This window comes from Moorella sp. E306M (assembly GCF_006538385.1).
Taxonomy (GTDB): Bacteria; Bacillota; DSM-521; order Neomoorellales; family Neomoorellaceae; genus Neomoorella.
In genome coordinates, this window is the sequence record NZ_BJKO01000001.1 from 57,672 (window position 1) to 285,563 (window position 227,892).

Sequence of the window (227,892 nt, forward strand, 5' to 3'; positions counted from 1 at the left end):
TCTCCAGCTGCCTTACAATAGCGTCGGCCATTTCGCTGGTACCGGCAGTGCCTCCCAGGTCATAGGTTAGGTATTTTCCTTCGGCCAGGACAGCCAGGATAGCCTTCTGAATCCTCGCGGCAGCTTCCTTTTCGCCTAAATGCTCCAGCATCATTACCCCGGAGAGGATGGTTGCCAGGGGGTTAACCTTGTTCTGGCCGGCATATTTGGGCGCACTGCCGTGGATGGGTTCAAAAACAGCCGCCCGGTCGCCGATATTCGCTCCCGGCGCCACCCCCAGGCCGCCTACCAGGCCGGCGCAGAGGTCGGAAAGGATATCACCGTAGAGGTTGGGCAGCACCAGGACATCATATTGTTCTGGTTTCTGCACCAGCTGCATGCTCAGGTTGTCCACAATACGGTCGTCGGCAGTTAGATCGGGGTAATCTTGAGCCACTTCATAAAAAGTCCGCAAGAAAAGGCCGTCGCTGAATTTCATGATATTGGCTTTGTGCCCGGCCGTCACCCTTTTCCTGCCGTTGCGGCGGGCATATTCAAAGGCTGCGCGGGCAATGCGTTCGGAACCTTTGCGGGTGATAATTTTAATACTTTCCGCTGCTTCCTCTCCTACCATATGTTCTATACCGGCATAGAGATCTTCCGTGTTCTCTCGAAAAATGACCAGGTCGACACCCTGGTAGCGGGAGGGTACATTGGGCAGGTTACGAGCCGGGCGAATATTGGCATAAAGGTCAAGTTCTTTCCGTAAAGCCACATTGACACTGCGAAAACCGGTGCCTACCGGCGTAGTAATAGGGCCTTTAAGGGCCACGCCGTTTTTACGAATGGAAGCCAGGGTTTCCTCTGGTAATACGCTGCCGTACTTCTCCTGGGCCGTCTCCCCGGCCGCCACGACTTCCCACTCAAGCTCGGCCCCGCTGGCATCCAGGACCCGCCGGGCCGCAGCAATCAGTTCCGGGCCGGTACCATCACCCGGTATCAGGGTAACCACATGCTTCAACTAAAGCCACCTCCAGAAAATCTCATTACCCCATTATTATACGTTCTCGTCCACTTGCAGGACAAGTAAAAAATCGCCCGTCATTGGGCGATTCTATGGCCATCTATCCCCTCATTTCCCGGCGCTTGAGGATAACTATGGGCGTCTGCTCATCTTCATTGCCAAAGGGATTATCCCTTAAAGCCTCAATTACTGCTTGCCTGTAACGCTTATCAGTGATGCTCAGGATGTCAACACACCCTTTATCATTGACATCGGCAATCACGGCTTCTGCACCGGTAGCCTTTTTAATACCCTGTACTAGCCGGCCCGGGTTTTTAGGTCCCATGACAATATGTCTCTCGTAGGGGTACATGGTACCGGCTATATCATCGATCAGGGCCAGCTCGCGCCCGGCTACAATGTAGAAAAGGCCCTTTTTCTTGATCAACCGGCCCACAGCAGCCGCGGCACAGCCGGCCAGGATGCGCGCTCTACCTGCTTCTTCAATGGCCAGCTGCATGGCCGGCGGCGTGGCGAGACTCCCGTCTTTACCGGGAAAACGGCTTAAAAAACGGGCCAGCCTCCCGGGGCGTACTGTTTCCGGTAAAATAGCCCGTCCCTGGCTAATGGCGACGACACTTTCCGCCAGGCAGATGACATCGCCGGGCGCAGCAATACCGGTACTATATTTTATGGCCAGGCTGACTATATCGTCGTTTTCGGTAATGATATGGGTGCGGATGGGTATTTTATAGAAGAATTTTTTCTCATTCTTCCCGGCCATAGGCATATTTCCCCCGCTGGAAATATTGTTTGATAGCTACAGCGGTAGCCAGGGCTACCTTCTGATGGAAATAGGGGTTGCGCAGCAAACCTTCATCGACCCAGTTGGTAATGGCTACCGGTTCCAGCTTTAAGCCGGGCACCTCCCCAAGGCAGGCCAGCTCCTCGTCTGCTTTAACTCCCCGTACCGGTGTCTTGACCCTGGCCACGATTCTCTCTAAAACCTTTGCCGCCAGTTCCTCATTACCCCGAAAAGCGGGATTATAAAGGACGGCCGTCCCTCGCTGGCATTCATCCTCTGCACCATGCTCGTGAATGCTGATAAAGCAAAAAGTAGCCGGGGTAACTTTCTGCAGGCGTTCCTGCCAGGAGGGGTTTTCCTCTGCCTGGCGGGTCCAGATCACCCGGGCTTTAAAACCCTCCATGACCCGCGCCAGTTCCAGGGCGGTCTTCCACGCCATATCCCGCTCCCAGAGATTGACCGGTCCCCGCCAGCCGCCATCGGTCCCCCCGTGGCCCGGATCGAGTATAATTAATTTATCCCGGTAAAATTCCTGCAGGGGCCGACGGCTGAAGCACAACACCACCCGGTAGGGTATACCTTCTACCACCGTCGACGTCGCCTGGACGGCCTCATCAAGGCTGATGTTAAAAGTAACCTGCCTTTCACCAGGCTCAACCGTTACTTCCCGGAGAATACCGTCCTGGATATAGAGGGGGCCGGGGTACATATTCAGGATGGCCCGGAGGGTCACCCGGCAGGTACCCGGTTCTGGATAGTCGATTGCCACGGGAGGCGGTGCAGTGGCTTCAATGGTAACGGTGCTGAACTGCTCTTCCCCCTCCAGCATTACCTTGCTATAGAAATTAGTCAGCCGGGCGGTGGCTGGCAACTTCTTCACCTCGCTAACAATGTTCGCAGGCAGGCGCAGAACCGCCCGCTATCATTCATATGCCAGGAGTGACCCGCAAATACTACCTTTATATTCTTTTAAAGCATTTTCAAAGTTAAACTCGTAAAACGAAGAAAATAATGGGCCGATAATACATTATCCTTGCAACTCCCGGTTTAAAGTTCTAAAATAAACCTGGAGGCGAGGCAAATGTTTGTAGGACTGGATATGGGTGGCACCCACACCGATGCCGTCCTCATTGCCGGGGGCCGCATCCTGCGTCACTATAAAACAACTACCGACCAGGCGGACTACCTCGGCACTATTACCCGAGCCCTGGAAGCTGTCCTGGCCGGGATCGAACCCTCCGCAATAAAACGCCTCAATTTAAGCACAACTATTTGCACCAATGCCATCGTTACCGGCCGCACCAGCCCCGTAGGTTTGCTCCTGGAGCCGGGGCCGGGCTTAAATCCCGCCGTACTCGCCTGTGGCCAGAAAAACTTCATCCTCTCGGGGTCCATCGACCACCGCGGCCGCCCCACCAGCCCTCTGGTAGAAGCGGAGATTAAGGCTGCCGACAGGGAGCTGCAGCAGGCCGGCATCCGCCACCTGGCCATTGTCGGCAAGTTCTCAACCCGCAATCCGGAGCACGAACTCGGCATCAAGCAGGCACTGTCCCCTGGCTACGATTTTATTACCATGGGCCACCGCCTGTCAGGCCGGTTAAACTTCCCCCGCCGGGTCTTCACCGCCTATCTGAACAGCGCCGTCGCCGCTACCTATAGTTCCTTTGCGGCTGCCATTGAAACTTTTACTGCCAGAAAGAATTTACCCTTTGCTCCCTATATTTTAAAGGCCGACGGCGGCACCCTCTCCCTGGAGGCCTCGCGGGCCTTACCTGTTGAAACCATCCTTTCCGGCCCTGCGGCCAGCGTCATGGGCGCCCTGGCCCTGGTGCCAGCTCAGCAAGATGCTATCATCCTGGATATAGGCGGAACAACCACTGATATTGCTTTCCTGGCCGGCGGTGTGCCCCTCTATGAACCCACCGGCATAAGCCTTGCCGGCTACCCCACCCTGGTGCGCGCGCTGTTCAGCTACTCCCTGGGTCTGGGGGGCGACAGCTGCCTGCGGGTAAAGGAGGGGCGTTTAACCATCGGCCCCGACCGCCAGGGGCCGGCCCGGGCCCTGGGGGGCCCGGCCGTGACCCCTACCGACGCCCTCATTACCCTGGGTCGCCTGGACCTAGGGGATAAGGCCGCCGCCCGCCAGGGCATAGCCGAATTGGGCGATAAACTGGGACTTAGTACACTGAATATGGCCGCAGCGATTTTGCAGCAAATGGCGGGGGAAATTGCCCGGCAGTGTCGGACCCTGCTGGATAAAATCAACAGCCGGCCGGTCTACACCGTCCGCGAAGTGCTGGAAGGTAAACAATTACAGCCCGCCCAGGTGATTGTCATTGGCGCCCCGGCGCCCATACTGGCGGCCGAGCTGGAAGCTGCTTTCGGCCTCCCGGTCACCGTCCCCAACCTGGCCGGGGTGGCCAATGCCATCGGGGCAGCTTTAAGCCAGCCCACTACGGAATTGACCCTCCTGGCCGATACCGAACAGGGACTGCTAACTGTTCCCGAAGAGGGCATCCGGGAAAAGATCCCTGCCGGCTACAACCTGGAGCGGGCCCGTACCCGCGCCCTGGAGCTTTTGCGCGGGCGTCTTTTGCGCCTGACCCCGGAAGCGGCCGGCACCGAGCTGGAAGTAGTGGAAGAACAAGCCTTTAATATGGTTTCCGGTTTTTATACTACCGGTAAAAATATCCGGGTAAAAGTTCAGGTTAAACCCCGGGTCACCCCGCTGAAGGGAGATGGGGATGATGTATAAAGCCGCCCGCCGCCTGGGCCTGGTCTTCTTCCCGGCCTTTGACTGGGCCATCAGCCCTACCCACCCGGAACGGGAAGAGCGGCTCCTCTATACCCAGGACCAGGTCCTGGAAGAAGGCATCCTGGATATCGACGGCATCTATGAATACCGCCCCCGCCTGGCTGCCATAGCCGATGTGGAAAGGGTGCACGTCTGTGTCCCTGATGTCATGTCCCGGATCACCGAATCCCACCTGATAGCCGCCGGCGGCGCTATCGTGGCTGCTGAAGCCGTCCTCAAAGGTGAGGTGGATAAAGCCTTTGCCATCGTCCGGCCGCCGGGACACCATGCCATGCGCATCGTCCACGGCGCCCGTGGCTTCTGCAATATTAATATAGAAGCCATTATGATCGAATATATCCGCCGTCATTATGGTAAAAAGCGCATCGCCATTGTGGATACCGACTGCCACCACGGCGACGGCAGCCAGGACATCTACTGGCATGATCCAGACACCCTTTATATTTCTTTACACCAGGACGGGCGTACCCTCTACCCCGGCACCGGCTTCTTAAATGAGTTCGGGGGACCGAACGCCTTCGGCTATAATTTAAACCTGCCCCTGCCGCCCGAGACAGGCGAAGAAGGTTTCCTCTACGCCCTGGAACATTTCATCCTGCCCGTCCTGGCCGATTTTAAACCCGATCTGGTCATCAATTCCGCCGGCCAGGATAACCATTATACCGATCCCATCACCAACATGCGTTTTTCCGCCCGGGGTTATGCCCGCCTGAATGACCGCCTGCAGCCGGACATTGCCGTCTTAGAAGGCGGCTACTCCATCGAAGGCGCCCTGCCCTATGTCAATGTAGGGATTATTCTGGCCCTGGCTGGACTCGATTATTCCAGCATTCGGGAGCCTGACTACAACCCGGCCAGGGTGGCCCAGTCTTCCCGGGTCAGCGACTACATCGCCCGCCTGTGCGAAGAAACCTACCAGGCCTGGCAGCAGCGGGAAACATTGCGGGCTGAATATGTCCGGGATAAAAAAGAAATCAGCCGCCGGCACCAGATCTATTACGACACCGAGGGGCTGATGGAAACCCAGGAAGAAACAACGCTCGTATGTGATTCTTGCGGCGGGCTCACCTGGATCGACTCGCGAACCGACCGGGGCAGCCACATCCTGGCTATCTTTATCCCCCGCGAGGCCTGCCCCCGCTGCCAGGAAGAAGGCCACGCCCTCTTTGAACGCGCCTCCGCCGAGTCGTACAGGGACGGTATTTACCTCCAGGACCGGGTCCAGGACCTGTTATTAAAGAAATAAATCTGTAATTAAAAAGCCAGGGGTTACCCTGGCTTTACATTTAAAACGCTCCTTTAATAATTTCTATCTCCCTCACTCTCTCCTGCCGGTCCAGCCAAACCGCCACCACATCAAAACGACAGGGGCGGTTGCTCAAACCATGCCCGCTAAGGTAATAGGCCGCCAGGCGGCGCAGGCGCATTTGCTTGCGGGCGTCAACTGACTCCTGGGGTGTACCGAAGGTAGCTGTCGAACGGGTGCGTACCTCGACAAAAACAACTGCCTCGCCGTCGGCAGCAATAATGTCTATTTCCCCCAGGGGGCAGCGGTAATTACGCGCCAGCAGCCGGTAGCCGCTGCGCTCTAAATAGGCAGCGGCGGCCGCCTCGCCTCGCTGGCCGCGCCGCCGCCGCGCCACAGTCATGCTGGCTCACCTCGCCTTGAGGGCTAAAGGCTGAAGCCCTGTAAACGTTTCACCTGTTCAATGAGATCGCTAAGATGGGAAGCCTCAGGGCATAAAAAAGGCTACCGCCGAGTTCATGGCATAATTGGTCAGGGGTGTCGGGTAAATCCCCAGGAGGAAGAGGACTAGCAGAGACACTATCATGGCTACCTGGAGGCCGGGAGCTACCCGCACCGGCCGGCTCCCCTCCGGCGGGTTACCCAGGTACATGGCCTTGGCCACCAGCAGGTAGTAGTAGACAGAGACCATGCTCATAAGGATACCGAGGATGGCCAGCCAGATATAACCCTGGGATATAATGGCCATAAACAGGTAAAACTTGCCGACGAAGCCGGCCATGGGCGGTATCCCCGCCAGGGACAGCAGGGAAAAAAGCATTACCGCCGCCACCAGGGGCGAACGCCTGGCCAGGCCGGCATAATCCCTTATCTCATCGCTCCCATCGGTGTTGTAGAAAGCCGTGGCTGCCATAAAAGCGCCCATGTTGCCGAAGACGTAGAGCATGGCATAGTACATGATAGCCCCTATACCTAAGACCGAGAAGGATACAACACCCAGGAGCAGGTAGCCGGCCTGGGAAATGCTGGAATAGGCCAGCAGCCGCTTGATATTGGTCTGGGGAATGGCCACGAGATTCCCCAGGACCATGGTCAGCACTGCCAGGGCAATAAAGAGCTGCACCCAGAAGTTGTGCAGGTCCGGCAGGGCGCCAAAAAACACCCGTACCAGGGCGGCAAAACCGGCGGCCTTGGAGGCAACCGATAAGAAACCCGTTACCGGCGTCGGTGCCCCTTCATAAACATCGGGAGACCACATGTGAAAGGGTACGGCCGTTACCTTAAAAGCAAAGCCGGCCAAAAGAAAGATGGTTCCCAGGAGGAGGGCCGGGCTGGCGCCACCGGCCGCAACTGCCTGGCCTATCTCCTTGATTACCGTGCTCCCGCTGGCCCCATAGACCAGGCTCAAGCCGTACAGGAGAATGGCCGAGGACATGGCCCCTAGCAGGACGTACTTGATACCTGCTTCGGCCGATTTGGCATCATCCAGGCGATAGGCGGCCAGGATGCAGAAAGTAATGGTCATCAGCTCCAGGCCCAGATAAAGGCTGATCAGCTCGCCGGAAGAAGCCAGGACCATCATCCCCAGGGTGGCCAGCACCAGCAAAGCATAATATTCTCCCTGGTTAAAGCCCATCTTTTCTACATATTCAAAAGAACAAACTGCAGTCAGCAGAGCCGCGGCCAGGAATAAGACTTTAAAATAGGTGCCAAAGGGGTCGATAACATAACCGCCCAGAACTACCCCGCTGGCATCCCGCATGCTGAAAGCTACCACCATCAGGCCGGCCAGGCCGGCGGCTGCTACATAGCCAATACCCCGGCGGTCGTTTTTGGGTACCAGAAGGCCTAAAGCCAGCAGCCCCAGGCCTAAAGCCGCCGTCAATATTTCCACCGTTAGTAGCTGCAGACTAGCCATTAAAAGATACCCCCAATCGCCTTCGCAGCTTCTATTTTAGCTACGAGCGGGGCTACGCCGCTGTTAATCATGTCAATCTGAAGGGAAGGCAGCAAGCCAAAGAGGATCAGGGTGGCCACTAATACAACAATGGGCACCATCTCCACCCCGCGGGCATCTTCCAGGTGATCCCATTCGTGTTTCCGCGGGCCAAAGAAGGTGTTCTTGACCACCCGCAATACATAGGTGGCCGTGATGACTATACCGGAGATGGCCAGTATCGAGAGGATGCGGTACGAGAGAACACCGCCCAGCAAAGACTGCTCCCTGGTGAAGGAGCCGATGAAAATGAGAAACTCGGCCACAAAGTTGTTAAGTCCCGGGAGGCCCAGGGAGGCCAGGCCGCCGATAAGGAAGCCGGCTGCTACCCGCGGCATCTGGTGGGCCAGGCCGCCAAAGCGGGCGATTTCCCTGGTATGGGCCTTGTGGTAAACATTACCCACCAGGGCAAAGAAGAGGGCCGTCATGATACCGTGGGCAAACATCTGGGCTACCGCCCCGTTCAGGCTTAAAGTGTTAAGGGCTGCTATCCCCAAAAGAACGTAGCCCATATGGCTGACGCTGCTATAGCCGATAACAAACTTGAGGTCTTTCTGGACCATGGCAATCATGGCCCCGTAGACCACATTCACTATACAGAGAACGGCAATGAGGGGCGCCCAGTATTTGGCTCCTTCCGGGAAGAGGAAAAGGCCCACCCGGATGAGACCGTAGGCTCCCAGCTTCATCAAGACACCGGCGTGGAGCATACTGACAGCCGTCGGAGCGGCCACATGGCCGTCCGGTGACCACAGATGCAGGGGCCAGATAGGCACCAGCACCCCAAAGCCGATTAACATCAAGAAGAAAACAAATTTCTGGAAGCCCAGGTCATACTTCACCGTGGCCAGGGTCTGGATGTCAAAGGTGGCATGGCCTAGCTGCTGGGCAGCGTACAGGAAGGTGGCAATAATACCAATCAGGGCAAAAGCGCTGCCGACCAGGAGGTAAAGGGTCAGCTTCATGGCCGCGTACTCTTTCCTGGTGCTGCCCCAGATGCCTATTAAAAGGTACATGGGGATCACCGCTACCTCAAAGAAGAGGTAAAAGAAAAAGAGATCGCGGCTGATGAAGACCCCGAAAACCCCCGTCACCAGCATTAACAGGAAAATGAAGAATTCCTTCACCCGTTTGGTCATATCCCAGGAGGCAAAGACGCCGGTGAAGATGACGATGGCCGTCAGCAGTACCATAGGCATACTTAACCCGTCGACACCGACGGAGTAATTAATGCCGAAGGACGGAACCCAGGGAACATCCTGAAGGAATTGCAGGCCCCCCCGGCCGTAATCATAGAGTACGTAAGCCAGGATGGCCAGCACCAGGGAAACAAAGGTGGCCACAGCGGCGGTGATTTTGATGGTCAACTCTTCCTTTTCCGGGATTAGCAGGATCAGGAGCAGACCCACCACTGGGGCCAACATAATGGCCGTCAAGATGGGAAAATTCACTGGATCACACCTCCTAACACCGGTGACGCCATCCAGAGGGCAATAATCACTACGGCGGTAAAGATGACCAGGGCATAGGTCTGCAGATTCCCCGTCTGGAGGAGGCGGAGTTTCCGGCCCGAGATACGGGTCATATCGCCAACACCGTCAAAGATGCCGTCAACTACATGACGGTCGTGCCAGTTAAAGGCTTCCGACAGCCCCAAAACAACGCGGCGGAAAAGCCACATATAGATTTCGTCGATATAAAATTTGTTTACCAGCAACGTATAGATGCTGCGATAACGGTTAGCCAGTTTTTCCGGCACGTCGCTGGGACGGCCATAGAAGAGCCAGGCCAGACCGATACCCGCCAGGGCGACGAGTACGGAAATGAGCATGACGGCATAATTGGGCTCAACGTGATGGGGCTCGCCGTAATAAACAAAGGTACTGAAGCCGTGTTCGGTGAAGGGCGTACCCACGAAACCGACTACCACCGTAAGCACGGCCAGGATAATGAGGGGCACGGTCATAGTTAAAGGCGACTCATGGCCGTGTAGCCCGGCGCGCCGGTCGCCAAAGAAGGCCACGAAGATCAGGCGGAACATATAAAAAGCCGTCAGGAAGGCCACCAGGGTGCCCAGGATATAAAGGCCGGTAAAGCCGTGGTCAAAGGTTGCGGCCAGAATCTCATCCTTGCTCCAGAAACCCGCCAGGGGCGGTAACCCGGCCAGGGCTAAAGCCGCAAGGATAAAGGTGCCGGCGGTAATCTTCATATCCTTGTATAAACCACCCATGCGGAAAATATCCTGTTCTTCCAAAGCATGAATCACACTGCCGGCTCCCAGGAAGAGAAGGGCTTTAAAGAAGGCATGGGTCATGAGATGGAACATGCCGGCCGTCATGCTGCCTACGCCCATGGCCATGACCATGTAACCCAGCTGGCTCATGGTAGAGTAGGCAAGTATCCGCTTGATGTCCCGCTGGGCAACGGCAATGGTGGCTGAGAATAAAGCCGTAAAGCCGCCTACATAGGCCACCAGGAGCATAACCCCCGGCAGGCTGGCAAAGAGGACAAAAGCCCGCGCCAGTAAATAGACACCGGCAGCCACCATGGTCGCGGCATGGATCAGGGCGCTCACCGGCGTGGGGCCTTCCATGGCATCAGGCAGCCAGACATGGAGGGGAAACTGGGCCGACTTGCCGATGGGGCCGATAAATACCAGGGCCGCCGCCAGGGCTAAAAAGCCCGTATTTTGATAGCCGGGAATGGCCTCTGCCAGTTCCCGGAAATTAAAGGTCCCAAACATGGCAAAGAGGAAGAAAAAGCCCAGCATAAAGCCAAAATCGGCCACCCGGTTGGTTACAAACGCTTTCAAGCCCGCCCGGGCTGCCGCGTGTTTATGATAGTAAAAACCGATAAGGAGGTAAGAACAGAGTCCCACCAATTCCCAGAAGAAAAAGATCATAAAGTAGTTATTGGCCAGGACCAGTCCCAGCATGGAGGCACTGAAAAGGGAGAGATAGCTAAAGAAATTAGAAAATCCCGGGTCACCGTGCATATAGCCTACTGAGTAAATTTCTACCAGCAGGGCCACCAGGGTAACTACCAAAAGCATTACTGCAGTCAAGGGGTCAATTAATATCCCGGCTTCAATCTTTAAAAGTCCCGGGATCTGCAGCCACGGGACAGCATATTCCACCGGCTTCTCCATGGTTACACCCAGGAGGAAAACTTGCCGTAATACTCCTACGGCCATGACAAAGCTGGCCGCAATGGCGGCAATAGCCACCAGGGCGCTTAAAAGGCGCACTTTACGCGTGAGAAAAATAATGATAGGAAAAGCAATAGCGGGAAAAACAGGTATCAACCAGGCATATTTGATCACGGGATATCACCTGCCTTATTGACGAATTACCATTTGAGCCAGTCAAGGTCATCCACGTTGCTGTCCAGGCGCCGACGGTAGATATTTAAGACCAGAGCCAGGCCGACGGCTACCTCGGCTGCGGCCACGACAATGACAAAAATGGCAAAGATCTGGCCTGTCACCCGGGCCGGCTCCAGGAAATGGTTAAAAGCCACCAGATTAATATTGACCGCATTGAGCATGAGTTCAATTCCCATTAAAACAGCGACGGCATTTCTCTTGGCCAGGGCACCAAAGAGGCCGATGCAGAAAAGCAGGCCCCCCAGGGCCAGGTAGTGATTTAAGGTAATCACTGGTCCTGTTTCCCTCCCCTCGCCAGGAGAATAGCTCCTACCATGGCCACCAGTAAGAGCACGGCCGCTATTTCAAAGGGGAGGGCAAACGGGCCCAAAAAAGCCTCGGCAATAGCTCCGACATTACCTGCCGGAGCCTGGCCGGGAGTAGCCACCCAGTATATGCGGGCTGTTGCCAGGGTGATTACGATAAACAGGGCCAGGGAAACAACGGCCGCCGCCAGGTAATTGACATTAAACAGGTTGCTGGCCCGGATGTCGCCCCGCCGGGTCAGCATAATGGCAAATACAATTAGAACGGCAATAGCACCGGCATAGACCAGGAGCTGCACGGCCGCCAGGAACTCGGCGCCTAGCAAGATATAGAGCCCGGCAACGCCGGCAAAGGTTAAAACCAGGTACAGGGCGCTGTGCACAATATTTTTTAATATGACTACGGCCAGGGCGGAAGCGGTAATAATCGCCGCCAGCAGCCAGAAGAAAAGGGCAGTTATATCAGGCACCTTTTTTCACCTCCGCTGCCGGGCCGGCCAGCAAATCATGTTCGGTATCCTCATAACGATAGCAGGCCAGCTCGAAATCGGGCTGCCAGTGCAGGGCGTCCTGGGGACAGCTTTCTACACACAGGCCGCAGAAGAGACACTGGCCAAATTTCACCCGGTAACCGGTAAGCCTGCGTTTCTTCTGCTCATCGCGCTCGCTCTCGATAGTTATGGCATGGTTGGGGCAGGCGCTGGCGCACAGGCCACAGGCAATACACTTCTCCCTGTCCAGGCGAAAGGAACCGTGGGAAGCCGGGGGCAGGTTGGGCCGCCGTTCCGGATACTGTTCTGTTAAGGCCTTGCCAAAAAAGAAGTGCCAGGTAATACTTAAACCCTTTAATAAACCTTGCCCGAACATCCTACCACCTCCCCAGGGTCAGCAGCTGGTAAACCTTAATTCCCACGCCGGTCACCAGGATGTTGGCCAGGGACAGAGGTAACAATACCTTCCAATTAAAGCCCAACAGGTGGTCGATGCGAATGCGGGGAAAGGTCCAGCGCACCCACATAAAGATGAAAATCATAATATAGACTTTAATGAGGAACCATAACCACGAGGGTAGCCACGGTCCGTGCCAGCCCCCGAGGAAAAGGGTTACCGCCAGGGCGGAAACGCTGACCAGGTTGGCATACTCCGAGAGATAAAAGAGGGCGTAGCGCATGCCGGTGTATTCCGTATAGGGGCCGGCGATGATCTCCTGCTCCCCTTCGACCAGGTCAAAGGGGGCGCGGTTTACTTCCGCTGTGGCCGCAATAAAGTAAATAAGGAAAGCCAAAGGCTGGAGCAGGATATACCAGATCCTTTCCTGGGCCGCCACTATCTGGGAAGTCTGCAGGGACCCGGCCAGCATAATTACCCCCAGGATGGAAAAGGTCAGGGGGATTTCATAGCTTACCATTTGGGCCACGCAGCGCATACTCCCCAGCAGGGCGTATTTATTGTTGGCCCCCCAGCCGCCCATTAAAATGGCAATAGTTGTGGTCGAGGCCACTGCCAGGAAGTAAAAGACACCAATATTCAAATCAACAGGGATCATCCCTTTGCCAAAGGGGATGATGGCATAGACCATGACCGCCGGGATAAAGATTATTACCGGCGCAATAATAAAAACCCATTTATCAGCCCCGCGGGGTATAATATCCTCCTTGCCCAGGAGCTTTACAGCATCGGCTACCGACTGGAGGAGCCCACGGGGGCCCAGGCGGTTGGGCCCGAGCCGCTGCTGCATATAAGCGCTTACCTTCCGTTCCAGGTAAATCAAATAAATGGCATTAAGAAAGATAAAGGCTAGGACACCCACCAGGTACAGGAGGCCCATCCCCAAGGTCTGGACCCACGGCGGTGCCCCGGCAAGCAGCCCCTTTAAATAGGCGGCTATGCCAGTAAATATATTTTCCATAACCATCTATCCTCTCCCTTAAGCAAAACTCCCGATCACCGGTCAACCTCACCCAGAACAATATCAATGGAAGCAAGGTTGACAACAAAATCCTGGATATTACCGCCTTCGGCTATTTTGGGTAGAGAGCCTAAATTAACAAAGGACGGGCTGTGAATGTGCAGGCGGTAGGGCTTATTGCCGCCGTCGCTTACGAGATAAAAGCCCAAAATTCCTTTAGCACCCTCGATCTGGTGGTAAACTTCTCCCCTGGGCGGTTTAATTACCCGGGGCACTTTGGCCATTACCGGCCCCTCGGGGAGCCCTGCCATGGCCTGGCGGATAATGCGGGCGCTCTGTTCCATCTCCAAAAGGCGAATAACAAAGCGGTCGTAGCTATCCCCGTTGTTTAAAGTGGGAATATCGAATTCGAACCGATCATAAATACCATACGGCCGCGCTTTGCGCAAATCAAAGGGCAGCCCGCAGGCGCGTAAGTTCGGCCCTGTGATACCATAGGCCAGGGCTGTCTCCAGATCAATCCTGCCCACACCCCGGCAACGAGCCTTAAAAATTTCATTCCCGGTAATCAAGCCGTTCACTTCCGCGATTAACTGGGGCAAATCATCTAAAAAAGCTTCCAGGGCCGGCAAGAAGGCCGGCGGAATATCGGCAGCCACGCCGCCGATGCGCATATAGCTCACCGTCAGGCGCGAACCACAAGTCATCTCAAAGAGATCTAATATCCGCTCCCTTTCCCGGAAAGGGGGAAACCATGCCGTCCAACCGGACACATCCAGGGCCATGGAAGCAACCATGATCAGGTGGCTGGCTATCCTGGACAGCTCGGCCATGATAATGCGCAGGTACTCGGCCCGCTCCGGCACCTCTATCCCCATCAGTTTTTCCACCGTCTGGACATAACCCAGGTTGTTCAGCATCCCGGCCAGGTAATCAAGGCGGTCAGTGTAGGGGATGATCTGGGTGTAGGTGCGGTCCTCCGCCAGCTTTTCTATACCCCGGTGCAAATAACCAATAATATTTTCAACCTTGACTACTTTTTCACCATCCAGGGTTAAAAGGGCCCGGTAAACACCATGGGTACTGGGGTGTTGGGGGCCCATATTGAGCTCGATTTCCTGGGTCTGCAAATCTTCCCTGGCAACGGCCATGACCTATTCCCTCCCTTCTTCGGCATTTAACTGGAAATCCTTGCGCAAAGGATGGCCGCTAAAATCATCGGGACAGAGGATCCTTTTCAGGTTGGGGTGCCCTTTAAAAATGACCCCCATTAGATCATAGACTTCCCGTTCCTGTACTTCCGCTGCCGGCCAGATAGCAGTCAGCGAAGGAACTTCCGGGTGCTGGCGGTTGAGGTTCACCTTGACCCTTAGCTCCTTTGCTTCCGGCACGGCTAATAAATGGTATACCATTTCTATCCGGTCTTCATCTTTGTAATCTACAGCCGTCAGGTCGGTCAAAAAATTATAACCCCGTCTCTCCTTTAACTCCTTCATTACCGCCAGCAGCCGGTCGGCCGGTACAACCAGGGCTGGCATATCAACACCTTCCTCCCCGTGAACTCCAGGGAAGAGGCCCTGCAATTCTTCAATTAATGCGGTCATTTCACTTCACCAGCACTGCTTTAGGATTGATCACTTTTTTCTTTAGCTGCAGGAGGCCGTTAATCAATGCCTCCGGCCGGGGGGCGCACCCGGGAACATAAACATCAACCGGCACAATGGTATCTACTCCGGGCACAACGTTATAAGAATCCACGAAGGGGCCGCCGCTGATGGCACAGCTCCCCATGGCGATAACCCATTTTGGCGCCGGCATCTGCTCGTAAAGGCGCCGGACAATGGGTGCCATTTTTTTCGTTACCGTTCCCGCCACAATCATCAAATCAGCCTGGCGCGGCGAAGGCCGGAAAACTTCGTAGCCAAAGCGGGCAATATCATAACGGGATCCGCCGGCAGCCATCATTTCAATGGCGCAACAGGCCAGGCCGAAGGTTAGCGGCCAGAAGGAATGGGCCCGGCAGAAATTGAGCATATAACCCACTGTCGACAGGATAATATTATCAGGCACTTGGGGTTCTGGCGGTTTCAACCTGGCTACAGCCACTTTAACGCACCCTCCTTCCAGGCATACCAGAGGCCAATTACCAGGATAGCTATAAAAATAATCATTTCAATAAAAGCGAATAGCCCCAGAACTTGAAAACGTACCGCCCAAGGGTATAAAAAAACAGTTTCTATATCAAACAATAAAAAGACAAGGGCATACAAAAAGTAACTTACTTTAAACTGGACCCACGTTGGTCCCCTGGTATCCAGGCCGCATTCATAGGTGGCCACTTTGTCCCCCACCGCTTTTCCCCGGGGGCGGAGGAGCCAGTTGGTTGCCAGGGCGGCGATGGCCGTAGCTGCCCCGCCAGCGAGGAAAATGGCTATTATCCCATACTGCTGCAACACCCTTACTACCTCCTTTCCATAATCGGCCCCATAACCTTTGGCAATACTCACATACTTATTCGCCATATTTATGAAAATCCCTGCTTTTGACTACCAAAGCGTTTTTAAAACTTAAGCGGTGCAGTGAACTGGGACCCAGGCAGGCCAGGGCGCGCCGGTGCTCCGGCGTTGGGTAGCCCTTATTTTCTGCCAGGCCGTAACCGGGAAAAACAGCGTCGTAGGCCACCATCAGTTCATCCCTGGCCACCTTGGCCAGGATCGAGGCAGCCGCAATGGAGGCGCTTAACGCGTCGCCCCCTATCAGGGGGGTCTGGGGTACAGGGAAACCTGGTAGTTTCAAGCCGTCAACTAAAACATGGTCGGGCTTAATGGGTAAAGCCATTAAGGCCCGCCACATGGCCCACCGGGAAGCCACCAGGATATTCAGGCAATCAATCTCCTTAACCGAAGCCCAGCCAACGGCCCAGGCCAGGCTTTCTTTTTTAATTATTCCAGCCAGCTGCCGGCGCCTAGCAGGTGGTATTCTTTTAGAATCATTGAGGCCGGCGATAAACAAACCCGGTGGCAAGATAACGGCAGCGGCAGTTACCGGCCCGGCTAAGGGACCGCGGCCGGCTTCATCCACGCCGGCTATATACACGGCACCCCGGCGCTGTAAGCGCCGCTCCCAGGCGTAAAGGGCCTCTACCCGCTCCTGTTCTTCCAGGCTTACACCTTGCACTTCGGCCACCTTTTTTATCACCTATATTAGATTACCACCACTTAAGCCGTGTTTCAAGGCATAAAGAGCTGCCTGGGTACGATCGCTAACACCAATTTTATGAAAGATATTCGTTAAATGGTTTTTTACCGTTTTTTCACTAATATATAAGTCCCGGGCTATCTCACGGTTTGATTTCCCCAGGCTGACGTGAACTAAAATTTCCCGTTCCCTGGGCGTTAAAGGTAGCCCCCCTATAGATGAATTAGCAGGCAGGTCCTTCTTCTGGATATAATCAATTACCTTGGGGGCTATGCCGGGGTGAATTACCTGGTATCCCCGGGCTACCTGGAAAATAGCCTTGACCAGTTCTTCGGCGCCGATGTCCTTAAGGACATAGCCGGAAACCCCGCATTTTAGCAATTCAATGATATATTCCTCGTCATCGTGTATGGTCAGGGCCAGGATGCCGGTTTGGGGCAGTTCCCGGCGGATCACCTTGGTAGCTTCGATACCGTTTAAACCGGGCATGTTAATATCGATTAAAATTACGTCCGGGTGGTGACGCCGGGCCATGGCAATGGCTTCCTGCCCGTCCCCGGCCTCGGCAACCACCTGAATGCCCGGCTCCAGTTCCAGGATCTTGCGAATGCCTTCCCGCACCAACGGATGGTCATCAGCAATCACAATGGAAATCTTACCGGCCGGCACAACTTCCACCTCTTTCCCGCTGCCACGATATAATCGGAAAAGGATCTCGTTGAAATAATGATGCACTTCTGTCAGTTTTGTCAAGTATTCTGACCAGGTTCTATCCAGGCCCCCGGGAATGCTGTTGAGATTTTTTCATGGGAGCTCCAGGGTAAAGCGACCTAAATATCCTTCCCGGAAATCATTAACCAGGGCTTGTGCCGTCTTTTCCTGGTCAATAATACCGCCGGGCAGGAGATAACCACGCCGGCGACCAATGGCCGCGAGTAAATTTGCTCCCGCGGCTTCCTGCTCAGTGATACCATATCTTGTCCGCAGGAGTTCCGGGGCTTTAGCGAGTAAAAATTCTACCACCAGGTTAGCTATATCGGTAACGGGCAAAATACCTTCAGGAACACAGCCAATGGCTCCCAACCACAGGGCCGTCCCCGGTTCGTGCCAGTGGGACCAGAGAACACCAGGGGTATCCAGGAGTTCCATATCGCCCTCTATACGGATCCACTGGGGCCCGCGGGTAATCCCGGGCCGGTCACCGGTACGGGCTGCTCCCCGTCCCGCCAGGCGATTTAACAGTGAAGATTTGCCGACATTGGGAATCCCCAGAACCATGATCCTTAACGGCCGTGCCCGTAACCCTTTCCGGGCCAGTTTTTCCTTTTTTTCCTTCGCTATACCGGCCAGTTGCTGACGTAAAGCCCGCATGCCTTCTCCCGTTCGGGCATTGACGGCCACGGCGGGAGTCCCACCAGCCCGGAAGACATCCAGCCAGCGTGTCGTGGCCGCGGGCTCAGCCAGATCGATCCTGGTTAAAACCAGGATCCGTGCCCTGCTACCGAGGATTGTCTCCAATCCGGGGTAACGGCTGGACGAAGGCAGGCGGGCATCGGCGACTTCCAGGACAATGTCGACAACCTTCAGGTACTGGCGCAAGGACTTTAATCCTGCCGGCATACTGCCACCTACCTGATGAGTCCGATATGATTTAAAGGCCAATAAACCAGGACCGCCTTGCCGATAATCAGCTTCCTGTCCAGGGTCCCCCATACCCGGCTGTCGGCACTGTTATTACGGTTATCTCCCATCATAAAGTAGTTGTTGGGCGGTACTTTAATAGGTCCAAAGTCACTGTAGACTACTCCCGGCGGTAAATAGCTTGCCGGTGGCTGGGGCTGGCCGTTGATATAGAGAACATTATCCCGCGCCTCAACTATATCCCCCCCAACGGCCACCACCCGTTTGACATAATCGCGGCTGGGATCGAGGGGGTATCGAAAAACTACTACATCACCGCGCTGGGGTTCTCCCAGGCGGTAGGCCAGGCGGTTAACAATAATGCGGTCCCCGGGGTAAAGGGTTGGTTCCATGGACGGTGAAGGAATATAAAACGGGGTAAAAAGAAAACTCCGGATGATTAGAGCTAAAACGGCGGCGATTACCAGGGACTGGAGTAAATCTCTCCACCAGGCCGAACCTTTAATTTCCCCTGCCGCTTTCTTACTTTCCTCCAACAGTTGACGCCCCCTATTAGTCAAACACGGGACTGATTTGAGCACCAGTCCCGTTGTTCGACTATGTTACCTCTCTTCTTTAATCCGGGCAGCTTTACCGGCCCGTCCGCGCAGGTAATAGAGCTTTGCCCGCCTGACCCGGCCGTGCCTTACCACTTCGATACGTTCAATACGCGGTGAATGAACGGGGAAAATCCTCTCTACCGCCACACCATAGGAAACCCTGCGGACGGTAAAGGTTTCATTTATACCCCGCCCGCGGCGGCCAATGACCGTTCCTTCAAAAACCTGGATACGCTCCCGGTTGCCTTCAATGACCTTGACATGTACACGTACAGTATCCCCTGGTCTAAAGTCGGGTATATCTGAACGCATTTGTTCCTTTTCCAGGGCTTCCAGAATATTCAACGCAACCCCTCCTTTCCCTGCCGGTAACACCAGCGTTTATTATACCACAGGTTTTCACCAGGAAACAACTTGCGAATGGTCTTACGGATTTATTCCCCTGGCAGGTCTTCACTGCCGGCACGGCGGATAATATCCGCCAGCAGGCGCCGGTCTTCGGGGCTTAACTCTATCTTCGCCAGCAAATCCGGCCGCCGCCGCCAGGTCCGTTCTAGAGCCTGCTGGCGCCGCCAGCGCCTTATTCTTTCATGATTACCCGATAGCAAGACTTCGGGTACTTCCAGCCCGCGAAAGGAGCGGGGCCTGGTATACTGAGGATATTCCAGCAGGCCCATGGCAAAGGAATCCTCCCTCGCCCCCGCCGGGTCTCCCAGTACCCCCGGTAACAGGCGAGTAACGGCGTCAATAACTACCATGGCCGGCAGCTCGCCGCCTGTCAGGACATAGTCGCCAATTGATATTTCCCGGTTTACCAAAAACTGCCTGACCCGTTCATCGACGCCTTCATAATGGCCGCAAATGAGAATAAGGTGTTCTTCCCCGGCCAGTTCCGCGGCCAGGGCCTGGTTAAAGACCTCGCCCTGGGGTGATAAAAGGATGATGGGCGGCCTGGCGGCAGCTGCTTCGGGTAACAAAGCCTCCACAGCCAGGAAGATAGGTTCGGCGAGCATGACCATCCCCGGCCCGCCGCCAAAGGGATAGTCGTCAACATTGCGGTGTTTGTCCCTGGCATAGGCCCGGATATCGACCAGGTTAACATTTAAACGGCCCTGTTCCCGCGCCCGTTTGATAATACTCGTATTTAAAAACCCGGTGAACATCTCGGGGAAAATGGTCAGCACATCAACCCGCAAGGGCAAGGCCCCCTAATCCAGCAAACCCGGTGGCAGGGCGACGGTCATTTCCCTCCGGGCCAGGTCAATTTTACGCACTACGTCTTTTAAGGCCGGTATTAGTATTTCCTTTTTCCCGGTGCCCTTGACGACATAGACATCATTGGCGCCGGTGGTTAACACCTCGGTTAAAATTCCCAGGAATTCGCCGCCGGTAGTATAAACCCGGCTTCCCACTAACTGGAAAATATAATAATGCCCTTCCGGAAGGGGTTCCACTTCCCAGGGCTCTACCTTAAGAACCGCCCCGCGTAATGCCCCGGCCTGATCGCAATCATTAACTTCCGCCAGCTTGAGGATCAGGTGCCGGCCGTGGGGGCGGGCCCCGGCTATAGTTACCGCCCTTATCTCTTCTCCCAGCTGGAGAAGCATCCTGGTCCCGGGCCGGAAACGCTCGGGAAAGTCCGTCCAGGGTTCTACTTTTACCTCTCCCCGGATACCGTGGGTAGCCACAATTTTACCGACGTCGATCCTGTCAGGTACCATCTCTACTGGATAATCTCCACAACTACCCGCTTGCCCTGGTGGGCAGCGGCAGCTTTAACCAGGGTACGGATGGCCCGGGCGATACGTCCCTGTTTGCCAATGACCTTACCCATGTCCTCCTGGGCCACCCTGAGCTCCAGGATAACTGATCTTTCTCCTTCTACCTGGTTAACGCTGACCTGATCGGGGTGATCTACCAGGGCCTGGGCCAGGGTCAATAACAATTCCTTCATTATTATCCCCCCTATTTAGCTTCCCTGGCAGCAACAAATTTCTGCCAGACACCAGCTTTTTTCAACAGGGCGCGCACTGTTTCCGAAGGCTGCGCTCCGGTACTCAGCCAGCGCAGGGCTTTTTCCTCATCAACATTGATTTCGGCAGGTTGTTTGACGGGGTTATAGTACCCAATCTCTTCAATTACCCGGCCATCACGGGGCGAGCGGGAATCGGCTACTACCACCCGGTAAAAAGGTGCTTTTTTAGCCCCCATACGCTTTAAGCGGATCTTGGTTGCCATATGCAGTCACCTCCTTTTAAAAAGGGAAAGGGAGGCGGCCTTTCTTTTTTATCTTGCTACCGCCTTCGCCTAAAAGTTGCATTAGCTTTTTGGCTTCTTCAAACTGGCGCAGCAGACGATTTACATCCTGAACCCGGGTACCGCTGCCGGCGGCGATGCGTTTTTTGCGGCTGCCGTTTATGATGGCCGGGTTGCGGCGCTCCTCCGGGGTCATGGACTGGATAATGGCCTCGGTGTGGACCAATTCTTTCGGGTCAATCTGGAGATCCTTTAACTGCTTCATTTTCCCGGCCCCGGGTAACATGCTTAAGATTTCCTCCAAAGGACCCATCTTCTTCATCTGCTTCATCTGCTCCAGGAAATCTTCCAGGGTAAACTCCTGCTGGCGAATCTTCCTCTGTAGTTCTCTGGCCCTCTCTACGTCAAGATTGGCCTGGGCCTTTTCAATGAGGCTCAAGACATCCCCCATCCCCAGGATGCGGGAAGCCAGGCGGTCCGGGTGGAAGGTTTCCAGGGCATCGGTTTTTTCTCCCATGCCGATAAATTTTATGGGGCACCCGGTAACCGCCCGGACGGATAGGGCGGCACCGCCGCGAGTATCGCCGTCCAGTTTGGTGAGTATTACCCCTGTCAGGCCCAGCTGCTGGTGAAAGATAGAAGCCACCTGCACGGCGTCCTGGCCGGTCATGGCATCTACTACCAGGAGAATTTCCTGGGGGTTGACTGCCTCTTTAATGGCCGCCAGTTCAGCCATCATGGCTTCGTTAATATGCAGCCGGCCGGCAGTATCCAGGATGACAGGGTTACTGCCAAACTTACGGGCGTGCTCTACCGCGGCCCGGGCAATATCTACTGGATTGATCCCTTCCCCCATGCTGAATACCGGTACCTTTGACTGCTCCCCAAGGACCTGGAGCTGTTTAACGGCCGCCGGACGATAAACATCAGCAGCCACCAGCAGGGGCCGCCGGCCCTGATTTTGCACCAGGCGGGCCAGTTTGGCAGCAGTAGTTGTCTTACCGGCGCCCTGTAAGCCAACCAGCATGATGACCGTCGGCGGCTGGCTGGCCCAGTTGATTTTACTCTCGCTGCCGCCCATGAGGGCCGTCAGCTCCTCATGGACAATCTTAACCACCTGCTGGCCGGGGGTGAGGCTCTGCATGACTTCCTGGCCGACGGCCCGCTCTTTGACCCGGTTGATAAAATCCTTGACGACCTTGAAGTTGACGTCGGCTTCCAGTAAAGCCAGGCGGATCTCCCGCATGGCGGCTGTCACGTCAGCTTCGGTGAGCTTGCCTTTACCGCGCAGTTTTTTAAAGGTTTCCTGGAGCTTGTCGGCCAGAGAAGCAAAGACGGCCACCTGTTTCACCCCCGTATTGGGAACAATTACATATAAATCTGCTACATTTAAATCTGCGCCAGTTTAATTCTTCCCCGTACTGCCCTCCGGCAGTTCCAGGAGCCGCTCAAGGATGCGGGAAGCTTCAGCCAGCTCCCCTTCCCCGCCACCATGGCGGTAGTTTTCCAGGTGCCTGATAGCTGCTGCCAGCTGTTCCCGCAGGGTGAGTTCCCGCTGCAGGTAACCCAGGCGGGCTTCATAATCCTCCAGGGCTTTGATCGCCCTATGCAGGCCGTCGTAGACAGCCTGGCGGCTGATCCCTTCTTCATCAGCTATCTCTCCCAGGGAAAGGTCGTGGTGGTAGTGGAGTTCCAGCCACTGCCTCTGCTTGGGGGTAAGAAGGGGGCCGTAAAAATCGTACAGACGCGCCACCCGGGCCAGCTGGTCAAGCATAAGCACCACCGATAAGAATTATAGGGCACATTCCCGGAGGTGTCAAGGGCAGGGCTTTGACACTAGATCATCCTGATGGCAAACTGCGGGCACACCTCGGTGCAGTAGCCGCAGAGAAGGCATTTGCCGCGGTCGATCCTGGCTTTACCGTTAACTAAGGTTATAGCGTCGTTGGTGCAGGCCTTAAGACAGGCGCCGTCGCCGCTGCAGACGGTCTCCACCACGGTAAACTCTTTGGCGGCAATCTCTATTTTCCCCGGGTCCTCGCCGTTAAAAAAGCGCAGGTTGTAATCCACCTCTGCCTCGCTGACCATACCTACGGCGACGGCGGCAATACCCGGTACCTGGCGGGCAAAGGCCATGGCCTCCTGGTAGTTGTCCAAGAGGTTCCCCCCGGCCAGGGCCTTCATCAGGTAAATCCCCTTGCCGGCAGCCACGGCTGTCGAAATGGCGGCCAGCATGTCTGCGCGGCTGCCGTCGATGATGCCCATGCCCTTGATATTTACCAGGGGAAAGATAACATCTATTTCTTTTTCGGCGGCCGCTTTCCGCACCGCCGCCACGCCGTGGGTAGCAATACCAACGGCCCCGATAAGCCCTTTCTCCCGGGCATCGAGGAGGCAGCGCCAGGCGCCCGCCCTTTCTTCGAAAATATGCTCCGTTGCCCGGGCCGCATGCAGGTGGAAAATATGGATATAATCCAGCTGGAGCTTCTCCCGGGCCTCCTGGATAGCCCGCTCCATATCCTCATAGGTGACAGCTGCGGACTTGGTGGCGATAATCACTTCACCGCCGTAGGCGTGAATAGCCCGCCGGATAGGCTCGTAGGTCTCATAAATTTGCGCCGTATCGATGAAATTAACCCCTCCGTCCAGGGCTCTTTTGATAATCCTGGTGCAGGTGTCAATGTCGAGGTTTTTCTGGCGCGGCCCCATGGGCAGAGCGCCGAAACATAGCTCGGAAACCTTCATCCCCGTTTTACCCAGCTGGCGGTACTCCACAGGTTACTCCCCCCATATTGAAATCAAGGAAACCTGAAATTGGTCCTGGAAAAACCATTGGGTTTTACCATTAAGTTTTATGTTAACAAAATAGGACCTTCATGCTACGATAAAAATGCCATCAATTCCATCCTTTCTTCCACCAGATCGCCGAATTTCCTCGGTGGAAAACGGGGGAACCATTTCCAGGGGGTTAATCCGCGGGTCACCGCGGTAGGGCCATCCTTGGTCCGCACCCGGCAGCTAACCCCGTAGGCGTGGAAGGAGGTGGAATTTTTTTACCCTCTACCGGCCCGTTTCATTACCTGGGCGTAAATTTCCCCGGCGTCCAGGGTCTTTACTTCCCCGGCGGCCATGAGAATTTTCCCGTTAACGATTACCGTATCCACATCGCTCCCGCGGGCGGCATAAACCAGGTTGGCTTCTACATTATGGGGCGGCATTAAGTGGGGCTGGTGCTTGTTTACCAGGATCAGATCGGCTTTTTTCCCGGTCTCCAGGGTGCCGATGTCCTTTTCCAGGCCCAGGGCCCGGGCACCGTTCAAGGTGGCCATAACCAGGGCCTGGTGAGCGGGAACTACGGTGGGATCACCGCTTATCCCTTTGGCCAGCAGGGCACAGGTACGCATTTCGGCCACCATATCCAGGTTGTTGTTGCTGGCAGCGCCGTCGGTGCCGATGGCCACATTGACACCGGCAGCCAGCATCGCCGCCACCGGCGCCACCCCGCTGGCCAGCTTCAGGTTGCTCTCCGGACAGTGGGCGACACCAACCTTTTTTTCTGCCAGGATAGAAATATCTTCTGTGGTCAGGTGGACGCAGTGGGCGGCCAGGACCGGCAGGTCGAACAGGCCCAATTTTTCGATCAGGGCTACCGGAGTGGCCCCGTAACGGGCCTGAATATCTTCTACCTCTCCCTTCGTTTCCGCCAGGTGAATATGTATACCCACCCCCAGTCCGGCCGCCGTCTTGGCCACTTTCGTCAGGTAATCCGGGGGGCAGGTATAGGGGGCATGGGGGCCCAGCATGGTGGTCACGCGGCCGTCACCGGCGCCATGCCACTCTTTCACCAGGCTGACACCGGCGGCCAGGCGTTTTCCCTGCCCGTCCTGAAGGCCAATGAGGCCCTGGCTGAGGCAGGCCCGCAGGCCGGCCTCGACAACGGCTTCGGCCACGGCGTCCATTTGGAAATACATATCAGCAAAAGTGGTGGTGCCGGAGCGAATCATTTCCAGCAAGGCCAGCTTGGCGCCCCAGTAAATGTCCTCCCGGGTAAGTTTATCCTCCCGGGGCCAGATCTTTTCTTCCAGCCACTGTTTCAGGGGAAGATCGTCGGCGTAGCTCCGCAGCAGGGTCATGGCCGCGTGGGTGTGGGCATTGACCAGGCCTGGGAGGGCCACCTTATCGCCGGCCTCGATAACAGTATCCGGCTGCCAGTCGGCTGGTAAGCCTCCTGTCGGTCCGACATAATGAAGGCGGTCGTCGTCGATGGCAATGACGCCCTTTTCAATTACCGGGCTGCTAATGGGGACGATGGCACAATCTTTGATTAAAATTTTGCCCAAGGGTTATTCCTCCTTTTCCCCAGACAGGCCGCTGAATAAGGCAGCAGCAAAGTCCCGGGGTTGAAATTCCTTCAGATCATCCAGGCCTTCGCCCAGGCCCACCAGCTTGACCGGAATGCCCATTTCGGCGGCAATAGCCAAAACCACCCCGCCCTTGGCCGTGCCGTCGAGCTTGGTTAACACGATACCAGTAACTCCCACCGCCTCACTAAAGAGCCTGGCCTGGGACAGGGCATTCTGGCCGGTGGTGGCGTCCAGGACCAGGAGCACCTCATGGGGCGCCCCCGGCAGTTCCCGTTCAATAACGCGGCGAATTTTTTTTAGCTCATCCATCAGATTAACTTTGGTTTGCAGGCGGCCGGCCGTATCCACCAGCACCACGTCGGCGCGGCGGTTGCGGGCCGCTTGTAAAGCATCGTAAACTACTGCGCCCGGATCGGCCCCGGCCTGGTGGCGGATCAGTTCAGCCCCGGCCCGTTCGGCCCATACGGCCAGCTGCTCGCCGGCGGCAGCCCGGAAAGTGTCGGCTGCCGCCAGGATGACCTTTTTACCTTCCTGTTTTAAACGATAAGCCAGCTTGCCGATGGTGGTCGTCTTACCGGCGCCGTTGACACCTACCACCAAGATCACCGTCGGCGGTGACGGCGCCCTGTTTAAACGGGGCACCTCTTCTCCCAGTAGCCGGGTAACTTCTTCTTGCAAAAAAGTACCTACCGCGGCCGGGTCTGTTACCTTGCGGGCCTTAACCTCCTGGCGCAAACGTTCCACCAGTTCCATGCTGGTCCTGGCGCCAACATCGGCCGTCAATAATATTTCTTCCAGTTCGTCAAAGAAATCGTCATCCAGGCGGCTGCTGCCAACTAGCAAGGTGCCCAGCCGTTGAGTGAAATTCTGCCGCGTCTTTTTTAAACCGTCTTTAAGCTTGCTGAAAAGACTCAATGGTAATCCCCCTTGTACGATATCAAAAAGCCTCATCCCTAATTTACCAGAGACGAGGCCTTTTGTCCAAGGTATATTGTTGACAACCCTGCTTCCTGCCAGCCAGGAGCCTCTTTATATGTCTACCCATTTCCTCAGGAAACCGGTAGGACCGGTGCTAATCCAGCTGTTGCATGTATTCTTTTAATGCCGCCGAAACCGGCCAGTCCCGGTGGATAAAGCGGTGGAACTCGAAGGGGCCCGTGGTTGCCCTCCCGGAAAATATCACACTGATGGTTTTGTCACGGTCGGTGAAGTCATCCGGTCCGTTTATACTGAGCAATTCCTCGATTAACCGGCGCTCCCTGATTTCAACCCGCCTGGATGCCGAACCGGTCTTCGAGGCCTCCGGGGGTAAAGGATATTCCAGGACGGCATATTCGACTTCATCCGGCAGCAGCATGATACTCTCATAATACCCTTTTTCTTTGAGCCAGTTGATAACCGACCTGTAGCCGTCGCGGAGGGTATAATGCACGGATCTCCCGTTAACGTCCTCAATATTGATGTGCACATAATCATCCGTCCTGGCGACGAGTTCGTCAAAGGTAGTGTTCAGCACATCCTGTTGCAACCGGGCCGCAAACTCCCCGATCTCCACCCTGTCAGTCAGGATAACCGCTCTTTTGGGGGTGCGGTCATCGTCGATTTCGATCAATTTAATTTCAGCCGGGTCCTGGGCCACCACCGGGAACCTGGCCTGTTTATATTCCAGGGATTCGTAGATGGGTTTGAGCAGGGAAGCATATTGTTTTTCGTCGATATAATACTGGCGGACTAAGTAACCACCGTCCTTCAGGGTATAAATAATATAGCGGGGTACCCCTTTTTTATCGCGGGGGTTCTGCAGCAATTGACGGTGCAGGCGGGTGATATGCTTGATGTTGTCCCTGTTTTCAAAGAAGATGGCGCCCTCGTACTTGATGCCTTGATCTTTTATATCTTTCAGTTTTTCCAGGTATATCCACGCGTTAATATTGGTACCAAAGTAGACTTTCTTCACCTTTTCCGGTTCGGGGACGCGATGCACATAGCCGGTGGCGTCGGTGACAATCCCGAGCAGCAGCACCACAATGATCGCGATATATCCCAGATAACCCCTGTACGACGACCAGACCTTCAAAGATTTCTGCAGCAGGGATTCGGCCGTAAAGTAGCCCAATAGGGAACCCAGTACGTACCCCCAAACAATAATAGGAAAAGCGCCCCTGTATACATTGGCAAAGTACGCTCCCGCCAGGAGCATCGCACAAACGGTTACGCCGTACTTAAAAACCGGCCGCATGATTGTAAAGGCGATGACATCACCGGCCGCTTCCGCGTGCCTTAACTTGTAGACATAGGCGGCGGCAGCCAGGAACAAGGCGGCGAACAGGAGATACACCGCGACGGTTCCGGCGGTAAAAAGATCGCTCTCGGTACCGCTGGTAAACATCATCAAAGGAAAGTTGTACCGCAGGTCGCCGGGATGGTTGAGGCTGGCGTAGCCGTAAATCAAGTGGCGGAGGTTTTCCGTCAGAAGAACATATAACCCTATGGGCAGGACCTGCAGGATATAGGTAAAGGCGATATGGGCAATGGCATTGCCCGTGAACATACCCACAAAAACGGTAATCGCGAATAACAGCGTGTCAAATAGGGCCGTCATGCCCATCCACCGGAGAATATCCAGCAGGGAATAATACTCCTTTAAGGGAGTAGTCATATTCAGGACCGCCAATACCAGCCCGGTGACCGTAACGGGCAGGAGCAGCAGCACCAGCCCCGCGACGCTGTGGCTGCAGAAAAGGGTGTAGCGATTGAATGGCAGGCTGTGCATCACCGCCACCGCCCGGCTGTTATGCAAATACTGGAAAAGCAGCACCACCAGGATGATGGGCACGGTGCAGATTAGAATGGCCTGCATTCCGCTCTGGCCGGAGAAAATGTCCAGCGATCTTTGCAGCATTTCCCTGGCCCACCTGTTACTGGCAGGTATATCCTGCACCATGTGGTGAAAAGGCAGGATTAAGATCAGGAACAGGCCGTACAGGGCGCTGACCCACCAGAAACGTTTGAGATCACTGGCCATCAGCCCCTTATTAAATAAGGACATTCTGAATGTCATAACCGCTTCCCCCCAGTTCATAGATGAAGATCTCCTCCAGCGTCAGTGGTAGAACATCCAGGATGACCGGGTTGGCCCGCCGTATCTCGGCCAGGATTTGCTCTTTATCCCCCTTCACAACAAGCAGGAGGATGCTCCCGTTTTGTTCCCGGTGCAGGATCGTTCCAGACCGGAGGAGATCTGGAGGTACTTCGCCGGCAAACGCTACCTGAAGTTTGTGTATATCTGTCTTTAAATCATCAAGATTTTTTTCCACCAGGATGGTGCCGTTGTACAGGATGCCAACGTGGTCACAAACATCCTCCAATTCCCGCAGGTTGTGGGAGGAAACTAGCACCGTGGTTTCGCGTTCGGCGACGTCCTGCAGCACCAGATTCCAGACCTTCTTACGCATTACCGGGTCAAGGCCGTCGACCGGTTCATCCAGGATCATCACCCGGGGCATGACGCAGATGCCCAGCCAGAAAGCCACCTGTTTCTGCATGCCTTTGGACAGGCGGGTGATTCTGCGCCGGGGGTCTATGGAGAACACCTGTTTTAAAACCCGGTATCTTTCCCAGTTCCAAGCCGGGTAGAAGCTGGCGTAAAATTGGGCTGTTTCCTCGATGCTGTATTGCGAGAAAAAATACAGGTCATCTGGTATGTAAACCAGGAACGACTTGACGGCCGGATTGTCATAAACCGGTTGGCCGGCAATGGTGATGGTCCCCGCATCCTGGCGATAGACTCCGGCCAGGTGTTTGATGAGGGTGGTTTTCCCGGCGCCATTCGGGCCCAGCAAGCCGTAAACGGAACCTTTTTTGACATCGATATTGACATTTTCCAGAGCTTTAAATCTGCCAAAGCTTTTGCTGAGCTTTCTGACTTCAATCACTCATTCAGACCTCCCTTTTTATAGATGGCACGAATGGTATCCAGCAATTGTTCCATCGGTACGTTCAAATACATTAATTCGGCCACGTTTCGCTCCAGTTCCCGCATCAGTTCCTCCAGCCGGGGGTGCGGGGCTGAACGGTCCCGGGGTGTGACAAAGCTGCCTTTGGCCCGGATGGAGTAGATGAAGCCTTCCGCCTCCAGGTCTTTGTAGGCTTTCTGGATTGTGTTGGGATTAACGGTCAGCAACTGGGCCAGTTCACGCACCGAGGGTATCCGTTCGTCCGGTTGCAACACCCCGGTAATGATCAGCGTTTTAATCTTTTCCTTGATCTGTTCGTGCAGGGGGCGGCGGTCCCTGTAATCAAGCTGTAACATAGGCACCTCCTTCTTCTGTATTAATTATAATATTACAGTTAATACAATGCTATAATAGATCACCTGTGGCAGGTTGTCAATAATGCCCCTGTAAATTCAGTTAAACCGCTGGTTAATTACCCCGGTTGAAGCGCCGGCAACGCGGTCCTTTCTTTTGGGTGCGAAATAATAAGAAAAGCAGCCGGTTAAGGCTGCCTTATAAGGTTAAAGCGGTATCTTCAGACTTTAACTATAAAAATATAGCTGCGTTGGCGAATATCAGAGAACTTTTTGCCTCAATTTCTCATATTCTTCCAAAATGGATTAATATACGTTCCATATCTTCAGCAGAAATAATTGCAAGCTTTGTCATGCTTGAACCTCGACCTGATGAATTCCGATAAACTTTTCCGCTGCCATAATAACATGACCGTTCTCATTCAGGTAAAGCTTTATTGCCTCTTGAATTCGCTTCTCCAGATCAGTAAGGTTATCTGCTTGGGTGTGGCATCCGGGGAGAGATGGTACCGAGGCAATATATTTGCCATCTTCATCTTGCTCGATTACAACTAGAAAACGGTGAGAGGACAATTTTTATCACCTCTATCTTTTGTTTTAGGCGGGTGAAGATGTCTTCTCTTCCGCATCAATAGGCTGGTATCATGTTTTATTACATAGTATTGTACCACTAGTATTGTACCACACCCGCCAGCTTCAATGCATCATTTGTAACGCCAGAAGATAGGCCGACCTTTCCAACAAGCCAAAGCCCTCCGGGTTTGGTTGTCAGTAGGACTGTTATATGGCAATCGCCCGGCTGTGTGCCTCCAGCCAGGCAGCGATCTCTTCAACGCTACGCTCCCCCTCGGCTACGCTCAAGGTAAAGGAGACCATTTACCGACGCTCTACCTCCAGCTGGTAGCCGTTCATAGCCAGCATGGTACCGGCCAGCACCACACCGATGCGCTTATTCCCGTCCACGAAGGCATGATTTAAAATCAGACTATGCATCAGGCAGGCAGCTTTCAAGAAAAGGGTGGGGTATAGTTCCTTGCCGTCAAAGGTGCTATGCGGCCGGGCTAGGGCTGCTTCTAGCAGGGCAAGATCCCGCAGGCCGGATAGCCCGCCCGTCCTGGCCATGGTTTCCTGGTAGAGGGCCAGAACGACCTCCATGCTGGGATACTTCATTTGGCCAGATCCTTTAAGGCACCTTTATTTTGTTCAATGAAGCGTCTCCCGGCGGCTAACCAGTCGCGCACTTCCAGGTCAAACTTGCTTTGAATATAGGCCAGTAACTCCGCCGCCTCTTCCCGGGACAGGGAGGCCACTTCCGCCTTCAACCGTTCCAGATTGCTGTTCATATCCATTACTCAAGGTCCCACCTATGACTTTTAACTCCTTTTCGTGTACGCTATTTTAGTTTATTATACCACACCCCCCTTGACACCACCTTCCCGTTTTAAAAATACTATAGCGGTTCTACTACCGGCCGCCATAGGGCACCCGGAAGTCCGGGTACGACCAATTGTCCAAGGACGAGGATATTCCGGATTGCCGCATCAATCAAGTGAAGGTAGTTAAGCCAAACCCTGGCAGTGTGCGGGCCGTAGGGTCTCAGGGCCTGCCAGGCAGGTGTCCTGCCGCGGCCTTTTGTTAATTTAATCCCGTCGTAGTCTGGAGGGCAAAAAAGGTTTAGCGCACCGTGAGCTTAAATATCCCGCCGCTTAAAGCTATAGATTGCCGCCGCCAGCAGAACGACGATATAGACCAGGGTATAGAGGAGCATCCAGTCGCTGGGGGTGGACTGGCTGCCAAAAGGCCCCAGCATCGACTGGGGATTGATAAAGCGGGGAATATCCTGGCCGTTGCCGACGGGGAGCCGGTCGACCACCGTCGCCACCAGCCGCCGGTAGACGGCGTCCGCCGGCAGGATGAGGCTGGTGACCACACCTGTATAAATGGCAGCGGTGCTCTCCACCAGGGCGCCGATCTGTTCTATCATACCCCCGACTACGGCCAGGGCGTAGAGGGCGAAGGCCAGGACGCCGTTACCCAGGGTACTTAGCCTGGTGGTCCCCAGCATGGTAACGGCCAGGAGGACCAGGGGCTCCAGGATAAAGAGGCCCAGGGCCGGCACCAGCCCGGGAATGACCAGGCCTGTCTGCCAGTACACCAGGCCGGCCAGGGCCAGGAAAAAGAGGGCGGCGTAGGTTACCAGCATGGCCGCCAGGCCCAGGAATTTCCCCAGGAGCAGGTCGCGGCGGGACAGGGGCCGTACCGCCAGGGTGTACAGGGTGCCGTTTTCGATTTCTCCGGCGACGCTGCCCACGGCGGCCAGGACGGCCAGGCCAGCCGCCAGGAAACTGGCCAGGTAAATCCCCAGGACAAAAAGGGTAACCGTCTGCATCATGGCAAAGTAACTGGCGGCGGTGGCGGCGGGATTGGCGGTATTCACCATGTCCCTGGTAATAAAGTGCAGGCCGGTGCCGTACAGGATGAGGAAGGCCAGGGTGAGGGCGCCGGCGATGAAGGCCACTTTTTTCCGCCATGCCTCCCGGAAGGTAAAGAGGGCCATCAGCCACATGCCTGCTCCCCCTCCCGCACCAGGTGGACAAAGACGTCTTCCAGGGAATTATGGCCGGGCCTCACTTCATAGATGCGACAGCCCCCGGCCACCAGCCGGGCCACCAGATCGGCGATTTCCTCCCGGTCACCCAGGGTCAGGGTGAGCCGGTCACCTTCCAGTTGTAGTTCGGGGTAAAGCCGGCGTAGCTCCGCCACCAGTTCTCCCGTCAGGCCAGCCAACCTGATGGCGACCGTCGCTGGGCCGGACTGCAGTTCCGCCAGGTGGCCGGCGGCCACCACCGTACCCCGGTTGATGATGGCCACCTGATCGCATACCTGCTCCACCTCGCTCAACAGGTGGCTGTTTAAAAAGACAGTCTTGCCGGCTTCCTTCAGGGTCAGGAGGATCTCCCGCACCTGGCGCCGGCCCAGGGGATCGAGGGCCGAGGTGGGCTCGTCCAGGAAGACCACCCGCGGGTCGCCCACCAGGGCGGCGGCCAGGCCCAGGCGCTGCTGCATGCCTTTACTGTAATTAGCAACCAGCTTCCGGCCCTCCCCGCTCAAGCCCACCAGTTCCAGGACTTCATGAGCCCGCCGGCTGGCGGCCCTGCCTTCCAGGCCCGCCAGCCGGGCGTGAAAGGTCAATAGCTCTTCTCCCTTCATCCAGCCGTGGAGGCGGAAGTTCTCCGGTAAAAAACCCACCCGGCGCCGGCCCCTGATGTCCTGGGGCGTGTAGCCGGCAACCTTTGCCTCCCCGGCCGTGGGGTAGACCAGGCCCACCAGCATCTTTACCAGGGTACTCTTGCCGGCGCCGTTGGGTCCTAAGAGGCCGAAGATCTGCCCTTCCTCTACGGAAAGGCAGATCTCCCGGCAGGCTACTTGCCGGCCATAAATTTTGGTCAAATTCCGTGCTTCAATTAAGGCCATTATTTGACCTCCGCCGCTACCCGCAGGGCCTCTTCCAGGGGCAAGCCGGTCAGAGCCCGCCAGCTGTTGCCCTGGCGCCAGGCGAGGATAACATTGCTGCTGTTGGTGGCACCGTTACTAAAGTATACCCCCTGGTTGCCGTTGACCGTGATCTCCCGCGCCGCCATACCCTGGGTCTGCGGGATGGGCAGGGTGTGCTGCCAGTCGTTGATGGCCGCCAGTTGCCGGCGCAAGTTTTCGGGCAGGAAGGGTAGCTTCAGCAGGGCCTCGCGCAGGGCTACCGCGTCGACCCCCTGGGGCGCATCAATGGTCAGGTCGCGGGCGGCGTAGAGGGTAAAACCTTTGCCCGGCTGGCCATAGTCGGCTATGACCAGGGGAGGGATGTTCAGGGTAAAGGACTTGCCCGCAAGTTCATCAGGCAGCGGGACGCCGCCGTGTTTCCGGAGATAGCTGTTGAGGTTTTCCACATCGGGGGTGAAGGTGATGGTCGGGGCCTGCTCAATGTATACGGCCGCCCTTGCCCGCCCGGCCAGGGTGGCAGGCAGATCCAGTTTAATACCACTCAGGGCCTCCACCTGGGCCGGGTCTACCTCAACCCGCGGCTCTGCCGGCCGCCGGACCTCCACCCGGCCGAAGTTCCTGATGTCCACCTCGCCCCCCTGGCCGTTAAAGAGTTTATCCAGCTGGGCCATATCTTCGGGGGTGATCTTGACCACCTGGATCTTTTCCATGCGGAAGATGTTCAGGAACTGGGCGGCCAGGCTACGGCCCGGGGCCCAGCTTAAAAAGATGGCCAGGGCCACGACGGCCGCGGCCACACCGGAAAACCATTTGTGCTGCCGGAGCATGTTTCCTATCCCCTTTAGTTTAGTCAGGGGCTGGTACTGGGAGGCCGCCGGCCCGGTCCGGGGCACCCGTAAAAGACGGGCTACGGCCTCCGTCCCCTGCTGGTAGGCCTGCAGGGGTGCAGCCACGCCGGCAGCTAATTCCTCTAAAGCAGCCAGCCGCTGCCGGCAAGCGGCACACCCGGCCAAGTGGCCGGCCACCCTAGCTGTCATAGCCGTATCCAATTCCCCATCAAGATAAGCCTGGAGAATGCCCTCTTCCGGGCACATGGTCGTCCCTCCCCTCCAGTTCCTTATACAGGGCGGCGAAATGCCGCCGGGCCCGGGCCAGGATGGTTCCCACTGAATTTTTATCCACCTGGATAACCGCAGCAATCTCGGCGTAGCTGTAACCTATATTCTTTAACAGCAGGCAGAGGCGGTCCCGGGGTGGCAGCTGGGCCAGGCAGATATGGACCTGCCGGGCTTCCTGGTCGCGGATGACTGCTTCTTCCAGAGGTATAACGCTGGAGGTTTCCTGCACCCGCTCCTCCTCGCGGCGGCGGCGCCGCTCTTCGCCGCGGAGGTGGTTATAGGCCAGGTTGGCGGCCACCCGCAAGAGCCACCCACCGAGGTTGCTCTTATCCCGGGGCGGCTGGTGGTACAGCTTGAGGAAGACCTCCTGGGTCAAGTCCTCGGCTGCCGCCCGCTCTCCCAGGAGATAATAGAGGCGGCGGTATACCCGGGGATAGTAGGTTTGAAACAGCGCTTCAAATTCAGTAGGTTTGATGGTCCATCCCCCTCCCTGCAACCCCTGCTATCTATATAACACCGCCGGGGGAGGTTTTGTGACATCAGGCCGGCAGTTGCTCCAGCCGTACCGAAACGAGGCGGGAGACGCCTTGTTCCGTCATGGTCACACCGTAAAGGACGTCGGCAGCGGCCATAGTGCCCTGGCGGTGGGTGATGACGATAAACTGGGTCCGGGCGGCAAACTGGCGCAACAGCCGGGCAAAGCGCTCCACATTGGCTTCATCCAGGGCCGTGTCCACCTCATCAAAGATACAAAAAGCGCTGGGTTTGACCTTTAACAGAGCGAAGATAAAGGCTACCACCGTCAGGGCCTTTTCCCCGCCCGAGAGAAGGGCCAGGTGCTGGGGCTTCTTGCCCGGCGGCCGGGCAACGATCTCCAGGCCGGCAGTCAGGATATCCTGGCTGCCGGTCAGCTCCAGGCGGGCTTCACCGCCATCGAAAAGTTCCTGGAAGATGGCGGCAAAGTGTTCCTGGACGGCAGCCAGGGTGGCTTTGAGCTGCCGGGCCATTAATCGTTCCATCTCGTTAATTACCTGGTGCAGGGCCGCCCGGCCTTCCTCCAGGTCCTTTTTCTGTTGCTCCAGTTCATCAACACGGGCCTTTAAGCGTTCGTAAGCCTCAATGGCTCCGGGGTTAACTTCCCCTAAGCTTACCAGCCTTTCCTTTATGAGTTCCCGTACAGCCGCCGCTCTTTTTTGCAGGTGAGGCCGGGGTTTTTGCAATTCCGCTTCCCATTGGGGACCAAAGCGTTCCTCCAGCTCGGCGAGACCGGCGGCCATGGTCGTTTCCAGGCGGGCTAAATTGATCTCTTCCTGCTGCCGGCGGGCGAGCGTTTTATCTTTCTGCGCCTGTAGCCTTTCCAGTTCCCGGGCCAGTTCTTCCTGCCTGCCAACCCGGGCAGAGGTTTCATCTTCCAGGCGTGTCAATATTGCCATGGCCTGCCGGCAGGCCTCCTGGAGCCGGTCTTCTTCCCCGGCCAGCTTTTCCAGGTTGGCTCTAAGGTCATTTTCCAGGGCAGCTGCCGGCGCCCTGCGGGCAGCCAGTTCTTCCTGTTGCCGCTGCCATTTTTCCTGCTGCCGGGCCAGTTCCCTTTCCCGGAGATTTAACTGTTCCCGGGCGTTGACCAATGCCTGGAGGCGGGCTTCATTGACTGCCAGTTCCTGCCGGCAGGAAGCGATCTGCTGCTGGCAAGCCGCCGCTCGTTCCTGGAGGCCGCTCAACTGGAGGTTTAACTGGCCTTCCAGGTCTGCCAGCCGTTCCAGAAGCTCTTGCTTTTCCGCCCGCTCTTTGCCCAGGTCCAGGGAACCGCCGGTGCTCTGGGCCAGCTCTTCCTCAAGGACAGCAATCTTTTCTTCCAGGCGGGCCAGGTCTTCTTTCCGCTCGCTCAGGCGCTGCAGTAGATTATGGAGCCGGCCCCGGCAGGTAAGAAGCCCTTCCGTCACCTGGTGGTACTCCTGCCGGTTCCCGGCCAGCTTTTTTTGCAGCTCTTCCTGCTGCTCCCGGGCCTGTTTTATTCTGTTTGCCAGGTTGGCCAGTTCGGCCTCACCCTGCTGGATAGCCAGGCGCCGCTGGAGATAACCGCCCTGCTGCCTGGCCACCCCGCCCGTTACAGGTCCTCGGGGCTGGATTACTTCCCCTTCCAGGGTGACCAGGCGCACGGGCGGCCGCAGGCGCTCCCCCAGGGCCAGGGCGCGGCGGATGTCGGCTACGATCAGGACCTGTCCGAGGAGGTATTCCACCGCCGGTCGTATTTCCGCCTCGCACTGGACAAGATTGGCCGCTATCCCCAGGACGCCGGGCTCTTTTAAAACCCAACCGGCCCAGGCCGGCCACCGGCGCGGCTCCAGCCAGGCCAGGGGTAAGATAGTGACCCGCCCCCGGCCCCGGGCTTTTAGGAACTGGATAACTGCTTCCGCTTCGGCCGCCGTCCGTACCAGGACCTGCTGGGCCGCCCCGCCCAGGGCTACTTCTACGGCCCGGGTGAGTTCGGCCGGTACCGCCAGCTTTTCCACCACTACTCCCAGGACACCGGCACAGGCAGCCTCGCCCCTGCTCCTGGCTTGCAGGATAAACTTCACGCCTTCGGCGAAACCTTCATAGTCGGCCTGGGATTGACGTAAAACCTTTAATTGTACGGCCAGGGCACGTTGACGTTCTTTCCAGCCGGCCAGTTCCTTTTCGCAGGCGGCGAGTTCTTCCTCCTTTAGCTGCACCTCCATTTCCAGGCCGGCTTTTTTCTCTTCCAGCCTTTTTAATTCCTCTTCCAGCTGCTGCAGTTCTTCCTGCCCGGCTCGCAGGTGATCCAGTAAGTGCTCCCTTTCCTGTTGCCATTCCTGGAGCTGGCGCCGTTTGTGCTCTGATAGCCGTTCTATAGCCGCCCGCTTTTCCTCCAGGCGCACCAGTTCATTATGACAGCCGGTCCGTTCATGGGCTACTTGATAGAGGTTGTTCCTTACTTTTTCTATCGCTGCGGCCAGCTCCCGGGCTTCCGCCTGGAGTTTTTCCTGTTTCTCCCGGCCTTTTATTATCTCCTGCTCCAGCCGGGCTTGCTCCTGATTGTTCTCCTCCCTTTCCCGGGTCAGCGCGGCCAGGGCGGCTGCTAAACCGGCTTTTTCCTCCTCCAGCTGCCGCTGCCGGTTAGAATCTTCCTCCTGCTGCCGGGCCAGTTCGGCCAGCTTTTCCCGGACCAGGCTTATTTCCCCCCGGGTACTGACCAGCCGTTCCCTTAAACTTTGGAGTTCTTGCTGGTAATGTTGCCTCTCGGCCAGGTACCTCTGCTGCTGTTCCTGCAGTTCCCTGGCTTTTGCCTGGAGCTGCTGTTCTGAAGCCTTCATTTCCTCCAGGGCGGCCGCCAGGGCCTGTAAACGTTCCTGGCTGCGCCGGTGGCGGCGCCTGGTTTCTTCCATTTCCCCGGCCTTGAGGAGCAATTCCACGAGGCTTAAAATCCGGCTTAACTTCTGGTAACGTCGCGCCCGGACCGCTTCGGCCGCCGCCGGCCCCAGCTGTTCCTTTAGCTCAGCGATTAAATCATGTAAGCGTAATAAATCTTGCTCGACACTTTCCAGGCGCTGCTCCGCTTCTTTTTTGCGCCAGCGGTAGCGGGCAATGCCGGCCGCCTCCTCGAGCACCGCCCGCCGCTCCTCCGGCCGGGCGGAGAGGATCTCTTCCAGGCGGCCCTGGCCGACAATGGCCAGGCTCCCCCGGCCGGAACCGGTGTCTAAGAACAGCTCCTGGATATCCCGCAACCGGCAGGGAACTTTGTTGATATAATACTCGCCCTCGCCGGAACGAAAAAAACGCCGGGTAACGGCTATTTCCTGGTACGCCAGGGGCAGGCCGCCGTCGCTGTTATCGAGGTGTAAAGTTACTTCCGCCATACCCACCGGCCGTCGTTTTTCACTACCGGCGAAGATCACGTCGTCCATGCGCGCCCCGCGTAAAGTCCTGGCGCTCTGTTCGCCCAGGACCCAGAGAATGGCATCGACAATGTTGCTTTTGCCGCTGCCGTTAGGCCCGACAATGGCCGTTAAACCGGGGCCAAACTCCAGTTTAACCCGGTCAACAAAGGTCTTGAAACCCTGGATCTCCACAACTTTAAGATACATTTCGGCCTCCAAAAATAAATAAAGAAAACTGCTCGGAGAGCAGTTTGCCGTGACCCTTTAGCGGGGTTCGACAATAAATTTAATTGCGGTTCTTTCTTCACCATTGATATTAATTTCGGTAAAAGCAGGAATCATTACCAGGTCGATACCATTGGGGGCAATAAAACCCCGGGCAATGGCTATGGCCTTGACGGCCTGGTTAACAGCTCCTGCCCCAACGGCCTGGACTTCGGCCTTGCCGTATTGACGGAATACGGCTGCCAGGGCTCCAGCTACGGCTTTAGGATTGGACTGGGCCGAAACCTTTAGGACCTCCATTGCTTCCTCCTCCCTGTCTTTACCGCCCTTTGAACCTCTATGTTATTCGCCATAAGAGCCACCAATTCCTTCCTGAAAGAATGAACTGAAAAAATTAAATTGCAAATTATCCCTGGATCTTTATTAATGCCAGGGCGGCCCGGGCGGCTTCCTGTTCGGCCTCTTTCTTGCTGCTCCCTTCGCCGGTAGCCAGGAGGCGGTTCTGGAAAAATACGCCGGCCTTATAGTGCTTGGCGTGGTCCGGCCCCCATTCTTCCAGAATTTTATAGGTCACATTGTCCGGTCCCCGCTTCTGGATCAACTCCTGCAGGGCCGACTTGCTGTCAATGACGCTGGTATCTTTAAGTACCTCCAGGGCAGGGGTAAAAATCTGCAGGATAAAATCCCGAGCCGTTTTTAACCCCCCGGCCAGGTAGAGGCTCCCAATCACTGCTTCCAGGGCATCGGCCAGGTTGGAAGAGCGCTGGCGGCCGCCGCTGTTTTCTTCTCCCTGCCCCAGAAGGAGCAATTCACCCAGTTCGATCTGCCGGGCAACTTTAGCAAGACTCGCCTCACAGACAATGGCCGCCCGCATGCGGGTCAAATCCCCTTCCGGGAGGTGGGGAAATTCCCCGTAAAGATAGGAAGTAATCACCAGCCCCAGGACGGCGTCGCCCAGGAACTCCAGCCGCTGGTTGTCGTGGGGCAGCTGGTGTTCATAGGCGTAGGTCGGATGGGTCAGGGCCGTATTTAGACCTTCCAGTCCGTCAATGTCCAGGTGAAAACGGTGTAAAAACTGCTGCAGTTGCTCCCGTCTTTTGTTATCCAATCTTTTTACCCTGCCTTATTCGCAAAAACCATCGCCCAGACACTATGGGGGCCACCATTGCTAAAGTTTGCGCAGTACGACGGCGACGTTATGACCACCGAAGCCAAAGGAATTGGAAATAGCCGCGCTAACCTGCCGCTCCCTGGCTACATTGGGTACATAGTCCAGGTCGCAGTCGGGGTCGGGCTCTTCATAATTAATGGTCGGTGGGATGACACCGGTGTAAACGGTCAGAGCCGTTGCCACCAGCTCAATGGCCCCGGCAGCCCCCAGGAGATGGCCCGTCATTGACTTGGTCGAACTAATGGCCAGCCGGTAGGCATGGTCACCAAAGACTTTTTTAATGGCCAGGGTTTCCTGGCGGTCGTTGAGCTCGGTAGAAGTACCGTGGGCATTGATGTAATCGATATCCGCCGGCTGCAAACCTGCATCCTGGAGGGCCAGGGCCATGGCGCGGCTGGCCGCTGCTCCATCGGGGGCCGGAGCCGTAATATGATAGGCATCAGCCGTGCAACCATAGCCGGCCACTTCCGCGTAGATGCGGGCGCCCCGGGCTGCAGCATGTTCCAGGGTTTCCAGGACCATTACCCCCGCGCCCTCGCCCAGGACAAAGCCGTCCCGGCCGCGGTCAAAGGGGCGGCTGGCCTTTTCCGGCTCTTCATTGCGGGTAGACAGCGCCTTCATGGCAGCAAAGCCGGCCACGGTCAGGGGTGTTACACTGGCCTCGCTGCCACCGGTGATAATTACATCAGCATCGCCCCGCTGCAGGGTGCGGAAGGCCTCGCCGATGGCATTGGCCCCGGAAGCGCAGGCATTGACTACTGTAAAGTTTACCCCGCGGACACCTAAATTAATAGATATTTGTCCGGCGGCCATATTGGCGATCATCATAGGGACAAAAAAGGGGCTGACCCGGTTGGGGCCTTTTTCCAGGAGAACCCGGGTTTGTTCTTCAAAGGTTTCCATACCACCGATACCCGTGGCAAAGATAACCCCTATCCGGTCCCGGTCCTCCTTTTCCAGGTCGAGCTTTGCGTCTTCTACCGCCATGCGGGCTGCAGCTACCGCATATTGGGTAAAACGATCCATGCGCCGGGCTTCTTTGCGATCAAAGAAGGCTCCCGGGTCAAAATCTTTTACTTCACCGGCAAAACGGACGGCCATTTCCCCGGCATCAAAGCGGGTAATGGGGCCAATGCCCGGCTGTCCCGCCACCAGGGCTTGCCAGAATTTATCTTTTCCGGTACCCACGGGGGTGATGGCTCCCAGGCCGGTTATGACGACACGCTTTTGCAAAGCTATCCCCCATTCTAAGGGGAAGTCCCGTTGAAGCACGGGACTTCCTTTTCAGGTTTTACTTGCTGGTATGTTCTTTAATATAGGCTACCGCGGCCCCTACTGTCGTCAGCTTTTCAGCATCTTCGTCGGGAATTTCCAGGTCAAATTCCTCTTCCAGGGCCATGATAAGTTCTACGATATCCAGGGAATCGGCATTTAAATCTTCAAAGGAAGTTTCCATCGTAATTTCGTCTTCCTCGACCCCGAGCTGTTCAGCCACAATAGCCCTGATCTTTTCAAAAACCTCCACTGGCCTCACCTCCTTCCCTTGGTTAAACCTGCTTACAGGGCCAGAGTTAACCCCCCGTCAACAGTAAGCACCTGACCGGTAATATACCTGGCCCCTGGCGAAGCCAGGAAAAAAATTACCTCGGCTACTTCCTCCGGCTCGCCGGGGCGCCCCAGGGGTATATGGCGGTAAAATTCTTCCCGGGCCGCCTCGTTTAAAGCCGCTGTCATTTCCGTAGTGATAAAACCCGGAGCGACGGCATTGACCAGGATGCCCCGCGAGGCCACCTCTTTAGCCAGTGATTTGGTAAAACCGATAATCCCGGCCTTGGCTGCGGCATAATTCACCTGGCCGGCATTACCGCGCAAGCCTACGACCGAAGTCAGGTTAATAATCCGTCCCTGGCGCTGGCGGAGCATTGGCTTCAAGGCGGCCTGGCAGCAATTGAAAACTCCGGTCAGGTTGGTCTGGAGAACGGCAGCCCAATCTTCCGGTTTCAAGCGAGCCGCCAGGTTATCCCGGGCTATACCGGCATTGTTGACCAGGATATCCAGCCGGCCGAAATGATCCAGGGCTGCCTGGATTAAATTCCTGGCCGCTTCGTAATCGCCCACATCAGCGGCAACGGCAATGGCCTGGCCACCGCCCTCCTCGATAGCGGCCACTACCTCTGCCGCCGCCTCAGCCTGGTGGACATAATTGACCACCACCCTGGCACCGGCCCTGGCCAGACGCAGGGCCGTAGCCCGGCCTATCCCCCGGGAGGCTCCGGTGACAATTGCTACCTGATCCTGCAATTCCATTTTATTTAGCCTCCTGAAGTAAAGCAAGGGTTTTATCCAGCGTCTGAATATTTTCTACCTGGCTGATGGTAGCCTGGCGGTCGATGCGCTTGATGAGCCCGCTTAAAACATTGCCCGGTCCTACTTCGATAAAAGTGCGGTAACCATCGGCCAGCAGGCGGCGGATACTCTCCTCCCAGCGCACCGGGCTGGCTACCTGCTTAATCAGATTCTCCCTGACCTGGGCTGCTGTGTAAACATAGCCGGCCGTTACATTGCTTACCAGGGGCACCAGGGGATCGGCCAGGGGAACCCGGTTTAAAACAGCGGCCAGTTCCCGGGCGGCCGGTGCCATCAGGCTGGAATGGAAGGGGCCGCTCACCTGGAGGGGTACTACCCTTTTAGCTCCTGCTTCTTTAGCCAGGGAAGATAGGGCCGCAAGCCCCTCGCGGTCACCGGCAACTACCACCTGGCCCGGGGCGTTGAAGTTCGCCGCTTCGGCTATGCCTTCCTTTACCTGCCGGCAAAGGGCGGCTACTTTTTCTGCTTCCAGGCCCAGCACGGCCACCATACCGCCCCGGCCGGCCGGTACAGCCGTGGCCATTAGCTGCGCCCGTTTGGCCACCAGCTTGACTGCTTCGCTAAAGGTAAGGCTGCCGGCTGCCACCAGGGCGCTGTACTCCCCCAGGCTGTGGCCGGCTACTGCCCCGGGCCTGAGCCCGTTGGCCTCCAGGACGCGGTAGCAGGCAATGCTTACCGTAAGCACTGCCGGCTGGGTGTTTTCCGTCCGGGTGAGTTCTTCCGCCGGCCCTGTAAAGCAGAGTTTATCCACCGGCCACCCCAGGGCGGCTTCAGCTTCTTGAAAGACGGCAGCTGCCTCAGGATACCGTTCGGCCAGCTCCTGCCCCATACCTACATACTGGGACCCCTGGCCGGGGAAGACAAAGACTATGCCTGACATAAAGAACTCCTCCGAAGATATTTTTACCTCACCAGCTTGCCGAGGCGGGAGATAATCGCTTCTGCTTCCGCCATTACTTCTTCAATTATCGCCGCTGCGGGTTTGATTTCCCGCACCAGGGCCGCACTCTGGCCGGCCATGAGGGAGCCGTACTCCGCATCGCCTTCGACCGCCGCCCGGAGCTTGCCGGCACCCAGGCGGTCCATCTCTTCCCAGGAGGCACCCCTGGCGGCCAGCTCTTCAAACTGTCGGGTTAATTTATTTTTCAGCACCCGGACATAGTGCCCCGGCATGCCGGTAACGACGGCGTCCCGGTCCCCGGCCTTTAAGACGGCCTCTTTATAATTAGGATGGACGGTACACTCCTCGGTGCAGATAAAGCGGGTCCCCATCTGTACGCCGGCCGCCCCCAGGGCCAGGGCTGCCGCCAGGCCGCGGCCGTCGGCAATACCGCCGGCGGCAATTACGGGAATATGTACGGCATCAACAATCTGGGGCACCAGGGGCATGGTGGCGATTTCCCCGATATGGCCGCCGCACTCCATGCCTTCGGCTACCAGGGCATCCACCCCCAGCCGTTCCAGCCTTTTCGCCAGGGCCACGGAAGCTACTACCGGGATTACTTTAACGCCGGCGGCCTTTAATTTGGGCAGGTGTTTGCCGGGATTGCCGGCACCGGTAGTAACCACCGGCACCTTTTCGGCGCAGACCAGATCAATGAGTTCTTCCACATAGGGCGACATATAGTAAATATTAACTCCGAAGGGACGATCCGTCCGTTCCCGTACCTTGCGAATTTCCTGGCGTACTGCTTTCGGCGGCGCATTGCCGGCACCAATAATCCCCAGACCACCGGCCGCGGAAACTGCTGCCGCCAGCTCGCCGGTAGCTACCCAGGCCATACCGCCCTGGATAATGGGATAGGAAATCCCCAGGAGATCGCAAAGGGCAGTCCGCAGCATAAAACTCAACTCCTTTCCGGGCTTGTCAGGCTCCAACTCAATACGGCGGCCCCCCACGTGAGGCCGGCGCCAAAGGCCACCAGCACTACTTTATCGCCGCGCTTTAGTCTGCCTTCCCGGCAGGCTTCATCCAGGGCCACCGGGATGGAAGCGCTGGACATATTACCATAACGGTCTAGATTGACGTAAACCTTCTCCCGCGCCAGGCCCAGGCGTTTGGTGGCTGCTTCGATAATGCGCATGTTGGCCTGGTGGGGAATCAAAAAGTCTACCTCTTCTTTTCTTAAACCCGCCTGCTCCAGGGCCTTCAGGGAAGCCTCTCCCATGACCCGTACAGCAAATTTGAACACTTCCGGCCCGTTCATATGGATGGTATGCAGATGCTTCTCGACGGTACTGGAACTGGCCGGCAGGCGCGATCCCCCCGCCGGGAGGGTGAGAAGGGAACCCCCGCTGCCGTCGGCTCCCAGGTGCAGGCCCAGGATGCCTTCCCCCGGCGGCACGGCCCTAAGGACAACAGCGCCGGCGCCGTCCCCAAAGAGGACGCAGGTACTGCGGTCCTGCCAGTTGATAATCTTACTCAGAATCTCGACACCGATCACCAGGGCCGTCTGGTAAACCCCGGTAGCTATAAACTGGCTGGCGGCTGCCAGGGCATAGATAAAACCGCTACAGCCGGCTGAAAGGTCAAAGGCGGCGGCGCCCTTAACTCCCAGGCGCTCCTGAACCAGGCAGGCCGTAGCCGGAAAAAGGGTATCAGGAGTTACGGTAGCAACAATAATTAAATCCACAGCTTCTGCCGGTAGCCCGGCCATGGCCAGGGCTTTTGCCGCCGCCGGGACGGCCAGGTCGGAAGCAGCTGTATCCTGATCTGCTATCCGCCGTTCCCGGATACCGGTCCGGGTGCGAATCCATTCATCGCTTGTATCCACCATCTGCTCCAGTTCGGTATTGGTCAGGACGCGTTCCGGCAGGCAGGACCCCGTCCCGACAATACCGACGGGCCTTAATAGGGCTGGCATTTAACTACCTCCCCGTCACCGCTCAAACCCGGTAACTGCCCCAAACCTGTTACCAGTCCCTGTTCGACACAGCGAACGGCGACCTTGATGGCGTTTTTTATGGCCCGGGCGTTGGAACTACCGTGGCAGATGATGCTAACGCCCTGGACGCCCAGGAGGGGAGCACCGCCGTATTCGGTATAATCCACTTGTTTTTTCAAGCCTCGTAAAGCAGGTAATACCAGAGCCGCCCCGAGCCTGGCCCGGAAGCTGTTTTTAATTTCCCGACCGATCATGGTAAAGAGGACCTGGGCCATCCCTTCACCAAATTTCAACAGAACATTACCTACAAACCCGTCGCAGACGATGACATCCGTGTCGCCGGCTAAAATATCCCGGCCTTCAATATTGCCGATAAAGTTTAAGGGCGCATCCTTTAACAGGTTATAAGCTCCCAGGGTCTGTTCATTTCCCTTGCAAGCTTCGGTGCCGATATTGAGCAGTCCCACCCGGGGCTCGCGGATACCCATTACCCTGGCCGCATAAACATTACCCATTAAAGCAAACTCATAGAGGTGTTCGGGCCGGCAGTCGACATTCGCCCCGGCGTCGAGTAAAAGTTTGGGCCCTTTTAGGGTAGGGATAATGGTGGCAATGGCCGGTCGCTGGATTTTGCCGCTGCGGCCTAAAATCAGGAGGGCTGCTGCCATCTGGGCCCCGGTACTACCCGCCGAGACAACGGCTGCCGCCCGCCCTTCCTTGACCAGACGGGTAGCGACTATTATTGACGCTTCCCGCTTGCGCCTCAATGCCAGGGCCGGCTGTTCATCCATGGCCACAACCTGTTCGGTATGGACAATTTCTAAATTGGCGGGGGGATGTAAGGGGTTAAGTTCCGGTTCCAACCGCCTTTTATCTCCTACCAGGATAATATCGGCTATCTTTTCCCTGGCAGCGGCCACCGCTCCCCGGACAATTTCCCCGGGAGCATGATCGCCCCCCATAGCATCAACGGCTATTTGCAATCAGTCCCGCCTCCGTATTAGATTGTCGGCGCCTCACGCTGGCTTCCTTTTATATTCTCCGGAGTTATAATTATAAACTGGCCTTTAAAGACAATCTCCCCATTAACCCGGGAATGAACTGATACCAGGCAGGTTGAATCCTTTTTAACCTTGACCATGGCCCTGGCAATAACCCTCTCGCCGGCATATACCGGCCGCCGGTAGCGCACCCTGGCGCTGCTGGTAAGGACGACCTCGGCGCCAACCGTCGCCAGGGCCAGGGAATGGGCCTGGGCAAAAAGATAATGGCCGCGGGCAACGCCGGCCGGCTGAACCAGCATCTGGGGGGTGACCTCCAGGATAGAAATGCCCATTATTCCCGGTTGCAGTTCCACCAGATCACCCACCAGCTCTTCCGCCGTCACTCCCCGCATCCGCGACCTGGCTTCCCGGGCCATGGCCATGATGCGCTCCCGGACCTCGGGGATCCCCAGGGCCAGGCGGTCAAGGCGTATGGTGGGTATGCTGACTTTAAATTTTTCCGCCAGCTCTTCATCGGTGGCGAAAGGGTTGTTGCGCAGGTAGCGGCGCAGGGCCTCCTGGCGCTCTTCCTTGTTGCCTTTCCGGCGCACCAAAAATCTCACCTCATACCTGGTACCAAATAATATTACCAGGCCATAGTATTAGTATAACGGTCATGGCAGATTTATGCAAGCAAAAAAAACCGGCAATAACTGCCGGCTGCCGTTTATCAAAAATTTTATTGCTCTGCTACTTTGATAACTTCCCGCCCCTTGTAGTAACCACACCTGGGGCAGACCCGGTGGTTGAGCTTTAACTGGTGGCACTGGGGACATTCCACCAAGGAGGGAGGGGTCATCTGGCTCCAGATGGAGCGGCGTTTATTTTTCCGGGCCTTGGAAACTCTTCTTTTCGGTACTCCCAAGCTAGTTCTCTCCTTCCCTTTTGCGTAGCAATTCTCCTAATACAGCCAGGCGCGGGTCTACTGGCCGGGTATCGCACTGGCACTGTCCCTCATTTAAATTCTGGCCGCAATGGGGACACAGGCCCCGGCAGCTTTCCCGGCAAAGCCATTTCATGGGCAGCGCCAGGATAAGGGCTTCTTCTATCGCCGGCTTTAAGTCGATAAAATCTCCTTCCAGGGGCCGCACTTCAATAGGCTCCCCTTCTTCTCCAGCCACGGTTTGAACTGCGGCCGCCCCGGCATATTCTTCTTCCAGGGCTGCCACTACGGGATACCTGTACTTCTCCAGGCAGCGATCACAGGTTAATTCCAGGGTGGTGGCTACCTGTCCTTTAACAAGCAGGATCTTCCCGGTATTGGTAACCGTACCGCCCACACGTACCGGTGCTACGATAGGTATGTTGCCGGTAGCTGTAGCTAAATAGGACCACTTTTCCTGGGCTTTAAATTCGAGTTCGCCGCCCGGCCTGGCTTTTAAATCGCTAACGCCAATTTTCACCACATTCACCGTGTAGATTATACCGGAAAGGCCGGCCGGGTGTCAACCGGCCTGGACAAGGGCCATGGTTTCTCGGGCGATCATTAATTCTTCGTTGGTGGGAATAACAAAGGTGCGTACCCTGGCCCCGGGGGCGGTAATTTCCCTTTCCTGGCCCCGAACCTGGTTTTCTTCGGGATCGATCTTGATCCCCAGGTAATCCATATCCCGGCAGATGGCTTCCCGGACCGCAGGAGAATTTTCTCCCAACCCGGCCGTAAACACCAGGACATCAAGGCCGTTTAAAACAGCCGCATAGGCACCAATGTATTTTTTCGCGGTATGGACAAAGATATCCCACGCCAGGCGAGCACGCTCATTGCCCTCGGCCATGGCGGCTTCAATATCCCGGAAATCGCTGCTCACCCCGGAAACTCCCAGCACACCTGACTGGCGGTTCATGAGGCGGTCCATATCAGCCGGCGTAAAACCTTCCTTTTCCATGAGGAAGGTAACAATGGCCGGGTCAATATCGCCGCAGCGGGTACCCATGGTTAGACCCGCCAGGGGAGTAAAGCCCATACTGGTATCCCACGATTTGCCATCTTTGATAGCGGTAATACTAGAGCCATTACCTAGGTGGCAGGTAATTACTTTTAGTTCTGCCAGAGGTTTGTTAACGAGATTGGCTGCCCGCAAAGCCACGTATTTATGGGAGGTACCATGAAATCCATAGCGCCGGATATGATGGCGCTGGCAGAGTTCATAAGGAAGGCTGTAGGTATATGCATGAGGTGGCATGCTTTGATGAAAGGCCGTATCAAAGACGGCTACCTGAGGAGTATGAGGCAGGATAGCTTCACAGGCTTCAATCCCCCGGAGGGCTGGACCATTATGTAATGGAGCCAGCGCTTCTAATTCGCCAATGGCTTTTTTCGTGGAAGCATCAACCAGGACGGAATGGGGAAAGGTACCACCATGAACAATCCGGTGCCCCACTGCCCCTATTTCCTTATAATCCTTTATGACGCCATATTGAGGATCGGTTAAAGCTTCCAAGCAAAGGCGTATGGCCACCTTGTGATCAGGAATCTCTGCTTCGCGCACCAGTTTATCTTTGCCGGCCGGGCGGTGGGTCAGGACTGAACCAGGAATACCAATTCTTTCCACCAGCCCCCGAGCCAGGACCGCCTCATGGGCCATATCAAAAAGCTGGTATTTAACTGAAGAACTACCACAGTTTAAAACTAAAATCTTCATGTATTAAAGTACCTCCTGCAAATATTGCCCATTAACTACAATAATACTTTTAAGCTGCAAAAGTCAATGCTCTTGTTAAAGTTTGCACATAGTTTTCGATCTATGCGACAAACTTTACTTCTAAAACACCGGCTGCCGCGTATATTGCATAACAGGATGTCCCTTTGAGGTGACCCCCGTGCGCCACCAGGTACTTATCATTACCAGGGGACTGGGACCCCTCCTGACCGTCGTCGCCGTGATGGTCCTGGCCCTGGCCATTATCTTATTCCCCCAGCCGGTTTTTCAGTCAGCCCTGCGCGGCCTTAAGGCCTGGTGGGAAATTGTCGTTCCGGCTCTTCTCCCTTTCTTTATTATATCCCAGCTTTTCATGGGGCTGGGTATTGTCCATTTCCTCGGGGTACTCCTGGAACCGGTTATGCGGCCCCTTTTTAATGTACCGGGAAGCGGCGCCTTTATCATGGCTATGGGGTACACTTCCGGTTCCCCCATCAGTGCCATGCTTACAGCCCAGTTGCGCCAGCAGGGCCTGGTCACCAGGGTTGAAGGGGAAAGGTTAATTTGCTTTACCAACAATGCCAGCCCCCTCTTTATGCTGGGAGCCGTGGCCGTAGGCATGCTCCAAAGCCCGGCCCTGGGGCCAGTCCTGGCCGGCGCCCATTACGGGGCCAACTTCTGCCTGGGTATCCTGTTTCGCTTTTACGGCCGCCGGCAACCGGCCTCCCCGCCGGCAAGCTACCCCCTCCTGGCTTTACCCCGGCGGGCCTGGCAGGCCATGCTCCAGGCCCAGCAGAGGGACGGCCGGCCCCTGGGGCAGCTCCTGGGAGATGCCGTCAGCCGTTCCTTCCAGACCCTGATTACCATTGGCGGTTTTATTATCTTATTTAGCGTCATCATCCAGGTAGCCACCATCCTGGGTTTGCTGGAACCCCTGGCTAGAATCCTTCTTTATGCCGGCAGTCCGTTCGGTTTAAGCCGGGAGGCATCCCCGGCCCTGGCTGCCGGCCTCTTTGAAATGACCATGGGCGCTAAATTTGCCAGCGAAGCAGCCATCCCGATAACCGAGCAGCTGGTGGCCATCAGCCTTATTATGGGCTGGGCCGGGCTCTCTATACTCGGCCAGGTGGCGGCCATGGTCAGCCATACTGATCTACGCCTGGGTCCATTTATCGTTGCCCGCCTCCTTCACGGCTTTCTGGCTGCCGCGCTGGTCCGGCTCTGCCAGGGGCCGGCCCGGCCCGTCCTGCTCTTGCTGGCCCCGGAACTAACCATGGTCCCCAGGGCACCATGGTTTACATTGTGGTTACACTATACAGGATTTGCCTTTATCCTGATGACCGTCCTTTTTCTCCTGGCCGGGCTAGCGCTGAGCGCTCGCTACTTCCTTTACCGGCGGTCCTGAGCCTCTGTCTTGTCTGGCGTTGTTGCCGCCACTTCCCGGCCCGCACTTCCTCCGGCCGGATAGGCCTGGAGTTCCTGGCGGCCCTGGCGCACCTGGGTCAGGGCCTGATTTAAGCTCGCCTCCAGCTGGCCCAAAAGGCCGTCGGCATAACTTAAAGCTCCAGCCTTCATTTCTTCCGCCAGGCGCTGAGCCCGGGCCATAATTTCGCTGGCCTGGGCCCTGGCTTTACGGACCAGCTCGTTTTCCCCGGCCATCATTTCTGCCCGCTTCTCCGCTTCGGCCAGGAGGTTCTGGGCCTTCAGGCGGGCTTCTTCCAGTAAACGCTCCTTCTCCTGGCGTATCCACTGGGCCTGGCGCACTTCCTCGGGTAATACCGTCCGCAACCGGTCCAGGTAATCAAGGAACAGGTCACCATCAAGAAAAACCCTGCCTGTCAGGGGAATATGGGGACTCTTTTCGATCAATTTTTCCATTTCCTCAATCAGGGTCATGAACTCCATCAGTATGCCCTCCTGCCCTTTGATAGAAATTTAAAGCTGTATCACCATAAACCCTCCTGGCCATCAATACCATATCGGCTGTTTCCGGCGCTGCTTCAGAAGTTGCCGTTTCCAGGACGGCCAGGCCATCCAGTGACAGCAAAGGAACAACTGCCGGCAAGATTATATCACCCCATCCCTGCCGGTAAGGTGGATCGATATAAATTAGGTCAAAGGCCAGGCCGCGCCCTCTCAATTCTGCCAGGGCCCGGCGGGCATCAGCGGCTATGATTTGGGCCTTATCTTTAAAGCCAGTTGCGGCCAGGTTGGCAGCCAGGCATGCCAGGGCCTGACGGTTATTTTCTACAAAAACGGCCTCCCTGGCCCCGCGGCTCAAAGCTTCCAGCCCCACCGCTCCCGATCCGGCAAAAAGATCCAGGAACAGGCTGTCAATAACCCCTGATCCCAGGATGCTGAACAAGGCCTCCCGCACCCGGTCACTTGTAGGTCGAGTACTGCGGCCCTTTGGGGTACGCAAGCGGAGGCCGCGAGCCTGGCCGGCAATTATTCTTACCATAAAATTCCCTCGCTGAAGTTATTATAGCATGAAATGCCCCTTTACCTTCCACTATCCAAGTTACTATGTAAAAAATTTTTCCCGGATATGTATAAACCTCCCTAACGGCAGTCATAATAATAACTGGTAAATCTGATTTCCAGATTTACCATGAAGAGCTTAGGGTTATTTTATTAACCCTCCCCCATGAGCTCTTCCTCCGGTTTCTCCTCTCCCAAGCCGCCGGTTACCCGCCGGCGGCCGAACTCTGGCCGTTCCTCTGGAACGGCATTTTTTTGTCCCTAGCTTCCCTTCCGGTTCGTCGTTATAACGCAAGCTGAAATTTCTCTGGACCGCCGCCAGGCGATATGCTATACTTTTTGCAAAACAATTTTTTAAGCTGGGAGCTTAGTTCAGCCTGATTAGCGCTAGCAGAGCCGAGGGTAGCAGGCAAGCTATGACCGGGCTGCGGCCCGGTTTTTTGTGCCTTTTAGTCTCCAAAGGAGAGGGAAACCGTGCCAGTATTGCTGATGGGTAATGAAGCCATCGCCCGGGGAGCCCTGGAGGCCGGTATCCGGGTTGCTACTTCTTATCCCGGTACCCCGGCTTCCGAAATAATGGCTACACTGATGCATTTCGGCCCGGAAGCAGGGGTGTACACCGAATGGTCGGTCAATGAGAAGGTCGCCGTGGAAATCGCCGCCGGGGCCGCCTATGCCGGCGCCCGTGCCCTGGCGAGCATGAAGCAGATGGGCTTAAATGTCGCCGCCGATGCCGTCATGAGCCTGGCCTATATCGGCGTAAAAGGCGGCCTGGTCCTGGTGGTAGCCGACGACCCCGGCCCCCACAGTTCCCAGACGGAGCAGGACACACGCCTTTTTGCCCGCTTTGCCAAATTGCCCGTCCTGGACCCCTCCTGTCCCCGGGAAGCTTATGAAATGACAAAATATGCCTTTAAGCTTTCGGAAACTTTAAACCTCCCTGTTATCGTCCGCCCCACTACCCGCGTCAGCCACGCCTGCCAGGAGGTGGATGTGGGTACCATCCCGCCGCGGCCGCCGGTGCCGGGGTTTGTTAAAGACCCCCGCTGGGTCATCATGCCCTCCCTGGCGGCCCGCCAGCATGTCTGGTTGAATAAACAGCAGGACCGGGCGCGGGCCGAGTTTGCGGCCAGCCCCTTTAATGCCGTTCAACTGGAAGGCCCTGTGGGGGTCATAGCCGGCGGCCCTTCTTACTTTTACGTTACCGAAGCGCTGAAACGCCTGGGAGTAAAACTATCCCTGCTAAAAATCGGCACTCCCTACCCCCTGCCGGAAGAACCGGTAAAAGACTTTTTAAGCCGCATGGAAAGGGTCCTCATCGTCGAAGAGCAGGAGCCAGTTGTCGAAGACCAGGTCATCAGCCTGGCCTGGCGCAACCGCCTCCCGGTAGAACTGTCTGGCAAACATGATGGCTACCTGCCCCGGGAGGGCGAATTTAACGTCGACAGGGTAGCCGCAGCCCTGGCCCGCTTCTTAAAGCCGGAGCAGGAAAACCCGGCACCCGGCCTCCCGGCGCTGCCGCCTTTACCGGCGCGGCCGCCCCTTTTCTGCGCCGGTTGCCCCCACCGGGGCTCCTTCTATGCCTTTAAACAGGCGGCCCGGGATCAGGAAGTAATTTTTACCGGTGACATCGGCTGCTATACCCTGGGGGCGGCGCCACCCCTGGCCGCCATGGATACCTGCCTCTGCATGGGAGCAAGTTTAGGCCTGGCCCAGGGCCTGGCCCGGGTCCAGCCCGGCACCCGGCTGGTAGCCTTTATCGGCGACTCGACCTTCTTCCACGCCGGCCTGCCGCCCCTGGTCAATGCCGTCCACCAGCAGACACCCCTGGTAGTCATAGTTCTCGATAACGAAACTACCGCCATGACCGGGCACCAGTCACACCCGGGACTGGCCACCGGCACCGGGCAGCGGGCCGTTGATATCGCCCGGGTGGCCCGGGCCTGCGGTGTAGAAACAGTCCTCACCGCCGATCCCCTGGACCTGGAGGCCACCATGGCAGTTGCCCGCCAGGCCCTGGCTGCTTCCGGACCGGCGGTGGTAATCCTCCGTCACCCCTGCCCCCAGATAACCAAACCTGCCACCCGCTACCGGGTCAATGCCGACGCCTGCACCGGCTGCCGTACCTGTATTGACGAGCTGGGCTGCCCGGCCCTGGTGCCGGCTGACGGCGCAGTAATGATTAATCCTACCTGTACCGGCTGCGGTCTCTGTGCGAAAGTGTGCCCGGCGGCAGCCATGGAGGAGGTGGTCTAGATGGATATTCTCATTGCCGGTGTGGGCGGCCAGGGAATAATCCTCGCCTCCCGGGCCCTTGCCTCGGCTGCCGTTACAGCGGGCCTGCCGGTACGTACGGCCGAGACCATTGGCATGGCCCAGCGGGAGGGCAGTGTCATCAGCCATGTCCGCCTGGGAGTGCAGGAGGCCGGCCCCCTCATCCCTGCTGGAGCTGCAGACATCCTTCTGGCCCTGGAGCCGGCCGAGGCCTGCCGCAACTTAAAGTATTTACGCCCCGGAGGCAGGGCCCTGGTCTCTACGGCACCGGTAATACCGGTTTTGGCCGCCCTGGGGAGCAGCCCCTATCCCCTGGAGGATATCCTGGCCTACCTGCAAGATAACCTGCCCGGCTGCCGCTGCCTGGACGCCCTGGCCCTGGCCAGGGAAGCCGGCAGCCCCCGGACTCTAAACCTGGTCATGCTGGGTTGCCTGGTGAACTTCGGTTTACCCTTCCCCGCCGATGTCCTGCTGGCCGAAGCTCTAAAGCTCCTGCCGGCCAGCGTCCATGACATGAATCGCCGCGCCTTTGAACTGGGCCGGCGCGCCCTGGAGGTGTAATTATGGGGCAATTTGATTACGAAAAACTCTACCGGCAGCAGGCTCCGGCCCTGCAAGCCCTGGTACAGCGCCTTTTTGACAGCTCACCCTATTACCGCGCAAAACTTACGGCCGCCGGGATCAGGCCGGGTGATATCAGGACCGTAGCCGACCTGGCGGCGGTCCCCCTGACCGATAAATGGGAGCTGCGCAACGGCAGGCCCCTGGAACTGATGGCCGTTCCGGAAGAAAAAGTCGTCCGGATTCATTCCTCCTCAGGAACCACCGGTAAGCCCATTATCATTCCCTACACCGCCGGTGACGTGGCTGCCTGGGCAGAAATGATGGCCCGCTGTTTTGCCCTGGCCGGGGTAACCAACCGCGACCGCGTGCAGATCACCCCCGGTTACGGCCTCTGGACAGCAGGCATCGGTTTCCAGGCCGGGGTTGAATACCTGGGCGCCATGGCCATTCCCACCGGTGCCGGCAATACGGAAAAACAGCTGGAAATGCTGGTCGACCTCCAGGCTACCGTCCTGACGGCCACTGCTTCCTATGCCCTTTTCCTGGGCGAAGAAATCGAACGCCGGGGCCTGAAGGACCGGCTGGCCCTGCGGGTTGGCCTCCTGGGTTCCGAACGCTGGGGCGAAAAAATGCGCCGGCGCATTGAAGAGCTCCTGGGGATTGAAACCTTTGATATTTACGGGCTTACGGAAATTTACGGCCCCGGCATCGGCCTTGATTGCCCGGCCCATGAAGGGATCCACATCTGGACCGATCACCTGCTGCTGGAGATTATTGACCCGGCAACGGGCAGGCAGCTGCCGCCTGGCGAAACGGGGGAACTGGTCATCACCACCCTGACCAAGGAAGGCATGCCTTTACTACGTTATCGTACCCATGACCTTACCTGCTTGAAGGTGGAAGCTTGTTCCTGCGGTTCACCCTTCCCCATGATCGAGCGCGTTTTGGGCCGGACCGATGACATGGTTAAAATTAAGGGTGTCAATATATATCCGGGTCAGGTCGACCATGTCCTGCAACTCACGCCGGGGGCCGGCAGCGAATACCAGCTCATCTTAACTCGTGAGCAGGGCAAGGACCGGCTGTTGGTAAAGATCGAGTACCTTCCCGGCCATGAGAGCAATGCCGTCGCCGCCGAGTGCCGGCGCCAGATTAAAAACCGCATCGGCATCCTGGCCGACGTGGAGGCGGTACCTTTAGGGACTTTGCCCCGCAGCGAAAAGAAAACCCGGCGCGTCTACGATTACCGGGATAATTAAAAACCTTTAAGCTTTACCGAAGGAACAGGCCGGGTAGCGGCATTCCAGGCAGCCCTGGCAGAGGCCGCCGGCCGCCAGCCCGGCTATATCTTTGCGCTGTATCCTTTCCCCCGTTAAAACCCGGGGCAGGACCAGGTCAAAAATGGTGGCCCGGTAATACATGACACATCCCGGCAGGCCCATAACAGGCACCTCTCCCAGGTAGGCCAGCATAAACATGGCCCCTGGCAGCACCGGGGCGCCGTAGGTGACGACTTCCGCCCCGCTGCGGCGGATCCCTTCCGGAGTCACGTCGTCAGGATCTACCGACATGCCCCCCGTCAGCACCACCATTTCCATGCCGGCAGTTAACATGGCGGCGATAGCCTGCCGGATTGCCTCGGCATCATCCGGTACGACCTCTTCCCGCACTACTTCTGATCCATAACTGGCAATCTTGGCCCGGACCACCGGGCCAAAGGCATCTTTTACCCGCCCTTTGTAAACTTCGCTCCCGGTGGTAATCAAGCCTACCCGCAACCGGCGGTAGGGTGCTATGCGGACTATACCACCGGCCTGGCGGCAAATGGCTTCCACCCTTTCAATCACCGCCCGCGGTGCCAGCAGGGGGATCAACCTGGTGCCGGCCACCACCTGGCCTGCCGTAACCGGGTAATTGTTGTGCAGGGTGGCCAGGACGATATCCGCCCCTTCATTAACTTGCTGCAGGGCCGGAAGATTTACCTTCAACAGGCCGTCCCTGGCGGCGATAAGGTTTACCTTGCCTTCCTGTGGCTCGCTAAATTCAAGGCCGTGATCGCCGTCGCCGGCTGCCGCCCGTGCCAGGCGAATGGCGGCTTCGTCTTCGTGCACCTCGTCCGGCCCCAGGGCCAGGACATATAGGTGCTCCTTGCCCATCTGCAACAGTTCCGGTATATCTTCCGGCTGAATAATATGTCCTTTCTTAAATCGCCTTCCCTTGAATTCGCCGGGGACGATTTTGGTCAGGTCGTGGGCCAGGACCGTGCCCACGCTGTCTTCTACCCGGACTTTCCGGAGCATCTGGTCTACCTCCTTCGAGGTTATAATTCAACGTGCCCCGACAAAAGCCTGCCTTAACAAAGCAAATTTTGATAAAGAAAATAATAAAGGCCACCGGCTTTAACCGGTGACCCTCGCTAAATCAGGCGGATGGCCTGCCGGTCACAGGCCATTACACAGCGGCCGCAACCCAGGCAGGTAGGGCCAATAAACCAGGGTTCGCTCTCTTCTTCGCGCAGGAAGGATTTAGTAGGGCAGGCGCTCATGGCCTGGCAATCGGCCCGGCCGTCACAGAGGTTGGCATCAATAAAGGCTTGGCGGGCCATGTAATCTCCCCTTAATGTATAGCAGCTTCCAGCTGTTCCTTTAGCTTTTCCTTGGGCATATAGCCGATGACCCGTCCCACTTCCTGGCCGTCTTTAAAGATAACCAGGGTAGGTATACTCATAATACCATAGCGGGCGGCCAGTTCCTGGTTTTCGTCAACATTTACCTTGGCAAATTTAACGTTACCAGCGTAGTCTTCGGCTAGCTGGTCCAGTACCGGGGCCATCATCCGGCAGGGACCGCACCAGACGGCCCAGAAATCAACTACTACCGGCAGTGGTGCTGACAATACTTCAGCTTCAAAGGCGCTGCTATCCACATTAACGGGCTTGCTCATATTTTACTACCTCCCCAATTTAATAATTTTGCACTCCATCAACAACGAGCTGTTTAAAGGGGCCAAAGCCTACCAGGTCCACATCCAGGCCCCGGGAAGCCTTGATTCCTTTTTGCAGGTATACCTTCAAACCGTTTAGCTGCTGGAGAATAAAGTTTTTCACGTCGGCCGGCGCGCCTGCATACACGGCAGGACGAATGGATATACCCGCTCAACCGCCGCACATCTCCAGTTTAATGGTAATGGTATCGGATTTTTCTTTGATATATTGTTCTGCTTTCGGGCTAATACGAATTTCCATCTTTCTTCCTCCTCTCTTTTTATGATTATACTGTACATATTTTTCGCTGTCAATATGTTATTTATAATGGTTTTTCTGGTCTTTGCGCCTGCAGGGCCTGGTAGCGCAGGCGGGCACGGCAGGTTTCGCAGGTGTAGACGGCATTCTTGTCCCTGGCTAATTTACGGTAATCCTTATGTACTTTGGTAAGCTCCTCTTTACGACCGCAGAGGGAACATTTTACTTCCATCAGTCTCACCTTCCCTGAGGGCAAATATTCAACATGCAAAGAAAGTTTTCCTTTTCGATGTATATTTTTTTTCATTATGGATAACCTGAAGGCAGGGCTTAAAAAGGAGGAAACGACCTTGGAGCGCGCCGAATTTTACCGGCTTTCAGGGGTAATCCTGGACCTGGCGGTAGAAGCTCATGCTCTATTACGCGGGGCTACCCGGCAGGAAGTGCCAGGGGTAAAGGAAGATAAAGAACAGTATCCCAACGCTACGGTTACAACCATTACGATCATGAATGCCACCGGCGAGCAGGCCATGGGCAAGCCCCTAGGAACTTACATAACCATTGATGCCCCGGCCCTCCGCTTTGAAAACCCGCCCGTCCATGAAGAAATAGCGGGGCTCCTGGCCCAGAAGCTCAACCTGTTGTTAGAAAAATGGAATGTCGGTCCTACCGACTCGGTGCTGGTGGTGGGCCTGGGAAACTGGGAAGCCACACCGGATTCCCTGGGTCCAAAAGTAATCAACCAGTTTACAGTCACCAGGCATTTACTAAAATTTGCCCCGCAAAATATGCCCCCAGGAACCAGGCCCGTCAGCGCCCTGGCCCCCGGTGTCCTGGGTACCACCGGTATTGAAACAGCGGAAATCCTCAAGGGTGTAGTAGAAAAAACCCGGCCCCGGGTGTTGATTGCCATCGATGCCCTGGCCGCCGGCGATCTGCAGCGTATAGGCAGCAGTATTCAAATTACTGATACCGGTATTAGTCCCGGCTCAGGGGTGGGCAATCAGCGTGTCGGCATCAATCGGCAAACTATGGGTGTTCCCGTCATTGCCATCGGTATTCCTACCGTGGTTCATGCCGGCGTAATTATTTATGAAGCCCTTAACCAAATGCAGCAGGCTTTTCCCCATGTCAACCTGCAGCTTGACCAGGCCGTGGCCCAGAACCTTACCCGCAATGTCCTGGCACCATTTGGCGGTAACCTTACCGTAACCCCCAAAGAAGTTGACGACCTGGTGCATAACCTGGCCTGGGTTATTGGCAATGCCCTCAACAGGACTCTGCATAGCGCTTTACTGCAGGCCAGGGCGGCCATACCCTTACATTAAAAAGATGGCGGGTTAAACCCGCCATCCGGAATTGCCGTTACTGAGTCAATCCACCCAGTCCACCGGGGTTGTATTGCTGGGCATTAATGTTTAACTTTTGTCCACCGGCATTATAAGCGGGGTTAGGCCCGCTGATGCGACCGGTAACGTTCTGGGCGGCACCCAGTTCAACATCTGCACCACCAAGGCCGCCGGCTGCCTGATTGCTCAGGGTCTGCTCGTAAGCAGCGATCATCTTTTTGACCATGAGCCCCCCTACAGAACCGTTAACCTTGGAGGGCAGGTCACCCAGGTAACCGTCGTAATTGGAGATCCCCAGTTCGCTGGCCACTTCCTGCTTGAACCTTTCCATCTGGCCGCGGGCCTGGGGGATCAGGAGACGGTTGGTCCTTCCTCCACGCGGCATTCAGTTTCACCTCCTTTACCTTTATGCAGTCTTAGTATTAGCCGGCGACCTTTTTTTATGCTTAGTATTATTTGGCTAGCGTAATTTTGCATTAATATTGCAAAAAACCTCTGAAGGGTGCTTATTTAAAGTCTGCCACCGTGGGCCTCAAGAATTTCCCGGGCTTCCTTCACCCGGGACGCTTTCGTTACTACGGTAACTAAAAAACCCTCGTTGCCGGCCACCCCGTAATCCTTTAAACCCACACCGCTGACAGAAGGGTCGGCGGCCAGCAGGGCTCTGGTATCGGTTTTTACCAGGGGGTTAATATCAGCGGAATAAAGGGTCAAGCCGGTAATGGTATTGGCCTGGTTGGCCAGGGGATTATTGTACTGGTCATTATAGCGGGTGCCAAAACGTCCCACCCGGTCAAACTGAACTTCTGTTATACCAGCCGCTTTCAGGGCATTGATGGCTTCCTGGGCCCGGGTGCTGCTGGAAAAAGAAGCCAATAAGGAACACTCATCTTTTTCTAATCGCATAGAATCACCTGCGTGCCAATTTTTAAGCTTAGTGTGGCTGAAAAATAATTTAAACATACCCTTTGTTTTTGGTAAATTTTCTCTTATTATAATAACAGACTTGCCATTTTTTTCCTGGCCGTCAGGTAAAGCTGGCGGTATTCCGGCTGCTGCCAGAGGTTTTCCCGACAAATCAGGCGGGCGTCCTGGCGGGCCTGTTCCAATATGCGGCTATCCTCGGGTAGCCTGGCTAGGCGAAATTCCGGCAAACCGTGCTGGCGGGTGCCAAAAAATTCCCCGGGGCCCCTGAGGCGCAGGTCGGCTTCGGCAATGGCAAAGCCGTCCTGGCTGGAGGCCAGGATAGCCAGCCGCTCCCGGGCAGCCTTGTTGCTACTGGTGATGAGCAAACAATAGGCCGGAGACGTACCGCGCCCCACCCGGCCCCTCAGCTGGTGTAGTTGGGCCAGGCCCAACCTTTCCGCCCCTTCGATTAGCATTACCGTAGCATTGGGCACGTCGACTCCTACCTCAACGACTGTCGTTGCCACCAGGATGGCGATTTTACCCTCCCGGAAAGCCTTCATTACCTCCTCCTTTTCAGCAGGTTTAAGGCGCCCGTGAACCAGCCCCACCGTGTATTCAGGAAAGACTTCTTCCTGTAGCTTTTTCGCCATGGCGATGGCGGCTTCCGCAGCTATGCTGTCGCTTCCATCAATTAAGGGACAGATAACATAGGCCTGGTGGCCACTCTCAATCTCCCGGCGGATTAACTGGTATGCTTTTGCGCGCTGTTTCTCCGTTAAAATGCGGGTAGTTACCGGTTGCCGCCCCGGTGGTAGTTCGTCCAGAAGGGACACATCCAGGTCACCATATATTGCCAGGGCCAGGGTACGGGGAATGGGTGTGGCCGTCATAACCAGCAGGTCGGGAGCCTGCCCCTTGGCCTCCAAGGCGGCCCGCTGGTCAACGCCAAAGCGGTGCTGCTCATCGATAACGACCAGTCCCAGGGCCTTAAAGCTTACATTTTCCTGGATCAAAGCATGAGTACCTACTACCAGGGGTAATTGGCCGGTGGCCAGGCCGGCCAGGATAACTTCCCGCTCCGGCCGGGAAGTGTTGCCCGTCAGGACGGCTACCGGTACTTTTAAGGGCGCGAGGATTTTCTGGAGGGTTTGCCCGTGCTGCTCGGCCAGGACTTCCGTAGGGACCATCAAGGCAGCCTGCCAGCCACCAGCCACAGCCTTAACCATGGCTGCTGCCGCCACTACGGTTTTACCCGAACCGACATCCCCTTGGAGCAGGCGGGCCATCGGCCGCGGGTTTTCCATATCGGTTAGGATTTCGGCCAGCACCCTTTCCTGGGCCCGAGTCAGTTTAAAGGGCAGGGTAGCAATTAATTGCCGCACCAGTCCGTTGTCCGGTGTATGGGCAATGCCCCTAACGCCTGCTTCACGCTGCCAGCGGTTTAAAGTTAAAGCCAGTTCCCAGACTAGAAGTTCTTCATATTTAAGGCGCCGCCGCGCCTGGTGCAGAGCGGCAGGATCGGGGGGAAAGTGAATATATTTCAAGGCCTGGTAGCGGGGTAAAAGGCGATAACGCTGGCATAAAGGGAGGGGTAAAAGCTCAGGCAATTCTCCCTGAACTTCTTCCAGGGCCTGGTGGACAATCAGCCTCAGCCAGCGCTGGCTTAAGCCCGTCGTCAGGGGGTAAAAGGGTACAATACGTCCCGTATGAAGGCCGCTGTCTCCTTCCCCAAGGGATTCATAGTCACTGACCTGGATTTCGGGAACATAACCCCGGTAATTTACCTTCCCGGTAAGGACGACCTCGCTTCCAACACGTAGCTGGCGCTTTATGTAGGGCTGGTTAAACCAGAGGGCATAGCCTGTCCCCTGCCTGTCCTGGATGAGGGCCCGGAAGAGGCGCAAATTTGGACGCAGTTCTCTTTCTTCCCAGGCTTTGATGGTTACCTGGACGGTAATTATTTCTCCGGCCGCTGCCGAAGCCAGTCCCTTTAACTGGCGTCGGTCTTCATAACGCCTGGGAAAATGCCAGAGGAGATCGCCCACCGTCTGGATGCCGAGCTTGCCCAGGCAGGCTGCTTTCTGGGGACCTACATATTTTAACACTTTCACCGGCCGGTCGTACATTCAGGCTCATCCCCGGCTTCTAATGGCTTTATTCAAGTCTTTCAACAGGTTTTCCAGGTTAACGCCGTGGCTGCGGGCGCCGCTGGCAATGGTTTCATTTATAGCACCCATGCATTCCAGGCAGCCCATGCCATAGCGATAAAATACCTGCCGCACCTGGGGATAGGCCTGCAATACTTCCAAAATGGAGAGGTCTGGGGTTATTTGCAAAGGAACGACGTTAGTTTTCTCTTGGCCGCTCATTCCCTTCACCACCTGATTATTATTTTCAACAAGCCCCGGTAACTCCCTGCCCGGCAGGAGAAATTTATTTCCTTGCTTTCTAACCCTTTCTCTGGTAAAATATCGCCGTAGGGTTGAAAAGCGAGGTGAAACAAATGGCCGTCTGCAGCATCTGTGGCAAAAGGACGACTACCGGCAATCAGGTCAGCCACTCCAATATTAAGACCAAACGCACCTGGTCCCCTAATCTCCAGCGGGTCAAGATTATTTTAAACGGTACCCCCAAAAAGGTTTACGTCTGTACCCGCTGCCTGCGTTCAGGCAAGGTACAGCGAGCCGTCTAAAAGGCATTTAAATTAACCCGGGGTGAATAAACCCCGGGTTTTGTCCTCTTTATGCCGGCCATGGCATCTCCTTCAGGACTTCGCCAGTTAACAGGGCCAGGATTTTAACGCCAGTGTCATCGGCTACGGCTACTGTTTTTAACTTGCCCAAAGGACCGCTATGGGGCAGGCTGGGACTGCCCGGGTTAACGAAAAGGCGCCCGTGCCTGGCAGCCAGCATGGCTACATGGGTATGGCCGGTTATCCACAGGTCGGCCTGGTAATAGGCGGCCAGGTGTTCCGCGTCGCCTTCACCTAAACGGTGGCCGTGCTGGGCGATGAGACGGCGCTTGCCCATCTGGACTACTACCTGTTCCGTTATTGGTAAATTTAAGACCATGGCATCTACTTCCGCATCGCAATTCCCCCGGGCAATCAAGATGGGTACCGGAGACTGTTGCAAGAGCCCGGCCAGATCCTTAGGAGCATAGGCAGCCACAATGGGATTCCTGGGGCCGTGGTAAAGGACATCGCCGGCATGGATGATCAGGTCTACACCCTGAAAGCAGTTGGCCAGGGCCTGTTCCCAGGCGGCGCCGTCGCCATGGGTATCGCTGATGATACCTACCCGCATCTTATATCCCTACCCTGCCATTGTTTTAAAGAGATTGGCCATTTCCATGGCGGCCATGGCGGCATCAAAGCCTTTATTGCCGGCCTTGGTACCGGCCCGCTCTATAGCCTGCTCAATATTGTCGGCAGTTATCAGCCCGTAGATCACCGGTACGCCGCTATTCAGGCTTACCTGGGCAATGCCCTTGGTCACCTCGGCGGCTACATATTCAAAGTGGGGGGTGGCCCCGCGGATGACGGCACCCAGACAAATGACGGCGTCGTAGCCCCGGGCCGTCATTTTTTGCGCCGCCAGGGGGATTTCAAAGGCTCCCGGCACCCAGGCCACATCAATGGCCGCGGGGTCGGCGCCGTGGCGGGTCAGGGCATCCAGGGCCCCGTCCAGCAGTTTGGAGGTAATAAACTCGTTGAAACGGCTGACGACAATACCGAATTTCAATCCCCGGGCCTGCAGCTGGCCCGCTAAGATGTTGGGCATGGGAAAAAGGCCTCCTTCGCTTTGTGGTAATTTCTGCAATACTTGTTTGTGGTAGGGTATGTCACGGAGCCGCAAATAGCGGAGCGCCGGCAACAGGACAGGCGAGGTGAGGTTAACCGTTGCTGCCGCCGAGGACGCCTGAGCGCACCTTTGCAAGGAAACAAGCGCAACCTCATAGAAGGATCAAAGCTTGCGGAACCCGGAGCCTTTTCATTGGCAATCCACAGGCGGCATGCAACGGTCCGAACCGAGCCGTTGTCCTGTCGGCGCGTAGCTCCTGAGCGGCGCAGTGACATACCCTACCCTTTGTAATAACACCTGGATTTTTCTCAACTTATCTGCAGCAGGTGGCCCATTTTTTCCTTCTTCGTTTTTAGGTAACGCCTGTTGACCCGGTTGGGGCACATTTCGATGGGAACCCTTTCGACAACTTTAAGGCCATATCCTTCCAGGCCGGCAATCTTTTTGGGATTATTAGTGAGGAGCCGGATCTGGCGGACGCCCAGGTCGGCCAGGATCTGGGCGCCGATGCCATAGTCCCGCAGGTCGGCCGGGAAACCCAGGGCTTCGTTGGCTTCCACCGTGTCCTTGCCTTCTTCCTGAAGCCTGTACGCCTTGATTTTATTGAGGAGGCCTATCCCCCGCCCCTCCTGGCGCATATAGAGGATAACACCGCGGCCTTCCGCTTCTATCATGGCCATGGCCTGCTGGAGCTGCTCGCCGCAGTCGCAGCGTAAGGAGCCAAAAACATCCCCTGTCAGGCATTCGGAGTGAACCCGGACCAGTACCGGCTGGCTACCGGCAATATCTCCCTTCACCAGGGCCAGGTGACCCTTGCCACTCATTACTTCTTCATAGGCGATGGCTTTAAAATGGCCGTAAGCGGTGGGCAAGTCGGCCTCGGCCACCCGGCGGACCAGTTTCTCCGTCCGGCGGCGGTATTTGATTAAATCGGCGACGGTAATAAGCTTTAAACCATGTTCCCGGCAGAATTCATAGAGCTGGGGCACCCGGGCCATGGTCCCATCTGGATTCATGATTTCGCAAATTACCCCGGCCGGGTAGAGGCCGGCCAGGCGGGCGAGATCCACAGCGGCTTCTGTATGCCCGGCCCGCCGCAACACCCCATCTTGTTTGGCCCGCAAGGGGAATATATGCCCCGGCCGGCGCAGGTCTTCAGGACGGGTGCGGGGGTCAATAAGCTTTTTAACAGTAATAGCCCTTTCAAAAGCGGAAATACCTGTGGTAACTTCAGCTGCGTCGACGGAGACTGTAAAAGCCGTCCCCATCGATTCCGTATTTTGCGTGACCATGGGAGTCAATTCCAGTTCATCCAGACGCTGTCCCTCCATGGGTACGCAAATGAGACCACGGGCATAGGTAGCCATGAAGTTGATGGCTTCCGGCGTAACCTTCTCGGCAGCGATAATCAAATCGCCTTCATTCTCCCGGTCCTCGTCATCCACCACCACCACCATACGCCCGGCCCGTATATCGTCAAGGGCTTCTTCAATGGTATTAAATTTAATTTTTTCTTCGCCCATGGCGAATCACCTTCTTCCCCTCATATTAAATAAAGCCATTGGCGGCGAGGAACTCCACGGTCAAACCCTTCCGACCAGTCTCCTCCTGGGGCCCAGTGAGGAGCCTTTCCAGGTAACGGGCCAGCAGGTCGACTTCAATATTTACCTTGTCTCCCGGCCCCTTGGTCCCCAGGATGGTATGCCGGGCCGTATGAGGAATGATGCCAACTGTTACCATGTTCCCATCTACGGTAATGACCGTCAGACTCGTACCATCCAGGGCCAGGGAGCCTTTAGGAGCAATATAGCGTTCCAGGCCGGGAGGTACCGCAACCGCCAGCTCCCAGGCGATGCCTGTCTGCCTTTTCGTTTTAATTTCCCCCACGCCGTCCACGTGCCCGCTGACCAGGTGGCCGCCCAGCCGCTCGCCCAGCTGCAGGGCCCGTTCCAGGTTGACTTGATCCCCCGCTTTTAAAGAACCGAGGGTAGTAACCCTTAAAGTTTCAGCCATAACCTCGGCTACCAGGGCGGCTGGCGTTAATTCAACTACCGTCAGGCAGGCACCATTAACGGCTATACTGTCACCCCGGCGGGTACCGGACAGGACCTTCCAGGCGGCAATGGTTAAACGGGCTCCCTGGCCAACAGTTTCTACCCTGCGGACAACCCCTATCTCTTCAACTAAACCGGTAAACACGCCTCTCCCCTTCTTTTGCCCAGATAACCGCTTAACATAATATCCTCACCACAGGTCGCCACCTCTACTTTTTCCAGTTGCCAGGCTTCTTGAGGGCTCGCTACCCCGGCCCCTCCTACCGGTCCCGGAGCAGCCATGCCACCAAAGATCTTGGGAGCAATAAAGGCTACCACTTTATCTACTACCCCGGCGGCCAGGGCGGTAGCATTTACCCCGGCCCCGCCCTCCACCAGGATACTCATAATCTGGCGTCGGGCCAGTTCAGCCAGCAGGGGCTGCCAGGCCACCCGGCCGTCTTCTGCCGGTAAGACTATGACCTCGATGCCCCTGGCAGCCAGCTGCTGCCGGGCTTCCACCGGCGCTGCCGCGGTGGTGGCCACCAGGGTGGGCGCCGGGGAAGCCAGGTTCAACACCCTGGCCGTTAAAGGTATCCTTAAATAGCTGTCCAGGATTATCCTTACGGCGTCCCGACCCTTGCCCCCCGGCAGGCGGGTGGTGAGCTCGGGGTCATCGGCCATGACGGTGCCGATTCCCACCAGGATGGCGTCGTGGGTATCACGGAGCTCGTGGGCCTTTTGCCTGGCTGCCGGGCCAGTAATCCAGCGGGAAGCACCAGTACGGGTGGCGATTTTACCGTCCAGGGTCAGGGCCATCTTGAGGGTCACCCAGGGCCGCCCGGTGGTAATATACTTGATAAAGGCTTCATTCAGCCGCCGGGCTTCATCTTCTAAGAGGCCTGTCTCCACTTCAATCCCGGCCCGGCGAAGGGCCTGGAAGCCGCCACCGGCCACTTTGGGGTTGGGATCGGCCATAGCTGCCACCACCCGCCGGATACCGGCAGCTATAATGGCTTCCGTGCAGGGCGGCGTGCGGCCATAATGGCAGCAGGGCTCCAGGGTAACATAGAGGGTAGAGCCTTTAGCTGCCTCACCCGCCGCCCGCAGGGCATGAATTTCGGCATGGGGAGTACCCGCCCTCTGGTGGTAACCTTCACCTACCACGCGGCCATCCCGGACAATCACGGCGCCCACGGCCGGGTTGGGGCTCGTGCGGCCCAGGCCCAGCCGGGCAAGTTCCAGAGCGCGGCGCATGTACTCGACATCCTCTGGAGGCATTTCCACTTGCTCCTTTTAATTTCTTTTCAAGGCATTAAAAAACCCCGGGGTCGTACTCCGGGGTTAGAAAGGGCAAAGGATACACAACGCCTTCTCCCTTCCAGACTGTCACTGTCGGCCCCGGAATTGCACCGGGTCTGCCTTTAGGGCTCGCGGGCTATTACCGCCGGTAAGGAATTGCACCTAACCCCGAAGGACGTTACTGTAATTATAGACCTGTAACCTGCCGGCGTCAAGGAGCAGGTGCTAGTCTTCTGCCGCGCGCAAAGCGTTAATGGCTGCCGCCCGGTCCGGGCGGCCAAAGATGGCCGAACCGGCTACCAGGACGTTGGCTCCGGCCCGGCAGGCCTGTCGGGCTGTGACCGGGGTAATTCCACCGTCCACCGCCAGCAAAATGTCCAATTTACGCTGGCGCAACATGGCGGACAGGGAGGCTATTTTCGGCAGCATGGCCGGGATAAACTCCTGGCCGCCAAAGCCGGGATTTACCGTCATCAATAAAATCATATCCACTTCAGCCAGGATATGATCCAGGACTGACAATGGTGTGGCCGGGTTTAAGGCTACTGCCGGCCGGCAGCCGGCGGCGCGGATTTGCTGCAACACTCGGTGGAGATGGGTACAAGCTTCGGCGTGGACGCTAATATAGTCGGCGCCTGCCGCGGCAAAGGGGGCAATAAAGTCTTCCGGCCGGGAAAGCATCAGGTGCACATCAAAAACCAGCTGGCTTTTAGGTCGTAAGGCGGCCACCAGGTCCGGCCCGAAGGTGATATTGGGGACAAAATGGCCGTCCATAATATCCAGGTGTAGCCAGTCGGCTCCAGCGGCAGCGACGTCTTCTATTTCAGCCTGGAGGTTACTGAAGTCGGCAGCCAGCAGTGAGGGGGCAATAATGGTCAAAGATTAATAGCTCCTTTCCCTGGCAATAACCTCATCTAGAAAATTAAGGTAATGTTCATAGCGGTGCCCGGCAATTTCCCCGGCCTCTACGGCCGCGGCCACGGCACAACCGGGTTCGCCCCGGTGCAGGCAGGAATTAAAACGGCAGCGTCCTATTAAGGGTTCCATCTCCGGAAAATGGCCGGCTACCTCCAACCTGTCCAGGGGTGGTAAGTCCAGGCGGCTGAAACCCGGGGTGTCGGCTACCCAGCCCCCGCCCGGGAGACTGATTAATTCGGCATGGCGGGTGGTATGGCGGCCACGGCCCCCTTTAGCGCTCACTTCGCCCGTCCGCAAGTTTAGTTCCGGCTGGAGGGCATTGAGGAGGGAGGACTTGCCCACCCCGGAGGGGCCGGCAAAGGTACTGAGCCTCCCTGCCAGGATCTCCCTGAGCTTCTCTACGCCCTGGCCGGTGCGGGCACTGGCGATTAAAACCGGGTAGCCGATTTGCCGGTAAATAGCGGGTAAATAGAGGTACTTCTCCTGGCCGACATCGACTTTATTCCAGACGATAATGGCCCGAATATCCTTAACGCTGCTTAAAAAAAGCAGGCGGTCCAGCAGTTCCAGGTCCGGGGGCGGCGTGCTTAAGGAAAAAACGATAATAGCCTGCTCCACATTGGCCACGGCCGGGCGCTCCAGGAGGGTACGCCGGGGTTTTACAGCTTCAATCACCCCTTCCCCGGGACCCAGGGGCACCATTTCCACCCGGTCACCTGGCAGGAGGTCGGCCTCGCGCCGGAAACGGCCCCGCAGGCGACAGGTCCAGACCTGGCCTCCGGTTTCTACATAGTAAAACCCGCCGTAACGCCGTAAAAGGATGCCTTCCATACCATCCTCCTTACGGTAAATCCCGCTCGTAAATTAGATTGCCATCGCGGAAGACCTGGAGCTTACCCTTACCAAAGTACGTTATCACGGTCTGGATTTGCTGGCCTTGCTCCTGTTTCTTATTCAATACCTCGCTGGTCCCTTTGGCATCGGTAACAACGATGCGCACCTCGTGTTCTTTATCATCCGGAGCCGGAGGTACAGTGACGCCCACTTGTTTCTGGGCCGGCCCCGGCCCCTGGCTGACAACTAAATTGATGGCACTGCCCTGCAGGACACTGGACCCCGGTCGCGGGTCCTGGTCAATGACTATCCCCGGGAATTGCTCCTCGCTCCGCTTGTAAGTAAGAGTCCCCTGCTGCAGCTTCGCCGCCGCCAGCTGCTGCTGGGCCTCGGCCAGGGATTTGCCAACCAGACTGGGGGCAGGAATCAGCTGGGGCTCCGGGCCTTTGCTGACAATCAACCTGACCTCGGTACCCTCTGGCTGCTTGCTGTTACCGGGAGGATTTTGTTCCACTACTGAACCTGCGGGGATACTGGGATGATATACTTTCAGCGAATCGCCGGCAACCCGTAAGCCTTCATTTTCCAACCGCAGGCGTGCATCTCGCTCCGTAAGCCCAATAACTGGAGGAACCGTAACCATGCGAGTGCCCTGGCTGACGGTCAGGGTCACGACCCGGCCGCGGCGGACCCGTTCCCCGGCTGCGGGCTCCTGGGCCATAACCTGTCCCGCCGGTACCTCGGCATTATACTGCCTGCTGCCCACCTGGCCCCGCAAACCGGCTGCCGCCAGCCGGTCCAGGGCCTGGCCTTCAGTAAGGCCAGTTACAGGTGGTACCACTGTCTCGCCGACAAGCAGGTAATAACGAAATCCAGCCCACAGACCGGCGGCGGCCAGGCCTAAAAAGAGGAGAACCATTAAAACCCAGGCCCACACCCGCGGCCGCCGGCGCGGCCGGGTGGGACTGGCCGGAGGGTCGGGAGCCTCCACCGCCGGCAGGACCTGGGTGGCAAAGGTATCTTCCGCCAGGGCATTTCTTACCGCCAACAGGTCCGAACGTAAGGCGGTCGCCGACGGGTAGCGTCGTTCCGGCTCCTTTTCCAGGGTGCGCATGACAATACGCTCCAGGGCCGCCGGAACACTGGGGTTTATCTCCCGCAAGGGCCGGGGGGATTCCTGGATATGCTTGATGGCCACGGCTACCGGGGTGTCACCGTGGAAGGGAAGATCCCCGGTCAGCATTTCGTAGAGGACAATACCAAAGGAATAAATATCGGCCGCCGCGCCGGTAACCCCGCCTCTGGCCTGTTCCGGTGCCAGGTAATGAACAGAACCGACCATGGTACCGCTGTAAGACATGGTTGCTTCATTGACGGCCTGGGCGATACCAAAATCGGTTACCTTGACCCGGCCATTGCGGGTAATGAGGATGTTATGGGGTTTAATATCCCGGTGGATAACGCCATTTTCATGGGCATGTTCCAGGGCGTCACAAATTTGCAGGGCTATATCGATAGCCTCCAAGGGCGGCAGGGGCCCTCGTTCTTTAATAAGATCCTTTAAGGACCGGCCTTCAACATACTCCATAATCAGATAATGGATGCCGTCTTCCTGGCCAACGTCATAGATGCTGACCACATTGGGATGGGACAAGCTGGCTACAGCCTGGGCTTCCCTGTGGAAGCGGGTTAAAAAGTCCTTATCGCTGGCATACTGTTCCCGCAAAATTTTGATGGTCACATAACGGTGCAGCAGGCGGTCCTGTCCCCGGTAGACCCGGGCCATGCCCCCGCCTCCCAGTTCATCAATTATCTCATAACGACCTTCCAGGATTTTACCAATCATTTTATCCATTTAGTCACCGCCTCAAGGCTGCCGCCATAATTTCCCGGGCAATGGGGGCTGCTACCGCGCCACCCGCACCAGCATTTTCCACGACAACGGCTACAGCAATCCGCGGTTCTTCCGCCGGAGCAAAAGCCACCAGCCAGGCATGGGTTTCGCCCCCGGGATTCTGGGCGGAGCCTGTTTTGGCCGCCACCTGAGTCCCCGGTAAGCTTGCAGCCGTAGCTGTCCCACCGTTTACTGTAGCCACCATGGCATTTTTAATATCCGCCGCTACTCTGGCCCCGGTTACCACCTGGAGAGGCCGCGGCACAGCCTGCCAGAGGAGCCGGCCACCTGCTGCCGTTACCTTCTCGACCAGGTAAGGCTGCATTAAGATACCCTTATTGGCAATAGCGGCCGTGACCATGGCCATTTGCAGGGGCGTTGCCAGTACGGCCCCCTGGCCAATGGAACTCCCTGCCAGGGCGCTGGCATCCAGGCGGCCCGGCACCCGGGATTCCTCGACTGGCAGGTCGAACTTTAAAGGTTTATCAAAGCCATACAGGGCTGCCGTTTCTTTGAATTTATCCGCCCCGGCTTCCAGGGCCAGGGTGGCAAAGGTAACATTGCAGGAATACATCATGGCCTGCTGGAAATTCAGGTGGCCATGGGGCCGGGGGCAGGTAAGCTTCCAGCCCTGGACCTCCAGGTAACCCGGGCAGTAGAAATCACGCTGCAAAATACCGGGGTCGGCTTCCAGGGCCGCGGTGGCCGTTACCAGCTTCATAATCGAACCGGGGGGATAGAGACCCTGGATGGCCCGGTTCAGGAGGGGACTGCCGGCGCCGGGGCTATTAATCCGCTGCCATTCCTCCTCCAGCCGGTTGGGGTCAAAGGCCGGGCTGCTGGCCAGGGCCAGGACGGCACCGGTGCGCGGGTCCAGGGCGACAACCGCTCCCCGCCGGCCGGCCAGCAGGTTCGTTGCCAGGCTTTGTAAATCGGCATCCAGGGTGAGGTGCAGATCATTCCCCCGGGCCGCCTGGCCTATTAAACGCCGGCCTTTATTGACCAGCTGCTGCCAGCCGGTAAGACCGAGGAGATCGCCATCCCGGCTGGCTTCCAGGCCACTGCTGCCAAAGCGCCCGGAAACATACCCCACCACCTGGGCCGCCGCCTGGCCGTAGGGATACTGGCGCTGGAACTGGCCCGGGTTCCCCACCGTCCGGGCCAGGACCCTGCCGGCGCGATCATAAATCGTCCCGCGCTCGGTTTGCTGCTCAACCAGGTTCAAACGCGGGTTCAGGGGGTTTAAATAGAGCCTCTCCCCGGCTATGGCCTGGATGTAGGTCAGGTACACAATGAGAATGACGAAAAATACACCTGTCGCCAGGGCCAGGCGGCGCACCCCGGTTTTCATGGTTTTGCCTCCCGGCCGGCAGCGCTGACATTGAGGAGTAAAGCCAGCAACAGGTAGCTGATCACCAGGGAACTGCCGCCGTAACTGACAAACGGCAGGGTTACCCCCGTCAGGGGCAGGAGCTTGCTAACCCCGGCCATAATGATCAGGGCCTGGAAGGTACAGAGTACGGTCAACCCGCCAGCCAGCAGTACGCCCTGCTCCTCGGGGGCCCGGAGGGCGGCACGGAAACCTCGCAGGGCAAACAGCAGGTAGAGAAGGATAACCCCCAGGCTGCCCATTAATCCCATTTCCTCGCCCATGGTGGCAAAGATAAAGTCGGTGGCAACAGCCGGGATCACCTCGGAATAACCCAGGCCCAGGCCGGTACCAAAGATACCGCCGCTCCCCAGGGTGATCAGGGCCTGAACAACCTGGTAACCGGCCCCGCTATAATCTGCCCAGGGGTTGATCCAGACGGCAATGCGCGCCCGGAGATAGGGGAAGACCAGGTAAGCCAGTACCGCTCCCAGACTAAATAAGGCTCCCCCTGCCACACAAAAGCGTAATTTCCCGGTGGCCAGGTAGAGCATGGCCAGGAAAGTAATGAGGAGAATCAGGGCTGAACCCAGGTCACGCTGCAGGACCAGCAATAAAACGGCCAGGGCTACAGCCACCAGGAGGGGGCCCCAGGATAAACGCCCGGCTCCCTGGATCAGCAGCTCCCTCTTGTCGCTTAAATACCCGGCCAGGTACATAACCATGAGGACCTTGACAGCTTCTACCGGTTGCATACGGAATGAACCAAGGGTCAGCCAGCTCTTGGCCCCGCCGATGCGCGTCCCCAGCAGGACGGTAATAAGCAGGAAAAAAAGCCCCAGGGATAAAAAGAGGTAGGGATAATGTTCCAGGCGCTGGTAATCCCGGAAACCAACAGCAACGACTATAAGGACTAAAAGCCCCATTATGGTCCAGATAATCTGGCGGTAAGCGAGTCCGGGGTCCAGTCGGAACAAAAAGGTAAGACCCAGGGCCGTTAGGGTGGCCGCCAGGGGAAGGAGATACTGATCGCCACCATGGCGGGTAGCCCTTAAAATCAGGTGCGTCCCCCAGAACCCCCCCAGCAGCAGGGCCAGAGCATAGCCCGGATGCCAGCCGGGCTGGCGGGAGGCAAAAGTTACCATATAACCGTACCCGGCAGCCAGGATTAAAGACGGCCAGATTAGCAGGGCCATCTCCTGTCCCCGGTTTGTACTGGTACCGCCACTACTCATAAAGGGCCAACACCACCGTAACATTATCCGGCCCTCCCCGCTCCAGGGCCAGTCGCAACAATTGCCGGGTAGCTCCAGCCAGTTCCTGGTGGCGGTTCATGATGTCCGCCAGCTCCTGATCGGGAATGACCTCATAGAGGCCGTCGGTACATAATAGCAACCGGTCTCCCGGCTTCAGCTCAATTTCTCGGCTGTCAATATCAACCGTATTCCCCGTCCCCAGAGCCCTGGTAAGGATATTGCGCTGGGGATGCAGACGGGCCTCTTCCGCCGTCAGGCCGCCGCAGCGGACTAGTTCGCCGACATAAGAATGATCGTTAGTTAATACCTGTAACTGTCCGTCCCGAAAAAGGTAAGCACGGCTGTCGCCGATATGGACCAGGAAACCCCTTGATCCCACTATCCAGACGGCCGTCATGGTTGTGCCCATCCCCGCCCGTTCCCGGCTGGACAGGGAGCACCGGTAAACTATCTCGTTGGCAAATTCTGCCGCGGCCAGCAACCGGGGCAACGGTTCCCCCGCTGTCCCGTAAAAAAGCCTGTCCTGCAGGGCCCGTAGAGCCAGGTGGCTGGCAACTTCCCCGGCCTGGTGCCCGCCCATACCATCGGCTACGGCGAAAAGCCCCCGTTCAACGTCGCTAATAAAATAATCTTCATTACCGGGCCGCACCAGTCCGGTATGGGAAAGGGCCTCGGCTCGCATCTTCCCACCCCACTTTAAAGGTCACGCCGCCAATCCTTACTTCATCGCCAGGCCGTAAACTCTGCGGGCCGGTTAGTAGGTGGCCGTTGACGTAAGTCCCGTTAGTGCTATCCAGGTCAACTAACTGCCATTCTTCGCCGCGACGGGTAATTACAGCGTGACGGGCCGAAACGTGAAAGTCGTTAATTACAATATCATTATGTTGATCGCGGCCAATGGTAATATTTTCGCCGAGGAGATATCTTTCTCCTTTTTTTATGCCTGCGTTTTTTGTTTCCAGGACAGTTAAAACCGGCCGGCCAGCGGTGCCACGGGTACGCTTAATGTGATGACCCGGCGCCAGCTCCAGGTACATGAGCCTTAAGACATGCCACAGGAAAAGGTAGATTAAAATTACAAAAACAAATCTCAACCCGGCCAGCAAAATTTCCGCCAACGTAACCACCCGCTCCGGCTAGCTTATCTGTAATTCTAACACAGTCCGGCCCACCTGCATACGGTCGCCGGGGTTCAAAAAGGCCCGTTCCACCCTCTTCCCGTTAACCAGAGTGCCGTTGCGGCTGCCTAGGTCCACCAGCAGGACCCGGTCATGGCTTTCTTCCAGCTGGCAGTGGCGCCGGGAAACCTGCTCGTCGGTCAAGATAAAATCGCAGACTGGCTGGCGCCCCAGGACCTGCTTCCCGGGCCGCAGGAGAAACGTACGCCCCGCATCCGGCCCGGCAATAACGGTTAGCTTTAAGGAGGGCCGGCCTGGCCGGTCATCTTCCTCCGCATCGATGGCCTTGTAAATTAACGTATCGCTTTCAACATGGGCGTTCCCCTCTTCCTCCGGCCGCCCTTCTTCCATGCGGGCGTGGATACGCACCTCACCCGGGGCCAGTTCGTCTTCTACCTCCAGCTCTACCCGGGGTTCGCCGACCATGGTTAAATTTTGCTCGGCCGCTTTCTTCTCTAGGTAGCCGGCTAGTTCCCTAGCCAGGGCATGTTCAAAGGCCGACAGGCGTTCAAAATCCTTGGGATTTAAATGAACCAGGTAAATATTGGGGACGTAGACACGGCTGACGCTTACCGTGCGCTGGGCAACCATAGTTTTAGCCAGTTTTTTGGCGATCTCCACAGGTTGGAGGGGAACATCAGTCCCGCGACGGAATAGGCTATCAAAGAGTCGCTGCCAGAAACGCTCGTTTTTTTCCAGCCAATCCATTAAAACACCTCCCGGCCGGCGTTACTGCGAAGCTGGCCGCAAGCGGCGGCGATATCCTGTCCCCGGCTTTCCCTCACGGCAGCTGCCAGGCCGGCCTTTTGCAACCAGGAGGCAAAAAGCCACGCCTTCGCCCGGCTTACACCCTTGTAGGGGCTGCCGGGAACCGGGTTTAAGGGGATCAGGTTGACAAAGGCCAGCACCCCCTGGAGCAACTCGACCAGGCGCCCGGCGTCTTCCCGGCGGTCATTGACACCGGCAATGAGGGCATATTCAAAGGTAACCCGCCGCCCCGTTATCCGGCCATAGTGGCGGCAGGCCGGAATCAGCTCTTCCAGGGGATACCGTCTGTTAATGGGCATTAACCGCTCCCGCAGCTCATTGGTGGCGGCATGGAGGGAAACGGCCAGTTCAAGGGGCGGCTTCTCCCCGGCCAGCTGCCTGATCTGGGGCACCAGGCCACAGGTAGATATGGTTATCCGCCGGTGACTTATACCCCACCCTTGCGGGTGTTCAAAGATACGCACCGCCTTTAAGACGGCCCGGTAATTAAGCAGGGGCTCGCCCATGCCCATAAAGACGATGTTGCTCAAGCGAGCCTCAGGGTCCCGCAGCTGCACATCTTTCACCAGGGCCAGGGCCTGGAGGACAATTTCCCCCGGCGTGAGGTTGCGGCGGAAGCCGCCCTGCCCGGTGGCGCAAAAGGTGCAACCCATGGCGCAGCCCACCTGGCTGGACAGGCAGGCAGTCTGCCGCCGGCGGCCATCTTCATAAGACATAAGTACACATTCAATCAGCTCACCGTCCGCCAGGCGCAGCAATAACTTCCGGGTCAGGCCGCCGGCCGCCACCCTCCGGTTTATGACCTCTACCGGTGGCAGGACAGCCTGACCGGCCAGCCGGGCCCGGAAAGCCCCGGGCAATTCGGTCATTGCCTCCAGGCTGGTAGCCCGGCGGCGGTGGAGCCAGTGGAAAAGCTGCCGACCGCGGTAGGACGCTTCACCCAGTTCTGCCGCCAGTTGAGCCAGTTCCTCGGGCAGCAGGCCCCGCAGGTCAATCTTGGTAGTCATAACCATCCCCTGGCATTATTATGAATGAAGCTATACCATAATATACCACATTGTCCCCGGCCGGGGTCAAGATAAAGAAAAAAAGGGAGTGAACCTCCCTTAGCTATCTAATATCCCTTACGCTACTTCCTTAAACTGGCCGGGACTTCCGGCTGGTGCCACAACAAGACACTGGCCGGCCATACGCTGCTATTGGCCACCAGGACGGCCAGGGCCACGCCCAGGGATACTACCGTGGCCGCCAGTTTCTTCAACATGAAACTTCACCTCCTTTTCTCCAGTTTTATCCCAGGGGCAGGAGGCGTTTTAACACGCCGTCTGCCCGCCCCACGGCGGCAAAGCCAAAAGGTGTCAGGGCCAAGTCCTGGAAAACTAGAGCCAGCAGGCTGCTGGCCAGGAGGCTGCTGCGCCACCCCAGGTGATAACCCAGCATAACGGTTGCCAGCCATAGAACTAACCATAAATAACAGGCTTTCTTTAACCTGGACCTGCGCACCGGGTTGATAATGGGGGCCGCCGCCGATTCCGCCGGTGCCCGGCGCCAGGCAATTACCAGGCTGGCTGCAAATACCAGCAGCACAACCACCGGCAAACTTCCTCCCAGAGCACCTGCCAGCCAGCGGCCCAGGTGGGCCAGAATGATAAGGGTTAACAATGACAAAATCAGACAGCGGTAATAGGCGCTGCAGTGCACGCCGCCGGCCAGCAGACGGTAAGTGGCCATGGTTATGAGGGCTGCCATCATCTCCGGCAGCAGGCCCAAATACCAGGCAGTGGCCATAAAAACAAGCAGCTGCACGCTGGCTCCCAGGGCCACCTCCAGGCCAAAGGCTACTACTTCTACCTCCGGTTTATTTTGACCATCCGGTAACCTGGCCACCAGGTACGCGGCACTGCTTCGGGCTAAACGGTGAATGCTTAGCAAGGCTTGCCTGCTCCATAAATGTTTGCTAATTCTTCCATATTATTCTTTCTACAAATTTTCATAGATTCCTGCCACCATGGCAAATTATGTTGATAAAACGGGAAATCTCACCGTAAAGACCGTCCCCTGGTCGCTGCTGTATACCTTGATCTGGCCGTTATGGGCTGCCACCAGCTTTTGGACGATGTGTAGTCCCTGGCCGTGGTTCTCTTCATCGACCTTCTTCGTGGTAAAACCCCTTTCAAAAATTTTTTTCTGCAGCTCAAGGGGAATGGCCGGGCCGGTGTTGCCCACCTCAAAACAGTAGTAGTTGTCGGCATTAAAGATCCGCAGCCAGATGCGCTTTTCCACACCGGGCAGGGCGGCCAGGGCGGCTTCGATGGCGTTGTCCAGGAGGTTGCCAAAGATACTGGTGGCATCCGTCTGGGGCAGCAGAAACCCCTTTAAATCGCTGTTTATTTCATATTGAAAGCTTATCCCCCGGGCTTCCGCTGCGGCAGCCTTGGTCTGGAAAAGGGCCGCCAGTACCGGCTGGTTGACTTCGATAATGCGGGTGGGCTGGCGCACCTCGTTGCAAACAGAGGTTATGTATTCCAGGGCAGCGTCAGCCATCTCCATCTGCAGCAGGCCGTAGACCGTCTGCAGGTGGCTGATGAAATCATGGCGCTGGGCGCGTAAATTTTTCAGGCTCTCCTTTAAATTTTCGATGTACAGTTCCTGCTGCAAGAGCTGCATCTCCCGGCGGGCGGCAGAAAATAAAATATAAATTATACCAACATAGGTTAATAAGAATAAAAATGAAATCATAAAATAAGACGTCGGGTTCTTTTCCGGATAAAAAATAGGAAAAGTTTCACGGGCATAATGGCTTAAATTGAGGATAATAATCAACAAAGCTTGCAGCAGGACCAGGGTTATAATAATCCAGGTGAAATTTCTACTTTTCATCCTCGTTATCCTTCCGGGCATTATTTGATATGAGTTTTCCGGTACTAATTAAGGACAAACGCCGGCGCCGGCAGAAATAAGCAAACAGGCCCAGAATTATTTCATCAGGGAGGGGGAAAAGGATTCTTAATAAAGGATCTTGAAGAGCCGCTTCAAAACTCAAGCCGGTTAATAAGGAAATAAGAGGGAAAGATATGCTTTCAATAATACCTAAACTCACAATACCTAGGAAAGCAGCTAAAAGCCCTTTAAATAAATTAACCCGTAATAACAGCCACATTGCCAGGGCCAATACAACAATCGAAGCTAAAGTATGAATTCCAAAAGGCAGGGATAAATGGCGGAAATAAAAGGAAAACACCGCTCCGCTTATCCCAACCGCAACAATCCCTTTCATCCCCGGATACTCGCCAATTAGCGCCAGACCTAAAGTAACTAAAATTATTTCCTCCGGTATGGACTGAAAGAACAGTGCCGTCCAGGGCATAACATCCATATATTTCCCCCCTTATACGAACAAGGAGATCCCTTTCAAAAAATGGGTACCCTTCTCAACACCCGGCTAGCGATTGCCGCTGCAGGTTTTCTTTAATAGTTTTTACAACGTTTTTTAACGCTTAGCGCAAATTATCCACCTAACTTTATTCTGCATAAAGGGGTAAAATCCTTTAGGGTTTACCTTTTTAAGCGCGCTATGAAAAAGCCGTCGGTACCGTGGCGCTGGGGTAGAAACTGCACCCAGCCCTGACGGGCCGCGGCTTCCAGGTCAGATGGTACGACCGGCAGCCACGGTTTAAGGGTAACAAGGGAAAATTCTCGCGCCTGGTCGAGGAATTGCCGGATAACTTCCTGGTTTTCTTCCGGGGCCAGGGAGCAGGTGCTGTAGACTAAAACGCCGTCCGGCTTTAAAGCCCGTCTGGCTCCCTGGAGAATTTCCAGCTGCAGCCGGGCCAGTTCCTTAATCCCGGCCAGTTCCTTGCGCCAGCGGGCATCGGGCCGGCGGCGTAACACCCCCAGCCCTGAACAGGGCGCATCAATGAGCAGATAATCGGCTATCCCCGGATAACGTTTCCCAAGTTCACGGGCATCCGCCAGGGCCGTTTGTACGCAAGTTACGCCAAGGCGCCGGCAGTTTTCTTTAATTAACTCCAGGCGAGAAGGATGGACATCGCAGGCCAGAATCGTGCCCCTGTTGGCCATAAGCTGGGCCAGGTGCGTCGTCTTGCCGCCCGGGGCGGCACTGGCATCAATAACAAAAGACCCTGGTTCGGGTTTTAAAGCATGACCAACCAGCTGGGAACCTTCATCCTGGACATAGAACAACCCTTCCCGGAAGGAAGGGCTGGCCTCTACCGCCCCCAGGCCTTCAACTATAAGGCCCTCCGGGGCATAGGGGGCCGGCCTGACAGAAGCTCCCTCGTCCTGGAGGCGCGCTGTCAGGCCGGCCACTGTCGTCTTCAGGGTATTGACGCGGATCGCCATGGGCGCCGGTCCATTATTCACCCGGCAGAGGGCTTCCGTCTCTTCATAGCCAAACTGCGTCAGCCATTTCTCTACCAGCCAGCGGGGATGATAATAACGCAAGGAAAGGTAGCCGGCAGGATCACTCCCCGGTTCCGGGTAAGGTAAATTCTCCTTGCGGCGTTCCAGGTTGCGCAGGATGCCGTTTACCAGGCCCACCGTGCCCCGGTGACCATATTTTTTGGCCAGTTCCACCGTTTCATAGATGGCCGCCCGCGCGGGTATCCGCGGTAAATACATGAGCTGCGCCCCTCCCAGACGTAAAAGGCAGCGAATCCATGGCGGAAGTTTGGCCAGGGGGTATTTTAAAAAGAGACTCAGGGCCCAGTCCAGGGTTTGCCAGGCCTTGACGGCACTGTAGGCCAGCTCCGTGGCCAGGGTGCGGTCACGGCCCTCAAGGTTGGAGGCCTGCAAGACTTCATTCAGGGCCAGGCTGGCAAAGGCCCCTTCTTCCGTCACCCGGTAAATGACCTGCAGGGCCGCCTCCCGGGCCGAAGCAGCCGGCCTGAGTTTCACTTTCTGTTACCTCCTCTACACACTGCTACCAACTCCCCAGCCTTCACTGCGTACCTGGGGCTGGCTGATTGTTTTGCCGTACAGGAAAAACTGGATGGCTTGCTCTACCTGGTTTAAATTAACCTGGGTATTGAGGCAGGGGCCGTGGGGCCTTGAGTTTAAAACCCCCAGGACAGGCATAGGTTGGGTATCCTGGATGCCACTGGTTAAATCACGCTCGCAGGCAATGGCCACTACCGCCCGCGGCCGGTACTGTTTAACAAAGTGCCGGGCCAGAGTACCTCCGGTAGCCACGGCGAGGCGGACACCGTATCTTTCGGCCAGGGCATGAAGGGAATCAATGGGGCAGCGGCCACAGCGGCGACAGTTATAGACGTCAACTGTGATTTTATGGGGACAACCGCTCCACTGCAGGCAGTGGGGAGCCAGGAGGAGGATCTTCCCGGGTTCGATCAGGAGACCCTGCAGGCGTACTAGCTGGTTGTTCATCTCAATAAACGAGGCTTTAATGGTTTCTGCCTTAACCCCCAGGCGCCTGCCCAGGGCCAGGGCCACGGGAAAAAGGGTATTGACGGCTATTAAGCCCAGGCGCTGGAGGAAGGGCCGGCTGCGTTCCTGCCAGAGGATCAATACCAGCCCGCCGATTCCCAGGGCAATGATGAGGAAGAGGACTGCCAGGGTAAAAAAACCCAGCACTAGAAGGAGACGATTGAGAAAACTGGTATGGTTAACCAGGAGATACCAGCTACCTGCCAGCACGGCAGTTATAAATAAAAGGCTCAGGGCCAGGAGACCGATAAAAAGGCGTTTTTTTATACGCATCCCAGCACCTCCCCCGTGGCCAGGGGATAACCCCGCAGGTAGGCATCCGCCGGCATAATCCTTTTGCCCTGGGGCTGGACGGCGGTAATGAGAAGCCTGCCTCTACCCGCTTGAACGACAAAACCTTCACCCGTTACCGCCACCACCCGGCCCGGTACTCCGGTAGTTGCTGCATCTAAAATCCTGGCACCATATACCTTCAGGCGTTCGCCGGCCCGCAGGGTGTAGGCCCCCGGCCAGGGGTTCAAGCCGCGAATAAGGTTATAGATATTATCTGCCGGCTGCGCCCAGTTAATCATCTCTTCTTCCGGTTTAAGGGGGGGCGCGTAGGTGGCCAGGGCTTCATCCTGGGGCTGCCGGGGAGCCCGGCCGGCGGCCACCAGGTCCAGAGTATGTTCCAGGAGCTCTGCACCCATGACGGCCAGCCGGTCGTGGATTTCCCCGGTGGTAGCATCCGGCCCAATGGGTAGCTTCTCCTGGAGGATAATGTCACCGGCGTCTAATTGGGGTGCCATCCACATGGTGGTGACGCCGGTTTCTGTTTCACCGTTCATTACCGCCCGGTGGATGGGGGCTGCCCCCCGGTAGCGAGGTAAGAGGGAAGCGTGCAGGTTGATACAACCCTTCAATGGCAGGTCCAAAATCTCCCGCGGTAGGATACGACCAAAGGCAACGACCACAATGACTTCGGGCTGCCACTGCTTGAGCCTGGTTAAGAATTCCCCTTCTTTCATATTTACTGGCTGGCTTACCAGTAGTCCCGCTGCTGCCGCCGCCTCCTTAACCGGTGGCGGCTGGAGTTTTTTCCCCCGGCCCCGGGGACGGTCTGGCTGGGTAACCACCCCGGTGATTTCATGACCGGAATTAAGCAGGGCTTTCAGGGATGGTACGGCAAATTCGGGCGTACCCATAAATACAAGGCGCATGTTTACCGCTCCTCAGGATTATTTTCCAGCCAACGCACGACTTTATCGATAAAGAGCACCCCGTCCAGGTGGTCAATCTCGTGCTGCAGGGCACGCGCCAGGAGACCTTCCGCTTTGATTTCCCTCTCCCGGCCATGACGGTCGAGGCCCCGCACGGTTACGGCGGCCGCCCGTGGTACTTCCCCCTGGGCCCCGGGGACGCTCAGACACCCTTCCGGGCCTACATCCTTTCCCCTGGCTGCTATTATTTCCGGATTAATCAGCTCGATCAACCCTTCCCCTACGTCAACGACAATAACCCGCTTTAAGACGCCAATCTGGGGGGCCGCCAGGCCCACCCCGGGAGCATCATACATGGTATCGGCCAGGTTATCCAAAAGTTTCCAGATATTAGGGGTAATTTTTTTTACCGCCTGCGACTTTTCCCGCAAGATGGGGTCAGGGTGGATTAAAATCTGGTGAATTGCCAACCTCTTTGCCTCCTGCCTTTTACCAAGGATTAATGGGTCCTACATCTACTATCATACGGACATTATGGCGGTTGCGGTATGCCGCCAGGCTTGCAGCCAGGTGGCCTTTATACCGCGACCAGCCGGGCACCTTGAGCATCAGCTGCCAGCGGTAATGATCCTTAACCCGGGACGGGTACCCCGGAGCCGGACCCAGAACCTGGATCTTGCCGCCTTTACTGTTAATTAATCCGGCCACCTCATGGGCGGTTTCTATAACCCTGGCTTCGTCCGGACCGGTAAAACCCAGACGCACCAATTTTATAAAGGGAGGATAGCTTAAGCTGCGGCGCATAGCTATCTCCTGTTCGTAAAACTTGTGATAATCCTGGGTCGCGGCCAGGGTAATGGCCGGGTCGTGGGGGTTATAAGTTTGAATAATGACTTCCCCTATGCCGGTCCGGCGGCCAGCCCGGCCGGCTACCTGGGTTAACAGCTGAAAGGTACGTTCCCGGGCGCGAAAGTCCGGCTGGTACAGGGATAAATCGGCGTTAACCACACCCACCAGGGTAACACCAGGAAAATCCATACCTTTGGTAATGGTCTGCGTACCGATAAGAATATCGGCCTGTCCGTCAGCAAAGGTGCGGTAGATCTTTTCCCACTGGCCCTTCCTGGCTGTAGTATCTCCATCGGCCCTTAAGATTCTGGCCCCGGGCCATAAAGCTCGCGCTTCTTCTTCCACCCGCTGGGTGCCGGAACCTAAACGTACCAGGGTACTACCGCATACCGGGCAACTGGCTAATGCCTTTTCCACATAGCCGCAATAATGGCAGCGCAGGGTACCGTCCCGGTGATAGGTCAGGGCCACGGCACAGTGCCTGCATAAAGGAACATGGCCGCATTGGCGGCAAAGGATATGGTGGGCATAGCCCCGGCGGTTTAAAAAGAGAATGGCCTGCTGTCCCGCTGCCAGGGCGGTAGTTATCCCCTCTTCCAGCCGCCGGCTTAAAATACCCTGATGGCCGGCCCGGAATTCAGCCCGCAAATCAACTATTTCCACCCGGGGCAGGCTTACATTCCCCGCCCGCCGGGGCAGCTGTAACAACTGTATTTTCCCCTGCCGGGCCAGGTAAAATATCTCAGTACTGGGGGTGGCACTCCCCAGAACCACCACCGCTCCTTCCAACTGCCCCCGCTTGATGGCGACCTCGCGCGCGTCATAGCGGGGCGCGGTATCCTGCTTGTAACTGCCGGCGTGTTCTTCATCAACGATGATGAGCCCCAGCCGCGGCAGGGGGGTAAAAAGGGCCGACCGGCTACCGGTGATAATCTGGATTTCCCCCCGGCGGGCCTGCTCCCAAACGGTCGCCCTTTCACCGGCAGCCAGTTCCCCGTGAACAACGGCCACCTTCTCCCCCAGCCTTTGCCTTATCCGGGTCACCATCTGGGGGATCAGGGAATGTTCCGGAACCAGGAACAAGACCTGGTAACCCTTTGCCAGGGCCTCTGCGGCACAGCGCAAGTAAACCTCGGTTTTGCCGCTACCGGTAACACCGTGGAGTAAAAAGGTTCCCCCCCGTCCCAGGGCGGCATTGATAATCCCTGCGGCTTCTTCCTGAGCCGCATTAAGTTTGATTTGAGGACATGTCTCCTTCTTATCCCCGGGTGGTGACGGGGTAATTTCAATTAAACCTTGTTCTTCCAGGCGCTTGAGGGCGGCATATCCTCCCCCGGCAGCAAGGCTGGCAACCGGCTGGGGGCCGCCGTCCAGGAGGGCCTTCAGGATGGCCGCCTGGCGCGGTGCTTTTTTTATCAGAGCTTCTATTCCCGCTGCCGCTCTTTCCCCGGCTGCTACCCACCGGGTCCGCCTCTCGCGGGGTGCCCCGCGCCAGGACCACTCTTCCCGGATCAGGCCGTGGGATTTTAAAGCGGTTAAAACTCCACTAAGCTCCTGCCGGCGGCCAAACTGCTGTAACTGGCCTTCCCCGGCTTCCCGGCGGCTGGCCAGGTAGGCGGCCACGGCTCCGGCCGGCGCAGGCAGGCAGTTAGCCAGGTTTAACGCCTCTTCCGTTTCGCCTCCCGGAGCTGGTAGCCAGCACCACCGGCGCTCTAAGCGCCGGCCTGTCGTCGGCGGCAGGAGGGCATTGATAGCCGCAGCCAGGGAACAGAAATAACGCTCGGCCAGGTAGCGGCCAAGTTCTATCATCCCCGGCGGCAGAAAATCCCTTTCCAGGACTGCCTTGATGGCTTTTAACCTGGTCCGGTTCGCTTTATCAGGCAGGGCGACTACCACTCCTGTGGCCAGCTGCTTGCCCACCGTGACCAGGACCAGGGAGCCTTCTTTTACCTGGGAAGACAGCTCCGGCGACACCTGGTAGGTTAGTGTTCCATTGTTATTTTCCATCCTCGCCCAGCATGGAAGCCGGGTGTAAACAGGGGCCGAGCTGACGGCTACTTCTACCAGCAAATTCGCCAACTCGACCCCCTCCTGGTTAACTGATCCACCGCAGACATTATAGCAGATTTGTTCCCCTTGGTGAATGCATGATTTAGAGCCGGTCGTTCCCCCATTCAAACCTCCCTGGAGCAGCTGGGGTTAAACATGATTTAAGATTTGCAGTATCCCATAAGGAGCCGCACCAGAGTTGGCCTTTCACCCGGAGAAAATTTTGTGGGGGTTCAGGATGTTTTTCGGATCCAGCGACCTCTTAATATCCCGCATGACCTGGTAGCCGGCCTCTCCCAGTTCTGTCATAAGAAAAGGTGCCTTGAGAAGGCCGATGCCGTGTTCTCCCGAAAGGGTTCCCCCCAGTTCTAAAGCGGCCTGGAAGATTTCCGCAATAGCTTTTTCCACCCGCAGCATTTCTCCGGCATCCCTGCTGTCGCAGGCTATGTTGGGGTGGAGGTTGCCGTCACCGGCATGGCCAAAAATTACCAGGTCAATCTGGTATTTTTCCCGAATTTGTCCCAGCCTCCGGATCATGGCCGGCACCTGGCTGCGGGGGACAGTAGCATCCTCAGAAATTTTGGTGGGTTTAATCCGGGTTATGGCCGGGGAAACTGCCCGTCGTGCCCGCCATAATTCTCCTGCTTCCCTGGCATCAGCGGCCAATCTGATTTGAGTAGCTCCTATTTCTTCCAGAACCGCTACCACCTTTTCAGCGTCCCTTTGAGCCTGCTCCCTGTCTCCATCAGTCTCGATAAGGAGCACGGCTGCTGCTTCCCGGGGTAAACCGCACGGGCTGAACTGTTCTACAATGGCGATGGATATACTGTCCATAATCTCCAGGGTCCTCGGTATGATGCCGGCGCTAAGGATAGCGTTTACTGCTTCACCTGTCTGCACCAGGTCTTTAAAGGCTGCCAGGATGGTTTTGACGGCCGGGGGCTTGGGTATAAGACGCAGGGTAATTTTGGTGATGACCCCCAGGGTCCCTTCAGAGCCGGTAAACAGCCGGCAAAGGTCATAGCCGGTGACGTTTTTAACGGTCCGGCCTCCCAGACGGATTACCCGGCCGCCGGCCAGCACCACTTCCAGGCCCAGGATGTAGTCTCTGGTGACGCCATACTTGAGGGCGCGGGGCCCCCCCGCGCACTCGGCAACGTTGCCACCCAGGGTGCAAACTTCCGCGCTGCCGGGGTCCGGGGGATAGAAAAGCCCCTTTTCTTCTACCGCCCGGTGCAGTTGAGCGGTAATTACCCCCGGATCTGCTACGGCCAGCATGTCCTCGGGGTTAATCTCATAAATGTTGTTCATAGCCGTCATTACCAGGGCTATGCCCCCGCCCCGGGGCACCGACCCGCCGCTCAAGCCCGTGCCGGCGCCGCGGGGGTGGACCGGGATCCCCTCCCGGTAAGCAAATTCCAAGACCCGGGCCACCTGTTCGGTACTAACCGGTTTAACCATGACATCCGGCCTGCAGGCCACAAAGGTACCATCGTAAGAATAACAAAGGAGGTCTTCCGGTGACGCCTGCACCCGCTCCTTCCCGACAATCCTTGCCAGCTCTCGCAGTAGGGAAGCCTGCAAATCTATCGCCTCTTCAACCGCTTGCCTTTCTGTTCAAGGTTAGTTCGGCACCGGGCCATGTTTTTCCTGCTCCCACGTCTTGACCTGGGCATTACGAGTTCAGTATAACTTTATAAGCTAAAACCCTAACAAGGGGTAAGGGATTACTCTGGATTACTCTGTCCCAGCCAAGTTAAAGGAAAACCCATTTTAACACTGGCATTCTTAATTTCCGGATCACCCGTCACTATAGAAGCATTATTTTTTAACGCCGCAGCAATGGCATAGGCGTCGGCATAAGACAGTGCATACGAAGCCTTTACTCTGGCGGCCACCAGCGTTAAATCTTCGTCACCTGCCAAAAACTCTACCGGCCAGTCTTTAACCGTTTCCAGTACCCTTTCAGCTTCTATTTCCCCATATTTCCGGTGTACCCGGTAATATACTTCACCTAAATTTATCCACGTCATGAATAGCCGCACGGTGTGATCCCCGGCTTTTTTTAGCAGCAGAGCTACTTCCTCAGCACCGATTTCGTCTTCCAGGTAACAAATGACGGCATAAGCGTCAAGGACAAAATTTTTATGGGAACTACCGTTCATGGTCTTCCTCTAATTTACGTTCTTCCCGCTTATAGGCAGCATGGGTTTTTGTCAATGATTGTTTTGCTTTCAACATGCCTCGCGCACCTCTAACCGGGTCGGCCGGGGCAGGGGTAATAATGATTTGACCTTCCTTCTCTGTGATTATGGCCCGTCCCGGCGCCTGCAGGCCATATTTTTGGCGTAAATGAGCAGGGATAACCACTTGCCCCTTAGCGGAAATCTTCACCGTCGGCATTAACCCTCACCTTTCTTTTGCTTTACCTCTAACCTTATTGTAAAACTTAATGATGGAAAATACAACCTTAGATCTATCGGCAGAATTTGCATAATTTTTCCTTTCGGACGATCTAAGCTTCTGGCAAACCTAGCCTAATTTATTTGGCTTAATATGGAACCTTTTTCGTATGAAGCCATAATATATTATCAAAGAATAAAAGGAGGAGCGATCCCCATGTCTCAAGAAGCTGAGTTGAACACAATTTTTGACAAGATTAAAGAGGGTTCATCCGAAAAGGACCCCGCATTGGAAGGGCTGGAGGCCGCCCTCAACGAAATGCAACTCAACGGAGACAAAAAAATTGGCATTGAATTCGAGTGTGGAGATTGTTGCAAAAAAGTTATAAACGGATCCAAATTATTTTTTGTCTTTAATTTTGCAGTTCTGCTTCCAGCGCCGGGCGATTGCCTCTTCATGAAGGTTTTCAGCGGTGGTCAACTCGTTGATAAACAGATCATGAGGAAAATCATAATTCCTGTAGGCCGTATTTGTGCTATTGAAATTGAACCGGTGCAAGTGGACCCCTAACTTGAATATCATGACCATGGGTATCACTTAGCATTGCAAACACATCAAAGGCTGTTGACAAATAGTGGGTCAACAGCCTTTTTCATGGCAAAAAAACTGCTACTGGGATCACTTAAGATGTAGCTTACCCCGGCAGATGTTTTGTTACCCAAACTATACAAGGCATGTGGTGGGATCCTGGCCAACTGTTGTCGGCCGCAAGATCGGGATAATGAAAAAGAAAGGCAACAATTAGGAAAACGGCCTCCGGGTCAAACCTCGGAGGCCTTGATATTCCTGGAGCTGATGGAGGGATTCGAACCCTCGACCTGCGCATTACGAGTGCGCTGCTCTACCACTGAGCCACATCAGCATTTATCACAGGTGATATTATAACACCGCCAAGCCGGGAAATCAATACTGCATCCCTTTCACGCACCCTGTCCGGCCTGATACCAGCACAGGCGGTTCTGCCTCAGACAATCAATCTTACCAGATTTGCTAGTACCTCCCGCAACACAAGCGGTGGTCGAAACATGGTCGTCCTGTGAACCCCGGCACCTGAAGCCTCTATGCCCAGCCGCCGGGCTTCGGTGATTGCTCGCAGCAAGTGGTAATCGTGGGTGACAATAATAGCTTTCTGCCACCCGTACTTGAGCATGATTTTTCTGGCCTCGTCGAGGTTCTCTCTGGTATTACGTGATTTAACTTCTTCATGAACTACTTCAGGGGGTACGCCGCGGGCGATTAAGGTTAAGCGGGCGGCGGTACCCTCGGGTGTTGGATTAAAGGTACCGGTACCGCCCGTCGTTATTATCGCCGGCGCATATCCCCTGCGAAAGAGATCTTCGGCCAGGGAAATCCGTTCCAGCAAAGCCGGGCTGGGACCATTCTGCCAAACGGCGGCACCCAGCACGATGATCACATCGGCACTTTCGGCCTCTAAGTTTCGCCCATACCACTCAATGTAACCGTACATCAACCCTGTAGTTATAATAACTACCAAAACTGCAGTAATGATTATCCTTTTAAGCATTGACGGACCTGCTCCCGGTGAACAAGGCCGGGGACCGTGGCTATAGCCCGGCAGCCTCCCGCAGGGCTTCTACCTTGTCCAGGCGTTCCCAGGGTAGGTCCAGATCAGGCCGGCCGAAGTGGCCGTAGACAGATACTGGCTTGTAGATAGGCCGGCGTAAATCCAGGTCGCGAATAATGGCCCCAGGCCGCAGGTCAAAGTGGGCCTGGATCAATTCTACCAGCCGCTCGTCGCTGATCCTGCCTGTTCCATAGGTTTCCACACTGATGGATACCGGCCGGGCCACACCGATGGCATAAGCCACCTGCACCTCGCAGCGTTCGGCCAGTCCGGCTGCCACCACGTTTTTAGCCACATAGCGGGCGGCATAGGCAGCCGAGCGGTCCACCTTGGTGGGGTCCTTGCCGGAAAGGGCGCCGCCGCCGTGGCGGGCCATGCCACCATAGGTATCGACAATAATCTTGCGGCCGGTGAGGCCCGTATCGCCCTGGGGACCGCCGATGACAAAACGCCCCGTGGGGTTAATAAAGTATCTCGTCCGGTTATCCAGCATCTCCGCCGGAATAACCGGTTTGATGACGGTTTCCAGGATGTCGTCCCTTAAGGCCGCCATATCGATATCGGGTCGGTGCTGGGTAGAAATAACAACCGTATCCACCCTTACCGGCCGGCCGTCTTCATACTCCACCGTCACCTGGGCCTTGCCGTCCGGCCGTAAATAGGGCAAGATCCTTTCTTTGCGCACCTCAGCCAGCCGGCGTGTTAGTTTATGGGCCAGGGCAATGGGCATGGGCATATACTCCGGTGTCTCCAGGGTAGCATAGCCAAACATCATCCCCTGGTCACCGGCACCCAGAGTCTCCAGCTCATCCCTGGCCACCCCCTCCTTTTTCTCCCAGGCTTCATTGACGCCCATGGCAATATCCGGCGACTGCTCATCAATGGAGGTGATCACGGCACAGGTATCGCAGTCAAAGCCAAATTTCGCTCTGGTGTAGCCAATCTCGCGGATGGTTTCCCGGGCCACCCTCGGTATATCCACATAGCAATCGGTTGTTATCTGCCCGGCCACCAGAACCAGGCCAGTACTGACCAGACACTCACAGGCCACCCTGGCCAGGGGATCCTTTTCATAAATGGCATCCAGGACGGCGTCGGCAATACGGTCGGCTATTTTATCAGGATGCCCTTCTGTTACCGATTCGGAAGTAAATAACTTGCGTGCCATTTCTTCATTCCTCCCTTTCCGGCCCTGTTCCCCTTCCCTGAAAGCGTGGCAGGGTTTTGACAGCATCCAGGATGCGGTGGGCCACTTCCAGCTTGGACAGCTGCGGTAATTGTTGCTTGCCCCCGTCAGGAAAAAGCAGAGTGACAATATTTGTTTCGCTGTCAAATCCTGCCCCGGGCCGGGTAACATCATTGGCTACGATTAAATCTAACTTCTTGTCCTGGAGCTTTTGCCTGGCGTTCGCCAGCAGGTCCTCAGTTTCCGCGGCAAAACCGACCAATATTTGTCTTTCTTTCATCCTGCTTAAGGAAGCCAGGATATCGACCGTCGGTTCCAGCTCAAGGGTTAGTTTCTTTTTAGACCCTTTTTTGATCTTCTGCGCCGCTTGAGCCACCGGCCGGAAATCGGCAACCGCGGCAGCCTTCAGGACTATATCTGCTCCTTTAAAACGCTCCTCCAGAGCGGCCAGCATTTCGTCTGCCGTCTGCACCCGCACTACTTCTACCTCAGGTGGTGGGGGCAGCGGGCTGGCAGTGATTAGCGTCACCCTGGCACCCCGCTCCCAGGCTGCCCGGGCCAGGGCATAGCCCATCTTACCGGAGCTATAATTACCTATGTACCTTACCGGGTCCAGGGGTTCCTTCGTACCGCCGGCAGTCACCAATACTGCCAGGTCCTGGTAATCCTGAGGTGCCAGGGCTCGCCGGCAGGCCGCGACAATACGCTCTAAACTGGCCAGTCGCCCTTTTCCCGTGGTACCGCAGGCCAGGAAGCCTTCCTCGGGTTCAATAATGCCCCAGCCGCGCCGTTTTAATGTTGCCAGATTTTCCTGCACGGCGGCTTTAGCATACATGTTGACATTCATGGCCGGAGCCACCAGGGTGGGACAGTTCACGGCCAGGGCCGTTGTACTCAGGAGATCATCAGCCAGGCCGGCGGCCAGCTTGGCCAGTATATTGGCCGTCGCCGGGGCGACGACAAAAAGATCCGCTTTGTTGGCCAGATCAATATGGGTCAAGGGACCATCGCTCCCGGCCCCGAAAATTGCCGTCAGGGCCGGTTGCCCCGTCAGGGTGCTGAAGGTCAGGGGGCTAATAAACTCCCTTGCCCCTGCCGTCATGATCACCCGTACGGTAGCTCCTTCCTGAACCAAAAGCCGGCAGAGCTCGGCTGCCTTGTAGGCGGCAATGCCGCCGCAGACTCCCAGAAGGATGGTTTTCCCCTCTAAAAACTTCACGCTTTCTTTTTACCCCACTCGTATTTTATTTTGCCCTCAGCAATTTCCATGAGGGCTACCGTTACCGGCTTGGTCCCCTTGGGGTACAAATCGGCAAATTGTCCTTCTGTCAGCGACCGCGCCCTCTTGGCGGCCAGGACCGCCAGGGCGTATTTGCTGCCAACTCTCTTTTCCAGTTTATCAAGGGATGGCTGTTTCAATATTCCTTCCTCCTGAAAAGATAAAAACACCTGCTGGGAAATACTTATTTATAGAAAACCAGGCCTCCCGGTAAATACAAGCTTACTCTTCCGCTTCATCACTTGTATTGATAGCTTCCCGGGAGGAAAGGCGATGGGCCACTGTTTCCGGCTGGACTGCCGACAGGATGATATGATCGCTGTCAGTGATAATCACCGCCCTGGTCCGGCGGCCATAGGTGGCATCAATTAACCTGCCGCGGTCGCGGGCTTCCTGGATAATTCGTTTAATGGGTGCGGACTCGGGGCTGACAATGGCTACTATGCGCCGGGCGGAAACAATGTTGCCAAAGCCAATATTAATTAATTTGATGTCCATACTCCCCCTCCTTTACCTACTCCACGTTCTGGACCTGTTCGCGCATCTTCTCCAGTTCGCCCTTAACCGCTACTACCAGGTTACTTATGGCCAGATCACCGGCCTTGGATCCGATGGTATTTATTTCCCGCCACATTTCCTGCAGGATAAAATCCAGCCGCCTCCCGGCCGGTTCCGTACCGGCCATGGCCGTGGCCATTTGCTCCAGGTGACTTAAAAGGCGGACGATTTCCTCGGTGATATCGGCCTTTTCGGCCAGCAGGGCTACCTCCATCTCCAGGCGCCCGGGATCAAGGGGTATGCCCCCGCTTAGTTCGGCAACCCGCTCTTTAAGACGCCGGGCATACTCCCGAGGTACTTCCGGCGCCCGTTCCCGGATGGCTTCCACCTGCCGGCGCACATACGCCACCCGTTCTTCCAGGTCGGCCTGCAGGCGTTGCCCTTCGGCCCGCCGCATGGCCAGCAAGTTCTCTACGGCTTTTTCTAAAGCCCCGGCTACTACCGGCCAGAGGGTGGCCTCGTCCCATTCCGGTTCGGCAACTTTAACGACCTCTGGTATAGCTAACAGCTTTTCGGCGGTAATATCCGCCGGAATAGCCAGATTTTGCGCCAATTCCTTCAAGGCATTATAATACGCCATTGCCAGGCCCATGTCAACGGTTAGCGGCCGTTTCTCCCCATTTTCTTCGCTAATGCTCACCATTACTTCGACGCGGCCCCTGCTGAGGCTATTTTTAATAACCTGGCGTATCTTTTCTTCCAGGGCTGTATAAAGGCGGGGCAGTCGGATTACCACATCCAGGAAACGCTGGTTTACGGCCCGGATCTCTACGGTAACCGTCCTGCCGGCGCCCCTGGCTTCACCCCGGCCGTAACCAGTCATACTGTTCAGCATGGCCTGCTCCTTCTAAAACTCTACTTTACCTAAAGCCCGCCGCAGGCGTTCAATGGCTTCCTGCATGCGTTCTTTGCTGATAGTCAAAGCAATGCGGAAATAACCTTCGCCATAGCTGCCATAGCCGTTACCCGGAGTTATAATCACGCCGGCTTTTTCCAGGACCATCTCGGCAAACTCGGCCGAAGTATAGCCCCTGGGTACCGGCGCCCAGACATAGAAAGTAGCTTTGGGCTTCTCCAGCTGCCAGCCCAGGGAGTTAAGACCGTCAACGATGATGTCCCGCCGCTCCTGGTAAATGCGCCGTACCTCGTCAAGACCTTCCTGGGGCCCCGTCAGGGCGGCAATGCCGGCATACTGGACGGCCTGGAAGACCCCGGAGTCAATGTTGGACTTGAGCCGTCCCAGGGCTTCGATGACATCAGCGCGGCCGCAGGCCCAGCCCAGGCGCCAGCCGGTCATATTGTAGGGTTTGGATACGGAGTTAAACTCAATACCGACGTCTTTAGCTCCGGGAGCCTGCAGGAAGGAAGGGGCGCGGTAGCCGTCGTAGGTAATTTCGCTATAGGCGGCATCATGGCAGACAATAAGATCATAGTTTTTAGCGAACTCAACCACTTCCTGGAAAAATTTTAAGTCTGCTACGGCGCCGGTAGGGTTATTGGGGTAATTGATAAACATCAGCTTGGCCCGGCGGGCGACATCGCTAGGAATATCCCTGAGATCGGGTAAAAAGCCGTTGGCTGCCGTAAGAGGCATAAAGTAGGATTCCCCGCCGGCCAGCAGGGTGCCGATATTGTAGACGGGATAGCCGGGGTCGGGTACCAGATTGATATCGCCGGGGTCAACGTAGCAGAAGGAGATATGGGCGATACCCTCTTTGGACCCAATGAGGGTTACTACTTCCCGGCGGGGATCAAGGTCCACATTGTAAAGTTTACGATACCAATCGGCCACGGCCTGGCGAAAAGAGAGCATCCCTACCGAAGTGGGATAGCGGTGGTTTTCAGGGTTATGGGCCTGCTCTACCAGTTTTTCTATGACATGGGCCGGGGTAGGCATATCAGGATCGCCGATACCCAGGCTGATGATATCAACTCCCCGTTCCCGGGCCTCTTCTATTTTTTTCTCAATGCGGGCAAATAAGTAGGGTGGTAACTCACGGATACGCCTTGCTTCTTGCATTAATTTTATCCTCCTTACCAGAATAGCATCTTTTAAGCGGGGGCCACCCACCGCTCAAAAGCTTTGCCTCGGTAAACGATATTACCTGCCACCTGCAGTGGCGGTTTTAGTCCTCAGAAAGGGGGAAATCACCCCGGAAGACTTCTACTGCCGGTCCGGTCATGTAGACATGATTATTATCCTTTGACCATTCTATCTGCAGGTCGCCGGCAGCCAGGTGGACCGTCACTTCCCGGTTGCTGCGGCCGGTGAGGGCCCCGGCAACAGCAGCGGCGCAGGCGCCGGTACCGCAGGCCATGGTCTCCCCGGCCCCCCGCTCCCAGACGCGCATTTTTAGCTCGCCGGGGTTCAGGACCTCAATGAACTCGACGTTGGTGCGCTGGGGAAAGAGGGGATGGTTTTCTACCGCCGGTCCTACCGTAGTCACGGGAGCCTCCTCCACATCCGCAACAAAAAAAACGCAGTGGGGGTTTCCCATGGACACGCAGGTTCCCCGCCAGGTGGTACCGGCCACCGTCACCGGCTCGTCCAGCACCGGGGAACCTTCCCCGGCCATGGGAATCTGGCTCCGCTCCAGGCGGGGCTCGCCCATGTCTACCCGGACGCCGGCTACTTTACCGTCCTTGAGGATCAGCCGGGGCTTTATAATCCCGGCCAGGGTTTCCACCTGGATTACCGGTCCCCGGACCAGCCCTGCTTCATAGGCATAGCGGGCAAAACAGCGGATGCCATTGCCGCACATCTCCGGCTCACTGCCGTCGGGATTAAAAATGCGCATCCTTAAGTCCGCCCGGACTGAAGGCAATACCAGGATAAGGCCATCGGCGCCAATACCAAAACGGCGATGGCAGACCCGCCGGGCAAGTTCGGCTAAATCGCCCGGCAATTTTTCTTCCAGGGCGTTTACCAGGACAAAATCATTCCCGAGGCCATGCATCTTGACAAAATGCAACGGCAATCACCCTTATCTTTCACGGCATTTGATGCTCTTATTTTAACATTACCCTTTAATTTTTACCACCTTTATTTTATCTCTGCCACACCAGGCGCCTGGCCGGGGCCAACAGGTAGTAATATATGGCCTGGAGGATGGTGCGCCATCCGGCTGCCAGGATAACTATACCCCAGTGGAAGGAGTTCAAAGGTACTGTTTTAAAGACGGCCTGGAGCAGGGGTATGTAAAGTACCAGGAGCTGCATGGCGGCTGAACAGGCTACGGCCAGCACCAGGTAGGGGTTGGAAAAATAGCCTGCCGCAAAGGGTGAAAGGTGTTCGGAACGGCATTCAAAGACGGCGAAGAGCTGGGCCATGACCAGGGTGGTAAAGGACAGGGTGCGGGCGGTGAGTAAATCGCCATCGCCCAGGTACAGGCCCAGGATAAATACGGCCAGGGTGGCCACGCCGATCTGGAGACCCAGGACGGCCATGCCCCTGCCCAAACCACGGGCGAAAACACTTTCTCCGGGCGGTCGGGGCGGCCGCTGCATCAAGCCCGGCTCCTTGTTGTCCACCCCCAGGGCCATGGCCGGCAGGCCGTCGGTAACCAGGTTCATCCAGAGAATCTGGATGGGTAAGAGGGGCAGGGGCAGGCCGCTGACAACCGCCACGAACATGGTAAATACTTCCCCGATATTACAGGACAGCAGGTAGCGGATAAATTTACGGATATTATCATAAATGCCGCGGCCCTCTTCCACGGCGGCCACAATAGTGGCGAAATTATCGTCGGCCAGGACCATGGCGGCGGCTTCCCTGGCCACGTCGGTGCCGCTGCGGCCCATGGCAATGCCGATATCAGCCTCTTTAATGGCCGGAGCATCGTTGACCCCGTCCCCGGTCATGGCCACAATATGGCCGCCGGCCTTTAAAGCCCGGACGATGCGCAGCTTGTGGTGGGGCGAAACCCGGGCGTAAACATTGATTTCCGGGGCCACCCCGGCCAGCTCGGCATCGGTCATCGTTTCCAGTTCCCGGCCGTTTAAAACCTGACCTTCTCCTGCCGGCAGTCCCAGTTCCCTGGCCACGGCCCGCGCCGTTACCTGGTGGTCGCCGGTAATCATAACCACTTTAATTCCCGCCTGGTGGCAGACGCGGATGGCCGCTGCCGCTTCCGGCCGCGGCGGGTCCAGCATACCCATTAAGCCCACCAGGATAAGGTTCTTTTCTACCGTTTCTCCATTTAATTCCGCTCCCGCCTCCAGGTCGCGGTAAGCCAGGGCCAGGACCCGCAGGGCCTGCCCGGCCATAGCCTCATTCTCGGCTCTGATGAGCTCGCGCCGGGCGGCATCCAGGGGCAGGACCCTGCCGTCCACGAGGATCCGGTCACAGAGGTCGAGGATCACATCCGGGGCCCCTTTGACATAAGCCCGTAAGCCCCGGCCGGCCCGGCAGATGACGCTCATGCGCTTGCGGCCGGAATCAAAGGGAATTTCGGCCACCCGGGGTTCTTCCCGTTCCAGCCGTTCCCGCCAGAGACCACCTTTGGCAGCTGCCACCAGCAGGGCGCCTTCCGTAGGATCGCCGCTGATACTCCAGCTGCCGCTGTTGCGGTTCTTTGGTCCCTCACCGGCCCTCTCCCGGCCGCCGTTCCGGCGCAGCCAGCCGCCAATGGTCAGGCCGGCCTTCTGCAGGACGGCGTTGTTGCACAGGGCGGCAATGCTGAGCAGCATTTTAAGGTCGCCTGCCACGGTCACCCGCCGGCCCTGGTCCAGGTATTCACCCTGGGGAATATATCCAGTTCCGCTCACCATTAGGCTTCTGCCGCCGGCCCAGACCCGGCGCACGGTCATTTGGTTCTGGGTGAGGGTCCCGGTCTTGTCCGAGCAAATCACCGTAACACATCCCAGGGTCTCTACGGCCGGCAGCTTGCGAATGATGGCCTGGCGCTGCACCATCTTCTGTACCCCCAGGGCCAGGCATACGGTGACAATGGCCGGCAGGCCCTCGGGGATGGCTGCCACGGCTAGACTTACGCCGGCCAGGAACATACTATACAATTCTTCGCCCCGGAAGGTACCGATGCTAACCACAGCAGCGCAGATAGCCAGGCAGGCCAGCACCAGCCAGCGGCCTAAGGCAGCCAGGCGCTTTTGTAAAGGAGTATCTTCATCTTCCACTTCCTGGAGCAGACCGGCAATTTTCCCTACTTCCGTGTTCATTCCTGTGGCTACCACTACAGCCTCGCCGCGGCCGCTGGTGATCACCGTCCCCTGGTGGACCATATTGCGCCGGTCGCCGACGGCTACCGGTCCTCGCAGAGGACCGGGCACTTTATGGACCGGAACCGACTCGCCGGTGAGGGCCGCCTCATCGGCCTGGAGGTTAACGGCTTTTAAGAGCAGGGCATCGGCCGCCACCCGGTCGCCGCTTTCCAGGAGCAAAATATCGCCGGGGACAACCTCCCGTGCCGGTACCCGCCGCACCTCATTATCCCGCCGCACCCGGGCCTCCGGCGCCGCCATTTCTTTTAAAGCTTCCAGGGAACGTTCGGCCCGGTATTCCTGGATAAAGCCCAGGATGGCATTGATAACCACAATGGCCACAATGGTTATAGCATCGGCTATTTCCCCAAGAAAGGCCGAAACAGCAGTAGCCGCAAGTAACACCAGGACCATGAAATCTTGAAACTGGTTCAGGAAGATTATATAAGGCGGTACCTTCGGTTTGGCCTTTAGCTGGTTGGGACCGGCTTCCTCCAGGCGCCGACGTGCTTCCGCCCCTGCCAGGCCCCGTTGGCCGTCTGACTGCAAAACCTGCAAGGCTTCGTCAGGACTCATCTGGTACCAAAGACGTGACTGCATTCCCCTCGTCCCTTCTTTCTTCCGAAATCACCATCAGTCTATGCCTGTCCCTGGAAGAAAAGAACAGCCGGGCAGGGAGTTTCCAGTCACCTGGGGGCATGTTATACTATGGAGGAAGGGGCGAGATTTAATGGCTTTTGATGGTCTTTTCCTTGCTGCCATCAAGGAAGAATTAACCGGACTGATAGGCAGCCGTGTTGACCGCATCTTTCAACCTGAAAAAGAAACCATCATTCTCCACCTGCGTAAAGGCCGCGACACCAAAAAACTCCTCCTCTGCAGCCTGGCCGACCAGGCGCGGGTGCATCTAACGGCGGCCGCCTTTACCAATCCCGTCACCCCGCCCCTCTTCTGCATGGTCCTGCGCAAGCACCTGGAGGGTGGGACCCTGGCGGCCGTCGAGCAGCCGGGCCTGGAGCGAGTCCTGTTATTCCATTTTCATACGACCGATGAACTGGGCCGGCCGGCGACGCGGCAACTGGTAACTGAAATCATGGGCAAGCACTCCAACATTATTCTCCTTAACCCCGAGGGCAACATTATTGACGCTGCCCGCCGTTACACCCACGCCGTCAGCCGCCACCGGGAAGTCCTGCCCGGGCGCCCTTATGTCCCGCCGCCGGCTCAGGTTAAGGCCGATCCCCGCAGCCTCGACGACGAAGCCTTTACCCGTCTCATCCTGGAAGGGCAGTGGAATACACCCCTGGAGCGCCTGCTGGTGGAAAAACTCGCAGGATTAGGGCCGGAAACCGCCCGGGAAGTCGTCTGCCGCGCCGGCCTGCCGGCCGGGGCAACCATGGAAGGCTGCGGCGAATACGAACTGGCCCGCATTTACCAGGCCCTCCGGGAAATCATGGCGGCTGCCAGCCCTGAGGCCTGGCAACCGGTTGTCGTCATGGGACAGGAACGGCAGCCCCTGGCCTTTGCCGCCTTTGAACTACACCAGTATGAGGGATTACCCCGGCAGCCTTTCCCAACCCCCTCGGCCGCCTGCGACAGTTTTTATCAGGCCCGGCGGGAACGGCAGCTCCTGGAAGGAGCCCGGCGCAGCCTGGAGCATATCCTCGATCGGGAATTGAAACGCTGCTATAAAAAAGAAGGACTGCAGGCGGCTACGGTGGCTGAGGCTGCCGGCGCGGAAAAATTCCGCCTGGCCGGGGAAATCATCACTGCCAATATCTACCGTCTGGAAAAAGGGCAGTCTACTTTAACGGCCCCCAACTTCTATGATCCGGCGGGCGAAATGGTAACCATCGAGCTGGACCCGTCTCTGACCCCGGCCGAAAACGCCCAGATGTATTTCCACCGCTACAACAAGGCCAAAAATGCCGCCCGCCTGGCTAAAGAGCAACTGGAACAAACCCACGCCGAGATAGCTTACCTGGAAAGCATCGCCCAGGCCTTGAGCATGGCCGCAACTTTCGACGACCTGGCGGAAATCCGGCGGGAGCTGCGTCAGGCAGGGTATCTGCCGGAAGAAAAGGAAAAAGAAAAGCCGGGAAAAAAGGGTGATAAAAAAGATGCCGCCCGGCCCTCCCGGCCCCTGGAATTTACTTCACCCGATGGTTTTAAAATCCTGGTCGGCAAAAATAATCGCCAGAACGACTGGCTGACCTTAAAATATGCCGCTTCCAGCGACCTCTGGCTCCATGCCAAGGACATCCCCGGCTCCCATGTGATCATCCGCACCGGAGGCCGGGAAGTGCCCGCCCCCACCCTGGAAATGGCCGCCCGCCTGGCGGCCCGCTACAGCCGCGCCGGCCAATCCAGCCGGGTGCCGGTCGACTACACCCTGGTGAAAAACGTCCGCAAACCCGCCGGCGCCAGGCCCGGCATGGTCATTTACGACCACCAGCGGACGGTTTATGTAACGCCGGCGGAATAAGGTTCATTCGCCGGGACTACCTTAAGTATTATCCGGGGCAACGGCCCCTTGCCCGGCGACTTGTTGCCAGGTTACTCCCAGCAGGATGAGGGTCCCCCCCAGGATCTGGCCGGGCTGCAGTTTTTCCCCCAGCACCAGGAAACCCAGGACCGCGGTAACTACCGGTTCCAGGGTACAGATAATAGCTACACGCGATGCACCTAAATAGGTCAACCCTTTAGCCATGGCCATATAGGCCAGGACGGTGGTGATTAAGGCCAGCACGGCAATGGCCAGAAGTGCCTGGATATTAAAGGAAAGATTAAAATTTCCCGTCATTAACGCTACAAACAAAAATGCCACGCCCATGGTCAAAGTGGCATAAGCGTTAAAAATTTTGGGTTCCAGGCGCTTCAACAGGCGGGTCTGTCCTACCATAAAAATGCCGTTGGCCAGAGCGGCCAGAAGAGCGGCCGCCGTCCCCCCTCCTTTCCAATCCCCTGCAGGTATCCCCAGGACTATGCTCAGGCCCAAAAAGGCCAGGAAAAGGGCCCCGCCCTTGGCCCTGGTAAGGGGTTCATGTAAAAAGACGGCGGCAAGGATGGTTACGATAGCCGGATAAATATAAAAAAAGAGTATGGCTGCTGCTGCCGGGATATGCTGAAAGGCGTAAAAAAGTAGAAGCACCGTCAAAGCCTGTCCTCCCAGGGAGAGGACTATCAGCTGGTAAAATGTGCGTTGGTCTACCCTCCAGTTTGAAGGGAAAAGCAACAGGTTGCCCCAGAAAAATGTAGCTGCGAACAGAAAACGGAGGGCCAGGGTAGTCAGCATATTAGCCCCGCCGGCATAGGCCAGCTTGGCTGCTACCCCTTCTGTTCCCAAGGCGACCGCGGCCAGGGCCGCAAAAACAATACCCCAGATTTCCCTGGAACCACCGTTTCGTCTAACCAACGCTTATCCTCCTGTACAGTTAAGGCATGGCGGGCTCCAACCGCTCTACCAGCTATTCTAAGATTCTAAAATACCTGGTAGATAATGTCTACCTTCCAAGCTCGTGCTGGCCTCCCTTGAGACCGCAAGTATGAAAATGGCCCTATCCTGTTGCATTACAGGAAAGGGCCAAACCCCAGGAAGTCACATTGGCACCTCCGGAGGTTCTTCCCAGTATATTGTTATTTTTCCCGTGTTGGCAGGAAATAACTCCCGTAAGCGTAAAATAACCCCCACCTATCTCAATAATTTGCTTCTAGCTCGTTAAATCGCCTGCTCTCTTAGATTTTCAATTTTTTACGATGAAGTCCAAGAGGGCAGACTAAGCCTCCATCATCGTCCACAACAACAAGACGATGGTTTAATCTTTAAGTCTTGGGTAGTAACCTCACCACTTCCTGGCCCTCGGCTACCCTATCATGTCTCCCGGGGTCTATGCCCTGTTTCATTCCTTCGTTCGGCCTTTTGAGGGCGGGTGGGATATGCCTAGTACTCTCATGCAGGGTCTATGCCCTTATGGAGGTGATTAAGGCTTCCCCCACCCAAGACTTTTTACCTTGTGTTTGGGGTTTATTTTTAAGCTGCTTGCTGTAATTGGGCGCGGCGATAGTCGCCTAATACTTTGTCAGGGTCGTAGTTTTCTTTCTTCCTGGCCAGGCCGTACATCACCCGCAGTAATTTTACGGCTATGGCTATTAAGGCCTGCTTTTTCTTTAAGGGGTTTTCCCGCCTGGTCAGGAAGTAGTGGTACAGGGCTTTAAATTCATGGTTTTTGGCTACCAGAGTTATACTGGCCTGGTATAACAGGTTCCTTAATTCGGCTCGCCCGCGTTTGGATATTTTGCTTTGCCCGTTCTTCTGCCCGGAACTTTGTTCGCTTAAGTTCAGGCCGGCGAGTTTTTGGATTTGCTTCCAGTGCTCGTAATTTTGGGGATCGCCTATTTCACCTAAAAAGCCGGCTACTGTTACCAGGCCTATACCGGGGATGCTTAATAAATTGCCTGCGATATCTATTCCTGCCAAAATATCGGCCATGGCTGCTTCTGTTTGCTTGATCTGCTTTTGGTAAAAGGCTATTTCGTCCAGGCAGGCGTTTAATCTGTGTTGGGCTCCGGTTAATCCTTCGGTTACTCCTATCGATTCCTGGGCCGTCTGGTAGAGGGCCTGGGCCCTTTTTATCCCTACTCGGTGGTTACTCGCTTCTTTTAGCTTCGCGGCTAATTCTTCGAGTTTATAGGCTAATATTAACCTGGGGAAGGGACAGTTCCTTAAGACCCAAAGGGCGGCTTTGCCTAACAGGTTTTTGAATATTTGCCCCAGCTCGGGGAAGTATTCGTCCAGGATGGCCTGGAGTTGGTTTAAGGCACTGTTTAGTTTCCGGCGTTGTTGTCGCCGGGTTACGGTCAGGTTCCTTAGTTCGGCATATTTTCCTTTGGGCAAAAGGCAGTGGAGGAAATTCCCGTCCTTGACTACTTTGGCTATTATCCCGGTGTCTTTGCGGTCGTTCTTGGTGGGGGAGTTGCCTACTTCCTCTTTCCGCCTTTTGACGTGATAGGGATTGACTATCACTACTGTATAACCCTGCTCCTGGAGAAACCATGCTAAGGGTTTCCAGTAGTGGCCGGTGGGTTCCATGCCGATTACTACCCTTGTTGCCTGGGCTTTTTCTTTGGCTTCTTCCATTTTTGCCACTAGACGATAATAGCCTTCTTTGCTATTATGAAACTTGAAGGGTTTGACCACATCCAGTTCGATTTGGTTATAGATCCGTGCCCAGTGGTTGTGTTTGGCTACATCGATACCGACAATTATCACATCACCATGGACCAGTAATTTATTTTGCACCTCATTCATTCGGTTTCTCGCCTCCTGGTGGGTTTGTTTGTTTTGAGTCTATTTTCTTTTTACCAGGAGGCTTTTTTATTGGCAACACCTCCTTGTATGATATGACCAACGGTTAAATTTCCAGTTGGTCATTTATTTTGTCATAAAAAGTGTTTGACCTTTGAGGTATCCTCTGGGACAGTCACGGTAGAACCGATGGCGGGGCAGTTCAACACCTCCTGCACTTTCTAAGTGCTTTTGAAGACTGCTCCCCGGGCCTGGCGGCAACCGCTTACGCGCGGGTCGCACGCCCTTTAGAGGTTCTCCCTTCAGCAAGGAGCTGCGCACCAGTCTCTTAAGGGTCGGTGCTCATCAGCAAGGTTGCTGTTACGTCAGGTTCCCAGGGATACCCCAATTTTGGTTCGTTATTTCCCCGGGAAAGGAGGTGTTTTTGCTATGGGTAAAACCCTTTTTGTCGGTATCGATATAGGGTCCGACACCAATGTGGTCCGCATCCTCGACGATACCGGTAAAGATGTCTGTGGTTTCAACGTTTCCAACGACCTCCCCGGGGCCGAAAGGCTTGTGGAAAGGATTGTTGCTGAAGCTTAGTTACTTAATGCTGATAAGGTTAAGATTGGCATGGAGGCCACTAACCTGTATTGGTGGCACCTTTCCCAGGCCCTGCATGAGGCTCCTGAACTCTCGGCTTTTGCTACTGAAATAGCGGTGATTAACCCTAAGGTAATTGATGGTTTTAAGCGTATCTACCCGGATATGGCTAAGACCGATTCCTTGGATGCCCGGGTTATTGCTGATTGCTTGCGGTTTGGACGGGTACGTCCAACACCCCCTCCTGATATGACCTATGCTCCTTTGCAACGGCTTACCCGGTTTCGCTATCACCTGGTCAGTAACCTCACTCGTGAGAAGAACAGAGCCCTCAATCTGATATTCCTTAAGTTCTCTACCTACCAGAAGGAATGTCCCTTTTCCGATTTGTTCGGGCAGGCCTCCCGGGCTGTCGTTGGCAACCTCACCCCTGATGAAATTGCTAATATGCCGGTGGAAGAACTGGTCGACATGATGCTGCAACACGGCAATAACCGCTTGAAGGATGTCCCGGAGATGGCTAGGGTAATTAAACAGGCAGCCCGCAATTCCTACCGTTTAAACCCTAAAATGCGGGATGCTGTTGATGTTACCCTGGCCATGTCCCTGGAAACCATCCGCTTCTTTGAAACCCAGCAGAAGAAGATCGACCAGGTCATTGCTAAAGAACTAAAAGCCATTCCTCAAACACTGGATACCGTTCCTGGGATCGGGCCGGTTTACTCCGCCGGCATAGTAGCCGAAATAGGTGACATCTCCAGGTTTAAGAACCACAATGCCCTTGCTAAATTCGCGGGCCTGACCTGGCGGCAGCATCAGTCCAGCAAGTTTACTGCCGAGGATATCCCCCTCACCAGGTCCGGTAATTATTACTTACGGTACTACCTCATTGAAGCGGCTAATTCCGTCCGGGTGCGGGAGCCGGAATATGCCGCGTTCTACCGTAAGAAATTTACCGAAGCCAGGCATCATCACCATAAACGTGCCCTGGTCCTGACTGCCCGCAAGCTCGTGCGCATGGTCTTCACGCTGCTGAGTGAGGGCCAAATCTACCGGCAAAGGAGGTTGGGTTAAACATTTCTTTTGCAACTGTCTTTTACTGTTCGTGCTGGTAATTATTGTTTTGTTTTGCCGGCTTGGTTTCTTATTGCCTTTTTACATTTTGAGACATTAAAATTTCCAATTCAGGGTCTTGACATTTTACCGCGGGTCTTAAATCATTACAGGAATGCTTAGATAATAGGTGGGGGTTATTTTATGCTTACGTAACGCAAAAAGTGGGTAGTATTTGACGCTTACCTTCTACCGGCAACCATCTGTTGGATTCCCCTGAGGAAACTCCGTTCTGTTTTTTATACTTCCGCAGCCAGTACCATAATTGTTTGGGGCTAACGTCTTCATGGGAGGCGCACCACTCTTTAACGCTTTGCCCGCTCATCTGTAAGCGTAAAATAGCCCCAACCTATCACCGAGGTGGGGCTAAAACAAGCTTAATTATTTCATCCGGCAAATAGGAGGCAGAGTTTCTGCTTCTGGCGGTTTTCATTTTTTGCATAATGCTATTCGCTAATGTTATTTCCATATGTATCAAAAGCAGAGTATATTATTTTATAGGGTTTGAATTCAAACTCTTTTATAGGGTTTGAATTCAAACTCTCAAAAAACAAGAAAGGAGTTTTAGCATGGCAAAAGGTGAAAGATACTTAAAACACACTCCGTATGTTCCGTATGACCCAAATTGTTCTACCTATTGTCAAAGCGAAGGTGGCATGATCACTCCGTTTGAAGCGGGAGGCTTCCATCCATATGAATACGAAGGCTGGATTAAAGAATGCTTATCCTGGCATACTTCGTGTTATCTCCACGCAGGGCTGAATCCGACAAATACCTATCGCCTCAAAGGGCCAGATGTCCTGAAGTTGCTCTCCGACATAAGCGTAAACAGCTTCAAAAAATTTGAGGTAGGCAGTTCCAAACACGTCATCATGTGCAACGAAGAGGGATACATTGTCATTCACGGAGCGGCGCTAAGATTGGCGGAGGATGAAGTCCTTACATTTTGGCTGTGGCCCTATATCGAGTTTGCGTTAAAACAAGGAAATTATGATGTTGTAGGGGAAAACCTGACAGGCAAGGTCTTCTTATATCAGCTGGGAGGTCCCAGATCCCTGGAGGTGGTTGAAGCGGCGGCAGGCGAGGATCTGCATGATATTAAGTTCTTGAGATTCAAGAATACTCGTATTGACGGCAGAGAAGTTATGGTTTATAGAATCGGTATGTGCGGCACTCTGGCTTATGAAGTCCACGGCAAAGTGGAAGATGCGATCCCTGTCTATAATGCATTATTGAAAGCCGGCGAGCCGTTTGGTATAACCAAACTGGGCAGACATGCTTATCGTGTTGTTCATACTGAAGGCGGTTTCCCACAGGTTGCTTATCATTTCTTCTTCGCCAACAGAGAAGGCTTGGATGAATTTATGGCCAACCACGAATCGGATATATATGGTTTTAGGCCCCCCGTTCTTAAGGGAAGCATGGACCCAGATATAAAGCTCCACCTAAGAAACCCTGTTGAAGTCGGCTGGGCTAAGATGATTAATTTCGATCATGATTTCATCGGTAAAGAAGCTCTTCAGAAGATAGTAGCAAATCCGAAAAGAAAAATGGTAACCTTGGAGTGGAACCCGGAGGATATTCTGGATATATACAGATCGTGGTTCGACCCGGACGAGGAGCCCTATAGCTTCATGGAGTTTCGCGGAGAAGGTTGGGCATTTTATAATGGAGGCAATGAGTATCACGCAGATGCGGTACTTAATAAGGATGGGAAGGTAATCGGCATCAGTTCCGGGCGGATGTTCAGCCCCTATTATCGTAAGATGATCTCCCTTTGCTCTATCGATGTCGAATATGGCGAAATCGGAACGGAAGTAACAATTCTTTGGGGTGAAAAAGGAACGAAGCAGAAGGAGATCCGGGCGACTGTGGCCAGATTCCCGTATGTGGATAAAGACAGAAACGAAGACGTGGATACTGAAACGATTCCCAGGCTGAAAGATAGAAAATAATTTTTTCGGGGCAGCATCCTCTGGTTAATAAAGCTTGACGAAAATAAGAAAAGCGTTCGGTTAAGCTCATCAGGCCCTGGGACTGCCCGCAGGCGTTGCCCAGGGCTCTATTCATCGGCCTATTATTCTTTTATCTTTCTTTAGCGTTACCGGCAAAAATACGGTTGACTTGTTTAAGAAACAGGGGAATGGCAGGGTTGTTATTATCAAACTTGTATGCCCAGCACATTTCCAAAAAAAAGTCGTCTTCATCGATGTCAACGAAATCGATGTTTTTTCTCCGCATAATGCGTAGATGGCTTGGTACTATTGCAACTCCTTGTACTTCGGCCATGGTGAAAGAGATGGTATCGACATGTTCGGAATAAATGAATCGCTTGGGGTAAACGCCGTGTGTGGCAAGCAAGTGCTGTATGTATTCGCTTAATTCGATATCGGATTGAGAAAACACGATGGTTTTGCCGACCAATTCCTTGATGGAAACGATCTTTTTTGCAGCCAGCGGATCATCGGCCAGCACCATAATGGCTAGCTTCTCCCTGCAGATCTTATGGTAACGGATCAGGTCGGAATGCGGAAATGGCAGACGCATTATAAGTCCCAAATCGATTTTATCTTCTAACAAGTTTTGAACAAGCGGACGGGGTTGATACGAGAGGAACGACAGCTTAACGCCGGGATAGTTGTCCTTAAACAATTCTACGACCGGGGTAACATATTCCTCAATAGCATAATATAGCATTCCGATCTTTAGCTCGCCGGTAAAACCTGAGGAAAGCAACCGGATTTGGGACATAAGAGCATCGTATTGCTTTATAATCTTTTTAAACTCCTCTAAAACAAGTTTCCCGGCGGGCGTCAATTCAACGGATTGTTTTGTTCTTTTTAGCAGTTGGATACCCATTTGTTCCTCGACCACAGCGATATGCCTGCTCAACGCAGGCTGGGTCATAAACAGTTTGTTTGCAGTTTCCGTAAAATTGAGGTTTTCTGCCAAAGCAATATATTCGCGCATATAATCAATCTTCATTCGGAACACCTTATTTCTCACCGGTAGTTATACAGCTTTTGTCTGTTTTAATAATATATTTACATTTGCGGTCATGTCAAGCAGAGTATTGTAAGGTGTACGTGTCAAGATGTAGTAGGCAAAAAGAGACCTCACATAAAAACCCCATATTTACCCAGCACCTTTTCCGGCTCCGGAGTATTGTGCAGTAATTCGCTGCGCCTGTCATGGTTAAAGCTTACGGCCGCCTACGGCGACCTTGACAGGCTTAGCGAATTACTGCCTGCTCTAATTAAGCCGGAAAAGGGGTTAGAATATAGCTCCACTAACTCTTGTTAGTTGCCTCATGGACTTCCCCCGTTTAATAGGACACCAACTTAAGCCACATTTCTCAGGTTATCATAGTTTTTCTCAAGTTCTTCCGGTGTCTTATACCCGAGTGCTGAATGTAACCTGAACCGGTTGTAAAAAACCTCGATGTACTCGAAGATTTCTAGCTCGGCTTCTGCCCGGGTTTTAAAACGGCGATGATATACGAATTCCGTCTTCAATGTTTTTAAAAAGCTTTCCATTGGGAAGTTGTCCCAGCAATCTCCTTTGCGGCTCATAGAGCAGATAAAGCCATATTGCTGCAACAGCCGCTGATAATCGTTGCTTGTGTATTGGCTGCCGCGGTCGGAGTGGACGATAAGTTTTCCTGGCTTGGCCCGCGGTTGCTGACGGCATTATTTAAGGCCTCAATCACCAATTCCCGGTTGAGATTTTTCCGCATTGAATAACCGGTAATCCTTCTGGAATAGAGGTCCATGACCCGCCAGGTACAACCAGCCATCCACAGCGTGTAAGGGAGTAGAATCAGCAAGATTTGGGTGCCCGGGCTTTCACCCACTTTATTTTTGCATATCATAATATCTTTTTATTGTTGCATTTTTTCTACCTCCTTACGAAGGCTGATGGTTCTTGCCAGCCTTTTTCCGGCATTCCGGGCATCCTCTACAGCCCTTTCGTCCTGCAAAGCTTCTCCCGCCTTAAAATAACCAATCGCTTTTATAGTGCTGATGATTCTGTATCCTAATGCTTCCAGAGGTTTTATCATGGCTTCAGCGGTAAAACCCATATCTGCTTCATCATGCTGCTCGCACACAGCAATAACAACAGCATATTTAATGCCTAAGGCTTCATGAAGCGCATCCCAACTGGCCTGATCATCCCCTGCAAACGCTTCAAAGCAGTAGCACCTGTCAATAAAAGCCTTCATAGTAGAGGTAATATTGTAAAAATAAGTCGGGGACCCCAGGATAATCCCGTCAGCTTCCAATAAAAGGGGATATAGCTTCTGCATATCATCCTTGATGGCACACCGCATTGTATCTTTGCTGCCTTCACATCCTACGCAGTCCTGAATTAAGTAATCTCTAGAAAAATTAGTGGAAGTATCTGCATTCTCTTTTTCAGCAGCCTGCAAGGCTGCCTTCACCAAGCCGGATGTATTGCCATGTTTCCTATTACTGCCGACCACGCCAAGAATTTTCATAAACATCACTTCGGTAAAAGGGTAATCTGTTTAGATAAGAAAAGACAATAAAAACCATCTCATTACCAAATATTAATGGCAATAAGTAGTGCTAAACTAATCCCTCCTTAAGCCCTTAGGGTATGTAAAATTGGTTGCTGCGCAGCAGAGCATCAAACAGGTGCACTAATTTGCGCGCTGTAAGAATCAATGCACGGCAATAATGGGTCTTACTTTTTCGATACTTACCCTTATCCTCCTGTACAGTTAAGGCATGGCGGGCTCCAACCGCTCTACCAGCTATTCTAAGATTCTAAAATACCTGGTAGATAATGTCTACCCCCCAAGCTCGTGCTGGCCTCCCTTGAGACCGCAAGTATGAAAATGGCCCTATCCTGTTGCATTACAGGAAAGGGCCAAACCCAGGGAAGTCACATTGGCACCTCCGGAGGTTCTTCCCAGTATATTGTTATTTTTCCCGTGTTGGCAGGAAATAACTCCCCTTCGCCGGTAAATTAAGCTGCTAATGCTCCGGAGGGTCATGATTCTTCCTGCCCTGGAAGGGCAGCGAGAAGTTCCGCCACTTCCTCCCGGCTGAAACGATATGTCCGGCTGCAGAAGGCGCACCGGGCCTCGGCACCACCCTGTTCTTCCAGGAGCTTTTGTAGTTCTCCCGGCCCTAAAGCCAGGAGAATATCCTTCAAACGCTCCCGGGAACAACCGCAGGCGTAGTGCAAGGGCCGGCGCTCATGGACTTTGAGGGCGAAGCCCTGCAAAAGCAGGGCCAGGATATCTTCCGGCGTGTGCCCCCGGGAGATGAGGCGGCTCACCGGGCCTGCCGCCTCAATATTTTTTTCCAGGGTTGCAGCTGTTCCTTCGGCCGATCCCGGCAGAAGCTGCAAAAGATAACCGCCGGCAGCCCCCACCTTTCCGCCGGGTTCTACCAGAACCCCTAAGCCGACGGCAGAAGGTTTTTGTTCAGAGGCGGTAAAATAGTAGGCCAGGTCCTCCCCGATCTCGCCGGAAACAAGCGGCACGCTGCCGTTGTAAGGCTCCTTCAACCCCAGGTCTTTAGCCACATACATCATTCCCCTGCCTACCGCCCGGCCGACGTCCAGCTTGCCGTCATGCCTCAAAGGCAGGTCTACCCCCGGTTCCGCCACATAGCCTTTCACCGTCCCCGGGCGAGCCACAGCCACAATGCTGCCCAGGGGCCCGTCACCCAGGATGCGTACAGTAATACTCTGACCTTCCTTGAGGGTTGCCGCCATCAGGGCCGCCCCGGTCAACACCCGGCCCAGGGCCGCCGTCGCCGTAGGCGAAGTGTTGTGCAAGTCCTTCGCTTCCTGCACCAGCAGGGTAGTCTGCGCCGCTATGGCCAGGATCTGGCCCTCGCCCGCCGTAGCCCGCACCAGGTAATCCTTCATAACGTTATATAACGCCCTCCATTTCTTCCCCGATGGCCCTGGCGGCGGCAGCCGGGTCGGGGGCGGCGGTAATGGGGCGGCCGATTACCAGGTAAGAAGCCCCCTCCTGCAGGGCCGCGGCCGGGGTCATAACCCGGCGCTGGTCGCCGCGGTCGGCTCCCGCCGGACGCACTCCCGGGGTTACAATGAGAAATTCCGGACCGCAGGCTTCCCGGATGGCCCGGATCTCCCGGGGCGAGGCCACCACCCCGTCCAGCCCCGCTTCTTTAGCCAGCCTGGCCCAGCGGACCACCTGCTCCTCTACTTCCCGTTCAATGCCTACCTCGTCTCTTAAAGCTTTCCCATCCAGGCTCGTTAATACGGTAACGGCCAGGATGAAAGGAGCCGGGCGTCCGGCCGCCTCCGCTTCCTGCCTGGCAGCCGCTACCGCAGCTTCCATCATGCTCCTGCCGCCGGCGGCATGGACGTTGAGCATGTCCACCCCCAGGCGCACCAGGGCCCGGGCCGCCCCGGCCACGGTGTTGGGTATGTCATGAAGCTTCAGATCGGCAAAGACTTTACCGCCCCGCTCTTTAATCATGCGGATGGCCGCCGGCCCGGCGGTCGTGTAAAACTCCAGGCCTACTTTAAACATGCCGACGTAAGGGAAAAGCTGGTCTACCAGCTTTTCCCCGGCCGCCAGGCTGGCAACATCCAAAGCCACGATTATTTTATCTCTGGCAGGCAAAAAGATCATCTCCTGTCCTCTTTATCGACAAAATAGGCGCTTTTAAAATCTTACTTTATGTGTGAAGGGCAGGATACATACTCCTGCAGGGGTTTAAGTTCAAATTCATCCCCGGACTTCAGGGACTGGAGGACTTTAAGCAGGGCCCGAGCCGTGTCCAGAGAGGTAAGGCAGGGGATGCCCAGTTCGGCGGCGGCGCGGCGGATCTTAAAGCCGTCCCGCCCGGGCATCTTGCCCCGGGTCAGGGTATTGAGGACGAAGTGGATTTTCCCTTCGCGGATATAATCCAGGATGTGGGGCGAACCTTCGCGGATCTTACCCACCCTTTCCACGAAGAGCCCGGCCGCGGCCAGGGCGCCGGCCGTACCGGCCGTAGCTACTACTTTGAAGCCCAGTTCGGCAAAGCCCTTGATAATGGAGACCGCTTCCGCCTTATCCTTATCGGCAATGGTAGCCAGAAGGGTCCCACGGCCGGGGATGGCGCAACCGGCAGCCAGCAAGCCTTTGTAAAGGGCCCTCTCATAGACGGGATCAATACCCATAACTTCGCCGGTGGACTTCATCTCCGGTCCCAGGGAAGTATCCACCTGGAGGAGCTTGCCGAAGGAAAAGACGGGGACTTTCACGGCGGTAAAATCCGGCGGCGGCATTAAACCGCCCCGGTAGCCCTGCTCCGGCAGGCTTTTGCCCAGCATGACGTTGGTGGCCAGGGCCACCATGGGCACGCCGGTAATCTTGGAAAGATACGGCACCGTCCGGCTGGAACGGGGGTTGACCTCCAGGACGTAAACTTCTCCCTGGTGAATTACGAACTGGATATTGAGGAGGCCGCGAACGCGCAGGGCCCGGGCCAGCTGTTGGGTATAAGCAACAATTTTTTCGGCCACTCCCGTTGGTAAGCTGTGGGCCGGATAAATGGCAATGCTGTCACCGGAATGGACGCCGGCCCGCTCGACGTGTTCCATGATGCCGGGGATTAGGACTGTCTCACCGTCACTGACGGCGTCCACTTCTACCTCGGTCCCCGGCAGGTATTTATCCACCAAGATGGGGTGTTCCGGGGCGACGCGCACGGCGGTGGTGGCATACTCCAGGAGCTCGCCCTCGCTGTGGACGATCTCCATGGCCCGGCCGCCCAGGACGTAGGAAGGCCGCAGCAGCACCGGGAAGCCGAGTTCTTTGGCAATCCTCGCCGCCCCGGCTACGGAAGTCGCCGTTCCGCCCCGGGGCCTGGGGATCTGGAGTTCATTTAACAGGGCGTCAAACTTTTCCCGGTCTTCGGCCCGGTCAATATCGGCCACCGTAGTACCCAGGACCTTAAAGCCCGCATCAGCCACTACCCTGGCCAGGTTGATGGCCGTCTGGCCGCCGAACTGGACAATCACCCCTTCCGGCTGCTCCTGTTCCAGGACGTTTAAGACATTTTCCGGTGTCAGGGGCTCAAAGTAAAGGCGGTCTGAGGTATCAAAATCGGTGCTGACCGTTTCCGGGTTGTTATTGATCATTATGGGGTGTACACCCGCGCGGCGCAGGGCCCAGGCGGCATGGACCGAGCAGTAGTCGAACTCGATCCCCTGGCCGATGCGGATGGGCCCTGCCCCCAGGACCACAACTTTGCGGCCGTTCAGGGGCCGGACCTCGTCTTCAACGTCGTAGCTGGAATAATAATAGGGCGTAACGGCTTCAAACTCGGCTGCGCAGGTATCCACCATTTTAAAGGTGGGCCTGATCCCCTCTTCCCGCCGCTGCCGGGCTATGGCCGCCGGCGGCAGACCGGTAAAGTTGGCAATCTCGCCGTCGCTGAAACCCATAGCCTTGGCACGCCTTAAGGTGGCCCCATCCAGGGTAGGGCCTGCCGCTATGAGTTTTTCTTCCATAGCAACAATGGCTTCAATCTCGCCTAAAAAATACGGGTCAATGCCGGTGATTTCATGGATTGATGCAATGGTCCAGCCCCGGCGCAGGGCTTCGGCAATAACAAACAGGCGCTCGTCGTCGGCCTCGGCCATTTTGCGGCGCAGGGCGCCGTCGCTGAAACGCTGGAAGGCCGGTACCCTCAAACCGTCAAGCTTTAATTCCAGGGAACGAATGGCCTTTAAGAGAGCGCCGCTGAAGGTGCGGTCAATGGCCATTACCTCCCCGGTGGCCTTCATCTGGGTGCCCAGGAGGCGCTCGGCCAGAGAAAATTTATCAAAGGGAAAGCGCGGGATTTTCACGACGACATAATCCAGGGCCGGTTCAAAGCAGGCTTTGGTTTCCCGGGTGACGGCATTGGGAATCTCGTCCAGGGTTAAACCTAAGGCGATCTTGGTGGCCACCCGGGCAATAGGATAGCCGGTAGCCTTAGAAGCCAGGGCGCTGGAGCGGCTGACCCGGGGATTGACCTCAATGACGTAATAACGCATGCTGCCGGGATCCAGGGCGAACTGGATATTGCAGCCCCCTTCGATGCCCAGGGCGCGGATGATCTTGAGGGCCGAGCGGCGCAGCAGGTGGTACTCCCGGTCGGAGAGGGTCTGGGAGGGGGCGACGACGATGCTGTCGCCGGTATGGATGCCTACCGGGTCAATATTTTCCATATTGCAAACGGTAATACAGTTATCGGCCCCGTCGCGGATGACTTCGTACTCGATCTCCTTCCAGCCGGCGACGGAGCGCTCCACCAGGATCTGTTTGATAAGGCTTAGCTTCAGGCCCTTCAGGGCGATGGCCTCCAGCTCCGCCTCACTCCGGGCCACCCCGCCGCCGGTACCGCCCAGGGTATAGGCTGGCCGCACAATGACGGGGTAGCCGATTTCTCCGGCAAAGGCCAGGGCTTCCTCGACGGTGTTGACAATCCGGCTCTCGGGAACCGGCTCCCCCAGTTCCAGCATCATGGCCTTGAACTGCTCCCGGTCCTCAGCCCGCTGGATGGCCTTTAAAGGCGTTCCCAGCAGCTCTACCCCGGTTTCCTCCAGGACGCCGGCTTCGGCCAGCTCCAGGGCCAGGTTCAACCCTACCTGCCCCCCCAGGGTGGGGATCAGACCGTCGGGCCGCTCCTTACGGACGATCTTCGCTACAAAATCCAGGGTCAGGGGTTCCAGGTAAACGCGGTCGGCCATGTCCCGGTCGGTCATGATGGTGGCCGGGTTGGAATTGACCAGGACAACCTCCATTCCTTCTTCCTTTAAAGCCCGGCAGGCCTGGGTGCCGGCATAATCAAATTCCGCCGCCTGGCCGATGATAATGGGCCCGGAACCGATGACCATAATCTTTTTTAACCCGGGTTTAACCGGCATCTCAGTGGCCCTCCTTTCTCCGATAGCCATCTACCATCTGGATGAATTCATGGAAAAGGTACTCTGAATCCGTCGGGCCCGGAGAAGACTCGGGGTGGTACTGGACGGAAAAGATAGGCAGCTGCCGGTGACGCAAGCCTTCAACGGTACCGTCATTAAGGTTGATATGGGAGACGGCCACTTCTCCCCGTAGTGTTTCAGCCCGGACGGCGTAGCCGTGGTTCTGGGAGGTGATGTAGACCCGGCCGGTACTTAAATCCTTGACCGGGTGGTTGCCGCCCCGGTGACCGAAGGGGAGCTTATAGGTATCACCCCCCAGGGCCAGGGCCAAAAGCTGATGGCCCAGGCAGATGCCCATCATGGGTACTTTGCCCAGGAGTTCCCGGATGGTAGCCACCCCGTAGGGGACATCCTTGGGGTCGCCCGGGCCGTTGGAGATGACCACCCCGTGGGGCCGGGTGGCTAAGATGTCAGCCGCCGTACTCCGGGCCGGCATGACCATGACCGTACAGCCCACGCGATGGAGCCAGCGGATGATATTCTCCTTGACACCGAAATTATAGAGGACGATGCGGCGCTCGCCGCCTTCAACCGTAAAAGGTTCCTTATTGGTCACGGCCGGCACCAGTTTGGGGCCGCTTAAAGGTGGCTCCATGGCGGCCCGGGTCTTTAGCTCCTCCACGTCAACTTCTCCTGTGGCCAGGATGCCCCGCATGGTACCATGGCGACGCAGGTGCCTGGTAAGGGCGCGGGTGTCTACCCCCTGAAGGGCCGGGATGCGGTTTTCTTTTAAATAATGGTCGATATCCCCGGTGGCCCGCCAGTTGCTGGGCCGGGGACAGGCTTCATGGACGATAAAGCCGGCCACCCGGGGGCCTTCGGATTCCCAATCCTCAGCATTAATACCGTAGTTACCAATAAGGGGATAGGTGAGGACAACAATCTGGCCGCAGTAAGAGGGATCGGTCAGGATCTCCTGATAACCGGTCATGCTGGTATTGAAAACTACTTCGCCATGGCAGTAGCCGGGATAGCCAAAGGCCTCGCCGGTAAAAACCGTACCGTCTGCCAGCACCAAAAAACCTTGCACCGGCATTCACTCCTCTAAAATAACGTTTCGATATCTTCTTGCAGGAGAGGTTAGGTTCTTTCGCCAAATTATTAGCCTTCGTGGCGGGGTTGTTGGCCCTCATAAGTCAATCCTCTATGACCTTCCCCTGCTCCATAACGATGCGGCCGCCGACGATGGTCGCTACCGGCCAGCCCTTTAGCTTGCGGCCATGCAAAGGCGAGTTATGACCCAGGGAGTAAAATTCGTTGACATTGACTTCTTTCTCCAACTCCGGGTCAATGATGGTCACGTCGGCTACCCCTCCCGGCACCAGGCTGCCCCCGGGTACATTTAAAATCCGGGCCGGATTTACCGTCCAGGCCTGTACCGCCTGCAGCCAGGTCAATTTGCCGGGCAGAATCAGTTCCGTCACCACCAGAGGCACGGCCGTCTCTAAGCCTACCATACCAAAGGGAGCGTAATCGTATTCTACATCTTTATCCTCATCGGCATGGGGAGCGTGGTCGGAAGCGATGGCATCAATCTCTCCGGCCGCCAGGGCCGCTGCGACGGCCGCCACGTGGTCCGCCGGCCGCAGGGGCGGGTTGACCTTGGTGCTGGTGTCATAGCTCTGGACCAGTTCGTCCGTCAGGCAGAGGTGATGGGGTGTAACTTCAGCCGTTACTTTAACACCTCGCATCCTGGCTTCTTTGAGGAGACGGACGGAACCGGCCGTGCTGACGTGGGCCAGGTGCAGCCTTCCTCCTGTAATTTCCGCCAGGATAAGATCCCGGGCGACCATCACCTCCTCCGCCGCCGCCGGTATCCCCCGAAGGCCCAGGATAGTAGACAAAATGCCTTCATGCATGAGACCTTCGTTAGCCAGATCGGTATCTTCACAGTGGCTAATTACCGGCAGGTTGAACATTTTGGCATACTCCAGGGCATGCCGCATGACCAGGGCGTTCATTACCGGGTGGCCGTCGTCGGAAATAGCTACTGCGCCGGCCGCCGCCAGTTCCCCGATTTCCGCTATCTCCTTACCTTCCAGCCCTTTGGACAGGGCACCTACGGGATAAACCCGGACTACCCCTTCCTGCCGCGCCTTTTCTTTGATAAAGGTTATGACGCTGGCGCTGTCGGCCACAGGATTGGTATTGGCCATGCAAGCCACAGCCGTAAACCCCCCGGCAGCCGCTGCCCGGGTACCGGTGGCAATAGTCTCCTTCTGCTCGTACCCCGGCTCACGCAAATGAACATGCATATCAATCAGGCCGGGGGTAACAATTTTACCCTCTGCCGCAATTACCTCCGTACCCGCTGTGGGGGTGATGTCGGCTTCCAGAGCAACGATTTTATCTCCTTCAAGGAGCAGGTCGCGCCGGGCGTCCAGATTCTGGGCCGGGTCAATTACGCGCCCGCCTTTGATTAAAATAGCCATCAGTTGGCACCTCCAATCAGCAGATAAAGCAGGGCCATGCGTACGGCCACGCCGTTGGTAACCTGTTCGTTAATGGCCGCTTGCAGGCCGTCGGCTACCGCCGGGGCAATCTCCACGCCGCGGTTCATGGGACCGGGGTGCAGCACCAAGGCGCCGGGCCGGGCGAGTTTGAGGCGCTGGGGAGTTAATTCATACAGGCGGGCATATTCCCGGAGCGAGGGGAAGAGGCCCTTCTTCTGCCGCTCCTTCTGGATACGCAGGACGTTAATGACGTCCACGTCTTTGAGAGCTTCTTCGGCGCTGTAATACACTTTAACACCCAGCTTTTCCACCTCGGGGGGCATCAGGGTCGCCGGGCCGACTACCCGGACTTCCGCTCCCATTTTAGTCAGGCCCCAGATGTTGGAACGAGCCACCCGGCTGTGGAGGATGTCCCCCAGGATGGCCACCTTTAGGCCCTTAAAGCCGCCCAGTTTTTCTTTGATGGTAAACATGTCCAGCAGGGCCTGGGTAGGATGCTCGTGCATGCCGTCACCCCCATTTAAAACCGAAGCCTCAATGGTACGGGCCAAAAGCGCCGGGCTGCCGGCAGCGCTGTGGCGGATGATGACAGCGTCGGTTCCCATGGCCGCCAAGGTGCGGGCCGTATCCTTTAAAGACTCGCCCTTTTGGATGCTGCTGGTGGCGGTAGCGATGCTCACCGTATCGGCGCCCATGTACTTGGCGGCCAGTTCAAAGGAAGTCCGCGTCCTGGTGCTGGGTTCGTAGAAAAGGGTGACAACCAGCTTGCCCCTGAGAGTAGGGACTTTTTTAATATCGCGGCCGAGAATCTCTTTCATAGGGGCTGCCGTCTCCAGGATGAGTTCAATTTCTTCCGCTGTAAGGTCCTTTAACCCCAGCAGGTCTTTATGTTGTAACCGCATAGCAAAATCCCTCCGTTTCCCGGGCATAAAAAAACTCCTTATCAGCTTACTGGCTAATAAGGAGGACTGCTCCCGCCCGTCCTTATTAGCCTCGCGGGACTAATTTCAAGGACTGACATCGGCTGCTTGAGGCAGTTCCCTGATCAACACCTGGTCGACACCGTCGATTTCCTTAAGTTGAACGGCTATCTCTTCTTTACGGGAAGTCGGGACATTTTTCCCCACATAATCGGCGCGAATTGGTAATTCCCGGTGCCCCCGGTCAACGATTACTGCCAGTTGGATGTTCTGCGGCCGGCCCAGGTCCATCAGGGCATCCAGGGCCGCCCGGACCGTCCGGCCGGTAAAAAGGACATCATCCACCAGGACCACCTTCTTACTGTTGATATTAAAGGGGATCTCAGTACGGTGAACGACCGGCTGGACGCTCAAAGTAGTGAGATCGTCGCGATAGAGGGTGATATCGAGAATACCTAAGGGTACCTTCACCCCTTCAATCTCCTCAATGAGTTTCTGCAGGCGTTCGGCCAGGGGCACGCCCCGCCGCCGGATGCCGATTAGGACCAGGTTTCCTGTCCCACGGTTGCGCTCCAGGATCTCATGGGCTATGCGGGTCAGGGCCCGGCGCAGCTTATCGGCATCCATGATCCTGGCTTTGACCGCCAGCTCCATCTTAACCCCTCCTCCGGGCATTAAAAAACCTGCGCATGAAGGTTGGCGCAGGCTTAGCATACCACTAGTATACCTATACTACTCCCTTGCTAGCCTCACCGGACTAACTTAAAAGGACCTTCAAGATGGTAGTTTAGCCCAAAGTTTGTCCCCTGTCAAGGGCAATTTTACCGATGTCACCGGACAGTGATATTGTCACCGCCACCCCAGACATGAAGGGAAAATCTCCGCTGATTGATTTTAGCCAAGTACCCCAGTAGGATGCCGACCACCAAAAAAGCCTCCGTGCCCTCTCTGATAGTGATTAACATGCTTGCCAACATCGGTTCCTACCTCCCCTTGCCTTCCTTCGGAACATGGGACTTATCCCGCCATTTAACCTCGGGGTGCGCGAACGATCTCGAAAATTGCTGTTCGGTCATGACCACCGGGACAGAATAGAAGAGCGGGCTGGTTGCGGCAAGCATCGAAAAAGCTTGTGTAGGGCAGATCTCCCGCAATTACCTGAAGCATGCAAGTAGCCAATCCCTGGTGACGGTGGAGAAGACGGTGCACCAGGCCTGACGCGGGAAAGAACCAGCGGGTGACACGAAAGGCATTAGCCAGCTCAGGCCCCATCCTCTCCCGAACCAGGGAGGTATAGCCTCCTAAGTCGGGCACCTGCCAGTTGACCTGCTCCGCAATCACCTCCGCTGCCAGACATGCGCTATACAGGGCTGCATAGATACCTTCTCCGGTAAAAGGATCAGCCAATCCGGCAGCATCGCCTACAACCAACGTAGGACCGGCGTGCAAATCGGCGGGTTCGTATATCACCATCATATTACCCTCGGGGGGTATATGTCAAGCGCGTTCACAAAAACTCCACAGTTTACCGCCTTGTTTCCAGTTCTTCTGAGGGATTGTTGCCAGAGGGTACAACCGCACATCATCTGGACGGACTGCACCCGCAAAAGGTAACTTGCCTGAAAAAGCCCGGAGCCGGTGGATAACGGCTTCCGGGCTTTGATACAGGTATAGGAAATTATGGTCCTGTGGATAATTTCCTATACCTGGGGAAGTAGGGGAGTCCCCCCCTACTCTTGCGGTGTTCTCAGGCCGAAGGCCAGCGAAGGGGCAGCAGCCCCTAGCGGAAATGAAAGGCGTCTTTCGATAAATCGCCGAAAGCGATGAAAGTCGCCTTTCTTGTTGCGGGACGTCTAAAATCATGGCGGTTATCCTAGAGGTTAACGCCAATAGAGGGGGTCAGGCATCAATGGCGCATTTTCATTGATGCTTGACACTAGTTTATTTCTTGACTTTCTTAATTTCCACTTTGTCCTGTCCTATAACCTCTATCTTAAAGGAGTCTGCTTCTTTCCATTTAAGCTCATCCAAAACTTTTCGTGGCAGTTGAATCCTTCCGTTGTGCCCTATGTTGGTCAAATATACTATTCTCCCCACGGAAAAAGCCTCCTCAAGCCACTTGCTTCGTCGTTATCGGCGTTTCCCCGGTTGTACATACAACCCGGTGAGCTTATCCTTATTACCAAAAGGGGGGAGCTGGAAAACTCCCCCGTATTGAGAATCAAGTTAAAAGGGTGTCCCGGTAAGCACGACCATTTACACCTTGAAGCGCGCTACCTGTTCCTCCAGCCGTTTGGCCACCTCCAGGACCTGCTGGGCGCTGGCGGCTATCTCCTGGGTGGAGGCCGACAGTTCCTCGGCTGACGCGGAGATCTCCTCGGCCGAAGCTGAAGCCTCCTCCGACACCGCGCTGACGCTCTGGACCCGGTCCAGCAATACGTCCTTGGCTTTAACCGTGCTATCCACCTCGCGGTAAGTCGCCTCGATCATGGGCGCGATGGCTGCCACCGCTTCAAGTATGTCGTCAAAGGCCTTGACCGTATTTTCTACATTCTCCAGCTGCGTGACTACCTGCTTGCTGACTTCCTCTGAAGTATGCACTACTTCATTGGTCTCCGAACCGATAGTGTTCAACAGCACCCTGATCTTATCCGACGAAGCGCTGGACTGCTCGGCCAGCTTGCGGACCTCCTCCGCCACCACCGCGAAGCCGCGGCCAGCTTCCCCGGCCCGTGCCGCCTCAATGGCCGCGTTCAGGGCAAGGAGATTCGTCTGTTCCGCGATCCCGTTGATCACTTCCAGGATCTCGCCTATCTGGTTTACGGAACCGCTCAAGCTCGTCAGCTTCTCAGCAACCACCTTGAAGGCCTCGTGAACACCCTTGATGGAGGCAATGAGGACGTCCAGCTCTTTCTTGCCTACACCCGCCAGCCTGGAGGTCTCTTCGCTGTTGGTCTTAACGTGACTAAGTTCGGTATATACTTTCTCCAGATTTGCAGTTATGTTTTCTACAAGACCCAGTATTTCCTGCAGATGGCTCGATTGGTCCGAAGCCCCCGCGGCCACCTGCTGGATGGCCTTGGCCACTTCGCCGGAAGATGAGGCGATCTCTTCTGAAGACGCGCTTAGGTTCTCCGAGTTGCCGGCCAGGGTTTTAGCGTCGTCTCTAAGGCCCGAAAGCAGCGGTCTGAGGTTGGCCTGCAGACGGTCGACGGCCCGGGCGAGCTTTCCTATCTCATCCTTCATGCGTAGGTATTTTTCAGGCACCGGCCGGGTGAAGTCGCCGTTGGCTATAAGCCCCAGGTCGTCGACCGCCAGGATTAGTGGTGTAGTGATGGTTCGAGTAAAGAAATAAGTAATTACGGCCAAAATCAATAAAACAATAATACTGATAATAACCAAAGAACCGGAAAGGGCCTTTCTGGACTGGGCAATCTCCCGGGCCACATCATTTTGGGCAACCTCTACCATGGATAAATAAGTGCCCGTCCCGACCGCTAACTCGAAGTTGCCAAGTTTAAGAGGGGCTATATAAGAAATTTTTTCCTCTTCCTTGTTAGTCTTAGGGTTGAGCCAAATGTAAGACACAAATCCCCCGCCGTTCTGGGCCACTCTGATGAATTCCTGAACCACTTTCTTGCCGGATTTATCCGTTAGGTCCCAAAGGTTCTGGCCTTCCTGTGACTTGTTTTCCGGCGCCACTACCCTTATACCATCATATCGGTAAGCAAAAAAGTATCCAGCTTCGCCATACCTGCTGGCATCCAGCGTTTTTCTTATAAGCTCAATAAGCTGAGCTTCCGGTATAGTGCCGGCATTACTTTTATACATATCGGTTAAGGAGGATACCATGGAATCGACTGTGTTTTTGAGGCCACTCTTTATTTCATTTAATACGTGTTGTTGTACTATTGATCGAGACTTAAAGGTAAGATTTGCCAGCGAAACGTTGGCAATAATCAATTGAACTAGTACTGTTGCTAGTATAGCTATCAGTGTCAGTGCCATAATCTTGCTTCTTATGCTTTTCAGAGACATTCTCTATCTCCTCCCAATATACATTAAGTAATAGAATACGCGTCATTTTCATGGCTTCTTCGATAGCGGCGCTGGCCTGAACGCGCGGCGCCACGGATCATCCTAAAGCCGACATAATCTTCGGTTATCATCTCCCTATTGCATACGCTCCAGCATTTCTTTCTCGTCGACTTCAAGGAGCAGTTCCAGTTTAATTATGATGATAATCTTATCGTCCTTCTTGGCCAGACCCTCCACAAAGGCGGCGTTTACCGTCGTGACATCGGGCGTAGTCTCAATAGTGGTTTCATCAACTGCCGCCACTTCTTTGACGGAATCAACAACCAACCCCGCTTCCTGCCCCGCTATGTCTACAATGATTATCCTGGCATCTTTCGTCTTTTCCCCCTTTGCAAAACCGAAGCGTTTCCTCAGATCGATTACCGGTATTATCTTTCCTCTCAGGTTGACGACGCCTTCTACAAATTCAGGCGTTTGCGGTATTCGAGTGACGAGCGTATCCTTGACTATCTCCCGGACATCGAATATGTCCAGGCCGTAAAGCTCACCCGCCAGGTCGAAGACTACCAGCTTCCTGGCCATGCACCCTTTCTCCTTTCTTTAGAGGCTAAGCGTCGCGCTTTGCTTTCTCCAGACCTGCTGCGCACCTCCCCGTCCCCTCCAATTGGCTACTCAAGTAACTCGACTTCCTCCTTTCTCTGCTTTTTAGTTTACATAAAACAAGGCTCGGGCAAGAAACAGTTGTTTTCTCGTCTGAGCCTGTATCAGCAATGCAGACTGTTAAGCAGATTATAAAGTTGATAAGCTTATTAATGCTATTAGCAACTAATATTGGTTGGTTGGTTGGTTGGTTGGTTGGTTGGTTGGTTGGTTGGTTGGTTGGTTGGTTGGTTGGTTGGTTGGTTGGTTGGTTGGTTGCAAGAATCATGCCAGCGTGCATTACATTGATCTTCCTTTGAAGTTTTTAAGTTCTAGCTTATGTTTAGATTTCGCTAGTTCTTAACTCGCTGTTTGAACAATCATGGCTTAACGTCTGTAGACCCAACAGCTTTGCGCCCCCGCCGCTTATTGGGATAACAATCAATCTCTTTTTCCTCCATTGAACCGTTATTACCGACTTCTTCCGATAGAGGTAGCTCAGTGAGCGCTAGAACTTTGCCCTCCTTAATTTTGGCCATTAGTTCTTCGGCCGCGACTAACAGCTCGTTAATTTCTTCCTCGGTTAATGGGCCATCAACCATACTTTGCTCCCCCTTTAACAAGTCCAAATTCTGGTGGAAGGGTTTGCCTGGATTGCCACCATACTTATGTATTTCGCCTTCACAGCAGTAATTGGCCTTCAGGATTTTTTCCTTACTACTACCGGAAAAGGAATATATTGCCAATAAAAGATAAAGGCATACTGTAGCCTGGCTAGCATACTCATTAAAGAGGCTAGACCCATGGCTTTGCGTTCCTGCCTTTCGGTATGTTTGCCTTGAACTAGGATACTAAGGGATAGTAAGTTCGCTGTTTGGAGAAATTTGGAAAAGAAGAATAATTTTACCTCGGGCGAGGCAGTATAAAAGAAGGCGAGATAGATAGAGGAGATAGAGAAAGTCTATTTCCAATAATAGGCGGTTATGGTAATTGTACCCCCCCCCCCCCCCCATATTGGAATTATTTTACTTTTGACGTTGGTAAACCCTCTCATTTGGACAACCCTTCTCCAAAAAATTGGTACTAGAGATATTTTATTCGACATGTTACTCTATTTTCCTGCAGGTTTCCTTAAAAAACCTCTTAAAAGCTTACCGCCCCTGCCTGTCAGTGAATTTTCTTAACTGGAATCCCGGCCTAATTGAAATTATGGTGAACACCTTGTTTGCGCAGAGTGGCTGCTTGATACGGTCCGGTAAGGGCTCTTTGTTACCTACTTAAAATTTTACACGACCTTGGGTGTCACCGGCCACCGCGGCCACTAGGCCGAAGCAACCGCTGAGCATCATGTCACCATAAGGAGCGGCCCAATAATAATCCTGGTGTATGGTCAGCCGGCGCTGCGGACCCGTTACGGCAACGAAACGGAAGCCCCCACCCGGCCGGTAACCGGGATCAATATAACATCCGTGGCCGCCGTCATTAAAGATTTCCTCATTGGTAAGCTCCCCGGCCCTCAACTTTTCAACAAAACTAGCCAGCTTGTGGCCGCTTAAACAGCTGGTATGATGCTCAAACAGGCCCCATACCCGCTGCTCCTGGAGGAGAACCCCAATGGTGTGCTGGTTGCCGCAATTGACAACGATCAACCCTTCCTTGCTATGGGCCGCTACCCTGGCATCGCACAGGGCACCCCACAGGGCGGCCGCGCCGGTGTCCATGAGCCAGGCCCCCGGTACCTGCTCCTGTACGGCCTGCATCCGGGTTAGATAACGCGGCGGCTCCCGATAAAGAAGGTCTGCCAGTCTACCACCGCTGGCAACAAAGCGCTGCCAGTGCTGGAAACGAAAGAGGCGGTCGCTCGTGCCTTTCGGCGCCTCGCCGTGATCCAGGACGGCTATGGCCACTTCCGCTGGAAGGCTGACGCCATAGGGAGCCAGGCTACCGGCCAGGGTATCAAGATCAACATCGCCCGTCTTAATGGTTACTGCATCCCCGGGCGGTCCCTCAGTTATTTCAATGCCCAGTTGCCGCACCCTATCCAGGTCGTCATAAACCGTCCGCGCTGCCGCGGCCGTAGCATAGACTTTTAAACCGGCAGCCAGGTGGCGGCGCAAAGCTCCTACCAGGGCTCCACCACCCATAAGGTAACCGGTAAGGAAGACGTCCCGGCGGGCGGCTGTGGCTGCCTCCACCTGCCGGCCGCAGATTACTGTTGGCGAGGGTAAAATGAGCTGGACGCAGTTTTCCAGGGGCTGGTCCGGACGGTAGAGCAGGATATCCTGGGTGCCGCCGCCGATGTCTATGGCCAGTAAAGGCCGGCTTAGCATTTTGCCACCTCCGTACAGGGGATGGGATGCCCTATTTCTTCTCCGGATTGTCGTCAGCCTTGAGGCCTTTTTTAAATTCGTTGATGGTTCGGCCCAGGCCGCGACCGAGTTCCGGCAACCTTTTGGGACCAAAGATGATTATCGCCGCCAGGATAATGAGTATCCATGCGTAAGGGCTAAATAAAGTGCCGAGGGTTACGATGGTTATTGCCCCCCTTTTTTAACCTTATACCCAGGATAACATATTCTCCCTTCCGGGACAACCTGCTAGCCCGTTAAACGCCGACGCAAGAGGTAAAGGGGCGGGTAGAAAAAGATGGCAATAAAAACTACCAGCCAGGCTACATGGACCAGGAGTTCCGGACTTAACTGCCCCAGGACCAGGGGCCGTACCAGCTCCACCACATGGTAAAGGGGGATCAGCCAGGCCAGACGCTGGACGATTAACGGCAGGGCATCCAGGGGAAAGAAAACCCCGGCAAAAAGAAACATAGGGGTAATAATCAGGGTAAAAAAGTAGCTGAAGGTATCAATCTTGGGTACCAGGCCCGTCCAGATCATCCCCAGTTCGGCAAAGACAAAGCCGCATAACACCAGGACCGGGGGCACCAGCAAGGCCGCTGGCGACTGCACCAGGCCAAGAAGGGAAATCACCAGTAAAATTACCGTACCATAGAGGACACTCTTAAAGGTCCCAAAAAGCATTTCCCCCACCACTACCTCATCCAAGCTCACCGGGGTCGCCACAATGGCATGGTAGGTCTTTTGAAACTTCATGCGGACAAAGCTGTCATAGGTACACTCGGAGGCCGTAGCCCACATGGCCGAAGAGGCAATCAGCCCCGGGGCTAGAAACTGGAGGTAGCTCATACCATTGATAGCCGGAATGTAATAGCCCATACCGTAACCCATGGCTGCAAGATAAAGGAGTGGTTCCAGGAAATTGAACATAATATTGGTCAGCCATGTTTTGCGAAAGACGACAAAATTACGCCAGAAAACTTTCCAGGCACGGTAAGAGATATCCATCTTATTAATCCAGGCCCCTCCCGGTTAGCTTAAGGAAAACGTCCTCCAGGGTAGCCGGCCGTAACCTCATGTGACTGAAGTGACCGTTTAAGCCCTGTACCTGCCGCCAGACTTCGCGGCCGTCGCTGGTATATAAATACAGGGTCCGGCCTATGGTCTGGTGGGCCAGGATGCTGCCACCCACCAGGGTTAAAATGGACCCGGCTTCGCCGTCTACCGGTGCCAGTTCCAGGACTTCCCGGCCGACATGGCGCTCGACCAGCTCTCCGGGCGACCCCTCTTCCAGGATTATCCCCCGGTCCATAATGACCAGCCGGTCGCACAGCTGGGCCGCCTCCTCCAGGTAGTGGGTAGTGAGAATTAGGGTTACACCGGCCGCTTTTAGCTGGCGCAATTTCTCCCAGATCATGTGGCGGGCTTCCGGGTCCAGGCCGGTGGTGGGTTCATCTAAAATTAAAAGCTGCGGTTTATTTACCAGGGCCCGGGCAATGGCCAGGCGCCGCTTCATACCCCCGGAAAGGTGCTCGACCTCAATATGGGCCTTTTCCTCCAGGCCGGCAAAGGCCAGGAGTTCCTGGACGCGTTTGTGGGCCTCCCCCCGGGGGATATCGAAATAGCCGGCATAGAGAAGCAGGTTTTCCTTTACTGTTAACTCCGGGTCCAGATTATCCTCCTGGGATACTACCCCCAGCCGGGCCTTAATTTCCCGCGGCCGGCGGCGCACGTCATAGCCCAGCACTTCCAAACTACCCGCAGTCACAGGGGTAAAACAATGGATCATTTTGATGGTGGTGGTTTTTCCAGCGCCGTTGGGTCCCAAAAAGCCGAAGCACTCCCGGGGACTGACCGTAAAATCTATCCCCTTGACAGCCGTAAAACCGTTATATTTCTTTACCAGGCCCCGCGCCCGGACAACATCCGTCAAAGCCAATCCACCCTGCCTCAATAAAAATACCCCGCTTTCGCCGGGGTGAAGGTTTAATAATATTATAAGCCATGATTGCCATTTTTAGCAAGGGCCTAGCGGCTGTAGGCCCTGGCCCGCGTCCTCTCCCGGGGCAGGCTAAAACCGAAGAGAGCCGCCAGGCGTAAGGCCAGGCGCACCGGCCAGAAGGCGAGCTGGCGTTTTAACTCTTGCCGTTCCTTCTGCAGGTCGGCCACCGTCCGTTCCAGGTCTTCATTGGCGATGAGAGTCGTCTGGAGGCGGTATTCCTGCTCCCGCAGCTGTTGCTTCAGGCGCGCCTGTTCGGCCTGGGCATCGCTGACGGTTTTATTGAGGGTTCCCTGGAGCTGCATGAGGCGGGTCTCCAGGTGGCTGACCCTTTTCTTCAAGGTATCCCGCTCAACCCTTAAGTTTACCAGCTGTTCTTCTATCTGGGTGAGCTCCTGGCGCAATTCTTCCTTACGCCGGTGGAGTTTTTCCAGATCGCTTAACAGGTTTTTATTCTCCTGGCGCAGGTCTTCTATTTCCTGGCGCAGCTTTTCTTTTTCTTCATCCTTTTGCTCCACCTGGCGGCCGGCGGCAGCCTTACCGCCGTTAATGAGGCTAAATTCCTTGGGGGCCGGGGTTAACTTTTCTGTTTCCAGAGTGAGGGCGGCGGCTTCGGCCCCGGCGGCTATTTCCTCCCAGGCCGGCGGTTCCACGGTGGCGTTCTTTACCGGCGTAAATTTCGGGGCCGCCGGTGGCGACGCCTTCTCGCCGGTGTGCTTCAGGGGGAATAACTTGTCCCAAAAATCGCCTTCTTTAGCCGCTGGTGCCGGTTTGGCCAGGGGGAGAATCTGCTCGCCGGCCCGGGGCATTTCCACTAACTGGGGACCACTGCCGCCCTTGCCTGGCGCTGTTCTGGTTGGAGATCCCGGAGACTGCGTTTCCTGGCCGTTACCGGTAGGCCCGGCCGCATTTACCGGCTGGAGCGGGGACTTATCTCCCGCCGGCTCCGGTTCGACATAGGCCCAGTGGATGAGGCCCCAGCGGCCGTCTTTTAGCCGCAAGAAACGGCCATCGGCTACCAGCTTTTGTTCTCCCGGTACTTCCGGCTTGCCGGCTTCCTTTAACTCCGCGTTGATTTCACTTAAACGCAGGGCATCTCCATGGGCCTGAAGGACGCGGTGAGCGGCATCGTTTTCCTTCAATCCGTCCAGGCGCAGGCACCACAATCCCTTGCCTTCACTGCGAAAGCAGGGGTTCTTGGTCAAGCAGCGGTTCACGTTTTTCTGGATCTTGGCCAGATTATGGCTGGTCAGCAGGTGCTGCTGCGCTTCCTGGACTAGCTCGTCCATCGATTGGGGCGAGTACTCGAATAAACGTAATTTAAGCAGGTCGGTAAGGGAATCCAGTTTTCCTGTTACTTTAACTTTAGTTATCTTGGGAGCCGGGGCATTTTTAGGTTTTTTGGCCACGGGTGTCACCTCTTCCAGTTTTTAGTATTAACCATTATTTAACTGGTAATATATGACACCCATGCTGGATTTTCCTGCCAGAAAAATGGAACTTTATGTCAATATATGGTAATTTAACAACCAGGCCCAGAGAGGGATGGTTAACAGGGAAACCAGGGTGGTAGCCACCACCCCTTCGGAGATCAGGTTGTAATCGCCGTCATACTTCCGCGCCACAGCCGGGGCAATGGCAGCTGCTGGCATGGCCATCTCCATAATCACCAGCAGGCGGACATTCTTATCCCAGCCCGGGACAAGGAACATGGCCCCTAGGGCCAGGAGGGGTAAGATTATCAACCTGACTGCCACTATAAGGTAAACTATCTTTTTGCCGGCCAGGGTACGGATAGGAGATTCGGCCAGCATGGAACCCACCAGGAAGAGGGCCAGGGGTATGGTAGCCTGGCCCAGCCCATCCAGGGGACGGAAAATAAGGGGCGGCAGCTGGAAATGGAAGAGGGCCAGGACCAGGCCCAGGATAATGGCCAGGACATTGATGTTCAAAATCTGGCGCCAGTCGAGGCCTTTGTGTTCCTGGTGATCCTGCATTAACCAGACACCTAAAGTCCAGAAGAGGACATTGTGGCCCAGGGCATACATGGCTGCATAAAAGACCCCCAGCTGGCCCCAGAGAATGTAGGCCACCGGGAAGCCCAGGTAGGCCACATTGCCGAAGGCGGTGGTAAAGCGAAAGGCATAATTGGTCTTCATCGGCAGGCGCAGCCAGGCCCCTGCCAGGGCGCACAAGGCGTAGGATCCAAGGACCAGTACCACAGCGGCGGCCAGGATCAGAAAGGCGTTTGTTAATTCCTGGCCGGAAACCTTGAGGTTCATGGAGGTGATGGTAAGGGCAGGCATGGTAAAGTAAAAAATAATGTCAGAAATGACTTTGTCGCCCTGGGCGGTTAAAATCTTACGCTGGCGCCCCAGGAAACCCAAAAGGACATAGAAAAACAGGGCACCCACCTGGGCCCCGACAGCCAGTAGTTGCATCAACTTTGCTTCATTCCTTCCGCAAGATAAGGATGTTCTGGTGGGTGATATTGGGTACGAAGACTGATTTTATAGCATAGGGCTTAAGGTGGCGGCGGGTGGCCTTGTTGGACCAGATCTTCAGCCCTTTAAATTTGAAACCGATCTCACGCATGGCCTGGGCCACTAAAAAGCCCAATGGAACATATTCTCCCTGCTGGTAACGATCCCCCACCAGCATGACCAGGTAGCGGCCGGGCATGAGTACCCGCCGGATCTCCTGCCCGATTTCCTGCAGGCGCCCCAGGAAACTGGGCAGGTCAGGGGCCCGGCCCAGGTCATTTTCCAGCCAAGGAGAAAGCATATTAAAGTTGGTCTCCTTACTGAAGCCTGTAGCGCCATGGTTAATCCCGTAAGGAGGATCGGTAATTACCACCGGAACAGATGCGGAGGGTAATTCCTTTAGCAGGGACAGACAGTCGCCCTCGCGCATTTCCCCGGTCAGGGGTTCCCCACCGGCAACCGCCTCTTCCCGGCGACAGATAACCCCATTCGCAATGATAAAATCGCTCTGGATGGCCCGGTAGATGGCTACCCAGCGGGGGTCGAGTTCAAAACCAAGACTCGGCCGCCCGGCCAGGGCCGCCCCCAGGAGGGTTCCCCCCACGCCGGCAAAGGGGTCCAGGACGAGTTCATCTTTTTTAGTAAAAAAACGGATAATTTCCGCCATGACCTCCGGTGGCTTCATAGCCCCGTGTTGTTTGCGTAAAGGATGGGTAGCATCGGGGGGATAGGTGGTAATGTAGAGGGTGTCGGTCCAGTACAGCCATTCCCGGCCGTCGAGGTCGTTGAGGCGGTTCTGATGTTTACCGGTCATGGGCTGCTTCACCCCGGAATCTTGCCGCCAGGATGTCCCGCGCCTGCCCGGCAGCCCCCGCCGGCACCTGAACCTGGACCAGCCCCAGGGGGCCTATATTTAAACCGTAAATGTTTCCCAAGGGCTCTCCCAGCAGGCGCACCGGCAGGCCGGCGGCCGCCAGTAAACCCTGGATCATCAGGGCTTCTACCCTCTCCTTCACGGCCACAGTAACCCATCCGTCAGGCATCTTATCTACCCTCTCCCCTTTTCTCCCGCCTTAAGTTTTCCAGAACCCGTAAAAAAATCGGCGGCGGCGGTGCCGTAAACTCCAGGTAATCGCCTCGTACGGGGTGGTTAAAACCCAGGCAACCGGCATGCAGGAGTTGCCCCGGCAGGTCAAAGGGGCAGCAGCGGGGGCCGTACTTGGGGTCACCTACCACCGGATGACCCAGGAAGGCCATGTGCACCCGGATCTGGTGGGTGCGCCCCGTCTCCAGTCGCGCCTCCAGCAAAGTATACCGGTCAAACTGCTCTAGAACCCGGTAATGGGTGATGGCCTCCCGGGAATTTTTGTCAGTAACCGCCATGCGCTGCCGGTCGACAGGGTGCCGGCCAATGGGCGCCTCAATACGGCCGCGGGGCTCGGTTACTACCCCGTGGACCAGGGCCAGATAAACCCTTTTCATGCTATGGGCCTTGACCTGGGCCGCCAGGCCCAGGTGGGCCGCATCATTTTTAGCTGCCACCAGGATGCCGGAGGTATCTTTATCCAGGCGGTGGACTATGCCCGGCCGCAGGACGCCGTTTATACCCGACAGATCACCACAGTGGTACAATAAGGCATTGACCAGGGTGCCATGTTCATTGCCGGGAGCCGGGTGGACGACCATGCCCTGGGGCTTGTTGACGACAATAACATCCTCATCTTCGTACAGGATGTCCAGGGGGATGGGTTCAGGTCTTACCTCCAGCCGCACCGGCTCCGGCAGGTTGACCTGGATTTTTTCCTCACCCCGCAGGCGGTAATTGGCTTTCGGCCTTCCCCCTCCGGAGAAAGCAACCTCGCCGGCATACAGCAGTTGCTGGACGCGGGAACGGGATACCCCTTCCAGCTTCCCGGCCAGCCAGGAATCCAGCCGCTTTCCCCTGTCTTCCGGGGTGACTTCCAGCTCTATGCGACGGCTCACAGGCTCTTCCCCTGTTCACCTGCCGGCCCCAAAAGTTCCCAGCAGAGGAGAATAACGCCGCCAACGATAGCCATGTCAGCCAGGTTAAAAACCGGCCAGATGCGGAAATCAAGGAAGTCAACTACATAACCAAAGCGCAGGCGGTCAATGAGGTTACCCAGGGCGCCGCCCAGCATCAGGGCCAGGGCCAGGCGCAAGAGGATGCGGTCCGGAGGCAGGAAGCGGTAGGCCACCAGGATGACAACCGCCACCAGCAGGGTCACGGTCACAAAAACCGGTGTTTTATAGGCCAGGAGGCCAAAGGCCGCCCCGGGATTATTGACGTAAGTTAAATGAAAAACTGAATTGATTACCGGCAGGCTCTCATTGGGCTGGAAATTGACCCGGATAATATACTTGCTCAACTGGTCAATGCCCAGGACCAGAGCTACCAGCAACAAAAAGGGCACGCTCAATCCCCCCAGGAATAATAAGGTGCCAGGTGGTGTACCGGCCCGCAGCCCTGACCTACGGCAAGGGCCTGGCTGATGGCCGTCTGGATATACTCCTTGGCCGCCGCTACCGCTGCGGGTACCGTCAAACCCCGGGCCAGGAAAGCGGTGATGGCTGCCGACAGGGTACAGCCCGTCCCGTGAGTGTGGCGGTTATCCAGGCGGGGAGCGGAAAAACGCCGGACTTCCCGGCCGTCAAAGAGAATATCAGTTGCCGCACCGGCCAGGTGCCCTCCCTTTACTAAAACATAGGGTACGCCCTGGTCATGTAACTCCCGGGCTGCAGCTACCATCTCATCTTCACTGCTAATCTCGCGCCCCGTGAGAACGCCGGCTTCATCCAGGTTAGGGGTAATGACCAGGGCCAGGGGAAACAGTTTTTTCTGCAAAACCTGGCGCGCTTCCCGGGCCAGCAGGAGATCGCCGCTCTTGGCCACCATTACCGGGTCAATGACCAGATTCTTTATTCCGTACTCTTTAACCTTGGCAGCTACGACTTCGATAATACCGGCATTGGCCAGCATCCCGGTTTTGGCGGCATCCGCACCGATATCGCTTAAAACGGCATCCATCTGCCGGCCGACAAATTCCGGCGGCAGGTCGAAGGTCCCCTGCACCCCCAAGGTATTCTGTGCCGTCACAGAAGTGATCACACTGGAACCGTAAACTTTGAGGGCGGCAAAGGTCTTCAAGTCGGCCTGAATACCGGCTCCGCCCCCGGAATCGGATCCGGCAATGGTCAAAGCCTTGTGCATAAACTTCTCCCCCATTCTCTAGTTCTCTATCATACCACGTCAGCCGTTATGGGTAAACTACTTTTGAGGGGTGGCTTTTGTCTGGAGCGAGCGAGCTTCTACCGAGTGGCGAAGCAGCCCAGGCGAAGCTCCAGGGATGATAAGCGGGGCCGAGGACAAAGAGGCCTTCGGCCGAGTTCTAAAGGCAAGGATGCCGAATAGGCGGCCCAGCACTCACAGTAACCAAGTTACAGCAACCAGTTCTTTGGTTTTTGCAGTCGCACTACCTTTGGAGGTACCTGAGTTTAGTGAGTGCTGGGCGCTCCACAAGGGCACAGGTAGCGAGCGAGACAATGCCAGCCTGCGATAGAGTTATTTTCGGAGGAGGGATTTACTTTGCTCCGCATATACTGTGAGGTAGATATCTGCGTCCACCACGATGGGGCCGGTTTCTGCAAGCTGGAGACCATTCACATCACCAGGAACGGCCTGGATACCAACTGCGGCGATTTTCAACGATTGCTGCCGGAAAAGGATACCACCACCGTCTTTTCCTTTGGCAAGGCCAATGATACCCTGGAAACTATACCCTATGACTAACTATCTATTTCGTCTCCATCACGCACCACCCGGTCCCAGCCAGCATCGCCAATTGCCTTTTCCTCCGGAGACCCTTCATCATCAATGTAGGCCCCGGTATCTTCATAAAACATACCTTCGGCACCCTTAAAATAGGGGATGCCTTCTACCGGCTCAACATAGCCCTGGTCTTCATCCAGATCCAGAGGGCCGAAGTAGGCGCCGCTACGGGATTCGGAGGCGTGTTCAATAGTTTGGGCCAGGTCCTGCCAGGTATCTTCCCCATCATACATGAGGGCTTCCTCCTCGTCCGGGTGCTTTTGATAGGGATCGGAGACCTGGCCGCCAAAGGGAGGCAGGATAACCTGCTCCTCGATGGGCCGATGGTTGATGTCTCCTGCCCCTTCCATTTTTTTACGACACTCCAGACACAGGGTTGTCTCGGGTATGGCCTCCAGCCGTTCCCGGGGTATCTCCCGACCGCACACCCGGCAGTAGCCGTAGGTCCCATCCTGGATGCTTTCCAGGGCATCGTCTATCTTTTGCAGCTGGATACGGGCGTTATCCCTCAAAGCCAGGTCTTTGCCGCGCTCGAATTCCTCACTGCCGAGATCCCCGGGGTGGTTATCGTAACGGGACAGTTCCTGGGTGGACTCCAGCAGGGGCTCCCGCAATCCCCCGCTGTTAAAGGAATCTATTTGTTCCTGCAGCTTTTTCTTTTCTTCCAGCAATTTCCTGCGAAAATGCTTTAAGGATTTTGCATCCATATGAAAGCCTCCCAGTTTAATAAACCTCCTGCTGGACCATGCGGACAATTTCCGCAATGAGTTTACCGATGACCGGAAGGTTGAGCAGGGCCAGCTCGCGGATGATATAGATCACAATGGCGCCCAGGATGGCAAAACCCACAGCTATACCCAGGCCCCTGGCTACCCCGGCGGCAAAGTTGAGGTACAGGAGCCGCCAGGGCCGGCGGTAGAGTTCTATCCACTCGGCGATGCTGGCTTTTTCTATGGCGGTTATTAATTGCTGCATCTTTTCGGCCAGAAAAACGGCTGTCTTTTCATTATCAACCAATAGGGTTTACTCCTCCTAAAAAACTCCTTTATAGCTTTCCCCGTACCCAAAATAAAAAATCCTGCTTCAAGGACGCAGGATTTTGACTTTATCGCCGCCGGACAGCAGGGCGGCATTGGCTTCGTCGGTATCCAGGTGCAGCTCCAGGCGGTAGTGGGGGCTGGTCCGGATAATAACGTTATCTAAGATCATGCCCCTTATCCCGGGCACCCAAACCCGGACCAGCTGGTCGTCATGGAGGTGGAGGGCCCTGGCCCGGTCTTCTTCCATATGGATGTGGCGGGCGGCCAGAATGACCCCCCGGCGCAGGTTGATGGCGCCGGCCGGACCGACCACAGCTATGCCGGGCGTATCAGCCAGGTCGCCGGATTCCCTTACTGGCGGCTTTAATCCCAGGCGGAAACCGTCGGTCATAGCTATTTCCACCTGGGAGTAAGGCCGGACCGGACCTAAAACCCGTACACCCTCCAGAACGCCGCGCGGGCCGACGATGGTAACTGTTTCCCTGGCGGCAAATTCCCCCCGCTGGCTGAGCTCCCGGTACAATGTCAGTTCATAACCGGGTCCAAAAAGGGCCTCGAGATCCTCCCGGCAGAGATGGATATGGCGGCCGGAAACCCCCACCGGAACTTCCACGGGCAAAAAGTCTTCTGCCTGGAATAGCCTCACCGTCCCTGCCCTTCCTTTCCTCTATTACTTCTGCCTCGATCTTTGGGCAGCAAGTTAACCGCTTTTTTAGTATAGCCAGTTCTTCTGTTTTTATGGCTGTATTTTAAGCCTGGCGCAAAACGGCTGCACAGCGCTCGCACAGAGTGGGATGATCGCTATCCCGGCCTACGGTGGAGCTGACCATCCAGCAGCGTTCACATTTTTCACCGGGAGCTTTCTCGACCACGACCTTGAGTTCGGGCAGGTCTTCGGCGGCAAAGGCCGTGGCCGGAGCTTCTTCTCCCGGAGCGTGCAAAACGGCCTGGGAAACAATGAAAATGGTCGCCAGCTCCCCCTCCAGGGACTGGAGGAACCGGTACAACCCGGAATCAGAGTAAAGGTGGACGGCGGCATTTAAGGAATTGCCCAGGCCCTGCTCCTGGCGGGCTCTTTCCAGGGCGCGGGTAACAACATCGCGTACCTGCAAAATCTTATCCCACCGGGCCTGCAGCTCGTCATCCAGGAATGCATCCTGCACCTGCGGCCAGCCGGCCAGCTGGACACTGATGGGCTTGCCGGGGGTTGCCGGCAGATAACGCCAGATTTCTTCCGTGGTAAAGGCGAGTATCGGCGTTAACAGTCGTACCAGCACGTTAATGGTTTCATAAAGGACCGTCTGGGCCGAACGCCGCCCTTTTGAGGCGGCCGGCCAGGTATAGAGGCGGTCCTTGATGATATCCAGGTAAATAGCACTTAAATCTACGGCACAGAAATTGTGGATGATATGGTAGACCACGTGGAACTCATAATCTTCATAGGCTTGCGTGACCCTGGCCACCAGGCGCTGGAGTTTATCCATTATCCAGCGGTCTATTTCCAGCATTTCCTCCCGGCTTACCTTATCTTTTCCGGGATCAAAGTCGTAAAGGTTGGCCAGCAGGAACCGGCAGGTATTGCGGATTTTACGGTAAGCCTCGGTCAGCTGCTGCATGATGCCGGGTGATGCAGCTACATCCCGCCGGTAATCGGCCGAAGCCACCCACAGACGCAGGACATCGGCCCCCTTTTCCCGGATGACATCCGCCGGGTCGATGCCGTTACCGAGGGATTTGGACATCTTGCGTCCTTCCTCATCTACCAGGAAACCATGGGTCAGAACCTGGCGGTAAGGAGCCCGGCCCCGGGTGGCCACTGCCGTCGACAGGGAGGAGTTAAACCAACCCCGGTGCTGGTCACTGCCCTCCAGGTACAGGTCAGCCGGCCAGCCCAGTTCCGGCCTGGTGGTGAGCACGGCGGCGTGGCTGGAACCGGAATCAAACCATACGTCCATGATATCCGTTTCCTTGCGGAATTTACGGCCACCGCAGGCAGGGCATTTCAACCCTTCCGGCACCAGCTCCTGCGCCTCCCGGGCAAACCACACATTGGAACCGAATTCCCGGAAAAGTTTCTGTAGATGGCTGATAGTGGCGTCGTTGATAATTTCTTTGCCGCAGTCTACGCAGTAAAAGATAGGAATGGGTACGCCCCAGGTCCGCTGGCGGGAGATACACCAATCGCTGCGCTCGGCCACCATGTTGTAAATACGTTCTTCGCCCCAGGCCGGAATCCACTTTACTTCTTTAATGGCAGCCAGGGCCTGCTGGCGGAAACCGTCAATGGAAGCAAACCACTGCTCCGTGGCCCGGAAGATAACAGGATGCTTGCAGCGCCAGCAATGGGGGTACTGGTGCTTGATAAAGGCGAAATGCAACAGCGCCCCCCTGGCTTCCAGCTCCTTGACCACAGCTTTATTGCCATCTTCAATGAACAGGCCGGCAAACTGGCCGGCTTCCGGGGTAAAGTGGCCCCGGTCGTCCAGGGGCGAGAGCACCGGCAGGTTATAGCGCATGCCTACTTCGTAGTCCTCTAGGCCATGCCCGGGGGCCGTGTGGACGCAGCCGGTGCCCTGTTCGAGGGTAACGTGTTCCCCCAGGATAACGACCGAATCCCTATCCATAAGGGGATTGCGACAGACGACCCCTTCCAGTTCGGCACCGGTGAAGGCAGCCACCACCTGGTAATCTTTAATTGCCAGCAATTCAAATACCTGGCGGTAAAGCTCCTCTGCCATGAGGTAACGTTCATCCCCCACCTGGACCAGGACGTACTTGAATTCCGGGTGCAGGGCAATGGCTACATTGGCCGGTAGGGTCCATGGCGTTGTCGTCCAGATGACGACAGAGCTTCCCTCCGCCTCAAAAAGGCCGCGGGCATCGATTACGGGGAATTTGACATAAATAGAGGGCGAACGCTTCTCGCCGTATTCGACTTCGGCTTCGGCCAGGGCCGTTTCGCAATCGGTGCACCAGTAGACCGGCTTAAGCCCCTTATAGATATAACCTTTTTTGGCCATCTCCCCAAAGACGCCGATCTGGATGGCCTCGTATTCCGGCTCCAGGGTAAGATAGGGGTGTTCCCAGTCGCCCCGGACGCCCAGGCGTTTGAATTCCTCCCGCTGGATGTTGACGTACTTTAAAGCGTAATCGCGACAGCGGTTGCGGAACTCTACGACATCAATGGCCCGACGGTTGAGCCCCAGGTCTTTAATGGCCTGCTGCTCAATGGGCAGGCCGTGGGTATCCCATCCCGGGACATAGGGCGCATCGTAGCCGTTCATGGAATGATATTTAACGATGATGTCTTTGAGGATTTTATTTAAAGTATGCCCCAGATGAATATGGCCGTTGGCATAGGGCGGCCCGTCATGGAGAATAAATTTGGGTTTGCCTTTGTTGGCTTCCTGTACCTGTCGGTAAATATCTTGTTCTTCCCAGAATTTGAGGATCTCCGGCTCCCGCTGGGGCAAGTTGGCCCGCATGGGAAAATCGGTCCGCGGAAGATTCAAGGTTTTGCTATAATCCACTTAACGTCGTCACTCCTTAAACTCTTCAAAAATAGTTTCCTCGCCCGGTTGGCTATCAGCAACAGTAGAAGCTGCTGCCTCCTCAGCGGCCAGGAGTTCCAGCTGGGCCTGAAGGAAAGAACGCAGTCGCGTTTTAAAGGCTGCGGCCATAGCTTCCAGGTCGCTCCGGTAGCGCTCGGCCTTTTCCACCTGCAGCCGGGCCTGGTTTAAAATCTCCCTAGCTTTATTCTCCGCCTCCTGGACAATGAGGCCGGCTTCCCGCTGGGCGTTCTGGCGCATCTCATCGGCCGTTTGCTGGGCCATGATCAGGGCATCTTTAAGGGTTTGCTCCAGTTTGTTATAGCGCTCCAGTTCCTCCGCCAGGCGCAGGTTTTTCTCCCGTAACTCCTGGTTTTCCCGGTAAACCTGGCCGTAGTCCCGCAAGACCTGTTCCAGGAATTCATCGACCTCTTCGCAGCTGTAGCCGCGAAAGGAGCGGTGGAATTCTTTTTTGTTGATGTCCAGCGGCGTCAGCACTGTATCCCCCTCCTATCCCAGGTGCAGAATAAAACTGATGAGCAAGCGTTCTACCAGCTGTAAAACCAGGACCGCTATTATAGGGGAAAAGTCAATGGGGATACTGGTACGCGGCATGAGGCGGCGAAAGGGGGCCAGGACCGGTTCTGTAACTTCGTAGATAAAGCGCATAACAGGATGATAGGGGTCATGGGGAAACCAGGATATGAGGATACGGGCAATAATCAGCCAATTTAGTACTTCAAAGGCAGTTCGGATTAGCAGTAATAAAATTTGCATGAACTCTACTCCTTACTTAAGCTCTCGGCGCGCAAGGTGGCTGCCTCTACCGCCCGGATAATGGCTCCCCGCACACCCCGGTCTTCCAGAACAGTCAGGCCGGCAATAGTGGTCCCCGCCGGCGAAGTCACTTTATCCTTCAGAACCCCCGGATGCTCGCCGGTGGCCAGTACCATCCGCGCCGCTCCCAGGACGGTCTGGGCCGCCAGCTCTAAAGCCACCGACCGGGCAAGTCCCTGGCGCACGCCACCGTCGGCCAGGGCTTCAATAAGCATATAAATATAGGCCGGCCCGCTGCCGCTTAAACCGGTGACGGCATTGAGCTGTTCCTCCGGTAAAACTATAGCCCGGCCGACGGAGCGGAAAATGGCCAGAGCCTTCTCCAGAGCTTCCGGCTGCACAAATTTGTTGGCCGCCAGGGCAGTCATGCCCTCCCCTACCAGGGCGGGGGTATTAGGTACCACCCGCACTATCGGCACTTCCCCAAGGTAAGAGGCCAGCCTGGCTAGGGTAACGCCGGCAATGATCGATATTACCAGTTTTTCCTTTCCGACTATAAGGCCACCCAGGGCCTCCTTCACGTTTTGTGGTTTGACAGCCAGGATAAGAATATCCGCCCTTGCTGCCAGCTCTTCCCTGCCGACCACGGTCTGCAGGCCATAAGTACCCTCCAGTTCCTGCAGCCTTTCCCGCCGGATGTCCCAGGCCAGGATCCTTGCCGCAGGTATCTGGCGGCTCTGCAACAGGCCGCGAATCAGGGCCTCCCCCATGGCGCCGGCACCCAGAAAGCCAATATTACCCTCCATAACATTTAATCCTCCCTGCTATTTACGGCCAGCTGCTTCCAACCAGCTGATACCGCCCGCCACCTGTTCTTCCAGGTCACCGCTCAAATCAATATTGCTGGAAGTAAATAAAAAGATGCCGCTCGTTACCCGGCGCACCCGTCCCCCCAGGGCATAGGTAGCCCCGCTTAGAAAGTCGACAATCCGCCGCGCCTCGTCAACCGGCAGGGCTTCGACATTGACAATTACCGGCCGGTAGTTTTTCAAGTTTTCCGCCAGAGCTGCCGCCTGGTCAAAGGACTGGGGCCGGGCAATTACCAAGCGTAAAGTTTGGCGCGCCGTCGGCAAGCTTACCAGTTTAGCTTTACCGGGGCTAGATGGGGCCGGGGGCAATTCCCATTCCTTGACCTGATTGTATGTGCCCTGGGAACCTTCTTCGTGGCCGTAACCCAGCCAGTTAAGTAAACTATCCCAAAAGGCCATATCCCTCACCTCCGCCGCAGATTAATTATACCCGGGCGCCAAAGATGGCCGTGCCTATTCGCACCATGTTGGCTCCTTCTTCAATGGCTACTTCAAAATCGTTGGTCATACCCATGGAAAGGTAACGCATGTCTACTCCCGGCAGGTGCAGGGCTTCCACCTCCCGCCGTAAGCCTGCCAGTCGGCGAAAAACCGGCCGCACCTCTTCGGCATCATCTACCAGGGGAGCTACCGTCATCAGGCCCAGGACGTGCAGGCCGGTAAACCCTGTGAGCTCCCGGATGAAAGGGATTACCGCCTCGGGTGCCAGGCCGAATTTACTCTCCTCGCCGGCCACATTAACCTCCACGAGGATGTTAACCCGGCGACCGGCAACCGCGGCCCGCCTGTCCAGTTCCCGGGCTAGTTCCAGGCTGTCGACCGAATGGATCAGGGTTACCTTATCCCATACCTGGCGGGCTTTATTGCGCTGGAGATGACCGATGAGGTGCCAGCTGACACCGCTTATGTAGGGCTGCTTGGCCAGGAGTTCCTGGACCCGGTTTTCTCCCAGGTCTTTGAGGCCCAAACTTACGGCCTCCTGGATACGTTCCGGGGAAATGGTTTTGGTCACCGCCACCAGGGTTATCTCTTCCGGCTGCCGCCCGCTGCGACGGGCGGCAGCGGCTATCCTTTCCCGTACCAAAGCGATATTTTCTGCCAGGTTGACCATCTTTTTTCCTCCGTCAATCCTCTTTAATTTCTACATCTTTATAATGAATCCTGCTGAACTGGCGAAATGTAACACCGCTACTTTACCAGCCACCGGGCCAGACCCGGGTTGACAATGACTTCCGCGCCGGCTTCCAGGTTCTGGGCGGCTACCCTATCCCCTACCCGACCTGTAATGGTAACTGGCTGCCATTTGATTCCCCGCGCTGCCAGAAGGTAGACCCCCTTTGCCCCTCCCGGCCCGTTAATCAAAGCAGCCGCAGGTAATATTGTGCCCCGGTAACGGTTTAATACCACAGCTACTTCCAGCCGACGGGGGGTCAGCCAGCGCTCATCCCAGGAAGTGATAGTCATGAGAACGGCCTTTTGCTCACCTTCATCCTGCAACCGGGTAATGCTGGCTCGCACCTCGTCCCCGTCCCCCGGCAGTTTAAGAGTTACTCTTTTGCCAGCCTGCCAGCCAGGTGGAAACTCTTCCAGGGGGGCATATACTACCAGGGGAGCCAGGTTATTGACCAGACGGCCAACGGCCGTACCGGCTTTCACCTGACCCCCAGCCGTCACCGGGGCGGCTAGTTCCACCAGGCGCTTTAGTTCCTGATATTGTATATTGCCAATGGTGGCGGGCTGGATGGCCTTTTCCAGGCCATCGGTTTGGTAGGAAACCTGGCCGGGAAAGGGGGCTTCGATTTCCAGGGTTTCCTGCCCCGGCGGAGTGGAGGCTACTGGCAATATCCGGGCAATGGTAGCTCCCACCGGGACCCGTTCCCCTTCGGGGACTACCGGGACCAGGGTTCCTGTCGCCGGGGCTATCAGAACTTGCTCTTCCCTGGCAATAAAAACCTCCAGAGAGAGATTGTCCTCCAGGACGCCGTAATCAACTCGTTCGACCTTTAAAAGGTGCCAGGCAATAGCTTGGAAGGCCTCCTTAAAACCCGACCAGGCCACAAGGGTAAAAAGAAGCAAGCCCAGTACCGGCAAGATAATACGCCTCCACCGCCGGCGCTGCCGCGGCCGGGCCGGGAGGCCTGGACTGTAAGCTGTCTTCATAGTATCTACCTCAAGAGGGATAATAAAGCCGCCTGGCGCCCGGTGGGGCCACCGGCCGCCCGGTAAGAGAAAAAAGCATCTGCCTGGCAGCAGGTACAGAGACCGGCTATGGCAATATGTTCCGGCTTTAGTCCGGCGGCCAGGAGTTCCAGAAAATTGGCCCGGGGAAGGTCCAGGCGGTAGTGGCCGGGTCCATCCGGGATTAAAACTTCAGCGGCCCAGGGGAGGTGCTCCCTGACCGCATCAGCCACCCGCGTATCTACCTGGTAGCAACAGGGCCCTACGGCCGGCCCGATGGCTGCCAGGAGGTCAGCCGGGTTGCTGTTAAATTCAGTTGCCATCCTGGCCACCACCTTGCTCCCCACCTGTAAAACTGTCCCTTTCCAGCCCGCGTGGGCCAGGCCGATAACACCCTTTACCGGGTCAACAAAGTAAAGGGGAACGCAGTCGGCATAAAAGCCAACCAGGGTAATCCCCGGTGCAGCCGTCACCAGGGCATCAACACCCGGCAGGGCCGCCGCCAGTTCCACGGCACCCCGACCGGCGTCCTGCCGGGCCACCAGGGCCACCTTGTTGCCGTGGACCTGCTCACCGACAACCCAGCCCTCCAGGGGCAGGTCCAGGACCCCTGCCAGCCTTCGCCTGTTGACCAGCACTGCTGCCGGTTCATCGCCAACATGCAAGCCCAGGTTCAAGCTGCTATAGGGCGGCTGGCTGACACCACCGGCACGACTGCTATAAAAAGCCTTCACCGGCGCCTGCTCTTCTAAAAAGGCAACCCGCCAGTAACCGATTCCTTCCCTGTTCTCCCTGATAAAGGGCGCCAAAAGAATCCCCTCCGCCTTTATTATAACATAAGGCCGCCCTTCCTTAAGCCTTTTCCCGGTGCACGGGGGACGTACAGCTATAACTTTCTACCAGGATAACATCAACTCCTACTTTAACCACGTTTTCCCAGGGGATAATTAAATCTTCTTCCCGGCCGAAAAAGAAAAAAAACCTGCCTCCCTGTCCAGGTACGATTAAAGCTTTTACCCGTCCGGCCTCCAGGTCCAGGTCAATATCTTTAATTGTCCCCAGCCGCCGACCGTCAATGACATTAATTACCTCCCGCTGGCGCAGTTCGGTCACCCGGATCACGGTCACCACCTCCGGCTGTAGCCCGGGGCCTTCCTGTTATATTTAATTATATGAGCTACATATAGCTCGAAGGCCAAAAAAGAAAAACCAGCATTGCTGGTTTAAGGCCGCAATCCCGCCAGGCGGTGGCGTGAGGATTGCCATATCTCTAGGATTTTCCATCCCAATCGGACTTTTGGCGGGCCTTCCTCCCCGGCCATTACCGGCCGGCTGGTAAAGAAGCCGGCATTTACTTTACCGGTGACATCTACCAGGCAGAGAGGTGGAAACAGGATGCACCACCAGTTTTCCCCTTTCCCGGCGCCAATCACCACGCGAACGGCCTCGTAGTTTCCCGCCGGGAGAGTTATATCCCCGTAAGCTCGGGTGGGGAAGGCAAAGTCCCCGAATTCCGTCCTCACGGTATAATTTTGTCCTTCCTGCCGGATTTGGGTCTCGGCTGCAGCGGTAATGGCAGCCAGATTGCTGCTCACCAGCCGCCGGGCGGCGCCTATATCCCCGACTACCGCCAGGTTCCGGCCTATACTGGTGAGAACGGCGTCGCGGACATGGCGTTTTAGCTCCTGATCGGCAACGGTATCGCTGTTGGCAATGACGTGGAGCCGGATTAAGTTATGGGAATTATAGGCCGGTACTGCTATCTTTCTGTCCGTCCAGGCCGCGTCTCCGCCGAGGAATAATAAGCCGGCCAGGACAAAGAATAATATCGACTTCTTCAATAAAGACACTCCTTGCCACCTCCGTAAATAAGAAATCGAACCGCCGGCTGCCGGCTTCTTATATATACTTGCGCATATGTTTCAGGGCAGCTTTTTCCAGCCGGGAAACTTGGGCCTGGGAGATGCCGATTTCATCGGCCACCTCCATCTGGGTTTTACCTTCAAAAAAGCGCAGGGATAAAATCAGGCGCTCCCGGGGGTTTAATTTATTCATGGCTTCCCGGATGGCTATGTTTTCCAGCCAGCTGCCATCCTGGTTTTTTTCATCACCTATCTGGTCCATAACATATATGGGATCGCCGCCGTCATGGTAGATGGGCTCAAAGAGGGATACCGGTTCCTGGATGGCATCCAGGGCAAAGATTACTTCTTCCTGGGGGAGATTGATTTCCCTGGCTATTTCCGCTACCGAAGGTTCCCGGGCCAGTTTATTTACCAGCGCATCCCTTATCTGGAGAGCTTTGTAGGCAATATCCCTTAAAGAACGGCTGACCCGTATGGGGTTATTATCCCGCAGGTAACGCCTGATCTCTCCGATGATCATGGGTACGGCGTAGGTGGAGAACTTGACGTTCTGGCTCAGATCAAAGTTATCGATGGCCTTCATCAGGCCGATGCAGCCCACCTGGAAAAGGTCGTCGACATACTCGCCGCGGTTGGTAAAGCGCTGGATTACACTCAATACCAGGCGTAAATTACCCTTAATGAGCTTTTCACGGGCCTCCGGTTCCCCCCTTTGCATGGCCTCAAAAAGCTGTCGCATCTCCTCGCTGGTCAGCAAGGGCAACTTGGAGGTATTCACACCGCAAATTTCTACTTTATTGAGCATCACTGGCGAGAAACCTCCTGACGGTGGCTCTGGCATAATTATTACCATGCCTCCCGGCTTTTATACCGGCCCGGCAAAAGGGCAAAATAAAGGGAGCTATTTAAGCTCCCGGAAAAAGCAGGGCGGACATTTTATTCCATCCTGGCGATCTCTTTACGCAGGCGTTTGATAATCCGTTTTTCCAGGCGGGAAATGTAGGACTGGGAGATGCCCAGGATGTCGGCTACCTCCTTCTGGGTTTTTTCCACGCCGTCCAGGAGGCCGAAGCGAAATTCCATAATCTTGCGCTCCCGGGCCGAGAGCTTCCGCATGGCCATCTGCAGGAGCTTGCGGTCGATCTCTTCTTCTATGGATTTATAAATAATATCGTTTTCCGTCCCCAAGACATCGGAAAGCAAAAGCTCATTGCCGTCCCAGTCAATGTTTAACGGCTCGTCAAAAGAAACCTCGGCCCGTGTTTTATTGTTACGCCGCAGGTGCATTAAAATTTCATTTTCAATACAGCGGGAAGCATAGGTGGCCAGCTTGATGCGCTTCTTGGGATCAAAGGTATTGACAGCTTTAATAAGGCCGATGGTACCAATGGAGACCAGGTCTTCAATCCCCACGCCGGTATTTTCAAATTTGCGGGCGATGTAGACCACCAGGCGCAGGTTGCGCTCGATAAGTACGGTTTTTACACCGGCGTCGCCGTCCTCCAGGCGCAGGAGAAGGTCGGATTCTTCATCGCTGGAAAGGGGGGGCGGTAAGGTTTCACTGCTGCCGACATAAAAAACTTCGCCCAACCATTTCAACCTGGCTACCAGGTGGCTGTAAAACGCCTGGATTTTTAATTTAGCAATTACAAACAGCTCCTGCACGAGCTCTCCCCCCTAGAGGCCCATACTGGCTTGTAGCAAATCTGGGTGTAATAAGGCGCAATAATTCCCCTCCGTGGACAGCCTTTCCCTGTACAGGCCCAGAATGACGTTTTTTATCTTAATCATGCGTTCGTTAGTGATGACAATTACTTCGTCGGATCTAAGGCCCAGCAACATACCATGGCTTCGGCCCAGGGAATGATATGGTAACAGGTGAAGCCTTGTCGCCCAGGGCGAACCGGCCAGGGACTTTATCAGGCTTTCCAGGTCGGTCTCCTCCTGGCTGCTGTAGTGTTTAATAATTTCTTCCGGGAGAAGGCCCTGAAGGGCGCTGTATTCGACAATAATTACCGGCCTCTGGGTAAGGGGATCGCGCAGGCTGTTGCCGGTATCAACCAGGGCCTTTAAGGCCCGCTGCCGGCCGGCAAAGGTTATGATCACCTTAAGGCGCAGTACCTGCTGCCAGAAGTTTTTTTTAAGCCAGTTTGTCCCAAGAACGGCCAGCAGCCCGGCAGCAGCCACGGCCGCCAGCAGCCACGGGTAACGGATATTCTGGGACAGAACCATCATTCCCCCCATCACCGGTGTTGCCGCCTCCCCGCCGGCCAGGTAAATAGCCCCCAGCATCGCCCCTCCCATGGCAAAGGCCGCCAGGTAAAAATAGACCAGGGCCTGGAGAAACCGCCGCCCGTTTAAAGGATAAAAGGCTGCCACGACCATAACGAGGGAAAATAAAATCTTAACAAGCAGAGACTGCCCCCACTCGCCACCGGGAAACAGGATGACCAGGGAATAAACTGCTCCTACCGCTGCTCCAGCCAGCAGCCGCCAGCCGGTTGTCGCCAACTGTCCCAGCCTGGCCGTCGTCCAGAGGATGAAGTAATCCATTACCAGGTTAATGGCCAGCAGGACATCTAAATAAACCACAGGTAGATCAGCCTCCCTTTCCCGGAGGTTAGGCTAATTATTACCATGATATGAGTATTATGGCAGTTTCATAACTATAACTTATTATATAACCTCCTCATGGAAAATTTTGTCATTTAATGGGTAATAAAAAACCTGTTACCGTAAAGGTAACAGGTTTAAAAGACAATTACCTGCGCCGCAGGAAGGCTGGTATGTCCAGGTCGTCAATATTAAAGGGCTTAATATTAAGATCCACATCCCGGGCTGCCGCTGCCTCTTTCTGGGCTGCCGGCACGGCTTCAAAACCGGTAGCAATGACGGTAACGCGGATTTCATCCTTCAAGCTTTCATCAATGACGGCACCAAAAATTATGTTCGCTTCCGGGTCGGCCGCCGCGGCCACGATTTCCGCCGCCTCATTAACTTCCAGGAGCCCCAGATTGGTGCCCCCGGTAATATTTAGCAACACACCGCGAGCCCCTTCAATGGAGGTTTCCAGCAAAGGGCTGGATATGGCCATCCTGGCTGCTTCCGCAGCCCTTTTTTCCCCAGTAGCCCTGCCGATACCCATCAGAGCCGAACCGGCATCGCTCATAATGGTCTTGACATCGGCAAAATCCAGGTTGATCAATCCGGGCACGGCAATAAGGTCGGAAATGCCCTGGACGCCCTGGCGCAACACATCATCGGCTATGCGGAAGGCTTCCAGGATAGAGGTCTGCTTATCGGCTACCTGCAGCAACCGGTCGTTGGGAATAATAATCAGTGTGTCAACCTTTGTCTTTAACTCCTCTATGCCGGCCTCCGCCTGTTTGGCCCGTTTCCGGCCTTCAAAGCTAAAGGGGCGGGTAACAACGCCAACAGTCAGGGCCCCGGCCTCCTTGGCGATCTGGGCCACCACCGGGGCCGCCCCGGTACCTGTACCGCCGCCCATGCCGGCAGTGACAAAAACCATATCAGCCGCCTGCAGACGCTGGGCCAGCTCTTCCCGGCTTTCTTCAGCTGCCTTTTTACCAATTTCGGGATTGGCCCCCGCCCCCAGGCCCTTGGTCAGCTTGGCACCAATTTGGATCTTCTGTTCTGCCTGGCAAAGGCGCAGTGCCTGGGCATCTGTATTAACGCTGATAAATTCTACTCCCCGCAGGCCGGCAGCAATCATGCGATTAACAGCATTACTGCCACCTCCACCTACCCCCACCACTTTAATGACCGCAAATTGATTGAGATCACCGTCCTCAAATTCCAGCACCCGAACTCCTCCTTTAACACGATATGGCCATAATAATTTTTCATGTTTTTATTAAAAAAGTTCCCGCCACCAGTTTTTTAGCCGTGACCAGAAGTTCTCCCAGATAGCCTCGCGTGCGGCGGCCGCCTGGGTATGGGCCAGGCGACCGGCGCCGTAATTCACCAGGCCTACAGCTGTAGCATAAGCCGGAGAAGCCACCATATCGGCCAGCCCACCGCTGTTCTCTGGCCAGCCCAGGCGGACCGGCATGGCTAAGGCTTCGCTTGCCAGCTGGGTTATTCCTTCGAGTAATGCACCGCCTCCTGTCAAAACCACTCCTCCCGGTAAAAGGCCCTGGAAATGGGAGCCGTCAATCTCCCGGCGAACGAGGTTAAAAATCTCCTCTACCCGGGGCTCGATAATGGCCGCCAGCATCTTCCTGGGTACCCGCTTTTTCTCCTTGCCCCCTACTGCCGGCACCTCAACAAATTCATTTTCCGCTGCCAGCTCCGCCAGGACGCAACCATGTTCCTTTTTAATGATCTCGGCCTGAGTGAGGGGGGTGCGTAAACCTACTGCCAGGTCACTGGTTATATGCTCGCTCCCTATGGGCAGAACAGCGGCAAACCACAGGCACCCCTGGGAGATTACGGCGATTTCCGTCGTCCCCCCGCCGATATCTACCACAACGGTACCCAGCTCCTTCTCTGCTTGCTGGAGTACCGCCTCGGCCGAGGCCAGGGGATTCAAAACCAGTTCATCAACTGCCAAGCCGGCTCGCTGCACGCTTTTTATGGTGTTCTGGACGGCGGCCCCGGCTGCGGTGACAATCTGGGTTTCCACTTCCAGGCGCGAACCACTCATGCCGATGGGGTCCATGATGCCATCATAGCCATCAACAATATACTGGCGCGGCAGGACGTGGATAATCCTCCTGTCGGCCGGCAGGGGGATTACCCGGGCTGCCTGGAGGACCCGTTCCACATCTTCGGGCCCTACTTCACCGTCTTCGCCGGTAACGGCTACTACCCCGCGGTTGTTAACGGAGCCAATATGGGGACCTGTCAGGCCAACAAAGGCCGAAGAAATATGACAACCGCTCATGCGCTCGGCCTGTTCCACCGCTTTTTCAATGGCCCGGGCTGTATTTTCTATATCCACAATTATACCTTTACGCAAGCCTCCGGACGGTGTTTCCCCCAGGCCGATGATGTTCAGGCGGCCCTGTAGCGTGATTTCCGCCACAACTGCAACCACCTTGGTGGTGCCTATATCGAGACCGACCACCACGTTATCCTTGGGCAAACTCTGGCACCTCCAGGCTCCCCGGGGCTTCTATTAAGAAGGAGAATTCAACATAACTTTCGCTTTCCCTTTTTTTGCAAATAGATTTTCTCACTTTTTCAGCAGGTGGCGCCGGATGATAGCCAGGTTCTGGAATAAACGCATGCCAAAGACCAGAACGGCAGCAAGATACAGCTCAACCCCCAGCTGATCACCTATATAAGCTAAAAAGGCCGCCAGCAAAGTATTGGAAAAAAAACCCGTGAGAAAGATGGCATTATCAAAATTATCCTCCATGTTGGCCCTAATGCCCCCAAAAACGGAATCCAGGGCTGCCAGGACGGCCACCGACATATACTTGCTGTAGACAACCGGTACCTTTACGGGTATCATGAGGCCAATCAATACCCCAAAGATAAGGCCGATTAAGGGTATCCACATCTTTTTTCATCCCTTCTTCTCCTGTTTTTCAACCTGATTAAATTTTACTACCGGCGGTCCCGCAAAACTAACATCAATATACTCAACAGCCTCCCTGCCGGCAAGGCCCCGGAGGGCTTCATGGAGCCTGCTGAGCTTCTCCGCCACCTGTTGCTCGTCGCCAAACTTAACCAGGATATTGCCCGCCCAGATCAACTGCAGGTTATCAGGGGAAGAGGCTATTATCTCCTGAAGCTGGTTTAAATCGTCAGGTGGCACCTGCCGGACCACTGCCAGGGCAGCCTGCAGGCCGGGGTGATTAATCTCCCTGCCGGGGCCGGTATTCTCCAGCTTGCCCACGCCGGAAATGAGGGGCAGCTGCAGGTGGCCTATGCGCGGTATTCTTTCCATGACTACACCACTGCCATCAACGAGTAAAAAGCTGCCATCCTGCACCAGGATAGCCACCGGTGTCCTTTCCTCGATTTGAACGACCAAGGTCCGCGGCCAGTGACGGCTCACCCTGGCCCTGGCCACCAGGGGATGGGTGGCCAGTCGTTTGGCAATTGCCGAAGTATCCACCTGCCAGAGGTTAATGCCCCTGGCCACGCCTATTAAATTTTCCAGTTCAACCCTGGGGATATGCTCGTTTCCTTTAATCTCTATGTTTTCCAGGCTAAAGAAACCAGAATGGATAAAATAAAATAAGGCCGTTACCGTTAATAAGAAAAACAATATTCGGCGCATCCGCTGCCGGCGCCGCCGGTAAACGCGGGGTGAATGGGCCTGGATAACCATTTACCCACCTCATTTACTGCCATTATACCAGAAAATGCAGGCCTGTCCAGTAAGGGGAGGTGAGAAGTGGGAAGTGAGAGATGGAATTTTATGGAATGGATTGGCATAGCTAATTCCTTCCAAATTTTTTACCTCCCATCTCCAACTTCTCACCTCCCCTCTAGCCGCCGGATATCCGCCCCCAAACTGCTTAAGCGTACTTCCAGTTGTTCGTAGCCCCGATCCAGGTGGGCAACGCCTTCCACCCGGGTTTGCCCTTCAGCCATGAGGCCGGCAATCACCAGGGCCGCCCCGGCCCGCAGGTCGGAAGCTTCCACCGGACAGCCGCTTAAACCCGGGACGCCGTTGATTACTGCCACCCGCCCCTCAATTTTAATATCGGCTCCCAGGCGCCGCAATTCAGCAGCATGTTTAAAACGATTTTCAAAAATGCTCTCCACCAGGACGCTGGTCCCGCTGGCTACCGTCATCAACGCCATGAGCTGGGGCTGCATATCGGTAGGAAAACCCGGGTAGGGTAAAGTCTTGCAGTCGACGGCCTTTAATCGTGCCGGGCTCTTGAGGCGAATGCCGTCCCTTTTAACCGTAATCTTCGCCCCCATCTCCGTTAACTTGGCCAGGATGGCCAGAAGGTGTTCCGCCCGGCAATCCTTTACAAAAACATCGCCGCCGGCTCCAGCTGCTGCCGCCAGGAAGGTGCCGGCTTCAATCCGGTCCGGAATAATCTCATAGTCTGCCTGCTTAAGCTCCTTAACCCCTTCAATGCGGATGGTATCCTGGCCAGCGCCGTGAATCCGCGCTCCCAGGCTATTTAAGAAATTCTGCAGGTCAACGATTTCCGGTTCCCGGGCAGCATTGTGGAGGATGGTAACCCCTTCAGCCAGGACGGCGGCCATCATCAGGTTTTCCGTCGCCCCGACGCTGGGAAAGTCCAAATAGAAGGAAGTTCCCTGGAGGCCGGTCGTTCTGGCTTCAATGTAGCCCTGATTTTCCGTTACTTCAGCGCCCATGGCCCTGAAACCTTTCAGGTGCAGATCCATGGGCCGGGAGCCGATGGCACAGCCGCCGGGATAGGGAACCCGGAAGTAGTGGTAACGCCCCAGGAGGGGTCCCATAACCAGGTTGGAAGCCCTGAGTTGCCGCATCAATTCTGCCGCTACTTCGGGCGAGGTTACCGTTGCCGGACCCACATGCAGGGCTGTATTACTTCGTTCTATCTTTAGCCCCAGGGAGCGAATGACGGCCGCCATCACGGCAACATCCTGGAGGTTTGGTACGCGCCGCAAAGTGCACTCCCCTGTCGCCAGGAGCATGGCCGCCATAATAGGGAGGGCCGCATTTTTGGCCCCGTTGACGGTCACCGTCCCTTCCAGGCGCCGCCCCCCATTGATAACCAGACACTCCTCCAAGGCCTACCCCTCCCCTAGCTACAGGCCTTCACCCCAAACTTCCACTTCCAGTTCCAGGTTGATCCCGAAAGCCCTGGCTACAGCCTCCTGGATCCTGGCTATGAGTTCCAGGACATCGGCAGCAGTAGCCCGGCCCAGGTTAATGATAAAGTTAGCGTGTTTGGTTGACACCTGCGCCTGGCCGGCCAGCCACCCCTTGGCCCCCACCTCTTCAATGAGCTGACCCGCATAATAGCCCGGCGGGTTTTTAAAGACGCTGCCGGCATTGGGCCATTCCAGGGGCTGCCTGGCCCGCCGACGCTCAAGATTTGCCTGCACCCTTTCCTGGATAAGCCGGGGGTCCCTGGCAGTCATTGCCAAATCGACAGCAACAACCGTCTCATTCCGGCGTAAGGAAGTGGAACGATAGCTAAAGGTTATATCCTGGCCCTCCAGGTAACGCCGGCTGCCGTCAGGGGCAACTACCTCCACCCCGCGGACAATATCTCCCAGGCAGCCCTCCGGAGTACCGGCATTCATGATCACGGCCCCGCCTATGGTGGCCGGAATACCGGCGGCAAACTCCAGGCCCCCCAGGCCATGCCGGACGGCGATCTCCAGCACCCGGGCAAGGAGAGCGCCGGCGCAGGCCTTTATGCCCTGGTCCAGGACCACAACCTGGCGCCAGGCCCTGGTCTGGACTACCAGGCCGCGGACACCGCCGTCCCGCACTAAAAGATTGGAGCCGTTACCCATAATATGCAGGGGTAAACCCTTTCGTCGCGCAAAATCCAGGCAGAAATCAAATTCTTCTCCGGTTGCCGGCCGGGCGAGCAGATCGGCCGGCCCGCCTATGCGCCAGGTCGTGTGGCGGGCCAGAGGTTCGTTGAGCAACACTTCTCCCTGTAAACCCTGCTGTAGTTCTCGCGCCAGGGACGCTAGATGCATGATCAAGCGCCCACCTCGCAAAAAGCCTGTTTTGCAGCCAGGAAGCGGGCCAGCTGAACCCCTACCTGCCACACATCCCCGGCTCCCATGGTTAAAATCAAGTCCCCGGCAGTACAGGATTCTTTTAGAAAAGCCATGGTTTCTTCCAGGGTAGGCAGGTAATAAACCTGCGGGTGGCCGTTTCTTTTGATTTCGTCCAGGATAAGCCGGGAAGTTACCCCATCCATGGGTTTTTCCCCGGCTGCATATATGTCATTGATAATGACAATATCAGCCCGGTTAAAGGCACGCCCGAATTCCCGGTAGAGGTGGTAGGTCCGGGTATAACGGTGGGGCTGGAAGACGGCTACCACCCGCCGCGCTCCCACCTGGCTAGCCGCCGCCAGGGTAGCTTCAATTTCCGTCGGGTGGTGGGCATAGTCATCAACCACCCGGATAGCACCATCATCCCAGAGGACCTCAAAGCGGCGGCCGGCACCACGAAAAGCCTCCAGGGCCCGGGCAATGACCGGAAAGGGTATTTCCACCTGGTGAGCTACGGCAATGGCCCCCAGGGCATTCAAAATATTATGACGCCCCGGTACCTTTAAAACGAGTTCTCCCAGGTAGCGTTCATGGTAATATATGGTAGCACGTCCCCCAAGGCCCTGTAAGGTTACCTTGCTGGCCCGGTAGTCGGCCTCGCCATTAAAGCCATAAGTAATTACCGCCCGCCTGCATCCCCTGGCAAGCAGCGCCACCCGGGGATCTTCGGTACACAAAACGGCCCTGCCGTTCGGACGGACCTGGTCCAAAAATGCGGCGAAGGCGGCGACGATTCTTTCCAGGCTGCCGTAATGATCCAGGTGATCGCTCTCGATATTAGTTACCAGGGCGATTTCCGGCTTTAACCATAAAAACGAACCGTCGCTTTCATCGGCCTCGGCTACGAAATAAGGTCCCCTCCCCGGCAATGTATTACCATCAAACTCACGGACATAACCGCCAATAACGGCTGTTGGATCCAGGCCGGCTTCCTTCAGGGCCAGGGCTACCATTGCAGAGGTAGTGGTTTTACCGTGGGCGCCGGCCACAGCAATACCTCGCCGGGCGTTAAATAACCGCGCCAACAGTTCCCCGCGCTTGATAACGGGTAAACCTCGGCTGCAGGCGGCAATAATTTCCGGATTATCCGGCGGCACTGCCGAGGAGATAACAACCTCCTGCACTTCCGGAGCTATATTCCCTGCTTCATGACAATGGTAGATTACGGCACCCTGTGCTGCCAGTTGCCGGGTAAATTGATTTTCCTTGGGGTCCGAGCCTGATACCCGGTAACCCTGGACCAGCAACAGCTGGGCCAGGCCGCTCATACCCACCCCACCAATACCGACGAAGTGGGTCCACCCCCTTGCTTCCAAATCTTTCATCTCCCTCCGCGAAGCTGCTCCCGCCCTGGCTGCTACATTTGCATCATATGCATGGCCTGCATAACAGGTGCCTGAGAAGAGTGCAGCCGGTTCCCAGCATGGGAGGACAACTCCCGGGGCGGGATACAGGCTTGTCCTGCGTTAGAATTAACGTTTATACCTTTCCAGCTCGGCTAAAATTATTTCTAATATGGCCTCCAGGGCATCAGGCCGGCCCAATCTCTTCGCTGCTGCTGCCATGGCCTGCAGGCGCCCGCGATCGGCCAGGAGATGGTTAATTATCTGATGGAGACGTCCGCCTTTCAGTTCCTGGTCCAGGATGAGAATGGCCGCCCCTTTCCTGGCTACAGCCCGGGCGTTATACTCCTGGTGATTGGCGGCAGCATGAGGGTAAGGAATCAGGATTGAAGGTAAGCCCCTGGCCAGTATTTCCGCCAAAAAAGAAGCCCCTGCCCGTCCGATTATCAGGTCAGCCGCCGCCAGGGCATGCTCCAGGTCATAAACATAGGGCTTGATGGTAATATTTCCATATTTGTCCAGGTCTATTCCCCGTTCCCGCACCTGCTGCAGGTATCCTTCATAGTCACGGCGCCCTGTTACCTGAAGTATACTCACATCAGGCCGCCCGGCCAATTCTTTCAGTACCGGCAACATGGCCTGATTGAGGCTCCGGGCCCCCTGGCTGCCGCCGACAACCACTATGAAGAACTGATTTTCTGGGAGGCCCAACTGCCGGCGGCTAACGCCGCGGTCGGCCCGGAGAATTTCCGGCCGCACCGGCAGGCCGGTTGTTACCAGGCGGGCACGGCGGGGGAAACTTCCTGCCGCTTCAGGGAAGGTGAGGCAAACGGCCCGGGCCATGTTGGCCAGCAGGCGGTTGGTAAGGCCGGGAAAGGCATTCTGTTCATGGATAACCACCGGTATACCCTGCAGGGCTGCGGCCAGGCACACCGGGCCACTAACGTAGCCGCCGGTACCTACAACCAGATCGGGTCGGAAGCGCCGCACCTGAAACCAGGCTTCTCCCAGGCCCCGGGCTATTTTCGCCAGGGCGGGGACGTTTTTCCAGATCCGGCGCCGTTCCAGCCCCTGGACGGTAATGGTCCTGAAAGGGAGGCCGGCCCGGGGAACGACATCGGCTTCCAGCCCCCTACCTGTACCAATATACAATAATTCTATCTCCGGCCGTACCTGGTGCAGGCCCCGGGCAATAGCCAAGGCCGGGTAGACATGACCGCCGGTCCCCCCGCCGGTAATAATAATTCGCAAGGGCAGTTCACCTCTAAACCAGCACCGGCCACCGCGTTAGTGCCGGGCATAGCGGGATATATTGAGCAAAATACCGACACCCAGCAAGGTAAAAATCAGGGAAGAACCCCCGTAGCTCACCAGTGGCAAGGTGATGCCCGTCACCGGCAGCATCCCCGTGACCACCCCCATATTGATCAGGGCCTGGAGGGCCAGCATTATGGTCAGGCCGGCGGCCAGGAGGCTCCCAAAGGCATCGGGAGCTTTAAAAGCGGTATGGAACCCTCGCCAGACCAGGATTAAAAAGAGGATTACCACCAGGGCGGCGCCGATAAACCCCAGCTCTTCGCTTAAAATGGCGAAGATAAAGTCCGTGTGGTTTTCCGGAAGGTAATACAGCTTCTGCCGCCCCTGGCCCAGACCGGTACCGAAGAGGCCGCCGGAGCCAATTGCCAGCAGGGACTGGATCGTCTGCCAGCCGTTCCCGCGGGGGTCGGCCCAGGGGTTTAGAAAGGCGGTAAAACGGGCCATACGGTAGGGGGCAATGATAATGGCCAGGGCCACCGCCGCCACCCCCAGGACCGCCAGCAGGGCCAGGTAACGTTTATCCGCCCCCCCTACCATGAGCATGAAGTAGGTGGTCCCGGCCACGGCCACAGCTGTGCCAAGGTCGGGCTGGGCCAGGATAAGGAGACACACCATGGCCATCAGGGCGAGATAAGGTCCTATCCCTTGCACCAGGGAATGGAGACGCTGGCGGTTCTGGGCCAGGCTGCTTGCCAGGAAGATGACCATGGCCAGTTTTATAGTTTCCGAAGGCTGGAAACTTAAGGAGCCCACCCCCAGCCAACGGGCCGAACCCCGGGAAGCGGTGCCGATAATCAGGACCAGCACCAGAAGGATAACGGCCAACCCCAGGAAAGGAGCTGCCAGGCGGCGCAAATAGATATAATCAAGCTGCATGGTAAAAAAAAGCCCGCTCAGGCCTATAGCCGCCCAGGCCAGCTGGCGTTTTAAAAAGTAGTAGGGGTCGCCATAGTTGTAGGAGGAAGTAAGGGCGCTGGCGCTAAAAACCATGATAATCCCTATCCCGAGCAGGAGCACACATGGCAGTAAGATCCAGAAATCAACGGGCCCCGCCCTGCGGCGCATGATGGTTACCTCCTCCGTAGCTGTTTTCCGCTAGTTCACGTACTATACTTTTGAACAGGTCGCCCCGTTCTTCGTAGTTTTTAAACATATCCCAGCTGGCGCAGGCCGGCGAGAGCATGACGATGTCCCCTGGGGAGGCCTGCCGGGCTGCCTTAAGGACGGCATCTTTAAAATCAGAGGCCCGGTAGATATGCTCAATCCCCGCCCTCCTGGCAGCCTGCTCCAGGTCGCAAGCCGCTTCGCCCACCAGGACCAGGTACTTGACCCGGCCGGCCATTTTCTGAGCCAGCAGGGTAAAGTCACTGCCTTTATTCCTCCCCCCGGCAATAAGGACCAGGGGGTTGGGATAGGCCTCAATAGCCTTCATGGTCGCCTCGGGGTTCGTCCCTTTAGAGTCATTAATATAGAGGACACCGTCCACTTCGGCTATCCGTTCCAGGCGGTGGGGAACACCGGGGAAGGTTTTTAGAGTGGCTATTAACTGTTCCGGCTTTACCCCCAGAGCCAGGGCAACCAGGGAAGCTGCCAGGCAGTTTTCGAGGTTATGGGCGCCTTTTAAAGAAAGCTCTGCCCGGTGGCACAACCTGATTTCCCCGTGCCCGAGGTTGGCGTAGATTACATCGTCTTTAAGAAAGGCACCCGGCTCCGGCTGCTGCCGGCGGCTGAAAAATAATACCCGGGCTTTCGTCTTATCAGCCAGATCGCGGGTTAAGGGATCATCGTAATTTAAAACGGCAAAATCTCCCGCCTCCTGGAAGGCCATGAGGCGAGCTTTGGCGGCTATATAGCCGGCTAAATCGCCATGGCGGTCCAGGTGGTCCGGGGTAATATTCAAAATCACCGCCACCCGCGGGCGGAAAGAGGCTACGGTCTCCAGCTGGAAGCTGCTGACCTCGCAAACGACATAGCCTCCCGGAGCTATCTCCTTTATTTCCTTTACCAGGGGAATGCCGATATTGCCCCTTACTACCACCGGCAGGCCGGCATCCCGGAGTATCTGCCCGCACAGGGCCGTAGTAGTTGTCTTGCCGTTGGTCCCGGTAACGGCTGCTATCTTTACCCCCGGCGGCAGGAGGCGGTAGGCCAGCTCCAGTTCACTCCATATGGGAATCCCCAGCTGCCGCGCCCCAGCCAGGGGCGGTTCCCAGGAAGGTACACCGGGACTGGTTACCACCAGGTGGGGTTGCAGCAAAGCTACTTCCGGGTAGCGGCCTAAGATAAGCTCCACCCCGGCCCTGCTTAAAGCATCTAATTCTTCCCCCTCCAGCAATTTGTGATCACAGGCCGTAACCCTGGCGCCCAGGCGGGCCAATTCGGCTGCTGCCGCCCGGCCGCTTTTACCCAGGCCTACTACCAGTACTTTCTTGCCCTGCCAGGACATTTTTCTACCTTCTTCCTGTCCACTTTTAAATAGTTAAAACATAAAGCCCGGCTGCAGCCAGAACTATGGCCAGGACCCAGAAAAAAAGCACTACTCTCGTTTCCGGCCAGCCGGCCAGTTCAAAGTGATGGTGCAGGGGGCTCATGCGAAAGAGGCGCCGGCCGGTAAGGCGAAAGGAAGCTACCTGGAGGATCACCGAAAGGGCTTCGATAACGTAAACCCCGCCCAGGACCGGCAATACCAGTTCCGTCCGGGTCATGATGGCCAGGAAACCGATGGCCGCCCCCAGGGCCAGGGAACCGGTATCACCCATAAAAACTTTCGCCGGATGGAAATTATACGCTAAAAAACCCAGACATCCTCCCGCCAGGGCGGCAGCAAATATTGCCATCTCTCGCTGCTCGGCAGCCAGGGCTATAAGGCCATAGGCCAGGGCCACCCACAGGGTAATGCCGGCCGCCAGGCCGTCCAGCCCATCCGTCAGGTTAACGGCGTTAGTTGTAGCCACCATGAGCAGGGCCGCCAGCAGCGGGTAAGACCAGCCCAGGTCCAGGGTTAAACCGGTTAAAGGCACCTGGAGGGCGCTGCCCCGGCCCAGCCAGAGCATGGCCACCACGCCGGCTACCAGGCCCAGGAACACCTGGCCGCCCAGCTTCTGGCGGGCATAAAGGCCTAAAGGGCGGTGGCAAACTACCTTCAAGCCATCGTCAGCAAGGCCAATCAAAGCATAACCCCAGGTTAGAATGAGAGCCGATAACATTAACGGTGAAACCGGGGCCATTACCAGGGAAGCGGCGGTCAAGCCGGTTAAAAATAAGATGCCACCCATGGTCGGGGTACCGGTTTTGGCCAGGTGGCGGCGAGGGCCGTCATCGCGAACAGTCTGCCCGGCCTTCAGACGTTTTAAAATAGCAATTACCGCTGGCCCCAGGATTATGGTAATCCCCGCCGCCAGGCCCAGGGCTTTTAAAGCCTCAGCCATCGGCCTCCCCCTCCCAGGCGGCCAGGACCTGCTCCATCCCCGCCAGGCGGGAGCCCTTAAAAAGGACGACATCCCCGGCCCCTAGATCCAGCAGGTGCCCCGCTGCTTCCCTGTGACTGGCGCAGCTGAAAACCTGTCCCGGCGGCATGCCGGCGGCTATTGCCCCGGCAGCTATTTCCCGGGCCAGTTCCCCTACGGTAACCAGGCGAAAAAGGCCTAATCCAGCGGCAAACCTGCCCACCTCCCGGTGGAGGGCCGGAGCCATGGGTCCCAGTTCGCGCATATCCCCCAGGACGGCCACCTTGCGGCCCGGCAGAGCGGCCAGGACCTGGAGGGCGGCCTGCATGGACTCGGGATTGGCGTTGTAGGCATCGTTAAAAACCAGGCAGCCCCCCGGTCCCGGCCGCATCTCCTGACGCAAGTTTTCAGCCGGCCAGTTTTTCAGCCCCGCGGTCATGGTATCCGGAGCCAGGTTTAAGGTGTAACCGGCGGCCAGGGCGGCCAGGGTATCGTAAACATTGTGCAGGCCCGGCACCGGTATTTGCAGCCGGATCTCTGCTTCAGGAAAAACGGCGGTAAAGATCGTGCCCTGCGCTCCCAGGACGGTAATGTCCCGGGCCATGACATCCGCCTGGCTCCTGATACCGTAAAAGATTACCCGGCAGGGGCAGGTAGCTGCCAGCTTACGGCACCATTCGTCGTCGCCGTTTAAAATGGCCACCCCTCCGGGGGGCAGGGCGGCCAGAAGTTCCCCCTTGGCCGCGGCGATATTGGCCACTGAACCCAGGCGTTCCAGGTGGGCCGTACCGATATTGGTTATGATGCCCATGGTGGGACGGGCGATAGCACAAAGGGCGGCTATCTCTCCCCGGCCCCGCATGGCCATCTCTACCACGGCGGTCTCGTGTTCAGGTGATAGGCTCAAAAGGGTCAGGGGCAGGCCAATCTCGTTGTTAAAATTGCCCGGGGTCTTTAAAACCTTCATTCCCGAACTTAACACAGCGGCCACCAGATTTTTGGTCGTGGTCTTGCCGCTGGAGCCGGTAACGGCGATGAGAGGACCGTTAAAATTTTTCTGCCGGTGGAAAGCGGCCAGCCGTTGCAGGGCCTTAAGGGTGTCCTCCACCTGAATCAGGACCTGTTCCGGCTGCCGGCCGGCCACTATTTCCGCCGGGAAGTGTTCACCTATGGCCGCCGCCGCTCCAGCGGCCAGGGCCGCCCCGATAAAGTCATGGCCGTCAAAGCGCTCCCCTTTAAGGGCGATAAAAAGCATCCCCGGCTTGATGGAACGGCTATCAGTGCTGGCGCCCCTGACCGTGGTTGTCACTTCCCCGCCAACCAGCCGGCCTTGAACGGCGGCACATATTTCCCCGGCCTTTGCCGCTAACATGAACTTCCCTCCCCGGTATAACCCAGGGCTGCCAGTTCTTCCCTGGCTACCTGGCGATCATCAAAAGGCAGGATCCGGCCCTTGACGATCTGGTAGGTCTCGTGACCCTTGCCGGCAATAACCACCATATCCCCCGGCCGGGCCCGCGCCAGGGCCGCGGCAATGGCCCGGCGCCGGTCCACCACCACCTGGTAGCTGGCGCCGGGTACTTCCTCTACCCCGGGAAGAATATCGGCAATTATGGCCTCCGGATCTTCATCGCGGGGGTTGTCAGACGTAATAATGCAGTAATCGCTTAATCGGACGGCTGCTTTACCCATCAGGGGACGCTTGCCCCGATCCCGGTTACCGCCGCAACCGAAAACAACAATCAAATCCCCCTTGGTTACCTGCCGGGCCGCCTGGAGGACATTCTCCAGGCCGTCGGGGGTATGGGCATAATCGACGACTACATTGAAGGGCTGACCCTGGCGCACTTGCTCCAGGCGGCCGGGTACACCCTTGACTTCTCCTAAAGTTTTCACAATCGCCACGTGGTCAATGCCTTCCCGCCAGGCTACGGTAAAAGCCGCCAGGGCATTGTAAATATTAAAGCGACCGGTAAGTTGGAGTTCGAGTTCCGTTTCTCCCTCCGGCCAGGTCACCCGGCAGGTAGCACCGCCCGCTGTCAAATTTATATCTCGGGCCCGGACCTGGCATTCAGGACTGCAGCCATAAGTAATCACGGGTACCGGGATCAAGGTTTTTAAGCGGGCGCTGTAGGGGTCATCGCCGTTGATGACGGCGTATTTGGGTCCTCCTTTAACACCCTGGCCCAGGTTCTGGAAAAGACTGGCTTTGACTTTAAAATAGTCCTCCATATCCCGGTGGAAATCCAGGTGATCCTGGGTTAAATTGGTAAAAACCGCCACGTCAAACTCAGCCCCTTCCACCCGGTGCAGGGCCAGGGCATGGGAGGATACCTCCATGACCACTCCTTGAGCCCCCAGGTTAACCAGCTGGTGCAGAAGGGCCTGCAAGTCCAGGGCTTCCGGGGTGGTGTGGGCGGCCGGCAAGACCTTATCGCCCAGGCGATTGCCGATGGTGCCCAGCAAACCGGTAGGCCGGCCGGCGCCCTCCAGCGTAGCCTGGATGAGGTGGGTGGTCGTAGTCTTGCCATTGGTGCCGGTTACTCCGATAAGGCGCAACCGCCGGCTGGGATAACCGTAGAAACGGGCCGCAAGCATACCTAAGGCCCGGCGGCTGTTACCTACTCGTGCCCAGGCCACGCCGGGTGGCAAGGAGACTTCCTCCTCCAGGACGATGGCTACCGCGCCTCTAGCTATAGCGTCCTTTATATATAAGTGGCCGTCAGTCTTAAAGCCTTTGATGGCTACGAAAAGAAAACCAGGCTGCACCTGCCGGGAATCATAATGGAGCCCGGTAAGGGGAACCTGCTGTTCGCCGCCGCAATCTATAACATCTATAGCAGCTACTAATTCCTCCAAGGTCACTGCAAAATGTTCCTCCTCGGAAAAAGGGTTCTGCCAGAAATGGTGCCTTCTGGCGGGGATATGTCCCCGCCCCTACCTGCCCTGAGTGGTTTAGCTATATTTTTACCATCTGCTGGCAATTTAACCTTGGAATGGTTTTAGCCCGGCGCCTCAAGCGCCGGGCTATTATACTACGGTCCCAGTGCTTCCAGGGATGGTTCAAAGAACTTGACCCTTACTTTTGTGCCATGGGAGACAACTGTTCCCGGGGGAGGATCCTGCTCGGCCGCCTGGCCGGTCCCTTCCGGTACCAGGCCCAGTCCATAAGCCTCGAGGATTTCCGCCGCCTCGCTAATCCGCAGGCCGGCAACATCCGGTACCCGGGGCCTGTCGGGATCGCCCTGTAGGTACAGGATCACATGGGTTCCCGCCGGGACGACGGCTCCTCCTTTAGGCACCTGGGCAATTACCTGTCCTCCACTGCCTTCCACCCGAACGGCCAGGCCGGCCTTATCCAGTTCAGCCCGGGCCGCAGCCAGGTCAAGGCCGACGACATTGGGTACGGTAACCGGCGCCGGGGGCTTTTCCTGGTCCTTCTGCTCGCTGTCATACTGGGGCGGTACTTTAAGGTAGTGGAGGGCATCGCTAACCACCCGCTGAAAAATGGGGGCGGCCACCGTCCCACCATAATAAGGATATCCTTTGGGCTCGTCAATGGTTACCAGGGCCACCACGCGAGGATCGTTTACCGGCGCAAAACCGATAAAGGAGGCCACGTATTTTCCTTCCATGTACCCGCCGGGACCGGCCTTCTGGGCCGTACCTGTTTTACCGCCCACCCGGTAGCCGGGAATATAGGCATTGCGCCCGGTTCCTTCACTGACAACGGTTTCTAACATTTCACCGAGCAACCTGGCCGTTGCCGGCGAGATGACCCGGCGTACCACTTCGGGTTCGTACTTTTTAATAACATTACCTTTATTGTCCAGGATTTCCTTGACCAGGTGGGGGCGGATCAGCTGGCCCCCGTTGGCCACCGCCGCAACGGCCGTAATTAATTGGATGGGAGTAACGGCAATGCCCTGGCCGATACCGATGGTGGCAATGTTTATGGGCTTCAGTTCATTCTCGGGGATTAATAACCCCGACCCCTCGCCGGTTAAATCAATCCCTGTGGGTTCACCGAAACCAAAGGCTTTGATGTAATCATAAAAAAGGCCGGCTTTCTTCTCTTCCAGCCGCAGGGCAACCTGGACAAAAACCGGATTACAGGAGTTTTTTACTCCTTCAGTAAAGGACTCGCTGCCGTGGCCACCGGGCAGCCAGCAGTTAATGGTATCCGGCCCCACTTTGATATAGCCAGGATCGTAAAAGCGGTCACCCGGCTTGACGACCCCTTCCTCCAGGGCTGCTGCGGCGGTGATAATCTTAAAGGCTGACCCGGGCTCATAGGCATCCCGGACCAGGGGGTTACCCCAGAGGGTATTGGGATATTTACTATAATTATTGGGATCAAAGGCCGGCCGGCTGGCCATGGCCAAAATTTCCCCGGTTTTCGGGTCCATGACGATGATATTGGCCCTGCGGGGACTGGTAGGGCTGGCCATGATTTTGTCAAGTTCACGTTCAGCAATATACTGGATGTTCTGGTCAATGGTAAGAACAAGGTTGTGGCCATTCTGCGGTGGTATATAACGGTGGGTGGCCCTGGGGATTTCATGGCCCAGGGCATCAAATTCCAGAACAATTTTGCCCGGTTCCCCGGCCAGTTCTTTATCGTACATGGCCTCGAGGCCTTCCAGACCCTGGTTATCGATACCGGCAAAACCCAGCACATGGGCCGCGAGTAACCCGTTGGGGTAATAACGCCGGCTCTCAGGTACGACTTCAATCCCCGGTAATTTCAACTCTTTAATTCTTTGGGCTTTATCGAATTCCACCTGACGGTCAACAAATTCAAAACCCGTATTACGGGTTATTTTTTCCAAAATTTTATCGGGAGGGATGTTCAGGATAGCCCCTAATTTAGCCGCAATTTCCTGAGCCTTACCAGAGTCCTTGATTTCCGGGGGAAAGGCCCCGATATAGTCGGTGGCTATGCTAATGGCCAGTTCATGCCCGTTGCGGTCGTAAATAACCCCCCGCCGGGCTGCTACCGGCATGGCATTGAGGCGGTTTTCGAGTGCCTTTTGTTGTAGTTCCCCACCCCGCACAAATTGCAACCATGCCAGCCGCAATAAAACCGTTACCAATCCCAATGCCAAAATAAAAAAAGCAAAAGCTAAACGCTTACGTACATTGATACTCGCTTGCATGCCCTTCGCCCCTCGCCGGCGGCCCGCCGGTAGCCCCGGCACTTAAACTTAACGGCTCTGGTTAGCTGGCACGGGCAAGCTAACTGTTAACCTTGGCTACACGTACCGGTTCCAACCAGTTTTGCAGAGCCTGGGAAAGGGCTGCCAGCCAGGACTGGTGAACAGGCGCTTTTGTTTCATCCCCTTTCCCGGTCGGTTCTCCTGTTGCCACCTGCAGCTGCTGGCCCTGCCCGGCCTTCCCCGGGACATAATAAAGCTGCCCTTCCCGCGGTTCCACCATACCCAACCGGGTGGTAGCCACGGCAGCTATCCTCTCCGGTGCTTTTAAGCGGGCCACCTCTAATTGTAGCCTTTCATTTTCCCTTTGTATAGTATTGATTTCTTGTTTCAGGGCTTCCAGTTCGTAACCTTTTATTACCAGCTGTACCGCCAGATAGGTTTTTGCAAAGGCAATGCCGATAGCCAGCAAAACAAGGCCCAGCAACACAACTTTCTGCCTGGCCCTATTATGCACCCGCGGCCGGGGCGTTTTCCTTCCCGCTACCTGCTTATGGGCCAGGTTTGTTTTATAGGCAAGTTCCTGTGGTGGTGCTGCTAACATAGCTTATTCACCATCCTTTTCCTTTAGAACCCTCCGAGCTACCCGGAGCTTTGCACTGCGGGCCCTGGGATTGGCGGCGATTTCTGCCGCCGCTGGAGTCACCGGTTTGTGCGTAACCGGTTCTAAAACTCGCCTCCTGCCACAAATACAAACCGGCAATTCCGGCGGGCAGGTGCAATGGCCGCTTAAACGCTGAAATGTCCTTTTTACAATCCTGTCTTCCAGGGAATGAAAAGATATAACCCCCACCCGGCCACCCGGGTTTAAAACCTGCTCCAGTTTTTCCATGGCCGCCTGCAGGGCATCTAATTCGCCATTAATGGCAATCCGGAGGGCTTGGAAGGTCCGCTTGGCGGGATGATGTCCGGACCTCCTCGCCCTGGCCGGAATTGCTGCCTTGATAATTTCTACCAGCTGGGTGGTAGTGGTAACGGGTGCTTTTTGCCGGGCTGCTACGATAAAGGCGGCTATACGCCTGGCCCAGCGCTCTTCACCGTACTCCCCGATAATCTGGGCCAGCTTACCTTCAGGCCAGGTATTAACGATTGTAGCCGCTGTTAATTCCTGCTCCCGGCCCATGCGCATATCCAGGGGGGCTTCGACCTGGTAACTAAAACCTCTTTCCGGGTTGTCCAGTTGATAAGAGGATACCCCCAGGTCAAAGAGAAGCCCGTCAACGGCCCTGATCCCCTTGCTTTCTAATACCCGGACCAGGTCCCTGAAATTAGCCTGGACCAATTCTACAGCTGCTCCAAAGGGCGCCAGCCGCTCCCTGGCAGCGTTAATGGCTTCGGCATCGCGATCCAGCCCGATTAAACGCCCGCCGGGAAGCAAGCGGGGTAAAATGGCGGCGCTGTGACCGCCGCCGCCAACGGTGGCATCCACAAAGATTTCCCCGGGCCGCGGGTCAAGAAACTGTACAACTTCCGCCAGTAATACCGGCTGGTGAGCATAGGGCAAAGCAGCCACCCCTATATATCGAAGTCAACGATTTTCTCGGCCAGGGTCTCGTACTGGGCCGCCGTTTCCTGGCAGTACTGCTCCCACAGGGAGCGGCTCCAGATTTCTACCCGCGTGGCAACGCCCACAATGACCACTTCTCTTTCCAGGTGGGCGTATTCCCGTAAATTCCCCGGCAGCAGTATTCTCCCCTGGCGGTCAAGCTCACATTCCGTGGCCCCGGAAAAGAAAAAACGGACAAAGGCACGGGCATCAGACCGGGTAAAGGGCAGACTACGCAATTTCTGTTCCATTTCCGCCCAGCCGCTCATGGGATAGACGAAAAGACAATTATCCAGGCCCTTGGTGATTACAAACTTTTCTCCCAGCTCCTCTCGGAATCGCGCCGGGATAATCAGCCGTCCTTTATCATCAATGGTATGCTGGAACTCCCCCATGAACATGGGCGGCATCTCACTTTCCTACCACTTCATGCCACAATGCCCCACTTTACACCACATATATTCGCTGCCAGGATAAAAATTCCTCCTGTTAAAAAAGAAAAACCCTCCAAAATAGAGAGTTTTTCTGATGATAGAACATATTTTCGCCGTTTTTCAAGGAAAAACTTTATCTTAGGCCGGCAAATGCCAGTGCAGGCTCGCCGCAATGAGCGGCTCCTCAAGCTATAGCTCCTGGCCCATAAGTTCTGCCACTCCGGCCGTTAACTTGTAGATGTGCTCAGCAAGGCGCACGTCTAGAACGCCAGTACCACAGGCCGGGGTCACCAAAGACTGGTGGTAAAGGAGCTCCCGGTCCACACCCTTCCGGGTCAGCTCCTCAATTGCACCCTGCAGCCTGACAGCCAGGCTGGCTGCCGTTTCCTGCCAGGCCTGCTCATAGGTAGGTACAATCCCCCAGGCCAGCACACCGTCCCGGTCCAGGAAAGTGGCCACATCAGGGGCAAAAACCTGGAGAGAAGTAAAGTAGTTATAGGCATCAAAACTTACAATCTGGTAACCGGATTCAAAAAAGATGGGCCATTCCACCCCGCTGCAGGAATGGGCACCGGGCAAGCCGCCCTTGGCCCTGATCCCCTCCACTACCCCGGCCAGGGCCTCCACCAGATCATCTCGCTGTAAAGCTACGTGAGTGGAAGTACCGTAGGCGGCCAGGGCCGGGTCATCGACGAATACCAGCACCGGCAGCCCGAATCGTCCCAGTTCCCGGACCTGCCAGCATGCCTGCATGGCCGTAGTCTTTACGATGAGGTCCCTTAGCTGGGGGTCATAAAAGGCGCTGCGCCCGGAGCTGCTGCTTAGGTAAAGGCCGGCAGTTACCGGGCCGGCTACCTGGCCCTTAAGAAAACGGGCTCTACCGGGACCATGCTGTTCCAGGCATTCCACCAGGGCATAAAAACCGATTCCGGCTTCCCGGGGAATGGCAAAAGCCGCCAGGGCTTCTTCGCTACCAGCCTCGGCCTCCAGGTAAAGGCTGTAAAAGGCCGTCAGGTTAGCGGCCCAATCAGGACTGGCATCGGTAAATACCGGCATTTCCCCGGGCTCGTCTTTAATCAATCCCAGGCGCACCAGGGGAGATAGGCTCTGATAAACAAAGTGCTCCTGATGCCCCCGCCTGGGTAACTGAGGCCAGTGGGGTACCAGGGGCATATTCTTAAAGATGAGTTCCAGGGCAGGTCCGGGCTCCTGATAGGGCAAGCTGCCTATAGCGGCCGCCCAGAAGTTACCAGGTAAAGGCATGGGGATTCTCCTTTTTCTCATAAGGTACTCCCAGGTTAATTCGCCACGGGACGGCCTTTTCCTCCTTAACCGCCCTCCATTAGATTGATAACTTCCAACCTGTCGCCATCCTGGAGGCGGTAATCCCAATCTTGCCGCGGTAACAGCTTATCGTTGACCGCTACGGTGGCAATTGGAGTCAGCAGGCCTTCCCGGGCCAGCAGGCCGGTGACAGTAGTACCTCTATCAACCTGGAGTTGTTTACCGTTTACCCATACTTCAATCATCAATTTATCTCCAACCCTCCGGTTTTTACCCAATTCTCACTTCCCACCTAGCAATTAAAGCACCGGTATCGTCGAATTGGCCTTGGGCAGTACGGCAGCTACCCTGGCTCCTGGAAGCTCCTGCAGGGCCAGGTCAATGGCCGCCTGAAGATCCGGCGCTTTACGGACCATCATTACCCGGGCCAGCTCGTCGTCAACCCCGCTGCTTACAAGGATTACCCGGGCATGGACCAGGGAGCGGCACCAGAGAAAGGCTTTATGAAACCCCATCTGAAATTCCCGGCTACGGAAGGATTCCATTACTGCTGCCGGCGTGTTACCGGCCCGCATGCCGGCAATAAAGCGATCTTCCCCGGCTCCTTCCCGGCACTCGGCGCAGAGGATAATTATCCCTCCCTCTCTTACTACCGGCGTGGCATGATAGAGGCCCTTCTGGGCCTGATAGAGGTTGATATCCTTGGGAAAGCCGCCTGGGGAAACAATGGCCAGGTCGGCCACTTCGGGGACTGGTACCTCGCTGACCTCACGGGCCACGACCACCCCGGCCCGGTGGGCTTCCAGATAATGGCCGGCTACAGCGCGGACAATTTCTTTATGGTTGTTCAAGACCACGTTAATGATCAGGTCGATACCAACCAGGCCGCCGATTTCATCAATATCCTCCCGGGCCGGGTTGCCCTCCACCCGCCCCAGGGAAGCTTCCGGTTCCACCAGGTGGGCATGGTTGGCGCGGATAGTAGCCTCCCCCCCGCAGCCGATGACCAGGGACTTGGCCCCGGCGCTGTACCCGACGATCTGGTGGGGGTCAATCATACCTATAAGGATGCAACCGTCGGCCTCCAGGTAGTGACGGTTGATCCAGATGGGCGTCCCCCGGGAAGAGGTGCCGGCCTGGCGCAAGATCCCAGGGGCACAGGCGTCGTGGCTGATCACCTTGATCCTGGCCGCTACTTCGGGCCCAACAATGAGGGGAAATTCTTCCGGCGGCGCCGGCCGGTGCAGGCCAGCTCCCACCAGGATGGTAATCTGATCATCGCTGATTCCTATAGCGTTCAGTTTATCCAACAGGACCGGTAAAATGACGGCATTGGGTACCGGCCGGGTCAGATCGCTGACGACAATAACTACTTTTTGGGCGCCGCGTAGCTCTTCTATCCCCCGGTTACCTATAGGATTCTCTAAGGCCCGGCGGATCTCGGCAGTAGCATCGGCTACACCGGCCACCTCCCGGGGAGTTATTTCGTGTACCCTTAAGCCCGCCGGCAACTCGCCTGTTAGGTATCCTTCCCCGCAGGGGACCTGGATTTTTTTCATACTATCTTCGCTCCCTACTCGCTCATTCTGCCCCTATCCGATAGCAACCTTTAAACCCTTTTCAATCTGTCTTTTTATTGAAAAAATACTCCCGCAGGCAGGGGTACAGCCAGGATATAGGAAAAAACGGCGTAAAAACCAAAAGAAATACCTACTCCTGTTATTATCGCCATAATAATAGCGCGGCTCCCATGACGGTTACTATTTAACATCCAGGCTACCAGGCTGATAAAAATAATGCTAGTCAAAAGAAAACCCAGATAGGGTATTATAGCTATATAGAGGATGGCCAGGATAATGATGATAATAACATACCACGGGTCTTTAACTTTTTCTACAGGCTTACCACCGCGCCCGCTGTTAATTAACAACAAGAGACTAAAAAAGATTACCAGCATACTCGCCGTACGGGGAAATACCCCGCCAAGGTGGCTGAGTTCGCGTGCGCCGTACAAAGCCAGGAGACCAATAATCAGAAATATAATACCGGCCAGGCTATCGCTATTCCACATGGGTATTCACCCCTTCTTTTTGCCGGCGTTTACGTTGGAAGAAAGGCCACAGGGCAGATACCAGGGAGAGGATAATTAAAACAATGGAAATAGGTCGCATAAAGAAGAGGCTGACGGTCGAGCCTGCCGCCCTGCCCATAAGTACTGCTTGCACATAACCATTTTCAGCTATGGGGCCCAAAATCATTCCTAAAACAATAGGCCCGGCGTGCAATCCCAGTTTACGAGTAAAATAGCCAACCAGACCAAAGAAAAGCATCAACCAGACATCCAGCATATTGTTGCGAATGGCATAGGAACCGATGACGCTTAAGAAGACAATAAAGGGGGCCAGGTAATTGACCGGTAAATTAATGAGCCTGGCAAAATATCGGGCACCGTAAAGGCCAAGAACCAGCATAAAAATGTTGGAAATAAACAACGAGAAAATGAAGGTATAGGTGATATCGCCAAAGTTAACGTATAACTCTGGACCGGGGCGCATTCCCTGGAGTAAAAGAGCACCCAGCAGTACTGCAGCCGGGGGTCCTCCGGGGATACCAAGGGTAAGCAAAGGAACCAGGGAACCGCCCACTTCGGCGTTATTAGAGGCTTCCGAAGCTGCCACCCCCTCAATAATTCCCGTGCCAAATTTCTCGGGTTGTTTGGAAAACCGGACCGCTTCGTTGTATGATATTAAACCGGCAATATTACCGCCGGCACCGGGGACTATCCCCACAAAAGTTCCAATCAGGGATGAACGTAATAATAAACCCGGTTTCTGGAGTAACTCCTTGATAACCTTTAATGCCACTCCCTTTTGGGTTTTTACTTGAGCCAGCTTGTACCGCTCCAGGCGATTCTCGATCATTAGTAAAACCTCGGGTATACAGAAAAAGCCAATCAAGGCAACAATGATCTCGATTCCCGCCTGTAATTCCGGGAGGCCAAAGGTATAGCGCACATCACCGCCCAGGGGTGCCATGCCGATAGTACCGAGCAAGAGACCCAGGGCACCACCAAGGAGGCCTTTTAATATTGAATCCGAAGCCAGGGTGGCTATGATCGTCAGGCCAAATACCGCCAGCCAGAAATACTCCGGTGGACCGAATTTTAGAGCGACTGCTGCTAGAATAGGCGATAATACCAGGAGAATCACTGTGCCAATAAGCCCGCCGACCCCTGAAGCGAAGGCAGCCGTGACCAGAGCATGCTCGGCCATACCTTTCTTGGCCAGGGGGAAACCATCAAAGGTAGTGGCAATGGCTGAAGGTGTGCCCGGCGTATTTACTAGAATGGCCGAAATGCAACCGCCATAAATTGCCCCTACATAGATACCTCCGAGCATTATCAAGCCATTAACAGCGTTCATGGTAAAAGTAAAGGGTACCAGGACAGCCATGGCCATGGTGGCCGTCAACCCCGGTAAACAACCAATAATGATTCCCGCCGTCACCCCACCCAGGGCCAGTAACAGGCTATGGGGTAAAAAAATATTCTGAAGCGCTGTTAAAAAAAACTCCGCCATATTACTCCTCCCCTAGGTTTCAAGGAAGGCGAGCAAATATTTCATTGCTCGCCTTTAGTGTAGGATTAACTATTTACCGGCTGTGGCCTTCAAGTCATCGACAAGTTTGCTGTATTCATCCGTTTTGGTTTTAATATATTTAACAGCTTCATCGTGACCCATACTTACAGGTACAAACCCCTGTTTGATTTGCTGGTTTTTAACCTCCTCATTGTTGGCAATCGCCAGGAAGGCTTTCTCTAAACGCTTAATTATCTCTGGAGGGGTTTTAGGTGGAACGGCCACGCCACGGTCAATACTTTCAATGATGTTATACCCCAGTTCTTTGAAAGTTGGTACATTAGGCAAAGCTGCAAACCGTTTTTCAGAGGCCATGGCCAGTACCCTGATTTTGTCCTGATGCTGTACCAAATCATTGGAGTTACCCAGCATGGCTTGCACGTGACCGCCGAGAAGGTTTTGGACGGCCGGGGCTGCTCCCGTGGTAGGTACATATGTCATCTTAATCCCTGCCAACTTCTGCAACTGTAAATAGGTAATATGGTGGCCCGTATAGGTACCGGAACCAGTTATGGTGACCTTATTGGGGTTGTCCTTGGCATATTTGATAAAATCATCCAGGGTTTTAAACTGGCTGTCTTTAGGAACCGCCAAGCCAATGGGCGTCGCCTGGAAAACAGCTACAGGTACAATATCCTCGGTTTTATAGCCCGTATTTCCTCTTTCCATAGGTTGGAGGATAATATGGGGAATGTTAAAACCACAAAGGGTATAGCCATCGGGCTTGGCCAGGACCAGTTCTGCCCACCCGGTCGCCCCGCCACCACCGGGTTTGTAGGTAATATTGACTTTTACCCCTAAATCCTTTTCCAGGTATGGCTGCTGGCGTCTTGCTTCAATATCCGACTGGCCACCGGGGTTAAAAGGAATAATATAGGTTATAGGCTGTTCGGGATAATCTGCCGTTGCACTTTTCTGCTCTTTTTCCCCGCTGCCCTTATCAGCACTCTGGGTTTTACCGCACCCGGTAAGGGCCAAAACTGCAATCAATAAAATCGCCGCAAAAACAACCGGATGGCGTCTCTGTAAAAACATAACCTTACTCCTCCCCCTCTTTTTAATAACCCTAATATCTGTAGTCTATGTTAATATTTAATTATCACCTCCTTTGTAAAAGGAACACATTTTTGCCGACAGACATCTGTGGTCCTATCAATTCTATTATATTCTACACTGGCTACCGAATCCCTGCTGTAAAAAATAAAATTTTGCTGTTAAAAAATAAATTATAGGCAGCTAGCCAGGCGAGCGGCGCCAATGATCCCCGCCTCATTGCCCAGCCTGGCCGCCAGGACCGGTAAGGGTTTAATCTGCCAGGCTCCTAAGCTTTCAGCCAGGTATTTACGGATGGGAGCCAAAATCACTTCCCCGGCCTGGGCCGGGCCGCCGCCGATAATAATGGCTTCCGGCCCCACTAATAAAACGGCATTGGCCAGGGCCATACCCAGGTAACTGGCAGCAAAGTCTACAACCCGGGTGGCTAGTTCGTCGCCTGCGGCGGCGGCCGCTAAGATTTCCCTGGCCCCGAGATCAGGGCTGTCCTGCAGCCGGGACGATTGACCGGCAGCCAGGTATTCCCGGAACCGCCCCACCATGGCCGTCGCTGAGGCCAGGGTTTCCAGGCATCCCCGGCCGCCACAATGACATTGAGGTCCGTCGGGTATCATTTTAACGTGCCCCATCTCGGCGCCGTAACTAAAGACGCCGCGCCGGATGTGTCCGTCAATAATCAACCCCGAACCGATGCCGGTGCCGATGGTCACCATGAGCAGGGAATTAAAACCCTTCCCGGCTCCCTGCCACATCTCTCCCAGGGCAGCCACGTGGGCATCATTGTCAATGGCTACCGGTAAATTTAACCGGGCAGCCAGCTCGGCCCGGAGGGGGAAATCGCGCCAGAACAGGTTGGGGGCCAGGCGGACCAGCCCTTTTTCCACATCCACCGAGCCGGGTATACCGATACCTGCCCCCTTTATATCCTGCATTGCCAGCCCCTGCCGGCGTACAAGGTCACCGGCCAGGGTTGCGATGCGTTCCAAAACTGCCCCTGCTCCCTCAGTTGCGCCGGTTGGCACCTGCCCCTTAACCAGGAGCCGTCCCTTTATATCCACCAGCCCGGCTTTGATAGTTGTACCGCCGAGATCAATACCCAAAAGACACAACTTTACCCATCCCTTCCATTAAATGCAGGATTTCGACACTAAAAAGAGAACGATATACATGAATCTTTCCCGTCATGGCCATATTATTGCTAAAAACCTTTGCTGGAGGTAAATTAAGATGAAAATTGCTTTAATCGCCCCGGCCTGGCATGACCCCCTCTGGGAAAGCGAAAAGGAAAAGTCCATTTTCCCGCCCTTAAATTTAATCACCCTGGCGGCCCTGACGCCACCCACGCACGAGGTGACCATCCTGGATGAAAGTTTAACCGATCTCGACTTCGATGCAAAGTACGATCTGGTCGGTATTTCCGCCATGACGGCCCTGGCTCCCCGGGCCTATGAGATTGCCGACGCCTTCAGGGAAAAAGGCGCCAGGGTGGTCCTGGGCGGCATGCACCCTTCGGCCCTGCCAGAAGAAGCCGGCGCCCATGCCGACGCGGTTGTCATCGGCGAAGCCGAAGGCTCCTGGCAGCGGCTCCTCGCCGACCTGGAAGAAGGAAAGCTGCAGCCCATTTACCGGCAGCATGAACGCCCTTCCCTGGAACATATGGTTCACCCGCGGCGGGACCTTTTACTCCGCGACCGCTACCTGGTACCCGATACCGTCCAGACTACCCGCGGCTGCCCCTTTGCCTGCTCTTTCTGCACCGTCAGCCAGTTCTTCGGCAGAAGCTTCCGCTTTCGGCCGGTGGAAGAGGTAATCCGTGAAGTCGCAGGGCTGGAAGGTGAAGTAATCGCCTTTATTGATGATAATATCGTCGGCCATCCCGGCTATGCCCGCCGCCTTTTCACTGAACTGGCCCGGCTGCCTAAGAAAGTAAAATGGTTCAGCCAGGGTTCCCTGAATATCGCCCGGGACGAAGAACTGCTGCAGCTGGCTGCAGCCAGCGGCTGCATCGGGCTCTTTATCGGCTTTGAGTCCCTCTCCCCTGGTAACCTGAAGGCCGTAGGTAAGGCCGTCAACCGGGTAGATGAATACCGGGAGGCCATCAAAAAGATCCACGAACACGGTATCGCCATTGAAGGCGCTTTTGTCTTTGGTCTGGATGAAGACGATGAAAGCGTCTTTGAACGGACCGTCAAATTTGCCCAGGACAACCGCCTGGAGGCGGCCCAGTTTGGCATCCTTACCCCCTTCCCGGGAACACCCTTAAGGGAGGCCTTGGAGCGGGAAGGGCGCATCACCTGCAATGATTGGAGCGAGTATACCATCAGCAAGGTGGTCTTTGAGCCTAAAAACATGAGTGCTAAAACCCTGCAGGAAGGCTTTAACTGGGCCTGGCAGGAATTTTACTCCCTGGGTTCCATCTCCCGCCGCCTGGGACTGGCCAAAAAGCACGCCGCCATTCTCTGGGCCCTGAATTTAAATATTCGCAAGCGTTTTAACCATTTCCTGGAAAAAATCAGCACCGGCAACTTTGCTCTGCCGCGCCCATCCCTGGCGAAATAAAAAAAGCCGGTGATAGACCGGCTTTTATTCTACTTCCCGTTCCCCTGCTCTCCTTCTGCCTGGGGCTGGCTGTTTCCCGCCTGGCTTGCCTGTTGTTTGGCCGCTTCGGCCTGCTTGATCATTTCCTGGACCTGGTCGGCCAGGTCCTTGTCCGGATTATGCTTTAAAATTTCCTGCCACTGGTCAATGGCTCCCTGGAAGTCGCCCTTAATGGAAGCCAGGTACATCCCGTAGGTCATACGGGCATTATTATCCCCCGGGTCGGCTTTAATGGCCGCCTGAAAATTTTCTTCCGCCAGCCCGGTATCGCCGGCGTAGAGGGCCGCGCCAGCCAGGCGCAAATTGATACCCTTCTCCTGGGGATTAAGTTTGAGCACCTGCTGGTAGCTGGCTACGGCTGCCTTGAAACTTTCGTTGGCCTTGGCCTGGTCGCCGTTGGCAAAGAGATAAAGGGTCCCCAGGTTATACTGGTTATCACCGAGTTGCAGCAGGATAGCCACATCGTTGGGTTTGGCCTGCAGCTCTTTTTGCAAGTTGCTGATTTCCGTTTCCAGTTGGCTGATTTGCTCCTGGGCCGCCTTCTGCAGGGCCTCAGCCTGCTGGGCAGCATCCGCTTGGGCCTCCTGGGTGACCATCGGTGTTTTAGGAGCAGCAAATATGGCATAACTACCGATTAACCCGATACTTAAGACAACAACAAATAAAATTCCCAGGACCGGCCGCTTTTTACTTAACCGGCGCAGGGAAGTCATCATGCCCATCTTGTCCACCCCTCTCTGCCCCATCATAACTTAACTACCGGCTGAGTGTCAATTAAAAATATAAGCCCTGGATTACCAGGGCATGCTAACCTTTTCTCTTTACTTAAGGGCCGACGGCCCTTACCCTTAACCCCCTCAGCTGAAGCGGCTGCCGGCCGGCGCCGCGCAGCCGCCGCTATTGCTGCTGCCTCCCAGGATGGTAATCCCGGTAAAGAGCTGCTGCAGCTTCTGGCTGCCGCAGGCGGGGCAGGTGGCTTTATCTCTTTCTTTCCAGGACATCTTAACGGTAAAACGTTCACCACACTCCTGGCAGCGGAAATCATAGGTCGGCACATCGTTCACCCCCACTAGTCCAGGCCTGAAAATAAATATCGCCGGCTAGACAAAGGCCAGCCTTCATCTCGCTTCCTCTTTGGTATTTTACTATTGTTTATTTTCGCTGTCAATATGGTAAAGCAGATGCATTGCCGGGCAAATGGCGCGGGGCGAACATGATGAATAAGTGGGGCTTCTTTTATCACGGTCGTCTTCCTGCTGGCTGCAGAGGCGGCTTCTTCCTCCTGGAAAGGAGCCGGGCGCGACGGCGGCATCGTTCCAGGGCCGCCGAATTGACCCATCCTATCCCTGATATTTTGCTTAATCTTATTTGGCTGTTAATTAACAGCCTTTTCATGTAAAACTTTTACCAGGTAAATAACCAATAAAATATTAAAGAGCGAAGTGGCAATAACAACCGGGCTATAAGGCGCCGAATTTATCCCGTTAATGGTGGCAAAAAGGACAAGATGGGTGTTGACGAAAATGATAGCACTGAAACCCGCGGCTAATAACAAAAGCCTTTTATCCCTTAAATAAATAAATGCTAAAATTGCCAGGGCGGCAGCGGGAAACAAATATCTTTCATGCATCCTGGTGGCAAAAGTGAATACACCTGCTATCTGGAGAAGCACTGCTGCCGGAACGAATGTCTTGTTATTCCCTTTAGTGTAAATATACCATGAAAGTGCTGTGATCAAGACTATAAAAATCATCCCCCAGCTGTGATAGCTAAAGATAAAGAAGGGTGCTGCGTCATTAGCATAGTTTTTCCCAATTAAGGTAAAGAAATTGAAGGCGTTGACAGATGCATAGGGATACTCGCCGATTGTATTTGTAAAAAGCTTGATAATCCACAGCACATCATTTTGCAAGGTAAACGGAAGGATGATAACGACGGCCGTAACCAGTGCGAAAAATACAGCCTCGAGGAAGCTGCTGAGCCTTTTTTCCCTTACCAATTCAAAGAAAAGCACCGGCAGGAAGATAATCCCCTGCGGCTTCATCATTACGGCCGCAGTAAACAGGGCGGAGGCAAAGCCGGGCTTTTTTTCTGTAAGCATGTAAACTGCAGCAACAACAATGAAGGTAAAAAAGGAGTCCACCTGCCCCCAGAAGGTGGAATTTATTATGACAGCCGGGTTGAAGATATAAAACGCGGCCAGCAGGACGCTGCTTTCCAGGGTTAGATATTTCCTGGCCAGCCTGTATATAAGGTATGACGTGGCAATGTCGGCCAAAATTGACGGCAGCTTTAACAGCAAGGTGAAATACGGCTGCACGGCCTCCAGGCCGGCAATTTTGCCAATTAAAAACAAAACGTACATATACAATGGCGGGTAGTCAACTGAGCCGGCATTTGAATAAATTCGCAAGAGGTTACTGGCAGCAGCGGTTGCCCATCTTTTAAAGATATTTATGTCAAAGGGATGGCCTTCCATCAATGTCGAGGCGGCAATCCGCAACAGCAGCCCCGCGCAGAGTAAAGCCAGCATCAATATTTTTTCATTGCCGGGAAGAATTTTTATTTTTTTACGTATGTAAAAATAGTAGGTTGCTATTGAGGCAATAAAAAATATTATTGCATAGGCGGCCAGCTGCGGGGCATACCTGGCACCCCCATTCGTACCCGCATCCACCCTGCTGCCACTATGGGGCGCCAAGCGCAGGCCCGGGCTGGGAGGCGAGGGCTGCTTTCCCGGCAGCTGCGCCGGCGCATCCGCTAAGCGGTTGCTTCCAGCCAGGATGGTATCCCGAGGTCCGATACGGCTCCGGGCCGGGGCGTTATTACCGTTATAATTCCCTATTGCATAAATGCATAAAAATCCTGCTAAAAGCAGTATCAGAACCAGGCTTATTCTGAAGATATCCTTTTTGAAGACCACCTTTTGCCTGCTCCTCTCAAAAACCGTTAAATACTCAATCTATAACCGGTAACCTTTTGGATGGGTGCTATGCCAGTGCCACGCACTAGAGAGAATGGTTTCCAGATCGCTGTATCCGGGCTCCCAGCCCAAAATACCTTTTATAGCCGCACTATCAGCTACCAGGACGGGGGGATCTCCTGCCCTTCGCTCTCCGTATTCCACGGCAATTTTATAGCCGGTAAGTGCTTGTGATTTTGCGATAATCTCCCTCACAGAATATCCCTTCCCCGTGCCTACATTGAATATACCGCTTTGCAAACCGTGTTCCAGCGCCTGCAGCGCCAGGATATGAGCGTTAGCCAGGTCGACAACATGCACATAATCGCGAATGCATGTACCATCCGCTGTCTTATAGTCCGTACCGAAGACAGCTAATTTTTCCCGCAGCCCAAGGGCGGTTTGCAGGACCAACGGGATGAGGTGAGTCTCGGGCCGGTGGTCTTCGCCCAAACTGCCGTCAAGCGAGGCCCCCGCCGCGTTAAAATAGCGGAGGGCCACCCAGTTGATGCTATGCACCTTACCCATCCATTCCAGGTATTTTTCAATCATACGTTTGGAATCGCCATAGGGATTAATCGGCGCAAGCATGGTTTCTTCCCTGATGGGAATATCCGGCGGTATCCCATAGACGGCGGCCGTAGAGGAAAAGACAATGTGTTTTACCCCGGCTTTCACAGCCGCCTCGAAGAACATAAAAGACTTGACCGTGTTCTCGTAAAAATATAGCTCCGGTTTGGCCAGCGATTCGCCTACCAGGCTTTTCGCGGCAAAATGAATGACGGATTTAATCCCGTGTTCCTTAATAATGTGTTCCACCAGCGCGGTGTCTGCAATATCACCTTCGTAAAAATGCCGGGCATGGACCGCATCCAGGTGGCCGGTCGACAAATTGTCCAGCACGACCACCAGGGCCCCATCTTTAATTAACTCCTGTACCGTGTGACTCCCGATATAACCTGCGCCCCCGGTTACCAGCACCGGCTTCATATAAAATGCCCCCTCACATTTTCCTGTTTATCTGGAGGCCGCCATGGCGGCCTTACAGATACTCAGGCTGCACCACTCCATTTGCTCCTTTCTTCTACCAGCTACTTATTGCTGCGTATTAAAATTTTAATGGAAAGGTAGATCCCGGTAACTGTGAGGACGATCATGCTAATAGCTGCCAGCTCTATAGCCCAGCGGATATTTAAACTGCCAAGCCTGCCGGCATGTAACCCGCGAATAAGTCCCACCAGACCGCTCCTGGCATCCTCTGCCCCGGCGGCACCAGTTTCGTGGAAAGCTGGCCGTCCTCCCTGCACCTCTGCACCAAGGTTATCCGTAACCGCAGGTCTGGAGCTTGTTGTCGCTGCCGGTACAGGGTTTTCCGGGTTAGTAGAACGGGCACTTCTTTCTATTGCAGGTGCCCTTTCCGGCTCGCCCAGCAGTGACGGGTGGATTAATAACAGTCCCGTGACAGCCTCGAGAAGAATTAAGACAGAAGTAAGCAGCCCGATCCATAGATGCAGGTTACGCATTTTTTTGAACATCCTACTACCTCCGCAAATTATATTTATGTAGTTCAACTAAAAACCCATAAGCGGCTGCCGGTAAAATTCAGTACCAGACCCACGCCCGTGGCAACGAACTTGCTGGCGAGCGTCGACCATGCCATGTAGTAGTGAAACAGCACCAGCAACCCGTAAGTTAAGGTTAATGTGACAACATTTAACGCTAGAAACCTGGCGAACTGGCCGGCAGGCTGCCCACGTCGTTTGAAGGTCCACGCCCGGTTCATGAAAAAACTGTTCAATAAGCCGCAGGTATATGATATGCCCTGCGCCAGGATCATCGGTACGCTCCAGGCGGTAAGGAAAATAAATACCGCCAAATCAACGCTAGTGTTTACTGCTCCTACCAGGCAAAATTTAAAAAACTGGAGAGGACGATCGGTAAAATTTGACAACATTCTTCATTCACCATTCTTTTCCTTTATCCCGCAGTATTCCTCCACAATATACAGCGGGCGGTCCCTTGCTTCATCATAAATCCGCCCGATATATTCCCCGTTAATCCCCAGCATCAGGAGGATAAAACCGGTCAACAATAGCTGCATGGCCAGGACTATATGCCAGCCGGCAAGGGGCGTTCCGGTAAAAACCTCGAAAAGCGGCAGGATCAGCATGTAGATTAAGCCTGCAAAGGTAAGCAGGGCTCCGGCATAGCTTGCTATTTTTATAGGCTTGGATGAAAAGGAGGTGATACCGTCCAGGGACAGCTTGAGCATCTTTTTAAGCGGGTACTTGCTCTCCCCGGCCCACCTTTTATCCCTTACATACTCAACGGCTGTTTGCTTGAAGCCGACCCAGCTCACCAGCCCGCGTACATAACGGTTTTTTTCCGGCAGCCGTTTTAACTGGTCGCATACTTTCCGGTCGATCAAGCGGAAGTCGCCGGTATCCACGGGGATATCAATATCCGTGCAGGCGCGTAGGAGGCGGTAAAATAAATGGGCCGTTGCCTTCTTGAAAAAAGTTTCTCCTTTCCTTTGCGTTCGCCGGGCGTAAACGACGTCATACCCTTCCTTCCATTTCGCGATCATATCCAGGATCAGTTCCGGCGGGTCCTGCAAGTCAGCGTCAATTACTACAACAGCCTCCCCGGATGCATGGTCCATCCCGGCGCTAATCGCGATTTGATGGCCAAAATTCCGGGAAAAGGTTATGAGTTTCACTGAAGAATCCTGTGTTCTAAAACCTTTGATTATCTCAGCGGAGCGGTCGCAGCTGCCGTCATTTACAAAAATCAGTTCATAAGGTTCGCTGGCCCGCTCCATCACCTGCTTCAAGCGCCGGTAGGTCTGCTCGAGGACAGCTTCCTCGTTATAGACCGGGATAACTATTGAATACCGGACATCGGTGTTCATACTTTTCCTCCCTCCTCCACATCGATTTCATATAAGGTCAGGGAGCCGTCCCTGCCCATGCCACCTGGAAAGCCGTCCGAGCTGCCTTCCTGCCATTCCTCCTCCGACACCGCGTTACTGTTGGCGCGGATCCACTCTATAACTTCGCTGCCGGCACCACCTCTGCCCCCGAAACCGGAACGCGAAGGGATTAGGAAATATTTTACTTCCCCGCCGGCCACCATCTGTTTCAACTTCTCCACCGTGAGGATGGGGTCGGAACCGCTGAATCCGCCCATAGCCATGACGGCTTTCCCGGTGGCAATGATATAGGGTGCGGCCGTATTGGCATCGGTGGTGGCAAAAAGGTATTTCTCCCCCGTATTATTTCTGATCACATATTCAAGCAGTTTATAATTAACACCGGAGTTCGGCCCGCCTCTCCCGCCCTGTCCAGGGCCAGGTACCCGCTGACTGGGGCCGGCCTGGGGCAGCATGCTGTTACCGCCATACAGAAGGGGAGTGGCGGCCCAGTAGAGCGGTGCCGCCAGCAAGACCAGCATCCCGGCCATTGCAGCGATAGAAATCAGTTTCTCTTTCTTAACGGCCAGCAACAATACCAGGACCAAACCCGTCCCAGCCGCCCCAATGCCGGCAGGCCAACCCGTACCGATATGCTCCTGGTAGGGCTGTAGTATATACAGCTCAAAAGCTGTTGTTGCCAGAAGGCCTGCCGGCAGCAGCCACATTTTCCAGCCTTCTTTGTCCCGGTATAACTGCCAGAGCTCCACCCATCCCGCTCCTACAAGGGCTGCAATCGGGGGGGCGAGCATGATCAGGTAATAGTGATGGAAGAAGCGCGCCACGCTAAAAAATGCCATCCCCGGTAGCAACCAGGCCAGCCAGAACAACGTCTCATTTTCTTTGGTGGTAAGCGGCTTTCTTCGGCGAATGCCTGCCAGCAAACCGGCGCAGGCAACCGCTACAAAGGGCAGCAACCAGCTGATTTGCCCCGAGAGTTCACTTTGAAACAGCCGCAACGGGCCCGGCTGGCCGGTGCCGAAGGCACCGCCCCCATCCCGGCCCGGGGGAGCACCGCCGGCAAAACCGGGCACCGGGCCCGGTCTCCCACCGGCACCCGGGCCGGCGCCTTCCGGTAAAATCCTGCCCTGCATCCTGTAACCGTCACCCGGCACCTGCTGCCAGCCGGGCATGTTGCTGCCATCCGTTTGCCCGGTCTGCTGAACAGGCGCATTGTTTCCATCCGGCGGCATTTGCTGCTGGTCCGGCCTGTTTCCTTGATCCTGCTGTTTTTGTTGCTGGCCCGGCGCTGCACCGGGACCCGGCCCTCCCCGGTTCATCCCTGTAAGGCGGGATATGCCATTATAACCGAAGGCCAGCTCCAATACAGAGTTCGTCTGACTGCCGCCGACATAGGGCCGGTTTTCCCCGGGGGTCATATCTACGGCTACTGCCCAGGATATAGATACTGCTACCATGATCACTGTAGCCGCCGCAACGACGGCCAGTTTCTTTTTCCATTCGCTCTTGAAAGCAAGCAGGTAAAACACGTAAAAAGCCGGTACGACCATGTAAGCTTGCAGCATCTTTATATTAAAGCCGACACCGATCATGGCAAAGGCTCCCAGCACCCAGGCCGACTTCTGATTGCGAATTCCCCGGAACAACATCCAGGTAGCTGTCAGGAGTGCAAATACCAGCAAGCTGTCGATATTGTTCGTCCGGCTCACCGCAACCGCAATAGGCGTACAGGCCATAACCAGGCTAGCGAGCCGGGCAGCTGTTCTCCCGAAAGTCGGCCTGACCAGGTAATACATCAGCAGGACGGAGCCGACACCGGCCAGGGCCTGGGGGAGAATCACGCTCCACCCGTGCACCCCGAAGATATACGCGAATATCGTCTGGATCCAGAACGCCACCGGCGGTTTATCCACCGTAACGTACCCGGCCGGATCAAAAGAAGCGTAGAAGAAATTATGGAAGCTCTGCAGCATACTGGTGACCGCTGCTGTGTAATAGGCGTTGGCGTACTGGTCTTTCCAGATGTTGAAGATATTCAAGAAAGCGGATAATAAGGCGATGCATATCAAGATCATATCGAAACGCGAACCTTGTTTCGATCTCATTGTCATGTTTCCCCTTTCATTCCTCATGTTTCATTGTCATTATGAACATCCACCGGTAATTCCGGGCCTTTTCACTTTATTACAATAATACCCCCTTAAGCTTAATTGTCCCTTAATGGCAACTGAATTTTGATTGAGTAATGGCTGAATATATACTGAAAAACTCGCACCGACTAGTTGGGCCTGCAGCAAAAACGGCATTCACCCACAGCTAAGCTGTGTATGAATGCCGTCGTAGAGCTCGGACCGGCACGATTTTTAAGAATGAATGCCCAGGTTAGCGGGGAAGCCATACGTAAAAGGTGCACCCCTCCCCCTCGCGGCTACTAACGCCTATCGTCCCTCCATGAGCCTCGATAATAGATTTGGCTATCGATAGGCCCAAACCGGCCCCGCCATGCCTGCGCGTCCGCGAAGAATCGACACGGTAAAAGCGATCAAAGACGTGGGGGAGATGGGTATCACTGATCCCTTGCCCGTTATCCTGCACGGACAACTGCACACCGCCATTTTGGCTGCATAGTGAAATCTTGATATGACCCTTTTCCGGGTCCGTATGCTGCACCGCATTATGAAACAGGTTCAAAATCACCTGTTTCATTTTATCCGTATCAAATTTACATTTCATGTTTGGCTCGAGGCATAAGTCCAGCTTCCTGTTGCCGGCCAGAATACGCAGCTGGGGCTCCATATCCCGGACCACGGTATCCAGTAAGCCTTCCTTAAGCTCCATATGAGGCGTGCGGTCCAGTTTGGCCAGGAGAAGAAGATCATGGACCAGTTTGTTAAGGCGGGCCGATTCGCTGTGCATGCTTTTTAAAGCTTTCTGCAGCTGGTCCGGTTGATTGGCCGCACCGCGAAGCAATACCTCTAAAAACCCGTGAATCGAGGTTAGCGGCGTGCGCAGCTCATGAGAGGCATCCGCTATGAAACGGCGCATCTGTTCCTGGGTTTCTTTTTCAGCTTTAAAGGAAGCTTCCAGCCGCTCCAGCATCCCGTTAAAGGATTCTGCCAGGCGATCGATTTCCATCTGCCCCTGCCGGGTGGGAAAACGCCTGGCCAAATTCCCGGCATCGATTTGTTCCGCGGTATCCACCATGTTGATTAACGGAACCAGCGTCCTGTTGAGCACCGGCAGAAAAGCGAGCAAACCGAAGAACATGGCAATAAGAGAAAGGAGCAAAAAGATAAGCAGCTGCCGAAACAGTAGTTCCTTTAGGGGTACGGTTGAAGTACTGACCTGAACAACGCCCAGCATTTCCCCCGGAGCCGAAGGGACAGGTTGTAATACCAGTAATTGTTCGTCCTCCCCGGCGCCGTCAATAACTTTATATTGCAGCCCCGGTCCTTTCTTTAAAACATCTAAATACTCTACCATTTCCAGCCGCGGGGGATCTGATCCGTCAGGTCCACTCGATAAAACGGTAAAATTACCCCTGGCATCAATAAACGCTAGTTTTGTCTCAGGAATAAAAATACGCGGCGGACGCATATTGCCATTTCCCAGGCGGCCCGGGCCGGCTTGCTCCCAGGCAAAGCGAGGAATTGACATGATCTGGCTCTGGAGGCTGGCAGCTTTATTCCTATAAATAAACTCCCGCATGAAAACATATTGAAACAGGCCAATAAGCACCAGCAAAACGGCAAGGATCAGCAGTGACCGGGATAGCAGTTGAACCCGGAGCGAATTGGGAGCAAAAAACAAGCTCAAGGAAATGCTTTTCTTGCGGTTCATGATAAATCAACCCGGTAGCCCGATCCGCGTATGGTTCGTATTAATTGATGATCTTTGTCGTTTAATTTATCCCGCAATGAACGTATGTACACCTCAACTATATTTTCCTCTCCCCCGAAGTCATAACCCCAAACTTTATCCAAAATCATCCTTTTACTTAAAACCAACCCGTGATTGAGAACTAATAATTTGAGGAGTTCATATTCCGTTGGCGAGAGCTCCAAAACCCGGTCTTTGAACTTGATTTCTTTACGGCGGTCATCAATATGAAACGGCCCGATCACCACTTCCCCAAATAAGTTGGGAAATTGATTGCGGACCCTGGCATATATCCTGGCGAGCAACTCCTCAAAACTAAAAGGTTTTACCATGTAATCATCGGCCCCGAGCATGAGCCCCTTCACCCGATCATCTACTTCATCCCTGGCCGTCAGCATAATCACCGCCACATTCTCCATTTTTTTGAGCATCCGGCACACCTCAAAACCGTCCATTCCTGGCATCATGACATCAAGGATAACGACATGGGGCTGGAATTGTTTGAGCAGGGTAATGGCTGTAACGCCGTCCTGGGCGGTCTGTACTTCAAATCCTTCATTTTGCAGACCGAGTTCCAAAAATTGTAGTATATTTGGTTCATCATCCACTACTAATATTTTGATCCCCTTTAATTGTTGCATTCCTGATATACCACCTTCATAGTTATCCTTCTGTTTATATTATCCGTGCCACAACTGAAACTGCACTGAAGGTAAACTGAAAATTTGTTGAATCAATAGTAGTCCTCTCCTTATTCATACTGACAATTTTACAGATGGATTTCACCCTGACAATATCACAGATAGATCACATCTACAAGGGCAGGTAGAAACTGAAGGTACTCCCCTTACCCAGCTGGCTTTCTACCTCCACCCGGCCGCCGTGGGCTTCCACCAGGCTTTTAACTATGGCGAGGCCCAGGCCGCTGCCCCCATCCCGGCGGGAACGGGACTTGTCTACCTTGTAAAAACGTTCCCAGATATAAGGTAGATCTTCCGGAGGAATGCCGCTGCCTGTGTCAGCCACGCTGACCTTAATTTCATTGCCAACCAGTCCGGCTGTTATCCTGATCCTGCCCCCCGGCGGCGTGTGGTGCCGGGCGTTGTCCAGGAGATTGGCCATGATTTGCTCCAGGCGTCCGGCGTCGGCCCGGATCCCCGGTAAAGAAGGCTGTATTTCTACTGCCAGTTCCAGCTTGTGCTCCGCCAGCAAGGGCCGGTATTTCCGGGCCACCCCGGCCAGCAATTCCCCGATATCGACATCGGCCATTTCCAGGGATAGCTGGCCGGCCGCCATTTTATTCAAATCAAACAGGTCATCCACCAGGCGCCGCAAGCGGCCGGCTTCGGTCAGGATAATATTGGTATACTCCTGGCGCTCCTTTTCCCCGGCGGCCAGGCCGTCCGCCAGGGCCTCGGCATAACCCTGGATAAAGCTTAAGGGCGTCCGCAGGTCGTGGGAGACGCTGGCCAGGAATTCCCGGCGCAGTTGCTCCAGTTGTTTTTGGGCGGTTATATCCTGGATAATAGCCACGGCCGCCGGTCTACCCGGCTCCTCCCCCTGCAGGGGCGCAGCCCGGACGGCAAAGATTTGCTGCCGCCACCTGATTTCTCCCGCAGCATCTTCGCCTTCTGCGGCTGCCCGCAAGGGTGCCAGCAGTTCTGCCGGCAACGTCGACCCAGGTGGCAGGGACAGCCCCAGGAGCTTTTCCGCCTGGGGATTGGCAAAAAGAACCCGCCCGTCAGGTGCAAAGGCCAGGACGCCGTCAGTCATACCCCTGACCACCCGGTCGAGCTTTTCCTTTTCCCGGGACAGGGCGGCTACGGTCCGGGCCAGTTCCTCGGCAAGAAAATTAAAGCTCCCGGCCAGCTGGCCCAGTTCATCCTCGGAAGTTACCGGCACCCGGCCGCTGAAATCGCCTCGGGCCATCTGCCGGGCCGCCAGGCTCATCTGCTTCAAGGACCTGGTTACCCGACGGGCGGCAAAAAAGGCCAGCAAGGTGGCCAGCAGTACCGCCCCCACGCCGGAATAAAGGATCAGGCGGTCTACAGCCCCTATAGCTGCACTCAGAGAAGCCTCAGGGGCAAACAGGATAACCGCCCCGTTAACACCCCCGGCGTCCTTTATCGGCACGGCCACGATTAACATCCTGGTATTAAAGATGTCCTGGTAACCCCGCTTGATAACCGTATTCCCCGCCAGCACCTGTCGGATTTCGTCACCGTCCAGGTGCATACCGGCTGCCGGCCAGTCGCCGTGCTGGTGCAGGCCATGACTCCAGCCATGGCCCATCCTCATACCCATACCCATACCCATACCCATGCCTGTCCCGGCATCACTGCTGCAGGAAATTACCAGGCCGTTGCGGTCAATGATCATCACCCCGGCGCCGGCTACCTTACTGAGAATATCAGCATGAACGGACAGGTTGCCGGCATCAGCACCGGCCAGGCTCTGGGCCAGCTTCTCTCCTGTAGCCAGCATATCTTCCACCTGCTGCCGGTAATAGAAATTACCCAGTAGCTGGTGCAGGGAAAAGCCGATGGCCAGGAGGCTGACCACCACCAGGGAAACCAGGAGCAACCACAACTTGGTAGTAATGCTTTTGCTGATCATGAACCTACCTCAAATTTGTAACCGACACCCCAGACTGTGGTGATAAACCCGCGCTCCCGGCCCAGTTTTTCCCTCAGATTCTTGATATGGGTATCTACCGTCCGTAGGTCGCCGTAAAAATCATAACCCCAGACCTTTTCCAGGATCTTTTCCCGGCTCATGACCTGGCCCGGGTGCCGGGCCAGGAAAAGGAGAAGGTCAAACTCCTTGGGCGTCAGGTTGTTTACCACCCGCCCTTCGACTTTAACCTCCCGGCCGGCAATATCAATGCTGAGGCCGGGAAATTGCAACTGCTCTCCCCGCTGCGGGCTGGCCCCGGCCCGACGCAACAGAGCCTTCACCCGGGCCACCAGTTCCCGGGGACTGAAGGGCTTGACCACATAGTCGTCTGCTCCCAGCTCAAAACCCAATAAACGATCCATTTCTTCTCCCCGGGCCGTAAGCATGATAATGGGCAGGTCCATTTTCTGGCGTACTGCCCGGCAGACACTCCACCCATCGCCGTCGGGCATCATCAAGTCCAGGATGAGGAGATCGTATTTATCCTGCTGGAGTTTCTCCAGGACCTGGCGACCGGTGGCCGCCTCGGCAACAACCATACCTTCTTTTTCTAAATACAAGCGCACCAGCTGGCGCAGGCCCGCTTCATCGTCGGCTACCAGGATGCGCAACTTTTCCATCTTTGTATACCCCCCTTGGTGTATATAGGGTTCTGCTAAAAATGGCGAATGGGGGTCCTCCCGGATATTATGATAACACACCGGAAGTAAAAAGGGGTAGACACAAAAAACCCCGCAGGTTTTTACCCCTTGTTTGGAGATCCCTGCAGGGTCAAAGCCAATGTATTATCCCTTACACGGTAGCAGAGTGATCCTCGCCCTTTTCCCGTGGTTCTTCCACTTTAATACCAAGCCACTGCAGGCGCTCTACCCAGTCCTGGCTGGATTCCGGCCTGCCGGATGGTGATTGCCGGCCATCCATTCTGTTTAACCCTCCTTAACCTTTAGCTTTCGTTATTATTTTATAATACCTTTATTTCTTTTCGCAAGGGCTAATGATTAAACAGTATTATTTACCTGGCGGGAGGTATAAAATCCCGTATTAGCGGCTTAATCCCAGCCGGCCAGCTTTTGGGGCGACAGGATGGTAATTCGCTGGCGTTCTACTCCCACGGCCCCCAGGCGTTTGAAGTCGCTTAAAATCCGGGCCACCGTCTCCCGGGAAGTACCGATCAGGCTGGCCAGTTCCTGCTGGCTCAAATTGAGATCAATGGTAACACCGTCTTCCCTGGGCGTCCCATAATCCCTGGCCAGCTGGAGCAGGGTGCTGGCCAGGCGACCGTAAGCTCCTTTAAGAGCCAGGTCCCGGATATGTTCCTGGGCCCGGCGCAGGCGCCGGCTCATAACTTTAATGATTTTCACGGCTATTTCCCCGTGCTGGCTGAGAAGCCTTTCCATATCGGCGTTACGAATGATACCTACTTCGGTATCTTCCAGGGTCTCGGCCGTGGCCGGGTAAGGGCCGCCTTCGAATAAAAGGACTTCGGCAAAGATTTCCCCTTCCCGGACGAAGTGCAGGATCTTTTCACGGCCGTCCTCCAGCACCTGGAATAGCTTGATAGCCCCTTTTTTGACAAAATATATAGCGTCGCCGGGCTCGCCTTCCATAAAAATATACATATTTTTACGGTAGCGGCGCAAAAGGGCCAGGGAAGCAATATGCTGTAACTCTTCCGGGCTTAGATCTGCAAATACCGGTACCTGGCGTAAAAATTCCCAGTTCTCGGCCATTTAACCGCACCTTCTTTTACATCAAAATATTCCCAGGATCATATCACCTTCACTATTTAAATAGGCCATCACTTGATTTTCTTCATTATCAATCTGGCGGATACGCTTGCCTATTTGCAGGGTGCAGTTCGGCCAGATCTTGCCGGTTTTGATTACCCTACCTTCGGCAACCCTTACCAGGGTTTTGGCCCCGCCGCTGGAGCCTATTTCTTTGATATACACATCATCACCGGCATAAATGCTGCCGCCCCGAAAAACGCCCTGGATCTCCACCTTGCCCCCGGTTACAATCTCGGTATTAAAACAGCCGCGGCCGGTAACTTTAACCCAACCACTGGCCTGGAGTTTACTGTTGAGGGCATAGCTTAAAGTAATATTGCCTCCCTCACGAGGTATCTGCCGGCAGTAGGCGGCCATCTCCTCGACGGCGGCCGCCATTTGGGCCAGTTTTACCGTATCGAGGCCCTGGATGGCAGCCGGCGTCCCGAAGGCCTGGGCCAGTTCACGCCCCAGCTGGATTAATTTCTGTTCCTCCGGTCCTCCTTCCGCACTCCTGGTGATTTGCTCCAACCTGGCTGCCAGGGAGGGCAACTTTTTAAACTTATTTTCCACCAGGACACCAAGCAGGTAACCGGTGTTCAGGTAGTAGGCCGGTCCCCTCTGCCTCCTGGCGCCTTGTTCCAGCTGCCCGGCGGCTGCCTGGAGAAGGGATAATTGCTCGACCAGGTCGGCTAAGACTGGCTCCACGCTCTGGTAGATGCTGTTCATACCTCCGGCAATCAGGAGCGAGCCGATGCAGTTGTGGCGAATAAAAATGGATCCCCCCGTGCGAACTGTGGCCTGGGTAACATCACCACCGATTTCGACATCCTGGCTGGCAACCACCTGCATGGTTTCGGTAACATTGCCGGTAATATTGATACAGCCTTTAAACTTGAGGTTACCGGAAGCGAGGTCCACATCTCCCCGGTGTACCAGGACCGGGATAATATCAATTATTACCTTCCCCTTCCGCTGGCTTAACTGGGGACGACCCTCGGCCGTGGCCACACAGCGCCGGCCATCGATAACCTCCGTCCCTTTCCCGGCCACCAGTTCGACATCTTTCGGTTCAGGTGGAGGAATGGCTTTGCCGGTAACCGTCATCCCCGGCTTGCCGGGCCGCGGCGGTATCTTGACGGCCAGGAGGTCGCCAACTGCCGCCGAGGCCCGGACCACCATCTCCCGGTAGTCCACCCGTTCCTCCTCGCCCACTTCTCTTCTAGCAGTTTCACTGGTACAAAAAAGATATTCCACCCGCGCATCTTCAGGGGGGTGGGGCGCCTGGCCCCGGGCAACGACTATCTCCATCTCCCTGGTCGCCGTACACGCCTGCTGGATGGCTTCTTCGTCAATCCCGTAAACAACCTGCTGGCGGTTTAACTCGGCCAGGATCTCCTCCCGGGTAACGGCCGGCTGGACTACATCTACCGGTTCGCCCTTTAATTCCAGGCGGCTGGCCGGGGATTGGTCTTTTAGCTTCCAGGTCCGTTTATAACCTGGTTTAATTGTTAATTTCGCCATCAGGCCATCGCTGGCTACCGACAATTTCCACTCGCCATCTTTTAGCTCCTCCCTGGGCTTGACGGTAATGGTGTCGCCGGCCCGTACGGCTGCCTCGCCGGCTATAGGACGGCCGTTAACATAAAGTTCGAAATGTTCGCCGGGAATAATAGTAGCCGGCAGTTCCCCCCCGCCGATATGAACCTGCTCCGCTTCAACCCAGACATAAGCGGGACGTTCCTCTCCCGCCGGCGTCACGCCGTCACCTGTCTCGATAACCGGCTTGCTTTCTCCGGCAGCCTCCAAATCAGGTTGCGGCTTGCTCTCCTGCCCTGTTACTGCTACTTCCCCGGCAGGCCGGGCCAATATCACCGCCGGCCGGCAGCCTATGCCTAAAAAACCCTTACTCCCGGCATCGATTATTTCCACCGTCAGTTCCTCAGGCAAAACATTAAGGAGATTTGCAGCCCTGCGGATGGCCTCTTCTACCGTATTTCCTTCAACCCTTATACAATCGGCCGCCACAGCCCCCACCTCTGACCAAATTAATGCCTTTATTTAAATTCTCGGTTATATGTGGGAATCCTTTAAAAAAATAACCAGGGGTTATGCACCTGGTTTTAGCCTTGCCTTTGCTGCTGGCATTCCGGGCAGATACCATAAAATTCCAGGCGGTGATAGAAAATTTTACCGCAACCACTGGCTTCAGCTTCTTTTTCCAGTTCGTGGTGCACCGGCATATCGAGGTCCGTAATGCGGCCACACTCCAGGCAGACAAAGTGGTAATGATTTTCGGGATTACCGTCATAGCGGCTGTAGGTGCTGCCGTAACTTAATTCCATAATCTCGCCGGCTTCTTTTAAGACTCCTAGGTTACGGTAAACAGTTCCCAGGCTGATATCGGGCAAAATTTTGCGCGCCTGGGCATAAATCCAGTCGGCTGTAGGGTGAGTATCGGTATTACGCAGGATGTCCAGGATTACTTTTTTCTGTTTGGTCATGCGCTTGCCTGTTGGCTCCATAATCCTCACCAGCTTGTTGGTAATAATTATCACTTCTATTGTAAACTAATATTTTACTTTTTGTCAAACTCACCACCCATATCTTTTCCCCATTCAGGTATGGCATCAAGTAGTATTTTCTGGATATCGGCCAGCAGCCGGGCTACCCTTTCTTCGGCGGCAAGATAGGCTGTTATAGAAGGATTGAGGCTGATAATGCGGTAACTTTCCTCCACAGCCTGCTTTAAAGCTGGATCCGGTTCCTTCCCGCTTAAAACGGCCATTTCCAGCTCCAACTGGCGCCGGCGGAAATCCCGCAGCATGTTAAGGTTGGCGGGATTGCTTTCCAGTTTGGCCCGGGCCAGGCGATAATCGCTATATTCGTTACTCCTGCTCAAAGCACGTGCCAGTTCATGGGCACGATCATAAACTTCCATGAGGGGATCACCTCTCTCGCTATTTTACAGGCTGATCCGGCCGCGGTAACCGGCCGCAATAAAGAGGACACCTAAAACCAGCAGGAACAGCCCGCAGGCCAGGATTAAATACCGGTAGGCCCGCTGGCTGATAACGCGGCGTCCGGCGGCTATTCCGGCAGCAACCAGCGAGTACCAGCCCAGGTCTGATAAAATATGGCCGCTAAAAAAGAGAGCTACCCCACCGGCACCAAGACGGGCCGCCTGGGCGACAAAGGCGGCGCCGATGGTTGCCCACCAGAGCAACCAGTAGGGGTTGGCCAGGCTGATTAAACCGCCGGCGGTTACTGTACGTAAAACCGGCCGCGGCGGCAGGGCCGGGAGATTATCTTTATCTCCCGGCAAGGTAAACTGGACCTGGCCGGCCATGACGCTAAGGATCATGCCTGTCCCCAACCAGAGCAATACCGCCCCTCCCAGGACGGCTACTACCCTGCTAACCGTGGGGTGGGCCAGGAAACTGCCCAGGCCGAGAAGAAGCAGGAACAGCATGAGTAATTCCAGGAGGCCGTGACCCAGGACCAGGAGAGGGCCGGCGCTGACTCCCCGCCGGGTACTTTCTTCAATGGCCAGGGTCAATAACGGTCCTGGCATCAGGGCGCCGGAAAGCCCTACCATAAAGGCGGTAGTGAACAGGGCCAGTAATTCTGCAGTCAAAAGGTTTCTCTCCTCACCAAAATAACTTTAGCATTGTCGTGCTCGCTCCATGGCCCTCGCGGCGCGGCCTGCGGATCACCCAGGGCTTAAGGCGGGGTTCCCGGCCTATTCGGCATCCTTGCCTTTAGAATCCGGCCGCAGGCCTCGCTGTCCTCGCCTCCGCTTATCATCCCTCGGCTTCACCTGGGCCGCTTCGCCGCTCGGTAGAAGCTCGCTCGCTTCCGGCAAATGCCAGCCCGTCATTTTTATACTCGCAATAATGGTGGCTCGCCACCAATTCTTATTCGGCACCTGGCGCCTATTTCCTTCCTAACAACGGTACAGAAAAAATACCGGCCAGGTCAGCCACCCTTTTCCTGATAACTTCCCGGTCGGTAGTGTAGAGCTCCAGGTTTTGCATGCGCTCAAAATAAACGGACCCGGAAAAGGTAAAACGCTGGTAGAGCCCATCGCCCTTATCCACCTGGCGGCTGGCATAGGCAATTATATCACCTACAGCCAGGGTAGAAGGCAAAACCAGGAGTTCCCTCCCTGTCAGTAGGCGCACAGCGTTATGACCGGCCAGGGTCCCGGTGACAATGGCCTCGGTATGGCCGACAAAGGGACCGGCCTTTTCCCCGGCACAGAAAACATTGGCCAGGCCCCGTACCTGTAAAGTATCGTCCCGGGGTACCATGGCCAGGAAGCGTACCGAATTGCCGGTGCCGCCGGCATAGGGATCTTCAAAGCGGGCGTTTTCCAGGCCGGCTATCCGGCGCAGGGCTTCCAGGGGGAAAAAGGGAGCCATAAGCTTGGCGTGACCGGTATCCAGGAGGATAACGTTGGCCGCATAGTCGGGCAGGGCATACTGCTGACAGGCCTTGCGCTGAAGCAGTTCGCCTTTAGCTGGCAAACCGGGCGGCACGGGCAGGACGGCCACTCCTTTTTCCTCCAGTTCGGACACCAGCCAGGGAGCCAGGGAACCTTTATGGAGCTTGCAGGACCCGCTTAAGGCTCCGCGGCCGCCGCCCCGCCTCAAAGCCGCATATTCCTTTAACCCAGCCAGGGCGGCCAGGCTCACGCGGCCGCCAAAAGTGGGGCAGCGGTAGATGCACATGGCACACCCATTGCCGTAACGGCGGCAGTTGGCCGGCGGCCCCGCCGTACCGGTAGCGTCGACAAAGGCCTCACCGTGGTAAGTCCGGCCCTCTTCAGTACGGACGGCCTGGAGGCTGTTGTCCGCCACCTGGACGGCATTCACCCGGCTTAAAGGGCGTACATCAATACCGGCTTCCTGCAAAGCCTGCCGGACCAGGGGTTCAATGCGGGCTACATCGTAAAGCCAGGCATGACGGTGGCCAGCAAAATGGATATTGCGGTGCCGGGCAACGTTATCGCAAAGCGCGAACAACCTCCCCCCGCCCAGGGTAATCATTTCCTCCGCTGCCGTAAAACGGCCGTTATTGCGCATAATCCCTCCCACCAGGCCGGTGCCCAGGAGCATATCCGTACGCTCCAGGAGGATTACCTCCGCACCTGCCTGGCGGGCAGCCAGGGCTGCCGCACAGCCCGCCCAACCTCCACCCACTACGACTACCCGGGGCATATTTAGGCCACCTTCCTTCCTGTTCCAGTATACTAAAAAACCCGGCGTTTGCACACCGGGTTTTTCCTGTTATGTAAGGATTAAGCAACCTTTTTTCAGCGGATAAAGCCACTAATAACCAGGAGGACAAAGATGCTGTAGAAAGCGCCGCCACCCACCAGGGTGTAGGGCGTCAGGTATTTCTTGCGGCTGATCTGGAGGAACACCAGGCCGGCCGAGGCAATAGCCAGTATGGCACTGATCAACGCTCCCTGGGTTAACTCCCAGCTGGTCATGGTGATACCCACCGCCGGGATCACCGAACTCTGGAAGACCATGGCACCGGTAATATTGCCCAGGGCCAGGGTATCCTTGCCGCGGCCCACCCAGATGATGCTGTTAAATTTCTCCGGCAATTCCGTGGCTATGGGGGCAATAATGAGGGCCAGGACAAAGGGCGGGATACCCATAATCCGCGCCAGGTCTTCTACCCCGTTGACGAAGAGACGGGCACCCCCGACAATCAACCCCAGGGACAGGATCACCTGGCTTAAAATAACCACCGTAGCCGGCTCAGCTGCTTTCCGAGCCAGGTAAAGGGGGTTCAGCTCCTCCCCTTCTTCCAGGGTATGACCGTTGGTGACCGTCAGGTAAGCATAAATAGCATAGGCTATCACCAGCCCAATAGCAATTATTTGCTTCCAGATGTGGGCCCCCAGGAAAGAGGCCAGGACGGCCACGGTATAAACGAGGAGAAAGAAACTTAAATCCCGCCCCATGGTCCTGGTATCCAGGTTCATCCTGGGGAAATTGGGCCGGCGACTGCGATAAGCAATCACAGCAACACCTGTAATGAAGAAGGCCAGGGTACTGAGCATAAAGGGCGCCCCCAGGATGGCACCAATACCTATCTCTTCCCCGGCATGGCCGCCACCGCCGAAGAGAATGGCAACAATCGGGATCATCGTTTCCGGCAGGGCGGTACCTACGGCTGCCAGGATGCTCCCCACGGCGCCTTCTGTTAGTTTTAGCTTCTTACCCAGCCATTCGACACCGTTGGTAAACCCTTCTGCCCCCACAAGGATAACTCCCAGGCTGACTAAAAGCAAGACTACATCCAGCATAGTTTCTCCCTTCTCCTATAATATCTCCTGATTATCTGGCTTTAATAAGAGTAATAAAAAACCCTCATCGCCCTTGCGGGCGGTGAAGGTCTCGCACGTTACCTACCAGGCCCGGGCTTGACAGCCGTGCTGACGAACCTGGTACCGGAATATCCGGGGCTACTCCCCTTGAACCGCAACTTTCACTATTTTATCATAAAAAGAGTTTTCTCCCCTAACAAGGGTTTATCTAGTCTATAGGTTCCGTCGCCATCTCCCGGCGGCAGAAAGTGGCCAGGCAGGTATAACCAACCCGGCGCAGGAGCTCCCGCGCCCGTTGTCGTTCTCGGGCCACCTCGCCGGGAGCGTGGGCATCCGACCCGATGGTTACGGGGATATTGAGGCTGAAGGCCCGTTCCAACAGTTCCCGGGCCGGGTAAATCTCCCCCACCGGCTTAAATAAGCCGGCAGTATTTATTTCCATAGCCGCACCACTCTCGGCAATCACCTTTAACGCCGGTTCGGCCAGCTCCAGGACCGGCCTCCGGGGCCGGTGGCCGTAAATTTTAATCAGGTCCAGGTGGCCGATGATCTGGAAGAGGCCCGTTGCCGCAGCCCGGGCCACCAGGTCGAAGTAGGTGATATAAAGCTCGTCTATATCCCAGGCGGTAAAGCCCGCCTCCTGGCCCGGGCGGTCGAAATCCCAGTCACCGATGGCATGGACCGAGCCAATGAGGTAATCCCAGGGGCGGCCGGCCAGTTCCCGGCGGTGGTCTTTGCCGGGTCGGAAGTCCACCTCCAGCCCGGCGCGGACGGGCATCCCGGTTACCCGCTCCAGCTCGGGAAAGACGTTGAAATCGAGGCCTTCCAGGTAGCGGTCGTGGTCGGCAAAACCTATTTCCGTAAGGCCGGTAGCCTTAGCTGCTTCTACGTATGGTAAAAGGCGTTCGACGGTATGGGGCGGCCCCACATGGGCCAGCCCGTGAATATGGTAGTCTGCTGGCATGGTTAGCTCCTTTTGGCTGGCGCATGTCCCTTCGCCGTTCAGAAGCTGCGCGCCGACAGGACGACGGCTCGGTTCGGACCGTTGCAACGCCGCCTGCGGATTGCCAATGAACAGGCTCCTGGTTCCGCAGGCTTTTTATCCTTCTATGAGTCGGCCTTTGTCCCCTCTCAAAGGCGCGCTCAGGCGTCCTCGGCGTCGGCAACGGTAACCTCACCTCGCCTGTCCTGTTACCGGCGCTCCGCTATTCACGGCTCCGGGACATACGCCAGCCCTTTACATGATCGGCATTAACTAAACTTGAGACTTAATACTCGTTCGGCAACTGCTTCAGCTGGGCCAGGGTGAAGACGGGGCCGTCCAGGCAGACGTAGCAGCTGCCCAGGTTACAGCGGCCGCACTTGCCGATGCCGCACTTCATGCGCATCTCCAGGGTGGTGATAATCTGGTCGTCTTTATACCCCAGCTTCTCCATGGACTGGAGGACAAACTTGATCATAATGGGCGGCCCGCAGGTGATGGCTACTCTCCCCGCCGGATCCGGATGCAGCTCTTCCACGAAGGCCGGCACAAAACCCTCATGGCCTTGCCAGCCGGCATCGCCTTTATCCACCGTCACGTCGACCCGGCAGTTTTCCACTCTCGGCCAGTTATTGAAAAGGTCGTCCTTAAAGCAGAGATCAGCCGGCGAGCGGGCACCGTAGATGATCCACAGGTGGCCGTAATCCTGCCGGTGCTCAATGCAGTAATTAATCAGGGAACGTACCGGTGCCAGGCCGATACCGCCGCCGATGAAAAGCAGGTCCTTGCCTTTAAGCTCCTCCACGGGAAAGCCGTTGCCGTAGGGCCCCCGGATACCTACCGTCTGTCCTTCTTCAGCTTCATGGAGGGCATCGGTTAGCATGCCGACCCTTTTAATGGCCAGCTCCAGGTGCTCCGGTCCCTGGGAGGTGATGGAGAACATGGCTTCCCCTACATCCAGCAGGGAGAGCATGGCCAGCTGCCCCGGCAGGGGCGTAAAGGGCTTGCCGCTGTCGGTGGTGATGTGGAAAGTCTTTACATCGGGCGTCTCGTCCACGATCTTGATAATGCGCCCCGTCCTGGGTACCAGGGGGTTGACCCGCGCTGTTTCAGCCATTACAGGGTCACCTCCTTGACCTCACGGATTACCCGGGTAATGTCGACATTCACCGGGCAGCGATCCAGGCAGCGGCCGCAGCCCACACAGGCGAACTTGCCGTAGCGTTCCGGAAAATACTGGAGCTTATGCAGGAAGCGGTTGCGCAAGCGCTCCTTTTTCGACGGCCGCGGGTTGTGGCCGCCGGCCATACGGGTATATTCCGAGAACATGCAGGAATCCCAGCAGCGGAATTTGTAGCCGCTGTTGCCCCGGTTTTCGCCCTGGATGTCGAAGCAGTGGCAGGTGGGACAGAGGTAAGTGCAGGCGCCGCAGCCCAGGCACTTGCGGCTGACGGCCGTCCAGTAGGGGTGCTCAAACATTCCCTGCAGTTTTTCCGTTACCCCGCTTACCTCTACTGCCAGGCTTGTTCTGGCTGCTGCCGGTATATTCTCGGAGCCGGCCTCCTGCAGGAGGGAAGAACCTTGGCCCAGCAGTTCCTGGCCTGCCGGGGTGAGGGCTTCCAGGAGGTACCCTTCGGCGACAGGCCACATCTGGACATCGACCCCTTCTGCCCGCCCGGGATCAATACCAAAGGATGTGCAGAAGCAGGTGGGGCTGGCTTCACTACAGGCCAGGGCTACCACGCGGGTATTTTCCCGCCGCTGGCGGTAAAATTCATCTACATACCCGCGGGTCAAGAAAACATCGTCCATAATCAGGAGGCTGCGGGCATCGCAGGAACGGATACCCACCAGCACCCGCTTTTCCTCCAGGGGGGGGACCTCCGTTAGGCTTGCCTCTTTCCCCTGCACCTGGTAACGGTACATGGTTTCGGTGCGGGGGAAGAAGAGATCCTTGGGGGGCTCCAGGGTATTGCCCTCTCCCAGGGTAAGCTTCCCCTGACCCTCCCAGGGCAGGAAAATGCTTACCCCGCCTTTTTCCTGGGGAACAAAAACTTTAGCTCCTGCAGCCCAGGCCTGCAAAAGTTCGGGTAATTTTTCTTTGGCAATTTTTAACATGTCCCCACCTCCCTCCTAGTGAAATTCTTCGGGATCATCAAGTTTATACTGGCCCAGGGGCGGCCGGGCCTCCAAATTTACCCCGGCTTCATATTCGCCAAAGAGCTCGTTCAGGTCTTTGATAATCTTCTTGTTGAGGGTCATAATGGGAATCCCTTCCGGGCAGACCCGCTCGCACTCGCCGCATTCGATGCAGCGGCCGGCTACGTGCATGGCCCGGGTAATGGCAAAAAACATATTTTCGCTGCGGCTCATCTGTTTGCCGCACCAACCGGACTGGCTGCGGTCAAAGATGCACTCGCGGCAGTTGCAGGCCGGGCATATGTTGCGGCAGGCGTAGCAGCGCAGGCAGCGGTCGTATGCACCTGTCCAGAAGGCGTAGCGCTCGTCGGGGGACATGGCTTCCACCCTGGCGACTTCAGCAAACCGGCCCTCCTGGGCATCCGCTGCCTCCCTGATAGCGGTCCCGCCATCCTCCTGGAGGAGCTCATCATAAATTACCGGTTCGGGATGGGTGCAGTAGCGGCACTTCTCGGCCAGGGGTACCTCGCTACGTCTTTCTTCCCCCAGGGCGGCCGCCTGGCGGCCATCCTTCACACCGGGGCATTTAATACCGATGAGGTAGACCTTTTCCCGGTCAATCTGGTTGTCCTGGAGGAGGCGCACAATGCCCCGGGCGTCGCAGCCCTTAACAAAGAGGGCGATTTTCTCCTCCGAGAGCTTGTAGTCCAGGAGGTACTTGGCCAGGTTATTGGTGCAAAACTCATCCCAGACCAGGCGGTCGCAATCCCCCGGGTCGGTGATAAAGACTGGGGGCGACAGGTACCAGAAGGTACCCTTTTCCCAGCCGATTACCATTTTAACCTCGCCCCTGGTCAGTAAGTCCCGGGCCCGGGCACGCATTTGTTCTTGCATGCTGCTCATGCGCCATCCCTCAACTTTCTGTTGGGCCCCAGAGCCCGGATGTCCTCCGTCATCTGGGTGATTATCTCGGCAAAGCGGGGTCCCTCGGAACCCGACACCCAGCGTGCCTGGAAACGCTCCGGCTCAAGGCCCATGAACTGCAAGACCCGCTGCATGAGGAGGAAACGGCGGCGGGTGAAGTAATTGCCACTAACATAGTGGCAGTCGCCGGGGTGTCAGCCGGCTACCAGCACGCCGTCGGCACCGCGCTGGAAGGCCCGCAGGACAAACTGGGGATTGACCCGGCCGGAACAGGGCACCCGCACGATCCGGGCATTGGCCGGGTACTGCAGGCGGTTAAGGCCCGCCAGGTCGGCACCGGCATAGGCGCACCAGTGGCAGCAAAAGGCGACAATCTTGGGCTCCCAGCCTTTGACTTCGGCCGCTACAGACATACCGCATCCACCTCCGCCAGTATTTGTTCATTGGTGAAGCCTTTGAGGTTCATGGCACTCGACGGGCAGGCCACCGAGCAAGCGCCGCAACCCTGGCAGAGGCCGCTGTTGACCGCTGCCACCCGGCGGCTCACCTGCCTGCCGGCCACCCGTTCAGTAATGGTCTTCATGGAAATGGCCTTGTAGGGGCAGATCGGCTCGCACATGGCACACCCGGCGCAGATGCTTTCATCCACCGCCGCAATCATGGGGTCGGTGGCCATTTCATCTTTAGCGAAGAGCTGGCAGACCTTAACAGCCGCAGCGCTGGCCTGGGATACTGTGTCAGGGATATCCTTGGGTCCCTGGCAGGCTCCGGCCAGGAAGACGCCGGCCGTAAAGGTTTCCACCGGTCTGAGTTTCGGGTGGGCCTCCTGGAAGAAGCCATCTTTATCTACCTGCAGACCCAGCATCTTGGCTACCTGCTCCCATCCTTCGCTGGGTACCATGGCCGTAGCCAGGACGACCATGTCGGCCGCCACCTCCACCTGGCGGCCGAGTAAAGTATCCTCACCGCGGACGATGAGCTTGTCCCCCTCCTGGAAGACGCGGCTCACCCGGCCCCGGACATAGACGGCCCCTTCATGGACAGTACGCTGGAGAAACTCCTCATAAGCCTTGCCGGGGGTGCGGATATCCATATAGAAGACGATGGCCTGGGATTCGGGGATCTTCTCCAGCACCTGGTGGGCGTGCTTGGCCGTGTACATGCAGCAGGCCCGGGAGCAGTAACTTTTACCCTTGGCCTCATCCCGGGAACCAACACATTTAATGAAAACTACCGTTTTGGGTTCTTTGCCGTCCGAGGGCCGGACAATCTTGCCGCCCGTAGGCCCGGAGGCATTGTTCAGGCGTTCAAAGTGCATGCCTGTTATGACATCGGGGTATTTGCCGTAGCCGTACTCACCGTAAACCTCTTCCCATTTAAAGAGGTCATAGCCGGTAGCCACGACAATGGCCCCGAATTTTTCGGTGATAACTTCATCCTGCTGCTCGTAATCTATGGCTTTGGCCGGGCAGACCTTCTGGCAAACACCGCATTTACCCTTCGTAAACTGGCGGCAGTGCTCACGGTCGATAACCGGCACCGCCGGCACCGCCTGGGGGAAGGGCAGGTAAATGGCCTTGCGCTTGCCTAAACCCAGGTCAAACTCGCTGTCCACCCTGGTGGGGCACTTCTCCCAGCAGGTACCGCAGCCGGTACACTTTACAGGGTCCACCGACCGGGCTTTCTTGCGGATCGTTACTTCAAAATTGCCCACATAGCCGGCTACATTCTCTACTTCCGCATAGGTCATTAATTGAATGTTAGGGTGCTGCGCCGCAGCAACCATTTTCGGCGTGCTTATTCAAGCAGAACAGTCCAGGGTCGGGAAGGTCTTGTCCAGCTTGACCATGTTGCCGCCAATGGTCGGCTCGCGGTCCAGGAGCATGACTTCATAACCGGCATCGGCGATATCCAGGGCCGCCTGCATGCCGGCAATACCGGCGCCAATGACCAGCGCCCTCTTGGTAATGGAAATGGTACCGGCAGAGAGGGGAACATTGCGGCGGACTTTGGCCACGGCCGCCCGCACCAGCTCAATGGCCTTTAGTGTTGCTCCTTCCTTATCTTTAGCATGGACCCAGGCGCATTGCTCGCGGATGTTGGCCATTTCAAAGAGGTAAGGATTTACCCCGGCGCTTTCACAAGTTTTCCTGAAGGTGGGTTCATGAAGCCGGGGCGAGCAGGAAGCAACAACCACCCGGTCCAGGCGCTGTTCTTTAATGGCCTTGCGAATTAGTTCCTGCCCCGGATCGGAGCACATATACTGGTAATTGGTGGCATAAACCACGTCGGGAAAACTCCTGGCGGCCTCGGCCACCTTTTTGACATCAACTACCGCAGCAATGTTGGTACCGCAATGGCAGACAAAGACGCCAATACGCTTCATGCCGTTTCCCTCCTTGTGGCAGGATGCCGCAGGATGTCCCTGGCCTCAAGCATTGGGACCGGGTTAACAAAGTGGGTGGTCAGTCCCAGGTCTTTAGGCGCGTAGCCCAAGGCTATACCCATCAGTTCGGTGAAGTAAAAGATGGGCAAATTGATCTGCTCGCCATGGGATGCGGCGGCTTGATTCTGCCGCATGTCCAGGTTTAAGAAGCACAGGGGGCAGGCCGTTACGATACCTTCTGCCCCGGCGTCCCGGGCATGGCGCAGGATCTGAAAGATCATCCGCACTCCGATATCCGTCCGCGCGGTGGCGAGACTCCCGCCGCAGCACTCGGTCTTGTAGGACCAGCTGACGGCCTCGCCGCCCAGGGCTTGAATAAGGTGGTCCATGGTCGTGGGATCTTCCGGGTCGTCAAAAGCCGTAAGTTTAGGCGGCCGGACCAGGAGGCAGCCGTAATAGGCCGCTAGTTTCAGCCCCGTCAGGGGCTTGACCACCTGTTCCTTGATCTTCTCCAGGCCGACCTCATTGACCATAACGTCCAGCAAGGCCCGTGTCCTATTAGTAGCCCGGTAATCCCGGCCGATGATTTCACTGATGGTCGTCCGCATGCTTTCCGACTCCCGCACGGCGGCCTCGGCAGCCCGCAGGCGGTTAAAACAGGCGGCGCAGGGCACGGCAACATCCAGGCCCTCGGCTTCGGCCAGGGCGAGATTGCGGGCCGGCAGGGCCAGGGACAGGAGGTGGTCGTTATTGTGGGCGGCAGTAGCACCACAGCAGCTCCAGTCGGGGATCTCCCACAGCTCCACCCCCAGGTGTCTGGCCACTATTTTAGCCGACTGGTTATATTCTTTGGCCGTAGCCTCCAGGGAACAGCCGGGATAATAGGCGTATTTCAATGCCGGCCACCTCCTTTAGCCCGCACTCGGGCGAAGATGTTCTTCACCTCGGCGATGTTCTTGATCTTCGCTGGTATAGGACTGATTTTACCCTTCAACAGCAAGGGCGGCGCCAGCAGGGCATCCTTAAAGGGCTGACCTGACTGCAGGTTGTACTGGATTATGAGCCCCATCTCGTGGGCGCGGCCGTAACGTTCCAAGCTGCTTAAGAAAGCCTGGTCAAAAATATCCACCTTTTTCTCGTTAATCATCCCCCGGCGGCGAGCTTCCTGGCGTACCGCTTCCATCAACCGCGGCAGGTTGACTTCTCGGGGGCAGCGGGTGTAACAGGCCTGGCAACAGGCGCAGAGCCAGGGGGTATGGCTTTTCAGCGCGTCTTCCCCCAGGCCCAGTTGCAGCAGACGGATAACCTGCCGCGGCGTGTAGTCCATCCATGCGGCTACCGGGCAGCCGGCGGAACACTTGCCGCACTGGTAGCAGTCGCTTAAAGAGACGCCGCTGGCGGCTTCTACCTGTTTCTTTAGAGCCTGGCTTTCCCGTAAAGCACCGGCTAATTCCACCCGTTCCATTCTCCTCACCCTCTCCCTTGTTCCTGCCAGAACTTAAACGGCCACAAAAAACACTCTCTTTAAATATTCTTGCTTACCGGCCAGATTCCTCTTTTTGATAGAAAAAAAGCCAGGCATAAAAAAAAGCCCCCCAACATAAAAGCTAAGGGGTGAAATAATGCTCTTCCCTCTCCTGCAGTTTGCCGCCGGCGTAAGTCTCCTCCTCCTGGGGGTGCAGCTTTTGCGCCGGGGTCTGGTGGCCCTGGGCCGTTCATACCTGGAAATTATGATCCGCCGGGCAACAGCTACGCCCTGGCAGGGCTTCATCTGGGGAACGCTGGCTACCGCCCTGGTCCAGTCCAGCACGGCCGTCACCGTCCTCACCGTGGGGCTGGTAGACGGCGGCGCTATTTCCTTCTATCAAAGCCTGGGGGTAATCCTGGGGGCCAATGTCGGCACCTGTGTTACTGTCCAGTTCCTGTCCCTGAACTTAAGTAAAATTACCCTGCCGCTTTTAGTCGTCGGCATCCCTTTAATTCTAGTCCCCTCCAGCCGGGCTGCCGGGACGGCCTGCGCTGGCACAGGTTTAATCTTCTTCAGCCTGGACCTTATGACTTCCTCTCTCCTGCCTTTTAGGGACAGCCCTGCCCTCCTTGGGCTTTTAAGCATCGCTGCCGCCAGCCCCTGGCAGGGGATCCTGGCGGGAACCCTGCTTACCGGCTTACTCCACTCCAGTAGCGTCGTTGCGGGTATGGCCATGGTCCTGGCCGGCCACGGCGTCCTGCCACCCTCGGGAGCCCTGCATATTGTCCTGGGGGCCAATATCGGCACCTGCCTGACGGCTCTCATTGCCGCCCTCTTTTCCTCCCGGGCGGCCAAAAGGACGGCCCTGGCCCACCTCGTGATCAATGTCACCGGAGCCATCCTCTGCCTGCCCTTCCTGCCCCTAATACTCCAGCTTCTTACCTGGCTCACGCCCGACCTGCCCCGCCAGGTAGCCCACTTCCACACCCTGTTTAACCTGGTCTCTTCCCTGGCTGCCCTGCCCTTTACCAGCCTTCTGGCCAGGCTACTGGAGACATTGCTGCCGGGCTAATTCCGGCCGCCAGTTTTTTACCGGGCCAGACGAAAGATGGCGTAACGCTTTACAAGGTACTGCCAGAGGTCTTCATAAGTATCCCCGCCGAAAAGGACATCCACCAGGCGCCGGGCCACCTTCGGGTTGGCCGTCACCAGCCGGTGCACCACCGGCGTCAGGGCATAGACTACCCGGGCAATACGCCAGGCATAGCCTAGGGGTGGCATTATCTCGGCGTGAATTTTCCTTGTATAATTTTCCAGACCCTCCTGGCCGGCCAGGGCGGCTGAAATCGCCTCTGCCGCCAGGCGGCCGCTCCTTAAAGCATAGTAAATGCCTTCCCCGGAAAAGGGATCCACCAACCCGGCGGCGTCACCGGCCAGCACCGTCCTGCCCGTATGTAAAGTACCGGCCTTACCGCTGGCGGCCGGAATAACGGCACCGCGGCAGCGTATCCCCTCCGGTATTTTCAGCCCCAGGCCCCGGCAGAAGTCATAAAAATAGCGCTGCAGGCCCTTCACCTGCCGGGTAAAAGAGCCAATCCCCACCGATAGGTGGTCCCCCTTGGGAAATATCCAGCCATACCCGGCCGGGATGCCGCCGTAGCTCAAATGCACCCGGCCCCGGTAGGCAGCCAGGACCCCCTCGTCAACCGGAATCTCGCATTCCAAGGTCACACCGGCAGCCGTCCCGGTATTAAAGGGGAGGCTCTTACGCACCAGGCTCCTGGCCCCATCAGCCCCGACCAGGAAATCGCCCTGGATGATACTACCGTCTTCCCCGGAGACTGTCACCCCGGTCGCCGTTTCGGCCACGGCCGTTACTTTATAGCCGTCACGGACTGTGGCCCCGGCGGCGGCCGCCTGCTCCAGCAACCAGGCATCGAGTTTTTCCCTGCTTACCATTTGAATGACCGGCTGCTGGTAAGTTATGCTAATGGGCTTCTCCTGGCGATGGTAAAAAATAACTTCCCGGGTGCGATCTTCCTTTAATTTTTCCCAGCCCGGTTCCAGTTCCCGCAACGCTTTGCCGGTTAAACCGCCACCGCAGGGTTTATAGCGGGGAAACCTGGCCTTATCTAAAAGTAAAACCTTAAGTCCCCGGCGGGCCAGTATGCGGCCGCAGGTACTGCCTGCCGGCCCGGCACCGCAGATTATGACATCATACTTCACGCCCACCTGCTCCTCTAAAACAATATTTTTTTAGTAACTTTTTCTTTTAATTATACCTGTATACGGCCCGGGGAAAAGGCCATAATAAGATTGAATTTGGATTTTCCATAAGGAGGATACAGACATGGCCAAGACAGTAGTTGCCGTCTTTAGCAATGAACAGGTAGCCAAAGAAGCGGTTGAAGACCTGCGCCGGGCCGGCTTCGACAAGGAGATATCCATCCTGGCCCGCGATAAGGGCGGTGAGGCGGGCGACCGGGAAGGTGCCGGCGGCCTCAATATGGGCGTTGACGCCGGCGGCATCAGCGACGGTGTTACCACCGGCGGTGTCCTGGGCGGCCTGGCCGGCCTGGCAGCCGGGGCCGGGGCCCTGTTCATTCCCGGGCTGGGTCCCCTTATTGCCGCCGGTCCCATTGCCGGCCTGCTTTCAGGGGCGGCCACAGGCGGCGTTGCCGGCGGGCTTATCGACTGGGGTATTCCGGAAGCTGAAGGTCGGGAATATGAAAACGACGTCCGCCAGGGGAAAATCCTCGTTTCCGTCCGTTGTGACGACCAGCGCGCCGATCAGGCCAACCGGATCTTGAAGGATCACGGCGCCGACCGGGTGCGCCTCCACTAGGCTTAAATTTGCAGGCCGGGTTTTAACCCGGCCTGTTAAATTTAAGCGTACCCTTCTCTTCTCTATTATGACATCCGTACCAGCAATGTCTTGTATGGTGAGGAGGATATCTGCCGAAGCTAATTGATAGGAGGGCAGTACAAAAAGGAGGCTGGATCATGGCCAGAAGGCGCGGGGTTATGTCCGATGCTCTCAAGTATGAACTGGCCCGGGAGCTGGGTGTATACGACACCGTGGTCAGGGAGGGATGGGGCGGCGTACCATCCCGACAGTGCGGCAACCTGGTCCGACTAGCCATTGAAAAAGCTGAACAGTTGGTTATGCAAAACCAGTTGTAGCTGCCCCCGGCCGGAAAGCCAGCAGGCTTCCGGCTTATTTTTTATCCCCTGGCGGTCAGGAGCTATTGCCGCAAATGGTTAATGCGTTCATAGGGATCCATAATGTGAGTAATCCGCACGCCAAAATTTTCGTTGACGACAACTACTTCTCCCCGGGCAATGGGGGTACCGTTAACGGCTATTTGCACCGGCTCTTCCACCAGGCGGTCCAGTTCGATTATGGCGCCCGGGGCCAGGTTTAAAATATCCCGGATACGCTTCATGGCCGTCCCCAGGATGACCTCCACATCCAGGGGTACGTCCAGGATCAGGTCAATATTCCGCGCCGGCGTACCATACACCTGCCCACGATGCTCATTGGGATCCGGAGCCGGGGGTACCGATGCTGCCGGGGATGCGGCGGTTGCTCCATTTCCGGATTTCTCTGCCGCCGATGCAGCTACCGGGGTGACGGGGGCAGCGGCCTGGCCCGTTGTCTGGCTACCAGGCATGGTTTCCAAAGCCGGAGGAGTATCCTTCCCGGCCGGTTCTGCTTCCGGTGCCTGGGGGTTCATAAGCATAGCCACTTCAGCTTTAGCTACTTCCACCGGTATGACCTGCATGATCTGGCTGTCAATCAGGTCCTCAATTTCCATTTTAAAATATACTATTACTATTGCCTGGTCCTCAGACCAGGGAAATGTGTAGCTTTCACTTCCAAAATGTACGGCTGTCAACCGGGGCGGGCTGATTTTGACGCTGCGTCGAAAGATGGTGGCCATGGAAGTGGCCGCGCTGCCGATCATCTGGTTCATGGCTTCCGCCACGGCGCTGCTCTTAATTTCATCCAGTTCCGGCTGGACATCCCGGCCGCTGCCGCCCATCATTAAGTCGGCAATAATGGCAGCATCGCTGACTTTCATGATCAGCAGGTTGGACCCTTGCAGGCCCTCGGTGAAGTTGACTTCCACCAGGATATAGGGCACTTGGAAAGAAGCTAAAAGTTCCGCCGGCGTCATTATTTTAGTAGTCGGCGTCGTGATCAGGACGCGTTTATTCAGGATTTGCGACAGGGCTGTGGCCGCGCTGCCCATGGAAATATTGCCAATTTCGCCCAGAGCGTCCTTTTCCATGTCCGTTAAAGTTGCTTCTTCTGCTGGTGGTTCCAACTTGCCGTTTAACAGGGCGTCGATTTCCTCCTGGGACAAGAAGTCGGCCATTTATACCACCTCCGTTACCTGGACGGCAATCTTCTGGCCCACAACCCCAGGCTGGACCTTAAACTTGAGATGACCGTCAACGTAAAGTTCCAGGTCTTCGCCCACCACTTTTTCCAGGGTAATGACATCCCCTACCTGGAGCTGGATAAAATCTCGCACCGGCAGCCGGGTACGGCCGCAGTAGGCAATTAACTCCACCGGTACTCCGGCCAGGATTTGTTCCACCACGGCCCGGTAATCGGGCCTGGCTTCCCCTTCACTGGGAGCAGCAAACCAGTGGCTGGCCGACAGGCGGGAAATAACCGGTTCCAGGAGCATGTAGGGCAGGCACAGGTTTAACAGGCCTTCATTCTGGCCGACCGTTGTGCTTAAGGTAATGACGGCCACCGTCTCGTTGGGAGAAATGGCCTGGGTAAACTGGGGATTGGTTTCCATGGTTTCTAGTTTAGGTGAAAAATTTTGGATATCCGACCAGGAATAGCTCAACTGTTCCAGGATACGGCTATTTAACCGCCGCAGGACATGGAGTTCGATCTCCGTCAGGTCCCTCTTGGACGCCAGCATTTCTCCTCGGCCGCCAAAGAGGAGGTCTATAATAGGAAAGATAAAATTCATGTTGGCCTGCAGGACGGCTGATCCCTTCAAGGGCTCCAGGGTAAAGACATTCATCAAGGTCGGCGTCGGCAGGGAAAGAATAAAATCTTCATAGGTCATCTGCTCCACCGAAACAATCTTTACCTGGATGTTGGCCCGGAGGTAAGCCGACAGGAAGTTGGCCACCATGCGGCCGTAATTCTCGTGAATCATATACAGGGTACGCAGCTGTTCTTTGGAAAATTTATTGGGCCGGCGGAAGTCGTATTTTTTAACTTTAGACGTCGCCTCATCCTTGATGGTTTCCGCCTGGACTTCCCCGCTGGTGAGGGCCTGCAGCAGGGCATCAATCTCCGCCTGGGATAAGACCTCGGCCATTAGTACCACCTGCTCACGCCAGGACCTTTTCCAGAGCCTGGAGGACGCGGTCCTGCTGGAAAGGTTTGACGATAAAGTCCCTGGCCCCGGCCTGGATAGCTTCCATGACCATCAACTGCTGGCCCATGGCACTGCACATGATTATCCTGGCATTGGGGTCAATCTGCTTGATGGCCTTCACGGCGGCAATGCCGTCCATTTCCGGCATGGTGATATCCATGGTGACTACATCGGGGCGGAGTTCCTGGTACATGGCTACGGCCTTTTTCCCGTTTTCTGCTTCCCCGGCTATTTCATAACCATTTTTTAAAAGAATGTCCTTAATCATCATGCGCATGAAGGCGGCATCGTCTACTACTAACACTTTCTTTCCCATGAACTAGTCTCCCTCCATAAATAGACGATTTTACCTCCGTACCGCCGGCGCCCGGCCGCCGGCGATGTACTCCGTTCAGCCCAGCTGCAGGCCTAAAGATTGCAGGATCTTCTCCAGACCCGCGTTTTCAGGAACAAGGAAGAAATGGCCGCTGATGGTAACGGACTCGCTGTAAAACCTGGTTTCGATGACCAGGGCACGGTCGGAAAAATACCCCCCTTCCAGGAAGGCCGAGCTTAACACGGCCCCCAGCATGTCGAAGGCAAAGGCAGGCACAGTAGGCTTAAACTCCAGGCGGCAAAATTCGGCAAAAGCATTTAAAAAAGAGCCTGTTAAGATATTACCTAGTTCAGTCAGGACGGAACTCCCCATCTCATCCAGTACCCTGGTGGTACCCTGGGGCTTACCCAGTAAAAGATCGATTAACAGGTAAGCGCTGGGCTCATCTAGGAGAAAAAATATCTTGCTGGGCGCCGGGCCATTAACGGTAAATTCGACGCAGGCAACAGGATCTTCCTCATTACCGGCCAGGGCCGTTATTTCCTGCAGGGGTAATACCCCGGCCCGGGGGACGGTCATTTGGATGCGGCTGCCCAGCATACTGGCCAGGGCCGTGGCGGCGTTGCCGGCGCCAATGTTGCCTATTTCCTTCAGGGCATCCAGGTGGAGAGCATTGAGTTTATCCCAGGGTTCCATGTGTCCTCCCTCCATGGCTGGCTGTAGTCATCCTCCGCGGGTTAAGCCTCAGGGCGGCGGTAAAACCATGGTGCGATTTTGGTAAAGCCAAGTTCCCGGTATTGAAACAGGCTCTCGGTAGCCCCGATAAACAGGACGCCTCCCGGCGCCAGAGCCTGGTAAAACCGGCGATAAAGCTCATTCTGAGTAGCGGAGGTAAAATAAATGACAACATTGCGGCACAGGATCAGGTGATAACCACTGCCAAAGGGATCTTTTAATAGGTCGTGCTGACGGAAATTAACCATGCGTTTAATTTTTTCCTGGAGGCAAAAATTATCGCCTTCCCGGCGAAAATAGCGTTCCAGCCGTTCCCGGGTAACTGCCTGGACCGCCCGGCCGGGATATACCCCCCGGCGCGCGGCGGCCAGAGCGCTGGTATCAATATCGGTAGCGTCAATCTGGTGGCGGCCGGCTGGTGCCAGCTCGTCCAATAAAATGGCTACCGAGTAGGGCTCCGGCCCGTCGGCGCAGGCGGCACTCCAGACCTTGAGGCTTTTGTGGCGGCCCAGTAAAGCCGGCAGGACCTCTTTTTCCAGCCGGGCAAAAATTTCCGGGTTGCGAAAAAACTCCGAGACGTTAATGGTAATTTTATCGATAAAGCGCTGCCACTGCTGGTTGTCCTCGCTCAAGAGGCGCAGGTAAGTGGCGTAATCCGGTACCTTAAGCTGGGACATCAGGCTGTCAATGCGTCTTTTGAGCTGGGGCTCTTTGTAACCGTCAAGGTAAAGGCCTAAGCGCCGGTGAACCTGGCGCTTGAATTCGGCAAAGTCCATAGGTGCCTCCGTTTTATATTTTCTTTAAAGGCCGTCCGATGGTGCGAATATGTACTTCGCCATTCAGCAGGTCAAAGATCATGGTGCGGCCGAAATTACCGCCCGTATCAGTGCCAGTAATGGGAATACCCAGATTCTGTAACGTCTGCCGGACCATGGCCGTATTGCGCTGGCCTATATTTAAAAAGGAAAGGTGCCGGTCGCCGGAAGTAAACATCTGGGCGCCCCCCGCTATTTTTGCTACCACCTTGTTACGCCTGGCGCCGCGGCGGAGCATCTCGGTCAGCATGTCCGGCAGGGCCAGGTCGGCAAATTTGGCCCGGTTGCCCCCGGCCTGGAACTGGCTGCTGTCGGGCAGCATAATGTGGGCCAGCCCCCCTATCCGGCTGGTAGGATCATAAAGGGCAATTCCCACGCAGGAACCCAGGCCAAGGGTGACCAGGCGCCCCGGGGCACGGGCTACCTGCCACTCGGCTATGCCAACTTTAACCTCTTCTGGTTTGATTTCTGCCGCCATGGGCCTACCTCTTCCGTTTTCTTTATTTTTCAGCTTGACTTACATATTTTAGCACCGGCCGGGGCATAATACAATATATATTTATGGTAGGAGGTCCTGCTATGCTTTACTGTTCCCGGTGCGGGCAAGCCCTGCCCCCGGGATGGCGATTCTGTCCTGAGTGTCTTCCTGATCCCGTTAAAGAAAGCCCCCGGCGCGAAACTAACCTCTGCCTGCTCCTGGGCAATTTTTCTCTGGCGCACCAGCGTCCCCAACTGGCCGCCCTTTTCTACCGCGCCGCCCTTGAGATAGACCGGGACAACTGGAAAGCCTATTTCAACCTGGGATGCCAGGCCTGGCAGCAGGGTGATGTCAAACGTGCCCTTACTTTTTGGGAAGCGAGTCTCAAATTAAACCCTGACAATTACTTGGCCCATTTTAATCTGGGAACATATTTCCTCTACAACCGCAATTTAAGGGCCGCCCGCTACCACCTGACCCGGGTACGCCGGCTTAAACCCGGCTACCTGGAGGGCCGCATCAACCTGGGTACTACCTACCTGCTCCTGGGTCTTTTAGAAGCATCAAGGCGGGAATATAACTTTGTCCTGGAACGGGTTCCCGATCATGAAGGTGCCCGGCGCGGCCTGGCCCTGGTTAACAAGATTGCAGCAGCCGGGTGCCCGTCAAAGCGGCGGTCCAGCACCCAGCTGCATGTCGAGTGATGCTTTTTAAAGCTGAGTGCTGGATTAGCGCCGCAGGTTATTGGCCAGGCCCCACATTTCATCGGCAACCCGTACGGCACGGGAATTCAGCTCGTAGGCTCGCTGGGCCAGGATCATTCTGGTCATAGTTGCTGCCAGGTCGACGTTGGCCGCCTCCAGGTAACCGGAACGGATAATGCCCAGGCCTGCCGTCCCGGGCCTGCCGGCAGCTGCCGCCCCGCTGGCGGTCGTTTCCCGGAAAAGGTTGTCGCCAGCGGCTTCCAACCCGGCTGGATTGGGGACGTTATAGAGGTTGATCTCTCCCAGAAACCAGGTTTCCCCGTTAATTGTCGCCGTTACCGTGCCATCACCGGTAATAGTGATCTTTTCCGCCCCGGCCGGCAGGGTAAAGGGGACATCCAGGTAGTAGCCACCGGCGTTGACTAGATAGCCGTCACCGTCGCGGTGAAAGTTGCCGTCCCGGGTAAGGAACCGTTCCCCGCCCGGTCCATAAACGGCAAAAAATCCTTCCCCCTGGATGGCAAGGCTTAAAGGGTCGCCGGTATTCACCAGGGTTCCCTGGCTAAAGTCCTTTGCTATGGCAGCCACTTTTACTCCTGCGCCCAGGGACGGTGCTGCTGCCGGCGCCTGGGGTCGGTCGACGGGCATGCCGCCTTCCTGGACCGGACGGTAGACCAGGTCGGCAAATTCCACCCGGTCCTGCTTGTAGCCGGTGGTATTAACATTGGCCAGATCATTGGCCAGGCTGTCTACCGAAAGCTGCTGCGCCAGCATACCGCTGGCCCCGCGCCAGAGTGCGCCAATCATCTGTTAGCCCTCCTCTATCGAAAATAACTTAGTCACAGGCTGGCTTTGTCTGGCTCGCTCCATGGTCCTCGCGGAGCGGCCAGCACTCAACTCATTCGAAAAATAGCTATAGTTGCCAACAGTATCTTTGTGAGTTGAGTGCTGGCTCAGCCTCTGGCTCGGGCGGGGTTCCCGGCCTATTCGGCATCCTTGCCTCAAAGGCCGGCCTCGGACCTCCTGTCCTCGGCCCCGCCCTCACTCCTCGGCTTCGCCAGGGCCGCTTCGCCGCTCGGACCAAGTCGCTCGCTACAGACAAATGCCAGGCCGCAATTTTCATGCTTTCGATGGTTGCTGCTCGCCGCCATGAACGGCTCTACCGTAAACTCCCTACTTCGTTGACGCTCTTGCCTAGGGTCTGGTCGGCGGCCTGGATGGCCTTCTGGTTGGCCTCATAGCTCCTCAAGACGGCCAGCATATCCACCATTTCCCGGGCGACGTTGACATTGGCCTTCTCCAGCCACCCCTGCCTGACCTGGAAATTAGCAGCCAGCAGTGGCTGCACCCCCTGGGGGGCTGTAAAAAGATTGTTGCCCTGGCGTTGGAGCAGGGGTAAGGTTTGCGCATCAAAAGTTACAATCCGTAGCCGATCGACAACCTGACCGTTAACCAATACCTGACCGCCGCTATCAACCTTAAAGTTGGTCGTGCCTACGTAGACGGCGCCGTACTCTCCCTGGACGGGGTAGCCTTCCGGGGTAACTAAAAAGCCGTAGGCATCTACCTGGAAAGAACCGCCGCGGGTATAGGCCTCGGTACCCCCTGCCTGGACGGTGAAGAAAGCCGGCGGCGTGCTCCCTGCAGTATCCACAAGGGCAAGGTCCGTGGCCCGGCCGGTTTCTTCCAGGGGCCCGGGGGTATAGTTGGTGTGAATGCGGTCGACCATAACCCCGGGGCTAAAGTAGCCTAACGGGGTGACACGGCCCTTTTCCAGGCGCTGGAGGAGCATCTCGGGAAAGGACTGGATGGTCGCCGTCTCGACCTTAAAGCCGTTCGTCGCGGCGTTGGCCAGGTTGTTGGTTATGACATCCTGGCGCAGTTCCTGGACCACCATGCCGGTAGCGGAAAGATATAAACCCCTTAACAATTGTTTTCCCTCCCTCCGAAAATGTTTCTGCCAACAGTGGCATTTACTGGCGGTAGTAGCCCCCAATGACTACCGCCCCTGCTTTTTTGCTAACTAACTGGTTAACCGCCTGATAATTTCCTTTATGTCCCCGGCGGGGAGATAATAGGAGCCGGCCTTGAGTTTCTGTTCTACGCCCTGGCGGTGCACCTCGGCTTCAAAGGCCGCGGCCGCAGCTACGCCCTTTTTTTCCAGGAGGGCGGCAATATCCTCCAGGCCGGCCCCCGCCGGGATGGTAACCAGGATTTCACCTTTCATATCCCCGGGAGCGGCCTGCTGCGGCCCGGCGGACTGTTGTTTTATCCCTTGATCCGGCGGGGCATTATCCCCGGAGGCAGGCGCGAAAGGGACTACTTCCTCCCGGAAGACCATACCGTATTCGCGGGCCCGGGCAATAATTTCCTCCCTGGTGGGACCGTGCTGGAAAATAAGCAACATCAGCCCCGCCAGGAAAAACCCCAGGCCCAGGCCCAGCCCGAAGGGAGCCAGAAAAAATCCTTTTTTCTTTAACGCTTCAGGTTGAGGATTAATGCGATTTCACCCTTTCCCCGGCCATACCGCCGCGCCAGGCTGTCGATACTCTCGCCGGCGGCATGGGCCAGGCGGATTTGCTCCTGAATGTTTAACGTCTCCGGCCCAGGGGTTGTCCCCCCTGCCGGCCCGGCCGCCGTTGTCCTTTCGGGTACAGCTTTTTCTCCCGCCGGCCTGGCGGGCGTCCTCTGAAGATCGGTGGCTGCCGCTCCTGCAGTCCCTTCCGCCAGGGCAGTTGCCAGGTAGGATCGAAAAGTTCCTGGCACCGCTTCGGAGGCGGCAGTCAACTCCTCCAGTCTGGCCGTAAGGGCGGTTACTTCTTCCTGGAGGGTTGCCAGGCGTTCGGCCAGCTGTTCGTCACCACCTGTTTGCCCCTGGCCGTCCTCGGAGTCAAAACCCCAAACCGCCGGCGCCCCCCGGTTCCCTTCCCCGCCCAGTAGTATCTTAAAAGCGGGCAGGCAGGTAATTACAATCAATATCGCTCCTGTAACTAAAAAGAGATATGCCACTTTAACCACCTACATAAAATCGGCTAAATAGCGGCGTAGGTTTAAGATTGCCCGGCCGTGGAGCTGGCAGACCCGGGATTCGGAGACTCCCAGTATTTTGCCGATCTCCTTTAAGGTCAAGCCTTCGTAATAATACAGAGTGAGGACCAGGCGATCTTTATCGTTTAAATGCTGGAGACCCTCTATCAGGGCGCGGCGGAGTTCCTCCTGCTCATAACGGCCGGCAGGATCCGGGCTCTGGGGATCGGCCAGCAGTTCTCCCCGGGTTGAACCCTCCTCCCCTTCCCGGTCAAAAAGAAAGTCTTCCAGGGAAAGGACAGCCATCTGGGAACCCCGCTCCAAGAGTTCCTTGAGCTCATCCACCGTTATCCCTGCCGCCGCCGCCACCACTGCATCACTTACCTCGCTCCCCTGTTCCTGCTCCAGGCGGCGGTACACCTGGCTCACCCGGCGCAGCTTTTCCACCAGGGTGCGGGGGGCCCAGTGGGATTGGCGCAGGGCATCGAGGATAGCCCCGCGAATGCGCTGGGAGGCAAAGCTTTCAAAGTTAACGCCCCGGGAAGGATCATAACGGTCAATGGCCTCCAGCAACCCGATTATGCCATAACCAACCAGGTCTTCCTGGTCCAGGTGCCGCGGCGGTTTGACTGCCAGGCGGCCCACATGGTATTTCACCAGGGGCAGGTACTTGAGGACCAGTTCCCGGCGCCCGGCATCTCCCTTTCCGGCCAGGTACGCGGCCCACATGGCGCTATCCTTAACTGCCATTTTCTCTCTCTCCCCGGCGCCTTTCTTCTAGCAACCGCTGGAAAACAAAGGCAACGATTTGGTCTTCCTGCCTTTCGCTGATACCCTCAAAGGCCACACCAACTTCATAACGCGTCACGCCGTCTATTTCCCGCGGGGCCACGCGCTTGACGCGCCCCGCCAGGCGCATGGGCATATGGCGGCGGCGACCGGGCAGGTGAAGTTCCAGGTAAAGGAGGTCGCCCACCTCAACGGGGTCCCGGAGGACCAGTTGCGCACCGCCGCCGCTTATATCTACCGTTACCCCCTTTTTATAGGGCCGGGGCGGGCGGTAGGGCCAGTCGTCCTTCAGCCAGACGGCATAACGAAATTCCAGGGCCGCCTTGGCCCGCACATGGGAGCGCGCCTGGATGCGCCGATAATCGTCCGGGTAGGCCAGGTAGTAAAGGGGGGGCTCTCCCGGCAGGTAACGCTGTACTTTAGTAGTGAATTCATAACGGGCATCCTGCCGGTTGCAGGCAACCTCGACAACGTTCCCCGGTGCCAGGACCAGTTCATCACTCCCCGGAGCAAGGACGGCAAAGCCGTCTTCCCGCGTATCCTGAATAATGGTGCGGAGATCTTTACTGCCAGGAGTTTTGATGATTATGGGTTGATTTATCATAATAAAGTTTGGCCTGGCCATGATACCCCCCCTTCTTATCTTCCCAGCAAACGGCCCAGGCGCTGCCAGAATCCCTGGCTCCGGCCTGCCGGCAGTTCCTGGCCCTGAAGTTTGGCGGCGGCTTCTTCCAGGGCCCGGGCCGCCGGGCAACGGGGAAACAATTCGCTGAATGGCTGCTGGCAGCGCACCGCCTGACCTACCCGGGAGTCCTCGGGAATAATCCCCAGGAGCGGCAGCTCCAGCTGCAAAAAACGGCGGCAGGCACCCTGGAGTCGCCCGGCGGCCTGCTGCCCCTCCAGCTTATTGGTAGCCCTGTTAACGATAAGATGCATGCTTACTTTTAAACGCTGCAACCCTTTGATTAAACCATAGGCATCGGTTATGGAAGTAGGTTCCGGCGTTGCTACCACAATGGCTTCTCCGGCGGCAGCTGCAAAGCTGAAAACCGTCCGGGAAATGCCGGCACCAGAATCGACCAGGATTATATCCACCTTAGTCGCTAGAAACGCCAGGTCATGAATAAGCCGGTCGCGGGCCGGGGGGTCCAGGTCGGCCAGTTCCTGGATACCGGAGGCCCCCGGCACCAGGAGCAGGTCATGAGGGCCGCGGATAATCACTTCTTCTAAAGTACACTGCCCGCCGATGACTTCTTTCAGGCTGTAACGGGGTACCAGGCCCATGAGGATATCCACATTGGCCAGGCCCAGGTCGGCATCAAAGAGGAGGGTCCGCAGACCCTGGCGGGCCAGGATCAGGCCCAGATTTAAGGCAATATTGGTCTTGCCCACGCCGCCTTTACCGCTGGCTATGGCAATTACCCTGGACCGCTCTTCCAGCCGTCTGTATACCAGTTTACGCAACCTGCCCGCCTGGTCCATCTTCAGCCACCGCTTCCCAGATGCGCCGGGCCAGGAGGTGGGGATCGGCCGCTTCCAGGTCATCAGGCACATCCTGGCCGGTAGTTATATAAGCCAGGGGTACTCCCGCCGCCGCGGCTACGGTGAGCATTACCCCCGGGCAGCATGTTTCGTCAAGTTTGGTGAAAATCAGCCGGTTGTATTTGAGGCTGCGGAAATTTTCTACGGCTTGGAGCAGGTCCTGGCGCCTGGTGGCGCAGCTCAAGACCAGGTATACGTCCCGCTCAGGGACAACCTCCAGGAACCCCCTCGTTTCCGCCAGCATAGCTTTGTTTTCCGGCGCCCGGCCGGCTGTATCAACTAAAACTACATCGCAGTGTCTTAAGTTCTCCAGGGATGCACGCAACTCCCGCGGCGTCATGGCCACCTCCAGGGGCAGGCCCATAATTTCGGCATAGGTCTTGAGCTGATCCACGGCCCCGATACGGTAAGTATCCAGGGTTATCAGGCCGACCTTTTGCTCCTGATAAAGGCTGTAGCGGGCCGCTATCTTAGCCAGGGTAGTTGTCTTGCCCACGCCGGTGGGGCCGATAAAGGCCTGAACCCGCTGTCTGGACGAGGACGCCACCTGATGGCTTAAGTGGTCGGCCAGGCGGGTACGGATGACATCGGCAATAATCTCTTTCCCGGCGGTGGCCTCAATGCCATTTAAAAGGAAGGCCACCAGCTCCTCCTCCAGCTCCTGGGCCAGCAGGCGCTCCCTTAAGGTTAACAGTTGTTCCGGTACCGGAGCGCTGCCGGGCCGTACCAGGCGGTTTAGGGCGGCTTTAATCTCGGCCAGTTCCCGCTGCAGCACCTCCAGGCTGTGACGGCCGTTATTTCCTCCTCCGGCAGGGTTGACCGACCCGGCCGGTGCTACCACCGTCTTGCCGGCCCCTGCCAGTAACGCCGTCTTACCTGCCGGCGCCGCCGGTTCCGGCAGTTTCCTTGCCGGCGTCTCCTCCAGGGCCGCCGTCACTTCCATGCGGGGGGGCAAGAAAAAGCCCTTTAGTCCCGGCTGGCGTACCCGGCGGGTGGCCACAATAACCGCCTCCGGCCCCAGATCACGGCGGATGGCCAGGTAGGCTTCCTGCATATCACGGGCAAGATAGCGTTTAATCTTCACACCACATTCACCGCCTCTACGGCCTCAATTTCCAGGCTGGGTTCCAGCTCGTTATAAGCCAGGACCGGGACATAAGGTAAAGAACGTTGGAGCAACCGCCGCAGGGGCAGGCGGATCCTGGCCGAGCATAAGATCACCGGCTGGACGCCGCCGGTGGCGGCTTTCTCCACGGCCCGGCCCAGCCTGTTCAAAAGTTCCCGGCCCTCCTCCGGGGTCAGGGCCGGGAAATTACCCTGGGAGGTGGGCTGGATGGCCTCCGCCAACTTCTGCTCCAGCTGGGGGTGGAGGGTAATGGCCGTGAGCTTACCCTCCCGGGCATACTGGCGGCTGATAGTGCGGCTCAAGGCCTGGCGCGCCGCCCCGAGAAGGTAATCCGGATCCCGGCTGGTACGGGCGGCGTCGGCCAGGGCTTCCAGGATACTAACCAGGTCACGAATGGGCACCTGTTCCTGGAGCAGGCCGGCCAGTACTTTCTGTATCTCACCTACCGACAGGAGATTGGGCACCAATTCCTCGACTACTGCCGGGTGATTCTCCTTGATTTTATCCAGGAGTTCCCTGGTTTCCTGGCGGCCCATGAGTTCAGCGGCATGGGCTTTGATAAATTCCGTCAAATGGGTAATGAGGACGGTAGTAGCGTCGACAACGGTGAAACCGGCCAGTTCCGCTTCCTGGCGCCTGGTCGCCGGTACCCACCAGGCCGGCAGGCCAAAGGTGGGTTCCCGGGTAGGTATGCCCCCCGGCGGTCCGTCGCTGCCGGCCGGATTCATGGCCAGAAGATAGCCAGGCTGGATTTCTCCCCGGGCCGCTTCCACGCCCCGCAGTTTGAAGATATAGCCATGGGGTGGCAGCTGCAGGTTGTCCCGGATGCGAATGGGCCTGACGTATATGCCCATCTCGGTGGCACACTGGCGCCGCACGGCCGCCAGGCGGTCCAGCAGGTCGCCACCTTCTGTTTCATCGGCCAGGGGAATCAGGCCGTAGCCGATTTCCACTTCCAGGGGGTCCACCTGGAAAAAGCTCAAAACATTCTCCGGCTGGCGCTGGGAAGCCTTCTGGGCGGCAACCGCTTCCTGCCGGCGCTGGCCCTGCATCTTTTCCTCCCTGGCCAGGGCATAGGCGGCATAGCCCACCCCGCCGGCCATTATAAAAAAGGTCAGGTGGGGCATCCCCGGCAAAAGGCCCATCAGGAAAAGGATGGCTGCCACCAGACCGGCAATACGGGGAAAGCCCGTTAGCTGGCCGATTACCTCTCTGCCAAAATTGTCCATAGCCCCGGAGCGGGTCACCAGGATGCCGGTCCCGGTGGAAACCATGAGGGCCGGCAGCTGGCTAACCAGGCCGTCGCCAATGGTCAGGCGGGTATAGGTATGCAGGGCTTCCATAAAGGGCATCTTCAGCTGCCAGACACCGATGGCCAGCCCCCCCAGGATGTTAATGGCGGTAATGATCAGGCCGGCAATGACATCCCCCCGGACGAACTTGCTGGCGCCGTCCATGGCACCGTAAAAGTCGGCTTCCCGCTGCAGTTCCCGCCGTTTGGCCCGGGCTTCATCCTCCGTTAACAGGCCGGCATTGAGGTCAGCATCGATGCTCATCTGCTTGCCGGGCATGGCGTCCAGGGTAAAGCGGGCCGCCACCTCGGCCACCCGCTGGGCGCCGCTGGTTATGACGATAAACTGGATGATGGTAATGATAAGAAATATGACAAAGCCGACGATATAATTCCCCCGAACGACAAAGCTGCCGAAGGTTTCGATAACATGACCGGCATCGGCCCGGCTTAAAATAAGCCTTGTGGAAGAGATGTTGAGGGACAGGCGGAACAGGGTCACCACCAGCAAAAGGGACGGAAAGACGGAAAAGTCAAGGCTCCGGGAGACGAACATGGTTGTCAGAAGGATAACCATGCTGACGCCCAGGTTGACGATGAGCAGGATGTCCATGACCAGGGGGCTGACGGGAATGACGATAAGCATGACTACCCCCAGGACCAGGGCCGCCACCAGGATGTCGTTGTACGGGGTGAGGCGCCTTAAGGCGCCCAGCAGGCCGGTATTTGCTGCCATAGAGCAGTTTTTCCTCCGGAAATAGCGTTCTGCCAAAAATGTGCCTTCTGGTGGGGACATATCCCCACCCAAAATTAGTTTACTTACGCCTCGAACCAAGTCGCCCTCCGCCTGTACCCTCCAGCCTTTTGCCTCAGCCTCCATTTTCATGGTTCGCTCGTGGAGGCGTCAGCCACCATGAGGGGCTCCTCCATAAATGGCTCTTTATATCCTCCCCCGCAGCCGGTAGATCTGGGCCAGGATCTCCGCCACCGCCTGGTAGAGGGCCACCGGGATTTCCTGCCCCAGTTCCACCTGGCGGTACAGGGCCCGGGCCACCGGCGGGTTTTCGACGATGGGGATGTTATGCCGGCGGGCTACGGCCTTGATCCGCTCCGCTATGCTGCCTGCCCCTTTGGCCACCACCCGCGGCGCCCCTTCTGTTTCCCGGTAACGCAGGGCCACGGCTAAGTGGATAGGGTTGGTAATAACCACGGTGGCTTCAGGCACGGCGTGCATCATGCGGTGCCGGGCGAGCCGCCTCTGTTTCTCCCGCAGACGTGAGCGGACCAGGGGGTCGCCTTCCATCTGCTTCATTTCTTCCTTTACTTCCTGCCTGGTCATTCTTAAATTACGTTGAAACTCGCGCCGCTGGAAGATGTAGTCGGCTGCCGCCAGGCTTAAAAATACAGCCAGGGCTCCCAGCCCCACCCGGTAGAGGAGCTGGCCCACCAGTTCCAGGGCCGCCGGGAGGCTCATATCGACGGTCATCAACAACCGGTTAAACTGCCCCTTGACCAGGGTCCAGACCACCAGGCTTACCACTACTACCTTGCCCAGGCTCTTAACCAGCTCCATGAGGGCGCGGCGGGAAAAGAACCGCTGCAACCCTTTCACCGGGTCCAGGTTTTCCAGGCGCGGCCTTATGGGGTCCAGGGAAAAAATAAACCCCGTCTGGGCAAAATTGGCCACTAGGCCCACAACTGCCGCCAGTAGTAGCAGGGGAGCCAGGAGAAGGCCCATCTTAAAAGCAAGGTGGCTGAAGATGGCTATCAGGGTTGCCCCATCCAGCTCCTGCTTCCAACCCTCCTGAAAAGCACTGCTCATGAGGCCGGCCATCTCCAGGTAAAAGGCTTCCCGGCGCCAGTAGAGACAGATGATGCTCACCAACAGGACCAGGGCGGCGCTCAGGTCGTTGCTCCGGGCAACCTGGCCTTTGCGGCGCACCTCCTGAAGGCGGTGGGGCGTAGCCTCCTCAGTCTTTTCTTCAGCAAAGAGCTGCAGGTCTATTTTGCCTTCCATCAACGGGGCCAACCCCGCAGTAACAGGGCCAGGTCATGTTCCATCTGGCTGAAGAGATTTCGAAACACTGTTGCCAGTAAAGGCAAAATGGCGATTAAGACCAGGAGCCCCAGGCCTATTTTCAAAGGAAATCCCAGGATAAAGACATTCAGCTGGGGCACCGTCCTGGCAATTAAACTTAAGGCCAGGTCGGCAATGAGGAGAACCACGATTACCGGGACCGCGATGCGCACCGCCAGGCTGAACATACCGCTAAAAAGCTTGACCACGGTCCAGATGATATTACCGTCAAAATGCACTCCCCCCAGGGGCAGGAGACGGAAGCTCTCCTGCAGGGCCAGGAGCAGGGTGTGGTGGCCGTCCAGCTGGAAGAACAGGAGCAAACCCAGGATGGCAAAGAACTGGCCCATTATGGTAGTTGTAGCCGCATTTTGAGGGTCAAAGAGGCTGGCCATCCCCAGGCCCATATGGAGGTCCAGGAGCTGCCCGGCCACCTGGATGGCGCTGAAGATCAGGTTGGCCAGGTAGCCCAGGGCCAGGCCGGCCAAGGCCTCGTTTAAGACGGCCAGGGCATAGGTCCCGGCGCTGGTAAAGGCCGGCTGCCCGGCCGGCAGCACAGGAAACAGAAGCATGGCTACCAGCAGCCCCAGACCGGCCTTCACCAGGGCCGGGACGCCGCGAATGCCAAAGAAAGGCGCTGTCACAAAAAATGATGTGACCCGCACCAGGACCAGGAAAAAAAACTCAGCCTGGTTAAGGTAGCTCATCGGTTCCCATCCTTCTAAAAGTTAACGGCCTGGTTTCCTGTTTTTTACCGCCCGGGCACCTACTTTACTAAACTTCCCAGGTTGCCGAAGATCTCGGTGGTGAACTGGGTTAGAGTATTGAGCATCCACGAGCCCAGGAGAAGCATCCCCAGGATGACGGCGACAATCTTGGGTACAAAGGTCAGGGTCTGCTCCTGGATCTGGGTGGTGGCCTGGAGGATGCTGATCCCCACCCCTACGATCAGGCTCAAGCCCAGGGCCGGGGCCGCCAGCAGCAGGGCGGTGGTCAGGGCCTCCCGGGCCAGGTGAATGACAAACTCCTGGGTCATTTTTCTCCCCCCGTTCCGTTTGCTTCAATCCACGCCCGGCGGGCCGACCGGGCCGGCGCGGCCTAAAAGCTCTCCAGCAGGGATTTTACTACCAGGTACCAGCCGTCGACCAGGACAAAAAGCATGAGTTTAAAGGGCAAGGAGATCATCACCGGCGGTACCATAAACATACCCATGGCCATCAGGGTGCTGGCAATTACCAGGTCGATAATCAGAAAAGGGATGTAGATCAAAAAGCCCATCTGGAAGGCTGTCTTCAGCTCGCTGATGATAAAGGCCGGGATAAGGACGTGCATGGGCACGTCGTCACGGGTGCGGGGCTGGGGCATGCCCGACATACGGACAAATAAGGCCAGGTCTTTTTCCCGCGTTTGGCGGTACATGAATTCCCGCACCGGTTTGGCCCCGGCTGCCAGGGCCTGCTCCTGGGTGATCTGCCCGGCCAGGTACGGGTCAATAGCCTGGGTCTTGACCTGGTTATATACCGGCGCCATGATAAAGAAGGTCAAGAACAGGGCCAGGCCGATCAGCACCTGGTTGGGCGGTGTTTGCTGGGTGGCCAGGGCGCTGCGCACGAAAGACAGGACAATGATAATCCGGGTAAAAGAGGTCATGAGCAGCAGGATGGCCGGCACCAGGGCCAGTACCGTCAGCAGGACCAGGATTCTGACGGTATCCACCAGCTGCCGGGGATCGGTGGCCTGGATTAAACTGTTAATCTCCATGGCCCCTGAACCTCTGCCAGGTTGACAACCATGTGGTTAATAATCCCCTTGGACCCGGTGGGTTAAAAGTTTCTTTTTCCTTTTCCACCAGGGACTGAAGGGGGTACACCGCTACTTCCCCCGCCGTCGCTGTCACCGTCGGGTAATCAGGCAGCTCTGCCAGTAAAACCGGGGCGCCTTCCCCCAGGCCGACCAGGAAATGCCTGTCGCCGCAGCGGACTACCGCCAGGCCGCTTTTACTGTTTAAAGGGAGTCTTTCAACCAATTCCAGCTGTCCCGGCCCCACGGCCCTTCCCGCAGCCCGGCCCAGGCCCAAGCGGACCGTGGCATAGGCCAGGCCCAGGACCAGGGGTAAAAAGATTACCAACCGCAGCAAAGCCAGGACAAAATCGCGATCCATACCTAGTCCTGCCCTTCTTCCTTTACGTCTGCCAGGTTGTTGATCCTGACGCCAAAGGCATCGTTAATCACCACCACCTCTCCCGTGGCCAGCGGGATACCATTGACCCGGACCTCCACCGCCTCGCCGGCCAGCTTGTTGAGGGTGATAACGGACCCTTCCTTCAGCTCAAGGATCTCTTTAACTGCCAGGCGCGTCCGGCCCAGTTCCGCCACCAGGCGTAAAGGAACATCAGCGATGCGGTCAAAGCTGGCCTTTACCCTGGCTACCGGGGCCGGCTGCAGGGGGGCAAAGCGGGCCTTTTCAATGCGCGGCCGGTCCTCGCCGGCAGCCATGGCCTCTAAAAGTTTCTGGATCTCCTCGTCCGTCAAAGGCATAAATAGACTCTCCTACTGGATGATAAATTCCTCAAAATAAAGACCCTGAACCTGTCCGCCAATAAGCTGCGCATTAATGGCCGTCAAAAGTTCCCGCTTCAGGGCGTCCTCATTTTGCAGGTCATCGGTCTTTTTGCTGCGCAGCACCGAAATAAGGGTATCGCGGATGCGGTAGAGTTTTTCATTGAGTTCTGTAGTCAATCTTGCATCACTATACTCCAGGGTAATCTTCGCCCGCAGGTAGCGGCGCAGGCCCGGATCGGCCAGGTTGACAACAATGGGCTCCAGGCTCATTTTCTGCATAATTACCGACGCCTGTTTGCCGGCCGGTGCCGCTGCTGTCACGCCCTTGCTGCCGCCGAAAAAAAAGTAGTAAACGTAACCCCCGCTCAAAAGGAGGATTACCAGGAGCAAAGCAATGGTTAACCATGGCCGGCCCTGCTTCTCTTTTTTTTCTGCTTCGTCTCTGGGGGGCATTTCTCCACCTCTTTCTTCACTGCAGCTGTGTCCCGCATCTTACCGGAGCTACTGAGTGGCCCCTATCAGCAATACTACGCGCCGGTTTTCCGCCATATGCTCCGGAGTGTCGTTGGGATAAAGGGGACGGTATTCACCGTAGCCTACGGCTACAAAACGCTCCGGTTTTAAATGATGTTCCTCAATAAAATAGCGCACCACCCGGGCGGCCCGGGCTGTGGACAACTCCCAGTTGGTAGGAAACTGGAGGGTATGGATGGGACGGTTGTCCGTATGGCCTTCGACGCGCACCTCATTGGGTATCCGTACTAAAAGTTCCGCCAGTTTGTCCAGCAACCTGGCAGCCTCGGGCTTTAAATCCGCCTTGCCGGAATCAAAGAGGATACGCTCTTTGATGTCCAGGGCAATGCCCTGTTCCTCGTAGCGCACTTCAACCATAGACTCCAGGCCGCTGGCCGCTAGGAAGTTTTTGACCGTCTGGTAGGTCTCCATCATCTCCCTGGCCCTGGCCAGAGCGGCAGTTGCCTCCGGCGTATCAATATTCTGCGGGTAATCAAGGGGCGCCGGCTCCGTTTCGACGATAGGCGACACACCCCCGTCCAAAATTCCCATTCCCTGGTAGGAAGCAATAAACTGCTGGAATTTTTGCTGGTTCAAAACGGAAAAGGAAAAAAGGAGGACGAAAAAGACCACTAGCTGGGTCATGAGGTCGGAGTATGTAGTCATCCATGCCGGCGCGCCTTCTTCTACCTTCTTTCGCTCCTTTTTGATGGCCATGGTCAGGTCAGTTCCTTCCTCATATTCTTAAATTTGCCTGCCGGTGACTTCTTCCCGGGTTATTTCCCCTGCACTGGCCTGCCGCTGCCGGGGTTTGGCTGGCAGGAAGGAACGCAATCGCTCTTCCAGGATGCGCGGGTTGACGCCGGACTGGATGGAGATGATACCTTCCAGCATCATCTGATGCAGCATCATCTCCTGCTCGCTGCGCAGGCTGAGTTTGCCTGCCAGCGGGATGAAAATCATGTATGCCATGATGGCGCCGTAAAAGGTGGTGATCAGGGCCAGGGCCATGCTGGGCCCCAGGGCCTCCGGTTTATCCAGTTTGGCCAGCATCTGCACCAGGCCCATAAGGGTACCGATCATACCAAAGGCCGGGGCGAGATTCCCCCAGGTTTTAAAGATGGCCTGACCGTTCTCGTGGCGGCGGGCCATATAGGCCATGTCCGTTTCCAGGATCTCCCGGATCATCTCCGGTTCCATGGCGTCAACCATCATCTGGATCCCCTTGCTGAAAAAGGGATCATCCAGCCGATTGGCATCATCCTCCAGAGCGAGCAGCCCTTCCCGCCGGGCCTTGCGGGCCAGCTCGCCAAAAAGCTCAATGAGTTCCTCGGGTTCCATGAGATCGGTGGTAAAGGCCTGTTTTACCGTAGCAAAGACGTTTTTCACATCCTGGAAGCTGAAATTAATCAGGACGGCGGCAAAGGATCCCCCCACCGTCACCATCAGGGAAGGGACACTCCAAAAGATCCTGAGGTTACCACCCAGGACCAGGGCTCCACCCATAAGGCCGATTCCAGCAATAATTCCTATCACGGTCATGAAATCAATGCGCCGCAACCTTTATTCCACCTCATCCTGGGTGCTCGCCGGCTGGAGGATCTGGCGCCGGTAGGCAATAACCCGGGCTATTACTTCATCTGCCGTCTGATTTACTAAAACCTTTTTACCGCTGGTAAGGGTAATAACTGTTTCGGGAACACTCTCGATGCGCTCGATGAGTTCGGCATTGAGGATTATCTCCCGCTTGTCCAGGGTGGTAACCTTGATCATATGCATTGCCGCCCTCCTTCGAAAAGAACTTATCACCGGCTGGCTTTGTCTGGCTCGCTCCGTGGCCCTCGCGGAGCGCCCAGCACTCAACTCGTTTGTAATAGGTGTCTCTTCGCAACAAAACCGTTGCGAGTTGAGTGCTGGGTCAGCCAGGGCTTAAGGCGGGGTTCCCGGCCTATTCGGCATTTTTGCCTTTAGAATCCGGCCTCGGACCTCCTGTCCTCGGCCCCGCTTATCATCCCTCGGCACAGCCTGCGGCCGCTTAGCCGCTCAGACCAAGTCGCTCGCTTCAGACAAATGCCAGCCCGGAATTTTCATGCTCTCGATGGTTACAGCTCCTCGCCATGAGTGGCTCCTTCGAAAATAACGCTTTACAGTCACTACTGTCTCTAAGGCGAAAAGACTAGCGCTTCAGGTTCACCAGCTCCTGGAGCATCTGGTCGGAGATAGTGATGGTCCGGGCGTTGGCCTGGAAGCCGCGCTCGGTAATGATCATGTCGGTAAACTCCTGGGCCAGGTCAACGTTGGACATCTCCAGGGCCGAGGGGATGATGGTGGTGTTGGCCAGGGAGCCTGTACCGGGGGCAAGATCATTACTCGGATCGCCTGAGCTATCCGTTCGAGCGTATAGGTTTTGCCCGACTTTCTCTAATCCCCCCGGATTGGAAAACTTGGCTATACTAATAGGGTTGGCAAGTGTCTGGGCTGTTCCAGTGTTGTCTACATAATGGACGTAGCCCTTATTGTCAATGCTGAAACTCCGGGGCATGGTATCTGGATCGGCCATGTCCGCAATCTGTATCGGACTGCCACCTGTATCCAGCACTTTTAACCCGTCACCATTTACCAGGAAGCCTTCATTGTCAAAATGAAAGGCGCCGGCCCGGGTGTAATAGATCGTCGTGCCGTCGTCGGGAGAAACCCGGAAAAACCCGTCACCCTGGATCATCAAATCCGTCCCGTTGTTGGTGGACGCGGCGGCGCCCTGGGTATGGACGACGTCAATACTGTTCAGGGCGACGCCAAGGCCGATCTGCTGGGGGTTGGTACCGCCCAGGCCGCTGGCATCGCTTGCCGCCCCGCCCCTGAGAGTCTGGTAGAAGACGTCTTTAAAAGTCACTGTGCTCCGCTTGAAACCTACCGTATTAACATTGGCGATGTTGTCGCCGATGACGTCCATGCGCAGCTGGTGGGTACGTAATCCAGAAACACCGGAATAAAGCGAACGCATCATGGTAAATTCCCCCTTTCTTGCATGGGCCGCCTCTGTCAGTCGGCGGCCCCGGGCCTCCCCGCCGGGGTCCGGCCCTACAATAAAACGGCGCTGTCAATATTGGTAAAAACATTCTCCCGTAGTTCCTGCCTGCTGGCCGCCGTGATGACCGTACGGTTCTTAATGCTGACCACCAGGGCCAGGTCATCCAGCAGGACCAGGGACTCCCGGGCACCTTTACCGGCGGCCTTGTTCACACCTTGCTCCAGGCGGGCCATTTGCTCCGGTGAGAGATTTATCTTCCGGCTTTCCAGGCGCTCGCTGGCGTGGCGGGAAAACTTCAGGCCCGCCAGTTTTTCATTAAGGATGGCCTGGAAATCCTGACCTGGCCTCATCCCGGCTGCCGGCACCTTGCCTACCTGGGCGACCGACGGTTTTAAAGCCTGCCCCTCGATGCGGTTCAAAAGCGCTCACCCGCCCTGCACTTTATTGAACCCTGCAACCGGCCCCGGGCGGCCACTTAACCGGCAGGCGCGGTATCCGCCTGGGCTGCGGGCATCGCTACTTCCGCAACGGCCTCTAAAGGTACCTGCCGCCCCCCGACCAGGAGCATGATCCCCTCTGCTGTCCAGCTAATTTTACTGACCGTTCCGGTAAAGGTCTGGTCGTCAACTACGGCCGTTACCTCTTTGCCCATCATGCTTACCGCCTGGAGCATCATGCTCTCCTGCAGGTCCTGCCGCAGCAGGTTGAAATTCTCGTTAAGATTATACATTTGCTCCAGGGCACTGAATTGGGCCATCTGGGCGATAAACTCGGTGTCGCTCACGGGATTTAGAGGATCCTGGTTGGTCAGTTGGGCTGCCAGGAGCTTCAGGAAATCATCTTTGCTCAAGCCATGGGAAGTTACACTGGTAACTGTCTCCGTGCCGGCGGCCGTCACACTGCTGGTAATCACCGCTGGTCCCTCCTACTGCTTCAAGGTGTTATTTAAAACGAGCTGGATGGGTTGGTGATAATAGCTACGCCAGGTAATCCAGGCGGTACCAGGAGGCAGAAACTGTTTCCTTTTCCTCATGTCCTGCCCAGCCCGGCATTCCCCGGTACCAGCCCGGTGATCCCCGGCTCTGTTCGCCGCTATCCCCGGCCTGAGAACCGCTGCCGGGTCCTTCACCGCCCACCTGGACCTGGACCTGGTCCAGGCGTAAACCTTGCTGGGCAACAGCCTGGCGCATTTCCGGCACCGCCGCCTGCAGGGCCCGGGCGGCTTCGCTGTTTTCTACCAGCAGGTGCAGGACCAGCCGACCTCCTTCCAGGGTGGCCTTAAGCTTCATATTCCCCAGGCTTTCCGGCTGGAGCTGGATTTCTAATTCCTGCTGGCTGCCGGACCGGCTCATCCGGGCTGAAGCCATGATAGTGGCCAAAACCCCCGGCAGGTTGCTTACAGGTAATACCACCCCGCCGGCCTGCTGGCCGTTCCCCGGGAAAAGGGCTGGAAAGCTTCCCTGTCCGGCCCCTATGCTGTCGTTACCGGCTATCCCCGGCCCACCGGCAGTCCCGGTTCCCCTCTGCCCCCCGGCAGGGCTTCTTCCGGGGTCGCGATTAGCAGGGTTAAAGGCATCTTGCACACCTGGAGCACCGGCCCAGTCCCCGGCGGCCCGGGCAAATGACGCGCCGCCACCTTTTACCTGGCCCTGTCCTTCGGTTATCCCCTGCGGTTGCGGGAAACCCTCCCTGCTGCCAGGGACCTTTGAGCCGCGCGCGGCCTCTATTTTAGAGCCATAGTCCGGCGCGCCATCT

At 56.1% G+C, this 227,892-nt stretch carries 244 protein-coding genes, 1 tRNA gene, 2 pseudogenes and 3 riboswitches (2 of these 250 running past the window's edge); of the genes and pseudogenes, 18 read left to right on the forward strand and 229 right to left on the reverse strand.

Annotated elements, in window-relative coordinates; translation table 11 throughout:
* The 3 genes from FLZ89_RS00235 to FLZ89_RS00245 all read right to left on the reverse strand — a co-directional run.
* Window positions 1-1,000, reverse strand: partial view of an isocitrate/isopropylmalate dehydrogenase family protein gene (locus FLZ89_RS00235; RefSeq protein ID WP_141264278.1) — the 5' portion only. 8 nt of this gene lie to the left of the window's left edge; the window shows 1,000 of its 1,008 coding nt (coding positions 1-1,000); its start codon is at window positions 998-1,000; its stop codon lies beyond the left edge, outside the window.
* A gap of 103 nt (window positions 1,001-1,103) precedes the next feature.
* Window positions 1,104-1,766 carry a coenzyme F420-0:L-glutamate ligase gene (locus FLZ89_RS00240; protein ID WP_141264277.1) on the reverse strand — a complete coding sequence of 221 codons (663 nt, stop codon included), beginning with the start codon at window positions 1,764-1,766 and terminating at the stop codon, window positions 1,104-1,106.
* On the reverse strand, window positions 1,750-2,667 hold the full coding sequence (locus FLZ89_RS00245) for an N-acetylmuramoyl-L-alanine amidase (RefSeq protein ID WP_172613363.1): 918 nt from the start codon (window positions 2,665-2,667) through the stop codon (window positions 1,750-1,752). Before FLZ89_RS00245 ends, FLZ89_RS00240 begins: the two co-directional genes overlap by 17 nt.
* 201 nt (window positions 2,668-2,868) lie before the next feature.
* Here FLZ89_RS00245 and FLZ89_RS00250 point away from each other — a divergent pair, with 201 nt between their 5' ends.
* Window positions 2,869-4,542 (forward strand): hydantoinase/oxoprolinase family protein, encoded by a 1,674-nt coding sequence (locus tag FLZ89_RS00250; RefSeq protein WP_141264275.1) that lies wholly within the window; start codon window positions 2,869-2,871, stop codon window positions 4,540-4,542.
* Window positions 4,535-5,848: a histone deacetylase family protein gene (locus FLZ89_RS00255; protein ID WP_141305243.1), complete on the forward strand. Its 1,314-nt coding sequence runs from the start codon at window positions 4,535-4,537 to the stop codon at window positions 5,846-5,848. The genes FLZ89_RS00250 and FLZ89_RS00255 overlap by 8 nt, the downstream gene beginning before the upstream one ends.
* Window positions 5,849-5,888: 40 nt before the next feature.
* Here the strand turns inward: FLZ89_RS00255 and FLZ89_RS00260 are convergent, their stop codons facing one another.
* From FLZ89_RS00260 to FLZ89_RS00505, 50 genes are all read right to left on the reverse strand, one after another.
* Window positions 5,889-6,251 carry a YraN family protein gene (locus FLZ89_RS00260; protein WP_141264274.1) on the reverse strand — a complete coding sequence of 121 codons (363 nt, stop codon included), beginning with the start codon at window positions 6,249-6,251 and terminating at the stop codon, window positions 5,889-5,891.
* An 84-nt stretch (window positions 6,252-6,335) separates the two neighbouring features.
* Window positions 6,336-7,766: an NADH-quinone oxidoreductase subunit N gene (locus FLZ89_RS00265; protein ID WP_141304079.1), complete on the reverse strand. Its 1,431-nt coding sequence runs from the start codon at window positions 7,764-7,766 to the stop codon at window positions 6,336-6,338.
* Window positions 7,766-9,295 carry a complex I subunit 4 family protein gene (locus FLZ89_RS00270; protein ID WP_141264272.1) on the reverse strand — a complete coding sequence of 510 codons (1,530 nt, stop codon included), beginning with the start codon at window positions 9,293-9,295 and terminating at the stop codon, window positions 7,766-7,768. Before FLZ89_RS00270 ends, FLZ89_RS00265 begins: the two co-directional genes overlap by 1 nt.
* Window positions 9,292-11,166, reverse strand: coding sequence for an NADH-quinone oxidoreductase subunit L (gene nuoL / locus FLZ89_RS00275; protein ID WP_141264271.1), 1,875 nt, complete (start codon window positions 11,164-11,166; stop codon window positions 9,292-9,294). The genes FLZ89_RS00270 and nuoL overlap by 4 nt, the downstream gene beginning before the upstream one ends.
* Window positions 11,167-11,192: 26 nt before the next feature.
* The gene (nuoK, locus tag FLZ89_RS00280) at window positions 11,193-11,501 is read right to left on the reverse strand and encodes an NADH-quinone oxidoreductase subunit NuoK (RefSeq protein ID WP_141264270.1); all 309 of its coding nucleotides are present in this window, start codon (window positions 11,499-11,501) and stop codon (window positions 11,193-11,195) included.
* On the reverse strand, window positions 11,498-12,004 hold the full coding sequence (locus FLZ89_RS00285) for an NADH-quinone oxidoreductase subunit J family protein (protein ID WP_141264269.1): 507 nt from the start codon (window positions 12,002-12,004) through the stop codon (window positions 11,498-11,500). The genes nuoK and FLZ89_RS00285 overlap by 4 nt, the downstream gene beginning before the upstream one ends.
* Window positions 11,997-12,401, reverse strand: a complete 405-nt coding sequence (locus FLZ89_RS00290) for a NuoI/complex I 23 kDa subunit family protein (RefSeq protein ID WP_141264268.1) — start codon at window positions 12,399-12,401, stop codon at window positions 11,997-11,999. Before FLZ89_RS00290 ends, FLZ89_RS00285 begins: the two co-directional genes overlap by 8 nt.
* Before the next feature lies 1 nt (window position 12,402).
* The gene (gene nuoH, locus FLZ89_RS00295; protein ID WP_172613364.1) at window positions 12,403-13,443 is read right to left on the reverse strand and encodes an NADH-quinone oxidoreductase subunit NuoH; all 1,041 of its coding nucleotides are present in this window, start codon (window positions 13,441-13,443) and stop codon (window positions 12,403-12,405) included.
* 35 nt (window positions 13,444-13,478) lie between these two features.
* On the reverse strand, window positions 13,479-14,594 hold the full coding sequence (locus FLZ89_RS00300) for an NADH-quinone oxidoreductase subunit D (RefSeq protein WP_141304081.1): 1,116 nt from the start codon (window positions 14,592-14,594) through the stop codon (window positions 13,479-13,481).
* Between the two features lie 3 nt (window positions 14,595-14,597).
* The gene (locus FLZ89_RS00305) at window positions 14,598-15,047 is read right to left on the reverse strand and encodes an NADH-quinone oxidoreductase subunit C (RefSeq protein WP_141264265.1); all 450 of its coding nucleotides are present in this window, start codon (window positions 15,045-15,047) and stop codon (window positions 14,598-14,600) included.
* 1 nt (window position 15,048) lies between these two features.
* On the reverse strand, window positions 15,049-15,534 hold the full coding sequence (locus FLZ89_RS00310) for an NADH-quinone oxidoreductase subunit B (RefSeq protein WP_256369528.1): 486 nt from the start codon (window positions 15,532-15,534) through the stop codon (window positions 15,049-15,051).
* Between the two features lie 5 nt (window positions 15,535-15,539).
* Window positions 15,540-15,899, reverse strand: coding sequence for an NADH-quinone oxidoreductase subunit A (locus FLZ89_RS00315; RefSeq protein ID WP_253256360.1), 360 nt, complete (start codon window positions 15,897-15,899; stop codon window positions 15,540-15,542).
* 55 nt (window positions 15,900-15,954) lie between these two features.
* On the reverse strand, window positions 15,955-16,629 hold the full coding sequence (locus FLZ89_RS00320; protein ID WP_253256361.1) for a ribonuclease HII: 675 nt from the start codon (window positions 16,627-16,629) through the stop codon (window positions 15,955-15,957).
* 12 nt (window positions 16,630-16,641) lie between these two features.
* Window positions 16,642-17,394 carry a response regulator gene (locus FLZ89_RS00325; RefSeq protein ID WP_253256362.1) on the reverse strand — a complete coding sequence of 251 codons (753 nt, stop codon included), beginning with the start codon at window positions 17,392-17,394 and terminating at the stop codon, window positions 16,642-16,644.
* A gap of 51 nt (window positions 17,395-17,445) precedes the next feature.
* Window positions 17,446-18,261: a ribosome biogenesis GTPase YlqF gene (gene ylqF / locus FLZ89_RS00330; protein ID WP_141304083.1), complete on the reverse strand. Its 816-nt coding sequence runs from the start codon at window positions 18,259-18,261 to the stop codon at window positions 17,446-17,448.
* Window positions 18,262-18,269: 8 nt separating this feature from the next.
* Window positions 18,270-18,818 carry a signal peptidase I gene (gene lepB / locus FLZ89_RS00335; RefSeq protein WP_253256363.1) on the reverse strand — a complete coding sequence of 183 codons (549 nt, stop codon included), beginning with the start codon at window positions 18,816-18,818 and terminating at the stop codon, window positions 18,270-18,272.
* A 66-nt stretch (window positions 18,819-18,884) separates the two neighbouring features.
* Window positions 18,885-19,226: a 50S ribosomal protein L19 gene (gene rplS / locus FLZ89_RS00340; RefSeq protein ID WP_141264259.1), complete on the reverse strand. Its 342-nt coding sequence runs from the start codon at window positions 19,224-19,226 to the stop codon at window positions 18,885-18,887.
* Window positions 19,227-19,315: 89 nt separating this feature from the next.
* Window positions 19,316-20,077 carry a tRNA (guanosine(37)-N1)-methyltransferase TrmD gene (trmD, locus tag FLZ89_RS00345; RefSeq protein WP_141304084.1) on the reverse strand — a complete coding sequence of 254 codons (762 nt, stop codon included), beginning with the start codon at window positions 20,075-20,077 and terminating at the stop codon, window positions 19,316-19,318.
* 12 nt (window positions 20,078-20,089) lie between these two features.
* Window positions 20,090-20,602 (reverse strand): ribosome maturation factor RimM, encoded by a 513-nt coding sequence (gene rimM, locus FLZ89_RS00350; protein WP_141304085.1) that lies wholly within the window; start codon window positions 20,600-20,602, stop codon window positions 20,090-20,092.
* 2 nt (window positions 20,603-20,604) lie between these two features.
* Window positions 20,605-20,835, reverse strand: a complete 231-nt coding sequence (locus FLZ89_RS00355; protein ID WP_141264256.1) for a KH domain-containing protein — start codon at window positions 20,833-20,835, stop codon at window positions 20,605-20,607.
* A gap of 11 nt (window positions 20,836-20,846) precedes the next feature.
* Window positions 20,847-21,119: a 30S ribosomal protein S16 gene (gene rpsP / locus FLZ89_RS00360; RefSeq protein ID WP_054937393.1), complete on the reverse strand. Its 273-nt coding sequence runs from the start codon at window positions 21,117-21,119 to the stop codon at window positions 20,847-20,849.
* 16 nt (window positions 21,120-21,135) lie between these two features.
* Complete coding sequence (ffh, locus tag FLZ89_RS00365) at window positions 21,136-22,479, reverse strand: signal recognition particle protein (RefSeq protein ID WP_141264255.1); 1,344 nt, start codon at window positions 22,477-22,479, stop codon at window positions 21,136-21,138.
* Between the two features lie 63 nt (window positions 22,480-22,542).
* Window positions 22,543-22,911: a YlxM family DNA-binding protein gene (gene ylxM, locus FLZ89_RS00370; protein ID WP_141304086.1), complete on the reverse strand. Its 369-nt coding sequence runs from the start codon at window positions 22,909-22,911 to the stop codon at window positions 22,543-22,545.
* 62 nt (window positions 22,912-22,973) lie between these two features.
* Window positions 22,974-23,912, reverse strand: a complete 939-nt coding sequence (locus tag FLZ89_RS00375; RefSeq protein WP_141264253.1) for an aldo/keto reductase — start codon at window positions 23,910-23,912, stop codon at window positions 22,974-22,976.
* 138 nt (window positions 23,913-24,050) lie between these two features.
* Window positions 24,051-24,185, forward strand: a riboswitch (cyclic di-AMP (ydaO/yuaA leader).
* A 5-nt stretch (window positions 24,186-24,190) separates the two neighbouring features.
* The gene (locus FLZ89_RS00380; protein WP_141264252.1) at window positions 24,191-25,477 is read right to left on the reverse strand and encodes an amidohydrolase; all 1,287 of its coding nucleotides are present in this window, start codon (window positions 25,475-25,477) and stop codon (window positions 24,191-24,193) included.
* A gap of 3 nt (window positions 25,478-25,480) precedes the next feature.
* Window positions 25,481-26,416, reverse strand: coding sequence for a signal recognition particle-docking protein FtsY (gene ftsY / locus FLZ89_RS00385; protein WP_141264251.1), 936 nt, complete (start codon window positions 26,414-26,416; stop codon window positions 25,481-25,483).
* Between the two features lie 157 nt (window positions 26,417-26,573).
* Window positions 26,574-28,562, reverse strand: a complete 1,989-nt coding sequence (locus tag FLZ89_RS00390) for a DUF6449 domain-containing protein (protein ID WP_141304087.1) — start codon at window positions 28,560-28,562, stop codon at window positions 26,574-26,576.
* Complete coding sequence (locus FLZ89_RS00395) at window positions 28,537-29,436, reverse strand: ABC transporter ATP-binding protein (RefSeq protein ID WP_141264249.1); 900 nt, start codon at window positions 29,434-29,436, stop codon at window positions 28,537-28,539. Before FLZ89_RS00395 ends, FLZ89_RS00390 begins: the two co-directional genes overlap by 26 nt.
* A complete protein-coding gene (locus FLZ89_RS00400; protein ID WP_141264248.1) occupies window positions 29,433-29,813 on the reverse strand; it encodes a GntR family transcriptional regulator in 381 nt (126 codons plus the stop codon). The genes FLZ89_RS00395 and FLZ89_RS00400 overlap by 4 nt, the downstream gene beginning before the upstream one ends.
* A gap of 348 nt (window positions 29,814-30,161) precedes the next feature.
* Entirely contained in the window at window positions 30,162-30,383 is a 222-nt protein-coding gene (locus FLZ89_RS00405) for a type II toxin-antitoxin system HicB family antitoxin (RefSeq protein WP_141264247.1), read from the reverse strand.
* Between the two features lie 303 nt (window positions 30,384-30,686).
* The gene (locus FLZ89_RS00410; protein ID WP_141304088.1) at window positions 30,687-30,980 is read right to left on the reverse strand and encodes a type II toxin-antitoxin system death-on-curing family toxin; all 294 of its coding nucleotides are present in this window, start codon (window positions 30,978-30,980) and stop codon (window positions 30,687-30,689) included.
* A complete protein-coding gene (locus FLZ89_RS00415; RefSeq protein WP_141264245.1) occupies window positions 30,977-31,159 on the reverse strand; it encodes a hypothetical protein in 183 nt (60 codons plus the stop codon). The genes FLZ89_RS00410 and FLZ89_RS00415 overlap by 4 nt, the downstream gene beginning before the upstream one ends.
* A 341-nt stretch (window positions 31,160-31,500) precedes the next feature.
* Window positions 31,501-32,376 (reverse strand): ABC transporter permease, encoded by an 876-nt coding sequence (locus FLZ89_RS00420; RefSeq protein ID WP_141264244.1) that lies wholly within the window; start codon window positions 32,374-32,376, stop codon window positions 31,501-31,503.
* Complete coding sequence (locus FLZ89_RS00425) at window positions 32,367-33,284, reverse strand: ABC transporter ATP-binding protein (RefSeq protein ID WP_141304089.1); 918 nt, start codon at window positions 33,282-33,284, stop codon at window positions 32,367-32,369. Before FLZ89_RS00425 ends, FLZ89_RS00420 begins: the two co-directional genes overlap by 10 nt.
* Window positions 33,284-34,399, reverse strand: coding sequence for an anti-sigma factor family protein (locus FLZ89_RS00430; protein WP_141264242.1), 1,116 nt, complete (start codon window positions 34,397-34,399; stop codon window positions 33,284-33,286). Before FLZ89_RS00430 ends, FLZ89_RS00425 begins: the two co-directional genes overlap by 1 nt.
* Complete coding sequence (locus FLZ89_RS00435; protein WP_253256364.1) at window positions 34,362-34,919, reverse strand: RNA polymerase sigma factor SigX; 558 nt, start codon at window positions 34,917-34,919, stop codon at window positions 34,362-34,364. Before FLZ89_RS00435 ends, FLZ89_RS00430 begins: the two co-directional genes overlap by 38 nt.
* Before the next feature lie 43 nt (window positions 34,920-34,962).
* Entirely contained in the window at window positions 34,963-38,526 is a 3,564-nt protein-coding gene (gene smc / locus FLZ89_RS00440; protein WP_141304090.1) for a chromosome segregation protein SMC, read from the reverse strand.
* Between the two features lie 57 nt (window positions 38,527-38,583).
* Window positions 38,584-38,844, reverse strand: coding sequence for a stage V sporulation protein S (locus FLZ89_RS00445; RefSeq protein ID WP_141264240.1), 261 nt, complete (start codon window positions 38,842-38,844; stop codon window positions 38,584-38,586).
* Between the two features lie 106 nt (window positions 38,845-38,950).
* Window positions 38,951-39,652 (reverse strand): ribonuclease III, encoded by a 702-nt coding sequence (gene rnc / locus FLZ89_RS00450; protein WP_141264239.1) that lies wholly within the window; start codon window positions 39,650-39,652, stop codon window positions 38,951-38,953.
* Window positions 39,653-39,712: 60 nt separating this feature from the next.
* Window positions 39,713-40,948 (reverse strand): beta-ketoacyl-ACP synthase II, encoded by a 1,236-nt coding sequence (fabF, locus tag FLZ89_RS00455; RefSeq protein ID WP_141264238.1) that lies wholly within the window; start codon window positions 40,946-40,948, stop codon window positions 39,713-39,715.
* A 58-nt stretch (window positions 40,949-41,006) separates the two neighbouring features.
* On the reverse strand, window positions 41,007-41,240 hold the full coding sequence (gene acpP, locus FLZ89_RS00460) for an acyl carrier protein (protein ID WP_062282528.1): 234 nt from the start codon (window positions 41,238-41,240) through the stop codon (window positions 41,007-41,009).
* Between the two features lie 32 nt (window positions 41,241-41,272).
* Window positions 41,273-42,022, reverse strand: coding sequence for a 3-oxoacyl-[acyl-carrier-protein] reductase (gene fabG / locus FLZ89_RS00465; RefSeq protein ID WP_141264236.1), 750 nt, complete (start codon window positions 42,020-42,022; stop codon window positions 41,273-41,275).
* 1 nt (window position 42,023) lies between these two features.
* Window positions 42,024-42,962, reverse strand: coding sequence for an ACP S-malonyltransferase (gene fabD / locus FLZ89_RS00470; RefSeq protein ID WP_141304091.1), 939 nt, complete (start codon window positions 42,960-42,962; stop codon window positions 42,024-42,026).
* Window positions 42,963-42,985: 23 nt separating this feature from the next.
* Window positions 42,986-43,924: an enoyl-[acyl-carrier-protein] reductase FabK gene (gene fabK, locus FLZ89_RS00475; RefSeq protein WP_141304092.1), complete on the reverse strand. Its 939-nt coding sequence runs from the start codon at window positions 43,922-43,924 to the stop codon at window positions 42,986-42,988.
* Window positions 43,925-43,929: 5 nt separating this feature from the next.
* Window positions 43,930-44,946 (reverse strand): beta-ketoacyl-ACP synthase III, encoded by a 1,017-nt coding sequence (locus FLZ89_RS00480; RefSeq protein ID WP_141264233.1) that lies wholly within the window; start codon window positions 44,944-44,946, stop codon window positions 43,930-43,932.
* The gene (gene plsX, locus FLZ89_RS00485; protein WP_141264232.1) at window positions 44,931-45,950 is read right to left on the reverse strand and encodes a phosphate acyltransferase PlsX; all 1,020 of its coding nucleotides are present in this window, start codon (window positions 45,948-45,950) and stop codon (window positions 44,931-44,933) included. Before plsX ends, FLZ89_RS00480 begins: the two co-directional genes overlap by 16 nt.
* Before the next feature lie 17 nt (window positions 45,951-45,967).
* Complete coding sequence (fapR, locus tag FLZ89_RS00490; RefSeq protein ID WP_253256519.1) at window positions 45,968-46,561, reverse strand: transcription factor FapR; 594 nt, start codon at window positions 46,559-46,561, stop codon at window positions 45,968-45,970.
* Window positions 46,562-46,689: 128 nt separating this feature from the next.
* Window positions 46,690-46,875 (reverse strand): 50S ribosomal protein L32, encoded by a 186-nt coding sequence (gene rpmF / locus FLZ89_RS00495; RefSeq protein ID WP_141264230.1) that lies wholly within the window; start codon window positions 46,873-46,875, stop codon window positions 46,690-46,692.
* A 1-nt stretch (window position 46,876) separates the two neighbouring features.
* On the reverse strand, window positions 46,877-47,422 hold the full coding sequence (locus FLZ89_RS00500) for a YceD family protein (protein WP_172613366.1): 546 nt from the start codon (window positions 47,420-47,422) through the stop codon (window positions 46,877-46,879).
* 33 nt (window positions 47,423-47,455) lie between these two features.
* Window positions 47,456-48,652: an acetate/propionate family kinase gene (locus FLZ89_RS00505; RefSeq protein ID WP_141264229.1), complete on the reverse strand. Its 1,197-nt coding sequence runs from the start codon at window positions 48,650-48,652 to the stop codon at window positions 47,456-47,458.
* A 169-nt stretch (window positions 48,653-48,821) separates the two neighbouring features.
* Here FLZ89_RS00505 and ylbJ point away from each other — a divergent pair, with 169 nt between their 5' ends.
* Entirely contained in the window at window positions 48,822-50,054 is a 1,233-nt protein-coding gene (ylbJ, locus tag FLZ89_RS00510; protein WP_172613367.1) for a sporulation integral membrane protein YlbJ, read from the forward strand.
* On the opposite strand, the gene FLZ89_RS00515 is transcribed toward ylbJ, so the two are convergent.
* Together FLZ89_RS00515 and rsmD are read right to left on the reverse strand one after the other, a co-directional pair.
* Window positions 50,039-50,554: an ATPase gene (locus FLZ89_RS00515; protein WP_141264228.1), complete on the reverse strand. Its 516-nt coding sequence runs from the start codon at window positions 50,552-50,554 to the stop codon at window positions 50,039-50,041. The genes ylbJ and FLZ89_RS00515 overlap by 16 nt on opposite strands.
* Window positions 50,532-51,110, reverse strand: coding sequence for a 16S rRNA (guanine(966)-N(2))-methyltransferase RsmD (rsmD, locus tag FLZ89_RS00520; protein ID WP_141264227.1), 579 nt, complete (start codon window positions 51,108-51,110; stop codon window positions 50,532-50,534). Before rsmD ends, FLZ89_RS00515 begins: the two co-directional genes overlap by 23 nt.
* 494 nt (window positions 51,111-51,604) lie before the next feature.
* Between rsmD and iorA the strand changes: the two genes are divergently transcribed.
* Genes iorA through FLZ89_RS00535 form a run of 3 tightly spaced genes read left to right on the forward strand, consistent with a single transcriptional unit; the run spans window position 51,605 to window position 55,227 of the window.
* Complete coding sequence (iorA, locus tag FLZ89_RS00525; RefSeq protein ID WP_141304093.1) at window positions 51,605-53,386, forward strand: indolepyruvate ferredoxin oxidoreductase subunit alpha; 1,782 nt, start codon at window positions 51,605-51,607, stop codon at window positions 53,384-53,386.
* On the forward strand, window positions 53,387-53,965 hold the full coding sequence (locus FLZ89_RS00530; protein ID WP_141304094.1) for an indolepyruvate oxidoreductase subunit beta: 579 nt from the start codon (window positions 53,387-53,389) through the stop codon (window positions 53,963-53,965).
* A 2-nt stretch (window positions 53,966-53,967) separates the two neighbouring features.
* On the forward strand, window positions 53,968-55,227 hold the full coding sequence (locus tag FLZ89_RS00535; protein ID WP_141304095.1) for a phenylacetate--CoA ligase: 1,260 nt from the start codon (window positions 53,968-53,970) through the stop codon (window positions 55,225-55,227).
* Between the two features lie 6 nt (window positions 55,228-55,233).
* On the opposite strand, the gene FLZ89_RS00540 is transcribed toward FLZ89_RS00535, so the two are convergent.
* The 5 genes from FLZ89_RS00540 to FLZ89_RS00555 form a co-directional block, all read right to left on the reverse strand.
* Window positions 55,234-56,268: a molybdopterin-binding protein gene (locus tag FLZ89_RS00540; protein WP_141264223.1), complete on the reverse strand. Its 1,035-nt coding sequence runs from the start codon at window positions 56,266-56,268 to the stop codon at window positions 55,234-55,236.
* Between the two features lie 116 nt (window positions 56,269-56,384).
* Window positions 56,385-56,573 (reverse strand): hypothetical protein, encoded by a 189-nt coding sequence (locus FLZ89_RS00545; RefSeq protein WP_141264222.1) that lies wholly within the window; start codon window positions 56,571-56,573, stop codon window positions 56,385-56,387.
* 11 nt (window positions 56,574-56,584) lie between these two features.
* Window positions 56,585-56,911: a thioredoxin gene (gene trxA, locus FLZ89_RS00550; RefSeq protein ID WP_141264221.1), complete on the reverse strand. Its 327-nt coding sequence runs from the start codon at window positions 56,909-56,911 to the stop codon at window positions 56,585-56,587.
* 19 nt (window positions 56,912-56,930) lie between these two features.
* Window positions 56,931-57,212, reverse strand: coding sequence for a CC/Se motif family (seleno)protein (locus FLZ89_RS16350; RefSeq protein WP_264175352.1), 282 nt, complete (start codon window positions 57,210-57,212; stop codon window positions 56,931-56,933).
* 61 nt (window positions 57,213-57,273) lie between these two features.
* A complete protein-coding gene (locus FLZ89_RS00555) occupies window positions 57,274-57,441 on the reverse strand; it encodes a DUF2197 domain-containing protein (protein ID WP_141264220.1) in 168 nt (55 codons plus the stop codon).
* Between the two features lie 118 nt (window positions 57,442-57,559).
* On the opposite strand from FLZ89_RS00555, the gene gpr reads away from it, so the two are divergent.
* The gene (gene gpr, locus FLZ89_RS00560; protein ID WP_141264219.1) at window positions 57,560-58,537 is read left to right on the forward strand and encodes a GPR endopeptidase; all 978 of its coding nucleotides are present in this window, start codon (window positions 57,560-57,562) and stop codon (window positions 58,535-58,537) included.
* A gap of 37 nt (window positions 58,538-58,574) precedes the next feature.
* Here the strand turns inward: gpr and FLZ89_RS00565 are convergent, their stop codons facing one another.
* The 4 genes from FLZ89_RS00565 to FLZ89_RS00580 all read right to left on the reverse strand — a co-directional run bounded on the left by FLZ89_RS00565 (window position 58,575) and on the right by FLZ89_RS00580 (window position 61,836).
* Window positions 58,575-58,943, reverse strand: coding sequence for an alpha/beta-type small acid-soluble spore protein (locus FLZ89_RS00565; RefSeq protein ID WP_141264218.1), 369 nt, complete (start codon window positions 58,941-58,943; stop codon window positions 58,575-58,577).
* A gap of 125 nt (window positions 58,944-59,068) precedes the next feature.
* Window positions 59,069-59,464, reverse strand: a complete 396-nt coding sequence (locus FLZ89_RS00570; RefSeq protein ID WP_141304096.1) for a hypothetical protein — start codon at window positions 59,462-59,464, stop codon at window positions 59,069-59,071.
* Window positions 59,465-59,550: 86 nt separating this feature from the next.
* Window positions 59,551-61,578, reverse strand: a complete 2,028-nt coding sequence (gene recG / locus FLZ89_RS00575) for an ATP-dependent DNA helicase RecG (RefSeq protein ID WP_253256365.1) — start codon at window positions 61,576-61,578, stop codon at window positions 59,551-59,553.
* Window positions 61,579-61,599: 21 nt separating this feature from the next.
* Window positions 61,600-61,836, reverse strand: a complete 237-nt coding sequence (locus FLZ89_RS00580; RefSeq protein ID WP_141264215.1) for a DUF1858 domain-containing protein — start codon at window positions 61,834-61,836, stop codon at window positions 61,600-61,602.
* Window positions 61,837-61,970: 134 nt separating this feature from the next.
* Here FLZ89_RS00580 and rpmB point away from each other — a divergent pair, with 134 nt between their 5' ends.
* A complete protein-coding gene (gene rpmB / locus FLZ89_RS00585; protein WP_062282574.1) occupies window positions 61,971-62,159 on the forward strand; it encodes a 50S ribosomal protein L28 in 189 nt (62 codons plus the stop codon).
* 49 nt (window positions 62,160-62,208) lie between these two features.
* Here rpmB and yfcE read toward each other — a convergent pair whose 3' ends face one another.
* From yfcE to FLZ89_RS00715, 26 genes are all read right to left on the reverse strand, one after another.
* A complete protein-coding gene (gene yfcE / locus FLZ89_RS00590) occupies window positions 62,209-62,772 on the reverse strand; it encodes a phosphodiesterase (protein WP_141304098.1) in 564 nt (187 codons plus the stop codon).
* A 9-nt stretch (window positions 62,773-62,781) separates the two neighbouring features.
* Window positions 62,782-63,249: a 6,7-dimethyl-8-ribityllumazine synthase gene (gene ribH, locus FLZ89_RS00595; RefSeq protein ID WP_141264213.1), complete on the reverse strand. Its 468-nt coding sequence runs from the start codon at window positions 63,247-63,249 to the stop codon at window positions 62,782-62,784.
* A gap of 329 nt (window positions 63,250-63,578) precedes the next feature.
* Window positions 63,579-64,793, reverse strand: coding sequence for a bifunctional 3,4-dihydroxy-2-butanone-4-phosphate synthase/GTP cyclohydrolase II (locus FLZ89_RS00600; protein ID WP_141304099.1), 1,215 nt, complete (start codon window positions 64,791-64,793; stop codon window positions 63,579-63,581).
* A 25-nt stretch (window positions 64,794-64,818) separates the two neighbouring features.
* Window positions 64,819-65,469, reverse strand: a complete 651-nt coding sequence (locus tag FLZ89_RS00605) for a riboflavin synthase (RefSeq protein WP_141304100.1) — start codon at window positions 65,467-65,469, stop codon at window positions 64,819-64,821.
* On the reverse strand, window positions 65,454-66,584 hold the full coding sequence (gene ribD, locus FLZ89_RS00610) for a bifunctional diaminohydroxyphosphoribosylaminopyrimidine deaminase/5-amino-6-(5-phosphoribosylamino)uracil reductase RibD (RefSeq protein ID WP_141264210.1): 1,131 nt from the start codon (window positions 66,582-66,584) through the stop codon (window positions 65,454-65,456). Before ribD ends, FLZ89_RS00605 begins: the two co-directional genes overlap by 16 nt.
* 84 nt (window positions 66,585-66,668) lie before the next feature.
* A riboswitch (FMN riboswitch) is annotated at window positions 66,669-66,786 on the reverse strand.
* Window positions 66,787-66,830: 44 nt separating this feature from the next.
* Window positions 66,831-67,484 (reverse strand): ribulose-phosphate 3-epimerase, encoded by a 654-nt coding sequence (gene rpe / locus FLZ89_RS00615; protein ID WP_141264209.1) that lies wholly within the window; start codon window positions 67,482-67,484, stop codon window positions 66,831-66,833.
* 3 nt (window positions 67,485-67,487) lie between these two features.
* Window positions 67,488-68,354 (reverse strand): ribosome small subunit-dependent GTPase A, encoded by an 867-nt coding sequence (rsgA, locus tag FLZ89_RS00620; protein WP_141264208.1) that lies wholly within the window; start codon window positions 68,352-68,354, stop codon window positions 67,488-67,490.
* A gap of 10 nt (window positions 68,355-68,364) precedes the next feature.
* Window positions 68,365-70,212, reverse strand: coding sequence for a Stk1 family PASTA domain-containing Ser/Thr kinase (pknB, locus tag FLZ89_RS00625; protein ID WP_172613369.1), 1,848 nt, complete (start codon window positions 70,210-70,212; stop codon window positions 68,365-68,367).
* A 4-nt stretch (window positions 70,213-70,216) separates the two neighbouring features.
* On the reverse strand, window positions 70,217-71,602 hold the full coding sequence (locus FLZ89_RS00630) for a peptidoglycan D,D-transpeptidase FtsI family protein (protein WP_141264207.1): 1,386 nt from the start codon (window positions 71,600-71,602) through the stop codon (window positions 70,217-70,219).
* Window positions 71,599-72,879: an FtsW/RodA/SpoVE family cell cycle protein gene (locus FLZ89_RS00635; RefSeq protein ID WP_216363805.1), complete on the reverse strand. Its 1,281-nt coding sequence runs from the start codon at window positions 72,877-72,879 to the stop codon at window positions 71,599-71,601. The genes FLZ89_RS00630 and FLZ89_RS00635 overlap by 4 nt, the downstream gene beginning before the upstream one ends.
* Window positions 72,848-73,558, reverse strand: coding sequence for a Stp1/IreP family PP2C-type Ser/Thr phosphatase (locus FLZ89_RS00640; protein ID WP_141264206.1), 711 nt, complete (start codon window positions 73,556-73,558; stop codon window positions 72,848-72,850). Before FLZ89_RS00640 ends, FLZ89_RS00635 begins: the two co-directional genes overlap by 32 nt.
* Entirely contained in the window at window positions 73,512-73,994 is a 483-nt protein-coding gene (locus FLZ89_RS00645) for an FHA domain-containing protein (RefSeq protein ID WP_172613371.1), read from the reverse strand. The genes FLZ89_RS00640 and FLZ89_RS00645 overlap by 47 nt, the downstream gene beginning before the upstream one ends.
* Before the next feature lie 18 nt (window positions 73,995-74,012).
* A complete protein-coding gene (locus tag FLZ89_RS00650; RefSeq protein WP_141304101.1) occupies window positions 74,013-74,762 on the reverse strand; it encodes an FhaA domain-containing protein in 750 nt (249 codons plus the stop codon).
* Window positions 74,762-75,829, reverse strand: a complete 1,068-nt coding sequence (gene rlmN / locus FLZ89_RS00655) for a 23S rRNA (adenine(2503)-C(2))-methyltransferase RlmN (RefSeq protein WP_141264203.1) — start codon at window positions 75,827-75,829, stop codon at window positions 74,762-74,764. The genes FLZ89_RS00650 and rlmN overlap by 1 nt, the downstream gene beginning before the upstream one ends.
* 122 nt (window positions 75,830-75,951) lie before the next feature.
* Window positions 75,952-76,086 carry a cyclic lactone autoinducer peptide gene (locus FLZ89_RS00660; RefSeq protein ID WP_141264202.1) on the reverse strand — a complete coding sequence of 45 codons (135 nt, stop codon included), beginning with the start codon at window positions 76,084-76,086 and terminating at the stop codon, window positions 75,952-75,954.
* A gap of 26 nt (window positions 76,087-76,112) precedes the next feature.
* Window positions 76,113-76,754 carry an accessory gene regulator ArgB-like protein gene (locus FLZ89_RS00665; RefSeq protein ID WP_141264201.1) on the reverse strand — a complete coding sequence of 214 codons (642 nt, stop codon included), beginning with the start codon at window positions 76,752-76,754 and terminating at the stop codon, window positions 76,113-76,115.
* A gap of 84 nt (window positions 76,755-76,838) precedes the next feature.
* A complete protein-coding gene (locus FLZ89_RS00670) occupies window positions 76,839-77,702 on the reverse strand; it encodes a sensor histidine kinase (protein ID WP_172613372.1) in 864 nt (287 codons plus the stop codon).
* Window positions 77,692-78,198 carry a hypothetical protein gene (locus tag FLZ89_RS00675; RefSeq protein WP_141264200.1) on the reverse strand — a complete coding sequence of 169 codons (507 nt, stop codon included), beginning with the start codon at window positions 78,196-78,198 and terminating at the stop codon, window positions 77,692-77,694. Before FLZ89_RS00675 ends, FLZ89_RS00670 begins: the two co-directional genes overlap by 11 nt.
* Before the next feature lie 179 nt (window positions 78,199-78,377).
* The gene (gene rsmB / locus FLZ89_RS00680) at window positions 78,378-79,739 is read right to left on the reverse strand and encodes a 16S rRNA (cytosine(967)-C(5))-methyltransferase RsmB (RefSeq protein WP_141304102.1); all 1,362 of its coding nucleotides are present in this window, start codon (window positions 79,737-79,739) and stop codon (window positions 78,378-78,380) included.
* A gap of 15 nt (window positions 79,740-79,754) precedes the next feature.
* Window positions 79,755-80,561 (reverse strand): DUF116 domain-containing protein, encoded by an 807-nt coding sequence (locus FLZ89_RS00685; RefSeq protein ID WP_141264198.1) that lies wholly within the window; start codon window positions 80,559-80,561, stop codon window positions 79,755-79,757.
* Window positions 80,552-81,487 carry a methionyl-tRNA formyltransferase gene (fmt, locus tag FLZ89_RS00690; RefSeq protein WP_141264197.1) on the reverse strand — a complete coding sequence of 312 codons (936 nt, stop codon included), beginning with the start codon at window positions 81,485-81,487 and terminating at the stop codon, window positions 80,552-80,554. Before fmt ends, FLZ89_RS00685 begins: the two co-directional genes overlap by 10 nt.
* 2 nt (window positions 81,488-81,489) lie before the next feature.
* Window positions 81,490-81,957 carry a peptide deformylase gene (gene def / locus FLZ89_RS00695; protein ID WP_141304103.1) on the reverse strand — a complete coding sequence of 156 codons (468 nt, stop codon included), beginning with the start codon at window positions 81,955-81,957 and terminating at the stop codon, window positions 81,490-81,492.
* Between the two features lie 19 nt (window positions 81,958-81,976).
* Complete coding sequence (gene priA / locus FLZ89_RS00700) at window positions 81,977-84,415, reverse strand: replication restart helicase PriA (protein WP_141264195.1); 2,439 nt, start codon at window positions 84,413-84,415, stop codon at window positions 81,977-81,979.
* 177 nt (window positions 84,416-84,592) lie between these two features.
* The gene (locus FLZ89_RS00705; RefSeq protein WP_141304104.1) at window positions 84,593-85,969 is read right to left on the reverse strand and encodes an FAD-binding oxidoreductase; all 1,377 of its coding nucleotides are present in this window, start codon (window positions 85,967-85,969) and stop codon (window positions 84,593-84,595) included.
* A 143-nt stretch (window positions 85,970-86,112) separates the two neighbouring features.
* Window positions 86,113-86,550: a type II toxin-antitoxin system VapC family toxin gene (locus tag FLZ89_RS00710; RefSeq protein WP_141304105.1), complete on the reverse strand. Its 438-nt coding sequence runs from the start codon at window positions 86,548-86,550 to the stop codon at window positions 86,113-86,115.
* Complete coding sequence (locus FLZ89_RS00715) at window positions 86,540-86,788, reverse strand: AbrB/MazE/SpoVT family DNA-binding domain-containing protein (RefSeq protein ID WP_141264192.1); 249 nt, start codon at window positions 86,786-86,788, stop codon at window positions 86,540-86,542. The genes FLZ89_RS00710 and FLZ89_RS00715 overlap by 11 nt, the downstream gene beginning before the upstream one ends.
* Window positions 86,789-87,004: 216 nt before the next feature.
* Between FLZ89_RS00715 and FLZ89_RS00720 the strand changes: the two genes are divergently transcribed.
* A complete protein-coding gene (locus FLZ89_RS00720; RefSeq protein WP_141264191.1) occupies window positions 87,005-87,358 on the forward strand; it encodes a hypothetical protein in 354 nt (117 codons plus the stop codon).
* A 277-nt stretch (window positions 87,359-87,635) separates the two neighbouring features.
* On the opposite strand, the gene FLZ89_RS00725 is transcribed toward FLZ89_RS00720, so the two are convergent.
* The 10 genes from FLZ89_RS00725 to FLZ89_RS00770 form a co-directional block, all read right to left on the reverse strand.
* Window positions 87,636-87,710, reverse strand: a tRNA-Thr gene (locus FLZ89_RS00725).
* A gap of 102 nt (window positions 87,711-87,812) precedes the next feature.
* Window positions 87,813-88,373: a YdcF family protein gene (locus tag FLZ89_RS00730; protein WP_141304106.1), complete on the reverse strand. Its 561-nt coding sequence runs from the start codon at window positions 88,371-88,373 to the stop codon at window positions 87,813-87,815.
* Between the two features lie 40 nt (window positions 88,374-88,413).
* Complete coding sequence (gene metK / locus FLZ89_RS00735) at window positions 88,414-89,601, reverse strand: methionine adenosyltransferase (protein WP_141304107.1); 1,188 nt, start codon at window positions 89,599-89,601, stop codon at window positions 88,414-88,416.
* Between the two features lie 4 nt (window positions 89,602-89,605).
* Entirely contained in the window at window positions 89,606-90,838 is a 1,233-nt protein-coding gene (gene coaBC / locus FLZ89_RS00740) for a bifunctional phosphopantothenoylcysteine decarboxylase/phosphopantothenate--cysteine ligase CoaBC (RefSeq protein WP_141304108.1), read from the reverse strand.
* Window positions 90,835-91,038, reverse strand: coding sequence for a DNA-directed RNA polymerase subunit omega (gene rpoZ / locus FLZ89_RS00745; protein ID WP_141264187.1), 204 nt, complete (start codon window positions 91,036-91,038; stop codon window positions 90,835-90,837). Before rpoZ ends, coaBC begins: the two co-directional genes overlap by 4 nt.
* A gap of 82 nt (window positions 91,039-91,120) precedes the next feature.
* Window positions 91,121-91,396 (reverse strand): extracellular matrix/biofilm regulator RemA, encoded by a 276-nt coding sequence (gene remA, locus FLZ89_RS00750; RefSeq protein ID WP_141264186.1) that lies wholly within the window; start codon window positions 91,394-91,396, stop codon window positions 91,121-91,123.
* 16 nt (window positions 91,397-91,412) lie between these two features.
* The gene (locus FLZ89_RS00755; protein WP_141304109.1) at window positions 91,413-92,291 is read right to left on the reverse strand and encodes a YicC/YloC family endoribonuclease; all 879 of its coding nucleotides are present in this window, start codon (window positions 92,289-92,291) and stop codon (window positions 91,413-91,415) included.
* A gap of 12 nt (window positions 92,292-92,303) precedes the next feature.
* The gene (locus tag FLZ89_RS00760) at window positions 92,304-93,476 is read right to left on the reverse strand and encodes an LL-diaminopimelate aminotransferase (protein ID WP_141264184.1); all 1,173 of its coding nucleotides are present in this window, start codon (window positions 93,474-93,476) and stop codon (window positions 92,304-92,306) included.
* 106 nt (window positions 93,477-93,582) lie between these two features.
* The gene (dapF, locus tag FLZ89_RS00765) at window positions 93,583-94,428 is read right to left on the reverse strand and encodes a diaminopimelate epimerase (RefSeq protein WP_141304110.1); all 846 of its coding nucleotides are present in this window, start codon (window positions 94,426-94,428) and stop codon (window positions 93,583-93,585) included.
* A 76-nt stretch (window positions 94,429-94,504) separates the two neighbouring features.
* Window positions 94,505-97,276, reverse strand: coding sequence for a cation-translocating P-type ATPase (locus tag FLZ89_RS00770; RefSeq protein ID WP_141304111.1), 2,772 nt, complete (start codon window positions 97,274-97,276; stop codon window positions 94,505-94,507).
* 130 nt (window positions 97,277-97,406) lie between these two features.
* Here FLZ89_RS00770 and FLZ89_RS00775 point away from each other — a divergent pair, with 130 nt between their 5' ends.
* Window positions 97,407-99,161: an Rqc2 family fibronectin-binding protein gene (locus tag FLZ89_RS00775; protein ID WP_141304112.1), complete on the forward strand. Its 1,755-nt coding sequence runs from the start codon at window positions 97,407-97,409 to the stop codon at window positions 99,159-99,161.
* Window positions 99,162-99,182: 21 nt separating this feature from the next.
* On the opposite strand, the gene FLZ89_RS00780 is transcribed toward FLZ89_RS00775, so the two are convergent.
* Together FLZ89_RS00780 and FLZ89_RS00785 are read right to left on the reverse strand one after the other, a co-directional pair.
* Window positions 99,183-100,091 carry a DMT family transporter gene (locus FLZ89_RS00780; protein ID WP_172613373.1) on the reverse strand — a complete coding sequence of 303 codons (909 nt, stop codon included), beginning with the start codon at window positions 100,089-100,091 and terminating at the stop codon, window positions 99,183-99,185.
* Window positions 100,092-100,706: 615 nt separating this feature from the next.
* Window positions 100,707-101,984: an IS110 family transposase gene (locus FLZ89_RS00785; RefSeq protein ID WP_141304113.1), complete on the reverse strand. Its 1,278-nt coding sequence runs from the start codon at window positions 101,982-101,984 to the stop codon at window positions 100,707-100,709.
* Window positions 101,985-102,410: 426 nt separating this feature from the next.
* On the opposite strand from FLZ89_RS00785, the pseudogene FLZ89_RS00790 reads away from it, so the two are divergent.
* Window positions 102,411-103,640, forward strand: a pseudogene (locus FLZ89_RS00790) (IS110 family transposase).
* Window positions 103,641-103,827: 187 nt separating this feature from the next.
* Here the strand turns inward: FLZ89_RS00790 and tnpA are convergent.
* On the reverse strand, window positions 103,828-104,004 hold the full coding sequence (gene tnpA / locus FLZ89_RS16630) for an IS66 family insertion sequence element accessory protein TnpA (protein WP_428846040.1): 177 nt from the start codon (window positions 104,002-104,004) through the stop codon (window positions 103,828-103,830).
* Window positions 104,005-104,248: 244 nt separating this feature from the next.
* On the opposite strand from tnpA, the gene FLZ89_RS00800 reads away from it, so the two are divergent.
* Window positions 104,249-105,634, forward strand: a complete 1,386-nt coding sequence (locus tag FLZ89_RS00800; protein WP_216363806.1) for a hypothetical protein — start codon at window positions 104,249-104,251, stop codon at window positions 105,632-105,634.
* 130 nt (window positions 105,635-105,764) lie between these two features.
* On the opposite strand, the gene FLZ89_RS00805 is transcribed toward FLZ89_RS00800, so the two are convergent.
* The 27 genes and pseudogenes from FLZ89_RS00805 to thiD form a co-directional block, all read right to left on the reverse strand.
* Window positions 105,765-106,664, reverse strand: coding sequence for a LysR family transcriptional regulator (locus tag FLZ89_RS00805; RefSeq protein ID WP_141304114.1), 900 nt, complete (start codon window positions 106,662-106,664; stop codon window positions 105,765-105,767).
* A gap of 356 nt (window positions 106,665-107,020) precedes the next feature.
* Window positions 107,021-107,476, reverse strand: a pseudogene (locus FLZ89_RS00810) (IS3 family transposase); the annotation flags it as partial.
* Window positions 107,477-107,559: 83 nt separating this feature from the next.
* On the reverse strand, window positions 107,560-108,177 hold the full coding sequence (locus FLZ89_RS00820; RefSeq protein WP_141304117.1) for a flavodoxin family protein: 618 nt from the start codon (window positions 108,175-108,177) through the stop codon (window positions 107,560-107,562).
* A 518-nt stretch (window positions 108,178-108,695) separates the two neighbouring features.
* Entirely contained in the window at window positions 108,696-109,583 is an 888-nt protein-coding gene (gene hslO / locus FLZ89_RS00825; protein ID WP_141304118.1) for an Hsp33 family molecular chaperone HslO, read from the reverse strand.
* Window positions 109,584-109,587: 4 nt separating this feature from the next.
* Entirely contained in the window at window positions 109,588-110,319 is a 732-nt protein-coding gene (gene pyrF, locus FLZ89_RS00830; RefSeq protein ID WP_141304119.1) for an orotidine-5'-phosphate decarboxylase, read from the reverse strand.
* Window positions 110,320-110,360: 41 nt separating this feature from the next.
* Window positions 110,361-113,588 carry a carbamoyl-phosphate synthase large subunit gene (gene carB, locus FLZ89_RS00835; protein ID WP_141304120.1) on the reverse strand — a complete coding sequence of 1,076 codons (3,228 nt, stop codon included), beginning with the start codon at window positions 113,586-113,588 and terminating at the stop codon, window positions 110,361-110,363.
* A 1-nt stretch (window position 113,589) separates the two neighbouring features.
* Complete coding sequence (carA, locus tag FLZ89_RS00840; RefSeq protein ID WP_141304121.1) at window positions 113,590-114,684, reverse strand: glutamine-hydrolyzing carbamoyl-phosphate synthase small subunit; 1,095 nt, start codon at window positions 114,682-114,684, stop codon at window positions 113,590-113,592.
* Between the two features lie 100 nt (window positions 114,685-114,784).
* Window positions 114,785-116,080, reverse strand: coding sequence for a dihydroorotase (locus tag FLZ89_RS00845; RefSeq protein WP_141304122.1), 1,296 nt, complete (start codon window positions 116,078-116,080; stop codon window positions 114,785-114,787).
* Window positions 116,080-117,003: an aspartate carbamoyltransferase catalytic subunit gene (locus FLZ89_RS00850; protein WP_141264173.1), complete on the reverse strand. Its 924-nt coding sequence runs from the start codon at window positions 117,001-117,003 to the stop codon at window positions 116,080-116,082. The genes FLZ89_RS00845 and FLZ89_RS00850 overlap by 1 nt, the downstream gene beginning before the upstream one ends.
* Window positions 117,004-117,108: 105 nt before the next feature.
* Complete coding sequence (pyrR, locus tag FLZ89_RS00855) at window positions 117,109-117,675, reverse strand: bifunctional pyr operon transcriptional regulator/uracil phosphoribosyltransferase PyrR (RefSeq protein ID WP_141264172.1); 567 nt, start codon at window positions 117,673-117,675, stop codon at window positions 117,109-117,111.
* Window positions 117,676-117,851: 176 nt separating this feature from the next.
* Entirely contained in the window at window positions 117,852-117,998 is a 147-nt protein-coding gene (locus tag FLZ89_RS00860; protein WP_253256366.1) for a hypothetical protein, read from the reverse strand.
* Between the two features lie 52 nt (window positions 117,999-118,050).
* On the reverse strand, window positions 118,051-118,494 hold the full coding sequence (locus FLZ89_RS00865) for an NAD(P)/FAD-dependent oxidoreductase (RefSeq protein WP_141304123.1): 444 nt from the start codon (window positions 118,492-118,494) through the stop codon (window positions 118,051-118,053).
* Between the two features lie 468 nt (window positions 118,495-118,962).
* Window positions 118,963-119,118: a hypothetical protein gene (locus FLZ89_RS15490; RefSeq protein WP_172613375.1), complete on the reverse strand. Its 156-nt coding sequence runs from the start codon at window positions 119,116-119,118 to the stop codon at window positions 118,963-118,965.
* 159 nt (window positions 119,119-119,277) lie between these two features.
* The gene (locus FLZ89_RS00870; RefSeq protein ID WP_141304124.1) at window positions 119,278-121,059 is read right to left on the reverse strand and encodes a methyl-accepting chemotaxis protein; all 1,782 of its coding nucleotides are present in this window, start codon (window positions 121,057-121,059) and stop codon (window positions 119,278-119,280) included.
* A 135-nt stretch (window positions 121,060-121,194) separates the two neighbouring features.
* Window positions 121,195-121,641, reverse strand: a complete 447-nt coding sequence (locus FLZ89_RS00875; RefSeq protein ID WP_141304125.1) for a chemotaxis protein CheW — start codon at window positions 121,639-121,641, stop codon at window positions 121,195-121,197.
* 437 nt (window positions 121,642-122,078) lie between these two features.
* On the reverse strand, window positions 122,079-122,444 hold the full coding sequence (locus tag FLZ89_RS00885) for a hypothetical protein (protein WP_141304126.1): 366 nt from the start codon (window positions 122,442-122,444) through the stop codon (window positions 122,079-122,081).
* Between the two features lie 15 nt (window positions 122,445-122,459).
* Window positions 122,460-122,546, reverse strand: a riboswitch (cyclic di-GMP riboswitch).
* Window positions 122,547-122,975: 429 nt separating this feature from the next.
* Window positions 122,976-124,028 (reverse strand): DUF1786 domain-containing protein, encoded by a 1,053-nt coding sequence (locus tag FLZ89_RS00890; RefSeq protein ID WP_141304127.1) that lies wholly within the window; start codon window positions 124,026-124,028, stop codon window positions 122,976-122,978.
* A gap of 31 nt (window positions 124,029-124,059) precedes the next feature.
* Window positions 124,060-124,236: a twin-arginine translocase TatA/TatE family subunit gene (tatA, locus tag FLZ89_RS00895; RefSeq protein WP_307722599.1), complete on the reverse strand. Its 177-nt coding sequence runs from the start codon at window positions 124,234-124,236 to the stop codon at window positions 124,060-124,062.
* A 59-nt stretch (window positions 124,237-124,295) separates the two neighbouring features.
* Window positions 124,296-125,057, reverse strand: coding sequence for an ABC transporter permease (locus FLZ89_RS00900; protein ID WP_141304128.1), 762 nt, complete (start codon window positions 125,055-125,057; stop codon window positions 124,296-124,298).
* A 4-nt stretch (window positions 125,058-125,061) separates the two neighbouring features.
* On the reverse strand, window positions 125,062-125,982 hold the full coding sequence (locus tag FLZ89_RS00905) for an ABC transporter ATP-binding protein (RefSeq protein ID WP_172613376.1): 921 nt from the start codon (window positions 125,980-125,982) through the stop codon (window positions 125,062-125,064).
* Window positions 125,983-126,077: 95 nt separating this feature from the next.
* Window positions 126,078-127,457 carry a hypothetical protein gene (locus tag FLZ89_RS00910; RefSeq protein ID WP_141264168.1) on the reverse strand — a complete coding sequence of 460 codons (1,380 nt, stop codon included), beginning with the start codon at window positions 127,455-127,457 and terminating at the stop codon, window positions 126,078-126,080.
* Between the two features lie 93 nt (window positions 127,458-127,550).
* On the reverse strand, window positions 127,551-128,489 hold the full coding sequence (locus FLZ89_RS00915) for an AEC family transporter (protein WP_253256521.1): 939 nt from the start codon (window positions 128,487-128,489) through the stop codon (window positions 127,551-127,553).
* A 10-nt stretch (window positions 128,490-128,499) separates the two neighbouring features.
* On the reverse strand, window positions 128,500-129,345 hold the full coding sequence (locus FLZ89_RS00920; protein WP_141304131.1) for a DNA methyltransferase: 846 nt from the start codon (window positions 129,343-129,345) through the stop codon (window positions 128,500-128,502).
* Entirely contained in the window at window positions 129,335-129,574 is a 240-nt protein-coding gene (locus FLZ89_RS00925; RefSeq protein WP_141264165.1) for a putative signal transducing protein, read from the reverse strand. Before FLZ89_RS00925 ends, FLZ89_RS00920 begins: the two co-directional genes overlap by 11 nt.
* Before the next feature lies 1 nt (window position 129,575).
* Entirely contained in the window at window positions 129,576-130,514 is a 939-nt protein-coding gene (locus FLZ89_RS00930; protein WP_253256367.1) for an RluA family pseudouridine synthase, read from the reverse strand.
* Window positions 130,511-130,963: a signal peptidase II gene (gene lspA, locus FLZ89_RS00935; protein WP_141264164.1), complete on the reverse strand. Its 453-nt coding sequence runs from the start codon at window positions 130,961-130,963 to the stop codon at window positions 130,511-130,513. Before lspA ends, FLZ89_RS00930 begins: the two co-directional genes overlap by 4 nt.
* 2 nt (window positions 130,964-130,965) lie before the next feature.
* On the reverse strand, window positions 130,966-131,760 hold the full coding sequence (gene thiD, locus FLZ89_RS00940) for a bifunctional hydroxymethylpyrimidine kinase/phosphomethylpyrimidine kinase (protein ID WP_141264163.1): 795 nt from the start codon (window positions 131,758-131,760) through the stop codon (window positions 130,966-130,968).
* Window positions 131,761-132,135: 375 nt separating this feature from the next.
* Here thiD and FLZ89_RS00945 point away from each other — a divergent pair, with 375 nt between their 5' ends.
* Window positions 132,136-132,339 carry a DUF1540 domain-containing protein gene (locus FLZ89_RS00945; protein WP_172613377.1) on the forward strand — a complete coding sequence of 68 codons (204 nt, stop codon included), beginning with the start codon at window positions 132,136-132,138 and terminating at the stop codon, window positions 132,337-132,339.
* On the opposite strand, the gene FLZ89_RS00950 is transcribed toward FLZ89_RS00945, so the two are convergent.
* The 40 genes from FLZ89_RS00950 to FLZ89_RS01145 all read right to left on the reverse strand — a co-directional run bounded on the left by FLZ89_RS00950 (window position 132,336) and on the right by FLZ89_RS01145 (window position 171,756).
* Window positions 132,336-133,085: a TraR/DksA C4-type zinc finger protein gene (locus FLZ89_RS00950; RefSeq protein WP_141304132.1), complete on the reverse strand. Its 750-nt coding sequence runs from the start codon at window positions 133,083-133,085 to the stop codon at window positions 132,336-132,338. The genes FLZ89_RS00945 and FLZ89_RS00950 overlap by 4 nt on opposite strands.
* Before the next feature lie 16 nt (window positions 133,086-133,101).
* The gene (locus FLZ89_RS00955; RefSeq protein ID WP_141265199.1) at window positions 133,102-133,353 is read right to left on the reverse strand and encodes a DUF5665 domain-containing protein; all 252 of its coding nucleotides are present in this window, start codon (window positions 133,351-133,353) and stop codon (window positions 133,102-133,104) included.
* Window positions 133,354-133,461: 108 nt separating this feature from the next.
* Window positions 133,462-134,064, reverse strand: a complete 603-nt coding sequence (gene pduL / locus FLZ89_RS00960; protein WP_141264160.1) for a phosphate propanoyltransferase — start codon at window positions 134,062-134,064, stop codon at window positions 133,462-133,464.
* A gap of 103 nt (window positions 134,065-134,167) precedes the next feature.
* Entirely contained in the window at window positions 134,168-136,948 is a 2,781-nt protein-coding gene (gene ileS, locus FLZ89_RS00965) for an isoleucine--tRNA ligase (protein ID WP_141304133.1), read from the reverse strand.
* A 9-nt stretch (window positions 136,949-136,957) separates the two neighbouring features.
* A complete protein-coding gene (locus FLZ89_RS00970; protein ID WP_141264158.1) occupies window positions 136,958-137,464 on the reverse strand; it encodes a DivIVA domain-containing protein in 507 nt (168 codons plus the stop codon).
* Window positions 137,465-137,476: 12 nt separating this feature from the next.
* The gene (locus FLZ89_RS00975; RefSeq protein WP_141304134.1) at window positions 137,477-137,743 is read right to left on the reverse strand and encodes a YggT family protein; all 267 of its coding nucleotides are present in this window, start codon (window positions 137,741-137,743) and stop codon (window positions 137,477-137,479) included.
* Between the two features lie 5 nt (window positions 137,744-137,748).
* Window positions 137,749-138,549 carry a pyrroline-5-carboxylate reductase gene (gene proC / locus FLZ89_RS00980; protein WP_141304135.1) on the reverse strand — a complete coding sequence of 267 codons (801 nt, stop codon included), beginning with the start codon at window positions 138,547-138,549 and terminating at the stop codon, window positions 137,749-137,751.
* Between the two features lie 18 nt (window positions 138,550-138,567).
* On the reverse strand, window positions 138,568-139,011 hold the full coding sequence (locus FLZ89_RS00985; RefSeq protein WP_141264155.1) for a cell division protein SepF: 444 nt from the start codon (window positions 139,009-139,011) through the stop codon (window positions 138,568-138,570).
* A 25-nt stretch (window positions 139,012-139,036) separates the two neighbouring features.
* Window positions 139,037-139,723, reverse strand: coding sequence for a YggS family pyridoxal phosphate-dependent enzyme (locus tag FLZ89_RS00990; protein WP_141264154.1), 687 nt, complete (start codon window positions 139,721-139,723; stop codon window positions 139,037-139,039).
* A gap of 77 nt (window positions 139,724-139,800) precedes the next feature.
* Window positions 139,801-140,772 carry an HlyD family efflux transporter periplasmic adaptor subunit gene (locus FLZ89_RS00995; RefSeq protein WP_141304136.1) on the reverse strand — a complete coding sequence of 324 codons (972 nt, stop codon included), beginning with the start codon at window positions 140,770-140,772 and terminating at the stop codon, window positions 139,801-139,803.
* Window positions 140,773-140,777: 5 nt separating this feature from the next.
* On the reverse strand, window positions 140,778-141,599 hold the full coding sequence (pgeF, locus tag FLZ89_RS01000; protein ID WP_141304137.1) for a peptidoglycan editing factor PgeF: 822 nt from the start codon (window positions 141,597-141,599) through the stop codon (window positions 140,778-140,780).
* Between the two features lie 43 nt (window positions 141,600-141,642).
* Window positions 141,643-141,912, reverse strand: a complete 270-nt coding sequence (locus tag FLZ89_RS01005; protein ID WP_141264151.1) for a PRC-barrel domain-containing protein — start codon at window positions 141,910-141,912, stop codon at window positions 141,643-141,645.
* 101 nt (window positions 141,913-142,013) lie between these two features.
* Window positions 142,014-142,631, reverse strand: coding sequence for a stage II sporulation protein R (spoIIR, locus tag FLZ89_RS01010; RefSeq protein WP_172613378.1), 618 nt, complete (start codon window positions 142,629-142,631; stop codon window positions 142,014-142,016).
* A gap of 58 nt (window positions 142,632-142,689) precedes the next feature.
* Window positions 142,690-143,460 carry an RNA polymerase sporulation sigma factor SigG gene (gene sigG, locus FLZ89_RS01015; protein WP_172613666.1) on the reverse strand — a complete coding sequence of 257 codons (771 nt, stop codon included), beginning with the start codon at window positions 143,458-143,460 and terminating at the stop codon, window positions 142,690-142,692.
* Between the two features lie 131 nt (window positions 143,461-143,591).
* On the reverse strand, window positions 143,592-144,287 hold the full coding sequence (gene sigE, locus FLZ89_RS01020; RefSeq protein ID WP_253256522.1) for an RNA polymerase sporulation sigma factor SigE: 696 nt from the start codon (window positions 144,285-144,287) through the stop codon (window positions 143,592-143,594).
* A 45-nt stretch (window positions 144,288-144,332) separates the two neighbouring features.
* Complete coding sequence (gene spoIIGA / locus FLZ89_RS01025) at window positions 144,333-145,247, reverse strand: sigma-E processing peptidase SpoIIGA (RefSeq protein ID WP_172613379.1); 915 nt, start codon at window positions 145,245-145,247, stop codon at window positions 144,333-144,335.
* A 169-nt stretch (window positions 145,248-145,416) separates the two neighbouring features.
* The gene (ftsZ, locus tag FLZ89_RS01030; protein ID WP_141304140.1) at window positions 145,417-146,478 is read right to left on the reverse strand and encodes a cell division protein FtsZ; all 1,062 of its coding nucleotides are present in this window, start codon (window positions 146,476-146,478) and stop codon (window positions 145,417-145,419) included.
* A gap of 51 nt (window positions 146,479-146,529) precedes the next feature.
* The gene (gene ftsA / locus FLZ89_RS01035; RefSeq protein WP_141264146.1) at window positions 146,530-147,762 is read right to left on the reverse strand and encodes a cell division protein FtsA; all 1,233 of its coding nucleotides are present in this window, start codon (window positions 147,760-147,762) and stop codon (window positions 146,530-146,532) included.
* Window positions 147,763-147,852: 90 nt separating this feature from the next.
* The gene (locus tag FLZ89_RS01040) at window positions 147,853-148,182 is read right to left on the reverse strand and encodes a small basic family protein (RefSeq protein ID WP_141264145.1); all 330 of its coding nucleotides are present in this window, start codon (window positions 148,180-148,182) and stop codon (window positions 147,853-147,855) included.
* Between the two features lie 6 nt (window positions 148,183-148,188).
* A complete protein-coding gene (locus FLZ89_RS01045; protein WP_141264144.1) occupies window positions 148,189-148,959 on the reverse strand; it encodes a cell division protein FtsQ/DivIB in 771 nt (256 codons plus the stop codon).
* Between the two features lie 149 nt (window positions 148,960-149,108).
* Window positions 149,109-150,368, reverse strand: coding sequence for a UDP-N-acetylglucosamine 1-carboxyvinyltransferase (gene murA / locus FLZ89_RS01050; RefSeq protein ID WP_141304141.1), 1,260 nt, complete (start codon window positions 150,366-150,368; stop codon window positions 149,109-149,111).
* A gap of 18 nt (window positions 150,369-150,386) precedes the next feature.
* Complete coding sequence (gene murB, locus FLZ89_RS01055) at window positions 150,387-151,295, reverse strand: UDP-N-acetylmuramate dehydrogenase (protein ID WP_141305252.1); 909 nt, start codon at window positions 151,293-151,295, stop codon at window positions 150,387-150,389.
* A gap of 2 nt (window positions 151,296-151,297) precedes the next feature.
* Entirely contained in the window at window positions 151,298-152,704 is a 1,407-nt protein-coding gene (gene murC / locus FLZ89_RS01060) for a UDP-N-acetylmuramate--L-alanine ligase (RefSeq protein ID WP_141264141.1), read from the reverse strand.
* 147 nt (window positions 152,705-152,851) lie between these two features.
* Window positions 152,852-153,973, reverse strand: a complete 1,122-nt coding sequence (gene murG, locus FLZ89_RS01065) for an undecaprenyldiphospho-muramoylpentapeptide beta-N-acetylglucosaminyltransferase (protein WP_141304142.1) — start codon at window positions 153,971-153,973, stop codon at window positions 152,852-152,854.
* Window positions 153,974-154,009: 36 nt separating this feature from the next.
* Window positions 154,010-155,104, reverse strand: a complete 1,095-nt coding sequence (ftsW, locus tag FLZ89_RS01070; protein ID WP_141264139.1) for a putative lipid II flippase FtsW — start codon at window positions 155,102-155,104, stop codon at window positions 154,010-154,012.
* Window positions 155,079-156,485: a UDP-N-acetylmuramoyl-L-alanine--D-glutamate ligase gene (gene murD, locus FLZ89_RS01075; RefSeq protein ID WP_141304143.1), complete on the reverse strand. Its 1,407-nt coding sequence runs from the start codon at window positions 156,483-156,485 to the stop codon at window positions 155,079-155,081. The genes ftsW and murD overlap by 26 nt, the downstream gene beginning before the upstream one ends.
* A gap of 25 nt (window positions 156,486-156,510) precedes the next feature.
* A complete protein-coding gene (mraY, locus tag FLZ89_RS01080) occupies window positions 156,511-157,467 on the reverse strand; it encodes a phospho-N-acetylmuramoyl-pentapeptide-transferase (protein WP_141304144.1) in 957 nt (318 codons plus the stop codon).
* Window positions 157,460-158,857 carry a UDP-N-acetylmuramoyl-tripeptide--D-alanyl-D-alanine ligase gene (locus tag FLZ89_RS01085; RefSeq protein ID WP_141304145.1) on the reverse strand — a complete coding sequence of 466 codons (1,398 nt, stop codon included), beginning with the start codon at window positions 158,855-158,857 and terminating at the stop codon, window positions 157,460-157,462. Before FLZ89_RS01085 ends, mraY begins: the two co-directional genes overlap by 8 nt.
* Window positions 158,851-160,350 carry a UDP-N-acetylmuramoyl-L-alanyl-D-glutamate--2,6-diaminopimelate ligase gene (locus FLZ89_RS01090; protein WP_141264135.1) on the reverse strand — a complete coding sequence of 500 codons (1,500 nt, stop codon included), beginning with the start codon at window positions 160,348-160,350 and terminating at the stop codon, window positions 158,851-158,853. Before FLZ89_RS01090 ends, FLZ89_RS01085 begins: the two co-directional genes overlap by 7 nt.
* Before the next feature lie 170 nt (window positions 160,351-160,520).
* Complete coding sequence (locus FLZ89_RS01095; protein WP_141304146.1) at window positions 160,521-162,644, reverse strand: stage V sporulation protein D; 2,124 nt, start codon at window positions 162,642-162,644, stop codon at window positions 160,521-160,523.
* A gap of 79 nt (window positions 162,645-162,723) precedes the next feature.
* Window positions 162,724-163,245 (reverse strand): septum formation initiator family protein, encoded by a 522-nt coding sequence (locus FLZ89_RS01100; protein WP_141304147.1) that lies wholly within the window; start codon window positions 163,243-163,245, stop codon window positions 162,724-162,726.
* A 3-nt stretch (window positions 163,246-163,248) separates the two neighbouring features.
* On the reverse strand, window positions 163,249-164,205 hold the full coding sequence (gene rsmH / locus FLZ89_RS01105) for a 16S rRNA (cytosine(1402)-N(4))-methyltransferase RsmH (protein WP_141305253.1): 957 nt from the start codon (window positions 164,203-164,205) through the stop codon (window positions 163,249-163,251).
* An 11-nt stretch (window positions 164,206-164,216) separates the two neighbouring features.
* Window positions 164,217-164,648 carry a division/cell wall cluster transcriptional repressor MraZ gene (gene mraZ, locus FLZ89_RS01110; protein ID WP_141304148.1) on the reverse strand — a complete coding sequence of 144 codons (432 nt, stop codon included), beginning with the start codon at window positions 164,646-164,648 and terminating at the stop codon, window positions 164,217-164,219.
* Between the two features lie 222 nt (window positions 164,649-164,870).
* Window positions 164,871-165,944, reverse strand: a complete 1,074-nt coding sequence (locus FLZ89_RS01115; RefSeq protein WP_141265847.1) for a hypothetical protein — start codon at window positions 165,942-165,944, stop codon at window positions 164,871-164,873.
* 65 nt (window positions 165,945-166,009) lie between these two features.
* Window positions 166,010-166,210, reverse strand: a complete 201-nt coding sequence (gene thiS, locus FLZ89_RS01120; RefSeq protein WP_141265846.1) for a sulfur carrier protein ThiS — start codon at window positions 166,208-166,210, stop codon at window positions 166,010-166,012.
* A 54-nt stretch (window positions 166,211-166,264) separates the two neighbouring features.
* Entirely contained in the window at window positions 166,265-167,524 is a 1,260-nt protein-coding gene (gene larA / locus FLZ89_RS01125; protein ID WP_141304149.1) for a nickel-dependent lactate racemase, read from the reverse strand.
* Window positions 167,525-167,598: 74 nt separating this feature from the next.
* Window positions 167,599-168,036: a tripartite tricarboxylate transporter TctB family protein gene (locus FLZ89_RS01130; protein ID WP_141304150.1), complete on the reverse strand. Its 438-nt coding sequence runs from the start codon at window positions 168,034-168,036 to the stop codon at window positions 167,599-167,601.
* The gene (locus tag FLZ89_RS01135) at window positions 168,026-169,543 is read right to left on the reverse strand and encodes a tripartite tricarboxylate transporter permease (protein ID WP_141304151.1); all 1,518 of its coding nucleotides are present in this window, start codon (window positions 169,541-169,543) and stop codon (window positions 168,026-168,028) included. Before FLZ89_RS01135 ends, FLZ89_RS01130 begins: the two co-directional genes overlap by 11 nt.
* 69 nt (window positions 169,544-169,612) lie before the next feature.
* Complete coding sequence (locus FLZ89_RS01140) at window positions 169,613-170,638, reverse strand: tripartite tricarboxylate transporter substrate binding protein (protein ID WP_141304152.1); 1,026 nt, start codon at window positions 170,636-170,638, stop codon at window positions 169,613-169,615.
* 191 nt (window positions 170,639-170,829) lie between these two features.
* Entirely contained in the window at window positions 170,830-171,756 is a 927-nt protein-coding gene (locus tag FLZ89_RS01145; protein WP_172613380.1) for an ROK family protein, read from the reverse strand.
* 127 nt (window positions 171,757-171,883) lie between these two features.
* Here FLZ89_RS01145 and FLZ89_RS01150 point away from each other — a divergent pair, with 127 nt between their 5' ends.
* Window positions 171,884-173,215, forward strand: coding sequence for a B12-binding domain-containing radical SAM protein (locus tag FLZ89_RS01150; protein ID WP_141304154.1), 1,332 nt, complete (start codon window positions 171,884-171,886; stop codon window positions 173,213-173,215).
* Window positions 173,216-173,244: 29 nt separating this feature from the next.
* Here the strand turns inward: FLZ89_RS01150 and FLZ89_RS01155 are convergent, their stop codons facing one another.
* From FLZ89_RS01155 to FLZ89_RS01290, 29 genes are all read right to left on the reverse strand, one after another.
* The gene (locus FLZ89_RS01155) at window positions 173,245-174,003 is read right to left on the reverse strand and encodes a tetratricopeptide repeat protein (protein WP_172613381.1); all 759 of its coding nucleotides are present in this window, start codon (window positions 174,001-174,003) and stop codon (window positions 173,245-173,247) included.
* A gap of 108 nt (window positions 174,004-174,111) precedes the next feature.
* Window positions 174,112-174,309: an FmdB family zinc ribbon protein gene (locus tag FLZ89_RS01160; RefSeq protein ID WP_172613382.1), complete on the reverse strand. Its 198-nt coding sequence runs from the start codon at window positions 174,307-174,309 to the stop codon at window positions 174,112-174,114.
* A gap of 320 nt (window positions 174,310-174,629) precedes the next feature.
* On the reverse strand, window positions 174,630-176,177 hold the full coding sequence (locus FLZ89_RS01165; RefSeq protein ID WP_141304156.1) for a glycosyltransferase family 39 protein: 1,548 nt from the start codon (window positions 176,175-176,177) through the stop codon (window positions 174,630-174,632).
* 39 nt (window positions 176,178-176,216) lie between these two features.
* Window positions 176,217-177,206 (reverse strand): UDP-glucose 4-epimerase GalE, encoded by a 990-nt coding sequence (gene galE, locus FLZ89_RS01170; protein WP_141304157.1) that lies wholly within the window; start codon window positions 177,204-177,206, stop codon window positions 176,217-176,219.
* A gap of 101 nt (window positions 177,207-177,307) precedes the next feature.
* Complete coding sequence (locus FLZ89_RS01175) at window positions 177,308-177,751, reverse strand: PepSY-associated TM helix domain-containing protein (RefSeq protein ID WP_141304158.1); 444 nt, start codon at window positions 177,749-177,751, stop codon at window positions 177,308-177,310.
* 32 nt (window positions 177,752-177,783) lie between these two features.
* Entirely contained in the window at window positions 177,784-178,170 is a 387-nt protein-coding gene (locus FLZ89_RS01180) for a GtrA family protein (protein ID WP_141304159.1), read from the reverse strand.
* A gap of 3 nt (window positions 178,171-178,173) precedes the next feature.
* On the reverse strand, window positions 178,174-179,127 hold the full coding sequence (locus tag FLZ89_RS01185) for a glycosyltransferase family 2 protein (RefSeq protein WP_141265677.1): 954 nt from the start codon (window positions 179,125-179,127) through the stop codon (window positions 178,174-178,176).
* A complete protein-coding gene (locus FLZ89_RS01190) occupies window positions 179,124-181,253 on the reverse strand; it encodes an ArnT family glycosyltransferase (RefSeq protein ID WP_141265676.1) in 2,130 nt (709 codons plus the stop codon). The genes FLZ89_RS01185 and FLZ89_RS01190 overlap by 4 nt, the downstream gene beginning before the upstream one ends.
* Window positions 181,254-181,530: 277 nt before the next feature.
* The gene (locus FLZ89_RS01195; RefSeq protein WP_141265675.1) at window positions 181,531-182,988 is read right to left on the reverse strand and encodes a sensor histidine kinase; all 1,458 of its coding nucleotides are present in this window, start codon (window positions 182,986-182,988) and stop codon (window positions 181,531-181,533) included.
* Window positions 182,985-183,668, reverse strand: a complete 684-nt coding sequence (locus FLZ89_RS01200; protein ID WP_141265674.1) for a response regulator transcription factor — start codon at window positions 183,666-183,668, stop codon at window positions 182,985-182,987. The genes FLZ89_RS01195 and FLZ89_RS01200 overlap by 4 nt, the downstream gene beginning before the upstream one ends.
* A gap of 172 nt (window positions 183,669-183,840) precedes the next feature.
* The gene (locus FLZ89_RS01205; protein WP_141304160.1) at window positions 183,841-185,643 is read right to left on the reverse strand and encodes a sensor histidine kinase; all 1,803 of its coding nucleotides are present in this window, start codon (window positions 185,641-185,643) and stop codon (window positions 183,841-183,843) included.
* On the reverse strand, window positions 185,640-186,323 hold the full coding sequence (locus FLZ89_RS01210; RefSeq protein ID WP_141304161.1) for a response regulator transcription factor: 684 nt from the start codon (window positions 186,321-186,323) through the stop codon (window positions 185,640-185,642). The genes FLZ89_RS01205 and FLZ89_RS01210 overlap by 4 nt, the downstream gene beginning before the upstream one ends.
* A gap of 172 nt (window positions 186,324-186,495) precedes the next feature.
* Complete coding sequence (locus tag FLZ89_RS16255) at window positions 186,496-186,624, reverse strand: hypothetical protein (protein WP_256369481.1); 129 nt, start codon at window positions 186,622-186,624, stop codon at window positions 186,496-186,498.
* A 128-nt stretch (window positions 186,625-186,752) separates the two neighbouring features.
* Window positions 186,753-187,433, reverse strand: coding sequence for a Crp/Fnr family transcriptional regulator (locus FLZ89_RS01215; protein WP_141265671.1), 681 nt, complete (start codon window positions 187,431-187,433; stop codon window positions 186,753-186,755).
* 21 nt (window positions 187,434-187,454) lie between these two features.
* The gene (locus tag FLZ89_RS01220; protein ID WP_141304162.1) at window positions 187,455-189,500 is read right to left on the reverse strand and encodes a flagellar assembly protein A; all 2,046 of its coding nucleotides are present in this window, start codon (window positions 189,498-189,500) and stop codon (window positions 187,455-187,457) included.
* Window positions 189,501-189,595: 95 nt separating this feature from the next.
* Window positions 189,596-189,976 carry a Fur family transcriptional regulator gene (locus tag FLZ89_RS01225; RefSeq protein WP_141304163.1) on the reverse strand — a complete coding sequence of 127 codons (381 nt, stop codon included), beginning with the start codon at window positions 189,974-189,976 and terminating at the stop codon, window positions 189,596-189,598.
* 74 nt (window positions 189,977-190,050) lie between these two features.
* A complete protein-coding gene (locus FLZ89_RS01230; protein WP_141265668.1) occupies window positions 190,051-190,413 on the reverse strand; it encodes a YlbF family regulator in 363 nt (120 codons plus the stop codon).
* Window positions 190,414-190,437: 24 nt separating this feature from the next.
* Window positions 190,438-191,109 (reverse strand): LysE family transporter, encoded by a 672-nt coding sequence (locus FLZ89_RS01235; RefSeq protein ID WP_253256371.1) that lies wholly within the window; start codon window positions 191,107-191,109, stop codon window positions 190,438-190,440.
* A 105-nt stretch (window positions 191,110-191,214) separates the two neighbouring features.
* Entirely contained in the window at window positions 191,215-191,400 is a 186-nt protein-coding gene (locus tag FLZ89_RS01240; RefSeq protein WP_141304164.1) for a hypothetical protein, read from the reverse strand.
* A 7-nt stretch (window positions 191,401-191,407) separates the two neighbouring features.
* A complete protein-coding gene (locus FLZ89_RS01245) occupies window positions 191,408-192,694 on the reverse strand; it encodes an FAD-dependent oxidoreductase (RefSeq protein ID WP_141304165.1) in 1,287 nt (428 codons plus the stop codon).
* A gap of 95 nt (window positions 192,695-192,789) precedes the next feature.
* Window positions 192,790-193,797, reverse strand: a complete 1,008-nt coding sequence (locus FLZ89_RS01250) for a sodium:calcium antiporter (RefSeq protein WP_141304166.1) — start codon at window positions 193,795-193,797, stop codon at window positions 192,790-192,792.
* Between the two features lie 229 nt (window positions 193,798-194,026).
* On the reverse strand, window positions 194,027-194,782 hold the full coding sequence (locus FLZ89_RS01255) for a histidinol-phosphatase HisJ family protein (RefSeq protein WP_141304167.1): 756 nt from the start codon (window positions 194,780-194,782) through the stop codon (window positions 194,027-194,029).
* A gap of 304 nt (window positions 194,783-195,086) precedes the next feature.
* Window positions 195,087-195,917, reverse strand: a complete 831-nt coding sequence (locus tag FLZ89_RS01260) for an FAD/NAD(P)-binding protein (RefSeq protein WP_141265663.1) — start codon at window positions 195,915-195,917, stop codon at window positions 195,087-195,089.
* Complete coding sequence (locus tag FLZ89_RS01265) at window positions 195,917-196,918, reverse strand: 4Fe-4S dicluster domain-containing protein (RefSeq protein ID WP_141304168.1); 1,002 nt, start codon at window positions 196,916-196,918, stop codon at window positions 195,917-195,919. The genes FLZ89_RS01260 and FLZ89_RS01265 overlap by 1 nt, the downstream gene beginning before the upstream one ends.
* Before the next feature lie 15 nt (window positions 196,919-196,933).
* Window positions 196,934-197,842 (reverse strand): 4Fe-4S dicluster domain-containing protein, encoded by a 909-nt coding sequence (locus FLZ89_RS01270; RefSeq protein ID WP_141304169.1) that lies wholly within the window; start codon window positions 197,840-197,842, stop codon window positions 196,934-196,936.
* Window positions 197,839-198,276, reverse strand: a complete 438-nt coding sequence (locus tag FLZ89_RS01275; protein WP_172613384.1) for a hydrogenase iron-sulfur subunit — start codon at window positions 198,274-198,276, stop codon at window positions 197,839-197,841. The genes FLZ89_RS01270 and FLZ89_RS01275 overlap by 4 nt, the downstream gene beginning before the upstream one ends.
* The gene (locus FLZ89_RS01280) at window positions 198,267-200,249 is read right to left on the reverse strand and encodes a CoB--CoM heterodisulfide reductase iron-sulfur subunit A family protein (protein WP_141304170.1); all 1,983 of its coding nucleotides are present in this window, start codon (window positions 200,247-200,249) and stop codon (window positions 198,267-198,269) included. The genes FLZ89_RS01275 and FLZ89_RS01280 overlap by 10 nt, the downstream gene beginning before the upstream one ends.
* Window positions 200,246-201,145: a CoB--CoM heterodisulfide reductase iron-sulfur subunit B family protein gene (locus FLZ89_RS01285; RefSeq protein ID WP_141265659.1), complete on the reverse strand. Its 900-nt coding sequence runs from the start codon at window positions 201,143-201,145 to the stop codon at window positions 200,246-200,248. Before FLZ89_RS01285 ends, FLZ89_RS01280 begins: the two co-directional genes overlap by 4 nt.
* On the reverse strand, window positions 201,142-201,714 hold the full coding sequence (locus FLZ89_RS01290) for a 4Fe-4S dicluster domain-containing protein (protein WP_141265658.1): 573 nt from the start codon (window positions 201,712-201,714) through the stop codon (window positions 201,142-201,144). The genes FLZ89_RS01285 and FLZ89_RS01290 overlap by 4 nt, the downstream gene beginning before the upstream one ends.
* A gap of 157 nt (window positions 201,715-201,871) precedes the next feature.
* Here FLZ89_RS01290 and FLZ89_RS01295 point away from each other — a divergent pair, with 157 nt between their 5' ends.
* Window positions 201,872-202,789: a Na/Pi cotransporter family protein gene (locus FLZ89_RS01295; protein ID WP_141265657.1), complete on the forward strand. Its 918-nt coding sequence runs from the start codon at window positions 201,872-201,874 to the stop codon at window positions 202,787-202,789.
* Between the two features lie 17 nt (window positions 202,790-202,806).
* Here the strand turns inward: FLZ89_RS01295 and FLZ89_RS01300 are convergent, their stop codons facing one another.
* On the reverse strand, window positions 202,807-203,943 hold the full coding sequence (locus tag FLZ89_RS01300) for a geranylgeranyl reductase family protein (protein WP_141304171.1): 1,137 nt from the start codon (window positions 203,941-203,943) through the stop codon (window positions 202,807-202,809).
* A 124-nt stretch (window positions 203,944-204,067) separates the two neighbouring features.
* Between FLZ89_RS01300 and FLZ89_RS01305 the strand changes: the two genes are divergently transcribed.
* Both FLZ89_RS01305 and FLZ89_RS01310 read left to right on the forward strand, forming a co-directional pair.
* Window positions 204,068-204,562: a hypothetical protein gene (locus FLZ89_RS01305; protein WP_141265655.1), complete on the forward strand. Its 495-nt coding sequence runs from the start codon at window positions 204,068-204,070 to the stop codon at window positions 204,560-204,562.
* Between the two features lie 158 nt (window positions 204,563-204,720).
* Window positions 204,721-204,900 carry a small, acid-soluble spore protein, alpha/beta type gene (locus FLZ89_RS01310; protein ID WP_141265654.1) on the forward strand — a complete coding sequence of 60 codons (180 nt, stop codon included), beginning with the start codon at window positions 204,721-204,723 and terminating at the stop codon, window positions 204,898-204,900.
* Between the two features lie 62 nt (window positions 204,901-204,962).
* Here the strand turns inward: FLZ89_RS01310 and fliY are convergent, their stop codons facing one another.
* The 6 genes from fliY to FLZ89_RS01340 all read right to left on the reverse strand — a co-directional run bounded on the left by fliY (window position 204,963) and on the right by FLZ89_RS01340 (window position 209,475).
* Window positions 204,963-206,099 (reverse strand): flagellar motor switch phosphatase FliY, encoded by a 1,137-nt coding sequence (gene fliY / locus FLZ89_RS01315; protein ID WP_141304172.1) that lies wholly within the window; start codon window positions 206,097-206,099, stop codon window positions 204,963-204,965.
* Entirely contained in the window at window positions 206,100-207,071 is a 972-nt protein-coding gene (gene fliM, locus FLZ89_RS01320) for a flagellar motor switch protein FliM (protein WP_141265652.1), read from the reverse strand.
* A 13-nt stretch (window positions 207,072-207,084) separates the two neighbouring features.
* A complete protein-coding gene (locus tag FLZ89_RS01325; RefSeq protein ID WP_141265651.1) occupies window positions 207,085-207,447 on the reverse strand; it encodes a response regulator in 363 nt (120 codons plus the stop codon).
* Window positions 207,448-207,522: 75 nt separating this feature from the next.
* A complete protein-coding gene (locus tag FLZ89_RS01330) occupies window positions 207,523-208,143 on the reverse strand; it encodes a chemotaxis protein CheC (RefSeq protein WP_172613385.1) in 621 nt (206 codons plus the stop codon).
* Between the two features lie 41 nt (window positions 208,144-208,184).
* On the reverse strand, window positions 208,185-208,958 hold the full coding sequence (locus tag FLZ89_RS01335) for a CheR family methyltransferase (protein WP_141265649.1): 774 nt from the start codon (window positions 208,956-208,958) through the stop codon (window positions 208,185-208,187).
* Window positions 208,959-208,971: 13 nt separating this feature from the next.
* Window positions 208,972-209,475 (reverse strand): chemotaxis protein CheD, encoded by a 504-nt coding sequence (locus FLZ89_RS01340; protein WP_141304173.1) that lies wholly within the window; start codon window positions 209,473-209,475, stop codon window positions 208,972-208,974.
* Between the two features lie 101 nt (window positions 209,476-209,576).
* On the opposite strand from FLZ89_RS01340, the gene FLZ89_RS01345 reads away from it, so the two are divergent.
* Window positions 209,577-210,179 (forward strand): zinc ribbon domain-containing protein, encoded by a 603-nt coding sequence (locus FLZ89_RS01345; protein ID WP_141265647.1) that lies wholly within the window; start codon window positions 209,577-209,579, stop codon window positions 210,177-210,179.
* Between the two features lie 24 nt (window positions 210,180-210,203).
* Here the strand turns inward: FLZ89_RS01345 and flgG are convergent, their stop codons facing one another.
* The 23 genes from flgG to FLZ89_RS01460 form a co-directional block, all read right to left on the reverse strand.
* Complete coding sequence (flgG, locus tag FLZ89_RS01350) at window positions 210,204-210,986, reverse strand: flagellar basal-body rod protein FlgG (protein ID WP_141304174.1); 783 nt, start codon at window positions 210,984-210,986, stop codon at window positions 210,204-210,206.
* A 352-nt stretch (window positions 210,987-211,338) separates the two neighbouring features.
* Window positions 211,339-212,109: a flagellar hook-basal body protein gene (locus FLZ89_RS01355; protein ID WP_141265645.1), complete on the reverse strand. Its 771-nt coding sequence runs from the start codon at window positions 212,107-212,109 to the stop codon at window positions 211,339-211,341.
* Window positions 212,110-212,202: 93 nt separating this feature from the next.
* Complete coding sequence (locus FLZ89_RS01360; protein WP_141265644.1) at window positions 212,203-212,586, reverse strand: endolytic transglycosylase MltG; 384 nt, start codon at window positions 212,584-212,586, stop codon at window positions 212,203-212,205.
* A gap of 68 nt (window positions 212,587-212,654) precedes the next feature.
* Complete coding sequence (locus FLZ89_RS01365; protein WP_141265643.1) at window positions 212,655-213,188, reverse strand: hypothetical protein; 534 nt, start codon at window positions 213,186-213,188, stop codon at window positions 212,655-212,657.
* A 9-nt stretch (window positions 213,189-213,197) separates the two neighbouring features.
* Window positions 213,198-213,956: a sigma-70 family RNA polymerase sigma factor gene (locus tag FLZ89_RS01370; RefSeq protein ID WP_141265642.1), complete on the reverse strand. Its 759-nt coding sequence runs from the start codon at window positions 213,954-213,956 to the stop codon at window positions 213,198-213,200.
* Window positions 213,946-214,620 carry a flagellar brake protein gene (locus FLZ89_RS01375; RefSeq protein WP_141265641.1) on the reverse strand — a complete coding sequence of 225 codons (675 nt, stop codon included), beginning with the start codon at window positions 214,618-214,620 and terminating at the stop codon, window positions 213,946-213,948. Before FLZ89_RS01375 ends, FLZ89_RS01370 begins: the two co-directional genes overlap by 11 nt.
* A 14-nt stretch (window positions 214,621-214,634) precedes the next feature.
* Window positions 214,635-215,459, reverse strand: a complete 825-nt coding sequence (locus FLZ89_RS01380; RefSeq protein WP_172613386.1) for a MinD/ParA family protein — start codon at window positions 215,457-215,459, stop codon at window positions 214,635-214,637.
* Entirely contained in the window at window positions 215,452-216,621 is a 1,170-nt protein-coding gene (gene flhF, locus FLZ89_RS01385; RefSeq protein ID WP_141304175.1) for a flagellar biosynthesis protein FlhF, read from the reverse strand. Before flhF ends, FLZ89_RS01380 begins: the two co-directional genes overlap by 8 nt.
* Entirely contained in the window at window positions 216,618-218,690 is a 2,073-nt protein-coding gene (gene flhA / locus FLZ89_RS01390; protein WP_141304176.1) for a flagellar biosynthesis protein FlhA, read from the reverse strand. The genes flhF and flhA overlap by 4 nt, the downstream gene beginning before the upstream one ends.
* A gap of 204 nt (window positions 218,691-218,894) precedes the next feature.
* Window positions 218,895-219,983, reverse strand: coding sequence for a flagellar biosynthesis protein FlhB (flhB, locus tag FLZ89_RS01395; protein WP_172613387.1), 1,089 nt, complete (start codon window positions 219,981-219,983; stop codon window positions 218,895-218,897).
* Window positions 219,971-220,738 (reverse strand): flagellar biosynthetic protein FliR, encoded by a 768-nt coding sequence (fliR, locus tag FLZ89_RS01400; protein WP_141304177.1) that lies wholly within the window; start codon window positions 220,736-220,738, stop codon window positions 219,971-219,973. Before fliR ends, flhB begins: the two co-directional genes overlap by 13 nt.
* A gap of 59 nt (window positions 220,739-220,797) precedes the next feature.
* Window positions 220,798-221,067 (reverse strand): flagellar biosynthesis protein FliQ, encoded by a 270-nt coding sequence (gene fliQ / locus FLZ89_RS01405; RefSeq protein ID WP_141304178.1) that lies wholly within the window; start codon window positions 221,065-221,067, stop codon window positions 220,798-220,800.
* Between the two features lie 62 nt (window positions 221,068-221,129).
* Window positions 221,130-221,792 carry a flagellar type III secretion system pore protein FliP gene (gene fliP, locus FLZ89_RS01410; RefSeq protein ID WP_141265636.1) on the reverse strand — a complete coding sequence of 221 codons (663 nt, stop codon included), beginning with the start codon at window positions 221,790-221,792 and terminating at the stop codon, window positions 221,130-221,132.
* Complete coding sequence (locus FLZ89_RS01415) at window positions 221,782-222,192, reverse strand: FliO/MopB family protein (protein ID WP_141265635.1); 411 nt, start codon at window positions 222,190-222,192, stop codon at window positions 221,782-221,784. Before FLZ89_RS01415 ends, fliP begins: the two co-directional genes overlap by 11 nt.
* A 2-nt stretch (window positions 222,193-222,194) precedes the next feature.
* On the reverse strand, window positions 222,195-222,569 hold the full coding sequence (gene fliN / locus FLZ89_RS01420; RefSeq protein WP_141265634.1) for a flagellar motor switch protein FliN: 375 nt from the start codon (window positions 222,567-222,569) through the stop codon (window positions 222,195-222,197).
* A 12-nt stretch (window positions 222,570-222,581) separates the two neighbouring features.
* Window positions 222,582-223,046, reverse strand: a complete 465-nt coding sequence (locus tag FLZ89_RS01425) for a flagellar basal body-associated FliL family protein (protein ID WP_141304179.1) — start codon at window positions 223,044-223,046, stop codon at window positions 222,582-222,584.
* Window positions 223,047-223,094: 48 nt separating this feature from the next.
* Complete coding sequence (locus FLZ89_RS01430; protein WP_141304180.1) at window positions 223,095-223,823, reverse strand: OmpA family protein; 729 nt, start codon at window positions 223,821-223,823, stop codon at window positions 223,095-223,097.
* Between the two features lie 27 nt (window positions 223,824-223,850).
* Complete coding sequence (locus FLZ89_RS01435; RefSeq protein WP_141265631.1) at window positions 223,851-224,666, reverse strand: motility protein A; 816 nt, start codon at window positions 224,664-224,666, stop codon at window positions 223,851-223,853.
* Between the two features lie 3 nt (window positions 224,667-224,669).
* Window positions 224,670-224,885 carry a flagellar FlbD family protein gene (locus tag FLZ89_RS01440; RefSeq protein WP_277997536.1) on the reverse strand — a complete coding sequence of 72 codons (216 nt, stop codon included), beginning with the start codon at window positions 224,883-224,885 and terminating at the stop codon, window positions 224,670-224,672.
* A 397-nt stretch (window positions 224,886-225,282) separates the two neighbouring features.
* Entirely contained in the window at window positions 225,283-226,113 is an 831-nt protein-coding gene (locus FLZ89_RS01445; RefSeq protein WP_141304181.1) for a flagellar hook-basal body complex protein, read from the reverse strand.
* Between the two features lie 74 nt (window positions 226,114-226,187).
* The gene (locus tag FLZ89_RS01450; RefSeq protein ID WP_253256372.1) at window positions 226,188-226,556 is read right to left on the reverse strand and encodes a TIGR02530 family flagellar biosynthesis protein; all 369 of its coding nucleotides are present in this window, start codon (window positions 226,554-226,556) and stop codon (window positions 226,188-226,190) included.
* A 56-nt stretch (window positions 226,557-226,612) separates the two neighbouring features.
* Window positions 226,613-227,050, reverse strand: a complete 438-nt coding sequence (locus FLZ89_RS01455; RefSeq protein WP_141304182.1) for a flagellar hook capping FlgD N-terminal domain-containing protein — start codon at window positions 227,048-227,050, stop codon at window positions 226,613-226,615.
* A 64-nt stretch (window positions 227,051-227,114) separates the two neighbouring features.
* Window positions 227,115-227,892 carry the 3' portion of a flagellar hook-length control protein FliK gene (locus FLZ89_RS01460; RefSeq protein ID WP_141304183.1) on the reverse strand. 764 nt of this gene lie beyond the right edge of the window, so the window shows 778 of its 1,542 coding nt (coding positions 765-1,542); its start codon lies off the right edge, out of view; it ends in the stop codon at window positions 227,115-227,117.

Bases quoted from the DNA above. Each gene is read 5' to 3' on its own strand.
- FLZ89_RS00430 (WP_141264242.1), bottom strand. From the start codon at position 34,399: ATGTGCCCGGAAGAGGGCATTCTCCAGGCTTATCTTGATGGGGAATTG.
- FLZ89_RS00265 (WP_141304079.1), bottom strand. From the start codon at position 7,766: ATGGCTAGTCTGCAGCTACTAACGGTGGAAATATTGACGGCGGCTTTA.
- FLZ89_RS00250 (WP_141264275.1), top strand. From the start codon at position 2,869: ATGTTTGTAGGACTGGATATGGGTGGCACCCACACCGATGCCGTCCTC.
- FLZ89_RS01445 (WP_141304181.1), bottom strand. From the start codon at position 226,113: ATGATGCGTTCGCTTTATTCCGGTGTTTCTGGATTACGTACCCACCAG.
- remA (WP_141264186.1), bottom strand. From the start codon at position 91,396: ATGGACATCAAATTAATTAATATTGGCTTTGGCAACATTGTTTCCGCC.
- FLZ89_RS01225 (WP_141304163.1), bottom strand. From the start codon at position 189,976: ATGACCAAACAGAAAAAAGTAATCCTGGACATCCTGCGTAATACCGAT.
- pknB (WP_172613369.1), bottom strand. From the start codon at position 70,212: ATGGATAAAATGATTGGTAAAATCCTGGAAGGTCGTTATGAGATAATT.
- murB (WP_141305252.1), bottom strand. From the start codon at position 151,295: ATGCATCTAGCGTCCCTGGCGCGAGAACTACAGCAGGGTTTACAGGGA.
- ribH (WP_141264213.1), bottom strand. From the start codon at position 63,249: ATGCCCAACATCTTAGCGGGCCAGCTGCAGGCCCGGGGATTGAAATTC.
- FLZ89_RS01290 (WP_141265658.1), bottom strand. From the start codon at position 201,714: ATGGAACGGGTGGAATTAGCCGGTGCTTTACGGGAAAGCCAGGCTCTA.
- FLZ89_RS00950 (WP_141304132.1), bottom strand. From the start codon at position 133,085: ATGGATGCAAAATCCTTAAAGCATTTTCGCAGGAAATTGCTGGAAGAA.
- FLZ89_RS01155 (WP_172613381.1), bottom strand. From the start codon at position 174,003: ATGATGGGGCAGAGAGGGGTGGACAAGATGGGCATGATGACTTCCCTG.
- FLZ89_RS00720 (WP_141264191.1), top strand. From the start codon at position 87,005: ATGTCTCAAGAAGCTGAGTTGAACACAATTTTTGACAAGATTAAAGAG.
- FLZ89_RS01270 (WP_141304169.1), bottom strand. From the start codon at position 197,842: ATGAGCAGCATGCAAGAACAAATGCGTGCCCGGGCCCGGGACTTACTG.
- FLZ89_RS00480 (WP_141264233.1), bottom strand. From the start codon at position 44,946: ATGCCAGCCCTATTAAGGCCCGTCGGTATTGTCGGGACGGGGTCCTGC.
- FLZ89_RS00635 (WP_216363805.1), bottom strand. From the start codon at position 72,879: ATGTTACGGTGGTGTTGGCCCTTTATGAGTAGTGGCGGTACCAGTACA.
- FLZ89_RS00860 (WP_253256366.1), bottom strand. From the start codon at position 117,998: ATGTTGGCAAGCATGTTAATCACTATCAGAGAGGGCACGGAGGCTTTT.
- FLZ89_RS00355 (WP_141264256.1), bottom strand. From the start codon at position 20,835: ATGAAGGAATTGTTATTGACCCTGGCCCAGGCCCTGGTAGATCACCCC.
- FLZ89_RS00535 (WP_141304095.1), top strand. From the start codon at position 53,968: ATGGGGCAATTTGATTACGAAAAACTCTACCGGCAGCAGGCTCCGGCC.
- FLZ89_RS00805 (WP_141304114.1), bottom strand. From the start codon at position 106,664: ATGAAGATTGATTATATGCGCGAATATATTGCTTTGGCAGAAAACCTC.
- rlmN (WP_141264203.1), bottom strand. From the start codon at position 75,829: ATGACTACCAAGATTGACCTGCGGGGCCTGCTGCCCGAGGAACTGGCT.
- murD (WP_141304143.1), bottom strand. From the start codon at position 156,485: ATGTCCTGGCAGGGCAAGAAAGTACTGGTAGTAGGCCTGGGTAAAAGC.
- FLZ89_RS01425 (WP_141304179.1), bottom strand. From the start codon at position 223,046: ATGCCCCCCAGAGACGAAGCAGAAAAAAAAGAGAAGCAGGGCCGGCCA.
- rpmB (WP_062282574.1), top strand. From the start codon at position 61,971: ATGGCCGTCTGCAGCATCTGTGGCAAAAGGACGACTACCGGCAATCAG.
- trxA (WP_141264221.1), bottom strand. From the start codon at position 56,911: ATGAGCAAGCCCGTTAATGTGGATAGCAGCGCCTTTGAAGCTGAAGTA.
- FLZ89_RS01040 (WP_141264145.1), bottom strand. From the start codon at position 148,182: ATGTGGATACCCTTAATCGGCCTTATCTTTGGGGTATTGATTGGCCTC.
- FLZ89_RS00445 (WP_141264240.1), bottom strand. From the start codon at position 38,844: ATGGAGGTCCTAAAGGTTTCGGCCCAGTCCAATCCTAAAGCCGTAGCT.
- rimM (WP_141304085.1), bottom strand. From the start codon at position 20,602: ATGGTACCTGACAGGATCGACGTCGGTAAAATTGTGGCTACCCACGGT.
- FLZ89_RS00555 (WP_141264220.1), bottom strand. From the start codon at position 57,441: ATGGAAGTAAAATGTTCCCTCTGCGGTCGTAAAGAGGAGCTTACCAAA.
- FLZ89_RS01375 (WP_141265641.1), bottom strand. From the start codon at position 214,620: ATGGCCAGGCCAAACTTTATTATGATAAATCAACCCATAATCATCAAA.
- FLZ89_RS01245 (WP_141304165.1), bottom strand. From the start codon at position 192,694: ATGCCCCGGGTAGTCGTAGTGGGTGGAGGTTGGGCGGGCTGTGCGGCA.
- FLZ89_RS00730 (WP_141304106.1), bottom strand. From the start codon at position 88,373: ATGCTTAAAAGGATAATCATTACTGCAGTTTTGGTAGTTATTATAACT.
- sigG (WP_172613666.1), bottom strand. From the start codon at position 143,460: ATGCTCAATAAAGTAGAAATTTGCGGTGTGAATACCTCCAAGTTGCCC.
- FLZ89_RS00785 (WP_141304113.1), bottom strand. From the start codon at position 101,984: ATGAATGAGGTGCAAAATAAATTACTGGTCCATGGTGATGTGATAATT.
- FLZ89_RS00670 (WP_172613372.1), bottom strand. From the start codon at position 77,702: ATGAAAAGTAGAAATTTCACCTGGATTATTATAACCCTGGTCCTGCTG.
- smc (WP_141304090.1), bottom strand. From the start codon at position 38,526: ATGTATCTTAAAGTTGTGGAGATCCAGGGTTTCAAGACCTTTGTTGAC.
- FLZ89_RS00650 (WP_141304101.1), bottom strand. From the start codon at position 74,762: ATGGATTGGCTGGAAAAAAACGAGCGTTTCTGGCAGCGACTCTTTGAT.
- ylxM (WP_141304086.1), bottom strand. From the start codon at position 22,911: ATGCTTGACCAGCTGGCCCGGGTGGCGCGTCTGTACGATTTTTACGGC.
- FLZ89_RS01310 (WP_141265654.1), top strand. From the start codon at position 204,721: ATGGCCAGAAGGCGCGGGGTTATGTCCGATGCTCTCAAGTATGAACTG.
- fabD (WP_141304091.1), bottom strand. From the start codon at position 42,962: ATGTCAGGCATAGTCTTTGTCTTCCCCGGCCAGGGGTCCCAGTATGTA.
- metK (WP_141304107.1), bottom strand. From the start codon at position 89,601: ATGGCACGCAAGTTATTTACTTCCGAATCGGTAACAGAAGGGCATCCT.
- FLZ89_RS00685 (WP_141264198.1), bottom strand. From the start codon at position 80,561: ATGCGTATAAAAAAACGCCTTTTTATCGGTCTCCTGGCCCTGAGCCTT.
- FLZ89_RS00770 (WP_141304111.1), bottom strand. From the start codon at position 97,276: ATGCAGTCACGTCTTTGGTACCAGATGAGTCCTGACGAAGCCTTGCAG.
- fmt (WP_141264197.1), bottom strand. From the start codon at position 81,487: ATGCGCCTTGTATTTATGGGTACGCCCGAATTTGCCGTACCATCCCTG.
- FLZ89_RS01440 (WP_277997536.1), bottom strand. From the start codon at position 224,885: ATGCATATGATCAAGGTTACCACCCTGGACAAGCGGGAGATAATCCTC.
- FLZ89_RS00260 (WP_141264274.1), bottom strand. From the start codon at position 6,251: ATGACTGTGGCGCGGCGGCGGCGCGGCCAGCGAGGCGAGGCGGCCGCC.
- FLZ89_RS01370 (WP_141265642.1), bottom strand. From the start codon at position 213,956: ATGGCAGTTAAGGATAGCGCCATGTGGGCCGCGTACCTGGCCGGAAAG.
- fliR (WP_141304177.1), bottom strand. From the start codon at position 220,738: ATGAGCTACCTTAACCAGGCTGAGTTTTTTTTCCTGGTCCTGGTGCGG.
- FLZ89_RS01305 (WP_141265655.1), top strand. From the start codon at position 204,068: ATGGCCAAGACAGTAGTTGCCGTCTTTAGCAATGAACAGGTAGCCAAA.
- FLZ89_RS00755 (WP_141304109.1), bottom strand. From the start codon at position 92,291: ATGCTGAACAGTATGACTGGTTACGGCCGGGGTGAAGCCAGGGGCGCC.
- FLZ89_RS00990 (WP_141264154.1), bottom strand. From the start codon at position 139,723: ATGGTCAACCTGGCAGAAAATATCGCTTTGGTACGGGAAAGGATAGCC.
- mraZ (WP_141304148.1), bottom strand. From the start codon at position 164,648: ATGTTCATGGGGGAGTTCCAGCATACCATTGATGATAAAGGACGGCTG.
- FLZ89_RS00530 (WP_141304094.1), top strand. From the start codon at position 53,387: ATGGATATTCTCATTGCCGGTGTGGGCGGCCAGGGAATAATCCTCGCC.
- FLZ89_RS16255 (WP_256369481.1), bottom strand. From the start codon at position 186,624: ATGGATGGCCGGCAATCACCATCCGGCAGGCCGGAATCCAGCCAGGAC.
- FLZ89_RS00710 (WP_141304105.1), bottom strand. From the start codon at position 86,550: ATGAACGGTAGTTCCCATAAAAATTTTGTCCTTGACGCTTATGCCGTC.
- yfcE (WP_141304098.1), bottom strand. From the start codon at position 62,772: ATGCGGGTAGGTATCATCAGCGATACCCATGGCGACGGCGCCGCCTGG.
- FLZ89_RS00820 (WP_141304117.1), bottom strand. From the start codon at position 108,177: ATGAAAATTCTTGGCGTGGTCGGCAGTAATAGGAAACATGGCAATACA.
- FLZ89_RS00640 (WP_141264206.1), bottom strand. From the start codon at position 73,558: ATGCGAGCCGAGGCCCTTTCCCATACCGGACTGGTGCGGCCCGGTAAT.
- FLZ89_RS01210 (WP_141304161.1), bottom strand. From the start codon at position 186,323: ATGGAAAAGTTGCGCATCCTGGTAGCCGACGATGAAGCGGGCCTGCGC.
- tnpA (WP_428846040.1), bottom strand. From the start codon at position 104,004: ATGAGCGGGCAAAGCGTTAAAGAGTGGTGCGCCTCCCATGAAGACGTT.
- FLZ89_RS01215 (WP_141265671.1), bottom strand. From the start codon at position 187,433: ATGGCCGAGAACTGGGAATTTTTACGCCAGGTACCGGTATTTGCAGAT.
- FLZ89_RS00420 (WP_141264244.1), bottom strand. From the start codon at position 32,376: ATGTGGCTGATGGCCCTCTTTACCTTCCGGGAGGCATGGCGGAAAAAA.
- FLZ89_RS01095 (WP_141304146.1), bottom strand. From the start codon at position 162,644: ATGCAAGCGAGTATCAATGTACGTAAGCGTTTAGCTTTTGCTTTTTTT.
- FLZ89_RS01190 (WP_141265676.1), bottom strand. From the start codon at position 181,253: ATGAGATCGAAACAAGGTTCGCGTTTCGATATGATCTTGATATGCATC.
- FLZ89_RS00630 (WP_141264207.1), bottom strand. From the start codon at position 71,602: ATGAAAACCGGGGTGCGCCGCCTGGCCCTGGCGACAGGTGTATTTTTC.
- FLZ89_RS01100 (WP_141304147.1), bottom strand. From the start codon at position 163,245: ATGTTAGCAGCACCACCACAGGAACTTGCCTATAAAACAAACCTGGCC.
- FLZ89_RS00675 (WP_141264200.1), bottom strand. From the start codon at position 78,198: ATGGATGTTATGCCCTGGACGGCACTGTTCTTTCAGTCCATACCGGAG.
- hslO (WP_141304118.1), bottom strand. From the start codon at position 109,583: ATGAAGGATTACCTGGTGCGGGCTACGGCGGGCGAGGGCCAGATCCTG.
- FLZ89_RS01130 (WP_141304150.1), bottom strand. From the start codon at position 168,036: ATGTGGAATAGCGATAGCCTGGCCGGTATTATATTTCTGATTATTGGT.
- ylqF (WP_141304083.1), bottom strand. From the start codon at position 18,261: ATGCCGGCAGGATTAAAGTCCTTGCGCCAGTACCTGAAGGTTGTCGAC.
- rpsP (WP_054937393.1), bottom strand. From the start codon at position 21,119: ATGGCAACCAAGATCCGCTTAAAGCGTATGGGGGCTAAAAAAGCACCT.
- FLZ89_RS00410 (WP_141304088.1), bottom strand. From the start codon at position 30,980: ATGAAGTATCCCAGCATGGAGGTCGTTCTGGCCCTCTACCAGGAAACC.
- FLZ89_RS00660 (WP_141264202.1), bottom strand. From the start codon at position 76,086: ATGTTGAAGAAACTGGCGGCCACGGTAGTATCCCTGGGCGTGGCCCTG.
- FLZ89_RS01185 (WP_141265677.1), bottom strand. From the start codon at position 179,127: ATGAACACCGATGTCCGGTATTCAATAGTTATCCCGGTCTATAACGAG.
- fliN (WP_141265634.1), bottom strand. From the start codon at position 222,569: ATGCCTTTGACGGACGAGGAGATCCAGAAACTTTTAGAGGCCATGGCT.
- fabK (WP_141304092.1), bottom strand. From the start codon at position 43,924: ATGCTGCGGACTGCCCTTTGCGATCTCCTGGGGATTTCCTATCCCATT.
- FLZ89_RS00515 (WP_141264228.1), bottom strand. From the start codon at position 50,554: ATGGAGTTCATGACCCTGATTGAGGAAATGGAAAAATTGATCGAAAAG.
- galE (WP_141304157.1), bottom strand. From the start codon at position 177,206: ATGAAGCCGGTGCTGGTAACCGGGGGCGCAGGTTATATCGGGAGTCAC.
- FLZ89_RS01295 (WP_141265657.1), top strand. From the start codon at position 201,872: ATGCTCTTCCCTCTCCTGCAGTTTGCCGCCGGCGTAAGTCTCCTCCTC.
- FLZ89_RS01325 (WP_141265651.1), bottom strand. From the start codon at position 207,447: ATGGGAAAGAAAGTGTTAGTAGTAGACGATGCCGCCTTCATGCGCATG.
- FLZ89_RS01345 (WP_141265647.1), top strand. From the start codon at position 209,577: ATGCTTTACTGTTCCCGGTGCGGGCAAGCCCTGCCCCCGGGATGGCGA.
- FLZ89_RS00290 (WP_141264268.1), bottom strand. From the start codon at position 12,401: ATGTTCGGGCAAGGTTTATTAAAGGGTTTAAGTATTACCTGGCACTTC.
- murC (WP_141264141.1), bottom strand. From the start codon at position 152,704: ATGAAAGATTTGGAAGCAAGGGGGTGGACCCACTTCGTCGGTATTGGT.
- FLZ89_RS01205 (WP_141304160.1), bottom strand. From the start codon at position 185,643: ATGATCAGCAAAAGCATTACTACCAAGTTGTGGTTGCTCCTGGTTTCC.
- FLZ89_RS01265 (WP_141304168.1), bottom strand. From the start codon at position 196,918: ATGTTAAAAATTGCCAAAGAAAAATTACCCGAACTTTTGCAGGCCTGG.
- carA (WP_141304121.1), bottom strand. From the start codon at position 114,684: ATGCCGGTGCAAGGTTTTTTGGTGCTGGCAGACGGTACGGTTTTTACC.
- nuoH (WP_172613364.1), bottom strand. From the start codon at position 13,443: ATGGAAAATATATTTACTGGCATAGCCGCCTATTTAAAGGGGCTGCTT.
- FLZ89_RS00955 (WP_141265199.1), bottom strand. From the start codon at position 133,353: ATGCAGCAATTAATAACCGCCATAGAAAAAGCCAGCATCGCCGAGTGG.
- ribD (WP_141264210.1), bottom strand. From the start codon at position 66,584: ATGCCTCCAGAGGATGTCGAGTACATGCGCCGCGCTCTGGAACTTGCC.
- rsmD (WP_141264227.1), bottom strand. From the start codon at position 51,110: ATGGTAAGAATAATTGCCGGCCAGGCTCGCGGCCTCCGCTTGCGTACC.
- FLZ89_RS00565 (WP_141264218.1), bottom strand. From the start codon at position 58,943: ATGCCGCGTGGAGGAAGGACCAACCGTCTCCTGATCCCCCAGGCCCGC.
- FLZ89_RS00890 (WP_141304127.1), bottom strand. From the start codon at position 124,028: ATGCTAAGCCGGCCTTTACTGGCCATAGACATCGGCGGCGGCACCCAG.
- thiS (WP_141265846.1), bottom strand. From the start codon at position 166,210: ATGATTGAAGTATGGGTAAACGGTAAACAACTCCAGGTTGATAGAGGT.
- FLZ89_RS00570 (WP_141304096.1), bottom strand. From the start codon at position 59,464: ATGCGATTAGAAAAAGATGAGTGTTCCTTATTGGCTTCTTTTTCCAGC.
- FLZ89_RS00800 (WP_216363806.1), top strand. From the start codon at position 104,249: ATGGCAAAAGGTGAAAGATACTTAAAACACACTCCGTATGTTCCGTAT.
- FLZ89_RS00540 (WP_141264223.1), bottom strand. From the start codon at position 56,268: ATGCTCCGGAAAGTCCGGGTAGAAGACAGCGTGGGCACGGTCCTGGCC.
- FLZ89_RS01140 (WP_141304152.1), bottom strand. From the start codon at position 170,638: ATGTTTTTACAGAGACGCCATCCGGTTGTTTTTGCGGCGATTTTATTG.
- FLZ89_RS01135 (WP_141304151.1), bottom strand. From the start codon at position 169,543: ATGGCGGAGTTTTTTTTAACAGCGCTTCAGAATATTTTTTTACCCCAT.
- carB (WP_141304120.1), bottom strand. From the start codon at position 113,588: ATGCCGGTTAAACCCGGGTTAAAAAAGATTATGGTCATCGGTTCCGGG.
- FLZ89_RS01340 (WP_141304173.1), bottom strand. From the start codon at position 209,475: ATGGCGGCAGAAATCAAACCAGAAGAGGTTAAAGTTGGCATAGCCGAG.
- FLZ89_RS01415 (WP_141265635.1), bottom strand. From the start codon at position 222,192: ATGGATCGCGATTTTGTCCTGGCTTTGCTGCGGTTGGTAATCTTTTTA.
- rsgA (WP_141264208.1), bottom strand. From the start codon at position 68,354: ATGGAAGGCATCCTTTTACGGCGTTACGGCGGGTTTTACTATGTAGAA.
- FLZ89_RS00995 (WP_141304136.1), bottom strand. From the start codon at position 140,772: ATGAAGACAGCTTACAGTCCAGGCCTCCCGGCCCGGCCGCGGCAGCGC.
- FLZ89_RS01180 (WP_141304159.1), bottom strand. From the start codon at position 178,170: ATGTTGTCAAATTTTACCGATCGTCCTCTCCAGTTTTTTAAATTTTGC.
- pyrR (WP_141264172.1), bottom strand. From the start codon at position 117,675: ATGGAGCTGGCGGTCAAAGCCAGGATCATGGATGCCGATAAGCTGCGC.
- FLZ89_RS00760 (WP_141264184.1), bottom strand. From the start codon at position 93,476: ATGCAAGAAGCAAGGCGTATCCGTGAGTTACCACCCTACTTATTTGCC.
- proC (WP_141304135.1), bottom strand. From the start codon at position 138,549: ATGGAGGGTAATATTGGCTTTCTGGGTGCCGGCGCCATGGGGGAGGCC.
- fliQ (WP_141304178.1), bottom strand. From the start codon at position 221,067: ATGACCCAGGAGTTTGTCATTCACCTGGCCCGGGAGGCCCTGACCACC.
- FLZ89_RS01430 (WP_141304180.1), bottom strand. From the start codon at position 223,823: ATGGCCATCAAAAAGGAGCGAAAGAAGGTAGAAGAAGGCGCGCCGGCA.
- FLZ89_RS00985 (WP_141264155.1), bottom strand. From the start codon at position 139,011: ATGGCCTTTTGGGATAGTTTACTTAACTGGCTGGGTTACGGCCACGAA.
- FLZ89_RS01330 (WP_172613385.1), bottom strand. From the start codon at position 208,143: ATGGAACCCTGGGATAAACTCAATGCTCTCCACCTGGATGCCCTGAAG.
- FLZ89_RS01335 (WP_141265649.1), bottom strand. From the start codon at position 208,958: ATGGACTTTGCCGAATTCAAGCGCCAGGTTCACCGGCGCTTAGGCCTT.
- FLZ89_RS01085 (WP_141304145.1), bottom strand. From the start codon at position 158,857: ATGTTAGCGGCAAAGGCCGGGGAAATATGTGCCGCCGTTCAAGGCCGG.
- FLZ89_RS00300 (WP_141304081.1), bottom strand. From the start codon at position 14,594: ATGGCCGTTGCCAGGGAAGATTTGCAGACCCAGGAAATCGAGCTCAAT.
- FLZ89_RS00505 (WP_141264229.1), bottom strand. From the start codon at position 48,652: ATGAAGATTTTAGTTTTAAACTGTGGTAGTTCTTCAGTTAAATACCAG.
- FLZ89_RS00305 (WP_141264265.1), bottom strand. From the start codon at position 15,047: ATGACCGCATTAATTGAAGAATTGCAGGGCCTCTTCCCTGGAGTTCAC.
- FLZ89_RS01045 (WP_141264144.1), bottom strand. From the start codon at position 148,959: ATGGTTATCCAGGCCCATTCACCCCGCGTTTACCGGCGGCGCCGGCAG.
- FLZ89_RS01150 (WP_141304154.1), top strand. From the start codon at position 171,884: ATGAAAATTGCTTTAATCGCCCCGGCCTGGCATGACCCCCTCTGGGAA.
- FLZ89_RS00715 (WP_141264192.1), bottom strand. From the start codon at position 86,788: ATGCCGACGGTGAAGATTTCCGCTAAGGGGCAAGTGGTTATCCCTGCT.
- FLZ89_RS01195 (WP_141265675.1), bottom strand. From the start codon at position 182,988: ATGAACCGCAAGAAAAGCATTTCCTTGAGCTTGTTTTTTGCTCCCAAT.
- flgG (WP_141304174.1), bottom strand. From the start codon at position 210,986: ATGATTGGCGCACTCTGGCGCGGGGCCAGCGGTATGCTGGCGCAGCAG.
- FLZ89_RS00845 (WP_141304122.1), bottom strand. From the start codon at position 116,080: ATGGCTATTTTAATCAAAGGCGGGCGCGTAATTGACCCGGCCCAGAAT.
- FLZ89_RS01260 (WP_141265663.1), bottom strand. From the start codon at position 195,917: ATGGCTGAAACAGCGCGGGTCAACCCCCTGGTACCCAGGACGGGGCGC.
- FLZ89_RS00920 (WP_141304131.1), bottom strand. From the start codon at position 129,345: ATGACCGGTAAACATCAGAACCGCCTCAACGACCTCGACGGCCGGGAA.
- FLZ89_RS01255 (WP_141304167.1), bottom strand. From the start codon at position 194,782: ATGCCAGCAGACTACCATATTCACGGGCTGGCCCATGTGGGGCCGCCC.
- FLZ89_RS00240 (WP_141264277.1), bottom strand. From the start codon at position 1,766: ATGGCCGGGAAGAATGAGAAAAAATTCTTCTATAAAATACCCATCCGC.
- fabG (WP_141264236.1), bottom strand. From the start codon at position 42,022: ATGGAATTGCAGGATCAGGTAGCAATTGTCACCGGAGCCTCCCGGGGG.
- FLZ89_RS00900 (WP_141304128.1), bottom strand. From the start codon at position 125,057: ATGGATATCTCTTACCGTGCCTGGAAAGTTTTCTGGCGTAATTTTGTC.
- FLZ89_RS00255 (WP_141305243.1), top strand. From the start codon at position 4,535: ATGTATAAAGCCGCCCGCCGCCTGGGCCTGGTCTTCTTCCCGGCCTTT.
- FLZ89_RS01360 (WP_141265644.1), bottom strand. From the start codon at position 212,586: ATGTTGCTTATTTTCCAGCACGGTCCCACCAGGGAGGAAATTATTGCC.
- FLZ89_RS00545 (WP_141264222.1), bottom strand. From the start codon at position 56,573: ATGGCCCGCCAAGCCTTTATTGATGCCAACCTCTGTGACGGCCGGGCC.
- FLZ89_RS00415 (WP_141264245.1), bottom strand. From the start codon at position 31,159: ATGGATATGAACAGCAATCTGGAACGGTTGAAGGCGGAAGTGGCCTCC.
- FLZ89_RS00390 (WP_141304087.1), bottom strand. From the start codon at position 28,562: ATGACATTCAGAATGTCCTTATTTAATAAGGGGCTGATGGCCAGTGAT.
- fliY (WP_141304172.1), bottom strand. From the start codon at position 206,099: ATGGCCGACTTCTTGTCCCAGGAGGAAATCGACGCCCTGTTAAACGGC.
- thiD (WP_141264163.1), bottom strand. From the start codon at position 131,760: ATGCACAAGGCTTTGACCATTGCCGGATCCGATTCCGGGGGCGGAGCC.
- larA (WP_141304149.1), bottom strand. From the start codon at position 167,524: ATGAAAAAAATCCAGGTCCCCTGCGGGGAAGGATACCTAACAGGCGAG.
- FLZ89_RS00580 (WP_141264215.1), bottom strand. From the start codon at position 61,836: ATGAGCGGCCAAGAGAAAACTAACGTCGTTCCTTTGCAAATAACCCCA.
- mraY (WP_141304144.1), bottom strand. From the start codon at position 157,467: ATGGCTGAGGCTTTAAAAGCCCTGGGCCTGGCGGCGGGGATTACCATA.
- FLZ89_RS00975 (WP_141304134.1), bottom strand. From the start codon at position 137,743: ATGCAAATTTTATTACTGCTAATCCGAACTGCCTTTGAAGTACTAAAT.
- FLZ89_RS00875 (WP_141304125.1), bottom strand. From the start codon at position 121,641: ATGGCCAGGAAGCTGGTAGTCTTCGACCTGGCGGGTGAGCTTTACGGC.
- FLZ89_RS00850 (WP_141264173.1), bottom strand. From the start codon at position 117,003: ATGCGGTTACAACATAAAGACCTGCTGGGGTTAAAGGACCTTACAGCG.
- fliP (WP_141265636.1), bottom strand. From the start codon at position 221,792: ATGGAGATTAACAGTTTAATCCAGGCCACCGATCCCCGGCAGCTGGTG.
- FLZ89_RS00865 (WP_141304123.1), bottom strand. From the start codon at position 118,494: ATGGTGATATACGAACCCGCCGATTTGCACGCCGGTCCTACGTTGGTT.
- flhA (WP_141304176.1), bottom strand. From the start codon at position 218,690: ATGGCAGCAAATACCGGCCTGCTGGGCGCCTTAAGGCGCCTCACCCCG.
- FLZ89_RS00925 (WP_141264165.1), bottom strand. From the start codon at position 129,574: ATGCCTGACGGATGGGTTACTGTGGCCGTGAAGGAGAGGGTAGAAGCC.
- FLZ89_RS00425 (WP_141304089.1), bottom strand. From the start codon at position 33,284: ATGGCCTTAATTGAAGCACGGAATTTGACCAAAATTTATGGCCGGCAA.
- FLZ89_RS01200 (WP_141265674.1), bottom strand. From the start codon at position 183,668: ATGCAACAATTAAAGGGGATCAAAATATTAGTAGTGGATGATGAACCA.
- pyrF (WP_141304119.1), bottom strand. From the start codon at position 110,319: ATGATCTTTTTGCCTGCCAGAGATAAAATAATCGTGGCTTTGGATGTT.
- fliM (WP_141265652.1), bottom strand. From the start codon at position 207,071: ATGGCCGAGGTCTTATCCCAGGCGGAGATTGATGCCCTGCTGCAGGCC.
- ftsW (WP_141264139.1), bottom strand. From the start codon at position 155,104: ATGCGCCGCAGGGCGGGGCCCGTTGATTTCTGGATCTTACTGCCATGT.
- FLZ89_RS00915 (WP_253256521.1), bottom strand. From the start codon at position 128,489: ATGCAACTACTGGCTGTCGGGGCCCAGGTGGGTGCCCTGTTTTTCTAT.
- FLZ89_RS01115 (WP_141265847.1), bottom strand. From the start codon at position 165,944: ATGCCTTTACCTGGTAACTTCTGGGCGGCCGCTATAGGCAGCTTGCCC.
- FLZ89_RS00600 (WP_141304099.1), bottom strand. From the start codon at position 64,793: ATGGGCGAAGAAAAAATTAAATTTAATACCATTGAAGAAGCCCTTGAC.
- FLZ89_RS01175 (WP_141304158.1), bottom strand. From the start codon at position 177,751: ATGTTCAAAAAAATGCGTAACCTGCATCTATGGATCGGGCTGCTTACT.
- FLZ89_RS00870 (WP_141304124.1), bottom strand. From the start codon at position 121,059: ATGTCTCTGAAAAGCATAAGAAGCAAGATTATGGCACTGACACTGATA.
- FLZ89_RS00775 (WP_141304112.1), top strand. From the start codon at position 97,407: ATGGCTTTTGATGGTCTTTTCCTTGCTGCCATCAAGGAAGAATTAACC.
- FLZ89_RS00400 (WP_141264248.1), bottom strand. From the start codon at position 29,813: ATGTTACAGCTTGATTACAGGGACCGCCGCCCCCTGCACGAACAGATC.
- FLZ89_RS01250 (WP_141304166.1), bottom strand. From the start codon at position 193,797: ATGCTGGATGTAGTCTTGCTTTTAGTCAGCCTGGGAGTTATCCTTGTG.
- FLZ89_RS01230 (WP_141265668.1), bottom strand. From the start codon at position 190,413: ATGGAAGTTTATGATCGTGCCCATGAACTGGCACGTGCTTTGAGCAGG.